The 226,722-nt window shown below is 70.4% G+C and carries 218 protein-coding genes, 4 tRNA genes and 1 pseudogene (2 of these 223 cut by a window edge); 142 read left to right on the top strand and 81 right to left on the bottom strand.

Features of this window, described 5'->3' with window-relative positions; all coding sequences use genetic code 11:
• Positions 1-1,129 carry the 3' portion of an AAA family ATPase gene (locus DEU36_RS05940; RefSeq protein ID WP_120263343.1) on the top strand. The gene continues 1,883 nt to the left of window position 1, outside the view, so 1,129 of the gene's 3,012 nt are visible here — the last part of the coding sequence; the start codon falls outside the window, past its left edge; the stop codon is at positions 1,127-1,129.
• A 9-nt stretch (positions 1,130-1,138) separates the two neighbouring features.
• Positions 1,139-1,321, top strand: coding sequence for a hypothetical protein (locus DEU36_RS05935; RefSeq protein ID WP_120263342.1), 183 nt, complete (start codon positions 1,139-1,141; stop codon positions 1,319-1,321).
• Here DEU36_RS05935 and DEU36_RS05930 read toward each other — a convergent pair.
• Complete coding sequence (locus DEU36_RS05930) at positions 1,309-1,869, bottom strand: nucleoside phosphorylase (protein ID WP_120263341.1); 561 nt, start codon at positions 1,867-1,869, stop codon at positions 1,309-1,311. The genes DEU36_RS05935 and DEU36_RS05930 overlap by 13 nt on opposite strands.
• Positions 1,870-1,871: 2 nt before the next feature.
• Entirely contained in the window at positions 1,872-2,003 is a 132-nt protein-coding gene (locus DEU36_RS16290) for a hypothetical protein (protein WP_258524632.1), read from the bottom strand.
• 142 nt (positions 2,004-2,145) lie between these two features.
• Here DEU36_RS16290 and DEU36_RS05925 point away from each other — a divergent pair, with 142 nt between their 5' ends.
• Positions 2,146-2,727 (top strand): hypothetical protein, encoded by a 582-nt coding sequence (locus DEU36_RS05925; protein WP_120263340.1) that lies wholly within the window; start codon positions 2,146-2,148, stop codon positions 2,725-2,727.
• A 5-nt stretch (positions 2,728-2,732) separates the two neighbouring features.
• Here DEU36_RS05925 and DEU36_RS05920 read toward each other — a convergent pair whose 3' ends face one another.
• Positions 2,733-4,802, bottom strand: coding sequence for an NAD(+) synthase (locus DEU36_RS05920; protein ID WP_120263339.1), 2,070 nt, complete (start codon positions 4,800-4,802; stop codon positions 2,733-2,735).
• A 70-nt stretch (positions 4,803-4,872) separates the two neighbouring features.
• Between DEU36_RS05920 and DEU36_RS05915 the strand changes: the two genes are divergently transcribed.
• Positions 4,873-8,376 (top strand): bifunctional RecB family nuclease/DEAD/DEAH box helicase, encoded by a 3,504-nt coding sequence (locus tag DEU36_RS05915; RefSeq protein ID WP_120263338.1) that lies wholly within the window; start codon positions 4,873-4,875, stop codon positions 8,374-8,376.
• A 117-nt stretch (positions 8,377-8,493) separates the two neighbouring features.
• On the opposite strand, the gene upp is transcribed toward DEU36_RS05915, so the two are convergent.
• The gene (gene upp / locus DEU36_RS05910; RefSeq protein ID WP_120263337.1) at positions 8,494-9,129 is read right to left on the bottom strand and encodes a uracil phosphoribosyltransferase; all 636 of its coding nucleotides are present in this window, start codon (positions 9,127-9,129) and stop codon (positions 8,494-8,496) included.
• Between the two features lie 87 nt (positions 9,130-9,216).
• On the opposite strand from upp, the gene DEU36_RS05905 reads away from it, so the two are divergent.
• Positions 9,217-9,648 carry a nucleoside deaminase gene (locus DEU36_RS05905; protein WP_120264385.1) on the top strand — a complete coding sequence of 144 codons (432 nt, stop codon included), beginning with the start codon at positions 9,217-9,219 and terminating at the stop codon, positions 9,646-9,648.
• A 13-nt stretch (positions 9,649-9,661) separates the two neighbouring features.
• Here DEU36_RS05905 and DEU36_RS05900 read toward each other — a convergent pair whose 3' ends face one another.
• Entirely contained in the window at positions 9,662-10,780 is a 1,119-nt protein-coding gene (locus DEU36_RS05900) for an alpha/beta fold hydrolase (RefSeq protein ID WP_120263336.1), read from the bottom strand.
• Between the two features lie 114 nt (positions 10,781-10,894).
• Between DEU36_RS05900 and proC the strand changes: the two genes are divergently transcribed.
• A complete protein-coding gene (gene proC, locus DEU36_RS05895) occupies positions 10,895-11,737 on the top strand; it encodes a pyrroline-5-carboxylate reductase (protein ID WP_120263335.1) in 843 nt (280 codons plus the stop codon).
• Between the two features lie 108 nt (positions 11,738-11,845).
• Here proC and DEU36_RS05890 read toward each other — a convergent pair whose 3' ends face one another.
• Positions 11,846-12,517: a TrkA family potassium uptake protein gene (locus DEU36_RS05890; RefSeq protein WP_023952231.1), complete on the bottom strand. Its 672-nt coding sequence runs from the start codon at positions 12,515-12,517 to the stop codon at positions 11,846-11,848.
• Entirely contained in the window at positions 12,510-13,952 is a 1,443-nt protein-coding gene (locus tag DEU36_RS05885; protein ID WP_120263334.1) for a TrkH family potassium uptake protein, read from the bottom strand. Before DEU36_RS05885 ends, DEU36_RS05890 begins: the two co-directional genes overlap by 8 nt.
• 100 nt (positions 13,953-14,052) lie before the next feature.
• Between DEU36_RS05885 and DEU36_RS05880 the strand changes: the two genes are divergently transcribed.
• The 6 genes from DEU36_RS05880 (at position 14,053) to DEU36_RS05855 (ending at position 15,936) form a co-directional block, all read left to right on the top strand.
• Positions 14,053-14,460: a helix-turn-helix transcriptional regulator gene (locus DEU36_RS05880; RefSeq protein ID WP_120263333.1), complete on the top strand. Its 408-nt coding sequence runs from the start codon at positions 14,053-14,055 to the stop codon at positions 14,458-14,460.
• Between the two features lie 101 nt (positions 14,461-14,561).
• The gene (locus DEU36_RS05875) at positions 14,562-14,753 is read left to right on the top strand and encodes a helix-turn-helix domain-containing protein (protein WP_094262527.1); all 192 of its coding nucleotides are present in this window, start codon (positions 14,562-14,564) and stop codon (positions 14,751-14,753) included.
• Positions 14,754-14,836: 83 nt separating this feature from the next.
• Entirely contained in the window at positions 14,837-14,935 is a 99-nt protein-coding gene (locus DEU36_RS05870; RefSeq protein WP_003792170.1) for a 30S ribosomal protein bS22, read from the top strand.
• 119 nt (positions 14,936-15,054) lie between these two features.
• Positions 15,055-15,348: a rhodanese-like domain-containing protein gene (locus DEU36_RS05865; RefSeq protein ID WP_120263332.1), complete on the top strand. Its 294-nt coding sequence runs from the start codon at positions 15,055-15,057 to the stop codon at positions 15,346-15,348.
• Positions 15,349-15,364: 16 nt separating this feature from the next.
• On the top strand, positions 15,365-15,637 hold the full coding sequence (locus DEU36_RS05860; protein WP_120263331.1) for a glutaredoxin family protein: 273 nt from the start codon (positions 15,365-15,367) through the stop codon (positions 15,635-15,637).
• Positions 15,634-15,936 carry a Dabb family protein gene (locus DEU36_RS05855; RefSeq protein ID WP_120263330.1) on the top strand — a complete coding sequence of 101 codons (303 nt, stop codon included), beginning with the start codon at positions 15,634-15,636 and terminating at the stop codon, positions 15,934-15,936. Before DEU36_RS05860 ends, DEU36_RS05855 begins: the two co-directional genes overlap by 4 nt.
• Before the next feature lie 39 nt (positions 15,937-15,975).
• Here the strand turns inward: DEU36_RS05855 and DEU36_RS05850 are convergent, their stop codons facing one another.
• Together DEU36_RS05850 and aspS are read right to left on the bottom strand one after the other, a co-directional pair.
• The gene (locus tag DEU36_RS05850; RefSeq protein ID WP_120263329.1) at positions 15,976-17,169 is read right to left on the bottom strand and encodes a mechanosensitive ion channel family protein; all 1,194 of its coding nucleotides are present in this window, start codon (positions 17,167-17,169) and stop codon (positions 15,976-15,978) included.
• Between the two features lie 89 nt (positions 17,170-17,258).
• On the bottom strand, positions 17,259-18,599 hold the full coding sequence (gene aspS, locus DEU36_RS05845) for an aspartate--tRNA(Asn) ligase (RefSeq protein ID WP_120263328.1): 1,341 nt from the start codon (positions 18,597-18,599) through the stop codon (positions 17,259-17,261).
• Positions 18,600-18,698: 99 nt separating this feature from the next.
• Here aspS and DEU36_RS05840 point away from each other — a divergent pair, with 99 nt between their 5' ends.
• From DEU36_RS05840 to ccsB, 6 genes are read left to right on the top strand one after another with little or no spacing between them, the layout of a single operon-like run.
• The gene (locus DEU36_RS05840) at positions 18,699-19,424 is read left to right on the top strand and encodes a DedA family protein (RefSeq protein ID WP_120263327.1); all 726 of its coding nucleotides are present in this window, start codon (positions 18,699-18,701) and stop codon (positions 19,422-19,424) included.
• A gap of 52 nt (positions 19,425-19,476) precedes the next feature.
• Positions 19,477-20,118: a histidine phosphatase family protein gene (locus DEU36_RS05835; protein WP_120263326.1), complete on the top strand. Its 642-nt coding sequence runs from the start codon at positions 19,477-19,479 to the stop codon at positions 20,116-20,118.
• Entirely contained in the window at positions 20,118-20,732 is a 615-nt protein-coding gene (locus DEU36_RS05830; protein ID WP_120263325.1) for a TlpA disulfide reductase family protein, read from the top strand. The genes DEU36_RS05835 and DEU36_RS05830 overlap by 1 nt, the downstream gene beginning before the upstream one ends.
• Positions 20,729-21,595: a cytochrome c biogenesis CcdA family protein gene (locus DEU36_RS05825; protein WP_120263324.1), complete on the top strand. Its 867-nt coding sequence runs from the start codon at positions 20,729-20,731 to the stop codon at positions 21,593-21,595. The genes DEU36_RS05830 and DEU36_RS05825 overlap by 4 nt, the downstream gene beginning before the upstream one ends.
• Positions 21,576-23,351 (top strand): cytochrome c biogenesis protein ResB, encoded by a 1,776-nt coding sequence (locus tag DEU36_RS05820; protein WP_120263323.1) that lies wholly within the window; start codon positions 21,576-21,578, stop codon positions 23,349-23,351. Before DEU36_RS05825 ends, DEU36_RS05820 begins: the two co-directional genes overlap by 20 nt.
• A gap of 5 nt (positions 23,352-23,356) precedes the next feature.
• Complete coding sequence (gene ccsB, locus DEU36_RS05815; protein ID WP_120263322.1) at positions 23,357-24,424, top strand: c-type cytochrome biogenesis protein CcsB; 1,068 nt, start codon at positions 23,357-23,359, stop codon at positions 24,422-24,424.
• A 283-nt stretch (positions 24,425-24,707) separates the two neighbouring features.
• Here the strand turns inward: ccsB and DEU36_RS05810 are convergent, their stop codons facing one another.
• Both DEU36_RS05810 and DEU36_RS05805 read right to left on the bottom strand, forming a co-directional pair.
• Positions 24,708-26,759, bottom strand: a complete 2,052-nt coding sequence (locus DEU36_RS05810) for a YhgE/Pip family protein (RefSeq protein ID WP_120263321.1) — start codon at positions 26,757-26,759, stop codon at positions 24,708-24,710.
• The gene (locus DEU36_RS05805; RefSeq protein ID WP_120263320.1) at positions 26,756-29,581 is read right to left on the bottom strand and encodes an MMPL family transporter; all 2,826 of its coding nucleotides are present in this window, start codon (positions 29,579-29,581) and stop codon (positions 26,756-26,758) included. The genes DEU36_RS05810 and DEU36_RS05805 overlap by 4 nt, the downstream gene beginning before the upstream one ends.
• 126 nt (positions 29,582-29,707) lie before the next feature.
• Here DEU36_RS05805 and DEU36_RS05800 point away from each other — a divergent pair, with 126 nt between their 5' ends.
• Positions 29,708-30,325: a TetR/AcrR family transcriptional regulator gene (locus DEU36_RS05800; RefSeq protein ID WP_120263319.1), complete on the top strand. Its 618-nt coding sequence runs from the start codon at positions 29,708-29,710 to the stop codon at positions 30,323-30,325.
• A 34-nt stretch (positions 30,326-30,359) separates the two neighbouring features.
• Here the strand turns inward: DEU36_RS05800 and DEU36_RS05795 are convergent, their stop codons facing one another.
• Positions 30,360-31,349, bottom strand: coding sequence for an o-succinylbenzoate synthase (locus tag DEU36_RS05795; RefSeq protein ID WP_120264384.1), 990 nt, complete (start codon positions 31,347-31,349; stop codon positions 30,360-30,362).
• A 47-nt stretch (positions 31,350-31,396) separates the two neighbouring features.
• Here DEU36_RS05795 and DEU36_RS05790 point away from each other — a divergent pair, with 47 nt between their 5' ends.
• Genes DEU36_RS05790 through DEU36_RS05780 form a run of 3 tightly spaced genes read left to right on the top strand, consistent with a single transcriptional unit; the run spans position 31,397 to position 34,454 of the window.
• The gene (locus DEU36_RS05790; RefSeq protein WP_120263318.1) at positions 31,397-32,296 is read left to right on the top strand and encodes a 1,4-dihydroxy-2-naphthoyl-CoA synthase; all 900 of its coding nucleotides are present in this window, start codon (positions 31,397-31,399) and stop codon (positions 32,294-32,296) included.
• Between the two features lie 17 nt (positions 32,297-32,313).
• Complete coding sequence (locus tag DEU36_RS05785) at positions 32,314-33,474, top strand: AMP-binding protein (protein WP_120263317.1); 1,161 nt, start codon at positions 32,314-32,316, stop codon at positions 33,472-33,474.
• Positions 33,475-33,485: 11 nt separating this feature from the next.
• The gene (locus DEU36_RS05780; RefSeq protein ID WP_120263316.1) at positions 33,486-34,454 is read left to right on the top strand and encodes a 1,4-dihydroxy-2-naphthoate polyprenyltransferase; all 969 of its coding nucleotides are present in this window, start codon (positions 33,486-33,488) and stop codon (positions 34,452-34,454) included.
• An 18-nt stretch (positions 34,455-34,472) separates the two neighbouring features.
• Here the strand turns inward: DEU36_RS05780 and DEU36_RS05775 are convergent, their stop codons facing one another.
• Positions 34,473-34,730, bottom strand: a complete 258-nt coding sequence (locus DEU36_RS05775) for a DUF4229 domain-containing protein (protein ID WP_120263315.1) — start codon at positions 34,728-34,730, stop codon at positions 34,473-34,475.
• Positions 34,731-34,783: 53 nt separating this feature from the next.
• On the opposite strand from DEU36_RS05775, the gene DEU36_RS05770 reads away from it, so the two are divergent.
• Positions 34,784-35,191, top strand: a complete 408-nt coding sequence (locus DEU36_RS05770) for a PLD nuclease N-terminal domain-containing protein (RefSeq protein ID WP_120263314.1) — start codon at positions 34,784-34,786, stop codon at positions 35,189-35,191.
• 1 nt (position 35,192) lies between these two features.
• Entirely contained in the window at positions 35,193-37,022 is a 1,830-nt protein-coding gene (menD, locus tag DEU36_RS05765; RefSeq protein WP_120263313.1) for a 2-succinyl-5-enolpyruvyl-6-hydroxy-3-cyclohexene-1-carboxylic-acid synthase, read from the top strand.
• A 21-nt stretch (positions 37,023-37,043) separates the two neighbouring features.
• Here menD and DEU36_RS05760 read toward each other — a convergent pair whose 3' ends face one another.
• Complete coding sequence (locus DEU36_RS05760) at positions 37,044-38,336, bottom strand: isochorismate synthase MenF (RefSeq protein ID WP_120263312.1); 1,293 nt, start codon at positions 38,334-38,336, stop codon at positions 37,044-37,046.
• 25 nt (positions 38,337-38,361) lie between these two features.
• On the opposite strand from DEU36_RS05760, the gene DEU36_RS05755 reads away from it, so the two are divergent.
• The 10 genes from DEU36_RS05755 (at position 38,362) to DEU36_RS05710 (ending at position 48,269) form a co-directional block, all read left to right on the top strand.
• The gene (locus DEU36_RS05755) at positions 38,362-38,895 is read left to right on the top strand and encodes a DUF402 domain-containing protein (protein ID WP_310790737.1); all 534 of its coding nucleotides are present in this window, start codon (positions 38,362-38,364) and stop codon (positions 38,893-38,895) included.
• Positions 38,896-39,056: 161 nt separating this feature from the next.
• The gene (gene ubiE / locus DEU36_RS05750) at positions 39,057-39,794 is read left to right on the top strand and encodes a bifunctional demethylmenaquinone methyltransferase/2-methoxy-6-polyprenyl-1,4-benzoquinol methylase UbiE (RefSeq protein ID WP_120263310.1); all 738 of its coding nucleotides are present in this window, start codon (positions 39,057-39,059) and stop codon (positions 39,792-39,794) included.
• A 93-nt stretch (positions 39,795-39,887) separates the two neighbouring features.
• Positions 39,888-40,898, top strand: coding sequence for a polyprenyl synthetase family protein (locus DEU36_RS05745; protein WP_120263309.1), 1,011 nt, complete (start codon positions 39,888-39,890; stop codon positions 40,896-40,898).
• Between the two features lie 53 nt (positions 40,899-40,951).
• On the top strand, positions 40,952-42,325 hold the full coding sequence (locus DEU36_RS05740) for an FAD-dependent oxidoreductase (RefSeq protein ID WP_120263308.1): 1,374 nt from the start codon (positions 40,952-40,954) through the stop codon (positions 42,323-42,325).
• 10 nt (positions 42,326-42,335) lie between these two features.
• Positions 42,336-42,701: a hypothetical protein gene (locus DEU36_RS05735; protein WP_120263307.1), complete on the top strand. Its 366-nt coding sequence runs from the start codon at positions 42,336-42,338 to the stop codon at positions 42,699-42,701.
• A gap of 141 nt (positions 42,702-42,842) precedes the next feature.
• On the top strand, positions 42,843-44,105 hold the full coding sequence (locus tag DEU36_RS05730) for an extracellular solute-binding protein (RefSeq protein ID WP_120263306.1): 1,263 nt from the start codon (positions 42,843-42,845) through the stop codon (positions 44,103-44,105).
• On the top strand, positions 44,102-45,037 hold the full coding sequence (locus DEU36_RS05725) for a carbohydrate ABC transporter permease (protein ID WP_120263305.1): 936 nt from the start codon (positions 44,102-44,104) through the stop codon (positions 45,035-45,037). Before DEU36_RS05730 ends, DEU36_RS05725 begins: the two co-directional genes overlap by 4 nt.
• Positions 45,037-45,885: a carbohydrate ABC transporter permease gene (locus DEU36_RS05720; RefSeq protein ID WP_094262209.1), complete on the top strand. Its 849-nt coding sequence runs from the start codon at positions 45,037-45,039 to the stop codon at positions 45,883-45,885. The genes DEU36_RS05725 and DEU36_RS05720 overlap by 1 nt, the downstream gene beginning before the upstream one ends.
• A gap of 46 nt (positions 45,886-45,931) precedes the next feature.
• Complete coding sequence (locus DEU36_RS05715) at positions 45,932-47,227, top strand: ABC transporter ATP-binding protein (RefSeq protein ID WP_120263304.1); 1,296 nt, start codon at positions 45,932-45,934, stop codon at positions 47,225-47,227.
• 64 nt (positions 47,228-47,291) lie between these two features.
• Complete coding sequence (locus DEU36_RS05710; protein WP_120263303.1) at positions 47,292-48,269, top strand: alpha/beta hydrolase; 978 nt, start codon at positions 47,292-47,294, stop codon at positions 48,267-48,269.
• A 4-nt stretch (positions 48,270-48,273) separates the two neighbouring features.
• On the opposite strand, the gene DEU36_RS05705 is transcribed toward DEU36_RS05710, so the two are convergent.
• Both DEU36_RS05705 and DEU36_RS05700 read right to left on the bottom strand, forming a co-directional pair.
• Positions 48,274-49,590, bottom strand: a complete 1,317-nt coding sequence (locus DEU36_RS05705) for an Nramp family divalent metal transporter (RefSeq protein WP_183045302.1) — start codon at positions 49,588-49,590, stop codon at positions 48,274-48,276.
• A gap of 131 nt (positions 49,591-49,721) precedes the next feature.
• The gene (locus tag DEU36_RS05700) at positions 49,722-50,657 is read right to left on the bottom strand and encodes a dihydrodipicolinate synthase family protein (protein WP_120263302.1); all 936 of its coding nucleotides are present in this window, start codon (positions 50,655-50,657) and stop codon (positions 49,722-49,724) included.
• Positions 50,658-50,851: 194 nt separating this feature from the next.
• On the opposite strand from DEU36_RS05700, the gene DEU36_RS05695 reads away from it, so the two are divergent.
• Positions 50,852-51,871 (top strand): LacI family DNA-binding transcriptional regulator, encoded by a 1,020-nt coding sequence (locus DEU36_RS05695; RefSeq protein WP_120263301.1) that lies wholly within the window; start codon positions 50,852-50,854, stop codon positions 51,869-51,871.
• An 18-nt stretch (positions 51,872-51,889) separates the two neighbouring features.
• On the opposite strand, the gene DEU36_RS05690 is transcribed toward DEU36_RS05695, so the two are convergent.
• Positions 51,890-52,378: a YajQ family cyclic di-GMP-binding protein gene (locus DEU36_RS05690; protein WP_120263300.1), complete on the bottom strand. Its 489-nt coding sequence runs from the start codon at positions 52,376-52,378 to the stop codon at positions 51,890-51,892.
• A 68-nt stretch (positions 52,379-52,446) separates the two neighbouring features.
• Here DEU36_RS05690 and DEU36_RS05685 point away from each other — a divergent pair, with 68 nt between their 5' ends.
• From DEU36_RS05685 to DEU36_RS05660, 6 genes are all read left to right on the top strand, one after another.
• Complete coding sequence (locus DEU36_RS05685) at positions 52,447-52,941, top strand: GNAT family N-acetyltransferase (RefSeq protein ID WP_183045301.1); 495 nt, start codon at positions 52,447-52,449, stop codon at positions 52,939-52,941.
• A gap of 60 nt (positions 52,942-53,001) precedes the next feature.
• Complete coding sequence (locus tag DEU36_RS05680; protein WP_120263298.1) at positions 53,002-53,325, top strand: hypothetical protein; 324 nt, start codon at positions 53,002-53,004, stop codon at positions 53,323-53,325.
• Positions 53,326-53,447: 122 nt separating this feature from the next.
• Positions 53,448-54,614, top strand: a complete 1,167-nt coding sequence (locus DEU36_RS05675; RefSeq protein WP_220700895.1) for a DUF2510 domain-containing protein — start codon at positions 53,448-53,450, stop codon at positions 54,612-54,614.
• Positions 54,611-55,993, top strand: coding sequence for a hypothetical protein (locus DEU36_RS05670; protein ID WP_120263297.1), 1,383 nt, complete (start codon positions 54,611-54,613; stop codon positions 55,991-55,993). Before DEU36_RS05675 ends, DEU36_RS05670 begins: the two co-directional genes overlap by 4 nt.
• A gap of 76 nt (positions 55,994-56,069) precedes the next feature.
• Positions 56,070-56,561 carry an FBP domain-containing protein gene (locus DEU36_RS05665; protein ID WP_120263296.1) on the top strand — a complete coding sequence of 164 codons (492 nt, stop codon included), beginning with the start codon at positions 56,070-56,072 and terminating at the stop codon, positions 56,559-56,561.
• Positions 56,562-56,653: 92 nt separating this feature from the next.
• Positions 56,654-56,735 (top strand) — tRNA-Tyr (locus DEU36_RS05660).
• A gap of 163 nt (positions 56,736-56,898) precedes the next feature.
• Here DEU36_RS05660 and DEU36_RS05655 read toward each other — a convergent pair.
• The 3 genes from DEU36_RS05655 to lanKC all read right to left on the bottom strand — a co-directional run bounded on the left by DEU36_RS05655 (position 56,899) and on the right by lanKC (position 60,884).
• Positions 56,899-57,954, bottom strand: coding sequence for an Abi family protein (locus DEU36_RS05655; RefSeq protein ID WP_183045300.1), 1,056 nt, complete (start codon positions 57,952-57,954; stop codon positions 56,899-56,901).
• Between the two features lie 187 nt (positions 57,955-58,141).
• Positions 58,142-58,258, bottom strand: coding sequence for a SapB/AmfS family lanthipeptide (locus DEU36_RS05650; RefSeq protein ID WP_114597945.1), 117 nt, complete (start codon positions 58,256-58,258; stop codon positions 58,142-58,144).
• Between the two features lie 4 nt (positions 58,259-58,262).
• Positions 58,263-60,884 carry a class III lanthionine synthetase LanKC gene (gene lanKC, locus DEU36_RS05645; RefSeq protein WP_120263294.1) on the bottom strand — a complete coding sequence of 874 codons (2,622 nt, stop codon included), beginning with the start codon at positions 60,882-60,884 and terminating at the stop codon, positions 58,263-58,265.
• A 319-nt stretch (positions 60,885-61,203) separates the two neighbouring features.
• Between lanKC and DEU36_RS05640 the strand changes: the two genes are divergently transcribed.
• Both DEU36_RS05640 and DEU36_RS05635 read left to right on the top strand, forming a co-directional pair.
• Positions 61,204-61,923 (top strand): response regulator transcription factor, encoded by a 720-nt coding sequence (locus DEU36_RS05640; RefSeq protein ID WP_120263293.1) that lies wholly within the window; start codon positions 61,204-61,206, stop codon positions 61,921-61,923.
• A gap of 126 nt (positions 61,924-62,049) precedes the next feature.
• Complete coding sequence (locus DEU36_RS05635; protein ID WP_120263292.1) at positions 62,050-64,464, top strand: thioester domain-containing protein; 2,415 nt, start codon at positions 62,050-62,052, stop codon at positions 64,462-64,464.
• 123 nt (positions 64,465-64,587) lie between these two features.
• On the opposite strand, the gene DEU36_RS05630 is transcribed toward DEU36_RS05635, so the two are convergent.
• Positions 64,588-65,256, bottom strand: coding sequence for a response regulator transcription factor (locus tag DEU36_RS05630; protein WP_120263291.1), 669 nt, complete (start codon positions 65,254-65,256; stop codon positions 64,588-64,590).
• A gap of 13 nt (positions 65,257-65,269) precedes the next feature.
• Positions 65,270-66,550: a histidine kinase gene (locus DEU36_RS05625; protein ID WP_120263290.1), complete on the bottom strand. Its 1,281-nt coding sequence runs from the start codon at positions 66,548-66,550 to the stop codon at positions 65,270-65,272.
• 78 nt (positions 66,551-66,628) lie between these two features.
• Here DEU36_RS05625 and DEU36_RS05620 point away from each other — a divergent pair, with 78 nt between their 5' ends.
• From DEU36_RS05620 to DEU36_RS05600, 5 genes are all read left to right on the top strand, one after another.
• The gene (locus DEU36_RS05620) at positions 66,629-67,489 is read left to right on the top strand and encodes a hypothetical protein (protein ID WP_120263289.1); all 861 of its coding nucleotides are present in this window, start codon (positions 66,629-66,631) and stop codon (positions 67,487-67,489) included.
• A gap of 44 nt (positions 67,490-67,533) precedes the next feature.
• A complete protein-coding gene (locus DEU36_RS05615; protein ID WP_120263288.1) occupies positions 67,534-68,331 on the top strand; it encodes an inositol monophosphatase family protein in 798 nt (265 codons plus the stop codon).
• 136 nt (positions 68,332-68,467) lie between these two features.
• Positions 68,468-69,868 carry a M23 family metallopeptidase gene (locus tag DEU36_RS05610; protein ID WP_259455229.1) on the top strand — a complete coding sequence of 467 codons (1,401 nt, stop codon included), beginning with the start codon at positions 68,468-68,470 and terminating at the stop codon, positions 69,866-69,868.
• A gap of 63 nt (positions 69,869-69,931) precedes the next feature.
• Positions 69,932-70,003: transfer RNA gene (locus DEU36_RS05605), tRNA-Thr, on the top strand.
• Between the two features lie 23 nt (positions 70,004-70,026).
• Positions 70,027-70,100: transfer RNA gene (locus tag DEU36_RS05600), tRNA-Met, on the top strand.
• Positions 70,101-70,853: 753 nt separating this feature from the next.
• Here DEU36_RS05600 and DEU36_RS05595 read toward each other — a convergent pair.
• Both DEU36_RS05595 and DEU36_RS05590 read right to left on the bottom strand, forming a co-directional pair.
• Positions 70,854-72,173: a cytochrome P450 gene (locus DEU36_RS05595; RefSeq protein ID WP_120263287.1), complete on the bottom strand. Its 1,320-nt coding sequence runs from the start codon at positions 72,171-72,173 to the stop codon at positions 70,854-70,856.
• 62 nt (positions 72,174-72,235) lie between these two features.
• Positions 72,236-73,156 carry a DUF368 domain-containing protein gene (locus DEU36_RS05590; protein WP_120263286.1) on the bottom strand — a complete coding sequence of 307 codons (921 nt, stop codon included), beginning with the start codon at positions 73,154-73,156 and terminating at the stop codon, positions 72,236-72,238.
• A gap of 142 nt (positions 73,157-73,298) precedes the next feature.
• Between DEU36_RS05590 and DEU36_RS05585 the strand changes: the two genes are divergently transcribed.
• The 6 genes from DEU36_RS05585 to DEU36_RS05560 all read left to right on the top strand — a co-directional run bounded on the left by DEU36_RS05585 (position 73,299) and on the right by DEU36_RS05560 (position 78,276).
• Positions 73,299-73,658: a sugar ABC transporter ATPase gene (locus DEU36_RS05585; RefSeq protein ID WP_120264380.1), complete on the top strand. Its 360-nt coding sequence runs from the start codon at positions 73,299-73,301 to the stop codon at positions 73,656-73,658.
• The gene (locus DEU36_RS05580; RefSeq protein WP_120263285.1) at positions 73,655-75,445 is read left to right on the top strand and encodes a glycoside hydrolase family 15 protein; all 1,791 of its coding nucleotides are present in this window, start codon (positions 73,655-73,657) and stop codon (positions 75,443-75,445) included. Before DEU36_RS05585 ends, DEU36_RS05580 begins: the two co-directional genes overlap by 4 nt.
• On the top strand, positions 75,435-76,319 hold the full coding sequence (locus DEU36_RS05575; protein ID WP_120263284.1) for an SMP-30/gluconolactonase/LRE family protein: 885 nt from the start codon (positions 75,435-75,437) through the stop codon (positions 76,317-76,319). The genes DEU36_RS05580 and DEU36_RS05575 overlap by 11 nt, the downstream gene beginning before the upstream one ends.
• Before the next feature lie 53 nt (positions 76,320-76,372).
• Entirely contained in the window at positions 76,373-77,269 is an 897-nt protein-coding gene (locus DEU36_RS05570) for an SDR family oxidoreductase (RefSeq protein WP_112616993.1), read from the top strand.
• 93 nt (positions 77,270-77,362) lie between these two features.
• A complete protein-coding gene (locus DEU36_RS05565) occupies positions 77,363-77,857 on the top strand; it encodes a MarR family winged helix-turn-helix transcriptional regulator (protein WP_259455228.1) in 495 nt (164 codons plus the stop codon).
• Positions 77,854-78,276: an organic hydroperoxide resistance protein gene (locus DEU36_RS05560; RefSeq protein WP_120263283.1), complete on the top strand. Its 423-nt coding sequence runs from the start codon at positions 77,854-77,856 to the stop codon at positions 78,274-78,276. The genes DEU36_RS05565 and DEU36_RS05560 overlap by 4 nt, the downstream gene beginning before the upstream one ends.
• Before the next feature lie 24 nt (positions 78,277-78,300).
• Here the strand turns inward: DEU36_RS05560 and DEU36_RS05555 are convergent, their stop codons facing one another.
• Positions 78,301-78,996 carry a GTP pyrophosphokinase family protein gene (locus DEU36_RS05555; protein WP_120263282.1) on the bottom strand — a complete coding sequence of 232 codons (696 nt, stop codon included), beginning with the start codon at positions 78,994-78,996 and terminating at the stop codon, positions 78,301-78,303.
• Between the two features lie 139 nt (positions 78,997-79,135).
• Here DEU36_RS05555 and DEU36_RS05550 point away from each other — a divergent pair, with 139 nt between their 5' ends.
• The 7 genes from DEU36_RS05550 to DEU36_RS05520 are packed head-to-tail and all read left to right on the top strand — an operon-like array spanning position 79,136 to position 86,665.
• Entirely contained in the window at positions 79,136-80,863 is a 1,728-nt protein-coding gene (locus tag DEU36_RS05550) for an ABC transporter ATP-binding protein (protein WP_120263281.1), read from the top strand.
• Positions 80,860-82,917, top strand: coding sequence for an ABC transporter ATP-binding protein (locus tag DEU36_RS05545; protein ID WP_120263280.1), 2,058 nt, complete (start codon positions 80,860-80,862; stop codon positions 82,915-82,917). Before DEU36_RS05550 ends, DEU36_RS05545 begins: the two co-directional genes overlap by 4 nt.
• A 43-nt stretch (positions 82,918-82,960) precedes the next feature.
• A complete protein-coding gene (locus tag DEU36_RS05540) occupies positions 82,961-83,827 on the top strand; it encodes a DUF2510 domain-containing protein (RefSeq protein ID WP_120263279.1) in 867 nt (288 codons plus the stop codon).
• Positions 83,827-84,663, top strand: coding sequence for a sulfite exporter TauE/SafE family protein (locus tag DEU36_RS05535; RefSeq protein WP_120263278.1), 837 nt, complete (start codon positions 83,827-83,829; stop codon positions 84,661-84,663). The genes DEU36_RS05540 and DEU36_RS05535 overlap by 1 nt, the downstream gene beginning before the upstream one ends.
• Before the next feature lie 9 nt (positions 84,664-84,672).
• Entirely contained in the window at positions 84,673-85,122 is a 450-nt protein-coding gene (locus tag DEU36_RS05530) for a MaoC family dehydratase N-terminal domain-containing protein (protein ID WP_120263277.1), read from the top strand.
• Positions 85,119-85,526 carry a MaoC/PaaZ C-terminal domain-containing protein gene (locus DEU36_RS05525; RefSeq protein ID WP_120263276.1) on the top strand — a complete coding sequence of 136 codons (408 nt, stop codon included), beginning with the start codon at positions 85,119-85,121 and terminating at the stop codon, positions 85,524-85,526. Before DEU36_RS05530 ends, DEU36_RS05525 begins: the two co-directional genes overlap by 4 nt.
• 2 nt (positions 85,527-85,528) lie before the next feature.
• Positions 85,529-86,665, top strand: a complete 1,137-nt coding sequence (locus tag DEU36_RS05520) for a UDP-N-acetylmuramate dehydrogenase (protein ID WP_120263275.1) — start codon at positions 85,529-85,531, stop codon at positions 86,663-86,665.
• Positions 86,666-86,771: 106 nt separating this feature from the next.
• Here DEU36_RS05520 and DEU36_RS05515 read toward each other — a convergent pair whose 3' ends face one another.
• A complete protein-coding gene (locus tag DEU36_RS05515; protein ID WP_120263274.1) occupies positions 86,772-87,971 on the bottom strand; it encodes a pyridoxal phosphate-dependent aminotransferase in 1,200 nt (399 codons plus the stop codon).
• Between the two features lie 94 nt (positions 87,972-88,065).
• Here DEU36_RS05515 and DEU36_RS05510 point away from each other — a divergent pair, with 94 nt between their 5' ends.
• The 5 genes from DEU36_RS05510 (at position 88,066) to DEU36_RS05490 (ending at position 92,790) form a co-directional block, all read left to right on the top strand.
• On the top strand, positions 88,066-88,962 hold the full coding sequence (locus DEU36_RS05510; protein ID WP_120263273.1) for an ABC transporter ATP-binding protein: 897 nt from the start codon (positions 88,066-88,068) through the stop codon (positions 88,960-88,962).
• The gene (locus DEU36_RS05505; protein ID WP_120263272.1) at positions 88,959-89,834 is read left to right on the top strand and encodes an ABC transporter permease; all 876 of its coding nucleotides are present in this window, start codon (positions 88,959-88,961) and stop codon (positions 89,832-89,834) included. Before DEU36_RS05510 ends, DEU36_RS05505 begins: the two co-directional genes overlap by 4 nt.
• 15 nt (positions 89,835-89,849) lie before the next feature.
• Positions 89,850-91,025 (top strand): sensor histidine kinase, encoded by a 1,176-nt coding sequence (locus tag DEU36_RS05500; protein WP_120263271.1) that lies wholly within the window; start codon positions 89,850-89,852, stop codon positions 91,023-91,025.
• On the top strand, positions 91,022-91,657 hold the full coding sequence (locus tag DEU36_RS05495) for a response regulator transcription factor (protein WP_120263270.1): 636 nt from the start codon (positions 91,022-91,024) through the stop codon (positions 91,655-91,657). The genes DEU36_RS05500 and DEU36_RS05495 overlap by 4 nt, the downstream gene beginning before the upstream one ends.
• 122 nt (positions 91,658-91,779) lie before the next feature.
• On the top strand, positions 91,780-92,790 hold the full coding sequence (locus tag DEU36_RS05490; protein ID WP_120263269.1) for a hypothetical protein: 1,011 nt from the start codon (positions 91,780-91,782) through the stop codon (positions 92,788-92,790).
• A 94-nt stretch (positions 92,791-92,884) separates the two neighbouring features.
• Here DEU36_RS05490 and aceB read toward each other — a convergent pair whose 3' ends face one another.
• Positions 92,885-94,570, bottom strand: a complete 1,686-nt coding sequence (aceB, locus tag DEU36_RS05485; RefSeq protein WP_120263268.1) for a malate synthase A — start codon at positions 94,568-94,570, stop codon at positions 92,885-92,887.
• A gap of 97 nt (positions 94,571-94,667) precedes the next feature.
• Positions 94,668-95,975, bottom strand: coding sequence for an isocitrate lyase (gene aceA / locus DEU36_RS05480; RefSeq protein WP_120263267.1), 1,308 nt, complete (start codon positions 95,973-95,975; stop codon positions 94,668-94,670).
• Positions 95,976-96,106: 131 nt separating this feature from the next.
• Between aceA and DEU36_RS05475 the strand changes: the two genes are divergently transcribed.
• Entirely contained in the window at positions 96,107-97,591 is a 1,485-nt protein-coding gene (locus DEU36_RS05475; protein ID WP_120263266.1) for a helix-turn-helix domain-containing protein, read from the top strand.
• A gap of 92 nt (positions 97,592-97,683) precedes the next feature.
• On the opposite strand, the gene DEU36_RS05470 is transcribed toward DEU36_RS05475, so the two are convergent.
• The gene (locus DEU36_RS05470) at positions 97,684-98,340 is read right to left on the bottom strand and encodes an amino acid deaminase (RefSeq protein WP_259455227.1); all 657 of its coding nucleotides are present in this window, start codon (positions 98,338-98,340) and stop codon (positions 97,684-97,686) included.
• Positions 98,341-98,420: 80 nt separating this feature from the next.
• Here DEU36_RS05470 and DEU36_RS05465 point away from each other — a divergent pair, with 80 nt between their 5' ends.
• From DEU36_RS05465 to DEU36_RS05440, 6 genes are read left to right on the top strand one after another with little or no spacing between them, the layout of a single operon-like run.
• Positions 98,421-99,086 carry an HAD family hydrolase gene (locus DEU36_RS05465; protein WP_120263264.1) on the top strand — a complete coding sequence of 222 codons (666 nt, stop codon included), beginning with the start codon at positions 98,421-98,423 and terminating at the stop codon, positions 99,084-99,086.
• 39 nt (positions 99,087-99,125) lie between these two features.
• Positions 99,126-100,100: a phosphate/phosphite/phosphonate ABC transporter substrate-binding protein gene (gene phnD, locus DEU36_RS05460; protein ID WP_120263263.1), complete on the top strand. Its 975-nt coding sequence runs from the start codon at positions 99,126-99,128 to the stop codon at positions 100,098-100,100.
• Entirely contained in the window at positions 100,097-100,915 is an 819-nt protein-coding gene (phnC, locus tag DEU36_RS05455) for a phosphonate ABC transporter ATP-binding protein (protein ID WP_120263262.1), read from the top strand. The genes phnD and phnC overlap by 4 nt, the downstream gene beginning before the upstream one ends.
• Positions 100,912-101,712, top strand: coding sequence for a phosphonate ABC transporter, permease protein PhnE (gene phnE, locus DEU36_RS05450; protein ID WP_120263261.1), 801 nt, complete (start codon positions 100,912-100,914; stop codon positions 101,710-101,712). The genes phnC and phnE (DEU36_RS05450) overlap by 4 nt, the downstream gene beginning before the upstream one ends.
• Positions 101,709-102,542, top strand: coding sequence for a phosphonate ABC transporter, permease protein PhnE (gene phnE / locus DEU36_RS05445; protein WP_120263260.1), 834 nt, complete (start codon positions 101,709-101,711; stop codon positions 102,540-102,542). The genes phnE (DEU36_RS05450) and phnE (DEU36_RS05445) overlap by 4 nt, the downstream gene beginning before the upstream one ends.
• Positions 102,532-103,380, top strand: coding sequence for a MurR/RpiR family transcriptional regulator (locus tag DEU36_RS05440; protein ID WP_120263259.1), 849 nt, complete (start codon positions 102,532-102,534; stop codon positions 103,378-103,380). Before phnE (DEU36_RS05445) ends, DEU36_RS05440 begins: the two co-directional genes overlap by 11 nt.
• Before the next feature lie 92 nt (positions 103,381-103,472).
• On the opposite strand, the gene DEU36_RS05435 is transcribed toward DEU36_RS05440, so the two are convergent.
• Entirely contained in the window at positions 103,473-104,993 is a 1,521-nt protein-coding gene (locus tag DEU36_RS05435) for a PucR family transcriptional regulator (protein ID WP_120263258.1), read from the bottom strand.
• 90 nt (positions 104,994-105,083) lie between these two features.
• Between DEU36_RS05435 and gabT the strand changes: the two genes are divergently transcribed.
• The 7 genes from gabT to DEU36_RS05400 are packed head-to-tail and all read left to right on the top strand — an operon-like array spanning position 105,084 to position 114,596.
• The gene (gene gabT / locus DEU36_RS05430) at positions 105,084-106,442 is read left to right on the top strand and encodes a 4-aminobutyrate--2-oxoglutarate transaminase (RefSeq protein ID WP_183045299.1); all 1,359 of its coding nucleotides are present in this window, start codon (positions 105,084-105,086) and stop codon (positions 106,440-106,442) included.
• A 2-nt stretch (positions 106,443-106,444) separates the two neighbouring features.
• Positions 106,445-107,941 (top strand): amino acid permease, encoded by a 1,497-nt coding sequence (locus DEU36_RS05425; RefSeq protein ID WP_120263256.1) that lies wholly within the window; start codon positions 106,445-106,447, stop codon positions 107,939-107,941.
• Positions 107,934-109,292 carry an NAD(P)/FAD-dependent oxidoreductase gene (locus DEU36_RS05420; RefSeq protein WP_120263255.1) on the top strand — a complete coding sequence of 453 codons (1,359 nt, stop codon included), beginning with the start codon at positions 107,934-107,936 and terminating at the stop codon, positions 109,290-109,292. Before DEU36_RS05425 ends, DEU36_RS05420 begins: the two co-directional genes overlap by 8 nt.
• Positions 109,289-110,191, top strand: coding sequence for a universal stress protein (locus DEU36_RS05415; protein WP_120263254.1), 903 nt, complete (start codon positions 109,289-109,291; stop codon positions 110,189-110,191). The genes DEU36_RS05420 and DEU36_RS05415 overlap by 4 nt, the downstream gene beginning before the upstream one ends.
• Positions 110,188-111,747 (top strand): APC family permease, encoded by a 1,560-nt coding sequence (locus DEU36_RS05410; RefSeq protein ID WP_120263253.1) that lies wholly within the window; start codon positions 110,188-110,190, stop codon positions 111,745-111,747. Before DEU36_RS05415 ends, DEU36_RS05410 begins: the two co-directional genes overlap by 4 nt.
• Positions 111,744-113,210, top strand: coding sequence for an NAD-dependent succinate-semialdehyde dehydrogenase (locus DEU36_RS05405; RefSeq protein WP_120263252.1), 1,467 nt, complete (start codon positions 111,744-111,746; stop codon positions 113,208-113,210). Before DEU36_RS05410 ends, DEU36_RS05405 begins: the two co-directional genes overlap by 4 nt.
• Positions 113,211-113,228: 18 nt before the next feature.
• Positions 113,229-114,596: an NAD-dependent succinate-semialdehyde dehydrogenase gene (locus tag DEU36_RS05400; RefSeq protein ID WP_120263251.1), complete on the top strand. Its 1,368-nt coding sequence runs from the start codon at positions 113,229-113,231 to the stop codon at positions 114,594-114,596.
• 79 nt (positions 114,597-114,675) lie between these two features.
• On the opposite strand, the gene DEU36_RS05395 is transcribed toward DEU36_RS05400, so the two are convergent.
• The 3 genes from DEU36_RS05395 to DEU36_RS05385 form a co-directional block, all read right to left on the bottom strand.
• Positions 114,676-117,462, bottom strand: coding sequence for a hypothetical protein (locus DEU36_RS05395; RefSeq protein ID WP_120263250.1), 2,787 nt, complete (start codon positions 117,460-117,462; stop codon positions 114,676-114,678).
• A 35-nt stretch (positions 117,463-117,497) separates the two neighbouring features.
• Positions 117,498-119,348, bottom strand: coding sequence for an HSP90 family protein (locus tag DEU36_RS05390; protein ID WP_120263249.1), 1,851 nt, complete (start codon positions 119,346-119,348; stop codon positions 117,498-117,500).
• A 158-nt stretch (positions 119,349-119,506) separates the two neighbouring features.
• Positions 119,507-120,955 carry an HNH endonuclease signature motif containing protein gene (locus DEU36_RS05385; RefSeq protein WP_120263248.1) on the bottom strand — a complete coding sequence of 483 codons (1,449 nt, stop codon included), beginning with the start codon at positions 120,953-120,955 and terminating at the stop codon, positions 119,507-119,509.
• Between the two features lie 245 nt (positions 120,956-121,200).
• Here DEU36_RS05385 and DEU36_RS05380 point away from each other — a divergent pair.
• The 6 genes from DEU36_RS05380 (at position 121,201) to DEU36_RS05355 (ending at position 125,194) form a co-directional block, all read left to right on the top strand.
• Positions 121,201-121,273 (top strand) — tRNA-Trp (locus DEU36_RS05380).
• 44 nt (positions 121,274-121,317) lie between these two features.
• The gene (secE, locus tag DEU36_RS05375) at positions 121,318-121,575 is read left to right on the top strand and encodes a preprotein translocase subunit SecE (protein WP_114588099.1); all 258 of its coding nucleotides are present in this window, start codon (positions 121,318-121,320) and stop codon (positions 121,573-121,575) included.
• A gap of 74 nt (positions 121,576-121,649) precedes the next feature.
• Positions 121,650-122,714 carry a transcription termination/antitermination protein NusG gene (nusG, locus tag DEU36_RS05370; protein WP_120264378.1) on the top strand — a complete coding sequence of 355 codons (1,065 nt, stop codon included), beginning with the start codon at positions 121,650-121,652 and terminating at the stop codon, positions 122,712-122,714.
• A 215-nt stretch (positions 122,715-122,929) separates the two neighbouring features.
• Positions 122,930-123,361, top strand: coding sequence for a 50S ribosomal protein L11 (rplK, locus tag DEU36_RS05365; protein WP_023952050.1), 432 nt, complete (start codon positions 122,930-122,932; stop codon positions 123,359-123,361).
• Positions 123,362-123,374: 13 nt separating this feature from the next.
• Positions 123,375-124,064, top strand: a complete 690-nt coding sequence (gene rplA / locus DEU36_RS05360; RefSeq protein WP_120263247.1) for a 50S ribosomal protein L1 — start codon at positions 123,375-123,377, stop codon at positions 124,062-124,064.
• 86 nt (positions 124,065-124,150) lie between these two features.
• Entirely contained in the window at positions 124,151-125,194 is a 1,044-nt protein-coding gene (locus DEU36_RS05355) for a nitronate monooxygenase family protein (protein ID WP_120263246.1), read from the top strand.
• A 36-nt stretch (positions 125,195-125,230) separates the two neighbouring features.
• Here DEU36_RS05355 and DEU36_RS05350 read toward each other — a convergent pair whose 3' ends face one another.
• Both DEU36_RS05350 and DEU36_RS05345 read right to left on the bottom strand, forming a co-directional pair.
• On the bottom strand, positions 125,231-125,506 hold the full coding sequence (locus DEU36_RS05350; protein WP_120263245.1) for an acylphosphatase: 276 nt from the start codon (positions 125,504-125,506) through the stop codon (positions 125,231-125,233).
• Between the two features lie 14 nt (positions 125,507-125,520).
• Positions 125,521-126,147, bottom strand: a complete 627-nt coding sequence (locus tag DEU36_RS05345; protein WP_120263244.1) for a LysE/ArgO family amino acid transporter — start codon at positions 126,145-126,147, stop codon at positions 125,521-125,523.
• 71 nt (positions 126,148-126,218) lie between these two features.
• Between DEU36_RS05345 and DEU36_RS05340 the strand changes: the two genes are divergently transcribed.
• Positions 126,219-127,112, top strand: a complete 894-nt coding sequence (locus DEU36_RS05340; RefSeq protein ID WP_120263243.1) for a LysR family transcriptional regulator ArgP — start codon at positions 126,219-126,221, stop codon at positions 127,110-127,112.
• 145 nt (positions 127,113-127,257) lie between these two features.
• Here the strand turns inward: DEU36_RS05340 and DEU36_RS05335 are convergent, their stop codons facing one another.
• The 3 genes from DEU36_RS05335 to DEU36_RS05325 all read right to left on the bottom strand — a co-directional run bounded on the left by DEU36_RS05335 (position 127,258) and on the right by DEU36_RS05325 (position 130,680).
• The gene (locus DEU36_RS05335) at positions 127,258-128,286 is read right to left on the bottom strand and encodes an NADP-dependent oxidoreductase (protein WP_120263242.1); all 1,029 of its coding nucleotides are present in this window, start codon (positions 128,284-128,286) and stop codon (positions 127,258-127,260) included.
• Between the two features lie 155 nt (positions 128,287-128,441).
• The gene (locus DEU36_RS05330; RefSeq protein WP_120264377.1) at positions 128,442-128,960 is read right to left on the bottom strand and encodes a MarR family winged helix-turn-helix transcriptional regulator; all 519 of its coding nucleotides are present in this window, start codon (positions 128,958-128,960) and stop codon (positions 128,442-128,444) included.
• Positions 128,961-128,970: 10 nt separating this feature from the next.
• On the bottom strand, positions 128,971-130,680 hold the full coding sequence (locus DEU36_RS05325) for an MDR family MFS transporter (RefSeq protein WP_259455226.1): 1,710 nt from the start codon (positions 130,678-130,680) through the stop codon (positions 128,971-128,973).
• 191 nt (positions 130,681-130,871) lie between these two features.
• Between DEU36_RS05325 and DEU36_RS05320 the strand changes: the two genes are divergently transcribed.
• Positions 130,872-131,384: a 2'-5' RNA ligase family protein gene (locus DEU36_RS05320; protein WP_120263240.1), complete on the top strand. Its 513-nt coding sequence runs from the start codon at positions 130,872-130,874 to the stop codon at positions 131,382-131,384.
• Between the two features lie 26 nt (positions 131,385-131,410).
• Here DEU36_RS05320 and DEU36_RS05315 read toward each other — a convergent pair whose 3' ends face one another.
• Positions 131,411-132,070, bottom strand: coding sequence for a YqaJ viral recombinase family protein (locus DEU36_RS05315; RefSeq protein WP_120263239.1), 660 nt, complete (start codon positions 132,068-132,070; stop codon positions 131,411-131,413).
• A 171-nt stretch (positions 132,071-132,241) separates the two neighbouring features.
• Complete coding sequence (locus tag DEU36_RS05310) at positions 132,242-133,216, bottom strand: hypothetical protein (protein WP_147374365.1); 975 nt, start codon at positions 133,214-133,216, stop codon at positions 132,242-132,244.
• A gap of 440 nt (positions 133,217-133,656) precedes the next feature.
• On the opposite strand from DEU36_RS05310, the gene rplJ reads away from it, so the two are divergent.
• The gene (rplJ, locus tag DEU36_RS05305) at positions 133,657-134,145 is read left to right on the top strand and encodes a 50S ribosomal protein L10 (RefSeq protein ID WP_120263237.1); all 489 of its coding nucleotides are present in this window, start codon (positions 133,657-133,659) and stop codon (positions 134,143-134,145) included.
• Positions 134,146-134,193: 48 nt separating this feature from the next.
• Positions 134,194-134,577, top strand: a complete 384-nt coding sequence (gene rplL, locus DEU36_RS05300; protein ID WP_023952029.1) for a 50S ribosomal protein L7/L12 — start codon at positions 134,194-134,196, stop codon at positions 134,575-134,577.
• 73 nt (positions 134,578-134,650) lie between these two features.
• Here rplL and DEU36_RS05295 read toward each other — a convergent pair whose 3' ends face one another.
• Positions 134,651-135,700, bottom strand: a complete 1,050-nt coding sequence (locus tag DEU36_RS05295) for a LacI family DNA-binding transcriptional regulator (RefSeq protein WP_120263236.1) — start codon at positions 135,698-135,700, stop codon at positions 134,651-134,653.
• A gap of 269 nt (positions 135,701-135,969) precedes the next feature.
• Between DEU36_RS05295 and DEU36_RS05290 the strand changes: the two genes are divergently transcribed.
• The 3 genes from DEU36_RS05290 (at position 135,970) to DEU36_RS05280 (ending at position 139,723) form a co-directional block, all read left to right on the top strand.
• Positions 135,970-137,304 (top strand): ABC transporter substrate-binding protein, encoded by a 1,335-nt coding sequence (locus DEU36_RS05290; protein WP_183045298.1) that lies wholly within the window; start codon positions 135,970-135,972, stop codon positions 137,302-137,304.
• Between the two features lie 110 nt (positions 137,305-137,414).
• On the top strand, positions 137,415-138,752 hold the full coding sequence (locus DEU36_RS05285) for a carbohydrate ABC transporter permease (protein WP_120263234.1): 1,338 nt from the start codon (positions 137,415-137,417) through the stop codon (positions 138,750-138,752).
• Positions 138,752-139,723 (top strand): carbohydrate ABC transporter permease, encoded by a 972-nt coding sequence (locus DEU36_RS05280; protein WP_120263233.1) that lies wholly within the window; start codon positions 138,752-138,754, stop codon positions 139,721-139,723. The genes DEU36_RS05285 and DEU36_RS05280 overlap by 1 nt, the downstream gene beginning before the upstream one ends.
• 36 nt (positions 139,724-139,759) lie before the next feature.
• Here DEU36_RS05280 and DEU36_RS05275 read toward each other — a convergent pair whose 3' ends face one another.
• Both DEU36_RS05275 and DEU36_RS05270 read right to left on the bottom strand, forming a co-directional pair.
• A complete protein-coding gene (locus DEU36_RS05275) occupies positions 139,760-140,455 on the bottom strand; it encodes a DUF305 domain-containing protein (protein ID WP_310790725.1) in 696 nt (231 codons plus the stop codon).
• Positions 140,452-141,156 carry a DUF3105 domain-containing protein gene (locus DEU36_RS05270; protein ID WP_120263232.1) on the bottom strand — a complete coding sequence of 235 codons (705 nt, stop codon included), beginning with the start codon at positions 141,154-141,156 and terminating at the stop codon, positions 140,452-140,454. The genes DEU36_RS05275 and DEU36_RS05270 overlap by 4 nt, the downstream gene beginning before the upstream one ends.
• Before the next feature lie 249 nt (positions 141,157-141,405).
• On the opposite strand from DEU36_RS05270, the gene DEU36_RS05265 reads away from it, so the two are divergent.
• Genes DEU36_RS05265 through DEU36_RS05255 form a run of 3 tightly spaced genes read left to right on the top strand, consistent with a single transcriptional unit; the run spans position 141,406 to position 145,256 of the window.
• Entirely contained in the window at positions 141,406-142,635 is a 1,230-nt protein-coding gene (locus tag DEU36_RS05265) for a multidrug effflux MFS transporter (RefSeq protein WP_120263231.1), read from the top strand.
• 58 nt (positions 142,636-142,693) lie between these two features.
• A complete protein-coding gene (locus tag DEU36_RS05260) occupies positions 142,694-143,353 on the top strand; it encodes a phosphatase PAP2 family protein (RefSeq protein ID WP_120263230.1) in 660 nt (219 codons plus the stop codon).
• Positions 143,354-143,363: 10 nt separating this feature from the next.
• Positions 143,364-145,256, top strand: a complete 1,893-nt coding sequence (locus DEU36_RS05255) for a helicase HerA-like domain-containing protein (RefSeq protein ID WP_120263229.1) — start codon at positions 143,364-143,366, stop codon at positions 145,254-145,256.
• A gap of 20 nt (positions 145,257-145,276) precedes the next feature.
• On the opposite strand, the gene DEU36_RS05250 is transcribed toward DEU36_RS05255, so the two are convergent.
• Positions 145,277-146,752: an MFS transporter gene (locus DEU36_RS05250; RefSeq protein WP_120263228.1), complete on the bottom strand. Its 1,476-nt coding sequence runs from the start codon at positions 146,750-146,752 to the stop codon at positions 145,277-145,279.
• A 233-nt stretch (positions 146,753-146,985) separates the two neighbouring features.
• On the opposite strand from DEU36_RS05250, the gene DEU36_RS05245 reads away from it, so the two are divergent.
• From DEU36_RS05245 to DEU36_RS05235, 3 genes are read left to right on the top strand one after another with little or no spacing between them, the layout of a single operon-like run.
• Entirely contained in the window at positions 146,986-148,599 is a 1,614-nt protein-coding gene (locus tag DEU36_RS05245; RefSeq protein ID WP_120264375.1) for an SDR family oxidoreductase, read from the top strand.
• The gene (locus tag DEU36_RS05240) at positions 148,596-149,072 is read left to right on the top strand and encodes a molybdenum cofactor biosynthesis protein B (RefSeq protein ID WP_120263227.1); all 477 of its coding nucleotides are present in this window, start codon (positions 148,596-148,598) and stop codon (positions 149,070-149,072) included. The genes DEU36_RS05245 and DEU36_RS05240 overlap by 4 nt, the downstream gene beginning before the upstream one ends.
• Positions 149,072-149,500: a molybdenum cofactor biosynthesis protein MoaE gene (locus DEU36_RS05235; protein ID WP_120263226.1), complete on the top strand. Its 429-nt coding sequence runs from the start codon at positions 149,072-149,074 to the stop codon at positions 149,498-149,500. Before DEU36_RS05240 ends, DEU36_RS05235 begins: the two co-directional genes overlap by 1 nt.
• Before the next feature lie 19 nt (positions 149,501-149,519).
• Here the strand turns inward: DEU36_RS05235 and DEU36_RS05230 are convergent, their stop codons facing one another.
• From DEU36_RS05230 to DEU36_RS05215, 4 genes are read right to left on the bottom strand one after another with little or no spacing between them, the layout of a single operon-like run.
• On the bottom strand, positions 149,520-149,753 hold the full coding sequence (locus DEU36_RS05230) for a MoaD/ThiS family protein (RefSeq protein ID WP_120263225.1): 234 nt from the start codon (positions 149,751-149,753) through the stop codon (positions 149,520-149,522).
• Entirely contained in the window at positions 149,753-150,232 is a 480-nt protein-coding gene (gene moaC / locus DEU36_RS05225; RefSeq protein WP_120263224.1) for a cyclic pyranopterin monophosphate synthase MoaC, read from the bottom strand. The genes DEU36_RS05230 and moaC overlap by 1 nt, the downstream gene beginning before the upstream one ends.
• A 4-nt stretch (positions 150,233-150,236) precedes the next feature.
• Positions 150,237-151,496, bottom strand: a complete 1,260-nt coding sequence (gene glp, locus DEU36_RS05220; RefSeq protein WP_310790724.1) for a gephyrin-like molybdotransferase Glp — start codon at positions 151,494-151,496, stop codon at positions 150,237-150,239.
• Complete coding sequence (locus tag DEU36_RS05215; protein WP_120263223.1) at positions 151,484-152,587, bottom strand: ThiF family adenylyltransferase; 1,104 nt, start codon at positions 152,585-152,587, stop codon at positions 151,484-151,486. The genes glp and DEU36_RS05215 overlap by 13 nt, the downstream gene beginning before the upstream one ends.
• A gap of 119 nt (positions 152,588-152,706) precedes the next feature.
• Between DEU36_RS05215 and DEU36_RS05210 the strand changes: the two genes are divergently transcribed.
• Genes DEU36_RS05210 through DEU36_RS05190 form a run of 5 tightly spaced genes read left to right on the top strand, consistent with a single transcriptional unit; the run spans position 152,707 to position 156,500 of the window.
• On the top strand, positions 152,707-153,099 hold the full coding sequence (locus DEU36_RS05210) for a molybdopterin-binding protein (protein ID WP_120264373.1): 393 nt from the start codon (positions 152,707-152,709) through the stop codon (positions 153,097-153,099).
• Positions 153,100-153,108: 9 nt separating this feature from the next.
• A complete protein-coding gene (gene modA / locus DEU36_RS05205) occupies positions 153,109-153,930 on the top strand; it encodes a molybdate ABC transporter substrate-binding protein (protein WP_120264372.1) in 822 nt (273 codons plus the stop codon).
• The gene (locus DEU36_RS05200) at positions 153,927-154,763 is read left to right on the top strand and encodes an ABC transporter permease (protein WP_120263222.1); all 837 of its coding nucleotides are present in this window, start codon (positions 153,927-153,929) and stop codon (positions 154,761-154,763) included. The genes modA and DEU36_RS05200 overlap by 4 nt, the downstream gene beginning before the upstream one ends.
• Complete coding sequence (locus tag DEU36_RS05195; RefSeq protein ID WP_259455225.1) at positions 154,760-155,860, top strand: ABC transporter ATP-binding protein; 1,101 nt, start codon at positions 154,760-154,762, stop codon at positions 155,858-155,860. The genes DEU36_RS05200 and DEU36_RS05195 overlap by 4 nt, the downstream gene beginning before the upstream one ends.
• A gap of 34 nt (positions 155,861-155,894) precedes the next feature.
• Positions 155,895-156,500, top strand: coding sequence for a GNAT family N-acetyltransferase (locus DEU36_RS05190; protein ID WP_120263221.1), 606 nt, complete (start codon positions 155,895-155,897; stop codon positions 156,498-156,500).
• A 92-nt stretch (positions 156,501-156,592) separates the two neighbouring features.
• Here the strand turns inward: DEU36_RS05190 and cydC are convergent, their stop codons facing one another.
• From cydC to DEU36_RS05170, 4 genes are all read right to left on the bottom strand, one after another.
• Positions 156,593-158,254: a thiol reductant ABC exporter subunit CydC gene (gene cydC, locus DEU36_RS05185; protein ID WP_120263220.1), complete on the bottom strand. Its 1,662-nt coding sequence runs from the start codon at positions 158,252-158,254 to the stop codon at positions 156,593-156,595.
• The gene (cydD, locus tag DEU36_RS05180; protein WP_120263219.1) at positions 158,251-159,954 is read right to left on the bottom strand and encodes a thiol reductant ABC exporter subunit CydD; all 1,704 of its coding nucleotides are present in this window, start codon (positions 159,952-159,954) and stop codon (positions 158,251-158,253) included. Before cydD ends, cydC begins: the two co-directional genes overlap by 4 nt.
• Before the next feature lie 87 nt (positions 159,955-160,041).
• Positions 160,042-161,073 (bottom strand): cytochrome d ubiquinol oxidase subunit II, encoded by a 1,032-nt coding sequence (gene cydB, locus DEU36_RS05175; RefSeq protein WP_120263218.1) that lies wholly within the window; start codon positions 161,071-161,073, stop codon positions 160,042-160,044.
• A gap of 10 nt (positions 161,074-161,083) precedes the next feature.
• Complete coding sequence (locus DEU36_RS05170) at positions 161,084-162,511, bottom strand: cytochrome ubiquinol oxidase subunit I (protein WP_120263217.1); 1,428 nt, start codon at positions 162,509-162,511, stop codon at positions 161,084-161,086.
• Positions 162,512-162,707: 196 nt separating this feature from the next.
• Here DEU36_RS05170 and moaA point away from each other — a divergent pair, with 196 nt between their 5' ends.
• A complete protein-coding gene (gene moaA, locus DEU36_RS05165; RefSeq protein WP_120263216.1) occupies positions 162,708-163,718 on the top strand; it encodes a GTP 3',8-cyclase MoaA in 1,011 nt (336 codons plus the stop codon).
• A 51-nt stretch (positions 163,719-163,769) separates the two neighbouring features.
• On the opposite strand, the gene DEU36_RS05160 is transcribed toward moaA, so the two are convergent.
• Complete coding sequence (locus tag DEU36_RS05160) at positions 163,770-164,945, bottom strand: MFS transporter (RefSeq protein ID WP_183045297.1); 1,176 nt, start codon at positions 164,943-164,945, stop codon at positions 163,770-163,772.
• 23 nt (positions 164,946-164,968) lie between these two features.
• Here DEU36_RS05160 and DEU36_RS05155 point away from each other — a divergent pair, with 23 nt between their 5' ends.
• On the top strand, positions 164,969-165,535 hold the full coding sequence (locus DEU36_RS05155; protein ID WP_120263214.1) for a TetR/AcrR family transcriptional regulator: 567 nt from the start codon (positions 164,969-164,971) through the stop codon (positions 165,533-165,535).
• Between the two features lie 29 nt (positions 165,536-165,564).
• On the opposite strand, the gene DEU36_RS05150 is transcribed toward DEU36_RS05155, so the two are convergent.
• From DEU36_RS05150 to DEU36_RS05115, 8 genes are all read right to left on the bottom strand, one after another.
• Positions 165,565-166,191 carry a metalloregulator ArsR/SmtB family transcription factor gene (locus tag DEU36_RS05150; protein WP_120263213.1) on the bottom strand — a complete coding sequence of 209 codons (627 nt, stop codon included), beginning with the start codon at positions 166,189-166,191 and terminating at the stop codon, positions 165,565-165,567.
• Between the two features lie 196 nt (positions 166,192-166,387).
• Positions 166,388-166,837, bottom strand: a complete 450-nt coding sequence (locus DEU36_RS05145) for a hypothetical protein (RefSeq protein WP_120263212.1) — start codon at positions 166,835-166,837, stop codon at positions 166,388-166,390.
• A gap of 48 nt (positions 166,838-166,885) precedes the next feature.
• The gene (locus DEU36_RS05140) at positions 166,886-167,836 is read right to left on the bottom strand and encodes an aldo/keto reductase (protein WP_120263211.1); all 951 of its coding nucleotides are present in this window, start codon (positions 167,834-167,836) and stop codon (positions 166,886-166,888) included.
• Positions 167,837-168,007: 171 nt separating this feature from the next.
• Positions 168,008-168,289: a GlsB/YeaQ/YmgE family stress response membrane protein gene (locus DEU36_RS05135; RefSeq protein ID WP_120263210.1), complete on the bottom strand. Its 282-nt coding sequence runs from the start codon at positions 168,287-168,289 to the stop codon at positions 168,008-168,010.
• Positions 168,290-168,524: 235 nt separating this feature from the next.
• Complete coding sequence (locus DEU36_RS05130) at positions 168,525-169,322, bottom strand: alpha/beta fold hydrolase (protein ID WP_120263209.1); 798 nt, start codon at positions 169,320-169,322, stop codon at positions 168,525-168,527.
• A gap of 114 nt (positions 169,323-169,436) precedes the next feature.
• Positions 169,437-170,027: a GNAT family N-acetyltransferase gene (locus tag DEU36_RS05125; protein ID WP_259455224.1), complete on the bottom strand. Its 591-nt coding sequence runs from the start codon at positions 170,025-170,027 to the stop codon at positions 169,437-169,439.
• A gap of 39 nt (positions 170,028-170,066) precedes the next feature.
• The gene (locus tag DEU36_RS05120) at positions 170,067-170,849 is read right to left on the bottom strand and encodes an alpha/beta fold hydrolase (RefSeq protein WP_120263208.1); all 783 of its coding nucleotides are present in this window, start codon (positions 170,847-170,849) and stop codon (positions 170,067-170,069) included.
• Positions 170,846-171,883 carry an LLM class flavin-dependent oxidoreductase gene (locus DEU36_RS05115; protein ID WP_120263207.1) on the bottom strand — a complete coding sequence of 346 codons (1,038 nt, stop codon included), beginning with the start codon at positions 171,881-171,883 and terminating at the stop codon, positions 170,846-170,848. The genes DEU36_RS05120 and DEU36_RS05115 overlap by 4 nt, the downstream gene beginning before the upstream one ends.
• A gap of 76 nt (positions 171,884-171,959) precedes the next feature.
• Between DEU36_RS05115 and DEU36_RS05110 the strand changes: the two genes are divergently transcribed.
• The 13 genes and pseudogenes from DEU36_RS05110 (at position 171,960) to DEU36_RS05050 (ending at position 182,607) form a co-directional block, all read left to right on the top strand.
• Positions 171,960-172,469, top strand: coding sequence for a bifunctional nuclease family protein (locus DEU36_RS05110; protein ID WP_120263206.1), 510 nt, complete (start codon positions 171,960-171,962; stop codon positions 172,467-172,469).
• Between the two features lie 67 nt (positions 172,470-172,536).
• The gene (locus tag DEU36_RS05105; protein ID WP_120263205.1) at positions 172,537-173,184 is read left to right on the top strand and encodes an SDR family oxidoreductase; all 648 of its coding nucleotides are present in this window, start codon (positions 172,537-172,539) and stop codon (positions 173,182-173,184) included.
• A 67-nt stretch (positions 173,185-173,251) separates the two neighbouring features.
• Positions 173,252-174,184 (top strand): iron-siderophore ABC transporter substrate-binding protein, encoded by a 933-nt coding sequence (locus DEU36_RS05100; protein WP_120263204.1) that lies wholly within the window; start codon positions 173,252-173,254, stop codon positions 174,182-174,184.
• The gene (locus DEU36_RS05095; protein WP_120263203.1) at positions 174,181-175,182 is read left to right on the top strand and encodes an iron ABC transporter permease; all 1,002 of its coding nucleotides are present in this window, start codon (positions 174,181-174,183) and stop codon (positions 175,180-175,182) included. The genes DEU36_RS05100 and DEU36_RS05095 overlap by 4 nt, the downstream gene beginning before the upstream one ends.
• Positions 175,179-176,219: an iron chelate uptake ABC transporter family permease subunit gene (locus tag DEU36_RS05090; RefSeq protein ID WP_259455223.1), complete on the top strand. Its 1,041-nt coding sequence runs from the start codon at positions 175,179-175,181 to the stop codon at positions 176,217-176,219. Before DEU36_RS05095 ends, DEU36_RS05090 begins: the two co-directional genes overlap by 4 nt.
• Positions 176,212-177,045 (top strand): ABC transporter ATP-binding protein, encoded by an 834-nt coding sequence (locus DEU36_RS05085; RefSeq protein WP_120263201.1) that lies wholly within the window; start codon positions 176,212-176,214, stop codon positions 177,043-177,045. The genes DEU36_RS05090 and DEU36_RS05085 overlap by 8 nt, the downstream gene beginning before the upstream one ends.
• Positions 177,042-177,899: a siderophore-interacting protein gene (locus DEU36_RS05080; RefSeq protein ID WP_120263200.1), complete on the top strand. Its 858-nt coding sequence runs from the start codon at positions 177,042-177,044 to the stop codon at positions 177,897-177,899. Before DEU36_RS05085 ends, DEU36_RS05080 begins: the two co-directional genes overlap by 4 nt.
• Positions 177,900-177,944: 45 nt before the next feature.
• Positions 177,945-178,443, top strand: a pseudogene (locus tag DEU36_RS05075) (GNAT family N-acetyltransferase).
• 74 nt (positions 178,444-178,517) lie between these two features.
• Positions 178,518-179,366 carry an aldo/keto reductase gene (locus DEU36_RS05070; protein WP_120263199.1) on the top strand — a complete coding sequence of 283 codons (849 nt, stop codon included), beginning with the start codon at positions 178,518-178,520 and terminating at the stop codon, positions 179,364-179,366.
• A gap of 125 nt (positions 179,367-179,491) precedes the next feature.
• Positions 179,492-180,223, top strand: coding sequence for a sulfurtransferase (locus DEU36_RS05065; RefSeq protein ID WP_120263198.1), 732 nt, complete (start codon positions 179,492-179,494; stop codon positions 180,221-180,223).
• 2 nt (positions 180,224-180,225) lie between these two features.
• The gene (locus DEU36_RS05060; protein ID WP_120263197.1) at positions 180,226-180,909 is read left to right on the top strand and encodes an NAD-dependent deacylase; all 684 of its coding nucleotides are present in this window, start codon (positions 180,226-180,228) and stop codon (positions 180,907-180,909) included.
• A gap of 43 nt (positions 180,910-180,952) precedes the next feature.
• Entirely contained in the window at positions 180,953-182,038 is a 1,086-nt protein-coding gene (locus DEU36_RS05055; protein WP_120263196.1) for a DNA glycosylase AlkZ-like family protein, read from the top strand.
• Between the two features lie 113 nt (positions 182,039-182,151).
• The gene (locus DEU36_RS05050) at positions 182,152-182,607 is read left to right on the top strand and encodes an SRPBCC family protein (protein ID WP_120263195.1); all 456 of its coding nucleotides are present in this window, start codon (positions 182,152-182,154) and stop codon (positions 182,605-182,607) included.
• A gap of 78 nt (positions 182,608-182,685) precedes the next feature.
• Here the strand turns inward: DEU36_RS05050 and DEU36_RS05045 are convergent, their stop codons facing one another.
• Positions 182,686-182,901: a DUF2945 domain-containing protein gene (locus DEU36_RS05045; RefSeq protein WP_120263194.1), complete on the bottom strand. Its 216-nt coding sequence runs from the start codon at positions 182,899-182,901 to the stop codon at positions 182,686-182,688.
• A 133-nt stretch (positions 182,902-183,034) separates the two neighbouring features.
• Between DEU36_RS05045 and DEU36_RS05035 the strand changes: the two genes are divergently transcribed.
• From DEU36_RS05035 to DEU36_RS05025, 3 genes are all read left to right on the top strand, one after another.
• A complete protein-coding gene (locus tag DEU36_RS05035) occupies positions 183,035-183,859 on the top strand; it encodes an SDR family NAD(P)-dependent oxidoreductase (RefSeq protein ID WP_120263193.1) in 825 nt (274 codons plus the stop codon).
• 157 nt (positions 183,860-184,016) lie between these two features.
• Positions 184,017-184,382, top strand: coding sequence for a hypothetical protein (locus tag DEU36_RS05030; RefSeq protein WP_120263192.1), 366 nt, complete (start codon positions 184,017-184,019; stop codon positions 184,380-184,382).
• A 183-nt stretch (positions 184,383-184,565) separates the two neighbouring features.
• The gene (locus DEU36_RS05025) at positions 184,566-185,798 is read left to right on the top strand and encodes an NAD(P)/FAD-dependent oxidoreductase (RefSeq protein ID WP_120263191.1); all 1,233 of its coding nucleotides are present in this window, start codon (positions 184,566-184,568) and stop codon (positions 185,796-185,798) included.
• Here the strand turns inward: DEU36_RS05025 and DEU36_RS05020 are convergent.
• The 3 genes from DEU36_RS05020 to DEU36_RS05010 are packed head-to-tail and all read right to left on the bottom strand — an operon-like array spanning position 185,782 to position 188,074.
• Positions 185,782-186,426, bottom strand: coding sequence for a hypothetical protein (locus tag DEU36_RS05020; RefSeq protein WP_259455222.1), 645 nt, complete (start codon positions 186,424-186,426; stop codon positions 185,782-185,784). The two genes, DEU36_RS05025 and DEU36_RS05020, sit on opposite strands and share 17 nt — an antisense overlap.
• The gene (locus tag DEU36_RS05015; RefSeq protein WP_120263189.1) at positions 186,423-187,280 is read right to left on the bottom strand and encodes an endonuclease/exonuclease/phosphatase family protein; all 858 of its coding nucleotides are present in this window, start codon (positions 187,278-187,280) and stop codon (positions 186,423-186,425) included. The genes DEU36_RS05020 and DEU36_RS05015 overlap by 4 nt, the downstream gene beginning before the upstream one ends.
• Positions 187,277-188,074 carry a glycosyltransferase family 2 protein gene (locus DEU36_RS05010; RefSeq protein ID WP_120263188.1) on the bottom strand — a complete coding sequence of 266 codons (798 nt, stop codon included), beginning with the start codon at positions 188,072-188,074 and terminating at the stop codon, positions 187,277-187,279. The genes DEU36_RS05015 and DEU36_RS05010 overlap by 4 nt, the downstream gene beginning before the upstream one ends.
• Before the next feature lie 83 nt (positions 188,075-188,157).
• Here DEU36_RS05010 and DEU36_RS05005 point away from each other — a divergent pair, with 83 nt between their 5' ends.
• Positions 188,158-189,840: an NYN domain-containing protein gene (locus DEU36_RS05005; RefSeq protein ID WP_120263187.1), complete on the top strand. Its 1,683-nt coding sequence runs from the start codon at positions 188,158-188,160 to the stop codon at positions 189,838-189,840.
• An 18-nt stretch (positions 189,841-189,858) separates the two neighbouring features.
• Here DEU36_RS05005 and DEU36_RS05000 read toward each other — a convergent pair whose 3' ends face one another.
• Together DEU36_RS05000 and DEU36_RS16285 are read right to left on the bottom strand one after the other, a co-directional pair.
• A complete protein-coding gene (locus tag DEU36_RS05000; RefSeq protein WP_120263186.1) occupies positions 189,859-191,361 on the bottom strand; it encodes an MATE family efflux transporter in 1,503 nt (500 codons plus the stop codon).
• A 120-nt stretch (positions 191,362-191,481) separates the two neighbouring features.
• The gene (locus DEU36_RS16285; protein ID WP_259455221.1) at positions 191,482-191,616 is read right to left on the bottom strand and encodes a hypothetical protein; all 135 of its coding nucleotides are present in this window, start codon (positions 191,614-191,616) and stop codon (positions 191,482-191,484) included.
• Positions 191,617-191,824: 208 nt separating this feature from the next.
• Between DEU36_RS16285 and DEU36_RS04995 the strand changes: the two genes are divergently transcribed.
• Positions 191,825-192,133 (top strand): TraR/DksA family transcriptional regulator, encoded by a 309-nt coding sequence (locus DEU36_RS04995; protein WP_120263185.1) that lies wholly within the window; start codon positions 191,825-191,827, stop codon positions 192,131-192,133.
• Between the two features lie 6 nt (positions 192,134-192,139).
• On the opposite strand, the gene DEU36_RS04990 is transcribed toward DEU36_RS04995, so the two are convergent.
• Positions 192,140-193,243: a HAMP domain-containing sensor histidine kinase gene (locus tag DEU36_RS04990; RefSeq protein ID WP_310790723.1), complete on the bottom strand. Its 1,104-nt coding sequence runs from the start codon at positions 193,241-193,243 to the stop codon at positions 192,140-192,142.
• Positions 193,240-193,908 (bottom strand): response regulator transcription factor, encoded by a 669-nt coding sequence (locus DEU36_RS04985; RefSeq protein WP_120263184.1) that lies wholly within the window; start codon positions 193,906-193,908, stop codon positions 193,240-193,242. Before DEU36_RS04985 ends, DEU36_RS04990 begins: the two co-directional genes overlap by 4 nt.
• Positions 193,909-193,994: 86 nt before the next feature.
• Here DEU36_RS04985 and DEU36_RS04980 point away from each other — a divergent pair, with 86 nt between their 5' ends.
• The 3 genes from DEU36_RS04980 (at position 193,995) to DEU36_RS04970 (ending at position 197,422) form a co-directional block, all read left to right on the top strand.
• Complete coding sequence (locus tag DEU36_RS04980) at positions 193,995-194,690, top strand: M15 family metallopeptidase (RefSeq protein WP_120263183.1); 696 nt, start codon at positions 193,995-193,997, stop codon at positions 194,688-194,690.
• A 34-nt stretch (positions 194,691-194,724) separates the two neighbouring features.
• Positions 194,725-196,044 (top strand): M18 family aminopeptidase, encoded by a 1,320-nt coding sequence (locus DEU36_RS04975; RefSeq protein ID WP_120263182.1) that lies wholly within the window; start codon positions 194,725-194,727, stop codon positions 196,042-196,044.
• Between the two features lie 100 nt (positions 196,045-196,144).
• Positions 196,145-197,422, top strand: coding sequence for an MFS transporter (locus DEU36_RS04970; protein WP_120263181.1), 1,278 nt, complete (start codon positions 196,145-196,147; stop codon positions 197,420-197,422).
• Here DEU36_RS04970 and chrA read toward each other — a convergent pair.
• The gene (chrA, locus tag DEU36_RS04965; RefSeq protein WP_259455220.1) at positions 197,412-198,617 is read right to left on the bottom strand and encodes a chromate efflux transporter; all 1,206 of its coding nucleotides are present in this window, start codon (positions 198,615-198,617) and stop codon (positions 197,412-197,414) included. The genes DEU36_RS04970 and chrA overlap by 11 nt on opposite strands.
• Before the next feature lie 175 nt (positions 198,618-198,792).
• On the opposite strand from chrA, the gene DEU36_RS04960 reads away from it, so the two are divergent.
• Positions 198,793-203,319, top strand: a complete 4,527-nt coding sequence (locus DEU36_RS04960; RefSeq protein ID WP_120263179.1) for a lamin tail domain-containing protein — start codon at positions 198,793-198,795, stop codon at positions 203,317-203,319.
• 15 nt (positions 203,320-203,334) lie between these two features.
• Here the strand turns inward: DEU36_RS04960 and DEU36_RS04955 are convergent, their stop codons facing one another.
• The gene (locus DEU36_RS04955; RefSeq protein ID WP_120263178.1) at positions 203,335-204,264 is read right to left on the bottom strand and encodes a GTP-binding protein; all 930 of its coding nucleotides are present in this window, start codon (positions 204,262-204,264) and stop codon (positions 203,335-203,337) included.
• Positions 204,265-204,346: 82 nt separating this feature from the next.
• Here DEU36_RS04955 and ykgO point away from each other — a divergent pair, with 82 nt between their 5' ends.
• Together ykgO and DEU36_RS04945 are read left to right on the top strand one after the other, a co-directional pair.
• On the top strand, positions 204,347-204,469 hold the full coding sequence (ykgO, locus tag DEU36_RS04950) for a type B 50S ribosomal protein L36 (protein WP_120263177.1): 123 nt from the start codon (positions 204,347-204,349) through the stop codon (positions 204,467-204,469).
• Between the two features lie 78 nt (positions 204,470-204,547).
• On the top strand, positions 204,548-205,327 hold the full coding sequence (locus tag DEU36_RS04945) for an isocitrate lyase/phosphoenolpyruvate mutase family protein (protein WP_120264368.1): 780 nt from the start codon (positions 204,548-204,550) through the stop codon (positions 205,325-205,327).
• 21 nt (positions 205,328-205,348) lie between these two features.
• Here the strand turns inward: DEU36_RS04945 and DEU36_RS04940 are convergent, their stop codons facing one another.
• Positions 205,349-206,575, bottom strand: a complete 1,227-nt coding sequence (locus DEU36_RS04940; RefSeq protein WP_120263176.1) for an amidohydrolase — start codon at positions 206,573-206,575, stop codon at positions 205,349-205,351.
• A gap of 38 nt (positions 206,576-206,613) precedes the next feature.
• Positions 206,614-208,161, bottom strand: a complete 1,548-nt coding sequence (locus DEU36_RS04935) for an AbgT family transporter (RefSeq protein WP_120263175.1) — start codon at positions 208,159-208,161, stop codon at positions 206,614-206,616.
• Between the two features lie 121 nt (positions 208,162-208,282).
• Between DEU36_RS04935 and DEU36_RS04930 the strand changes: the two genes are divergently transcribed.
• Positions 208,283-209,311 (top strand): Lrp/AsnC family transcriptional regulator, encoded by a 1,029-nt coding sequence (locus DEU36_RS04930; protein WP_183045296.1) that lies wholly within the window; start codon positions 208,283-208,285, stop codon positions 209,309-209,311.
• 54 nt (positions 209,312-209,365) lie between these two features.
• Here the strand turns inward: DEU36_RS04930 and DEU36_RS04925 are convergent, their stop codons facing one another.
• The gene (locus tag DEU36_RS04925; protein ID WP_120263173.1) at positions 209,366-210,223 is read right to left on the bottom strand and encodes an SDR family oxidoreductase; all 858 of its coding nucleotides are present in this window, start codon (positions 210,221-210,223) and stop codon (positions 209,366-209,368) included.
• Between the two features lie 96 nt (positions 210,224-210,319).
• Here DEU36_RS04925 and DEU36_RS04920 point away from each other — a divergent pair, with 96 nt between their 5' ends.
• The 4 genes from DEU36_RS04920 (at position 210,320) to DEU36_RS04905 (ending at position 213,842) form a co-directional block, all read left to right on the top strand.
• The gene (locus tag DEU36_RS04920; RefSeq protein WP_120263172.1) at positions 210,320-210,688 is read left to right on the top strand and encodes a helix-turn-helix domain-containing protein; all 369 of its coding nucleotides are present in this window, start codon (positions 210,320-210,322) and stop codon (positions 210,686-210,688) included.
• 90 nt (positions 210,689-210,778) lie between these two features.
• On the top strand, positions 210,779-211,363 hold the full coding sequence (locus tag DEU36_RS04915; RefSeq protein WP_120263171.1) for a PadR family transcriptional regulator: 585 nt from the start codon (positions 210,779-210,781) through the stop codon (positions 211,361-211,363).
• Between the two features lie 5 nt (positions 211,364-211,368).
• Positions 211,369-213,111 carry an AarF/ABC1/UbiB kinase family protein gene (locus DEU36_RS04910; RefSeq protein WP_120263170.1) on the top strand — a complete coding sequence of 581 codons (1,743 nt, stop codon included), beginning with the start codon at positions 211,369-211,371 and terminating at the stop codon, positions 213,109-213,111.
• Between the two features lie 20 nt (positions 213,112-213,131).
• Positions 213,132-213,842, top strand: a complete 711-nt coding sequence (locus DEU36_RS04905) for a CoA pyrophosphatase (RefSeq protein ID WP_120263169.1) — start codon at positions 213,132-213,134, stop codon at positions 213,840-213,842.
• 18 nt (positions 213,843-213,860) lie between these two features.
• On the opposite strand, the gene DEU36_RS04900 is transcribed toward DEU36_RS04905, so the two are convergent.
• A complete protein-coding gene (locus tag DEU36_RS04900) occupies positions 213,861-215,171 on the bottom strand; it encodes an SLC13 family permease (RefSeq protein ID WP_120263168.1) in 1,311 nt (436 codons plus the stop codon).
• A gap of 96 nt (positions 215,172-215,267) precedes the next feature.
• On the opposite strand from DEU36_RS04900, the gene DEU36_RS04895 reads away from it, so the two are divergent.
• Genes DEU36_RS04895 through DEU36_RS04885 form a run of 3 tightly spaced genes read left to right on the top strand, consistent with a single transcriptional unit; the run spans position 215,268 to position 218,455 of the window.
• Positions 215,268-216,665, top strand: coding sequence for a serine hydrolase (locus DEU36_RS04895; RefSeq protein ID WP_147374364.1), 1,398 nt, complete (start codon positions 215,268-215,270; stop codon positions 216,663-216,665).
• Positions 216,666-216,674: 9 nt separating this feature from the next.
• Positions 216,675-217,853 (top strand): sorbosone dehydrogenase family protein, encoded by a 1,179-nt coding sequence (locus DEU36_RS04890; RefSeq protein ID WP_259455219.1) that lies wholly within the window; start codon positions 216,675-216,677, stop codon positions 217,851-217,853.
• A gap of 47 nt (positions 217,854-217,900) precedes the next feature.
• Positions 217,901-218,455 (top strand): NYN domain-containing protein, encoded by a 555-nt coding sequence (locus DEU36_RS04885; RefSeq protein WP_120263166.1) that lies wholly within the window; start codon positions 217,901-217,903, stop codon positions 218,453-218,455.
• 36 nt (positions 218,456-218,491) lie between these two features.
• Here DEU36_RS04885 and DEU36_RS04880 read toward each other — a convergent pair whose 3' ends face one another.
• The 3 genes from DEU36_RS04880 to DEU36_RS04870 all read right to left on the bottom strand — a co-directional run bounded on the left by DEU36_RS04880 (position 218,492) and on the right by DEU36_RS04870 (position 222,794).
• Positions 218,492-220,255: a thiamine pyrophosphate-dependent enzyme gene (locus DEU36_RS04880; RefSeq protein ID WP_120263165.1), complete on the bottom strand. Its 1,764-nt coding sequence runs from the start codon at positions 220,253-220,255 to the stop codon at positions 218,492-218,494.
• Positions 220,256-220,363: 108 nt separating this feature from the next.
• Positions 220,364-222,079, bottom strand: a complete 1,716-nt coding sequence (locus DEU36_RS04875; protein WP_120263164.1) for an AMP-binding protein — start codon at positions 222,077-222,079, stop codon at positions 220,364-220,366.
• Positions 222,080-222,176: 97 nt separating this feature from the next.
• Positions 222,177-222,794 carry a Type 1 glutamine amidotransferase-like domain-containing protein gene (locus DEU36_RS04870; RefSeq protein WP_220700894.1) on the bottom strand — a complete coding sequence of 206 codons (618 nt, stop codon included), beginning with the start codon at positions 222,792-222,794 and terminating at the stop codon, positions 222,177-222,179.
• A gap of 55 nt (positions 222,795-222,849) precedes the next feature.
• Here DEU36_RS04870 and DEU36_RS04865 point away from each other — a divergent pair, with 55 nt between their 5' ends.
• Entirely contained in the window at positions 222,850-223,254 is a 405-nt protein-coding gene (locus tag DEU36_RS04865) for a DUF3054 domain-containing protein (protein WP_120263162.1), read from the top strand.
• 10 nt (positions 223,255-223,264) lie between these two features.
• Positions 223,265-223,762, top strand: a complete 498-nt coding sequence (locus DEU36_RS04860) for a DUF427 domain-containing protein (RefSeq protein WP_120264366.1) — start codon at positions 223,265-223,267, stop codon at positions 223,760-223,762.
• A gap of 40 nt (positions 223,763-223,802) precedes the next feature.
• On the opposite strand, the gene DEU36_RS04855 is transcribed toward DEU36_RS04860, so the two are convergent.
• The gene (locus DEU36_RS04855; protein WP_120263161.1) at positions 223,803-224,438 is read right to left on the bottom strand and encodes an NADPH-dependent F420 reductase; all 636 of its coding nucleotides are present in this window, start codon (positions 224,436-224,438) and stop codon (positions 223,803-223,805) included.
• Between the two features lie 98 nt (positions 224,439-224,536).
• Between DEU36_RS04855 and DEU36_RS16280 the strand changes: the two genes are divergently transcribed.
• Positions 224,537-225,022: a hypothetical protein gene (locus DEU36_RS16280; RefSeq protein WP_259455218.1), complete on the top strand. Its 486-nt coding sequence runs from the start codon at positions 224,537-224,539 to the stop codon at positions 225,020-225,022.
• Positions 225,023-225,024: 2 nt separating this feature from the next.
• The gene (locus tag DEU36_RS16275) at positions 225,025-225,222 is read left to right on the top strand and encodes a helix-turn-helix transcriptional regulator (RefSeq protein ID WP_120263160.1); all 198 of its coding nucleotides are present in this window, start codon (positions 225,025-225,027) and stop codon (positions 225,220-225,222) included.
• Positions 225,223-225,234: 12 nt separating this feature from the next.
• Here DEU36_RS16275 and DEU36_RS04840 read toward each other — a convergent pair whose 3' ends face one another.
• Positions 225,235-226,050 carry a siderophore-interacting protein gene (locus DEU36_RS04840; protein WP_120263159.1) on the bottom strand — a complete coding sequence of 272 codons (816 nt, stop codon included), beginning with the start codon at positions 226,048-226,050 and terminating at the stop codon, positions 225,235-225,237.
• An 18-nt stretch (positions 226,051-226,068) separates the two neighbouring features.
• A protein-coding gene (locus tag DEU36_RS04835) for a beta-propeller fold lactonase family protein (protein ID WP_120263158.1) crosses the window boundary here: on the bottom strand, positions 226,069-226,722 show its 3' portion. The gene runs 387 nt beyond the window's last position; 654 of the gene's 1,041 nt are visible here — the last part of the coding sequence; its start codon lies off the right edge, out of view; the stop codon is at positions 226,069-226,071.

Below are 226,722 nucleotides of genomic sequence, written 5' to 3'. Positions count from 1 at the left end.
CCTCACCGCCGCCCTGGCCGACGCGCGCGAGCGCCTCGCCGTGGCGGGAACGACCCTGACGCGCCTCGAGACCGAGGTCGCCGATGCTCGCGGTGCGTTCGCGACGGTCGCGGAGCGCATCGCGTCGACGGTCGAACGCCGCGATCTCGCCCGTGCCGTCCTCGAGAGCCGCACCGCGCTCGCCCACGGCGAAGCGACGGCGGCGGACGCGGCACGCGACCGAGCGAGGCGCATCGAGGCATCGATCTTCGCCGACGTCGACGACGTCCGCGAGGCGCTGCTTCCCGAATCCGAGCGCACCGCCATCACCCGGCGCGTCGCCGAGCACGCCGCGGATGTCGCGGCCACCCGCGCGCGTCTGCTCGAGCTCGAGCTCACCGCCGCGGGACTCCCCGACGAGCGGCCGGACCTCGACGCGTCCGCGCAGGCGGTCGCCGCCGGGGATCTCGCGCGCAGCGCCGCGATCGCCGCGCATCGCGACGCCGTCAACGCCGCCGAGAGGATGCGCGAGCTCCTCGTGCGCATCGATGACGCGTTCGTCGCCGTCGCCGGTCTCGCCGAGCGGACGGCGGCCGTGACCCGCCTGGCCGACACGGTCGCGGGCCGCGCGCCGAACACCCGGAAGATGGATCTCGAGACGTTCGTGCTCGCGGCAGAGCTCGAAGAGATCGTCGCGGCAGCCAACCTGCGCCTGCGCGACATGTCGTCGGGGCGGTACACCCTCCATCACAGTGACGCGCTCCAGGCGCGCGGCGCGGCTTCGGGCCTCGGGCTCGAGGTTCTCGACGCACACACGGGGCGCCTCAGATCGCCGCAGTCGTTGTCGGGAGGCGAGACCTTCCTCGCCTCTCTCGCCCTCGCGCTCGGCCTCGCCGAGGTCGTGACCGGGCGCGCCGGGGGCATCCGTCTCGACACGCTGTTCGTCGACGAGGGCTTCGGGTCACTCGACCCCGAAACCCTCGAGCTCGCGATGCGCACCCTCGACGAGTTGCGCGCGGGCGGACGCACCGTCGGCGTCATCAGCCATGTCGAAGGCATGAAAGAGCAGCTCGCCGCGCAGATCGTCGTCGAGTCCACTCGTGAGGGGCCGAGCGTCATCCGGCAGGAGGCGCTCAGTGAGCGCGACTAGGCTGAGCGGGTGAGGACTTTCTGGACCGTCGTCGGAGTGATCGCCGCGATCTTCGTCGCGTGGGTGATCGTCGACGTCGTGCTGCGCCTGGCCGTCTTCGCGGTCAAGCTCGGGCTCGTCGCTGTCGTCGCGCTCGTCGTCTTCCTGCTGCTGCGCCGGCTTTTCGCCCGCAGCGGCGATCAGACTCCGTAGTCGGCGCGGATGCGTTCGTAGAGGGCCCGGCTGCACGCGGCTACGGCCTCGTCCCAACCGGTGGTCGCGCCGTCCTGGGCATCGTCCGACACCGCCTTGAGCACCCGGATGGGGATGTCGAAGCGCTGGGCGACCCAGATGTAGACGTAGGTCTCCATGTCGACCAGCTGAGCGCCGAGCGACTGGATGAGCGCGACCGCCTCGGCGTCGTCGACGAAGACGTCTCCCGTCGCGATGCGCACGCCTTCGCCGCCCGCCTCGACGCGGTCGGGCATCGAGAGGTGACGGCCGCGTACCCCGGCGAGATCGAACACATCGTGCTGGACGGCGTCGCCGACCTCGTAGATGCCCGGTCCGACCGCGCCCGCCACGGCTCCCGCGGTTCCCACGACGACGATCTCGTCGTACGCGGTGCGATCGAGCGCACGGGTGAGCTCATGCGCGGCGAGCAGTTTGCCCGGGCCGGTGAGCAGGATGTCGAACCCCGGAATGTCGGCGGGGAAGCCCACCAGCTCGTCGCGGTGCGCGACCACCAGAAGCCGCCGCACGCTCAGGCACCGCCTCGAGCGATGATGCCGAGGATGCCGGAGATCAGCAGGTAGGCACCGATGCCGCCCACCACCACCCAGATCGCGATGCGGGCGGAGGACGGCCGTTTGTCGTCGCCGTTGTCGAGGCTCATCCCGCCAGCCTAGGCGAGGTCGCCTCAACGGGAGTCGCGGCGGTGCGGCACGGGGATTGACCCGGGGACGCACCCTGGTGCCGCCAGAGGCGATCGCTAGACTCGAGCTGAGGTCAGACCATCCACAGGCGGGAGCGACGGCATGCAGACGGTACTTCTCGACACCCCCACGGGGATCACGGCCCGGCTCGGCTGGGACCCGGCGATCACGGTGCACCACCGTCGGCGGATGATCGCGCGCGAACTCGTCGCGCAGGCCCTCGGCTGCGACGAGAAGGATGTCCGCATCGAGCGCGAGGCGCCGCGCGGCTTCGGCTACCACACGCGCCTCGTCGCCTCACGCGACGGCGTCGAGGTGCCGCTGGCGATCACGACGGCCAGCTATCGTGCGGCGACGGTCGTCGCGGTCAGCGACCCGGGGCTGCCGGTGGGCATCGACATCCGCGACGGACACCCGGAGCCCGCCGACCTCGCCCGCATGCGCAAGCATTCCCGGCTGTTCTCCGGGGCCGACACGCTCGACCTCGTCGACCATTGGGTGCACGTTCAAGCGGTGCTCGAGGCAGACGGTCGCGGTGTGCGGGTGGCGCCGGAGCAGGTGCGGCTCGATCCGGGACGCCACCGCGGCTGGATCCCCGACCGCAATATGAAGTACACCCTCGTCGACATCTCGCGCGACGGGTGGCTCATCACACTCGCCTACGGCACGCTGCCGACGGCCTGAGAGAGTCAGTCCACGAGATCGGGGAGCGCCCGGCGGAGCTCCGCGAGCCACGCTTCGGGATTGCCGTCCGACGGCGCGCGCCAATCGCCGCGCGGCGACAGTGAGCCGGCCGCGGCGACCTTGGGTCCGTTGGGGATCGCGCTGCGCTTGAACTGCGCGAAGCCGAAGAACCGCTTGATGAACACCTGCAGCCAGTGGGCGATCTCGGCCAGGTCGTACGCGTAGCGGCTGTCGCGGGGGAATCCCACCGGCCAGTCACCGGCGTCGGCATCCGACCAGGCGTGCTGAGCGAGGAAGGCGATCTTCGACGGGCGGAAGCCGTAGCGCAGGACGTGGTGCAGCGCGAAGTCGTGCAGGGCGTAGGGGCCGATCGTCGACTCCGTGGACTGCACCTTGCCGTCTTCGCCCGCGGGCACGAGCTCGGGGCTGATCTCGGTGTCGAGGACCGACTGCAGCACGGCGACCGCTTCATCGGTCAGATCGGTGCCCGTGCCCTCCCGGTGCGCGATGACCCATCGGATGAGGTGCTGCATGAGCGTCTTGGGCACGCCGACGTTGACCGCGTAGTGGCTCATGTGGTCGCCGACCCCGTAGGTGGCCCAGCCGAGGGCGAGCTCCGAGAGATCGGAGGTGCCGATGACGATGCCGTTCAGACGGTTCGCGAGTCGGAACAGGAAGTCGGTCCGCACCCCGGCCTGGACGTTCTCGAAGGTGACGTCGTACACGGGCTCGCCGGAGGCGTAGGGGTGCCCGATGCCGCGCAGGAGTTCGTTCGCGGCGGGGCGGATGTCGATGGTCTCGATCGTCGCGCCGATTGCTTCGGCGAGTGCCACGGCGTTCGACTTCGTGTGGTCGCTCGTGGCGAACCCGGGCATCGTGTACGCGAGGATGTCGCTGCGCGGGCGCCCCATACGGTCCATCGCGCGGGCGACGACGAGCAGTGCGTGGGTCGAGTCGAGCCCGCCCGACACCCCGATCACGGGACGAGGGCCGCCGATCGCCCGCATCCGCTGCTCGAGGCCGGACACCTGGATGTTGAACGCCTCGTAACAGTCCTGGTCGAGGCGTGCCGGGTCATCCGGGACGAAGGGGAACCGATCGAGCGTGCGCCGCAGCCCGATGTCTTCGGTGGGCGGGTGCAGGAACGTCTCGACGGTGAGGAAGTCGGTCGAGGTCGTGCGGCGGTTGTCGTCGAAGGTTCCCTGCCGGTAACGGTCCTGACGCACGCGGTCGAGATCGACGTCGGCGATGCTGCGCCGCGCCCCGTCGGGAAAGCGCTCCGTCTCGGCGAGGAGCGAGCCGCCCTCGTAGATCATGGTCTGACCGTCCCAGGAGACGTCGTTGGTCGACTCGCCGAGACCTGCCGCCGCGTAGGCGTAGACGGCGAGGCACCGCAGCGACTGCGACTGCACGAGCGTGCGGCGATCATCTGCTCGTCCGATCGTGATGGGCGAGCCCGACAGGTTCACGAGGACCGTGGCACCTGCCAGCGCGGCGCGCGACGACGGCGGAACCGGCACCCACATGTCCTCGCACACCTCGGCGTGCAGCACGAGCCCGGGCACATCGCGGACGTCGAACAGCAGGTTCGTCCCGAACACGGTCTCGTGCGAGCCGATGCGGATGCCCTCGCCGTCCCACTCCTCGCCCGCCGCGTACCAGCGGCGCTCGTAGAACTCGCGGTAGGTGGGCAGGTGGGCCTTGGGGGCGACGCCGAGGATCTCGCCTCGGTGGATGACAACGGCGCAGTTGTACAGGCGGCTGCGGTGACGGAGGGGGGCTCCGATCACGAGCACCGGCATGAGATCGACGGATGCGTCGACGATGCGCTCGATGGCCGCGTCGACGGCGTCCAGCACCGCGTCCTGCATCACGAGGTCGTCGATCGCGTAGCCGGTGATGCACAGCTCGGGGAACACTGCGACAGCGACGGCGTCGGCGTCGCAGGCGCGCGCCTCGGCGAGGACGGCCTCGGCGTTGGCCGCCGGGTCGGCGATGGCGACCGGGATGGTGCAGGCGGCGACCCGCGCGAACCCGTGGGCGTACACGCTGGCGAAGGGGAGCGACTCGTTCACCCTCCTCAGTCTGGCACCGGCGTCGGCGGTGTCGCACCCCGCGGTTAGGGTCATTGAACGGAAGGGGATCATGCGATACATCGAGGACGAAGGCCGGATCGTCTGGAGCGCGAGCGACCTCAAGGCGGCGGCCGAGTGCGAGTTCGCCTGGCTGCGAGCGATCGACGCCAAGCTCGGACGCGTCTCCGCCGTCGACGAGCCCGACGATCCGACGCTCGAGCGGGCGGGCCGTCTCGGCGATCGCCACGAGGAACGTCAGCTCGCCGCGTACCGTGCCGAGTTCGGAGATCGTGTCGCCGAGATCCCCGAGACGCGCTCGTCGGATGCCGCGGGCCTGGCGCGTGCCGTCGCGCTCACTCGTGACGCCCTCGCCTCGGACGCGCGGGTGATCTACCAGGCGGCGTTCTCCGACACCGACTTCGTCGGGTTCGCCGACTTCCTCTTACGCGACGACGACGGCCGGTGGGTCGTGCAAGACACGAAGCTCGCACGCCACGCGCGCGTCACCGCGCTGATGCAGCTCGAGGCCTATGCCGTCCAGCTCGACCGCGAGGGCGCGGCCGTCGCCGGTCACGTCGAGCTGCTGCTGGGCGACGGCACGACGTCGCGCCACGAGCGCGCCGACATCGCACCGGTGTTCGTCCTGCGGCGCGAGCGTCTGCGCTCGCTCATCGCCGACCGTGACGTGGCCGCGGGCGCCGCGGGCGAACCCATCGCGTGGGGCGACGATCGCGGTGATCTGCGGGTCGCGGCCTGCGGACGGTGTGCGACCTGCGACCTCGAGGTCGTCGCCGCGCGCGATCTCCTGCTCGTCGCGGGCATGCGACCGATCCAGCGCGAGCGCCTGCGGGCGGCCGGAGTCACGACGATCGACGAGCTCGCCGCGGCGCGCGAGGCGCCCGCCCGGATGTCGTGGGACACGTTCGCGGGCCTCCGCACCCAGGCTCGGCTGCAGCTCGAGAGCCCCGCGGGCGGCGTCGGCGCGGGCGAGCCGGCGGCAGACGGGGCCCCCGTCCCCACCTACGAGGTGGTCTTCCCGAAGGCGCTCGGCGCGCTTCCGCGGCCCGACCTCGGCGATCTCTTCTTCGACTTCGAGGGCGACCCGCTCTACACCGAGGGGGCGGCTCGTCAGTGGGGCATCGACTACCTGTTCGGCTGGGTCGATCTCCGCGAGCAGTACTCCGCACTCTGGGCTCACACCTTCGACGAGGAGCGGGCGGCGTTCCAGACCTTCCTCGAGTTCGTCGCCGTGCAGCGTGCCGCGCACCCGGCGATGCACATCTACCACTACGCACCGTACGAGCCGACGCATCTTCTCGCGATGGCTGCGCGGTACGGCGTGGGTGAGGCCGAGGTCGACCGGCTGCTGCGCGACGGGGTCTTCGTCGACCTGTATCCGATCGTCCGCCGCGCGCTGCGGGTGGGGTCGCGCTCGTACTCGATCAAGAAGCTCGAGCCGCTCTACATGGGGTCCGAAGTCCGCACGAGCGACGTCCAGAAGGGCGACGATTCGATCGTCCGGTACGTCGAGGCGCGGGCACTCGCCGAGGCGGGTGATGCCGACGCCGCCGCGGCGATCCTCGCGGATCTGGCTGATTACAACCGCTACGACTGCGTCTCGACACGGCGGCTGCGCGATTGGCTCGTCGACCGGGCGCGGGAGGCGCAGTTGCGGCCATCCGCGGATGTCGAGCCCGAAGAGCGCGCTTACGAGCCGTCGCCGCGCGCAACCGCGCTGTCGCGACTCGCGGATGCCGCGGCCGCGGACGACCCCGCGGGTGCCGACGCCCCGTCAGCCGTCGCGCTGCGGCTCGGGGCGGCTGCGATCGACTACTACCCCCGTGAGGCGAAGTCGTTCTGGGCCACCCACTTCCTCCGCCTGCGCGAACCGCTCTCGATGTGGGAGGACACCCGCGACGTCGTCGCCGTGGCGTCCGAGCGCAGCCGGGTGCTCGAAGACTGGCATCGGCCCGAGGGGGCTCGCACCGACCGGCGCGTCCTCGAACTGCGCGGCGAGGTCGCACCGGGCACACGATTGAGCGTCGATTCGTCGCCGTTCGCGATCTACGAGGCGCCCGCGCCGTTCCCGACGGAACCGCGGCCCCGCTTCATCCACGCCGACCGGCGGGTGCGGGTCATCGAGGTGCTCGATGACGGCGCGATCGTCGAGGAGCTCGCCGCGGGCGCGTACATGTGGTCCGAGCTGCCGATCGCGCTCACCCCGGCAGCCCCGCCGCCTGCGGGCAGCCAGCAGGCGGCGATCGACGCGTGGGCAGACGAGGTGATCGCCGCGACGCCCGACCTGCCGGCCGATCCCGCGACCGATCTTCTGCTGCGACGCCCGCCGCGGACGCTGTCCGGCTCGCTGCCGAGTGGGGGCGGGGATGCGGTCGCCGACATCTCGAGCGCGATCCTCGATCTCGACCGCAGCTACCTCGCGGTACAGGGCCCTCCCGGAACGGGTAAGACCTATGTGGGATCTCATGTCGTCACACGTCTCGTGGCCGAACGCGGATTCCGCGTCGGCGTCGTGGCGCAGTCGCACGCCGTCGTCGAGAACATGCTCGATCGCATCGCCGCCGCGGGGGTGCCGCGCGAGAAGATCGCGAAGGCGGTCAAGGGCGAACCCACCGGTGACGAGGCCTTCACGGTCATCCCGAAGAACGGCGTCGCCGACTTCACCGCGGGGCGTCCGGACGGATACGTCGTCGGCGGCACGGCCTGGGACCTCACGCACGCCGGCCGCATCCCGCGCGGCAGTCTCGATCTCCTCGTCATCGACGAGGCGGGCCAGTTCTCCCTCGCCTCGACGATCGCCGTCTCGGTCGCGGCCTCCCGGCTTCTGCTGCTGGGCGATCCGCAACAGCTGCCGCAGGTCAGCCAGGGCACGCATCCCGAGCCGGTCGACACCTCGGCCCTCGGCTGGATCATGGACGGCGCCCACGTCATCCCGAGCGATCGCGGCTATTTCCTGGCCGAGACCCGTCGCATGCGGCCCGAGGTCGCCGAACCGGTTTCCGTGCTCGCCTACGACGGTCGACTCGCCGCGCACGCATCCACGGCCGGCCGGGTGCTCGCGGGCGTCGCGCCGGGGGTCATGCCCGTGCCCGTCGCCCACCGGCGCAATGCCACGGCCTCGCCCGAAGAGGCCGAGGTCGTCGTGGGGCTGATCTCGGATCTCCTCGACCGTGCGTGGCTGCCCGACCCGGCGCTCGAGCCTCGTCCGCTCGCGCAGCGCGACATCATCGTGGTCACGCCGTACAACGCGCAGCAGGTGCTCGTAGAAGAAGCGCTCGCCGCGGCGGGCTTCGACGACGTGCCGGTGGGCACGGTCGATCGGTTCCAGGGCCAGGAGGCGGCGGTCGCGATCGTGTCGCTCGCGGCATCCTCAGGTCGAGACGCGCCTCGGGGGCTGGAGTTCCTGCTGCTGCAGAACCGCCTCAACGTGGCCGTTTCGCGCGCGCAGCACACCGCATACGTCGTCTACGGCACCGGCATCCTCGACGACCTGCCCCGCACCCCCGAGGGCGTTGCACGGATGAGCGCCTTCGCCCGTCTCGTCGGGGCGGTCTGAGGCGCGCGCTCCGCATATGGGGCGCAGTTGTCAGCGACGGGCGCGGTTCGAACTGCGCTCCATCGGCGCAGGTGCGCTCGATGCGCGGGTCGCGGGTCGCGGGTCGCGGGTCGCGGGTCAGTCGACGGTGCCGTAGAGACGGTCGCCGGCGTCGCCGAGGCCCGGCACGATGTAGCCGCGCTCGTCGAGACGCTCGTCGAGCGAGCCCAGGACGAGGGTCACATCGCGGTCGCCGACCTGCTTCTCGATCGCGGCGAGGCCCTCGGGCGCCCCCAGGATGCAGATGGCCGTGACGTCCTGCGCCCCGCGCTGGAAGATGAAGTCGATCGCCGCGCCCAGTGAGCCTCCGGTGGCGAGCATCGGGTCGAGCACGAAGCACTGACGGTCGCTGAGGTCGTCGGGAAGACGCTCGGCGTACGTGGTCGGCTCGAACGTCACCTCATTGCGGGCCATCCCCAGGAACCCCACCTCGGCGGTGGGGAGGAGCTTGGTCATGCCCTCGAGCATCCCGAGTCCCGCGCGCAGGATCGGCACGACGAGGGGGCGGGGCTTGGCGATCGCGAGGCCCGTCGTGCGGGTGACCGGGGTCTCGATCTCGACCTGCTCCGTGCGGACGTTGCGGGTGGCCTCGTACGCGAGCAGCGTCACGAGCTCTTCGGTGAGCTGACGGAACACCGGCGAGGTGGTGTTCTTGTCGCGCAGGACCGAGAGCTTGTGGGTGATGAGCGGGTGGTCGGCGACGTGAACACGCATGTGATGATCCTACGCGGACGGCTCGCGTCTTCTCGGCTCTACGCTGGTGCCGTGACCCTGACGGCATCCGCTGGCGACATCCGCAGCATGACGCGCGCCCTCGAGCTCGCGGAGGCCGCGGCGGCGGCGGGTGACATCCCCGTCGGAGCGGTCGTGACGGATGCCTCGGGTGCAGTGCTCGGCGAGGGCCGCAACCTCCGCGAGGCGACCGGTGACCCGACCGCTCATGCCGAGGTGGTCGCGCTTCGCGCCGCGTCCGCCGCGATCGGGTCGTGGAACTTGGCGGGATGCACCCTGACGGTCACGCTCGAGCCGTGCGCCATGTGCGCGGGCGCCATGCTGCAGGCCCACGTCTCGCGGCTCGTCTTCGGTGCATGGGACGACAAGGCGGGCGCTGCCGGATCGCAGTACGACCTCGTGCGCGACCGCCGACTTCCTGTGAGAGCCGAGGTCGTGGCGGGCGTGCGCTCCGCCGAGTCGTCCGCGCTGCTGCGCACGTTCTTCGCGCAGCAGCGGTGAGCCGCCCGGCCGGTCAGTCCCAGGAGCTGAGGATGATCGCCTCGGTCGGGGGAGCCGGTGAGATCGGGGTGCCGAGGTAGCCGATCGTCGAGAGGATCGCGGTGCGGACCTTGCCCGGGCGCTCGAGATGCACGGCGTGCCCGACGCCCTCGATGACCACCTCGGTCACCTGCCCGCCCGCCTCGCGGTACCGCTCGAGCACGTTGCGGGTCTGCGCGACCATCTGTTGCGCCGGTGCCGTCTCCACGCCCGGCCACCCCGGGATCGCGCCGATCTCGCCGAGATGACCGCTCTCGGCGAACGACCCGTCGGCGACGATGACATCGGCACCGCCACGCATCCACAGGATCGGGGGCGCATCGTATCCGGCGGCCAGGTCGACGATGGAAGAGACGTCGAAGTGTGCCGGGGCCAGGGCGTTCTGCACGCCGAGCCGGCCCGCCGCGAAGCCCGGCCAGTTGTCGCTCGGCACGCTGTCGCCGGGGTAGTTGCCTTCGGCGGTCGACGTCGTGAGCATCGCCTCGACCCACGTGTCCTCGTTGTCGGACTCGTAGTCGGGCGAGACGAACGACGTGCGGAAGAACGATCGGGCGGTGCCCTCGTCGTCGCCCGCGTCGCGTGCCGTGAGTCGGTCGACGAGCGTGGGGCTGACGGCTCCGCCGCCGCATCCCGCGTCATCGTCCGTCAGGCGCGTGCCGTCGAGTCGCGTACCGCCGAAGCCGTATGGCGACACGGGCGAGAGCAGACTGAGCGAGAGCACGGGGTGATCGAGCGCGTACTGCATGGCGACGGCGGCGCCCAGGCCCCAGCCGACGAAATGGACGGCATCGAGGCCCAGTGCGTCGAGAGTCGCCCGCACGTCATCGGAGAAGTCGCGCACACCGCGGGTCGCGTCGACGGGCAGTCGCTCGGTCTCGCCGAAGCCGCGGAGGTCGATCGCGATCGGGCGGACGTCGCTCGGCAGATCCTCGATGATCTCCTGCCAGAAGAGACTCGACCCGGGAGCGTCGTGCAACAGCACGAGCGTGCGGTCGGCCGGAGTCTCGGGGTCGTCTGCGCCGCGTTCGAGGATGCTCACCGCCAGGCGCGACGTCTCGATGATGCGTGGCGTGATGCCGTCGAAGAGGGGCATGGCGGGATCCTTCGCTCTGCTCTGCGCGGCGAGCGCCTCCGCGCCCGCGGACGTTCCGACTCTACCTCGCAGCCGTGCGCTCTGCTGGGAAACGACCGGACTTAAGATGACGGCATGTCCGACGTCGTCGCCCTGCCCCCGATCGCCATCCTCGGAGCCGGTTCGATGGGGGGTGCCGTGCTGTCGGGCCTGGTGGCCTCGGGTGCCGCGGCCGGGGGAGTGACCGTCACCAACCGCACCGCCGAGAAGGCCGCCGCCCTCGCCGACCTCGCGGGGGTCACGAGCATCGCGCTCGCCGACACTCCCACGGGGAACACGGATGCCGCGGCTGCGGCCGACGTCGTGCTGATCGGTGTGAAGCCCGCGATGGTGCCCGATCTGCTGCGCGAGATCGCCCCGGTGCTGCGCCCCGGCGCGGTCGTGGTGAGCCTCGCCGCCGGGGTCACGATCGAGACCTTCGCCGGCATCCTCGGGCCCGACGTCGCCGTCATCCGCTCGATGCCCAACACCCCCGCCGTCGTCGGCAAGGCCGTCACGGGGCTCGCGGCCGGGCCTTCGGCATCCGATGACCACCGGGCGACGGTGCGCGCCCTGTTCGAGACATGCGGAGTCGTCGTCGAGGTGCCCGAGGAGCAGATCGATGCGCTCTCGACGATCTCGGGTTCGGGGCCCGCCTACGTCTTCCTGCTGATCGAGGAGCTCACCCGGGCTGCCATCGGCAAGGGATTCGCCGAGGGCGAGGCTCGCGTCATGGCCGAGCAGACCTTCATCGGAGCGGCCGCTCTGCTCGACGCTTCGGGCGAGGACCCGGCCGAGCTGCGCCGCCGCGTCACGAGCCCCAAGGGCACGACCGAGCGGGCGATCGCCGTGCTGCAGGAGGCCCGGCTCGACGACGTCTTCGCGCGGGCGACCGACGCCGCGCTCGCCCGCGCGCGCGAGCTCGCCGCCGGCTCCTGACCCCGACGCAACGTCATCCGAGGTCCCACTTGGGCCGGGTATGCCGTCCGTTTACCCGGCCCAACTGGGACCTCGAGGCGGGGGCAGCGCGCAGCAGCGCGGGGCAGGTCAGCGGTCGAGTGAGGCGAAGCGCTCGATGTCGGAGTTCGTCCCCGAGACGATGATGAGGTCGTGGTTGGTGACGACGGTATTGGCCTCCGCGTAGCGGAAGGGCTTGCCGGGGCTCTTCACGCCGACGACGGTGACACGGTACTTCGTGCGCACTCCCGACTCGTTGAGACCGACGCCGCGGATGAACTTCGGGGGGTACATCTTCGCCAGGACGAAGTCGTCGTCGAAGCGGATGAAGTCGAGCATGCGCCCGCTGACGAGGTGGGCCACGCGCTCGCCGGCCTCGCGCTCGGGGTACACGACGTGGTTGGCGCCCACGCGGGCGAGGATCTTGCCGTGCGACTGCGAGACGGCCTTCGCCCAGATCTGGGGGACCTTCAGGTCGACGAGATTCGCGGTGATGAGCACGGACGCTTCGATCGACGAGCCGACGGCGACGACGGCGACCTGGAAGTCCTGTGCGCCGATCTGCTTGAGCGCGTCGAGGTTGCGGGCGTCGGTCTGCACGGCGTGCGTGACGCGCTCCGACCACTTCTGCACGAGCTCGAGGTTGTCGTCGATCGCGAGAACCTCGCGGTCGAGGCGGTCGAGCTCGCCCGCGCAGGCGGCGCCGAAACGCCCCAGCCCGATGACCAGCACGGGAGCGTCGCTTCGGATCTGCTCAACCAACGATCGGCCTTTCAACGGGCAGGGCGTACAACTGCGAACGGGATGCCGCGGCCACCGCTGCAGCGAGTGTCACTGTACCAACGCGTCCCATGAACATGACGAGGGCCATGACGTACACCGCGGGCTCGGGGAGTTCGGCCGTCAGGCCTGTCGACAGCCCCACGGTCGCGAACCCGGAGATGACGTCGAAGAGCACCTCGTCGACGGGAGCCTTCGTGATCTGCGCGATGGTCACGGTGCCGATCGCGACGATCGTGGCGCTCCACGCGACGACCGAGAGCGCCACGCGTTGGACGTCGCTGGGGATGCGGCGGCCGAACACCTGCACCGACGGACGTCCCTTCGCCTCCGACCACACGGCGAGGGCGAGCACCGCGAGGGTGGTGACCTTGATGCCGCCGGCGGTGGAGGCAGATCCGCCGCCGACGAACATGAGCATCGATCCGACGATGAGGGACGAGCCGTGCATCTCGCCGATGTCGATGATCGAGAAGCCGCCCGACCGGGTCATCGCTGAGATGAAGAAGGCCTGGAAGGTCGTGTCCCACGCCTCCATCGACCCGAAGGTCGCGGGATTGTCGTACTCGAGGAGCAGGAAGACTCCGGCGCCGGTGAAGAACAGGATGACCGTGGTGATGATCGTGAGCTTCGCGTGCAGCGACCACGCGCGCACATGCCACTGGTGCCGCCAGAGCGTGAAGATCACGGGGAAGCCGATCGACCCGAGGAACACGCCGACCATCAGCACGGTGAGCATCACGTAGTCCTGCGCGAACGGCTGCAGCCCCTCCGCGTTGGGTGAGAAGCCGGTGTTGGTGAAGGCCATGGCCGCGTAGTACGGGGCCTCCCACAGGGCGGTGAGGGGATCGACGCCGCCGAGCAGCAGCGACGGGTACAGCAGGACGGCGAGCCCCGCCTCGATGACGAGCGTCGACAGCGCGACCGTGCGCAGCAGCAAGCCGACCTCGCCGAGGCGGACGGCCTGACCTTCGTTGACCGGACCGCCGTGTGCGCGCATCGGATTGCTGTCGCCGGCGGCGATGAGCTTCGCACGCAGGCCGAGGCGCTTGGAGATGACGAGCCCCAGGATCGACGCGAGTGTCAGCACGCCGAGGGCACCGACGTTGACGCCGATGTAGATGAGGATGTGGCCGAACGGCGACCAGTGCGTGGCCATGTCGACGGTGGCCAAGCCCGCGACGCAGATCGTCGACACCGCGGTGAAGAGCGCATCGGCGAAGGGTGTAGCCCGGCCCGATGCGGATGCCGCGGGCAGGGAGAACAGCGTCGTGAAGACGAGGATCAGCGTCGAGAAGATCAGCACCGCGAAGCGTGAGGGCGAGGCGGTCGCCAGGTCGCGACCGGCGTCCCAGGCACTGCGTCCGAAGCCGCCGAGACGGGTGAGGACGATCGCGCCGACGGACCTGTCCGCCATGCGTGTTCCTCCCCACGATCGCAGCTGTTGCTCCCGGCTCCGCAGTAGGTCGGTGCCGATGTCATGGTACTCGGGCGCGCGCGCCGACTAACCTGAATGCATGGCGGACATCTTCGACGTGATCGCCGACGGCACCCGTCGGGACATCCTGCGGCTCTTGCTCGATCGGGACTCCGATCCGCGCTCCTCCGGGACGAGCGTCTCGCAGATCGTGAACGAGCTCGGCGTGAGCCAGCCGACGATCTCCAAGCACCTCAAGGTGCTGCGAGGGGCCGAGCTCGTGACCGTGCGCGAGGAAGGGCAGCACCGCTACTACAGCCTGTCGCCCGAGCCGCTCGACGTCGTCGACGACTGGCTCGTGCCGTTCCTCTCCTCGGAGGCTTACGACGCCGAGCCCGTCCCCGCGCTCCCCGAGCAGGCGGTCGCCGCGGCCGAGCTGGTCGGGCGGGCTGCGGCATCCGCGAAGCACGCCGTCACGAGCGTGTTCGGCAAGCGTTCCGCGCGCTGACCCCGGCACATCCCGCGCCCCGGAAGCAACAGGCGTCACTTCGGTTTACACGCGTCGCGCCTCGCCCCTAGAGTGTTCGCATCCGGGGGAAAGGGATGACGATGGCCGAGCTGCCCGATGTGCGCTTCCTCACTGTGGCGGAGGTGGCGGAGATCATGCGGGTGTCGAAGATGACGGTGTATCGCCTCGTTCACTCCGGCGAGCTGCCCGCTGTGCGCTTCGGCCGCAGCTACCGCGTACCCGAATCTGCGGTGCGCGACGCCGTGCAACGGCCGATCGCCGACGTCGGCTAGACTGATCCGAGGCATTTTTCGCGAGGTGCCTGTTCCCGGACGCATACGAGATGCGTCCAGACCCTGACATAGTGAGGTTTTCCGTGGGTTCTGTCATCAAGAAGCGCCGCAAGCGCATGGCGAAGAAGAAGCACCGCAAGCTGCTTCGCAAGACTCGCCACCAGCGCCGCAACAAGAAGTAAGTCGCGGCGACGTCACTGAGCGCCCCATTCGGCTCCGGCCGAGGGGCGCTTCGTGCTTTCCGGGTGCCGCCGCCACGGTGCTGTGCGGTGCGGCCTAGGCTGAACGTGGAGGAATGAGCATGAAATCCATCACCATCGACGAGCTCCGTGCGGGCCGCGACATCCCCCTCATCGACGTGCGCGAAGACCACGAGTACGCCGCGGGGCGCGTGCCCGGCGCGATCAGCATTCCGATGTCGCAGCTCGGTGAACGCATCGACGAGCTGCCCGACGGCGCCTTCGACGTGATCTGCCAGGCCGGCGGACGGTCGGCCCAGGTGGTCGCGGCTCTCGAGGCCCGCGGCTACGACGCCACGAACGTCACCGGCGGTACGGGCGAGTGGGCCGCACGCGGCTTCGAGCTCGAGCGCTGACACCGCTTCGCGTCTGATGCGCACCCTCACCCTCATCTCCAAGCCCGGCTGCCACCTCTGCGATGTCGCCCGCGAGATCGTCGACACCGTCGTGGCCGACCTGCCCGCCGGCACCGAGGTCGATGTCGTGGAGCGATCGATCTTCGATGACCCGTCGCTTTTCGAGCAATGGTGGGAGAAGATCCCCGTCGTGCTGATCGACGATCGCCTCCACGCGCACTGGCGCGTGTCCGCCGACCGGCTGCGCACCGCGCTGACCGAGAAGACCCCGACCGAGGAGCCCGCATGACCATCCGCCACGTCGTCGCCTGGAAGCTCGCCGCTGAGGACGCCGCGACCCGGGCCGAGCACGCCGCCGAGGTGTCGCGCCGCATCCAGGCCCTCGTGGGTGTCGTCCCCTCGATCCGCTCGCTGAGCATCGGACCGAACGCTGCCTACGCCGAGGTCAACGGCGACGTGGCACTGGTCGCCGACTTCGATGATGTCGCCGGACTCGAGGAGTATCAGGTGCACCCGGCTCACCAGGAGGTCGCCGCCTTCGTCCGCGGCGTCGTCGCGAGCCGCATCTCGGTCGACTTCGAGGTCTGAGCCGAGGCTCCACCGCACGCGGCGGCGCGGACGAGCGCGTCAGTCGCGCCGATCGCGCTCGGCGAGGTCGCCTGTCACGATCACCGGGATCGCGTTGGTGAACGTGCTCGCCCGTCGCTCCGCCTCGGCGCTCCCGGTGAACAGCCCGTCGTTGGTCGGCGTGGGGTCGTGCGTGATGGCATGGTCGTCGCCGTGGCCCGGGGTCGCGGCATCCGACATGACGATGCGCTGCACCGGGACGGCCTGCGGCATGGTGCGCTGCACCCACATCACCATCGCCTCGCGCACGAGACAGCGCAGGTCGAACAGCGTGGGGGCATCCTTCGCGGTGACCAGGATGCGCACGCGCACATAGCCGGCGACGGCATCCGTCACCTGCAGCACCGATGTCCGGCGGTCCCAGAGGTCGGTCTTCTCGAGCACATCGTGCAGATGGGCGCGCATCGCGGTGGGCGAGACGTTCCAATCGAGGTCCATCTCGACGGCGCCCAGCAGCTCCGAGCCGCGCCGAGTCCAGTTCTCGAACGGGGTCGTGGTGAAGTAGGTGCAGGGGAGGACCAGACGCCGGTCGTCCCAGAGGTCGAGCACGACGTAGCTGAGGGTGATCTCGCCGACGCGACCCCACTCGCCGTCGGCGACGACGACGTCATCGACACGCAGCGCGTCGCTGAAGACGATCTGCAATCCCGCGAAGACGTTCGCGAGCACCGACTGGGCGGCGAGTCCGGCGACCACCGAGGCGATACCCGCAGAGGCCAGGACGCTCGCTCCGACGGCGCGCACCGAGTCGAAGGTCAGCAGAACCGCACCGATGCCGATCACGATGATGATCGCGACCGCGAGGCGGCGGACGATCAGCATCTGCGTGCGGATGCGGCGGGCGACGCGGTTGTCGGGCACATCGATGCGGTACCGGCCGAGCGCGACATCGGTGACGACGAGTACGAGGGAAGCGAGCAGCCAGGCGCTCGCGGCGATGATCGCGATCGTCAGGACCTGGCCGAGGACCGACCGCCACAGCTCGTCCGGGAACGACGTCTGCACCGCCGCCCAGAGGGCGATGGCGACGAGCAGCGACCGGAACGGGGCACGGGAACGACGACTGAGCACCTCGGGCCAACGCTGCCGTCGCGCCGCGATGCGCAGCGCGACATGGGCGACCACCGCGATCACAGCGGCGACCGTGAGGCCCACCAGTACAGCGATGGCGAACTGCATCCACCCGTCCCACATACGTTCTGCTCCTTCCGTCGCCGAAGAAGCCACGATACGGGCGGTGCCGAACGCCGGCTGTGCGCTTGCCGGGTGCGTGGGGGGATGTGTTACGGGGCGAGGCGCGTCGGACCGCGGAAGAGGTAGGTGACCTCGCGGATCGACGACTCGCCGAGCAGCAGCATCAGCACGCGTGCGAGACCCATGCCGAACCCGCCGTGGGGCGGGGCGCCGTAACGGAAGAAGTCGAGGTAGAAGTCGAGGTGCTCGGGCTCGAGACCCTTCTCCTTGGCCTGCTCGATGAGAACGTCGACGCGGTGCTCGCGCTGCGCGCCCGTCGTGATCTCGACGCCGTTGAAGAGCAGGTCGTACGACTTCGTGAGCCCGGTCTCCTCGTCGCGCATGTGGTAGAACGCGCGGATCTCGGGGTGGTAGTCGGTGATGAAGACGAACTGGTGGCCGTACGTCTCGAGCACGTGCGCCGAGATCTGGCGCTCGCCCTCGGGGTCGAGGTCGCCGTCGGTGCGCGGGATGTCGTAGCCCCGGGCCGCGACGATCTCGCGCGCCTCGGCGAGCGGGATGCGGGGGAACGGGGTCTGCGGCACCTGCACCTCGACGCCGAACAGCTCGGCGATCTCGTCACCGTGCTTGTCCTTGACGGCCTGGAAGGCGAACTGCAGCAGCTCCTCCTGCATCGCGGCGACGTCCTCGTGCGAGTCGATCCAGCTGATCTCGGCGTCGATCGAGGTGAACTCGGTCGCGTGGCGCGAGGTGAAGGACGGGTCGGCGCGGAAGACGTCTCCGATCTCGAAGATCTTCCCGAAGCCCGCCGACTGCGCCATCTGCTTGAAGAACTGCGGGCTCTGAGCGAGGTACGCGGTCTTGTCCTCGAAGTAGGGCACCTCGAACAGCTCGGCTGCCGACTCGGATGCCGATGCCATGAGCTTGGGGGAGTGGATCTCGATGTAGTCGCGCTCGATCCAGTAGGTGCGCATCGCGTGCTCGAGCGTCGTCTGCACGCGGAAGATGAGGTTGTTGCGGCGCTGGCGCAGGTCGAGGAAGCGCCAGTCCATGCGCTTGTCGAGGCCGGAGTCGGCGGCGATCGGGGTCTCGGGCAGGGCCGCAGCCGCGATGTCGAGGGCGCCGATCTTGATCTCGACGCCGCCGAGCTTGACCCGCTCGTCGTGCTTGAGGTCTCCCGTGACGGTCAGGAAGGTGCCCGTCGACAGGTTCGAGATCAGCTCGGTGAGGGCGAGGGCCGCGGCATCCTGCTCGCTGCCGTCCTCGGCCGGGCGGGTCGCGGGGTTGACCAGCTGCACGGCGCCGGTCTCGTCGCGGAGGATGACGAACTGCACCTTCTTCTGATCGCGGACGGTCTCGACCCATCCGGACACCGAAACGGGGCCGTCGGGGCGGGCCTGCAGCTGCTGGACGAGAACGCGTTCACTCACGAGGGGAGAGTCTACGCGTCCAGCTATCTCCGACGTCGCGCCCCTAGGCTGTGCGCGGGGCCCGCCCGGGCATCCGATCACCGAGCGCGAAGGCACCCGATGACCGTCTTGACCCGCACCGCCTACGCTCACGCGTCGGCACCGGCCGCCGAGGAGGGAGGGTCGTGGCTGACGACCCTCGCCGACTGGACCGTCTCGCTCATGGACACGATCGGGCCCGCCGGCGCGGCGATCGCGGTCGGCATGGACAATCTCTTCCCGCCGATCCCGAGCGAGGTCGTGCTCCCGATGGCCGGGCTCGCCGCCTCGCGCGGCTCGTTCACCCTCGCGGAGGCGATCCTGTGGACGACCTTCGGGTCGGTCTTCGGCGCCTACATCCTCTACGTCCTCGGCCGGTGGCTCGGCGCCGACCGCCTGCGCCGCATCGCCGACCGGATGCCGCTCGTGACCGGCGACGACGTCGTGCGGTCGGTGCACTGGTTCGAGAAGCACGGGTCGATCGCCGTGTTCTTCGGGCGCATGGTGCCGCTCTTCCGCAGCCTCATCTCGATCCCCGCGGGGGTCGCCCGGATGCACTGGTGGAAGTTCGGGCTGCTCACGACGGCGGGCAGCCTCATCTGGAACTCGATCTTCGTGATGGCGGGCTTCCTGCTGGGTGAGAACTGGCACATCGTCGAGCAGTACGCCGAGATCTTCCAGACGATCGTGATCATCGTCGTCGCCGTGCTCGTCGTGTGGTTCGTCGTTTCGCGCGTGCGCGACCTGCGGCGCGGCCGGACCACCGGTTCGGGCACCGCCCCCGAGCCGAGCCCGGAGGGGCCCTGACCGGTCGTGCGCTCAGGGTCCGCATAGGAGCGGCCGCCGTAGACTGGAGACCGTGCCCGCAGCCCGTCTCCACCTCGTGCGCCACGGTGAGGTCCACAACCCCCGGCGCGTGCTCTACGGACGGCTGCCGCACTTCGGGTTGAGCGAGGACGGCCGTCGTATGGCCCGCTCCGCCGCCGAGTACGTCGCGTCGCTGGACCGCCCGGTCGCCGCGCTGATGTCATCTCCGCTGCAGCGCACCCGCGAATCGTCCGAACCCTTCACCGAACTCTTCGGCCTCGACCCCGTCATCGACGAGCGGGTCATCGAGCCGCACAACGTCTTCGAGGGCCGGCGCATGCGCCACGCGCTCGTCAATCCCTTGAACTGGCGGCACCTGCGCACGCCGGCGACCCCCAGCTGGGGTGAGCCGTACATCGAGATCGTGGCGCGCATGGACGCTGCGATGCGCGACGCATGGCATGCGAGCGATGCGGGCGACGTCGTGATCGTCTCGCACCAGCTGCCCATCTGGATCACCCACCTCGCGATCGCGGGTGAACCCCTGCGCCACGACCCGCGCCGACGTCGGTGCGCCCTCTCGAGCGTCACGAGCTTCGAGCTCGGCGACGGGGGAGAGCGCGCCGCGTGGCGCGAGGTCGCATATGCCGAGCCCGCATCGACCGCGGGCGCCGTCGATGTAGGAGCCGTCTGATGAAGCGTCGCCTCATGGCCGCCGCCCTCGCCCTCGGACTCGCGGCTGGGCTCGCCGCCTGCTCGAGCCCGAACGACGACCTCGCCGGGCAGTACCGCGACGGTGACAACAAGGGCTTCATCTCAGGTGACGGCACGACGACCGAGATCCCGGAGGCCGAACGGGGCGCCCCGATCGAGTTCACGGGAACGGCCGTCGACGGCTCGACGGTCTCGAGCGCCGACTACGCCGGAAAGCCTCTCGTCCTGAACTTCTGGTACGCCCAGTGCGGGCCGTGCCGCGCCGAGGCGCCGCTGCTCCAGGAGGTCTACACCGACACGCAGGCCGTCGGCGCCGACTTCCTCGGCATCAACATCTACGACGGGCCCGAGCAGGCTGCGGCCTTCGAGCAGAACTACGGCATCGGCTACCCCTCGCTGCTCATGCAGGGCGACGGCGAGCTCAAGCTGGCGCTCGCGGCATCCGCGTCGGTCCAGGCCGCCCCCACGACGCTCGTGCTCGACACCGAGGGCCGGGTCGCCGCGCGGATCGTCGGGCAGCTTCGGGATGCCGGCATCCTCCGCACTCTGGTCGAGGACGCCGCGAAGGCGGGCGCCGGCGCGGGATCGTCGTGAACCCGGGCGAGATCGTCTTCGGCGGAGCCCTGTGGCTCGCGGTGCCTATCGCCGTGCTCGCGGGCCTCGTCTCGTTCCTCTCGCCGTGCGTCCTGCCCCTCGTGCCCGGCTACCTCGGTTTCCTCGGCAGCGCGGTCACGCCGCGTGAGCCCGCCGCCGGTGCGGCCGGCCGCGACGGGAATCGGAGGATCTCGCGAACGTCGGAGGATGCGGGCGGATCGGTCCGCGTTTCGACGGATTCTCCGACGGTGGCGAAGGCGACCGTCCCCTCCGGCCCCGGCCCCGGCCGCGGACGACTCCTCCTCGGCGTCGGGCTCTTCATCGCGGGATTCACCGTCGTCTTCCTGGCGATGGGCGTCTTCGCGGGCACCATCGGCCGGGTCTTCTTCGAGTACCAGGACGTCATCACCCGCGTGCTCGGCGCCGTGGTGATCGTGCTCGGCCTCGTCTTCGTCGGGATGTTCGGCTTCGCGCAGCGCATCTACCGGCCGCAGCTGCGACAGAACCTCGGTCTCGCCGGAGCCCCGCTGCTCGGCATCGCGATGGGCATCGGCTGGGCGCCGTGCATCGGTCCGACCCTCGCCGCGATCCTCTCGATCGCGCTCAGCCAGGCCGACCCCGCCCGTGCGGGGGTTCTCGCGGTCGCGTACTCGCTCGGCCTCGGCATCCCCTTCGTGCTTCTCGCGCTCGGCGCGAGCTGGGCCACCCGCTCCGTGGCGTTCGTGCGCCGGCACATCCGCGTCGTGAACATCGCCGGCGGTGCGTTGCTGGTCGTTCTCGGCGTGCTGATGGTCACCGGCGTCTGGACCACGATCATGTCCGTCTTCCAAGGAGTGGTGGCCGGTGTCCCGACCTTCCTCTGACCAGGCCGATCCCTCGGCGCCGCTGCGACCGGGCGACCACTCCGACGCCCCTCTCGACAGCGGGGCCGACGGCGACCGCCCGATCACGCAGCCCCAGCTCGGCGTCGTCGGATGGCTGCGGTGGGGCTGGCGTCAGCTGACGAGCATGCGCACGGCGCTCGTGCTGCTGCTCCTGCTGGCGATCGCCGCCATCCCGGGGTCGATCGTGCCGCAGCGCGGCGCCGACCCCAACGGCGTCACCCAGTGGCGCACCGACAACCCCGACCTGTATCCGATCCTCGACGCGCTGCAGCTGTTCGACGTGTACACGTCCGTGTGGTTCTCGGCGATCTACATCCTGCTGTTCGTCTCGCTCGTCGGGTGCGTCATCCCGCGGACGAAGCACCACTGGCAGGCGATGAGGTCGCGTCCGCCGCGCACTCCCGCCCGCCTGTCGCGGCTGGCGGATCACCGCACGGTCGGCGTCTCCCTGCGCGACGACGAGGATGCCGCGGCCGTCGCCTCCGCCGCCATCGACGAAGCCCAGCGGCAGCTGCGCAAGTCGGGCTACCGCGTCGAGCGGTACGACTCGGGCCAGACCGCGTCGGTCTCGGCCGAGCGCGGCTATCTGCGTGAGACGGGCAACCTCGTCTTCCACGGTGCACTCGTGGGCGTGCTGATCTCGGTCGGCGTCGGCGGGGGCCTGACCTACACGGGCCAGACCGTCATCGTCGAGGGCGACACGTTCGTCAACTCGCTCGGTCTGGGCTACACCTCGTTCAACCCGGGTCGGTTCGTCGACACCGACCAGATGCCGCCGTACTCGCTGACCCTCGACGAGTTCGACGTCTCGTACGGTCCGTTCACGGGGGGACCGGGCCACGGTATGGCAGGCGACTTCCTCGCCCATCTCACGGTGGCCGAGCCCGGGCAGGAGCCGCGGGACGGCGAGGTGCGGGTGAATCATCCGTACGGGATCGAGGGCGACCGCATCTACCTGATGGGCAACGGGTACGCCCCCACGATCACCGTCCGCGACGCCGCGGGCGAGGTCGTCTTCAGCGAAGACGTGCCGTTCCTGCCGCAGGACAACAACATGACCTCGATCGGCGTCGTCAAGATCGCCGATGGGATGCCGCAGCAGCTCGGACTCGCCGGGTTCTTCTACCCGACGGCGGCGACACTCGAGTCGGGGGCCATCGCCTCCGCCTACGGCGACCTCACCAACCCGCTCGTGACCTTCCGCGTGTACGAGGGGGACCTCGGCATCGACGACGGAACGCCGCGCTCGGTCTACACGCTCGACCCGACCGGTATGGAGCAGATCGCCGGCGGCGACTCGGGGGTCGCGTCGCTCGAGCTCGAGCCCGGTCAGACGGTCGACCTGCCCGGCGGCCGCGGCACCGTGACGTTCGAGGACCAGCGGGCGTCGGGTGCCGACGAAGCGGTGAAGCGTTACGTCTCGCTGTCGATCCACCGCGACGTGGGGGCGCCGTTCGTGCTCGTGTTCGCGATCCTCGCCACCCTGGGCCTGCTCGCGGGGCTCTTCGTGCCGCGTCGGCGCCTGTGGGTCAAGGCGACTCCCGTCGACGGTGCGATCCGCCTGGAGTACGCCGGCCTCGCCCGCGGCGAGGATCCCGCGATCGCCCAGGCGGTCGCCGACATCTCGCGCAGCCACCTCGCCGCCCTCGGGCGTGACGAGGTCGAGCTGCCGCCGGAGGCCGAGCGTCCCCGTCGTCCCCGCCCCGCCCCCGCGCAAGCGCCCGACGTAAACTGAGGATCATGCCCGAAGATCTGTCGCTGGATGCCATTTCGGTCCTGCTCGTATGGACAGCGGTGGCTGTGTACGCGCTGGCCTTCATCGCCTACGCGGTCGATCTGGCGCGCCGGTCCGACCTCGCGCTGAAGACGAAGGACACGGTTCCGGCGGCGGCCGCTGCGCCCGCCCTCGTCGCCGCAGGCGGCGCTCAGACGATCGGCGAGATCCGCGCTGCGGAGGCGCAGGCGGAGCTCGCCCTCAACGCTCGGCCCGCAGACCGCCCGCGTCTGCTCTGGGCGCGCATGGGCACGACCCTGACCTGGATCGGATTCCTGTTCCACCTGGGGGCGACCGTGCTGCGCGGCATCGCCGCCGAGCGTGTGCCGTGGTCGAACATGTACGAGTTCGCCCTGACCGGTCTGCTCCTGGTCGTCATGGTCTATCTCGTGGTGCTCTTCCGATACGACCTCCGCTTCCTCGGTACCTTCATCACCGGGCTCGCGGTCGTCCTGCTCGGTGGTTCGGTCATCAACTTCCACGTCGCGGTGGTGCCTCTCGCCGACCCGCTGAAGTCGATCTGGCTCGTCATCCACGTCTTCGTGGCGTCGTTGGCGTCGGCGTTCTTCGCGCTGGCGTTCGCCCTGTCGATCGTGCAGCTCATGCAGGCGCGACGCGAGGGGCGTGCTCTCGCCCGGGTCAGCGGCGAAGACGGTGAGACGGCATCCGCGGCATCCGCGCCCCGGCGCGATGGCGCGCGGTTCCTTCGCACCCTGCCGAGTGCCGACGCCCTCGAGTCGCTTGCTTACCGCTTCGCGATCATCGGCTTCATCTTCTGGACCTTCACCCTCATCGCGGGCTCCATCTGGGCCAACGACGCGTGGGGCCGGTACTGGGGCTTCGACACGAAGGAAGTGTGGACCTTCGTCATCTGGGTGCTCTACGCCGGGTACATCCACGCTCGCGCGACCCGCGGCTGGCGCGGCACCCGCAGTGCCTGGCTCTCGATCGTCGGCTTCTCGGCGGTGCTGTTCAACTTCATCATCGTCAACCAGTTCTTCAAGGGCCTCCACGCGTACAGCGGCCTGAGCTGACCCCTCGCTGAGCTTGCGCCCGGTTGGATTGGCAGGAGGTGCCCGTTCCCGGCGTGCGAGCGGGCGTGATCTGCCAACCGAGGCACGTCGTGGTGCGGGGACATCGCTTCGGTTGGCAGGAGGTGCCCGGTCCCGGCGTGCGAGCGGACGTGATCTGCCCACCGAGGCCTGACGTCGTCGGGGCGTGACCTGTCGGCTGAAGACCCGGCGGGCTATTCGCCCGCGTCGCCCGTACAGCTCCGCCCCCGCCTCAACGTGGAGGCGGGGGCGGAGCTGTACGGAGTCAGGCGGTCGCGGGCTGGAGCACGGCGCGCACCGAGGTCGTGCGCGCACGCGCCGTGACGATCACCGTGACCACGAGTGAGATCGCCGTCCACACGAGCAGTCCCGCGATCGCGGCTCCGGCACCTCCGGCCGAGGTGAGCACCGCGAGCAGGCCCTGATAGGCGGATGCCGTCGGCAGCAATCCCGCGATCTGCGAGAGCACTCCCGGCACGGTCGAGACGACTCCCGTGGCCACCGCCAGCACAGCGACGCCCGCTGCGACCCACCGGCCGGCTCCGCCGAGCAGGGCGACGAGCGCCTGGTTCACCGCGGCGAAGGCGACGCCGGCGAGGGCGGAGAGCCCGGCGAATGCGGCCCAGGTCCATGGGTCGTACGACGCAGCGAGCTGCACGACGACGGCCACGAGCACACCCTGCACGAGCCCGACCACGGCGGCCGGAGCGAATGCTCGCAGGGTCAGCAGGAACGAGGGGCGGCGCGAGGTCAGCGCGCCGCGGGGGACCGCCTGCAGCGCGACGAACGAACCGATCGCGCCGAGCCAGAGGGCGAGGCCCGTGAGGAGCGGGATCGCCGAGGCGCCGAACAGCTCGGATCCCAGGCCTTCGGCGGCGACCGGTGCAGCGACCACGCTGGCGAGGTCGGTCGCCTGCTGGTCGGTGTACGAGGGCAGCGCCGCGGTCGCGGTGTCGAGGCCGTCGGCGAGGGTGCCGGTGCCATCGGCGAGCGTGCCGACGCCCGACGCGAGGTCGGTCGCGCCTCCGGACAGCTCGCCCGCCCCGGACGAGAGCTGCGCGGCGCCATCGGCGGCGGACACGGCACCGTCGGCCAGTGCCGAGGCGCCGGAAGCGAGCTGGCCGCCTCCGGTAGCGAGCGCGTCGGCGCCGTCGGCGAGCTCGGTCATGCCGTTCGCGAGCTGTGTCGCCGCGCCCGCGGCCTGCTGCAAGCCTGCGATCAGCTCGGGAGCGGATGCAGCGAGGCCCGAGACCTGTCCGGCGATCTGGCCCGACTGGCCGATCACTCCGGTGACCTCCGGCAGTGCGGTCTGCGTGCGGGCGGAGACGGAGCGGAGCGCGTCGCAGACCTGCGCCGACCCGCCATCGGCCTCGCAGCTCGCCGACACTGCGGCCAGCTCGTCGGCGGCCTGCGTCACACCGCTGGCGATACGGTCGGAGTTCTCGGCGAGGTATTGCGCGCCGGCGACCGCTTCGGCGGGGATCTCGGGAACGCTGAGTCCGTTCAGCGACTGCGAGAGCTGCGTGGCGAACTCATTGGTGCCGCCGGCGAGCGTACGTGCGCCCCGCGCCCACGTGGTGAGCCCGGTCTGAGTCGCCGCGGCGCCGTCGGAGAGTTGCGAGGCGCCGGTTGCGAGCTGACCGACTCCGTCCGAGAGGGTCCCAGCGCCGCTCGCCAGCTGACCGGCGCCATCGGCGAGCTGGGTCGCACCGTCGGCCGCCTGCCGACCGCCGTCGGCGAGCTGATGCGCTCCCGAGGCGGCATCCCCGAGCTGGTCTCCCAGGGTCGTGAAGCCGAGGAAGACGTTCTCGAGGTACACCGTCGAGAGCTGCGAGCCCATGAGCGATGTGGCGGCCTGTGTGATCTGTGCCGTGATCGCGTCGTCGACGACGAGACTGTCGGGGGCGGTGTCGACGCGGATCGTGGCCTTCTCCGGAGTTCCCCCGGGAGCGGTCGATGTGGCTGCTGCAGAGAACCCGCTCGGAATGGTCACGACGGCGTCGTACGTGCCGTCGGCGAGCCCGGTCCGCGCGTCCTCGTCGTTGGAGATGACCCAGTCGAGGTTGCTCGGAACCTCGTCGGAGCCGGCGACGAGGCCCGCAGTCAGCTGCCGGCCGAGCGGCGCGAGCTGGCCGTTGATCTCGACGGCCTGATCGTCGTTCACGATGGCCGCGCGCATGTTGTCGAGCCGTTCGACGGGGTTGTAGAGCGCGGCGACCAACACGCCGCCGATGAGGACGGGCAGCAGGATGACGCCGACGATCGTCAGCCAGGTGATGGGCTTGCGCGAGCGGGCGCGCTCGATGGGCAGGGTCATGACGAGATCACCTCGGTGTTCGGGTGTGACGGTTCGGACGCGGACGCCGCGGATGCACCGCCGTGCAGGGGGAGGGAGTGGGGTGTCGCGCGATGCGCTTCGGCGAGGATGTCGAGGACGCCGAGCTCGCGCCGGACGACAGCCACGACGGTGAGCGCGCCGGCCCCCGCGTGGCGGTCGTCGAGATCGGATGCCGCGTCGCGGAGCACCGCCGCGGCCTGGTCGCGGTCGGCGCCGGCGAGGGCGTCGAGACCGTCGACGACCACGATCGTCGCACCGCCGGCGGTGGCGCGACGGAGCTCGGCGACCGGGTCGGTCGCGTCGTCGAGCAGCGCGAGGCCGACGTGCGAGCGGACCCACGGCGCCCGCTCCGGCAGCAGGTGGCCGCCGACGCGGAGCAGTCCGCCGTCGACGCGGAGACGCCCGGAGACGGCGAGGGCGAAGGCGCGGCCGACCCGCGGATCGGGGTGCGAGACGACGAGCGATTCGCCCGGCTCGACGCGGAAGGTCGCGTCGGTGAAGACCGCGATCCGGCCATCGTCGTCGGCGTGGACGGCGACCCCTTCTCCGACCAGGGCCGCCGAGGTGTTGCGCTCGGGCCATTCGCGCAGCGACAGCTCGCGCTCGACGGCCTCGCCCTCGATGTCGAAGTGGGGCAGGATGCGGTCGAGCCAGCGCGGCATCCACCACGCTTTCTCGCCGAGGAGGGCCATGACGGCCGGCACGAGCGTCATACGGATGAGGAAGGCGTCGACGGCGATGCCGACTGCGAGCCCCAGAGCGATGGGCTTGATCGACGAGTCGCCTTCGGGGACGAACGCCGCGAACACGGCGAACATGATGACCGCCGCCGCCGTCACGACGCGTGCCGACGAGGTGAATCCGGAGCGAACGGCCCGGACGGCGGTGAGGCGGTCGGCGCGGCCACCGCGGTCACGGCGGGCGTGGACGTAGTCCTCGCGCATCCGCGAGACGAGGAACACCTCGTAGTCCATCGCGAGGCCGAACAGGACGCCCATCAGGATGATCGGCATGAAGCTGATGACAGGTCCCTCGCGGGTGACGTGCAACAGGTCGGCGAACCAGCCCCACTCGAAGACCGCGGCGACGACGCCGAACGCGGCGAGCACCGACAGCAGGTAGCCGAGGGCGGCCTTGATCGGAACCCAGATCGATCGGAACACGATCGTCAGGAGGATGAGGGAGAGCCCGACGACGAAGACGCCGAAGGGAAGCAGTGCTTCGCCGAGCCGGTCGGAGATGTCGATGCCGACAGCCGTGAACCCGGTGACCTTCAGGTCGACGCCGTACTCGTCGAGCAGACGGTCGTGCTGGGCGCGCAGCTCGCGCACCAGGTCGGCGGTCTCGGGCGAGTCGGGTGCGGTCTCGGGAACGATCTGGACGAGACCGGTGTCGGCGGTCTCGTTGGGTGTCGCGAGCGCCACCTCCTTCACGCCGGGGATCGTCGCGATGTCGTCGCCGATGTCCTGCATCAGGGTCAAGGGGTCGTTCGAGGTGACGATGGTGCCCGTCATGATGAGCGGGCCGTTCGCGCCGGGACCGAAGTGTTCGGCGGTGAGGTCGTATGCCTGCCGGGCCTCGCTCGAGGGCGGCTGGACGCCCGCGTTGGGGAGGGCGAGGGTGAGGCTGGCCGACGGGATCGCGACGATGCCGAGACCCACCACGACCGCGATCGTCGTGACGAGCGGATGCCGCGTGACGCCGCGCACCCAGCGCTCCGAGAACGATCGACGGGGCGTTGCAGGACGCTTGCGCGACCGCTTCGCCCGGCGGGGCCAGCCGGCGACCCGCGCTCCGGCGAATCCGAGGAGAGCGGGGGTGAGGGTGACGGCGACGACGACGGCGATCGCGACGGCGACCGCTGCCGCGATGCCCATCGTCGTGAGGAAGGGGATGCCGGCGAAGCTGAGACCGATCAACGCGATGAGCACCGTGATACCGGCGAAGGCGACCGACGATCCCGCGGTGCCGGTGGAGCGTGCGGCCGACTCCTCGGGATCCATGCCCGCGCGCACCTGGTCCTGGTGACGCGCGGCGATGAAGAGCGAGTAGTCGATTCCGACGGCGAGACCCAGCATGACCGACAGCAGAGGCGTCGTCGACGACACCGAGGCGAACTGCGTCGCGACGAAGATCATCGCCGTCGCCAGCGCGACACCGATGAGAGCGCTGACCAGCGGGAACCACGAGACGGCGAACGAGCGGAAGGTGACGATGAGGACGAACAGGGCCACGAGCACGCCGATCACCTCGACGATCGACAGTGCCGGGATCGATGTCGAGAACAGATCGCCGCCGAGCGCGATCTGCGTGCCCGCGGGCAGATCGGCGCGCATCCGGTCGGCCACCGCGGTGAGCGCGTCTTTCGTCTCGCCGCTGACCGAGGTCGCCTCGCCGTCGAACTGCACGCGGACGATAGCGGCCCGGTCGTCCTCCGAGACCAGCCCCGAGACCGTCTGGTCGAACGGGTCGGTCACGGCGAGGACATCGTCGCCGAGGTCGCCGAACGCGGTCACGGTGTCGGCGACCTCGGTGGCGAACGGGTCGTCACGAACGCTCTGGCCCTCGGGGGCGACGATGACGAGCTGAGCACTCGTGCCGCTCGCCTGGGGGAACGTGCGGTTCAGCAGCTCCAGCCCCTCCTGCGCCTCGGTTCCCGGGATCGAGAAGGAGTTGTCGGTGCCCTTGTTCAACAGGGCGGCGCCGCCGCCGGCGATCACGAGGATCAGCAGCCAGGAGACGAGCACCCGCCACGGGTGACGGAACGACCAGCGTCCGAGGGTGAACAGGAGTGTGGACACGGGCGCTCCAGGTCTGATCGATCGTCATGGTTGTTCGATACAGCGCTGTATCCGATACACCAATGTATCCTAGGGTCATCCCTCATCGGTCAGGCTGGACGATCGGTGTGAAACACGAGGAGCACCATGGATGCCGAGGCCCGCCCGGCCACCCGAAGCCGCGAGAACACGCGCGCCCGGTTGCTCGACGCCGCCGCCGAGGTCTTCGCCGAGGTCGGTCTAGACGCCGCCTCCGTCGAAGCGGTGTGCGACCGCGCCGGGTTCTCGCGTGGCGCGTTCTACTCGAACTTCGACTCGAAGGGCGAGCTCTTCCTCGCCCTGGTCGAGCGCTCATCCAGCGAGAAGCTCGACCTCGTCGCCGACCGGGTTCGTGCTCTCGACCGCACCGCAGCGCCCGACCCGTCCTCGCTCGTCCCGGAAGTCGTCGGCGTCTCGCTCGCGGGCATGGAGCCCCGGCTGGTGTCGGAGCTGCGGGCGCAGGCACTCCGCGACGAGCGGATGGCCGAGGCGTACCTGCGCCTCCAGGACGGCATCATCGAGCGCGTCCGGGTGATCGTCGACGACATCCGGAAGGTCTACGAGCTGCGGTTTCGCTTGCCGACGACGGAGGTCGCGCAGCTCATGGTCGATCTCGCCGACGCGACGTGCGAACGAGCGGCGATCGAGGGCCTGGGCGAAGCCGAGACGACGCGGTTGCTCCACGAGCGGATCGGGCAGCTCGCGACCGCCCTTCTCGACGCCTGAGGCCCGTGCGACCCGAGGCCGATGCGACCTGAGGTCAGCGCTGTCGCGCGAGCACGGCGTGGCACCGCTCGAGGCGCTCACGCCACCACTGCTGCCGGTCCGCTGACGGGGCGAGTGCGGTGACGGCATCCCGGTCGACCGCGACCCGCCCGGTCGCGAGCTCACCCGAGACCGGACGCAGGGCGGGGCTTGCGACGTCGGCGGCGAACAGCGAGGCCGTTCCCAGCCCGCAGTCGAAGTCGAGCTTGGGCAGAGCCGCCGCCAGGGCGACCCCCATCGACAGGCCGACGCTCGTGTCGAGGGCGCTCGAGACCACCGCGGGAAGTCCCGCCTCCGCGACGATCGCGAGCGCACGTCTCACGCCTCCGAGCGGCTGCGCCTTGATGACGAGCAGGTCGGCGGCGCCGGCCCGTGCCACCGCCAGCGGGTCGGCGGCTTTGCGCACGCTCTCGTCGGCGGCGACGGGAATCCCCATGTAGCCCACGCGGCGGCGCAGTTCCGCCAGCTCGTCGACCGTGGCGCAGGGCTGCTCGACGTACTCCAGATCGAACTCCGCCAGGGCGTGGAGCGCGTGCTCGGCCTCGTCGAGATTCCACGCGCCGTTCGCGTCGATCCGCACGCGCCCCTCGGGGCCGAGCGCCTCGCGCACTGCCCGCACGCGGGCCACGTCGTCGGCGAGCACCTGGCCGCGCTCCGCGACCTTGACCTTCACTGTGCGGCATCCGTCGTACCGCGAGAGCACCTCGGCGACGCGCTCGGCCGCGACGGCGGGAACGGTGGCGTTGACGGCGACACGCTCGCGGATCGGCGCGGGCATCGCGGTCCAGCCGAACTCGATGGCGGCAGCCAGCCAGGTCGCGGCCTCGTCGTCGTCGTACTCGGTGAACGGCGAGAACTCCGTCCAGCCCTCGGGCCCCTCGAGCAGCAAGGCCTCTCGCACGTCGACACCGCGGAAACGCGTCGTCAGCGGCAGCGCGACGACGTGCGCTCGCTCGAGCAGCTCGGTCAGAGAGGGGAGGGGCAGGGCGGGGTCCACGCGTTCATCCTCCCACCGCGGCATAGGCTGGCGGCATGGTCTCGGAACTGTTCGATCCCGCGGAATGGTCGCTCGCCCCGGGGGCCGACGCGTACACAGACATCACCGCTCACGTCTCGAACGACGGGCGTATCGCGCGCATCGCGTTCGATCGTCCCGAGGTGCGCAACGCCTTCCGCCCGCACACGGTCGACGAGCTGTACCGCGCGCTCGACACCGCGCGCCAGGACCCGCGCATCGGCGTCGTGCTGCTCACCGGCAACGGACCCAGCGCGAAGGACGGCGGCTGGGCGTTCTGCTCGGGCGGCGACCAGCGCATCCGCGGCCGCGACGGCTACAAGTACAGCGACGACGAGACCGCCGTCGCCGACCCGGCGCGCGCCGGACGCCTCCATATCCTCGAGGTGCAGCGCCTCATCCGGTTCATGCCGAAGGTCGTCATCGCGGTCATCCCGGGATGGGCGGCCGGCGGCGGGCATTCGCTGCACATCGTGTGCGACCTCTCCATCGCCTCGGCCGAGCACGGCCGGTTCAAGCAGACCGACGCGGATGTCGGGTCGTTCGACGCCGGTTACGGCTCGGCGTACATGGCGCGCCAGGTGGGGCAGAAGATCGCCCGCGAGGTGTTCTTCCTCGCGGAGGAGTACTCCGCCCAGCGCGCCTACGAGATGGGCGCGGTCAACCGTGTCGTCCCGCACGCCGAGCTCGAACGGGAGGCGATCGCGATGGCCCGCACGATCCTCGGCAAGTCGCCCACCGCGATCCGCATGCTGAAGTTCGCCTTCAACGCGATCGACGACGGGATGGTCGGCCAGCAGGTGTTCGCGGGCGAGGCGACCCGTCTCGCCTACGGCACCGACGAGGCCGTCGAGGGACGTGACGCCTTCCTGCAGAAGCGCGACCCCGACTGGTCGCCCTACCCGTACCACTTCTGAGACGACTCGCCTCTGATATGTCGGTCGATCTCGTCTCCGTCGCATCGGAGCCCCGCGAGGTGCTCCGGGCTCTCCGGCAGACCCTCGACGGTGCCGGGCCGGCCCTCGCCCTCGGTGTACCCGCCGGCCCGAGCGCCCCGGCGCAGGCTCCGCCCGGAACCGTCGCCGTCGTGACGACGTCGGGGTCGACGGGGGTGCCCAAGAGCGTCGTGCTCAGCCGTTCGGCCCTCATCGCCAGCGCCACCTCGACCGCGGCCCGCATCGGCGAGGGGCGCTGGCTCCTCGCCCTCTCGCCCGGGTACGTGGCGGGGCTGCAGGTGATGGTCCGCAGTCTGCTCGCGGGTCACGAGCCGGCCGTCCTCGCGGGGTCGTTCTCTCCCGCCGCGTTCGCCGCGGTCACCGCGTCGATGTACTCGAGCATCGGCGGGGAGCGTGCGGCGATGTTCACCTCGCTGGTCCCCACCCAGCTCGCCGACCTGCTCGATGCGGCCGAGACGGATGCCGCCGTCGCCGACGCTCTGCGGGCCTACGAGGCGATCCTCGTGGGCGGACAGGCGCTCCCGCTGCCGCAGCGCGAGCGGGCCGCGCGGCTGGGGGCGCGCATCGTGCGCACCTACGGCTCGACGGAGACGAGCGGCGGTTGCGTCTACGACGGCGTCCCGCTCGATGGAGTGGGGGTGCGGATCGTCACCGGCGAGGTGCAGCTCTCGGGCCCGATGCTCGCCGACGGCTACCTCGGCGAGCCGGGCCGCACGGCGGCATCCTTCATCGTCGACGACGGTGTGCGCTGGTACCGCACCGGCGACGCCGGCGAGTTCGACGGGCACGTGCTGCGGGTCACGGGTCGCATCGACAACGTCATCATCTCCGGAGGCGTCAACATCTCGCTCGACCGGGTCGAGGCCGTCGTCCGGGAGCACGCGGGGCTCGCGTCGGCGGTGGTCGTCGCGATCCCCGACGAGCGATGGGGGCAGTCGTCTGCCGTCGTCGCCGAGAACGCGGCGCTCGCCGAGATCGGCGTCGACGAGTCGGCGCTGCTCAGCGAGCTCCGGGTGGCGGTCGGCGACCGGCTCGGCAAGCCCGCACGCCCAGCGCGCGTCGTCGCTGTCGATCGCATGCCCGTACTCGCGAGCGGCAAACCCGACCGCGCGGCGGTGCGTCGCATGCTCGCGATCTAGGATGATCCCTCGTGGCTCGTTCGTCTCGCTCCCCGAAGTCGTCCCGTCCCGCGCAGCGCGGCGGCAACCCCGCCAAGCGCGGCCTCGTCTCGGCTCCGCCGCCGCGCAAGGCCACGGCTCGCGACTGGATCGGTGCGGCGCGCCTGCGCACGCTGCCGCTCGCGATCACCCCGGTCCTCATCGGCACCGGAGCGGCGATGCTCGTCGACCGGCAACTGCATGGGGTCATCGCGCTGTGCTGCCTCGTCGTCGCCGTCGCGCTGCAGATCGGCGTCAACTACGCCAATGACTACAGCGACGGCATCCGCGGCACGGACGACGTGCGTGTCGGCCCTGCCCGCCTGACCGGGGGCAGGCTCGCGCGCCCCCGTACCGTGCTGATCGTCGCCCTGGCGTTCTTCGGACTCGCGGCCGTCGCCGGCATCGCGATCGTCGTGCGGACGGGGCACTGGTGGATGCTGCTGATCGGGGCGGCCTGCGTCGTCGCCGCGTGGTTCTACACCGGTGGCAAGCGTCCGTACGGTTACGCGGGTCTGGGCGAAGTGTTCGTCTTCGTCTTCTTCGGACTGGTCGCCACCGTGGGCACCACCTTCGTCCAGGCGGGATCGGTGCCGCAGGAGAGCTGGCTCGGCGCGGTGGGTGCGGGTCTGCTCGCGTGCGCCGTGCTGCTGGCCAACAATCTCCGCGACATCGATCAGGACCGGATCGCGGGCAAGCGCACCCTCAGTGTGCTGATCGGGGCGACGGCGACACGCGTCGTGTTCACCCTGTTCGTGCTGGCGCCGTTCGCGATCGCCGTCCTGCTCGCGCTGGTCTACCCGATCGCCTGGCTCAGCCTGTTCGCGCTCCTGCCCGCCCTGTCGGCGATCCTCATCGTGTGGACGTACCGCCAGCCGCGCGAGCTGGTCGTCGCGCTCGCGCTGACGTCGTTGACCTCGGTCGCGTACGGCGCTTTCCTGCTCTGGGCCTTCGTCGGCTGACCTCGGCGCGAGCCCGCGTCAGGACGCGGCGTCTTCGGCGTCGGCGTCGGCCTGGGCGCCGGAGCGACGCGTGCGCCGTTCCGCGAGGCCCGAGGCGACGTCGTCGAGCGGTCGCCGCAGGAAGATCATCGACAGGCTCAAGCCGATGAGGGCGGCGAAGATCGCCGAGAGCCAGTAGTACTCGCGCATGATCGGGAACAGCATCATGATGCCGAACGGGATCAGGAAGGCGAGGAGCCGCAGCACCGAGTAGACGACGGCCGAGCGGGCATTCATCCGGCCATTCTACGTCCGGGCCGAGTGGCCTGTCGGACGCCTAGGATGGGAGGATGGCGCGGCTCCTGCTCATCGGTGTGCTGCTGGCACTCGCCTTCTGGGTGTACAGCATCGTCGATTGCGCCCTGCAAGACGCCACGCGTCACCGCGGCGTCAGCAAGCCGGTCTGGATCCTCATCGTGGTCCTGCTGCCCGTGCTGGGCGGCATCCTCTGGTTCGTCGTGGGACGAGCCCGCCGTCGTGCGAGCGCTCCTGCCCGCCGCGCGCCGGACGACGACCCCGACTTCCTCGGGAGCCTCGGATCGACGCGCGACCAGGACGAGCGCATCCGCCGTCTCGAGGAGGAGCTCGCGGCACTCGACGCCGAGGCCGACGACCCGCGTGACACCCCACCGACTCGGTCGTCGCAGAGCGACGACGATGCTGAGGGACCGGCCGGTTCACGCGGCCCGCGGGCCTGACATGGGCGGAGCCCGACACGCTCCCACGCCGCCGGACCGGGCGCCCGCGACCGACGCCGCAGCGGCGCTTCTGGGCGCACTCGTCGCCGGGGGAGTGCGCCACATCGTCCTGAGCCCGGGATCGCGGTCTCAGGCGCTCGCTCTCGTGGCGGCGGAACTGGAGCGGCGGGGTCTCGTGCGTCTGCACGTCCGCATCGACGAGCGCGTCGCCGGGTTCACCGCTCTCGGCATCGGACGAGAGACGCGGATGCCGGCAGCTGTCGTGTGCACGTCGGGAACGGCCGTGGCCAATCTGATGCCCGCGGTGCTCGAAGCACACCACTCCGGGGTTCCGCTGCTGCTGCTGACCGCCGACCGGCCGCCCGAACTGCGAGGTATCGGAGCCAATCAGGCCACGCGGCAGCCGGGGATGTTCTCGGGTTTCGTCCGGCTCGAGGTCGACGCCGTGACACCGGAGACCGTCGACGACGAACCCACCGCGGCGCAGTCGGCCGAGATCGCTGCGCTCGCCGTCGAGGCGCTCGCGGCGACGCGCGGCGATCGATCGCATCCTGCCGGCCCGGTGCACCTCAACCTGCCGTACCGCAACCCGCTGTCCGGTGCGCTCCCGCCGTGGCTGATCGACACCGACACCGACACCGACGCCGACACCGCGTCGGCGCTCGCCGCGGCTGCCGCGGGCACGGACGCCGACGAGGCGGCCGACGCCACCGTCTCGGGTGCCCACTATCAGGGTGGCGGCGGGATCGGACAGGCGGAGCCCGCGACGCCCCTTGAGCCGGTGGAACTCACCCGCGGTCCGAACACGCTCGTCGTCGCGGGCGCCGACGCCGGTCCGGCTGCGGAGGACCTGGCGCACGCGGGGGGCTGGCCGCTCATCGCCGAGGTCGTCAGCGGAGCGCGCTTCGGGCGCCATCTCGTGCACGGGTACCGAGCGGTCCTCGCCCGCGCCGAGCTCGCCTCGGAGGTCGAACGGGTCGTGGTGTTCGGGCATCCGACCCTCAGCCGTGAAGTGGCCGCGCTGCTCTCGCGAACGGATATCGAGGTCTGGGCCGTGCGCGGCCCGGGCGAGGATCTCAACCTCAACGGCACGACGACCGCGGTCTCCGCAGTGTCGGTCGCGACCGGCGAGACCGACCGGGACTGGCTGGGTGCCTGGATGCGGGCGTCACGCGAGGAGGCCGTCGACCTGAGCCCCGCGGCCCCCGATGCCGATGGGCTCGCGTCGGCGGTGCCGCAGGAGCGACTCGGCGCCATCTCGGCCGAGATGGCCGTCCTCAAGGCTCCGCTCGACCGCGAGTCGCTCGTCGACGCCGTCTGGCGTGCGAGCTGGCCGCACGATCGTCTGCTCTTCGCCTCGTCGAGGCTCGTCCGCGTGGCCGACACGGTGCTCGGCGGCAAGAAGGTGCCGGTGCACGCCAACCGTGGTCTCGCTGGCATCGACGGCATCATCGCGACCGGCATGGGCATCGCTGTGGCGAGCCAGGACGACGCCCGGGCGGGCGTCACCCGCGTGCTCACGGGCGACCTGTCGCTGCTGCACGACGTCGGCTCGCTGCTGCTCCCCGGCTCCGAGGATGAGCCTCGGATCCAGGTCATCGTCGGCAACGACGGCGGCGGGACGATCTTCGACGGGCTCGAGGTCGCCGGCACCGCACCGCCGGAAGCCGCGGACCGGGTGCTCTTCACACCGCACGAGGCGCGGCTCGAGCAGCTCGCGCTCGCGTACGGCTGGGAGTATCGACGCGTCACGACGCGCTCGGCGCTCGATCAGGTGCTCACCTCGCCCGTCGGCGGACGTCAGCTCATCGAGGTTCCGCTCGCCCGCTGAGCCGACGAGGCTGCACGTGGCTCAAGCGAGCGCGTCGATGATCGGGCGGAACTTCACCCGCGTCTCGAGCATCTCCGACTCCGGGTCGCTCGCACCCACGATGCCCGCACCGGCGTACGCGGTGAAGGGCATCGAGACGCCGTCGTCGGCGCGGTCGCCCGGACGGAACTGCGCGCACCGCAACGCGATGGCCCACTCGCCGTCACCGTGCGCGTCGATCCATCCGACGGGTCCGGCATATCGCCCCCGGCTGAACGGCTCGAGGCGGCGGATCTCGTCGAGCGCGGTCGGCGTCGGCGTTCCCGCGACGGCGGCGGTGGGGTGCAGCACTGCGACGAGGTCGAGGGCCGAGGCATCCCCGGCGAGCTCCCCCTCGACGTCGGTGGCGAGGTGCCAGACGTTCGGCAGCTTGAGCATGAACGGCTGTTCTCCGGCGACCAGCGACGAGGTCGACGGACGGAGCGCGTCGAGGACGCTGCGCACCGCATATCCGTGCTCGTCGAGGTCCTTCGTGCTGGTCGCCAGCGACAGGGATGCCGCCGTGTCGGCGTCGGCGTCGGCGCCACGGGCGATCGTTCCCGCGAGCACGCGCGCGGTGACGGTACCGCCCGAAACGGTGACGAGGGTCTCGGGGCTCGCCCCGATGAGACCGTCGACGGCGAACGCCCATGTGTCGGGATACGCCGACGACAGGGCGCGGACGAGACGCCGGAGGTCGGCGTGCGGGGGTACGGTCCCCGCGAGATCGCGGGCGAGGACGACCTTCTGCAGGTTTCCGCCGGTGATCGCGTCGACGCCGGCGCGCACGATCTCCTGATATCCGTCCGGAGTCAGCGCGCCGGGACCGGTCGTCGCCGACCAGTGCGGGCCGAAGCCGATCGTCGCGGGCAGGGCAGCGGTGGGATCCGAACCATCCGCGGTGATCGACGTCACCCACGCGCGCGACCCGCGACGACCCACGATGACCCGGGGCACGGCGAAGTGCAGACCCGGTGTCGACGCGTCGGCGCGGTCGTCGGGACGAGGATCGAACGGCAGGGCGCCGAACGCGACGAGGCCGGAACCGGGCAGCCCGACCGGATCATCGATCTCAGCGACGGCGACCGTTCGGCGCCACCAGTCGGCGGCCTCGCGGGGACCGGGGTTCGCCTCGGCTGAATCGAAGGCCGCGGCGGTGCCGCGCCCCACGAGGATGTCGCCCCGGCGCGACCACACCGTCGGGTCGTGCGGGTCGGCGAAGACCAGCAGCTCGTCGGGTGCCTCGATCTCGCGAGTGACCACGCGCAGCCGGGCGGCGGGCGCAGAATCGTTCACCCGACCAGCCTAGACTCGGCGCGTGATGCTCCGCCCCGAGCCGGGAACTCCGGTGACCTTCCGCTGGCGCAAGTGGAACGGCGGAACCCACTGGGTGCACGCCTGCACGTACCTCGGCAGCGACGAGCACGGCGACTGGTTCGGCCAGCGTCCGGGCGACCGCAGCAGCCGGCCCGGGCGCGACTTCGTCGCGACGCATCCCGGTGTCATGCTCCTTCCGCCCGTCGGTGAATGGGTCCTCACGATGAACGCCCCGCCGCATCCGACCCGCGTCTACATCGACATCGCCTGGGACGCCCGGTGGGACGAGGGCGGCGAGCCCACCGCGATCGACATGGACCTGGATGTCGTCGACTCCGCCACCCGCGGCATCTGGATCGACGACCGCGACGAGTGGGACGAGCACCGTGTCGCCTACGGCTACCCGCTCGAGATCGTCGCCGACCTCGAGGCCCTCGCGGTCGATCTCGAGGCCGCCGTCACCGCGCACCGTCCGCCCTTCGACGAAGCCACCGCCGCCCACTGGCTCGGCATCCTGGCCTCCCTCCCCGCCCCCTGACCCCCGTCTCACCCCCGTCTCACCCCCGTCTCACCCCCGTCTCACCCCCGTCTCACCCCCGCGAGGTCCCACTTCGGCCGGGAAACACCGGCTCATACCCGGCCGAAGTGGGACCTCGCGGAGCGGGGCTCGCGGGGCACCGCCGCACCTAGACTCGAACCGTGACCAGCGAGCCCAACCGCGCCGACCTCGGCAAGGATCCGTCGCGCGTGAGCGGCATGTTCGACCAGGTGGCCGGCGCCTACGACCGCACCAACGACGTCCTCAGCCTCGGCCAGGACCGCCTCTGGCGCATCGCGGCCACGCGCGCGATCGACCCGAAGCCGGGGGAGCGCATCCTCGACCTCGCCGCAGGAACGGGAGCGAGCTCGGTCTCGCTCGCCCGCAGCGGCGCCGAGGTCGTTGCTGCAGACTTCTCACCGGGCATGATCGCCGAGGGCGTCCGCCGGTACGGTGCGCAGGCGCCGGGCGGCGGCATCCCGAATCTGTCGTTCGTCGAAGCGGATGCCACGAACCTGCCCTTCGAGGATGCCGAGTTCGACGTCGTCACCATCTCGTTCGGCCTCCGCAACGTCAACGAGCCGAAGAAGGCGCTCGCCGAGATGCTGCGCGTCACCAAGCCCGGTGGCCGCCTGCTCATCAGCGAGTTCTCGCAGCCGCCGTCCCGCGCCTTCGCCGGGCTCTACCGGTTCTACAGCGACCGGGTCCTGCCTCGGGTGGCGCGCCTGGTGAGCTCCAACGCCGAGGCGTACGACTACCTCAACGAGTCGATCCGCGACTGGCCCGACCAGCGCACCCTCGCCGGATGGATCCGCGAGGCCGGCTGGGACGAGGTCGCGCACCGCGATCTGTCGTTCGGCATCGTCGCGCTGCACCGCGCTGTCAAGCCCGCCGTCTGAACCGGCCGGCGCGGATCGGCGTCGTCGCCCGGCCGGTAGGCTGGAGCCGTGACATCGAGCCCATCCGCGCCGCGGCTGGCGAAGCACCTCGGGATGACCGAGCGCATCTTCGCCGGACCCCGCACCCGCAAGCTGCTCGCGACCGTGGAAGCCGGGCTCGAGCGCGTCGAGACACGCCTCGGCGATGAGCTCACCGTCAGCGACGCGCTGGTCGACGCCAAGACGCGCTACCTGTACGAAGCCGGCGGCAAGCGGCTGCGGCCCATGCTGGCGCTGCTGACCGCTCAGCTCGGCAACGGTGCGACCGAGGACGTCATCGCCGGCGCCGCCGCGCTCGAGCTGACGCACCTCGGTTCGCTCTACCACGACGACGTCATGGACGGTGCCGACAAGCGGCGCGGCGTCCCCAGTGCGCACGAGGTGTGGGGGAACAACGTCGCGATCCTCACCGGTGACCTCCTCTTCTCGCGGGCGAGCCAGCTGATGGCGCGCATCGGCGAGCGAGCGATCCGCGTGCAGGCCGATACCTTCGAGCGTCTGGTGCTCGGACAGATGCACGAGACCATCGGCGCACAGCCCGACGACGACCCTGTCGAGTTCTACATCCAGGTGCTCGCCGACAAGACCGGCTCGCTCATCGCCGCTGCGGCCCAGGTGGGCGTGCTCTTCTCGGGCGGACCCGAAGAGCTCGCCGAGCCGCTGCTCGCGTTCGGCGAGAAGGCCGGCGTCGCCTTCCAATTGCTCGATGACGTCATCGACCTCTCGGCCGACCCCGAGGCGACCGGCAAGGTACCGGGAACCGACCTGCGCGCCGGGGTGCCGACGATGCCCTATCTGCTGCTGACCCGCGCCGGCGACGACGCCTCCCGCGAGCTCGCCGCCACGATCGACCGCGGTGTCACCGAGATCGCAGAGGGTGCGGATCCCGCGATCCTCGACGAGCCGCTCGCCCGTCTGCGCGACCACGATGTGACGGCGCAGACACGGCGGCTCGCCGAGAAATGGGCCGATGACGCCGTCGCGGCTCTCGCGCCGCTGCCCTCCGGCGCCGTGCGCGACGCACTGACCCGGTTCGCCGAGGTCGTCGTCGACCGCGCCAGCTGACACAGACCCCCGCTGCGCCCGCGCCCGGGTGCGACCAGGAACGAGGAACATCCATGACCAAGCTGAGGCTGGCCATCGTCGGAGCCGGGCCCGCCGGCATCTACGCCGCGGATCTGCTGCTGAAGGCCGAGCGCAAGTTCGACGTCTCGATCGACCTGTTCGACCACCTGCCTGCGCCCTACGGGCTCGTCCGTTACGGCGTGGCGCCCGACCACCCGCGCATCAAGGGCATCATCAACGCACTCCGCGACGTGATCGACAGCGGCGACATCCGTCTGTTCGGCAACGTGCGCTTCGGCGAGGACATCACGCTCGACGACCTCAAGCACCACTACAACGCGGTCATCTTCGCCACCGGGGCCGTCCGCGACGCCGCGCTCGACATCCCCGGCATCGACGCCGACGGCTCATACGGCGCCGCCGACTTCGTCAGCTGGTACGACGGCCACCCCGACTTCCCGCGCGAGTGGCCGTTGGATGCCGCCTCCGTCGGCGTCATCGGCAACGGCAACGTCGCGCTCGACGTCGCTCGCGTGCTCGCCAAGCACGCCGACGACCTCCTCGTCACCGAGATTCCCGCCAACGTCTATCAGGGGCTCCGTTCGTCGGCCGTGACCGACGTCCACATCTTCGGACGCCGCGGACCCGCCCAGGTGAAGTTCACCCCGCTCGAGCTGCGTGAGCTCGGCGACCTGCGCGACGTCGACCTCGTCGTCTACGACGAGGACTTCGACTACGACGAGGCGTCGAAGGCGGCGATCGCATCGAACAAGCAGGTGATGGTCATCGACCGGGTGCTGCAGTCGTGGCGGCAGCGCCCGAGCGTCAACGGCACCGGGGGAGAGGCCTCGCGCCGCCTGCACCTGCACTTCTACGCCAAGCCCGTCGAGGTCAAGAAGGATGCCGCCGGCCGCGTGGCCGCCCTCGTCTACGAGCGGACACGCCCCGACGGGCAGGGCGGGGTCGAAGGCACCGGTGAGCTGCGCGAGGTCGCGCTCCAGGGCCTCTACCGCGCGGTGGGCTACTTCGGTTCGCCGCTGCCGGGCGTACCCTTCGACGCCACGCACGGCGTCATCCCGAACCACGAGGGACAGGTGCTCCACGAGGACTCGAACGAGCGCGTGCCCGGCGTCTACGCCACGGGTTGGATCAAGCGCGGGCCCGTGGGACTCATCGGTCATACGAAGTCCGACGCCATGGAGACCGTCCGCCACGTCATCAACGACCAGGGCTCATGGTGGCAGCCGGCCGATCCGTCCGAACAGGGGGTGCTCGACCTGCTGACCGAGCGCGGTGTGGCGTGGACAGACCTCGACGGCTGGCACCGGCTCGACGAGCACGAGATCGCGCTCGGGGCGCCCGCCGAGCGCGCGCGGGTGAAGGTCGTCGATCGCGACGAGATGGTCTCCATCTCGCGTGGCGAGTGAGGACAGGGCGATGACTTTTCGGAGCAAGCAGACTCTCGACGCGTGGATCGAGGAGTTCCAGCGGTTCGGGTACTCGCTCGCTGTGAAGGTGATCCCGCAGGACGGCAGCCTCGGTCGTGACACCGGACTCGTCGCGATCAACATGATGAACGCGCAGACCGTCACCTACATCGAACCCGACGTTCCCGGCGGCAACACGTGGCGCATCACGTTCGAGGCGCGCGAGACCGAGCTGCGCCTCGGCGCGGGCGGCGCCCTCGCCCTGTCGACCGAGCTCGCGATGGTCTCGACGCTCTGCGCCTTCCTCGAGACGAAGTCGCGTGCCTTCGACGGCGACGATCCAGCCGAGATCGAGAGCCCGGTAGCCGAGGCCTGATCGCTTGGCCGGACCGCCCGATGTACTACAGCGCATCGGGTTGGGCAACCCGTGGTCGCAGCGTTCCTCCGACGCCATGATGGGGGAACGCCCGGTGCCGTGAGCGCGCCGGGACGCGACGATACGGAACGAGGAGGCCCGATGCGCACGACCCGGGTCCTGGCAGCCGCATCGGTGGTCGCACTCGCTGCGACGCTCGGCGCCTGCGCCCCCGATGATGGTGTGCCCACGCTCACCTGGTACATCAACCCCGACGACGGTGGGCAGGCGCGCATCGCCGCAGCCTGCACGGATGCCGCGGAAGGTGCCTATCGCATCGAGACGTCGCTGCTGCCGCGCGACGCCGCGTCGCAGCGTGAGCAGCTGGCTCGCCGCCTCGCTGCGGGCGACGCCTCGCTCGACATCATGAGCCTCGATCCGCCGTTCATCCCGGAGCTCGCCGAGCCTGGGTTCCTCGACGACGTTCCCGAGGAGCTCCAGAACACCGACGGCATCGTCCAGGGAGCCATCGACTCCGCGAGCTGGGGTGGCGAGCTGGTGACCGTTCCGTTCTGGGCCAACACGCAGCTGCTCTGGTATCGGCAGTCGGTGGTCGACGCGGCCGGTCTCGACATGTCGCAGCCGGTCACGTGGGACGACATCATCGCCGTCGCCGAGGAGCAGGATCTGCGGCTGGGTGTTCAGGGCGCGCTGGCCGAGTCGCTCACCGTGTGGATCAACGCTCTCGTCGCGTCGGCCGGCGGCGAGATCCTGAAGAACCCCGAGGCCCCGGCCGACGAGCTCGAGCTGGGGCTCGACAGCGACGCCGGCCGCGCCGCCGCGGACATCATCCACCGCATCGGAGCCGAGGGGCTCGGCGGCTCAGGGCTCCCGACCGCCGACGAGAACGCGAACATGAACCTGTTCCAGGGTGAGCAGGGGTCGTTCATGGTCAACTGGCCGTTCGTCTGGCCGGCGATGACCGGCGCCGACCCCGCCATCGCCGATGACCTGGGTTGGGCGGTGTACCCGCGCGTCGATGCCGACACGCCGGCTGCACCTCCCGTGGGCGGCATCAACCTCGGCGTCGGCGCCTTCAGCAAGAACCCCGACCTCGCCTGGCAGGCCGTCGAGTGCATCGTCCAGCCCGAGAACCAGTCGGAGTACTTCGTCACGGACGGCAACCCGCCGTCCAACGCCGCCGCCTACGACGATCCTCGCGTGCAGGAGGAGTTCCCGATGGCCGACACCATCCGCGAATCGCTCGACCTGGGCGTGCCGAGACCGCAGACGCCGTACTACAACGAGATCTCCATCGGGCTCCAGCGCACCTGGCATCCGCCGGCCGCCGTCGACCCCGAGACGACCCCGCGAACGTCGAGCGAGTTCATCCTCGCCGTTCTGCGAGGGGAGCGTCTGCTGTGAGCACGCGCGAGGCCCCGGTGCCGCGGCCCCGCCGCTCCGCGCGAGCGCGCGCCGAGGGACGACTGGGCTGGATGCTGGCTGGTCCGGCATTCGTCATCATGCTGCTGGTCACGATGTATCCGATCGGCCAAGCGCTCTTCGACTCGCTGTTCAGCCTGCGGCTCACGGCCCCCGACGAGCGGTCGTTCGTCCTGTTCGAGAACTACCGGGTCGTCCTCAGCGACCCCGCGTTCTGGCGGTCGATGGGGGTGACGCTCTTCATCACGGTCGTCACCGTGCTGCTCGAGCTCATCCTCGGCTTCCTCCTCGCGCTCGTGATGCACCGGGCGATCAAGAAGCTGCGCGGTCTCGCGCGCACCGCCATCCTCGTGCCCTACGGCATCATCACGGTCGTCGCGGCTTTCGCCTGGTTCTACGCGTTCGACATCAACTCGGGCGGCTACGTCAACAACTGGCTGAGCTGGATCCCGGGGTTCGATCCCGAACTCAACTGGTTCGCCGAGCAGGGCACGTCGCTCGTCGTGATCATCTTCTCGGAGGTGTGGAAGACGACGCCGTTCATCTCGCTGCTGCTGCTGTCGGGCCTCGCACAGGTCCCGGGCGAGCTCGAGGAGGCCGCGAAGGTCGACGGGGCCACGGGGTGGGAGGTCATGCGTCGCGTCATCCTGCCGAACATGAAGGCCGCCATCATGGTGGCGGTGCTCTTCCGCACGCTCGAAGCGTTCCGCATCTTCGACAACATCTACATCATGACCGGCGGCGCGAACGATACCGAGGCGCTGTCGCTGCTGGCGTACAACACCTCGATCGGGCGCCTCGAGATCGGTCTCGGGTCGGCGATCTCGGTGCTGCTGTTCCTCAGCGTCCTGATCATCGCGGCGATCTTCATCAAGGGATTCAAAGTCGACCTGGCGACGGGACGGGACTCCTGATGCGCACCCTCACCTGGCCGCAGCGGATCGGATGGGCAGCGATCATCATCGCCGTGCTCGTGTGGTCGCTGTTCCCCGTGTTCTCGATTCTCATGACGTCGTTCAAAACGCCGTCGGGTCTGTTCTCGGGGACCCTGCTTCCGCAGGAATGGACCCTCGAGAACTACACCGAGATCCTCGCCCCCGGCGGCGGTGCTCAAGACCTGTTCCTGCCGGCGCTGCGCAACTCGGTCGGCATCTCGCTCATCGCGACCTTCGTCGCCGTCGTGCTCGCGACGCTCTGCGCCTACGCGATCGCGCGGCTGGAGTTCCGCGGCAAACGCATCATCCTCGTGACCGCGCTCGCGGTGTCGGTCTTCCCGATCGTCTCGATCGTGACCCCGCTGTTCAATCTGTGGCGGGTGATCGGGCTCTACGACACGTGGCTCGGCCTCATCATCCCGTATCTGTCGCTGACGCTGCCGATCGCGATCTGGACGCTCGCGGCGTTCTTCCGCCAGATCCCGTGGGAACTCGAGCAGGCGGCGCAGGTCGACGGTGCGACGCCGTTCGAGGCGTTCCGCAAGACGGTCGTGCCGCTGGCGGCTCCCGGCGTGTTCACGACGGCGATCATCGCGTTCTTCATCGCCTGGAACGACTTCGTCTACGGCATCTCGCTCACCTCGACGAGTGCGGCGCGCCCCGTGCCCGCGGCTCTGTCGTTCTTCACGGGCGCGTCGCAGTTCGAACAGCCCACGGGCGCGATCTCGGCCGCCGCCATCATCGTGACGATCCCGATCGTCGTGGTCGTCGTCATCTTCCAGCGCCGGATCGTGTCCGGCCTCACGCAGGGCGCGGTGAAGGGATGACCTCCCGCATCCGCGCCGTTGCCACGCTCACTTCGAAGGGAACGTCATGGCCTCCATCACGCTGAAGAACATCGTGAAGACGTACGACGACGGCTTCACGGCGGTGAAGGGCGTCGACCTCGACATCGCCGACGGCGAGTTCGTTATCCTCGTCGGGCCGTCCGGATGCGGCAAGTCGACGCTGCTGCGGATGATCGTGGGCCTCGAGGACATCACGAGCGGCGAGATGCTCATCGACGGCGACGTCGTGAACGACAAGGCGCCGAAGGACCGCGATCTCGCGATGGTGTTCCAGAACTACGCGCTGTACCCGCACCTCACCGTCTACGAGAACATCGCCTTCCCGATGCGACTGAAGTCGAGCAATGTGCCCGAGAACGAGATCGACGAGCGCGTACGCCGGGCCTCGAGCCTGCTCGAGCTCGACGAGCACCTCGAGCGCAAGCCGGCGAACCTCTCGGGCGGCCAGCGGCAGCGTGTCGCGATGGGGCGCGCGATCGTGCGGAACGCTCGCGCGTTCCTCTTCGACGAGCCGCTGTCGAACCTCGACGCGAAACTGCGGGGCCAGATGCGCACCGAGATCGCCCGGCTGCAGCGGTCGCTCGGCACGACGACGGTCTACGTCACCCATGATCAGACCGAGGCCATGACCCTCGGCGATCGCGTCGCGGTGCTGCGCCGAGGCGAGCTGCAGCAGGTGGCCAGCCCGCGCGGCCTGTACGAGCAGCCGGTGAACCTCTTCGTCGCCGGCTTCATCGGGTCGCCGCCGATGAACTTCCTGCACGGCACGGTCGAGGGCGACACCCTCAAGCTGCCGATGTTCGACGTTCCTCTCGATGACCGCCTGCGCCGCGCGATCGGAGACCGCGAGCTCGTCATCGTGGGCGTGCGTCCCGACGCGTTCGAGGATGCCGAGACGTCCGACCGTCCGCTCGACGGGGGCGTCCGGGCCGAGGTCGACGTCGAGATGACCGAGTGGCTCGGCGAGGTGCTGTACGCCTACATCCCGTTCGAGGTCGAGGAGTCGGTGCACAAGAAGCTCACCGAGCTCGATCGTGATCTCGACGGCGAAGGGCTGCGGACCGAGCTCGTCGTGGCACTCGACTCGCTCAGCAACATCCGTGCCGGCGACCCGGCGACGCTATGGTTCTCGCCCGATTCGTTGCACGTGTTCGACCCCGAGACGGGCGACAACCTCACGCGCGACGAGGACCGGGCTGCGATGCTCGAAGAGGATGCCCGGGAGCAGCGCAAGCGCGCGCTGCAGCGTGCCCAGGAACGCGAGGCTCGTCGCAGCGGTTCCGGCGCCGGCGCGGGGACGCGGGAGAGTTCCGCCGCCTGAACCGGCTCGCCCAGCTGCCCGGCTGACCCAGCGCCCGCGGATCTCCACGACCTAGGGTGGGGACATGCGGGTGGACGAGGTGACATGGGGCCCCGATCTGCTGGGTCCCGGTTTCGAGCAGGCGACGCTTCCGCTCGGTTCGGACGACGAGGGCGAGGTCGTCGCGACGCTCGTGCGCGCGATGCCGCATCCGGGTCTCCGTCTGTTCGGGGCCTGGCGTGACATCGACGTGCTGTACGTCCACGGCTGGTCCGACTACTTCTTCCAGACCGATCTCGCCCGCGTGTTCACCGATCGTGGTGCGCGCTTCCATGCCCTCGACCTGCGCAAGTACGGCCGCAGCATCCGCCCCGGTCAGGCCCGCGGCTACGTCACGTCGCTCGACGTCTATGACGACGACATCGAGGCCGCGCTCGCCGCGATGGACACCGAACGTCAGGGCCGGCGGCTCGTGCTTCTCGGGCACAGCACCGGCGGACTCACGCTCACGCTGTGGGCGGCGCGCCACCCGGGGCGAGCTGCAGCCGTAGTCCTGAACAGCCCGTGGCTCGAGCTTCAGCTCGGGCCGCTCGGCAGGCAGGCGGTGGCGCCGCTCGTCGAGGTCCGGGCGCGGTTCGATCCGCGCGGAAGTCATCCCGTGGTCGATCTCGGGTTCTACACGCGGGCCCAGCGCCAGGTTGGGAGCCTGCCGGACGCGCCCGACGGCTGGCGACCCGAACAGGGCTTTCCTACGCATCCCGCCTGGCTCGCCGCCGTCATCGCGGGGCATGCGCGCGTCGCAGCCGGGGTCGATGTCGGCGCCCCCGCGCTCGTGCTGCTTTCGGCCCGCTCGACGTCGCCCCTGCGGTGGAACGACACGATGACCTCGACCGATTCGGTGCTCGTCGTCGACGACATCGCGCGCGCTGCGACCCGCATCGCCGCGACCGTCACGATCGCCCGTATCGACGGGGCGCTGCACGACGTCTTCCTCTCGGCCGCACGCGCGCGAGCCGAGGCCGCCGACCGACTGGTGTCGTTCGTCAGCGGCCTCGACCGGTGAGCGCTCAGCCCGCGATGAGGCTGATCAGCAATCGGATCGAGAGGGCGAGCACCGACAGGAAGCCGACGATGCCGAGCGCGTTCTGCCACCACCGGTTCCGGAGGGGGCCCATGAGTGCCCGGTTGTTCGCCATGACGATGATCAGGGCGGCCAGCAGGGGCGCGAACAGCACCGTGAGGGCCTGTGCGAGCACGATCAGCTCGACCGGCGACGAGCCCGCGAAAGCGACGGTGATGGTGATGCCGAAGGCCAGGATGAAAGCGCTCCCGAGCCGCGCTGTCAGCGTCTCGGCCGACGCGCCGCGCCCGATGGCATCCGAGAGCAACGTGCCTCCCGCGATGCAGTTGGGGATCATCGACGAGAAGGCCGAACCGAAGAATCCCAGCGCGAAGATCCAGGTGCCCACCGGTCCCGCGACCGGCTCGAAAATGCGGGCGAGGCCGACGAAGGCACCGGGCGCATCGGTTCCCGTGTCGAAGAGCACGGATGCCGACACGACGATCACGAGGGCGGTCATGATGCCCGGGGCGACGATGCCGGGGATGGTGTCGACGATTGTGATGTCGCGGTACTCCGACTCGGTGCGTGAACGCGCCTTGGTGCCGTAGGACGCGAAGAAGGCGGCGTTGATCGAGAAATTGGTTCCCACGAGACCGATGATGAGCAGCCAGGCTCCGTCGGGGACGACGGGGATCAGGCCGAGGCCGGCAGCGGCCCAGTCGGGGTTGGAGACGAACGCCGAGACGACGAAGCAGAACGCCATGATCGCCACGATGACGATCAGGATCTTCTCGACGATGCCGTAGATGCCCTTCATCAGCAGGATGGTGGCGACGGCGACCGTGCAGATGACGGTCCACATGACGGGTGAGCTCCCCGGGATGAGCATCGCCAGCCCGACGCCCGAGCCGACGGCGTTGCCCACCGAGAAGCAGAGGGTGATCAGGAAGACGCCGAAGCCGGCGGCGACTCCGGTCCATCGACCGAGGCTGTCTTTGATCGACGAGATGAGCGAGACCGGCGTGCGGATGCCCAGACGCACGCTCATGTCGGTGAGGAACACCATCAGGATGGTCGAGACGATGATGACCCAGATCAGGCCGTAGCCGTAGCCGGCTCCGGCGTTCATCGCGGTGGTGAGGTTTCCCGGTCCGAACTGCCATGCTCCCGCGACGAACGCGGGGCCGATCAGGGCCAGGCGACGCCAGAACGTTCGCCGGACGGGGTTCTTGCCGACGATGCTCCGCACCGTCTCGGTCGAGATCCGGCCGTGGCCGGTCGCGGGGGTGGCGGGTGGACGTGAAGTGGTGCGGTCGCTCATGGGGACTCCTTCGGAGGGCGGCGGGATGCCGCGCAGTCGTCATCGACTTCGAGCCGGCGCTGCAACGCGTCGGGGGAGCGGAACGGGGCGGAGGGGGCGGCCGGGTGCGGGCTCCGGCCGCCCGGGGTGTCTTACGCGGCAACGGTGACGCTGCCGAGCTCGGCCGAGGCGAAGGCCGCGGCGATCTCGGCGTCTGCGCCGGCGGGGAGGGGCAGCAGCGGCTCCCGGACCGTCGCGTGGTCCAGGATGCCACGGTTGACCAGACCCCACTTCAGGGCGACGGTGCCCTCCATGTGTGAGCCACGGTGATAGACCGCCTTCGTCACGGGCAGCAGGCGCTCGTGGATGGCGTGGGCGGCGGCGTAGTCGCGCGCTCTACCCGCGGTGATCAGGTCGACGAGCAGCTCCGGTGCGATGGTTCCGTAGCCGACGAGGAGCCCGTCGACGTCGAACATCGTCGGCAACAGGTATTCGTCGTGGCACGACAGGATCTGCAGGTCGGGGTAAGCCGCACGCAGCGCCGGGATCTCGGTGTACCAGCGACGCATGTTCCGGACGCCGTTCTTCGTGTGGTTCACACCTTCCTGTCCGGCGATCTCGAGTTGGGTGTCGAGGTCGTAGGAGGCCTTGGTGTTGTCGGGGTACTGGAAGAGGATCTCCTCGAGTCCCGACTCTTCCCAGATCGCGCGGTAGCGCGTCTGCGGGGCGCCCGGCTGAAAGCCGAAGCGCAGCCAGCCGTGGGAGGGGTAGACCAGGGCGCCGCGCGCTCCCGCGGTCGCGGCGTCCTTGGCCTCGAGGGCGGCGGTGGCGTTGCCTTCCTTCGTGATGCCGGCGATGATCGGCAGCCGGTCTTCGACGGAGTCGCGGAAAGCGCGGATGACGTCGAGCTGCTCCTTCTCGGTGAGGAAGGTCCCCTCGCCGGCGTGGCCGAGAACCACCAGGCTCTTCACCCCCTCGATGGAGCCGAGCCACGAGCCGAGCCGTGCGATGGCGTCGTAGTCGACGTCGCCGTCGACGGTGAACGGGGTGACAGGGGCGGGGTTCAGGCCGCGGAGGTCGAGGACCATGTCGTCTCCTTGAGTGAGGTCTCGTCGTCGAGATCGGGGAGGTGCCGGATGGCTGTTCCTGTGACCGATAACGTTTGCAGGAACGTTTGCAGTCTGCTCCCGACGATTGTCGATGTCAAGCGCCTCGGGAACGTTCGCGGGAAGGTTCTTGTCGGTCGGTACGTGCCAACTACACTCGCGAGGGGAGGCAAGATATGGCCGAAGGCGACCGGAACGTCAGGCACGTCGTGACCCTCAAGGACGTCGCGACCGCCTCGGGCGTCAGCATTTCGACCGTGAGTCGCATCCTCGACGACCGCACTCCGCCCTCCCGGTCGGCGACAGCGGAACGCGTTCGCGCTCTCGCAGAGGAGCTCGGCTATCGCCGCAACGTCTTCGCCTCGGGGCTTCGCCGGGGCGCCACGGGCACGATCGGCGTTCTCGTGCCCAGGCTCACCGACGCCGTCATGGCACTCATGTTCGAGGCGGTCGAACGCGCTGCGCGGCAGCGCGGCTACTTCGCCGTCGTCGCGACATGCGGCGACGACGGTGAGGAGGAGCGCCGCGCCACCGAGACCCTGCTCGACCGGAACGTCGACGGTCTCGTGCTCGCGACCGCGCGCATCGACGACTCGCTCCCGGCGTCGCTGCGAGACCGCGGCATCCCGCATGTGCTCGCGCTGCGGACCGACGGGGTCAGCCCGGCCTCACTCGGCGACGACGAGACCGGCGGCTATCTCGCGATGCGGCACCTGCTCGACCTCGGGCACCGCGACATCGCCGTCGTCACCGGCCCCTGGTTCACCTCGAGCGGGCGCGACCGGCGCAGTGGCGCGAACCGCGCTCTCGCTGAAGCCGGCGTCGACCTGCCCGAGGAGCGGGTGATGGCGGTCGGCTACGGCCTCGACCACGGGATGGAGGCCGCCGAGACGCTCCTGGCCGGCTCCTCTCGTCCCACCGCGATCTTCGCAGCCAACGACAACCTCGCGATCGGCGTGCTCAGCGTCGCGCGATCCATGGGGCTCGAGACGGGGAAGGACCTCTCGATCGTCGGGTACAACGACATCCCGCTCGTGTCACGTCTGCCCGTCCCGCTGAGTTCGGTGCGCACGCCGTTCGATCAGATCGCGACGTCAGCCCTCGACATCCTCCTGACGACCGACCCTGCGACGCCGCAGATCGTCCGCGCGATGCCGACACTCATTCCGCGCGCCTCGACGGCGCCCCGCCGCTGAGCCGGGGGTTCGGCTGGGTCACCGGTAGTTGACGAACTGCAGGTCGACGTCGAGGTCGGCGGCCTTCAGCATCCGCTGCACTTCCTGCAGGTCGTCGCGCGACTTCGACTGCACGCGCAGCTCGTCGCCCTGGATCTGCGACTTGATCGACTTCGGGCCCTCGTCGCGGATCATCTTGCTGATCTTCTTGGCATCCTCCGACGAGATGCCCTCCTTCAGCGTCGAGACGATGCGGTACTCACGGCCCGAGGCGGTGGGCTCGCCCGAATCGAGGCTCTTGAGCGAGATGCCCCGCTTGATGAGCTTCGTCTGGAAGACGTCGAGCACGGCCTTGGCGCGCTCTTCGGAGTTCGCCTTGATGAGGATCGACTCGCCCGACCATTCGATGGAAGCGTCGGTGCCCTTGAAGTCGTAGCGCTGCTCGACCTCCTTGCGGGCCTGGTTCAGCGCGTTGTCGGCCTCCTGGCGATCGATCTTGCTGACGATGTCGAACGAGGAATCTGCCATGCCGCTCAGCCTACCGAGCCGCCGTGCGCCCTGCCACGATCGTGCCCATCCCTGCCAGAGTGGGAGGCATGAGCTTCGTGATCCGAGAGCCCGCCGTCGGGGAAGCAGCGCCGCTCGCCGAACTCCACGTCGCCACTTGGCGAGAGGCGTACGCACACCTCATGCCGGGCGGGTTCTTCGACGAGGAACACGTCGCCTCGCGGCATCGGATGTGGAATCAGATCCTCAACGATCCTTCTCCCGCGGTCACGGTGCGCGTCGCCGAGCAGGACGGTCGCATCGTGGGTTTCGCTCTGGTGGGTCCGAGTTCTGCCGAAGGCAATGAGAAGCCCGTGCGCGACACCCATCTCTACGCGATCTACGTCTCCGCTGCTCATCACGGTACGGGCGTGGGCCAGGCGCTCCTGGACTCGGTGCTCGGGACGGCGCCTGCGACTCTGTGGGTCGCCAAGCAGAATCCGCGAGCGATCGCCTTCTACGTCAGAAACGGGTTCGATTTCGACGGGATGGAGAAGATCGACCCGGCTGCTCCCGCCATCACGGACGCCCATATGGTCCGCTGACCTCAGCCGCGTCCGTCGGCGACCGCCGGCACCCGCCGGCGGCGACGCTAGGCTCGCGCCATGATGAGTGAGCCTGCCGCCCCGCCCCGACGCCGCGCGCGCGGGTGGGGCATCGCCGCCACGATCGTCGCGGGCATCGGCATCCTCGCCGTGGGGCTCGTGTTCCTCCTCGCGGCCACGGTCGATCCCCTCTGGGGATGGATGCTGTTCGTCGCCCTGCCCATCTCGGTCGCCGCGGGCGCGGTCGGCGGCGTGCTCGGCATCATCGGGCTGATCACGGCGCGCGGCGAACGCGCGGGATACGGGTGGCCCGTGGCCGGTGTCGTCCTCGGCGGGGGCCAGGTGCTGCTGGGGAGCGGCCTGCTGGGCGGCTGGTTCGTCTGACCGGCGGTGGCGCCGGGCGTTAGCAGAGCCGGCGCGGGAAAGCAGGCGTATGAGCCACTTCGCGCGAGCCAATAGCATCGTCTCGAACCGGCGGTGCTCGCGGCCGGGGTGGAGGGGGATTTGTGAACGACGTGCCGGGATCTGTTCCGACGGCGCCGGCAGGCTGGCATCCCGATCCTTCGGGGCAGCCGCAGCTGAGGTACTGGGACGGCCAGCGATGGACCGACCACGTCTCGCCCTACCCCGCAGCACAGCAGTCCTCGGCGGATGCCGGCCAGGCGGCCGCACCCGAAGCGGCGGCGCCCCAGGAGCAACCCGCCCCCGCTCGCACTCCCCGGGCACCCGGGCAGAAGGCGATGACGCGCGCGACATGGATCGTGCTCGCGGCGACTCTCCTCATCGTCGGCGGTGCGGCCGGGTTCGTCGGGTGGACCGTCGTCTCGGCGAACGCGGCGGCCACGTCGGAGGCGCCGGATGTCGTCGACGGCTTCCTCGCCGCGGCGACGGCCGACGATCCCTCGTGGACGGAGTACGCCTCGCCCGGGTACATCGCGATCTCGGGTGCGGCGACACCGCTGTTCGGCGACGCTCGCGCTGCCGAGGTGCTCGACCTGTCGATCGATTACGACAAGCGCGGCATCCTGTACGGCGTCAACGGAACCGCGGGCTACGAGTCGCCGAGCGGCGCGGACACCGCCAAGGCGCTGGTGGACATGACCTACACCTTCACGGTCGACGGCACGCCGCAGACCGCGACCTCGACGCGCGAGATCTGGCTGACCCGTCCCTACTACTACGGCGATGACGTGCCCTCCGCTGCGCGCCAGGGCGAGACGCCGACGGCGATCGGCCCCTGGCGGGTGACGGGTGCCGCCTCGGCGGCGGCCTACGAGGGAGAGGTCGTCGCGACGACCAGCTTCGAGCCCGCGCGCGTCGATCAGGCCTGCTACACCTCCGACGTCGTGCTGTCGCAGCTGTCGGAGATCGCGCGCACCGAGGGCGTACTCGCCGCCATCTGCCTGAGCGGCGGCACCTCGACATCGTTCGACGACGGCATCGATATCGACGCCCTCGCGGCTGGGTTCCCGGTCGTGGGTCAGGCTGCGCCGCTCACCGACCTCATGGGGTGGCACAACGACCCGAGTACCCCCGCGCCCCTCGAGCAGTACCTCATCTCTGCGGGTGACGCCGACTACGTGTTCGTCTTCGCATCGACGGGCGTCGGCGGCGAGCTGACGAACGACTCCGAACGCCGCATCATCCTCATCTCGAAGGCGGAGACCCGATGACCGACACCACGCCAGCGCAGGCCGCCGAGTCGCCGGAGCGCCAGCCCCGCAATCGGGCGGCGCGGACGATGCAGATCGTCATCGCCTCTCTCGGTGTCGGCGCGCTGCTGCTGACCGTCGCCTCGGGTGTCGTCCTGTGGCCGCGGACGCCCGAGGCGGGGCCTGCGGCAGACGTCCCGGTCGGGTGGGCGCCCTGGGCCGACAACGACCTCGCGACCCCCGCCAGCGCGACGTTCACCGAGATGAACTCAGCGATGCGCGACAAGGACCGCGAGCGGTTCCTCGCCCACGCCACCGGCGACGCTGCGGCGCAGCTCGCGCTGTGGTGGGACAACTCGAGCAAGATCGGGTGGGACGTCGCGGCGATCGCCCCGTCGGACTTCGACGTCGACGAGGCCGGCACGATCGAGGTCATCCTCGGCGCGCAGTACGCCTTCGCGGCGCGCCCCGAGCGAGGTGCCGGCGACCGCGACGCAGGCCTCGACCTCATCCAGGGGTTCGCGTACACCGTGACCTTCGAGCCCGGCACAGACCCCACCCGCTCGTTCGACCGGTACGAGGACACGGAGCTGCCTGAGCCCGCGACGATCACGTCCATCGTCCCGTCGCGGGAGCCGAACCCGTGGGACGAGGGTGAGATCCACGTCGCCAAGCGCGATCACGTCGTCCTGTTCGGCATGCGCGACGAGGCCGATCTGGTGGAGCAGAATGCCGACGTGGCTGAGCAGTCGGCCGTCACCGCGCTCGACACGATTCGGGCGCTCGGCGGTGAGCCCATTCAGGACGGCTTCGTCTCGGCCATCACCGGCGACGACGGCCGCTTCGAACGCTGGCAGTACGGCAAGGGCACGCCGTGGGACATGGATGTCGCGGGCTACGCCCGGCCGACCCTGCGCCCGCAGATGGCACAGCGCTTCCTCGACCCCGCGATCGCGACGGGGGCCGACACCTCCGGCACCCTCGTCGTGATGGGGCCGGGCAGTGAATCGGCCCGCGACAAGGTGTTCGTCCACGAGTTCGCGCACGCGCTCCACAACACCGCGGCCCCCGGATCGTTCATCGCTCCGCCCGTCGCGGTCCATGAGGGGTTCGCCCGTTTCGTCGAATGGAAGTCGGGTCTCGCCGACCCCGGCTACCTGCGGCCCGAGGTGAAGGCAGCCATCGCTTCGCAGGGGATGGGCGCCTTCTCCGACGAGGCGCTGCGCAGCCAGGACGCCGGCCTCGCATACGACGCCGCGGGGTCGTTCTACGCGTACGCCGACGCCCATGGTGGTACGGCCTGGACGATGGCGGTGGACGCCGTCGTCGGCGGTGGGTTCTTCGTCGACAGCACGGACTTCACCGAGGCCGACTGGCAGGCATGGGTCGCGTCTCAGTGACGGCGGGCCCCGTGTCGTGCGCCCGGCTGCAGCGGGGGCGGCCCGCGAGCGGCGCGCGCTTCGTAGGCTGGAACGCGTGCAAGCTCTGACCGAAGAACAAGTCCGCGCCTCGTTCGTGAACGCGACCGCCGACGACCGTCGGATCATGGCGATGCCGATCGACTTCATGCTGCTCGATTGGGACCACCTCGACTTCCTCGCGTGGCGCGATCCGAACTCGCGCGAACGCGGCTATCTCATCGCCCAGCACGAGGGCACCCCGGTCGGAGTCGTGCTGCGCGCGGCGTCGGGAAGCTCGCGGGCACGCTCCGCGCTCTGCAACCTCTGCCACACGATGCAGCCCGGCGATCAGGTGACGCTCTTCAGCGCCCGTAAGGCGGGCCCCGGCGGCGATGCCGGCGACACGATCGGCACCTACATCTGCGCAGACCTCGGTTGCCACGACAACGTGCGCATCGCCGGACCACTCGCGCCCAGCGAGATCCGAGCCAGCGTCGATCGCCGGATCGACGGCACGCGCCACCGCACCGAGGCCTTCGTCGGACGGGTCATCGGCACCGACGACTGAGAGCTCCGCCATGGTTCGGAGCACGCGGTCACAGGGGGTAATATGGGTTCTCGCGCCTCCGGTCGACTGCACAAGCCGGGCGGGTGCGCACTGGCGAGTTACCCAAGCGGCCAAAGGGATCTGACTGTAAATCAGACTGCATTGCATTCGGGGGTTCGAATCCCTCACTCGCCACATCGAGAAGGGCCCCCGCTGAGCGGGGGCCCTTTCGTTTGCGCTCCGCCGGGCGCGGATGCTGCGTTTCAGCAGACGGTCGACACTGTGCTTCGGCACAGGCTGATGCTCAGCGTGCTGGCCAGGACCGTGCGGTGGGAAGCCCCGTCGATGGCCATAGGTCCTACGAAACAGGCGACAGGTCGATCGGGGTGGGAAGCGGGGCGTCCGGCTGCGGTGTTCGAGTCCACAGTGTCTCGTTTGACCAGTTAGGAGTGGATCCCATGTCGCGCGCCTGCTCGAGGAATGCGCTCTGAGGGAAGGTCGCGAGGCACTTCGCCAGAGAATGATGCCAGCGGGACGCAGGATCGTACGAGGTCAGGCAGTACGCCAGGACCGCAAGCCAGGGGTATACCTTCGTTCGGCTACGCGCGTCAGCCAGGTGCTCGAGGCGCTCAGGGTACGTCAAGGACCCGGGCGCAATCCGCTTGAGAGTGCTCGACAGCTTTCGGTTCCAGAGTCGGCCGTGATGTGCGCAGTGGTTGCGCACGAGGTTGACGCCGACGAGCCACTTCGAGAACAGCTTGCCGTTGGTGACGCCGAAGCGGCGAGCGATAGCGCTCTGGTCGCCGTCCTTGAGTAGCTTGTACAGACGGGTCAGAGCCCCGAAGTCGAGAATCTCGACGGCGACCCAGAGTGGAAGGTCGCGGGAGTCGTACTTCTCGAAGATGTGTGTAACAAAGTCCTCGCTCTGCGCCCGTCGAGCCTGTTCGCGATACGCCGCCAGCCAGAGGCTATGTGCGTCTGAGAAATGGCTGGCTCCGTCTCCGGGAGGGGGTGCGGTCGCGACGCGTTGGTCGAGATGCGCAATGTCGAGATGGGCGAAAGCGCCACGTCGACCGAGTGTGTGCGCGAGCTGGAACCGCAACGCCAGCTCGAACCTTCCGACGCCGGCGAACACCGTCTCGCGCAGACGAGAGTCGAAGCGCGCAGCGCTCACTCCGTCGGCGAGTGTGCTTCCCGGAAGATACTCGGAGCTTCGATACTGCGCAGAGCTTTCTCGGGCGGCACCTTCCGGGAGCAGGCGTCGGAATGGGTAGGTGTACGCCGTCAGCCGGTAGTAGCCGAACTCATGGAGCGCTCTCAGGGCGTCGTCTTGGCTGCCGCAATCGAGGCCCTGATCGCGAAGGTGCTGGACTTGTTTCTCGAGGCTCAGGAACCGCTTGACATACTCGACCACCTGGTGAGCATCGCACAAAAGAAAACTGGCCCGTACCGAGGAACGCGAGTGCGGCCTTGGAAGAGGAGCCAGTGTTGTGGGTCAATCCTAGCACCCGCAGCAGAGTTGCTCACTCGCCACATCGAGAAGGGCCCCCGCTGAGCGGGGGCCCTTTCGTTTGCGCTCCATGGGGCGCGGATGCCGCGTTTCAGCAGGCGGTCGACACTGTGCTTCGGCACAGGCCGATGCTCAGCGTGCTGGCCAGGACCGTGCGGTGCTCGTCCTCGCTCTTCTCGAGCGTCTGCAGCGACAGGATGAAGCCCATTTCCTCACCTCCTCGGTTCGATCGCCGCCGGGGGACCGACGGGTGCGAGCACCGGGGGGAGCAGGGGGAGAAGCGGCTGGTCGGTCGTCTGGGCGTGTGGGGATGCCGCGACGAGAGCGAGCAGCACACCAGCGGCTCCGGTCGCGAGGTCGCATGATGCGCGGAGCATCCCGTCTCCGACGACGCGTACGCCGGCCGGGGCTTCGAGGGCGTGCAGCCTCATCTGCGAGAGATGGTGGTCGCGAGCGCGCACCGTCTCCGCGCTCGCGTGGCCGGTCGCCTCCAGTGACTGGAGGAAGATCGCGAGCCCGGCCCGGCCCGCGAAGAGGCCCGGCTGCACGACGAAGGGTGCCGACGCCGCGCGGATGATCCCGCGCAGCGCGTCATGCAGCTCGTCGTCCGGCTCGTGCGACAGATACTGCGCGAGCACGAGGCCGATGCCGGCCGACCCGTGGGCGAGGTAGGGGAGCAGGCGCCACCCTTGATCCACCTGCAACGACCCGTCCGAATCGCGGCGCAGCGAGCGGAGGTCGACGGCGAGGGCGCGTCGGGCGGTCTCGAGGAACCGCCGGTCTCGGGTGCGCTCGAACAGCCGCAGCGCCAGGAGTGCGGTTCCGCTCGCGCCGCCCATGAGGCCGCCCCGACGCGGCGACACCACCGGTGCTGGCGGCGCGTCTGCGCCGATGGGACCCCAGTGCTCGCTGAGGCGGTCGACGATGGCGATCGCCGGCTCCAGAGCGCCGGGATCGCCCGGTTCGGCGAGGAGGGCGAGGCCGATGCCGGGAAGGCCCGAGGCGAGGTCGGATCCGACGGTCGCATCGGCGAGGTCGACGCCGTGCAGCCGCTCGCGGAGAGTCGAAGCTTCTGCGATGAACCCGAGGCGGCGACAGGCCCAGATCGCGCCGGCGGCGCCATCCATCAACCCGAGGCGAGGGTGGTCGTCCCACGCCTCCGAGATCGACTGCTCCACCCATGCGCGCAGCTCGGCGGGGAGCGCGATCCCGGCGGCGTCGAGCGCGAGGGCGACCCCGAGGGCGCCGTGGGCGAGCGAGAACCTGGGTTCGCGGAACTGGCGCGGGTCGCCCGGCCACAGCCGATCGAGCCGGTGAGGGGTCGCATCGGCGAGCAGCTGCTCCGCGACCTGCTTGATGGTCGGGGTCGACGTCGGATGCGAGAGCCTGTGCCCGCCTCCGCGGCTGTCGTCGCCGCGCTCGTGACTGAGCCTCGCCGCCACGCGTTCCGACCAGTCGCGAGGCAGGTCGAAGGTCGCGGCCGCCTCCGCGACCAGCGATCGGGCTTTCGCCGGCTGGAGCGCCAGCACACTCGTGAGCGGCAGGAAGACGTATAGCTCGATGCACGCGAGCGCGTGCTCGTCGCGTCGCACGGGATCGGTCTCGTCGGGCAGCGCGAATCCGGCTGCGCCGAGGACGGCGGCGGCGCGGGAGGCGGCGGGCACCGACATCTCGAGATCGATGAGACCGACCGATCCGTCCGCGCCGACGAGGACATTGGCCGGATGCAGGTCCCCGTGGGCGCGGCCCGAGGCGTGCAGGCGGGAGATCTCGCCTCGCAGGGCATCGAGGACGAGCAGCATCCGGTCGCGGTACGCGTGGCGCTCCTGGGCGGTGGACACCGCGGCGGTGAGCGGGCTGGTCGTCGAAACGACCCGGTCGAGCGGCTGGCCCGGCAGCTGCTCGAGGACGATGAAGCGATGGCCGTGCGCGTCGAACGAAGCTCGCACCTCCGGCACGCGCACGACGCCGCCGAGGGCACGCAGGGTGCGCTCCTCGTCGCGCAGCCGCGCAACGGCATCCCTCCCGTCCGGCGTCCAACCGGCGAACGGCCGCGCCTCTTTCACGATGACGGGCGTCCCGTCGAGCATTCCGGTGTAGACGCCGCCGGCGTTCGAGTAGTGCAGGGCCCCGGTGATCTCCGGAAAACCCGCCGGCGGCTCGTTGCCGAGCGCCTCGAGCTGGCGTTGCAAGAAGCCCGGCAGCTCGACCCAGGGCGGCACATGGAAGCCCGCCTCGCGCCGATCGGGCACCCAGGCGCCGCTTCGCAAGTCGCGCACCGCTGCCAGGGCCTCGCCGTCGACGATCACCTCGTGGTCGGTGAAGGCGCCGTATCTGACGAACAGCGGACCGGCGTTCCAGCGCAGATCCGACAGGATGTAGGGGCCGGGTCGCCCGCCGAGCGCCTCGTCGAGCGTGACCAGGCAGTGCTCGAGGCGTTCGACTGAGGGTGGGTAGAGCGTGATGAACTTGCCCGCTCCCGACCGGTCGGCATCCTTCGCCAGCACGGCGTCGAGCGCTCGCTCGTCGACCAGATGCTTGAACGCGACACCATGCCGGTGGCAGTAGGCCGAGACGATCTCGAGTACGGTGGCGGCCGCGTCGGGCAGAGCCGTGACGTGCACCTTCCACCCCTGGTCGGGCAGGTGCGGCTCGGGCGGCATCCAGACGGTCCACGGATGCCGCCGGCTCCGCCGCCAGTCGGCCCATGAGACGGCCGTCGCCGGCGCATAGCGGTGAGTGTCGTCCGGTGTGTCGGTGCCGGCGCCGTCCGCGCTCGGGGAGTCGTAGAACATCCGATCCCGTGTCGCGAAACGCCCGAAGATCGGATCCATCTGTTTCCCCCACGGCCCGGTACGGCGGGCCCAGGGTCATCATCGGTCGGCGCGCACGGGCTCGCCCGCGTCCCGGGCGGTGAAAAGACGCGCGTGCGGCCCGGCGTTGCCCCGTCGCGACCCGGACGGGGCTTCTGTTCTCGGTCGACAATTGGAGCGTGAAAATTCATCCGAATGGATGAAGCTCGCCGGGAGCTGGCGGCTGCAGCCTCGGCTGCATCAAGGACTAAAGACCCGAAAACCGTCGAAAACACGACCCCCCTGGTCGCGTCGGTATTGAGGTGTTTGACTTAGTTCACCCGGGGGAGGGATAAACGCTATGAAGGACGAAACGGCACTGCCGTTCGACCCGGCTGACGATGTCGCGGCCGTCGAAGAAGAGGTGAGGGTTCTCCTCGTCAATCGCCGAGATGTCGTGCGACGAGGACTGCGTGCCGTCATCGAAGATGCGGGCGATCTCGTCGTGGTCGGAGAGATGGCGCGGCTCGACGAAGCGTGGCCGATGATCGATCGGGCCGACCCGGACGTCGCCATCCTCGACGCGACGGAGCCTCCGGAGCAGATCGTGAGCGCGGTGGACAAGATCCGACGCGTGCAGATCGATGTGCCGCTGCTCGTCCACGGACGCACCGACGCCGAAGAGGCGAAGCGAGTCGCGTGGGCTGTGGGCGCCGACGGCTACCTCCTCGATGACGCCGACGCGCAGGACGTCTTGCAGCTCGTGCGCCGGATCGCACGCGGCGGAGACGTGCACAGCCTGCAGGCGGTGCACGGTGCGGGCCTGCCAGCGAACCAACCCTCGACCGTTGACCTCACGCTGCGCGAGCGTCAGGTACTCCGTTTCATCGCCGCCGGGATGACGAATCGTCAAATCGGAAATCGGCTCGGACTGGCAGAGAAGACCATCAAGAACTACGTCTCCGGGCTGCTCGCCAAGCTGCATTTGGAGAGTCGCACACAAGCCGCCGTTTATCGGATGACGCACGATGACGTCACGCGCGGCGGGACCAATGGCACTGCCGATCGCCATCGCACCTGAGTGATGGTGACCAATACGCGTCCCCTGGAGGGGGCGTCCGCATCCCCCCGCGTGAAAGGAAGAGATCATGATTCGCGCAACCCATAACGGTTCACATCACGAAATGACCGATGGGAAGGACTCGGCGTGACGACGCGATCGACCGCCCGGGTGCGGCATCCCCGAGCCGGTAGGCGTGTCCGCAGCGTCATCGCCTCGCTGAGCGCCCTGGTCGTGGCGGCACTCATCGTCATGCCCCTCGGCCAGACGGCCCACGCGCGCATCGATGATGCGACGCCGATCGCGGATGCCGAGATCGGCCCGAACACGGAAATCCAGGTCACGGCCCTCGGGCCCGGCGCAAATGTCCAGGGATTCCAACCGCCGTCGCCCATCACACAAGATCCGCTGGCTGCCTACCCCACCAGCAATCCGGCCGGATACTCGTCGGTGAGGCCCTTCAGCGGAACGATCATCGCGTCGAGCATCTCCGACCCGTCGCTGACCGCCGAGATGTACTGCATCAATCTCCGGGTGGCCACGAACGTCGGCATCGGGTACGAGTCGGGCACGTGGGAGGAATCGAACGTCCCGAACATCGGATACGTCACCTACATCCTCAACAACTACTACCCGACGACCTCCGAACCCTCCGGTCTCTCGGCGAATCAGCAGGCAGCGGCCGTCCAGTCCGCGATCTGGTACTTCACGGATGGATATGTCGTGAGCACGGCGGCCAGCTCGACGATTCGCGAGGCGACGGCGGCGATCGTCGCCGCAGCTCAGGCGGCAGGACCGGTCGTCGAACCGCCTGCGCCGGAAGCGAGCATCACACCCGCTTCCGATTCCGCCGCGTCGATCTCCAGCGCGGGGCCCTTCACGGTCGTCGCCGAGGGCGCGACCGAGGTCACCGTCTCCGTTCCCAGCGGCTATGCGATGTTCACGGACGCGGAAGGGGCGGAGCCCCTCGCGAACCCGGCCTCCGTGCCCACGGGTACCGACATATGGGTGCGGAGTTCGAGCGGTTCGCCCGGCGAGACCGTGCTGAACGCGCGCGCAGCGGTGACGGTCCAGCGGGGGCAGGTGTATCTGTACGACGGCAACACACCTTCTTTGGACGATGCGCAGCGACTGATCCTGGCCGACACGACGGAACTGGACGCGGTCGCCTCGGCCACCGCGGAGTTCTTCGCGGTCGGCTCGTTGACGGTGAGCAAGGCGTTCGCCGGCGAGGCGCTCGGTCTTCAGGGCGACATCCAGCTGGCCATCGACTGCGGTGAGGGGTACACCTACACCGCCGACATCCCCGCCGGCACGGCGACGACGCAGACCTTCACGTACTCGGGCATACCGGCCGGGACGAGCTGCACGGTGACGGAACCCGTCACCGGCGCCAACACGGTGGTCGACGTCGAAACCGATGCGGGCCAGACCGCGGAGATCACGGAGGGCGGTGCCGCGATCACGATCACGAACACCGTCACCTACCTTCCGGGCGCTCTGCGGGTGGTGAAGGGCATCGCCGGTGACGCCGCAGGCGCGCAGGGTGCGATTCGCCTGACCGTGGTCTGCGGTGACGTTCTTAACGAGACGTTCGAGATCCCGGCCGGAAGCGCCGCCGGCGATTACGAGCAGGTGTACTCCGACCTGCCCGCCGGCACCGCGTGCACCGTCACGGAGACGGAGACGGGCAGCACCGCGCAGGTGGAGGTCGCGACGGGCGACCCCGTCACCGTCGAGATCCAGCCGGGTGCGACGGTCGATGCGGCAGTCGCGAACACCGTGACCTACCGTCCTGGATCACTTCGCGTGGTCAAGTCGATCGCGGGAGTCGCGGCCGGACAGCAGGCCGCGATCGAACTCGGCATCGTCTGCGGCGAAGTGCTCGACGAGACCTTCGAGATTCCCGCCGGCACCGCCGCGGGGGAGTACGAGCAGCTCTTCACCGACATCCCGGCTGGTACCGAGTGCACCGTCACGGAGCTCGAGTCGGGCGCGACGGCACAGGTCGACGTCACGTCAGACGGCCCCGTCACCGTGGCCATCGAGCCGGGCGCGACGGTCGACGCCGCGCTGTCGAACGATGTGTCGTATCTGCCGGGGTCGCTGCGGGTCGTGAAGACCGTGACCGGCGGAGGCGCGGGTCTGCAGGATGCCATCGAGCTCAGCGTCCGTTGCGATGACGGCGACGTGCTCGACGAGACGTTCGTGATCCCGGCTCGCAGTCGCGCGGGCGACTACGAGCAGGTGTACGCGGATCTGCCCGCAGGAACGAACTGCGTCGTGACCGAGACCGAGTCGGGCAGCACTGCGCTCGTGCAGGTGGCCACGGCCGACCCCGTCACGGTGGAGATCGAACCCGGCGGAACCGTGGATGCTGCCCTCGTCAACGACGTTCGCGGAGGGGAGCCGATCGTCCCCGGACACAGCGCGCTCCCCGCGACCGGCGGCGAGGCGCCACACCTGGCCCTCATCCTCGGACTCGGCAGCATGATGGTCGGTCTGCTCGTGATCATGGGCGGTTACCGGGTGCACCGTCAGCGGTCGACGCTGACACGGTGAGGCCCGCTGCGCCCCCTCGCTCGACGGCGAGGGGGCGCAGTCACGCCCTCGTGCCCGCCGGAGGAGCGGGCGATCGACGACGGAAAACCGGCACCGATATTTCATCCGGACGGATGAGACAACTCAGAGCCGGTTGCGTGTTCCCCACAGTGCGAGCTGCGTCCGGTCGGCGAGATCGAGCTTCTTGAGCGCGGAATGCAGTTGCGATCGCACGGTGTGCACCGAGACCTGGAGCCTCTCGGCGATGCCCTCGTTGCTCGTCACGCCGCCGGCGAGCACCGAGATCACGCGACGCTCGGCCGAGGTCAGCAGAGCGCTCGCCTCCGGGTCTTCGGGCCCTCCGCCGCGGCGGACGAACTCACGGATCAGGGGCGCCGTCACTCGCGACGACACGAGGGCCTCGCCCCGGGCCGCCGCATAGATCGCACCGACGAGCTGGTCGGAGTCGTGACTCTTGAGCAGGTAGCCGACGGCACCGGAATCCAGTGCTTCACTGACGTATCCGTCGATGGCGAAGCTCGTCATGACGATGACGGCGATGGGCGCGCGGCCGTCTTCGGGGCGCGCGAGCAGGCGTGTCGCGGACAGTCCCGACATCTGCGGCATCTGGATGTCCATGAGCACGACGTCGGCACGCTCGGTTCGGGCGACGTGCACGGCGTCGATGCCGTTCGAGACCTCGCCGACGACCTGGATGCCGGGGGCGCCTTCCAGCTGAAGCCGCAGCCCTCGGCGCACAGCACGATTGTCGTCGGCGATCAGCACGCGGATGCGCTCGGCTCCACGAGTCATACCGTTCTCCCTGTCAGGCGATCGGGTCGATCGGGATCGTGATCCGCACGTCCCATCCGCCGGTCGGCGTCGGCCCTGCGAACAGTGTGCCCCTCAGTAGCTCGACGCGCTCGCGCATTCCCCGCAGGCCCCAGCCGAGATCGAGGCCCGGGACCGGCATCGATTCGCTGTTCGGTGCCCCATTGACGACGCGGACGATGAGTTCGTCCTCAGCCTCGGCCACCGTCACGGTCACACTGACCGGCGCCCCGGGAGCGTGCTTGGCGGCGTTCGTCAGGGCCTCCTGGAGAACGCGGTACGCGGTGGTCGAGACGACGGCCGGAAGGTCGGACACCGCACCGGACAGCTCGAACGAGACCGGCATGCCGCGCTGCGACCAGAACTCCACCAGCTCGCCCGCACGACGCAGGTCGCGTGTCGTCTCCGCGGGTGCCGCTGCTTCGGCGTGCAGGTCGCTCAGCGCGCCCGCGAGGCTCGCCGCCGCGAACCGGCCCTCGTTCCGTACCTCGCCGACCAGACGGATCGCCTCGTCGGGACGGGCGGGCGCAAGCGAGATGGCGGCGTCGGCGAGCGTCACGAGCCCGGCCAGGTGCTGACCGGCGACATCGTGCAGCTCCTGCGCGATGCGGGCGCGCTCCCGCTCGCGAGCGTCGTTGACGCGCGCATCGTGCTCTTGGCGCGCCAGTTCGGCCTGCTCGCGGGCGAGCGTGACCTTCCGCACCTGCGCGCCCCACCAGATCCCCAAAGCCGTCGCCCCGAGAGCCGGGGCGGTGAAACGGAAGAACTCGTTCGCCATGAACGTCACGGCGGCCCCGGCGTCGCCCGCGTAGACGACGGCCCAGACGAAGAGGCCTCCCATGCCGAGCATGACCACGCCGAGGAAGCAGACGATCGCCGACGTCGCCGGCACCCGGCTCGCCAGGAGGAACTGCGCGAGCGCCACGACCAGGTACATGCCGATGAGCCAGTTGGGCACGTCGAAGGTGGCGAGGAGGATGAGGTACACCGCGACGGTCGCGACGACCGCCGTGCGCGGCCACCGATCGCTCAGCAGAAGCGCGGACGCCTGGGCCACGCAGGCCACGGTGAGGATGACGCACAGCACGGGTATCGAGACCGAGAACGGCCAGTCGATGGGGCCGGCCAACATCGCGGTGATCGGCGTCGCGAGCACCTGGAGGGTCGTCATCACCGACACGATGGCGACCAGGATCGCCGACGCGCGACGCGTGCGGAAGAAGGTGCGCGTCGCGGACGCGTCGAATCCGACGCCGGGCTCTCGGGGTGGGTTCACCACAGAATCCTCTCAGCCCCGCATGGAAGGCCCGTGCATGCCAGGATGTGAGGAGTCAGCGCGGAAGGAAACCTGTCGATGAGCAAGCCCATCACATCTCCCGAATCGAACAAGCTGCTGCGCGCCGCGATCTGGGTCGCCATCGGCGCGCTCATCGCCGCCGCGATCGTCTGCGTCGTCTGGGTGCTGGTCGGGTCGGGTACCGGAATCGTCGCCCGCGCCTTCATGACGGTGCTGCTGCTCGCGGGTTTCGCGGGCATCTCGATCCTCGAATCGCACCTCGCCGGTCGTCGCCCCGCCTGGTTCGCTCTGACCAGCATGGGCAGCTGGGTGGTCGCGCTGCTGATCGGCGCCGTCATGATCTGGCTGCCGTCGCCGACCGAGAGCTTCGGATGGGGCTACGAGCGGTTCATGCGCTTCCTGCTGGTGCTGCTGATCCTGCAGCTGGCGCTGCTGCACCTGCGCCTCTTCACGAAGGCCTACTCGCGCAACCCCACGACGTTCCTCTCGATCGTCACCTACACGACCATCGCCTTCCTCGGGATCGTCGCCGTCATGCTGATCGTGCCGCTCGTCGGCGGCGAGTGGTTCGACTTCCTGCCGATCTACTGGCGCGTCGTGGTCGCGCTGACGATCCTCGCCGCGGTCGGCACCGCGCTGGTTCCACTGGTGAACGCCCTGCTGATGCCGCGCGCCCCTCAGCCGGCCGCATCGGCGCCGTGGCCGACCTACGCCGACGGGCGCACGCCGCTGCCCGTCCTGGGCGACGGATCGCCCGACTGGCAGGCCTACTACACCGGGCGTCCCACCTACCCGCAGGCCTACGCACCCGCACAGCCCGCACAGGCAGCGCCGCCCGCGGCGGCTCCCGCCCAGCCGGGCTACCAGGACTACCCGCCGCCCCCGCCGCTGCCGGACCAGCCGATCGCTCCCCGTTGACGGCCCGGGCTCGGTGAGCCCGGGAACCCCGTAGCGTGGGTGGCATGGTGCAAGCGCGAGAGCTCACAGACCTGGCCATCGAGATCGCCCGCGAGGCGGGAGCGCTCGCACGCCGTCGCCGCAGCGAGGGAGTCGCCATCGCCGCGACGAAGTCAGCGCTCGCCGACATCGTCACCGAGGCCGACCGTGAGGTCGAGCTCCTCATCCGCGATCGCATCGCCCAGGCGCGACCCGAGGACGGCTTCCTCGGTGAGGAATCCGGAGCCGAGCGCGGCGCGAGCGGCCTCACCTGGGTCGTCGATCCCATTGACGGCACGGTGAACTACGCCTACGGCATCCCGCACTACGCCGTCAGCATCGCGGTGGTCGATGGCGAACCCGACCCGCAGGAGTGGGAGGCGGTCGCCGCGGCCGTCTTCTCGCCGGTCGTCGACGAGCTGTTCCGCGCGACCGTGGGCGAAGGTGCGTGGCTGGGCGATATGCGTCTGGCGGTGTCCGAGCCGACGGATGCCGGCGCACTGCTGGCCACGGGGTTCGGCTACGACCCCGCCACCCACGCGGGAGACCTCGCTCGGCTCGGACGCATCATGCCCATCGCGCGCGACATCCGCCGCGCCGGGGCCGCATCGCTCGATCTGGCCTACGTCGCGGCCGGGCGGCTCGACGGCTACGTCGAGCGCGGCCTGCAGCCCTGGGATCACGCGGCGGGCGCGCTCCTGGTCGCCGAGGCCGGGGGAGTGGTGACCGGGATGCCCGGAGAGCGCCCTGGGCGCACCATGACGATCGCGGCGTCGCCGGCTCTCCACAGCCAGCTGACCGAACGGGTTTTCCACGAAAGCTGACGCGTAGATCGCATTCCCAGCCGCAAGTCGTTAGTGTTTACCCGTTCGTTATCTTCGGAACCCGATCCGGAGGCCGGACACCACCCGGAAAGTTTCCGCCGCGTACGAGCGCGCGCTGTTTTCGAGAGCCTGCGATTTGACTTCTGAGACCACCCCCACCGAGGCCGCGTCCTCGCGACCCTCGGCAGGGGAACCGTCGCCCACCCCGGCGACCGGTCTCACGCAGAGCACGGGTCTCACGCGCGCGCAGTGGCGGCGGCTGATGGCCGAGGCCGAGCTCGCCGCGAAGGCGGCCGACATCCCGACCGACGACGTCGCGAAGATCGATCAGGCGCCCGAGGCGCCGAGCGCCGAGATCCCCGTCGCCGCGACGAGCGCAACGGTCGACGCAGCCGGTACCGAGCGCGATGACGAGGCTGATGCTGAGACCGACGAGCTGGTTCTCACCGTCGTCGACGGCGACGCCTACGCGGGCTCCGATCTCATCACGCCCTCGCGGCGTCGTCGCGCAGGTTCGACGATCGAGCGCCCCGCAGCTCAGGGCGAGTCGTTCGGCCCTGCTGCCGTCGACTCCTCGAACGCCGAGAGGGCGGATGCCGGTGACGCGGACTCGGCAGGCGCTTCGGGCGCGGCGGACGAGAGCACTCAGTCTTCCGACACGCACGACGTCGACGAGTTCGAGTTCGCCGCACGGTTGTTCTCGTTCACCGCTCAGACCCCGGTGCAGGTCGCCGAGGCGTCCATCGCCGAGCACCAGCAGCGCACGCGCGAGGTCACGGTCGCACGCCCCGGACGTCTGCGCCGTGTGGGCAAGCGCGTCGCAGCGGCATCCGTCTCGATGAGTGCCGTCGCCGCCGTCGGCCTTCTCGCCGTCGGCCTGACGAGCCCTGCCGCCGCTGTCTTCGCCTCTGGTGACACCGGTCGCGACATCACCGCCGAAGCGCCCCGCACGGCGGCGTCGGTCGAGCCCGAAGAGATCCAGGCGTATGTCTCCTCACCCACGACGGGTGTGACCTTCGATCGCAGCGACACCTTCGATGTGACTTCCGTCTCGGAGATCGCCGCCGACTCGGGTGTCACGAACTTCGCCGGCACGTGGGTCAACGACCCCAACGCCGCGATCCAGTGGCCGTTCCCGGTCGGAGTTCCGATCTCGGCGCAGTTCGGCTCGGTCTCCTACCTGTCGGAGTTCTCCCGTCCGCACCGCGGCGTCGACCTGACCCCCGGAGCGGGCGCCGAGATCCACGCCGTCGCGGGGGGAACAGTGCGCATCGCGACCGAGGCGGGCGGCGACTACGGCGTGACCGTCGTCATCGACCACAACATCGACGGCGAACTGGTCTCGACCCGGTACGGACACATGCAGTACGGCTCGCTCAAGGTGAAGGTCGGCGACACGATCGAGCCCGGCGAGATCATCGGCAAGGTCGGCAGCACCGGCAAGTCGACCGGTGCTCACCTGCACCTCGAGGTGCTGCTCGGTGGCACCACCCAGACCGATCCGATCGCGTGGCTCGAGGAGCACACGAAGCGCTGACCTGATTCGGTCTGAGGGCGCCGAGATGGTATCCTCTTCTAGTTGCCCGCTTGCGGGTGGCACGCCCCGATAGCTCAGTGGCAGAGCACTTCCATGGTAAGGAAGGGGTCGTCAGTTCAATCCTGACTCGGGGCTCGCAGCATCCTCGGATGCGTTGCGGCAGGGTAGCTCAGTTGGTGAGAGCGCACGACTCATAATCGTGAGGTCGCGGGTTCAAGCCCCGCTCCTGCTACAGATGACAACCCCCGGAATCCCCGGGGGTTTTGTCGTATCCGGGCACGTTCGAGCATCGAACCGAATCGGGCTCGGCGCGTCCTTCTGCTTAGGCCAGACGCAGCATGGGCGCCGCGTCGACGCAATCAGCCGAACCTTGTGGTATCCCGACCCATCATCACTTCTCGATCCTTCGAGGTCCCACTTGGGCCGGGAAAGTGGACGGCAAACCCGGCCCAAGTGGGACCTCCTGGGGGCAGCGGGGCAGCGGGGCAGCGGGGCAGCGGGGCAGGTCAGCGGCGACGTGCCCGGGAACGAGAAGGCGCCCGGGGCCCCTCCAGAGCCCCGGGCGCAGGTCGGGCGCGAGACGAGGACCTAACTCGCGGCCGTGGTGTCGAGCAGGCCCGCCCTGCTCCCCATCAGCGCTAGATCGCACCCGACGTCACGATCATGCCTCGCATGGCAGAAAGCCGGCGCAGGCGGGCTGCGTCTCGCCGTCGGCCAGAAAAAGCTGGTCAAGCGCCTTAAATATGCCGCGTTAGGTTGGTCTGAGACGGTCATCGACGTCGATGTTCGGCGCGAGATTTCATCCGATCGGATGACGCCGGGCTCCTCTCGCGTCCCGGAAACCAGAACGCCCCGACATCCGAAGATGCGGGGCGTTCTACGATCCGGGGGGAAGATCGTCGACGTGATCGACGCTAGGGCTTCCCGGCCGGTCCGTCGAGTCGGCCGTTCGGGGGACACGGTCCTCGCACCTCGGTAGCGCGGGTCAGCGCCGATGGAACGGGCAGCCGCCACCGGCGCCCGTGGCGCGAACACGGCCCCCTGACGCGGGCTTGGTCGGCAGCCGGCGCGTGTTCACCTCGAGGCCGTCGCCGAGGATCGTGACGCCAGGATGGCTCAGCGCGGCGATCGCTGTCGCGAGCCCCGCGATCGCGAGCTTCTCGCCGGGGCAGCGGTGGCCCGTGGCGACATCCGCGCCGCCGTGGGGGATGAAGGCGGGGAGTGCCTCGTAGTCGTCGACACCGATGAAGCGCTCGGGCGTGAACTCGCTGGCGCGCTCCCACGAGCGATCATCGAGGTTGGTCCCAAGGATGTCGAGCACGATGCGGTCGCCCGCCGCGACGCGCTGGCCGTCGAGCTCGATGTCGGTGACCGCGCGCGCGGGAAGCATCGGCACGAACGGGGCTGTTCGGCGGACTTCCTGGGCGAACGCGACGGCGAGCGGGCCGCCGTCGAGCGTCTCGCGCTCGGCCGTTTCCGCGGCGATGCGCTCGCGCCATTCGGGACGATCGTGCAGTTCCTTCGCGGCGAAAGCCACGAACCGTGCAACCGCGATCATCGGGCGCATGCTGTTCTGCAGCTCGATGCCGGCCAGCCGGGCCGGGAGAAGCACGCCGGCACGGTCGCGGTGCCAGGACCACGCGTCCAGGGCGGTGCCGGGCTCGGAATCGAGATCGCCGTCGCGCACTGCCTCGATGAGGTGCTGGGCGTGACGGTCCGACCAGCGGCGATTCACCCAGGCGAGGAGGTACTCGGGGGAGTGCGGAACGCCGAAACCGTCGACGATCTGCGCGAGCCGGGCCGCCCATCGTGTCTTCGCCGCGGGGGTTCCCGGAAGCCCCGCCCACTGCATGACGGCTCGCCCGAAGGCGCCCACCGCCGCGTCGTAGGCAGAGCGATCACCGCCGGCGACCCACTCGTCGATTTCGCTCCGCCACTGCGCGACCAGGTGAGGTCGGAGCCGCTCCACCTGCTCGTCCTCGTAAGCGACGTCGAGGAACGTCGCCTTGCGGTGGCGGTGGTCCTGCCCGTCGAGGCTGTGCACAGACCCGTGTCCGAACAGTGTCTCCTGAACGATGCCCGGCATCGCACCGTGACGGTGAACGCGGTCTTCGTCGTAGAACACCTCGACACCCTCCGCACCCCGGACGAAGATGGCGGGATCGCCGAGCAGACCCATGGGGGCCGAGCGTGCGCCGGCTCGTACCCGCTTCCAGATGCGTTCGCCGAACCCGTACCCGCGCAGCAGCAGCTGCGGAGAGTCGTCGGTCAGCGTGCGTGCAGCGGCGGTGATCGAAGACGTCATGACTCCACGCTCACACCTCGGCGCCGACGAGCCGAGGGGGAGGCGGATCATGCCGACGTGTGCTACCCCGCCGCGCCGGACTCGAGCCGTCGAGCGGCGCGGCGCAGCACCGCCGATTCGATGAGCAGCACACCGCCCACAGCGGCCGCGCCCAGCACGACGAGGAGCAGCACCGGCACGGCATCCGGTCCGGGATGCTGAACCGCGCCATCCTCCTGCCACGGCCACAGGGCGCGGAGCGAGCCGACCATCAGGCCGGTCATCATCGCCAGCATGACGCGCCGTCGGTGGACCAGCAGCCACTGCAGCACCGAGACGAAGAGGCCGAGTCCGACCATCGCGCCGAGGATGAAGACGCCCAGATAGACCAGATCACGCTCGTTCACCGCGGCCAGGGTGGGCGCGTACATGCCGACGGCCAGCAGGATGAACGAGCCCGAGACGCCGGGCACGACCAATGCGCACACGGCGAACGCCGCCGCGAGCGCGACAACGGGAAGGGGCGGCTCGAGCGGATCGATCTGGGGGAGGCTCGTGAGGGCGAACCCCGCGATCGCTCCGACGACGGCGACCGCGTACTCGCGCATCCGCCAGCGCCCGCCGACCATACGGATCGGAACGACGAGCGACGCCAGGATGAGGCCGGCGAAGAGCGCCCGCGATGCGACGGGCTCGGCTTCGATGAGAGGAGCGAGGATCGCGGACGCCGCGAGGACCGCTGCGATCATGCCGAACCCGACGGGGAGGACGACCGACCAGCGCACGGCGGCGAACTCCGCCCGGGCGCGGGCGAGGCCCCGGCCGCGCGCACCGTCGGCGACGAAGCGAGCCACACCTCGGGCGAGGTGGCCGGCCGAATCGATGAGCGTCTCGTAGACCCCGACGATGAGTGCGACGGTGCCGCCGCTGACACCGGGGATGATCTCGACCGTGCCGATCAGAGCGCCGCGACCGGCATCCAAGAGCATTCGGGCGACGGGCATGGGCGACCTCCGAGAGAACGACGACGGAGCGTTCCAGGCTACCCGTGACCGCCTGAGCGACCTGTGGCAGGCCCCGTTACCGCGCGTCCGGGCCCGGTGCAAGTGGCTCGACGGATTCATCGGCCCCGCGCATCGTGGAGTCATGTCCAACGCATTCAACGACGACCTCGCCCGCCCCGCCGCAGCCGAGGACGCCGGCATCCAGCCGCTGCGCGACGGCGATGCGACCAGCGTGGCCGACCCCGATCTCGACCCCGCCCAGCGCGAGTGGGACCGTACGGAGGCGATCGACGAGGCGCTCGACGCCGGTGTCGACCCCGCCGAGCTCGACACGGCCACCGCGACGAGCGACGACCCCGCGCACATCCCGTCGGAAGACGACGAGATCCCGGCCGAAGACCTGCCGTCCGCGTACGAGCAGCCGGAGACCCAGGGAGAGGACCCGGTCATCGCCGAACTCGGCGAGGACGGCGAGGGCGACATCGACGACGAGGGCATGTGACCGCCGGTATCGAGTCGTACGCGCCGATCGGCGACGGCCGCACCGTGGCACTGATCGGCCTGGACGGCAGCGTCGACTGGCTGCCGCTTCCCGACCTCACCTCGACGCCCGTCTTCGCGCGCCTGCTCGACAGTGAGACGGGCGGATGCCTCGAACTCACCCCTACGGAGGACTACGAGACCACGCGTCGATACGTCCCCGACACGAACGTCCTGGAGACGACCTTCACCACCGCTCGCGGGTCCGTCACGGTCACCGACGCGATGGTGTCGGGCGTCGCGGGACGCATGCCGTGGGCGGAGCTCGCTCGCCGCATCGACGGCCTCGACGGCACGGTGCCCATGGCCTGGCGCATCCATCCCGGAACATCGCTTCGCACGGCATCACCCTGGATCGAGCGCACCCAGCACGGCGACGTGATCCGCAGCGGCAAGACCGCCCTCGTCGTGGTGGGCTTCGAGCACGGTCCGGATGCCCCCGATCCCGACGGTACGAGCGGCCCCCGCCTGACCGGGTCGTTCACCGCCTCGGCCGGTTCGCGCCACCTCATCGCGCTCGCCGCGACGCACGACGAGCCCCTGCACCTCCCCGACCCGCGCAACGTCGATGTCGGCATCGACCGCACGATCGAGAACTGGCGTCACTGGTCCGAGGTCTTCTCCTACGAAGGGCCGTGGCAGGAACGCATCCAGCGCAGCGCGCTCGCCCTCAAGCTCCTCATCTTCAGCCCCACGGGAGCGATCGCCGCCGCTGCGACCACCTCTCTGCCCGAGAACCCCGCGGGCGGCAAGAACTGGGATTACCGCTACGCCTGGGTGCGCGACCTCGCCTACACCGCGCACGCGCTCGTGCGCTTCGGGCTCCGCGAAGAGACGCACGCTGCGCTGTCATGGATGCTGCGCACGATCCGCGATCACGGCCCCGAGCTGCACGTCATGTACACGCTGAACGGCGAGCTCGTGCCCGACGCTCGCGAGTACCCCGTGCCCGGCTGGCAGGGCAACCAGCCCGTCGTGACCGGCAACCCGGCGCGCGAGCAGCTCCAGCTCGGCGTCTACGGCGACCTCATGGCCATCTGCCGCACGTATGTCGACGCGGGCAACGTGCTCGACATCGGAACGGCACGGATGCTGGCGGGCGTCGCCGATCGCACCTGCGATCTGTGGCGCAACCCCGACTCGGGCATGTGGGAGCTGCCGGAAGAGCGGCACTACACCTCGTCGAAGATGGGCTGCTGGAAGGCCCTCGACGACGCCGTCGCGCTCGCCGAGAGCGGCGCGATTCCCGGGAGCGCCGAGCGGTGGAAGGCGGAGCGCGAGCGCATCCGGCTCTGGATCGACGAGAACTGCTGGTCCGAGGCTAAGTCGGCGTACGTCTTCTACGCCGGGTCCGACGAGCTCGACGCCTCCGTGCTGCTGCACGCGCCCACCGGCTTCGACCGGGGCGAACGGATGTCGACGACGATCGACGCCCTCACCGACGAACTGGGAGCCGGGCCGCTGCTGTACCGCTACAGCGGGGTCTCCGAAGAGGAGAAGACGTTCGTCGCCTGCGCGTTCTGGCGCGCCGAGGCACTCGCGTGCGTCGGCAGGCACGACGAGGCGCTCGATCTCGTCGACCGGCTCGTCGCCCTGGCGAACGACGTGGGAATCTATGCCGAGATGATCGACGCCGACGACGGCACAGCGTGGGGGAACACCCCGCAGGCCCTCAGTCACCTCGCGTTCATCGCGACCGTGCTCACCATTCGCGACGTCGTCCCCGAGGAGGCCCTCCGTGGCCGATGAGATCGAGGTCTTCCGCAACACGCGTGCCGTGCTCGTCGAGAGCATCTGGTGGGATGACCGCACCGACGAAGTCGTGTGGGTCGACATCACGGCCGGCCTTCTGCATCGCGGCCCCCTCGACGGCGCCGTCGACGGCAGCGACGACCGGGTCGTCGAGCTGCCGCCGCCGTTGTCCGCCGTGCAGCCGGCTGCCGGAGGCGGGTACGTCGCCGCGCTGAAGGACCGCGTCGTCCTGCTCGACGCGGACGGCCGCATCGAGCGCGATCTCGCGGCGCTGCGCCACCGTCACGACGGGATGCGTCTGAACGAGGGCAAGGTCGACCCCTTCGGCCGCTTCGTCGTCGGTGCCATGGAGCTCACGAGCGACGATCCCGATGCGACGCTCTGGTCGGTCGAACCCGACGGCGGCGTCCGCGTGCTCGGCGGCGGGTACGGCGTCGCCAACGGCTTCGAGTGGTCCGACGACGGCCGCACGATGTACGTCACCGACACCGCGACCTCGACGGTCTACCGCGCGGCATACGGATCGGAGGGCGAGCTCGGCGAACTCGAGCCCTTCCTCGTCGGGCGGGCGAGCGACGGACTGACTCTGGCGACCGACGGCTCGTTCTTCAACGGCCTGTACGGCGAGGGGACAGTGGCCCGCTGGAGCGCCGACGGCGACGTCGTCGCGGAGATCGCGATGCCCTCACCGAACATCACCTCGGTGGCGTTCGCCGGGCCCGACCTCGACGTGCTCCTCGTCGGGTCGGCGCGAGAGAACCTCACCGAGGAGCAGTTGCAGCGGCATCCCCTCTCGGGCGGGATCTTCCGGCTCGCACCGGGAGCGACCGGCCGCCGCATCCACACGTTCGGGTCCTCGTCGATCGACTGATCGACGGTTTCGCCAGACGACCACCCCTAGGAAGACCGATGGAAGGAGACACCATGTCCCGTGACCAGTACACCTTCGTCAACCCCGCCGAGCTGTACGCGGACATCGAGCCCGAGAAGCAGCACATGGATGAGCCGGGCCTCGACGCCGACCTCACGCCGAAGGCCGACCTCGGCGAGGAGAGCTACCGCGGCAGTGGCCGCCTCACCGGGCGCAAGGCGCTCATCACGGGCGGCGACTCGGGGATCGGCGCGGCGACCGCCATCGCCTTCGCCCGCGAGGGAGCCGACGTGGCCATCTCGTACCTCCCCGAGGAGGAAGAGGACGCCCAGCGCATCGCCGGGATCCTGAAGGATGCCGGTGTGACCGTCGCGCAGCTCCCGGGCGACCTGCGCGATCCGGAGTACTGCCGCTCGCTCGTCGCCGACACCGTCTCGGCACTCGGCGGAATCGACATCCTCGTCAACAACGGCGGCAAGCAGATCTTCCAGTACGAGCTGGCCGATCTGACCGACGAGCAGTTCGACGACACCTTCAAGACCAACGTCTACGCGATGTTCTGGATCACGAAGGCCGCGCTCCCGCACCTGCCGGCCGGCGCCTCGATCATCAACACCACGTCGATCCAGGCCTACTCGCCGTCGGAGACGCTCGTGGACTACGCCTCGACGAAGGCGACGATCAACACGTTCACCAAGGCCCTCGCCCAGCAGCTCGCACCGAAGGGCATCCGCGTGAACGCGGTCGCACCCGGCCCGATCTGGACGCCGCTGCAGCCGAGCGACGGCCAGCCGCAGGAGAAGATCGACAGCTTCGGCGAGGAGACGCCGCTCGGGCGCATGGGCCAGCCTGCCGAGCTCGCTCCCGCTTACGTGTTCCTCGCGTCCGCGGAGTCGAGCTATGTGGCGGGGGAGACCCTCAATGTCAACGGCGGCATGCCCACGCCCTGACGTCGTCGCGAGGAAGTGCGCCGGTGGCCGCGGCTGCCGGCGCACTTCTTCCCGGTATTGATTGTGCACAACCCAGTTGTGTACAGTGCAGATATGGAACCGACGCAGCACATGGTCTGCTTCTCGCTCTACGCCGCGTCGCGCGCGACGACGAAGGCGTACGCGGCCCTCCTCGAGCCGCACGGCCTGACCTACCCGCAGTACCTCGTGCTCGTGCTGCTGTGGAACCGCGACGGGCGCAGCGTGCGCGACCTGGGCGAGGCGCTCGACCTCGATTCCGGCACGCTGTCGCCGCTCCTGCGCCGGATGACGCGCGACGGTCTCGTCGAGCGCGAGCGCGGTGGTGCCGACGAGCGTGTCGTGACCGTCTCGCTCACGCCCCGCGGCCGCGAGCTGCGCACCGAGCTCTCCCATGTCCCCGCCTGCATCGCGGAGGGGATGGGTGTGACCGTCGACGGCGCCCGGCACCTGATCGCCGCCCTCACCGACCTGGCCGACGGCATGCGCGACGCCGCGGACGACCTGCGCGCGGCTCCCCGCGCCGCGAAGACCACCCCCCACAAGGAAATGAAGGAGGAGCACGCATGAGCGCTCTCTACACCGCCGAAGCACTCTCGACGGGCGCCGGCCGCAACGGACATGTCCGCAGCACGGACGGTCGCGTCGATCTCGAGATGGCCATCCCGAAGGAGATGGGCGGATCGGGCAACGGCTCGAACCCCGAGCAGCTGTTCGCCGCCGGTTACGCCGCCTGCTTCCACTCCGCCCTGCAGATGGTGGCGCGGTCCAAGAAGATCGACGTGACCGACTCCGCCGTCGGCGGTCAGGTGCAGATCCACCCGACGGATGCCGGCGGGTTCTCGCTCTCCGTCGTGCTCGAGGTCGTGCTGCCCGGTGTCGACCACGAGGTCGCTCAGGGGCTCGCCGACGCCGCGCACCAGGTCTGCCCGTACTCGAACGCGACGCGCGGCAACATCCCCGTCGAGATCACGGTCTCGGAGGACTGACCCCGGCGTCCCCGCGTCGAGTGCTCAGATGCGCACGACGCGGGGACGGTGCCGCACCTCGCGGTGCAGCCGCTCCATCTTCGCGTCGAGCTCGGCCGCCGTCTCGGCGGCGTCCTTGAGCTCCGCGATCAGCTCCGCCGGCACGTTCGCGGCGAACTTGTAATAGATCTTGTGCTCGAGGCTGGCCCAGAAGTCCATTGCGATGGTGCGGAACTGCACCTCGACGGGCACAGTGATGCGACCGGTCGAGAGGAAGACGGGCACCTCCACGATCGCGTGCAGACTCTTGTAGCCGTTGGGCTTGGGCTCGGCGATGTAGTCCTTGACGGTCCGGACCTCGATGTCGTCCTGGGCGGTCAGCAGGTCGAACAGGCGATAGGCGTCCTGCGTGAAGCTGCACGTGACGCGCACGCCGGCGATGTCGGTGATGTGCTCGCGGATCGACGCGAACTCGGGCTCGACGCCCTTTCGGACGACCTTCTCGACGATGCCGTCGGGTGACTTCAGCCGGCTCGAGAGATGCTCGATCGGGTTGTAGTCGTGCAGCTGCTGGAACTCGTCGCGCAGGATCTGCAGCTTCGTCTCGATCTCCTGCATGCCGAAGCGGTACTCCAGGAGGAACTGCTGGAACTCGTCACGCAGGCTGCGCAGCTCCTGGGGTGAGAAGTTCTGCAGGCCGTCGGTGATCGAGAGCGGGGGCACGGAGCTGCCGGACGTCATGGGACCGACGGTACAGAGGCGGCATCGGCGGCGGCTGTGAGGATCGTCGGTCGTTCGCCGGAGGCGCAACCCCCGACCCGGCGGGTGTCGGAGCCCGGCGCTACCATGAACCGTCCGGCCGACTCGCTCAAGGAGACCCATGCTCGGCAAGCTCCTGTTCCGCTACCTGCGCACCTATCGGTGGCTTCTCCTGGGCGTGCTGGTGTTCCAGTTCGGCTCGGCGATGGCTTCGCTCTACCTCCCTCGCCTGAACGCCGACATCATCGACAACGGCGTCGCTCGCGGCGACACGGCATACATCTGGTCCCGCGGCGCCATCATGCTCGTCATCGCCCTCGGGCAGATCGTCGCGTCGGTCATCGCCACCCTGTGCGCGGCCCGTGCCGCGATGGCCGCGGGGCGCGACATCCGCCGTGACGTGTTCGAGAAGGTCAGCGGGTTCTCCGAGCGCGAGGTCTCTCGCTTCGGCCCGGGCACCCTCATCACCCGCAACACGAATGACGTGCAGCAGGTGCAGATGCTCGCGATGATGGGTGCCACGATGCTGGTCACCGCGCCCATGCTCGCGATCGGCGGCGTCATCATGGCGCTGCAGCAGGATGTCGGGCTGAGCTGGCTCATCGGGGTCGCGGTGCCGCTCCTGCTCGTCGTCGCCGGGCTCATCATCGGCCGGATGGTGCCGCTGTTCCGGCAGTTCCAGACCCGCCTCGACAACGTCAACCGGATCATGCGCGAGCAGCTGACGGGGGTCCGCGTCGTGCGCGCGTTCGTCCGTGAGCGCATCGAGGAGCAGCGGTTCCGCGGGGCCAACACCGACATCATGATCGTCGGGCGCAAAGTCGGATCGCTGTTCGTGCTGATGTTCCCGCTGGCGATGCTCGTGCTCAACGTCACGGTCGTGGGTGTGATCTGGTTCGGTGGCATCCAGGTCGACCAGGGCAACGTGCAGATCGGCACGCTCTTCGCCTTCATGCAGTACGTGGGTCAGATCCTCATGGGGGTGCTCATGGCGACCTTCATGACGATCATGATCCCGCGTGCCGCCGTATCGGCCGACCGCATCGGCGAGGTGCTCTCGTCGCACGATGCCCTCGAGCGGCCCGCGGCACCGGTGCGCGAGTTCCCCGAGCCGGGCGCCATCGTGTTCGACGACGTCTCGTTCACCTACCCGGGTGCGGACGCGCCGGTCCTCGAGGGCATCTCGTTCCGCGCGGCACCGGGAGAGACCGTCGCCGTGGTGGGATCGACGGGGTCGGGTAAGACGACGCTGGTCTCGCTCATACCCCGACTGTTCGATGTGACGGGCGGCGCGGTCACGGTCGCCGGCGTCGACGTGCGGCAGGCCGACCTCGACCTTCTCTGGGGCGGTATCGGCTATGTGCCGCAGCGCGCCTTCCTGTTCACCGGCACGGTCGCCTCGAATCTGCGGTTCGGCCGCGAGGAGGCGACCGACGACGAGCTGTGGAAGGCGCTCGAGATCGCTCAGGGACGTGACTTCGTCGCCGAGATGGAGGGCGGTCTCGACGCGCGTATCGCGCAGGGAGGCACGAACGTCTCCGGTGGACAGCGTCAGCGGCTCGCCATCGCCCGGGCCATCGTGCGCCGCCCCGACGTCCTGGTCTTCGACGACTCGTTCTCGGCGCTCGATCTGACCACCGACGCGCGCCTGCGCGAGGCGCTGTGGCGAGAGCTGCCGGAGGTCACGAAAATCGTCGTCGCACAGCGCATCTCCACGGTGACCGGCGCCGACCGCATCCTCGTCCTCGACGACGGGCGGATGGCGGGGCTCGGCACGCACGACGAGCTCCTCGAGTCCAACGAGACGTATCGCGAGATCGTCGAATCGCAGCTGGGAGTGGACGCATGAGCGCCGACAACCTCACCGACGACGAGCGCTCCGAGCTCGAGCTGGCCGAACAGGCCCGTCAGAACTCGGGCAGCTGGGACAGCGTGGCTCCCGGCAAGGCGGCGAAGTTCGGACCGAGCTTCCTGCGCATGATCGGGCTCCTGCGCCCGTACGCCCTCGTGTTCGGCCTCATGACGGTTCTCGGCGCCGTCGGGGTGGTCCTCGCCGTCCTGGCGCCCCGCGTCCTCGGCGACGCGACCAACCTGATCTTCGAGGGAGTCGTCTCCGCGAACCTCGGCTCGCAGTTCCCCGCGGGAACGAGCCAGGAGGATGTCGTCGCAGCCCTCAACGCAGCGGGTCAGACCGACGTCGCGAACCTCGTCAGCGCGATGCAGAACTTCCAGGTGGGCGCCGGCGTCGACTTCGACCGGCTGAAGTGGGTCGTCGTCACGGTGCTCGCGATCTACGTCGGGTCGGCCGTGCTGACGTGGCTGCAGGGCTTCGTCATCAACATCATCATGGTGCGCACGATGTGGCGCCTGCGCGAGTCGGTCGAGGCGAAGATCAACCGGCTGCCGCTGGCGTACTTCGACCGTGTGCAGCGCGGCGAGCTGATCTCGCGCGTCACGAACGACATCGACAACATCACGCAGACGATGCAGCAGTCGCTCTCGACGGCGCTCACCAGCGTGCTGACCGTCGTCGGCGTGCTCTTCATGATGTTCTCGATCTCGTGGCAGCTCGCGCTCGTCGCGCTCGTCTCGCTGCCGCTCATGGCCGTGATCTTCGGCGTCATCGGACCGCGGTCGCAGAAGGCCTTCGCGGTGCAGTGGCGTAAGGTCGGGCGCCTCAACGCGCGCGTCGAGGAGTCGTTCTCCGGTCACGCTCTCGTGCGGGTGTACGGCCGTGAGCGCGACGCGCGCGAGAAGTTCGCGGCAGAGAACGACGAGCTGTTCGAAGCAGCCTTCAAGGCGCAGTTCCTCTCGGGCCTGATCATGCCGGGCATGACCTTCATCGGAAACCTCACGTACGTCGGAATCGCCGTGCTCGGCGGACTGATGGTCGCCTCGGGGCAGCTGCGACTCGGTGATGTGCAGGCCTTCATCCAGTACTCGCAGCAGTTCACGCAGCCGCTCTCCGAGCTCGGGGGCATGGCTGCGGTCGTGCAGTCGGGCACTGCGTCGGCAGAGCGTGTATTCGAGCTGCTCGACGAGGACGAGCAGGAGCCCGATGCCCCGGAGGCCGAACCGGTGCGCGGCGGCCGTGGCGTGATCGAGTTCGAGCACGTCCGGTTCGCCTATTCGCCCGACAAGCCCCTCATCACCGACCTGACGTTCCGGGTCGAGCCGGGGCAGACCGTCGCGATCGTCGGTCCGACCGGTGCGGGGAAGACCACGCTCGTGAACCTGCTCATGCGCTTCTACGAGCTCGACGGCGGCCGCATCCTGCTCGACGGTCAGGACATCTCCGAGCTCTCCCGCGACGACGTGCGCTCGCGCACGGGCATGGTGCTGCAAGACCCCTGGCTCTTCGCCGGGACCATCCGCGACAACATCCGTTACGGCCGCGAGAGCGCGACCGACGACGAGATCGTCGAGGCGGCGATCGCGACGCGCGTCGACCGGTTCGTCCACTCGCTGCCCGACGGGTACGACACGGTGCTCGACGAGGATGCCGCGAACGTCTCGGCCGGCGAGAAGCAGCTCATCACGATCGCGCGCGCCTTCGTGGCGCAGCCGGCGGTGCTCATCCTCGATGAGGCGACGAGCTCGGTCGACACGCGTACCGAGCTGCTGCTCCAGCAGGCGATGTCGGCGCTGCGCGAAGGACGCACCTCGTTCGTCATCGCGCACCGGCTCTCGACCATCCGCGACGCCGATCTGATCCTCGTGATGGAACACGGCGACATCGTCGAGAAGGGTTCGCACGACGAACTGATCGCCGCTCAGGGCGCCTACTGGCGCCTCTACCGATCGCAGTTCGAGCAGGCGGCGACGGAGCAGGTGGAAGCGGTCGCCGAGCTCGGTTCGGTAGACGACGAAGCGGACAGCCGGCCGGTCTCCGCCGATCGGTAGTCTGAACGAGGCGGATCGGCGCCCGACGCGAGAGAAGGCAGAGTTGAGCGGTTCTACGCCTGCGGGCTGGTACGACGACGGTCACGGCGCGTTGCGGTGGTGGGACGGTGCGGGCTGGACCGAGCACACCCACACCCCTGTCGAGCCCTCGCCCGAGCCGCAGCCCGAGCCTTCGGTCGAAGAGGCGCCGATCGAAGAGCCACCGGCGGTGACGGAGGCATCGATCGCCGAGAGCCAGCAGAGTCTCGCGGCATCCGACACCGCCTCGCCGACCGACACGCTGCCGCCCATCCCGCCCGCGCCGGGCGGCTATGCCCCGGTCTATCCCGGCGCACACCCCACGACGGCGACGGCGGCGATGACCGGAGCCCGCGGCGAGGACATCCCTCCTCCGGCACGTCGCTCGAAGCTCTGGATCCTCTTCGTCGCGCTCGGCGCCGTACTCATCGGTCTCATCGTTCTCGCGGCCGTGCTCATTCCGCGTTTCGTGGCCGACATCCTCTCCCCGAGCGCCGACCGCCCGGGTTCGAGCTCGGTGCAGGGGGCCGATCTGCGTGCGGCCGAAGACGTCGTCGATGCTTACGACGACGCGTGGGACGACATGGACTGCGCGGCCTATCAGGCGATCGTCACCCCCGAGTTCCTCTCGAGCGGCGGGCTGTCCGACTGCGCCGACTTCGCGCAGGCCGCGCTCGAGTTCAACAACTCCGTCGAGGACTACGACATCAGCTTCATCTCGACGACCCGCGAGGGAGACACGATCTACGTCCAGACCGTCGAGACCTTCACCCAGACGGCCGATTCCGCCGGCGCTCCGCTCGAGAACCCCGTTCCGAGCAGCTTCTCGGCGCTGTACACGCTCGTTCCGGGCGGCTCCGGCTGGCTCATCGACGATTACGTCGAGCAGTGATGGGGGAGCGGGGTGCGCGCCGGAGCGCGCGGTTCTACCTGGCGTGCGCCGGGGTCGGGCTCGCGGCTGGCCTGCTGTCGGGACTGTTCGGCGTCGGCGGCGGAACGGTCATCGTGCCGCTCCTGGTCCTGCTGCTCGGGTTCGATCAGCGGCTCGCCGCCGGGACCTCGCTCGCCGCAATCGTCCCCACCGCCTCGGTCGGTGTCATCTCCTACGCGGTCACCGGTTCGGTGGCCTGGATCCCGGCGATCATCCTCGCCGCGGGTGCCGTGATCGGTGCGCAGATCGGCAGCTGGCTGCTGGCCAAGATCCCTCAGAACGCGCTGCGATGGGGCTTCGTCGGCTTCCTCGTCGTCGTCATCGTGATGCTCTTCATCGTGGTGCCCTCGCGTGATGCCGTTCTCGAGCTGAGCTGGCCCGTCGGCATCGGGCTCGCCGGGCTCGGACTCTTCACCGGCATCATGGCCGGTCTGCTCGGTGTGGGCGGCGGAGTCATCGTCGTGCCGGCGCTGATGTTCCTCTTCGGCACGAGCGACCTCATCGCCAAGGGCACGTCTCTGCTGATGATGATCCCGACCGCGATCTCGGGCACGGTCGGCAATGCCCGCCGACGCAACGTCGACCTCGTGGCGGCCCTGGTCGTCGGCCTCGCCGCCTGCACCACGACCGCGGTCGGCGCCTGGATAGCGATCCTCCTGAACCCGCTCACCGCCAACATCCTGTTCGCCGCGTTCCTCACCTTCATCGCCTCGCAGATGGCGGTGCGCGCCGTCAAGACGCACCGCGCGGCGCGGGCCGGGAAGCGGGCTGCGCTGTCGTCGGAGGGCCACCGGTAGAATCGGACGGTGTCCGTGAACCCCGATCTGGTCGAACGCGCCTTCGCGCCGACCGCCCCGTACCTCGTGGGTCGCGAGAAGGTGCGCGAGTTCGCCCGCGCCGTCTTCGCGACCGACCCGCAGCACACCGACCCTGAAGCGGCGCGCGCCTTGGGTTACCCCGACGTGGTCGCGCCCCCGACCTTCGCGATGGTGATCCAGGACCTCACGCTGCAGCAGCTGCTGGGCGAGCCCGACTCGGGCATCGCCCTCGAGCGCACGGTGCACGCCGAGCAGCGCTTCCGCTACACCCGGCCGATCGTGGCGGGCGACGAGCTCACCGCGCAGCTCTCGGTGACCGGCATCCGTGCTTTCGGCAAAGGTGCCATGGTGACCAGCGAGGCCGAGATCCGTGACGTCGCCGGCGACCACGTCGTGACCGCCGTCTCGGTGCTGCTGATCGGAGGGGAAGACGCATGAGCGAACTCACCGTCGGAACCGTCGTCGCCGAGCGCACCGTCGAGCTCACCCGTGAGTCGCTCGTGCGTTACGCGGGAGCGTCGGGGGACTTCAACCCCATCCACTACCGCGACGACGTCGCCACCCGCGTCGGCCTGCCCGGTGTGCTCGCCCACGGCATGCTGACCATGGGTCTGGCCGTCGAGACCATCGTCGAGTGGCTCGGCGACAGCGGTCGCATCGTGGAGTACGGCGTGCGGTTCACCCGTCCTGTCGTCGTCGATCCCGAGACGGGCGCGACCCTCACCGTCGTCGCGAAGGTCGGGGCGGTCGACGAGGGCGTCGCCCGCATCGACCTGACCGTCAGCCACGCCGACACCGTCGTGCTCGGCAAGGCCCAGGTGCGCGTCCGCACCGCGGAGTGACCGTGGCTGACATCGAACCGCGGCCCCTCGCGGAGCTGACCACGCTGCGCGCGGGCGCGGCGCCCGAGCGCATGGTCGAGGTGCACACGACAGACGAGCTCGTCGCCACGATGAGGGAGCTGTGGGGGGCGCACGAGCCGTGGCTCGTCGTCGGGGGCGGGTCGAACCTCCTCGCGGGCGACGAGCCCTTCGAGGGCACTGTCGTGGCGATACGCACGACGGGCATCGAAGAGCTGCCGTCGCCGCATCCGGGCCGCATCCGCCTGAAGGCGCGGGCCGGGCACTCGTGGGACGACCTCGTCGAGTACGCCGTCGCGGCGGGCCTCAGCGGGATCGCCGCGATGTCGGGCATCCCGGGCACGGCCGGAGCGGCACCCGTCCAGAACATCGGTGCATACGGTCAGGAGGTCGTGCAGACGCTCGTCGAGGTCGAGCTGCTCGACGAGTCGACGGGAGACGTCAGCGTCGTGCCGGCGTCCGAGCTCGGGCTCGGCTTCCGCACGTCCGTGCTCAAGCATCACCACGGGTCGGTCGCGGCGCGGTCCGCGGTCATCCTCTCGATCACGTTGGAACTCGATCAGGTCGGACACGGCGAGTTCGCGATCCGTGGCCCGCAGCTGCGCGGCGCTCTCGGGCTCGATCCCGAGGCCACCGTGTCGCTGCGATGGGTGCGCGAGACCGTGCTCTCGGTGCGCGCCAGCAAGGGGATGGTGCTCGACGACGCCGACCCCGACACCTGGAGCGCCGGGTCGTTCTTCCAGAACGCCGTCGTCACCGCAGCATTCGCACGGACGCTGCCCGACGCGTGCCCGCGCTGGCCGGTGGCTCCCGATCCGGTGGCCGACCGGGTGATCCCGCTCGCGGAGTACTACGGCGTCTCGCCGACGGGCGCGGTGGCCGAACCGGACGTCAAGGTGAGCGCTGCCTGGCTCATCGAGCACGCGGGAATCGGCAAGGGCTTCTCGCTGCCCGGCTCGCGGGCGGGGCTGTCGACCAAGCACGCCCTCGCCCTCACCAACCGCGGGGGAGCGACGGCGGACGAGCTCGCCGCGCTCGCCCGGTTCGTGCAGCAGCGCGTCCAGGCCGAGTTCGGTCTGATCCTCCAGCCCGAGCCCGTGCTGGTCGGCGTCGAGCTCTGACCCGGTTCCCTCAGCCGTCGACTCGCCATGAACGGCGGGTACGAGTGCCCCGGGACCCGCCATTTCTGGCGAGTCGACGGGTCAGGGAGAGGGGAACCAGGGAACCTCAGGAGAAGAGGCGCTGGAGGCGCTGGATGCCTTCGAGCAGCTGGTCGTCGCCGAGCGCGTACGACAGGCGCAGGTAGCCCGAGGGGCCGAAGGCCTCGCCGGGCACGACGGCGACCTCGGCCTGCTCGAGGATCAGGTCTGCGAGCTCGAGGCTCGTGTTCACCTCGGTGCCGCCCCACGAGCGTCCGAGCAGACCGGTGACGTCGGGGTAGACGTAGAACGCCCCGAGGGGAGTGGGAACGTCGACTCCGGGAATCTTCGCGAGCTCGTCGACGATCAGGCGGCGGCGACGGTCGAAGGCGAGCCGCATCTGCTCGGCCTCGTCCTGCGGTCCCGTGAGTGCTGCGAGGGCGGCGCGCTGCGCGACGTTGTTGACGTTCGACGTCAGGTGCGACTGCAGGTTTCCGGCGAGCTTCATGGCGTCGGCGGGGCCGACCATCCAGCCCACCCGCCACCCGGTCATCGCGTAGGTCTTGGCGACACCGTTGACGAGGATCGTCTGGCGGGCGAGCTCGGGAACGGCCTCGACGATCGAGACTGCGCGGGTGCCTTCGTAGACGAGGTTCTGGTAGATCTCGTCGCTGATGACCCAGATGCCGTGCTCCAGCGCCCACTGGCCGATGGCCGTCGTCTCTTCGGGGGTGTACACCGAGCCCGTCGGGTTCGAGGGCGAGACGAAGACGAGCGCGGTGGTCCGCTCGGTGCGCGCAGCCTCGAGCTGCTCGACGGTGACCTTGTACTCCTGGTCGGCGCCGGCGAAGACCTCGACCGGGATGCCGTCGGCGAGGGCGATCGCTTCGGGGTAGGTGGTCCAGTAGGGAGCCGGCAGCAGCACTTCGTCACCCGGGTTCACGACCGTCTGGAAGGCCTGGTAAACCGACTGCTTGCCACCGTTGGTCACGATGACCTGCGAGGGCTGCACCTCGAGGCCCGAGTCGCGCAGCGTCTTGGCGGCGATCGCCTCACGCAGCACGGGGAGGCCGGCGGCCGGGGTGTACCGGTAGTTGGCAGGGTCGGCGAGAGCGTGCTGGGCGGCCTCGACGATGAACTGCGGCGTCGAGAAATCGGGCTCCCCGGCCGCGTACGAGATGACCGGCCGGCCGGCGGCCTGCAGGGCCTTGGCCTTCGCGTCGACCTTGAGGGTCGCCGACTCGGCGATGGCGGAGAGCTTGCGGGACAGCGGTGCGCGTTCGGTCACCCTTCGAGAGTAGCGGCGTGGTCCACCGAATGGTGGACGGGGATCGACCGGATGACCCCTGCCGCACCGGCGCCGCACGCGGCACGCTGGAGACATGACCACGAGAGCGAGCGCACCGACCGTCGTGCGCGGCCTGACCAAGAGATACGGCGACGTGACGGCCGTCGACGACGTGAGCTTCGACGTGCCCGCCGGCGGCGTGTTCGCGTTCCTCGGGACGAACGGAGCCGGCAAGTCCACGACGATCGGAGCCCTCACGACGGTGATCGAGCCGGATGCCGGTCAGCTCGAGGTCGCCGGTCACGACGTCCTGGCCGATGGCGACGCGGTGCGCCGGGCGATCGGCGTCGTCTTCCAGGATTCCCTGCTCGACTCGGCCCTCACCGTTCGCGAGAACCTGACGGTGCGTGCGCGCCCCTACCTCGGTTCGACCGCCGCGATCCGCGATCGCATTCAACGGCTCGCCGACATCATCGACCTCGGCGAGTTCGTCGACCGCCGCTACGGGCGGCTCTCGGGAGGTCAGCGTCGACGGGCCGACATCGCCCGGGCGCTCCTGCACGACCCGGAGATCGTCTTCCTCGACGAGCCGACGACCGGGCTCGACCCCGCGAGCAGGCAGATGGTGTGGCGGACGATCCACGAGCTGCGCGAGCGCGTGGGGCTGACGGTCTTTCTCACGACCCATTACCTCGAAGAGACCGAGGAGGCCGACCAGGTGTGCATCATCGACCGCGGGCGTATCGTCGCCGACGGCACTCCAGCGCAGCTGCGCGCGCGGTACAGCTCCAGCATCCTGTCGCTCGTCACCGCCGCCGGCCCCGAGAGCATCGCGGTGGCGGATGCCGCCGAGGCGCGGCGGATCCTCGCCGAACGGGGCGACGCCGTCCTCGACTTCGAGTTCCGGCACGGGCGCATGGACGACGTCTTCCTCGCGCTGACCGGCCAGGCGGCGACCGGGCAGGCGGCGACGGGGGAGGCGACGCGATGAAGACCGTGCAGGCCTACGTCGGGCGCAATCTCCGGCTGTTCTACCGAGACCCGCTCGGGGTGTTCTTCTCTCTTACCGGGGCCCTCGTGGTGTTCCTGCTGTACGCCCTGTTCCTCGGGCAGATGCAGGTCGATTCGCTCGCGGCGACGCCGGGGTTCGACGCCGATGCGGCCCGCGACTTCGTCGACTCGTGGATGTTCGCCGGGGTCGTCGCCGTCGCCGCCGTCACGACCCCGCTCGGTGCGCTGTCGACCTTCGTCGAAGACGCCGCGACCGGACGGTTCCGCGACTTCCTCGTCTCACCCGTGCGTCGCGCGCAGCTCGTGCTCGGGTATCTCGGGTCGGCGTTCATCATCGGCCTGATCACCACGCTCATCGTGCTCGTCGTGGCCCTCGCCTACCTCGGGCTGACCGGCCGCACCCTGCCCGACGCCGGACAGATCACCCGCATCGTGCTGTGGACCGTGCTCTCGGTGGCGGCGTACACGGCGCTCTGGGCGTTCGTGGTGTCGTTCCTGCGCACGAGCGGCTCGTACTCGGGGCTGTCGACGCTCGTCGGAACCCTGACCGGCTTCGTCGCGGGGGCGTACATCCCCGTCGGCTCGTTCCCCGACGCGGTGCGGGATGCCGTCGGCGTCCTCCCGTTCGCCCAATCGGCGATGCTCGTCCGACGCGAGTTCGCCGTCGATCCGCTCGATCGCCTCGCGAGCGGCGCTCCCGGCGCAGTCGAGGAGCTGAGCCGGATCTACGGACTCGACCTTCAGGTGGGGACGGCGACCGTACCGGTCTGGGTCGCGGCGGTCGTCCTGGCTGTGGTTGCCGTCGCGTTCACGGTGCTCGCCGCCGCCCGCATCCGCGCCCGCATCCGCTGAGGGCAGGATGGTGTCGTGATCAGTCGCAGCTGGGTGGATGTTGCCGTCGGTGTCGTGCTCGCCCTCGGCGTCGGCATCCTCGCGGCCGCGGGAGAGACGGCCCGGCTGCCGTGGGCGGTCGCGGGCCTGGTGCTCCTGCTCGCGGCGTATCTCTTCGCACGGCCCTCCGCCGGAGCGGAGGATCCCCGGCGGTTCGCGGTGTTCCTCGCCGTCGCGACGGTCTCGATCGCGGCGATGACCTTCGGCGAGGTCTCCCTCGCGACGATGCAGGTCATCGTGTATCCGCTGGTCTGGATCTTCGCCCCGCTGCGGCGTGACGGTGTCGTGGGATCGCTTCTGGTCGGCGCGGGGATGCTCGTCGGGTACGCCGGCGGCTTCGGTTTCGCTCCCGACGCCCTGCTGGAGGCCACCGTGGTGGCGGTGCTCTCGGCGGCGTTCTCGATCGCGATGGGGTGGTGGATCTCGGCGATCGCCGCGTACGGCACGGAGCGTGCGCGTCTGCTCGACGAGCTCTCGCGGGCGCAGCAGCAGGTCGAGGCACTCAGCCGTGACAAGGGCGCCGCCGACGAGCGCGAGCATCTGGCCCGTGAGATCCACGACACCCTCGCGCAGACCCTCGCCGGGATCGTCATGCTCGCCGAACAGGCCGGACGGCGCTCGCGAACGGGCGACGTCGAGGGTGCCACCGCGGCGGTCGAGCGCCTCGAGGTGGCCGCCCGTGACGCGCTCACCGAGGCGCGCGCCATCGTCGCGCGGACCGCCGCCGTCCCCGCCGACCCCGTGCTCGGTGCCGCGGTCGAACGACTCGCGGAACGCTTCCGCGCCGACACGGGGCTGGAGATCTCCGTCGTCGACACGGCATCCGGAACCGATCGCGAGACCCAGGTCGTCGCGTTGCGCTGCCTGCAGGAAGCGCTCGCCAATGTGCGCAAGCACGCGGGAGCCGCACGGGTCACGGTGTCGCTCTCCGGTGAGGAGGACGGCGCCCTTCGGCTGGTCGTCGAGGACGACGGGCGCGGGTTCGACGTCTCGTCCCCGCGCACCGGCTACGGCCTCGACGGCATGAGCGATCGGGTGGCGCTCGCGGGCGGCACCGTCGAGGTCGCCGCTGCGGCGGGTGCGGGGACGACCCTGTCGATCCGGTTGCCCGCGCCGACCGCGCCGCGGGCTCCCATGGGGGTGCGGGCATGATCCGCCTGCTGATCGCCGACGACCACCCGATCGTCCGGTCGGGTCTGGCCGGTCTGCTCGCGGACGAGCCCGGGTTCGATGTGATCGCGGAGGCCGCCGACGGGGGCGAGGCCGTCCGCCTCGCCGGCGAGACGCGTCCCGACGTCGTCCTCATGGACCTGCGGATGCCGGTGCTCGACGGCGTCGCGGCCACGGCACGCATCGTGGCGGCGCGCGACGGCGGCGCGGGCCAGCGGGTGTTGATCCTCACCACCTACGAGAGCGACGACCAGATCCTCGCCGCGATCGAGGCCGGAGCCAGCGGGTATCTGCTGAAGGCCGCGCCGCGCGAGGAGATCGTGGCCGGCATCCGGTCGGTCGCCGCCGGGCAGACCGCTCTCTCGCCGGCCGTCGCGGTGCGGTTGGTGGAACGGATGCGGCAACCCGAGGCCGCGGCATCCGCTCTCACTCCGCGCGAGACGGACGTGCTGCGCCTCGTCGCGGCGGGGCACGGCAACAAGCAGATCGCGGTGCAGCTGGGGATCGGCGAGTCGACGGTCAAGACGCATCTGCTGCGCGTGTACGACAAACTCGGCGTCGACGGTCGCACCCGAGCCGTGACCCTCGCGCTGGAGCGCGGCCTGCTTCCCTGACCCTGCACCCGAGACGATCGTTACGCGGTCGTCACGTGGGGGATCGGGGGCTGTTCTAGCGTGGGTGCGAGGGACGACGGGGGAGAAGCCGGATGCGGGTGCGGGTCGGGATGCGGAGGTGGATGCCGGCTGCTACTGCGGCGGCTGCGGGCGGTGCGCTGGTGCTGTCGCTGGCGGGGTGCGCGGCGATCCCTTTCGGGCCGCCGCCCATCCGTGACGTCGCGACCGTTTCCGACACGATCTCGTGCCCGGAGTTCACGGCCGATCCGCCTGCCGGTGCCGGTCTTCTCCCGGGAGCGTTCGAGGCCGTGGCGGTGTTGGAGTGCGCAAACGGGGTGACGCGCGAGGATGCCGACGGCGTCATCGCCGGAACCGAGATCGTTCGTTACGAGGGCGACCTGTCGGAGTTCCTCGACGCGATGGCGGCGCCCAGCGACCCCGGTCCGGCAGAGGTCTGCCCGGCCGTCGGGTACGGATTCCGCGCTCTTTGGGCGACGGATGCGGCGGGCCGCTTCGCGCCGCTGTCGTTCCCGCTGACCGCGTGCGGCGGCCCGAAGGAGGACGAGCCGCTCGCCGCCCTGGCTCGGCTCGAGGTCGTCGACCGTACATTCTCGGACGCCGTGCGCGTCGAGCTCCGTGAGGCGACGGCGGCGGGCTGCTCGACGCGCGCCGGCGTGGCCCCGCTCGAGATCCTCGGGTGGACGCCTCTCGAGGCGCAGGCGCAGGCGCAGGCGCAGGCGCAGGCGCAGGCGCCGGTCGACGTCGTCGAAGCGATGGTGTGTGCCTACGAGGCGGACGCACCCGAAGCCCTGGACGCCCCAGCCGGGACGCCGAGCGTGATCGGCGATGGGGGCCTGTTCGCCGGGGTGTTCTCGCTCGACGCCGAATCGGCGCGTGCGGTGTTCACCGCCGCGGCCGCCGCCCCCGCCAGCCCTACCGCGGCCCGGGACTGTGGTGAGGCGGCATCCCGTTTCGTCGTGGTGCACCCGCGCGCGACGAGCGCCGGCGACGCTCCGGTGCCGGTGACGGTCGAACTCGACGGCTGCCAGCGCGTCGTCGGCACCGACTTGCAGGCCCGGCCCGCTCCGCCCGAGCTGATCGCCCTCCTCCTCTCCGCCCTCCCCACCCCCTGACCCCCCATCCCTCTCTCCGTCGACTCGCCAGCAACTGCGGATGCGTGGGGTGCGGGATCCGCGTTTCGTGGCGAGTCGACGGGGTGACCGGGGGTCAGAGGTACTTCGCGTAGGCGGGGAGGGTCAGGAAGGCGGGGAAGTCCGAGCCCAGCGCGACCTCGCGGAACAGGGCGGCGGCGTCGTCGAAGCGGTCGTCGTCGCGGCGCTCGACCTCGGCGAGGACATCGTCGACGAGCCCATCGACCCACTCTCGGGTGATCGGCCTACCGTCATCCGTCGTCCGGTCCTGGTGGATCCACTGCCAGATCTGCGAGCGGCTGATCTCGGCCGTGGCGGCATCCTCCATCAGGTCGTCGATCGCGACGGCGCCGATGCCCCGCAGCCACGCCTCGAGATAGCGCACGGCGACCGACACGTTGGCGCGAACCCCGGCCGTGGTGATCGGCAGTCCGATGTGACAGTCGATCAGTTCGGATGCCGCGACCTCGACGTCGTCGCGCTGGCGGTCGAGCTGGTTCGGGCGCTCGCCGAGCACGGCGTCGAACTCCGCGCGAGCGACGGGGATGAGGTCGGGGTGCGCGACCCACGTGCCGTCGAACCCGTCGCCCGCCTCGCGCCGCTTGTCGGCGGCGACCTTCTCGAACGCAGCCCGGGTGACCTCGGGGTTCCGTCGGTTGGGGATGAACGCGCTCATTCCGCCGATGGCATGCGCCCCGCGGCGGTGGCACGTCTTCACGAGCAGCTCTGTGTAGGCACGCATGAACGGCACCGTCATCGTGACCGCGCTGCGGTCGGGCAGCACGAACCGGGCCCCGCGACCGCGGTAGTTCTTGATCATCGAGAAGATGTAATCCCAGCGGCCGGCGTTGAGGCCCGCGCAGTGGTCGCGGAGGGCGAAGAGGATCTCGTCCATCTCGAAGGCCGCGGGAAGCGTCTCGATCAGAACGGTTGCGCGGATCGTGCCGTGAGGCAGCCCGAGGCGTCGCTCCGTGAACGAGAAGACGTCGTCCCACAGCTGCGCTTCCGCGCTCGACTCGAGCTTGGCGAGGTAGAAGTACGGCCCGCGGCCGTTCTCGACGAGCCGCACAGCATTGTGGAACGCGTACAGGCCGAAGTCGACGAGTGACCCCGACGCGTCGAGGGTGCGACCCGTGCGATCGGTGTAGGCGAGGTGCCTCTCGGTGAGGTGCCAGCCGCGCGGGCGCATGACGATCGTCGGCGTGCGCTCCGCGGTGACGGCGTACCGCCGCCCGTCGGGGCCCGTGTGCTCGAGCTCGCCGCGGATCGCATCGCGCAGCGACAGCTGCCCGCCGATGACGTTTCGCCAGGTGGGCGAGGTCGCGTCCTCCTGGTCGGCGAGCCACACCCCCGCCCCGGAGTTCAGGGCGTTGATCGTCATCTTCGGGTCTGTCGGGCCCGTGATCTCGACCCGGCGGTCCTCGAGGCCCGGGCCGGCGCCCGCGACCCGCCACGAATCGTCCTCGCGGATGTGCGCCGTGTCGCTGCGGAACGAGGGATCGACGCCGTTGCCGATCTCGAAGCGGCGCCGCATCCGGTCGGCGAGTCGGTCGTGGCGTCGCCCCGCGAAGCGGTCGTGCAGCGCCGTGACGAAGTCGAGGGCATCGGGGGTCAGGATCTCGTCGAAGCGCGGGTGCATCTCGCCGCGCACCTCGATCGCGGGTTCGTGGGTCTGCACCGCGACGGGCCTCGTCCAGGCGCGCCGCCGTGTCTCTGCGGGTGTCTCGGTGTGTGTCTCGGTGTGTGTCTCTGTAATGGTCATGGTCTCGTCTCCTGTGGAGGTTCGCGGTCGAGTCGCCAGGATGCGCGGATGTCGGGGGTGCCGAACCGGCAATTCCTGGCGACTCGACGGGGCGGGGTCAGAACTGGGATGCCTCGGTCGATCCGGCCAGGGCGAGGGTGGCGCTGTCGGGGTTGAGCGCCGTCGAGAGGGTGTCGAAGTAGCCGGTGCCTGCTTCGCGCTGGTGACGTGTGGCGGTGTAGCCGTGGGCCTCGGCGTCGAACTCCGCCTGCTGCAGCTCGACATAGGCGCTCATGGCGCGATCGGCGTAGCCGCGGGCGAGCTCGAACATCGAGTGGTTGACGGCGTGGAATCCCGCGAGGGTGATGAACTGGAACCGGTACCCGAGGTCGGCGAGTTCTGCCTGGAACGTGGCGATCTGCGCGTCGCTGAGGTGCCGTTTCCAGTTGAAGCTCGGCGAGCAGTTGTAGGCGAGCAGCTTTCCGGGGTGCTCGGCGTGCACGGCTGCGGCGAACTCGCGGGCCAACTCGATGTCGGGCTCGCCGGTCTCGACCCACAGCAGGTCGGCGTAGGGCGCGAAGGCCAGACCGCGCGCGATGACGGGGTCGATTCCGGGGCGCGTGCGGTAGAAGCCCTCGCTCGTGCGCTCGCCGGTGAGGAAGGGACGGTCGTGCTCGTCGACGTCGCTCGTGATGAGGTCGGCGCCCAGCGCATCGGTGCGAGCGATGACGATCGCGGGGACGCCCGCGACATCCCCGGCCAGCCGCGCCGCGTTGAGCGTGCGGATGTGCTGGGCGGTGGGCACGAGCACCTTTCCGCCGAGGTGGCCGCACTTCTTCTCGCTCGCGAGCTGGTCCTCCCAGTGGGTGCCGGCCGCGCCCGCGGCGATGAGGGATGCCGCGAGCTCGTAGGCGTTGAGCGGACCGCCGAAGCCCGCCTCGCCGTCGGCGACGATCGGAGCGAGCCAGTCGCGGGTGCGGTCGCCCTCGGCGTGCTCGATCTGGTCCTGACGCAGCAGCGCGTTCGTGATGCGCCGGACGACGGCGGGCACGGAGTTGGCGGGGTACAGGCTCTGGTCGGGGTAGGTCTGACCGGCGAGGTTGGCGTCAGCGGCGACCTGCCATCCGGAGAGGTAGATCGCCTTCAGGCCGGCGCGCACCTGCTGGACGGCCTGGCCGCCCGTGTAGGCGCCGAGCGCGCGGACGTAGTCCTCGGTGTGGAGGAGGTTCCACAGCGACTCCGCGCCCCGGCGGGCGAGGGTCGCGTCCTCGCGTACCGAGCCGCGCAGCCGGATGACGTCGTGGGCGCCGTAGGTGCGCTCGATGCCGTCCCAGCGCGGGTCGTTCTGCCACAGCTCCTCGAGCTCGACAGCGGTCTGGGTCTGGTCGCCGGGCCGCAGCGGACCCGGAGCGGGAATCGTGGTCATCTCGGTCTCCTTCGTCGGAACGGGCTGCTCTGCCCGTCGTGGAGACCACTGTGTGCGAAGGAGCGGTCTTGTCCCGGGCGGATCCGCGGAGAAGATCGGCCGATCTTCTGCTTTCGTGACAGAATCCCGCCATGACGCGCGAGGATGCCGTCGCCGCCGCAGGGTCGGCGCTCGACGATGAGGACATGGACGCCTTCACGATCGGCCGGCGCATCCGGCAGATCCGGACCGGACGCGGAATGACCCTGGATGACCTCGCCGCTGCCGTCGGACGGGCGCCGAGCCAGCTCTCGATGATCGAGAACGGCCGCCGCGAGCCGAAGCTCTCGTTGCTGCGGACGATCGCGCGCGCACTCGGGACCTCGCTCGACGCGCTGCTCGAATCAGAAGAGCTCGATCCTCGCGCCGCGCTCGAGATCGATGTGGCCCGGGCGATGGGGGGTCCGACCTTCCGCAGTGCTGGGATCGCGCCGTTCCGCATCCCGCGGGCGGTGCCCGACGAGGTCCTGCGCGCCCTCCTCGCGCTGCAGGGCGAGATCGAGCGGCTGCACGACGAGCGTGCGGCGACCCCCGAAGAGGCCCGACGCGCCAACGTCGCCCTGCGCCGCCTCATGCGGACGCAGAACAACTACTTCCCCGAGTTGGAGCAGCAGGCGCGGGAGCTGCTCGCGGCGGTCGGGCACCCGGGCGGACCTGTGACGCAGCGCACCGCCAGCGACATCGCGGGTCATCTGGGCTTCAGCATCCACTACGTCGCCGATCTGCCGCAGACGACCCGCAGCGTCGCGGACCTCGCCAACGGGCGGCTCTACCTGTCGAGTCGTCTCTCCGCGTCGACCCCCGCCGATCCCCGCACCGCGGTGCTGCAGGCGCTGTCGAGCCGCATCCTCGGGCACACCGAGCCGACGAGCTACGACGAGTTCCTCCGGCAGCGCGTGGAGACCAACTACCTCACCGGCGCGCTCCTGATCCCCGAAGCGGATGCCGCACCGGCGCTGCGTGAGGCGAAGGAGCGCCGCGCGATCTCGATCGAGGATCTGCGCGACGCGTACTCGGTGTCGTACGAGACCGCCGCGCATCGGTTCACGAATCTCGCGACCGAGCACCTGGGCATCGCGGTGCACTTCCTCAAGGTGCACGAGTCGGGCACGATCACCAAGGCGTACGAGAACGACGACGTCGACTTCCCGACCGACCGCCTGGGGGCCATCGAAGGACAGCTGTGCTGCCGGGAGTGGACGAGTCGCACCGTCTTCGACGTCGATGACCGGTTCAACCCGTACTACCAGTACACCGACACCGGTAACGGCACCTACTGGTGCACGGCCCGCGTCGAGCATTCGAGCGAGGGTGCGCACTCCGTCAGCGTCGGGGTGCGGTTCGACGATACGAAGTGGTTCCTCGGGCGCGACACGCCCCATCGCGGAGTGTCGCGGCACTCGGTCGACGTGTGCTGTCGGCGCGCGCCGGCCGATCTCGAGGAGCGGTGGCGCTCCGCCGCCTGGCCGAATGTGAAGACCCCGCGCACGCTGCTGGCGACCCTTCCGACGGGAGCCTTCCCGGGCGTCGACACGACCGACCTCTACGCATTCCTGGAGGCGCACGCCCCGTCCTGACCGGCGCCGCATCCCGTCGACTCGCCAGAAACGGCGGATGCGGCGGGGCCCGGACCCGCGTTTCGTGGCGACTCGACGGGAGGAGTCGGGACTCAGGGCGCGGCGTTCCAGCGGAGGCGGTAGGGGGCGCCGGGGGCGGGCGGAGTCGCTTCGATCGTGGTCAGGACGGCGGCGGCGTCCGCGACGGGAAAGGTCGTCACCAGGCGGATGCCGTCGTCGGCGACACGCGCGTATACGAGCGCCGCGGGACCCGCGGATGCCGACAGCACGGTGACGTACTCGCCGTCGGCCTCGGATCGCGCCGCCGCGGGGGAGCGGAGCAGGCTCGTCGCCGCATCCGTGACCCGTTCGAGCAGCGTCGGCCCGTCCGCCCAGGGCGCGAACGCGTCATCGGCGAGCCCGAACGCGCGGGCGAGCTCGGGGCCGAGCCAGCGTTCGCGCTTCAGGCCGTACGGCGTGGGTGTGAGCGAGAGCAGGTAGCCGTACACGTGGAGGAGGCCGGCGTTCCCGACCGGCCAGGCACTCGGCTCGCCGGCGAGATCGTGCAACCGGTCGAACACCGCACGGTCGAGCACCGGCGAACCGGTGTTCTCGTCGACGATGGTCGACCGCGACCAGCGCGCGAAGCGACCGGATGCCGCATCCTCGGCGATCGACCGCGAGAGCCAGGGCACCACGTCGAACGCCCGCCCGGCGTCGCCGCGCGCGGTAGTCGCGGCCGCCGCATCGAGCCGTTGGATCTCGTTCATCCGCAGTTCATCGACTGTGGGATTTGTGTCCACGTGTGCACCTAACGATGGACGAAGCGTCCACTCAGAAAGTCCGATCCGTGCCGAACCCTGCTCTCATCATCTTCGATTTCGACGGAACCGTCGCCCTCGGCGACGGGCCGGTGCTCGCCTACGCGCGTGCTGCCGCCGCTGCCTCCGGCGAGCCCGACCGGTTCCTCGCCCGGGTCGACGACGGGATGCGCGGCCGACCCGTCGGGGCCGGGGCGCCCCTCGACGCGTACGACGTGATCCGCCTCGTCGCCGAGGATGCGGGGGTCGGCGCCGAGGCGCTGTCGCGCGCCTACCTCGACAGCCGCGCGCTGCTGGGGACTGATCTCGCTCCCGTCGAGGCGCCGGTCGGGCTCGCCGCGGTCGCCGAACGCCTTCCGGCCGAGTGCGTCCTCGTCACCAACGCCCCGGCGATCCGCGTCGCGGAGACCCTCGACGCGCTCGGGCTCGGTGACGCTTTCGCGCGCATCGTCACCGACGCGGGCAAGCCCGCCGGACTCGAACGGCTGCTCGACGCGCCCGAGGTCCGCGACCGCCGGGTGCTCGCGGTCGGCGACATCTGGCGCAACGACCTCGAGCCCGCGCACCGGCGCGGATACGACACCGCGCTCGTCGGGCCGTGGACGGATGCTGCGGCATCCCCGACCTTCCACGCCGACACGCTCACCGAACTGCTGCCGCGCATCGAGGCGTGGGCCGCGGCATCCGCCCCCTGATCCCGTACACCTCTCACAACACCCGAAGGACATCCACTCATGCGCACCACCCGACTTGTCGCCGCGGCTGCCGTCAGCGCCATCGCCGCGATCACCCTGGCCGGCTGCGCGGGCTCGCCCGCCGCCGGCAACACCCCCCAGGCCGCCGCCGACCCGACCTCGCTCGTGCTCGCGCTCGTCCCCTCGCAGGACCAGAACGGGCTCGTCGAGACCGCGGCTCCGCTCACCGACTACTTGAGCGACGAGCTCGGCATCGAGGTCACCGGTGTGGTCTCGAAGGACTACCAGGCCGCGGTCGAGGCGATGGGCGCCGGCCAGGCGCAGATCGGTTTCCTTCCGTCGCTGCAGCTGTGGCAGGCCAACGACATGTACGGCGCTGACGTCGTGCTGCAGACCGAGCGCAACGGGAACATCAGCTATCCCGCGCAGTTCATGACGAACGACCCCGACAAGTACTGCGATGACGCTCCCGTCGAGCGCGACGGGATGCTCTTCTGCAACGGCGCCGACGCGATGACGGGCCCCGCGGGCCTCGACTCGATCACCAAGGTCAAGGGTGCGAAAGTCGCCGTGCTCGGCCCCGGGTCGCCCGCCGGCTACATCTACCCGATCCTCGCGCTGCAGGAGGCCGGGCTCGACACCGACAGCGACATCGATCAGCTGCCCGTGACCGCGAACGACGCGTCCGTGCTCGCGGTCTACAACGGCGACGCCGAGGTCGGGTTCAGCTTCTGGGACGCGCGCACGATCGTGAAGAAGGACACCCCGGATGTCGGGCAGAAGGTCGTCGTGTTCGCGATGACCGAAGAGATCCCCAACGACGGTGTCGCGCTGAGCTCGGACCTCTCGCCGGAGCTGCGCGAGCGCATCGCGACCGCGCTCGAGGACTTCTCGAACACCCCGGAAGGCTCGGAAGTGCTGCAGAGCATCTACTCGATCACCAAGCTCGCCCCCGCCGACGCCTCGTCGCTCGACGTCGTCGCACGCGCCGCGCAGGCGCTCGGACTGCAGTGACCGACACCACTGCACGCGATGCCGGGGCCTCGGCCCCGGCATCGCCGTCGGACATCCGGCTGCACGACGTCACGGTTCGCTACCCGAACGGCACCCTCGGCCTGCGCGGGGTCTCACTCGAGATCGGTGCGGGCGAGATGGTCGCCGTCGTGGGTCTCTCGGGATCGGGAAAGTCGACCCTCATCCGCACGATCAACGGCCTCGTCCCCGTGACCTCGGGCGTCCTCGAGGTCGGCGGCGTGCGCGTCGACACGGCGCGCGGGCGCGAGCTGCGTCGCCTGCGCGGCGACATCGGCATGGTGTTCCAGGGCTTCAACCTCGCCGGTCGCACGAGCGTGCTCAACAACGTCCTCGTCGGTCGCCTCGCCCATACCCCGGTGTGGCGCACCCTGCTGGGCGCCTACCGGTCGGACGATCGCCGCCTCGCCTTCGAGGCGCTCGAACGTGTGGGGATGCTGCCGCGGGTCTGGGATCGCGCCGCCGCTCTCTCGGGAGGTCAGCAGCAGCGTGTCGCGATCGCGCGCGCCCTCGCGCAGCAGCCGCGCATCGTCCTGGCCGACGAGCCGGTCGCGAGCCTCGACCCGCCCACCGCGCACGGAGTCATGAAAGACCTTCAGCGCATCAACACCGAGCTCGGCATCACGGTGCTGGTGAACCTTCACCTGCTCGACCTGGCGCGCACCTACGGCGTGCGGCTGATCGGGATGCGGGCGGGCGAGGTCGTCTACGACGGCACGGCAGCGGACGCCTCCGACGCGGACTTCGCCGGCATCTACGGGCGATCGCTGACGGCCGAGGACCGGCTCGACGCATGAGCGCGCCCGCACTCGTCATCCCGCCGCGGCCCCGCGGACGTGCGGTGCCGTGGCTGGTCGCGGGGATCGTCACCGCGATCACCGTGGTCACCTGCCTCCCGGGAATCGGCGTCGGACTCGACCTGTCGGGCATCGCGCGCAACTGGCAGCACGGAGCCGACAAGGTGCTCGGATTGCTGCAGCCGGACTGGACCTTCTTCCCGCGGACCGTCGCCCCGCTGCTGGAGACGCTCCAGATGGCGGTGATCGGCACCGCGGTGGGGGCCGCGCTCTCGCTGCCGCTGAGTCTGTGGGCGGCTCGGCCGACCAACCCGCGTCCGGTACTGCGGGGCGCGGTCCGCGCGATGCTCAACATCGTCCGGAGCGTTCCCGACCTGCTGTCGGCGGCGATCCTGGTGGCGATGGTCGGGGTGGGCGCGCTGCCCGGCATCCTCGCCCTCGTGATCTTCAACGTCGGCATCATCGTGAAGCTCGTCTCCGAACAGATCGACGCGATGGACACGGGCCCCCTCGAAGCGGGCCGCGCCGCGGGCGGGACGCAGCTGCAGATCAATCGGGCCCTCGCCCTGCCCGACACCTGGCCCGCTTTTGCGGCGCAGACGCTGTACGTCCTCGAGCTCAACGTCCGCGCGTCGACTGTCCTCGGACTCGTCGGCGCCGGTGGCATGGGCCTCATCATCGACGCCGTGCGCACCTTCTACCGGTACGACCAGCTGTCGCTCATCATCCTGGAGATCCTCGTCGTCGTGCTCGTCATCGACGCCGCCAGCTCCGCCCTGCGACGGAGGCTCGCATGACCGCTCCCGTTCTCGCCGATACGCGACACACGTCAGCGCAAGCCGTGCCCTCCCGCCCGCGTCGACGGGTGCGCACCGTGGTCGCCGCCGCCGTGACGGTTGTCGTCATCCTGGCCTTCTGGTCGGTGGACATCACCTGGTCGCGGCTGGCCGACCTGCCCGCCGAGCTCGTGCGCTACGGCTGGCTCATGTTCTCGTCGCCGACGTGGGGGAAGCTGCCGGACGCTCTGTGGCAGACCTGGCAGAGCGTTCAGATGGCGTGGGTAGGGACCGTGCTCGGGGTCATCGTGGCCACGCCGCTCAGCCTGGTGGCGGCCCGGGGTTTCGGTCCGGCATGGCTGCGCGCGATCCTGCGGTTCGTGTTCTCGACGATCCGCGCGGTGCCCGAGATCATCTTCGCGATCATCATCCTCTCGATGACCGGTCTCACTCCCCTCACGGGGGCTCTCGCCCTCGCGATCAATGGCATCGGCACCCTCGGTAAGTGGGGCTACGAAGCCGTCGAGGCCGTTCCCGTCGGTGCCGTCGAGGCGGCGCGTGCCGCCGGCGGCAGCTCGGCACAGGTGCTGCGATGGGGCGTCTGGCCGCAGGCGACCCCGGTGTTCCTGTCGTTCTGGCTCTACCGCTTCGAGATCAACGTGCGCTCGTCGGCCGTCCTCGGGCTCATCGGAGTCGGCGGGATCGGCGACATGCTGACGACCTACACCCAGTACCGTGAATGGTCGACGGTGGGGATGCTGCTGATCGTCGTGATCGTCGTCACGATGACGATCGACGGCATCTCGGGCCGCATCCGCCGACGGATCATGGAGGGCGCACGTGTCCGGTAACGCTCCGCCGACCGTGCGCATCCAGGCGCTCCGCAACGGGCTGCAGCCGACCGAGCGTCGAGTCGCGGACGTGATCCTCGACGCGCCCGAGGTCGTGGTCGAACTCACCGCGCAGCAGCTGGCCGATCGCGCGGGGGTCGCCCGTTCGTCGGTCGTCCGCGCCTGTCAGACGTTCGGGTTCCGCGGCTATCCGCAGCTGCGGGTCGCGCTCGCCGCAGAGCTCGGAGCGGCCGCGCCGGCGGCATCCGACCACGGCGACGGGGCACTCGGGCGCTTGCGCAGTTCGATCGATCGAGCCGCGGCGTCGCTGCCGGCGTCGACGAGTCTGCTCGAGGCTGACGAGGTCGAGCGAGCGGTGACGGCTGTCGTGGGCGCCGGGCGGCTTCTGGTCGTGGCGAACGGGCTCTCGTCGCCGGTCGCGAGCGATCTCGCGATGCGCCTGACCGCCGTGGGCCGACCGGCCGAGGTGATCGCCGACGTCATCGCGCAGCAGATCTCCGCTCGGCAGCTCGGCAGTCGTGACGTCTGCATCGTCGTGAGCGGCTCGGGCGCGAACGAGGCGAGTCTGCGGGCCGCGGCGGCGGCTGCCACCGGGGGAGCCGTCGTCATCGCGATCACCTCGTTCGCGGCATCCCCGCTCGTCGAACGAGCCACGCACGCGCTCGTCATCGCGCCGGCGGGGACGAGCTTCCGCGATGAGCTCGAACACACGTCGCGCGCCGCGCATGCGCTGTTCGTCGAGGCTCTCGCCGACGAGGTGGCCGCCCGCCTGCCCGGCGGCGCGAACGCCGTGCGCGCGCAGGTGCTCGAGGTCCTCTCCGACAATCTCGGCGCCTGACTCTCTTCCTTCCTCGTCGAGTCGCCAGAAACGGCGGATGCGGCGGGGCCCGGATCCGCGTTTCGTGGCGAGTCGACGGAACCAGGGGCGGGTCAGGGGGAGAGGCGCAGTGCCGTCCAGACGGCGGCGCGATCGGCGAAGGTCGTCAGGTCGCGGCCGAGCAGGCGCTGCGCGAGAGCGATGCGCGTGCGGACGGTGTGCCGGTGCACGCCGAGCGCGCGGGCCGTGGCCTCGTGGGCGCCGTCATGGTCGAGCCACGCGACGAGCGTCGCCTCGAGCGCCGTGCCGTGCCGCGCGTCGTGGGTGCGCAGCGGGGCGAGCTCGGCGCCGGCGCGGGCGCGCGAGGGGGCCGTAGCGAGATCGTCGAGCAGGTCGCCCGGAGCGTCGACGACATCGGTGGCCGCCCCCGGCCGTCCGCGGTCGCGTGCGAGCCGTGCCCGATCGCGCGCCGAGGTCACGTCATCATCGGTCGCCGCCGCGGCGGTTCCGATCCGCCACGACAAGCGCGCGGCGATGCCGTCGAGGACCCCGCGCTCGGACGCCCCCACGATGAGGAGGACCCCGTCCTCGTCGCGGCCGTAGAACAGCCGGCCGGCGGTCGCGTGGTTGTCGAGCACTTCCCGGGCGCCCGTGGGCGCGTGCGCATCGGCGACGGCGACGACGTAGGGCGCGGCGGGGAAGCCGCCCCACGCGTCGGTCGCGACTCTACGGGCGAGGGCGAGGTGCCCATCCGCGAGGAGGTCGACGAGGGCAGCCCGCAGCCCGCTCCACGCCCCGGCGGTCATCCGGCGCTGCTCGAGGGCGAGGCCGGTCGTCGCGACGACGGCGGTGACGACGGCCCGGGCGTCCTGATCGAGTTCCACTCCGGCGGTGACCAGGACGCCCCGGCGACCCCCCGATCCGAGCGTCTGCAGCGTGACCGGGTGCCCCGCCAGCCGCATCGCGGCACCGGTTCCGCCGCCCCGGCGCAGCAGGGCCGCTGCCTCCGCGTCCACGGCTCGGCGCAGCTCGTCGTCGACCGACGAACCGGCGGAGGAGTGCTCGTGCGTCAGCGTCCCCGAGGCGTCGTAGAGGCCCACCCAGGCGCCGAGCTGACGCGCGAGCTCGGCGAGCGTCGCGTCGAAGCCGTCGGGGCGCAGGGCGGCGATCGCGAGGGCGCGCTGCGCGTCGAGCGCCCAGCTGCGCCGAGCGTACGCTTGCGCCGCGATGGCCTCGGCGGCCGCCCGCGCCACGGCGATGAACGGCGTGCGGTAGGGCACTTCGAACAGCGGCATCCCCGCGGCCGCGCATGCATTCCGCAGAGGTCCGGGGATGCCGTCGCGCACGACCTCGGTACCGAACCCGAGGCCGCGGATGCCGCGCGCCCGAAGCCTGCTCACGTAGGCGTCCGCCTCCGCGTCCGCATCGAGGTCGGCCGTGAACTGCGTGCCCGTCGTCAGCAGCACCACGTCCTCCGAGAGGAAGGGCGTCGGGTCGGCGAGATCGGAGCTGTGGACCCAGCGCACGGGTGCGTCGAGATGGGGGTCGTCGGCGGGTGTCGAGAGGCGCAGATCCAGTTCGCGCCGGGCCAGCAGCGCGCGGATCGTCGGCGACGGGGGAGTGGCGGTGGGCATCGGCATCCTGTACAGACGGGCGATAAGAGGTGCGGCAACTGTACATCCCGGCGAATGCGGGTTGCGCGATGCGCGTCCTACTGTCGCGGAATGAGCACCTCGACCTCGACGCCGACCATCCCCCTCGGCGGCCCGACCCTCCCGCAGGAGCGCCGCGTCGTCACCGCGATCCCCGGACCCCGATCCGAAGAACTGCTGGCCCGCAAGGCCGCCGCCGTGCCGGCAGGTGTCGGTCACACGGTGCCGATCCAGGCCGTCGCCGCGGGCGGCGGAGTCGTCGTCGACGCCGACGGGAACTCGCTCATCGACCTCGGGTCCGGGATCGCCGTCACCTCGGTCGGCAACGCTCATCCCGCCGTCGTCGCCGCGGTGCAGGCCCAGGTGGCGCAGTTCACCCACACGTGCTTCATGATCTCGCCCTACGAGTCGTACGTCGCGGTGGCCGAGGCCCTCAACCGGCTCACCCCCGGTGACCACGAGAAGAAGACCGCGCTGTTCAACTCGGGCGCCGAAGCGGTCGAGAACGCCGTGAAGATCGCACGCAAGGCGACCGGCCGTCAGGCGGTCGTCGCCTTCGACCACGGCTACCACGGCCGGACGAACCTCACGATGGCGCTCACCGCGAAGTCGATGCCCTACAAGAGCGGGTTCGGGCCCTTCGCCCCCGAGGTCTACCGTGCGCCGCTGTCGTACCCGTTCCGCGACGGCCTCTCGGGTCCGGATGCCGCGGCCCGCGCGATCTCGCAGATCGAGAAGCAGATCGGAGCCGACAACCTCGCCGCCGTCGTCATCGAGCCCATTCAGGGCGAGGGCGGCTTCATCGTGCCTGCTGACGGGTTCCTGCCGGCGGTCGCCGACTGGTGCCGCGAGAACGGCGTCGTGTTCATCGCCGACGAGGTGCAGACCGGTTTCGCTCGCACCGGTGCCATGTTCGCCAGCGAGCACTTCGGGATCGTCCCCGACCTCATCACGACGGCGAAGGGGATCGCCGCAGGCCTCCCGCTCGCGGCCGTCACCGGTCGTGCCGACCTCATGGACGCGTCGCATCCCGGCGGCCTCGGCGGCACGTACGGCGGCAACCCCGTCGCCTGCGCGGCGGCGCTCGCGGCGATCGACGCGTTCGAGAACGACGGGCTCGTCGAGCGTGCCCAGCAGATCGGCGCACGCCTCACGGACCGGCTGAACACCCTGCGCGAGACCGACCCCCGCATCGGCGACGTCCGCGGTCTCGGCGCGATGATCGCCGCCGAGTTCGTCGACCCGGCCACCGGCGCCCCGGATGCTGCCCTGACCTCCGCGATCGCGAAGGCCTGCATCGCCGAGGGGGTCATCGTCCTCACGTGCGGCACCTACGGCAACGTCATCCGCTTCCTGCCGCCGCTCTCGATCGGCGACGAGCTGCTCGACGACGGGCTCGACGTCATCGCCGCGGCGCTCGGGCGGGTCTGAGCGTGGCGGCCCCGAGCTCCAGCGGCTGGGAGAACCCGGTCTCGCCCGAGACGTCCGCGGGGCTCGGGGCGGTGACGAAGGCGCGCTCGAACAAGCTGAGGTCGCGCCACGTCACGATGATCACGCTCGGCGGCATCATCGGCGCCAGTCTGTTCGTCGGATCCGGCAACGTGATCCGCACGGTCGGCCCCGCCGCGGTCCTGTCGTACCTGCTGGGCGGCCTGCTGGTCTTCCTCGCGATGCGCATGCTCGGCGAGATGGCCGCCTCGCGGCCGGCGATCGGCTCGTTCATGGAGTACGCCCGCGTCGGGCTGGGCGACTGGGCCGCCTATCTCGTCGGGTGGCTGTACTGGTACTTCTGGGTCGGCGTGCTCGCCTACGAGGCCGTGCTGGGCGGCGAGACGATGCACACCTGGTTCCCCGGCGTCCCCTCCTGGGGATGGTCGCTGATCCTGCTGGCGGTCTTCGTCGGCACGAACGTCATCTCGGTGCGGACCTTCGGCGAGGTCGAGTTCTGGCTCGCCAGCATCAAGGTGCTCGCGATCGTGGTGTTCCTCGGCGCCGGCATCCTCTTCGCGCTCGGACTGTGGCCGCAGGCGACCTTCTCCGTCCCCAACCTGTGGGAGCACGGCGGCTTCGCGCCCCACGGCATCGGCGTCGCCTTCACCGGCGTCGCGCTCGTGATCTTCTCGTACTTCGGCACCGAGATCGCCGTCATGGCGTCGGCCGAGTCCGTCGATCCCGCCAAGGGCATCCGGCAGGCGACGAGCACGATCATCTGGCGCATCCTGCTGTTCTTCGTCGGCTCGGTCCTCGTCATCGTCACCGTCGTCCCGTGGGACGAGCTGCCGGCGCCGACGGATGTCGCGAACGCGCCGTTCACGATCGCGCTGTCGCGGTTCGGCATCCCCGGGGCCGACGTCATCATGCAGCTCGTGATCTTCACGGCCGTCATCTCGGTCCTCAACTCGGGGCTGTACTCGGCGTCGCGGATGTTCTCGGCCCTGGCCGACAAGGGCTTCGCCCCGAGGATCGTCGCGAAGCGTTCGCGCAACGGCGTCCCGGTCATGGCACTGCTGGCGTCGACGATCGGCGGGCTCATCGCGACCCTCGTCAACTTCCTCACTCCGGGCTCGGGCATCTTCGACTTCATCATGAACTCGGCCGGGCTCGTCGCACTCTTCGTCTACGTCTTCATCGCCCTCACCCAGCTGCGTCTGCGTCAGCGGATGACGCCCGAGGAGGTGGCCGCGCTCAAGCTGAAGATGTGGCTGCACCCGTGGCTCAACATCTTCCTCATCGTCGCGATCGCCGCCGTCGTGGTGGTCATGCTCACGACCGAGTCGGGGCGCTCGCAGGTGTGGACGAGTCTCATCGCCACCGGTGTACTACTGGTGTTCTGGCCGCTCGTGCGCCGCAACCTGCGCGCCCGTCGGCTCGACCGGGAGAGTGTCGCCCCGGTCTCGGGTTCTGCCAACGAAGGAGTCGGAAATGACTGAGATCACCCGCGACGTCGCGATCGTCGGAGCCGGCGCAGCCGGACTGACCGCCGCGAACGACCTGAGGAAGGCCGGGCTGTCGGTCGTCGTGCTCGAAGCGCGCGACCGGGTCGGCGGGCGGCTGTGGACGGACGAGATCGACGGCGCCATGCTCGAGCTCGGCGGCCAGTGGGTCTCGCCCGACCAGCACGCCCTGATCGACACGCTCGCCGACCTCGGGCTCGACACGTACACGCGGTACCGCGACGGCGACAGCGTGTACGTCGGCCCGGACGGACAGGCACGGCGCTTCCGCGGCGAGATGTTCCCCGTGGCGCCGGAGACCGAGCGCATCATCGACGAGATCACCGCGCGCCTGGACGCGATGGTCGCCGAGATCGATCCCGATCGCCCGTGGGCGCACGAGAAGGCGGCCGAGTGGGACCGCGTCTCATGGGACGCGTGGTTGCGACAGCAGACCGACGACGACGAGGCGGTGCGCAACCTCGCGTTCGCCACGGGCTCGGCGATGCTCACCAAGCCCACCCACACCTTCTCGCTTCTCCAGTCGCTGCTCATGGCGGCGTCGGCAGGGTCGTACTCGCACCTCGTCGACGCGGACTTCATCCTCGACAAGCGCGTCGTGGGAGGTCTGCAGCAGGTGCCGCTGCGCCTGGCCGAGCGACTCGGCGAGGATGTGCTGCTGGGTCAGCCGGTGCGTTCGATCGAGTACTCCGACTCGGGTGCCGTCGTCCGTGCCGACGAGGTCACCGTGCGTGCGCGTCACGTCGTGCTCGCCCTGGCCCCCGTGCTCTACAACCGCATCTCGTTCTCGCCGCCGCTGCCGCGCCTGAAGCACCAGATGCACCAGCACTTCTCGATGGGCTTCGTCATCAAGGTGCACGCCGTCTACGACCGGCCGTTCTGGCGCGAGCAGGGGTTGTCGGGCACGGCGTTCAGCCCTTACGAGCTGTCGCACGAGGCGTACGACAACACCAACCACGGCGATGAGCGCGGTACTCTCGTCGGCTTCGTCTCCGACCAGAACGCCGACGACCTCTTCCGCCTCTCGGCCGACGAGCGGCGTGAGCGCATCCTCGAGTCGCTGTCGCACTACTACGGACCCGAGGCGAAGAACCCGATCGTCTACTACGAGAGCGACTGGGGCAGCGAGGAGTGGACGCGCGGTGCGTACGCCGCGAGCTTCGACCTCGGCGGCCTGACCCGTTACGGCGCCGAGCAGCTCGAGCTCGTCGCGCCGTTGCACGTCGCGTGCAGCGACCTCGCCGGGCTCGGCTACCAGCACGTCGACGGGGCGATCCGCATGGGCCACCGTGTCGCGGACGAGATCCTCGAAGCAGACCGCGCATGAGCCGCCCGGAGTCCGGCGGCCGCATCGTCGTCGGCTACACCGCGACCAAGGCGGGGCGGGATGCCGTCGCCTTCGCGAGTCGCCTCGCCACGGCATCCGGAGCCGCGCTCCATCTCGTGCTGGTGCTGCCCGCCCAGAAGCCGGGGATCGTGCCGCCCGACGCCGGGTACGAACGGCTGCTGCGCGAGCAGGCCGCCGGCTGGTTGCGCGAGGGCGCTGCCGAGGTGCCCGAGGGGATATCGCACCGTGCCCACGTCCGTTACGGGGAGTCGGTCGCGGCGGGGCTCATCGACACCGCCGACGAGCTCGGCGCCTCGCTCATCGTCGTCGGCGCCGCCGACGGCGGTCATCGCGGGCGGCATCGACTGGGCACGACGACGACCGAGCTCGTGCACTCGTCCGACGTGCCGGTCGCCCTGGTGCCGCGCGGTGCCCGCCGGGTGCCGGCGGAGACCGGCATCACGCGCCTGACGGCGGCGGTGGGGGAGCGCGAGGGCACGGAGCTTCTCGTCGAGGCGACCATCCAGCTCGCCGCGGCCACGTCGGCGCCGGTGCGGCTCCTCTCGCTCGTCGCCCTCGACCTCCCGGCAGGCCTCGACACCGGTGCCATCCGCACCGTCGGAGACAACCACGCGCAGGAGGTCCTCGACGAGGTCCGCTCGGCGCTCCCGCCCGAGGCCGAGGTGACCGCGGTGGTCGCGGCGGGCGACGGCATCGAAGACGCGGTGTCGCACCTCGAATGGGAGGCGGGTGAGGTCGTGATCGTCGGCTCCAGCCGGCTCGCGCAGCCGCGTCGGCTGTTCCTGGGCTCCACGGCCGCACGGATGCTGCGCGTCGTCACCGCCCCCATGATCGTGGTGCCCCGCACCCGCAGCGACCGCGAAGGAGCGAGCGCATGACCCGAGCAGAACAGGCGGGGGTGCCCGCGGGCGACCCCGTCACCGGGGGGATCTCCCGGAAAGGCCTGAGCGCCGGGACGGTCGGCCTGATCGGCGCGGTCGTCATCGGCATCTCCTGCATCGCCCCCGCCTACACGTTCACGGCGGCGGTCGGGCCGACGGCATCCGTCGTCGGCACCCAGGTCCCGGCGATCGTCTTGGTCGGCTTCATTCCGATGCTCCTCGTCGCATTCGGATACCGCGAGCTGAACAACCGCATGCCCGACTCGGGCACGAGCTTCACCTGGGCGACGCGCGCGTTCGGCCCGTGGATCGGGTGGATGGCCGGGTGGGGGCTCGTCGCCGCGACCATCCTCGTGCTCTCGAACCTCGCCGGCGTCGCCGTCGACTTCCTCTTCCTGTTGATCGCGCAGCTCACGGGACAGGAGTCGATCGCCGACCTCGCCTCGGTCGTCTGGATCAACGTGCTCGTGTGCGTCGTGTTCGTCGCAGCGGCCACGTTCATCTCGTACCGCGACATGCAGACCACTCAGAAGCTGCAGTACGGGCTGGTCGCCTTCCAAGTGGTCGTGCTGGTGCTGTTCGCCATCGCGGCGATCGTCGAAGCCGTCTCGGGCAACGCGTTCGACGCCACGGCGTTCGACTGGTCGTGGTTCAACCCGTTCGCGGTGCCGACGTTCAGCGCTTTCGCCGCCGGGCTGTCGCTGTCGATCTTCATCTTCTGGGGATGGGACGTCACCCTGACGATGAACGAGGAGACCAAGGATCCCGAGCGCACGCCGGGCCGAGCGGCCACCATCACGGTCGTCATGATCGTCGCGCTCTACCTGCTGCTCGCGATCGCCATGATCATGTTCGCCGGTGTCGGCACGGGCGAGCTCGGACTCGGCAACGAGGACATCCAGGAGAACGTCTTCTTCCACCTCTCGGGTCCGATCCTCGGTCCGCTCGCGTTCCTGGTCTCGCTCGCCGTGCTCACCAGCTCGGCGTCGTCGCTGCAGTCGACCTTCGTCGGGCCGGCGCGGACGCTGCTCGCGATGGGGCACTACGGCGCCCTCCCCGAGAGCTTCGCGAGAGTGAGCCCCCGGTTCTTCACTCCCGGATACGCCACGATCGTGTCGGCGGTCGTCGCGTCGGGTTTCTACGTCGTGATGCGCATCGTCAGCGAGAACGTGCTGTGGGACACCATCCTCGCCCTCGGCATGATGATCTGCTTCTACTACGGCCTCACGGCGTTCGCCTGCGTCTGGTACTTCCGGCGTCAGTGGTTCGACTCGGTGCGGAACGTCTTCTTCACGTTCCTCTTCCCGCTGATCGGCGGGGCGATCCTCGCGGTGCTGTTCGTGACGACGCTCATCGACACGATGGATCCTGCCTACGGCAGCGGGTCGCAGATCGGCGGCGTGGGCCTCGTGTTCATCCTCGGCGTGGGAGTCATCCTCGTCGGCGTCGTCGTGATGGTGTGGCAGGCCGTGAAGCGCCCCGCGTTCTTCCGGGGCGAGACTTTGACCAAGGATGCGCCGGTCAGCCGGCGCGCGAGAGGAGTGGCGCGATGACGCACGAGAACGAGACACGACTGCTGGCGGGAATCGAGCGCGGCCTCTTCATCGGCGGCGAGTGGGTGGACGCCGAAGGCGGCGCGACGTTCGCCGTCACCGATCCCTCGACCGGTCGCACGCTCATCGAGATCGCCGACGCCTCGCCGGCCGACGGCATCCGAGCCCTCGACGCCGCCGTCGCGGCGCAGGAGGAGTGGGCTGCCACCGCGCCGCGCGTGCGCAGCGACATCCTGCGCCGGGCCTTCGATCTCGTGCAGGAGCGCAAGGAGGACCTCGCGCTGCTGATGACCCTCGAGATGGGCAAGCCGCTCGCCGAGGCGCGCGGCGAGGTCGTCTACGGCGGCGAGTTCCTGCGGTGGTTCAGCGAGGAAGCGGTGCGCATCTCGGGGCGGTACGGCCTGAATCCCGAGGGCACCGGGCGCATGGTCGTCTCGCAGCGCCCCGTCGGCCCGTCGTTCTTCATCACGCCGTGGAATTTCCCCCTCGCGATGGCGACGCGCAAGATCGCTCCGGCGCTCGCGGCCGGCTGCACGGTCGTCGTCAAGCCCGCGGCGCTCACGCCGCTCACGACGACGCTGTTCGTTCAGATCCTGCAGGAGGCAGGCCTCCCGGCGGGTGTCGTGAACGTCGTGAACGCGACGCGTTCGAGCGAGGTCGCAGCGCCCATCATCGCCGACCCGCGGTTGCGCAAGCTGTCGTTCACCGGCTCGACCCCGGTCGGCCGCAAGCTCATCGAACAGGCCGCAGAGGGGGTGCTGCGCGTGTCGATGGAGCTCGGCGGCAACGCGCCCTTCGTCGTGTTCGACGACGCCGACCTGGACAAGGCGGTGGAGGGCGCGATGCTCGCGAAGTTCCGCAACATCGGGCAGGCCTGCACGGCAGCCAACCGCTTCATCGTGCACGAGTCCATCGCCGACGAGTTCGCCGACCGGCTCACCGAACGCGTGTCGGCGATGAAGATCGGTCGCGGAACCGAGGACGGTGTGCAGATCGGGCCGCTCATCGACGAGAGGGCGGTCGCGAAGACCGGTGCGCTCGTCGAGGATGCCGTGGCCCGGGGCGCCACGGTGCGCACCGGCGGATCGGCGATCGACGGCGAGGGGACCTTCTTCGAGCCCACCGTGGTGACCGAGGTCGCCGCGGGCAGCGACATCCTCCGCGAGGAGATCTTCGGACCGGTCCTCGCGATCGCGACCTTCGCGGACGAGGACGAGGCTGTGCGCCTGGCGAATGACACCGAGTACGGGCTCGTCTCGTACGTCTTCACGCGAGACCTCGCGCGCGGGCATCGGATGATCGATCGCCTCGAGACCGGCATGATGGGGCTGAACGTGGGGGTCGTCTCGAACGCGGCGGCCCCGTTCGGCGGTGTGAAGCAGTCGGGCATCGGGCGCGAGGGCGGACTCGAGGGCATCCACGAGTACCTCTCGACGAAGTACACCCTGATCCCCGCCGACTGACGAGACGAAGGAGAACCGATGAGCACGTATGCCGTGACCAACCCCGCCACCGGCGAGACGCTGGCGACGTACGATCCCGCGACCGACGATGACGTCGAGCGCGCCCTGGCCGGCGCGGACGAGGCGTACCGCGCCTGGTCGCGCGTCGTCGCGCCGGCCGAGCGGGCCGACCGGCTGCGCCGAGTCGCGGAGCTGCACCGTGAGCGCCGCGACGAGCTCGCCGCGATCATCGTGCGCGAGATGGGCAAGCCGCTCGCCGCTGCGGAGGGCGAGGTCGATTTCGCCGCCGACATCACCGCGTACTACGCCGACCACATCGACGAGATCACCGGTGACACCCCGATCCCGATCGAGGGGGAGGGCACCGCGGTCATCCGGCGCAGCCCTCTCGGCGTGCTGCTCGGCATCATGCCGTGGAACTTCCCGTACTACCAGGTCGCCCGTTTCGCGGCGCCGAACATCGCGGTCGGGAACACCATCCTGCTCAAGCACGCTCCGCAGTGCCCGGAGTCGGCCGCGGCGATCGACGCGATCTACCGTGACGCGGGTTTTCCCGCCGGTGTGTACACGAACGTGTATCTGAGCAACGAACAGGCCGCGGATGTGATCGCCGACCGTCGCGTGCAGGGGGTATCGGTGACCGGGTCGGAGCGCGCAGGGTCGGCGGTCGCGGAGATCGCCGGACGCAACCTCAAGAAGGTCGCGCTCGAGCTCGGCGGGTCGGACCCGTTCATCCTGCTCTCGACCGACGACCTGGATGCCGCGGTGGCGGCGGCCGCCGAGGCGCGCCTCGACAACGTGGGCCAGTCGTGCAACGGGGCGAAGCGGTTCATCGTGGTCGATGGGCTCTACGACGCGTTCGTCGAGAAGTTCGCCGCTGCACTCGCCGACGCGAAGGTCGGTGACCCGTTCGCCGACGACACGGTCCTCGGGCCGCTGTCGTCGCTCACTGCGGCCGAGCGGCTCGCCGAGCAGGTCGATCGTGCCGTGGCTCAGGGGGCGACGCTCGTGACCGGTGGGCGCCGCGACGGCGCCTTCTACCCGGGCACGGTGCTCACGGGCGTCACACCGGAGATGGATGCCTACCGCGAGGAGTTCTTCGGACCCGTCGGCGTCGTCTACCGCGTGGCCGACGAGACCGAGGCGATCGAGCTCGCCAACGACACACCGTTCGGGCTCGGGTCGTACGTGTTCACGACGGAGCCGGAGCAGGCCGCGCGTGTGGCTGATGCGATCGAGGCGGGCATGGTCTACATCAATCTCGTGCTCGCGGACGAAGCCGGACTGCCGTTCGGCGGAGTCAAGCGCAGCGGCACCTCGCGGGAGCTCGGGCTTCTCGCCGCAGACGAGTTCGTGAACAAGAAGCTCATTCGCACGGGCGCCTGATCCGTCGAGGGGAGCCCGCGGACGAATATGAAGGGCGCGCCGAGCGAATCGGCGCGCCCTTCGTCGTGGATGATCGGGCTCAGGCGTCGAGGAGCGAGCGCACCTCGGCTGCCTCGGCCGGACGGTCGAGGGCTTCGTAGACGTCACCGAGCTCGCCCGCCGCGACCTGGAGCAGTGGCGGGATCTCCGCGGCGCGCTCCATGACCGACCGGTAGAGCGGGACGGCGTCGCCTGCACGCTCGTTCTGGGTGAGGAGCCGAGCGGCGAACAGCTCGGACGCCCCGGCCGAGCCCGCATCGCCGACCTCGGCGAAGGCGTCGGCGGCGTGCAGCGCGGTGGCGACCGCCTCCTCCGCCCGGCCGAGCATCGCGAGCGCCCGCGCCCGCGAGTCGGTGATGTCGGCGACCAGCCACGGGGCGCCGATACCGCTCGCGACCTCCCGCGCCTCGTCGAGGGCCGGAAGCGCCTCCTGCTCGCCGCGAGCGGCCCGGACCTGGCCCTCCGAGTGTCGCGCTTCGGCGAGCAGCCCGGCCTGGTCCGGTTCGCTGCGCGCGATCTCGACCGCCGTCGTGAGGGAGGCGAGGGCGTCGTCGAACTCGCCGAACCGGTGCAGCAGGCGTCCGTGCGACAGCAGCGCGTTCGCCCGCCCTGCCGGAGCCTCGCCTTCGTCGAACAGTTCGGCGGCGAACTCCCACGCACCGACGGCGCGGCCGGGTTCGCCGGCGTCTTCGAAGGCGCGGGCCAGCAGCATGAGCGTCTGGGCACGAGAAGCTGCCGGCTCCTCGCGGTCGGTCTCGTCGGAGTAGACGTTCACGAGCAGCTCAGCGGCCTCGTCGGCGGAGCCGGAAGCGAGCAGCGCCCGCGCGAGGCGGTACTGCACCGCGGTCACGGCGTCGCCGTTCTCGGTCGCGGCGCGCTCGGCGAATCGGTAGCGCGCGACCGCCTCTCCGGGAGCGCCGGCGTCTTCGTTGAGAGCCGCCGCGAGCACATACGCCCCGGCGAGAACGCTGCGCGCGTCGAGCTCGACCAGGATGCGGCAGAGCTCGTCGGCGTCGGCTACGCCGTCGAGGAACCGTTCCTGGCCGCCGCGCATACGGGCGCGCAGCCCGAGCAGCCGAGCACGAGCGCCGGCGCCGAGTGCAGGGTTCTCGAGGGCCGCGGCGATCGTCGCGTCGCAGTCGTCGAAGGCGCCTACGGCTCCCTGGAACGACGCTCGCGCGAGCGCGACGATGCGACGCAGGTCATCGTCGCCGAGCGCGGCCTCGCGGTCGCGGGCGTCGTCGAGGAGCTCGCGCGCCGTCTCCGGGTCGCTCTCGGCGACGGCCATGCCCAGGACGACCTCGACGACCGCGTAGAGGCGGGGCGGCAGGCTGTCGCCGTCGGCGAGGATCGCGCGAAGCGTCTCGACGTCATCGGGAGCGCCGCGCCCGAAGAGCGCGAGGCCGGCGCGTTCCTCGACGTGCGCCTCTGCGTCACGTCCCGCGGCCCGCAGGGCGTCCAGGCGGTCCCGCAGGGCACCCTCGGCCCCGTCGAGGTCGTCACGGGCGACGAGAGCCGCGATGCGGGCCGAGTGGAGCTTGGCACGCTGGTCGAGGGCCGCGCCTGGGAGCGCGGCATTCGCCGCATCGAGGGCCTCCGAGGCCCCGTAGTCGCCGAGGTCGATTGCGCGCTGGACGAGTTCCTCGGCAGAGCGCGCGGGCACGGGGGCGACACGGGGGAGCAGCGGCTCGGTGCTCAGCGGGAGCGTATGACGCTCCTGTCCGACGGCCCAGGCTCGATCGAGACGGCGCCGGTGGCCGTCGGTGCCGTCGCGGTGGTCGAATTCGCCGGCGATCCGCTCGGCCTGGGAACGCATGACGTCCGCGAGTTCGGCAGCGCGCCATGGTCCGTCGTGGTCGCCGAAGAAGGCGCGGAGCCGGTCGGAGTCGGCGCCGCGCACGATGGTATCGGCGTGGCCGGCCGCGCTGACGGCCTCGAGCGCGATCGCGAAAGCGGTGAGCGCGGAGAGGTGACCGTCGACGCCCAGGGCGTCGTGGGCGAGCCAGTCGAGGTGACGCTCGACGAGCGAGAGTGCGCGTGCCTCGTTGCCGGTGATCGCGCAGAAGACGATGTTGTCGGCGACGATGGCGAGGTTGTCGGCGTTGTCCTTGGCGAGTCGGTAGCTGCGCAGGTGTGCGAGACGCGCCTTGTCGTACTCGCCCGCGTGCAGGTAGGGGACGAGCGACCGCGCGAGGGCGTGCTCGGGCTCTTCACCGCACGAGAAGTCACCCTCGACGAGTTCTTCGACGAGACGGATGGCCTCGTCTTCACGATCCGTGTCGATCAGGTAGCCGGCGATGACGCTGCGAACGCAGGCCTCGCAATGGCTGTGGCTGTCTCGGGGCGTGGTCTCGAGCCGGGTGCGCAGCTGTTCGGCTTCGTCGAGGCGGCCGGCCATCCACGCGGTCTCGAAGCGCGCCATGAGCACGCCGCTCTGACCGAGTCCGGCCGCGCGGTAGTGGCTCTCCATGTCGTCGAGCACGGCGGAGATCTGCTCGCGGTCGAAGGCGGGGGATGCGGCCAGACTGTCGGCCATCCACTTGAACTGCCACATCAGGTCGGCTGTCTCGTCGCCGAGGTCGGCCGGGAAGCGTTCGGGGTCGCCGTCGTGCTTGCCGAGGCACCAGGCGAACGACGTCAGCATGGCCTCGGTGTCGCCGCTCATGCAGGCGGACGAGGTCAGCCGCATCCGGGCGCGGTACTCCATCGGCTCGTCGCCCGCGTCTACGGCGAGGGCGATCGCCTCGTTGATGAGGGCTCGTTCTTCGACGCCGACCGGGGTGCGGTCGATCTGCTCGAACAGTTCGAGGATACGGTCGCTGCTCATGCTGTCCTTTCGGGGGGTCCAGGAGAGGTGCGCGGTCAGGTCGCGGGGCGCGCGGAGAGGTCGACGAGCGCGTGCAGCGCGCCCATCATGAGCGCGCGGTCCTCGCCGCTGAGGGGACGCTGGGCGGCGAGGAGTGCCTGCACGTAGAGGAGGTGGACTGTGCGCGCGAACGCGAGGTCGTCAGGGATGTCGAGGAGTGATCGCACGACGGAGTTCTGCCAGTTCAGGCACAGACGAACGCCTCCGGACGTGCTCTCGGGCGACGCCGGGCGGAGCTTCTCGGCCGTCGCGTCGATGCGGTCCATGACGCTTCCCCACAGGGGGCTGCCGACCGATCGGGCGCGTCCGCGGTCGATCGCGCGCAGCGCTTCGGCGCCCGCGAGGTAGACCGCCGGGATCTCGGCCGCGTCGAGCGAACGCACCGCAACGGTGCATCCTACGGCGGATAGGGCAGAGCTCGCGCGCTCCTCGAGCGCGAGGACGCGCGCGCGGTCGTCGAGCGGAGGCGGATCGAGTCGGTCGAGTTCTTCGGCCAGGTCGACGTGCTCGACCGTGACGCCGTCGAACACGAGCGGGAGCAGGCGCACCAGCTCGGCGTCGAAGAGGTACCCGCCGTTGACCAGCGGCTGGCGGGGATCGGCGATGCCGGCGATCTGGCGGTACTCGTCGACGGTCTCGACGTAGCGGAGGTGAGAGAAGCGGCCGATGAGGTCGCCGACCCGCATCCGGCCGTGCGTGGTTTCGACGCTCAGCCACCGGACGATGAACGTGGCGAGCTCGTCGTCGTGACGCACGAGCGACTTCAGCGCCACCTCGTGCACGCTGACGAACTGAGCGAGGCGGTGCGGTTCGGTCAAGCCGAGGTCGAGCACCCAGCGCCGGATCGCGGCGCCGAGTTCCTGACGGGTGTGCTCGAGGGCGTCGTCCTCGACCAGCGCCTCGCGGCTCGCGGTGGGGCTGAGCGCGGTGGAGTCGATCACGGCCCGGACGAAGAAGGCCCAGTCGGGAAGGATGTCGTCGGCGTTCTCGCTCAGCAGCATCCGGCCGAGGTAGACGCGGGTGGCCTGGCGGGCGCCGGGCGGGGGAGCGTAGGGGAGGACGTACGCGGTCCCGACGGTGTCGGTACCGGGGACGTGCAGGGGGATCGCATCGAAGGGCTCTTGGCCGAGCAGATCGCGCCCGTACGCCCAGCGTGCCGCTTCGTCGATGCCGGTCGTGGCGGCGCGGAACGGCGGGGTGCGGGTCGTCACCTGCTCGCCGCCGCCGGGGAGGTCGACGCGCACGGGGAGGGGGAGGAACTCGCCGAACGTCTCGGCCAACTCGACCGTCGCCGGTGTGCTGAGCAGATCGCGCTGGCCCGGACGGGGCCGCAGGTGCACGCTCGTGCCGATCGGGAGGTCGTCGGCGATCGTGCGCACCGTGAATGTGCCGTCGGCGTTGCCCTGCCATTCGACGGCGTCGCCGCCGCGCGCGCTGCGGGAGCGGATGACGATCGTCTCGGCGACCATGAAGCATGAGAGCAGTCCGATTCCGAACTGACCGAGGAAGTCGCTCCGGGGCAGGTCGAAGATGTCGCGCTTCGAACTGCGGCCGACGGTCGCGAGGAGGTCGGTGACCTCGGACTCGGTGAGGCCGATGCCGTCGTCGCGGACGATGAACTCGTCACTGCGCTCGCTGAGAGGCGTGATGCGGATGCCGTTCGACTCCCACGCGGTGGCGACGGGGGATGCCGCGGTGTGGAGTTCGGCGCGCGCGGTGATGGCGTCGCAGGCGTTCTGCATGAGCTCTCGCAGGAAGACGCGAGGACCCGAATAGATGTGCCGACTCAGGAGGTCGACGATGCCGCGAAGGTCGACCTGGAACTGCTGGGATCGTCCGGTATTCATCCGCCTGATTTCGTGTTCGGGTATGCGCCACCGATGGCGTCCTCGGCGCGACAGCCGAGCGTAACAGTTCCCGGTAAGGCGTCATTTATGACCTGATTTATGACTCGCGTCCAGAATCGCCGCGCCCGTCCCCGTACGGGCCCGGCCGGCCCCCTCGATCAGAAGGGTGGTGGCCCGGGTGGCGTTGTTCCGCCGGTTCGGTCGTCCGGTGGTGGGTCGGTCGTGTCGGTCGTGTCGGTGGTGAAGCAGACCGCTGGTGTGGGTACGTCTTCTCGGTAGACCCTGCCGAGGGGTGAGGTCCATTCCAGGACTCCGCCGCCGACCTGCCGCACTTCCCACCGGGTGAATTGCTTCATGGAGTGGTGTCTCTGGCAGAGGTGGGCGAGGTTGTGGATGTGGGTGTGGCCGCCGAGGGCGTAGTCGATGGTGTGGTCGAGTTCGCACCTGATCGCCGCCCGCCGGCATCCGGGGAACCGGCAGTGCTGATCCCGTGCGGTGAGGAGCTTCTTCATCGCCATGGTGGGTCGGTAGGTGTCGATCTCGACCGGGGTGCGGGTGACCGGGTCGATGAACAGCCGGTCCCACTCGGTGACCTGTCCCGCGAGCAGCCGCGCGGTCTCGGCATCGATCAGCGCACCGCCGACCGCCTCGGCGGGGTGCTCGTCACGGCCCACCAGGGTCTCCGCGGTGAGGGTGACCTGCACGCGCGCCCGGATCGCCCCGAGCCCGCCGGCCCGGTCGGCCCCGTAGGTCGGGTCGACCACCGGTGCTCCGCCGAGGACGAGGTCGCCGAGGATGTCGGCCCGCAGCTGATCCATCGTCCGCGTATCAGTGGGCTCCTCCGCCCCGGCGGCATCCATCTCGGTCGCGCCAGTCGCCCCGGTGGCATTCATGCCCGCCGAACTCCCCGCGGCATCCACCCCGTCTTCCGGACCAGTCGCGACCCGGGCGTCCTTCACCGACTGTCCCATCTGGGTGAGCCGGTCGAGCATCCCCACAGCGATGACGGTGGGGAGGTTGGCGACGAGGTTCGACATCCCGTCGGCCCCGTGGAAGACCCGCACGCACCGCTCCGCCGCCGCAGCCGTATGCCGCTCCGTGAACGATCGCGGGTGCACCCGCGCCGCCAAAACCTCGAGCGCACCCCGCACCCGGGACGGCACATCCCGCTCGCACACGCCGATCGCGGCATCCGCGAACGACCCTCGCACCTCATCGGGTACTCCCGTCCCAACCCGCACGATCACATCCACGTGTCCGCGTTCGATCCGCCGTTCCACCCACGCCTCGAACACGGCCGGGTAGTCGTCGATGACGGTCATCGCGTGGTCGATCTCGCCCTGCAACCGCCGATCCGTCAACCGCGCCATCCCCGCCGCCTCGGCCGCAACCGATCGCAACTCCATGTCGGAGGCCATGCCCCGCACCCCATCGCGCCGGGCCTCACGCAACGCCGACCGTCCCAGATCGGCCAACGCACGCATCCGCGCGACCTCGCCAGCATGAAAGAGATCGAGCGCGTCGGCGAACACCGAGAAGGCCTCGGCGTGCGGCGACGCGCTCGGAGCATTCGCGCCCCCAAGCCTGCGGTCGCCGTTCGTTTTCATGTTCCCATCTTCGCAGGCACCACCGACATCCGAATCGAACAGAACTTTCCCTGTGCGCAACCCGAGGCTCCCCTCGCGAGGGGAGGAGTCGGCGCGAAAACTGTGCCGACGTTCGCGACCCTGGCGGTCATGACGTACACTGAGAGGAGCAGTCGAAATCTGCATTCTTTCGCCATGCCCAAGCGTCAAGGACTCGACGGCAGCGGAGGAATGCGGGCGTAGACCCCGGGGTCCGCAGGATCTCTAGGGCGGTAGCTCAATTGGCAGAGCAGCGGTCTCCAAAACCGCAGGTTGCAGGTTCGATTCCTGTCCGCCCTGCGCGTCGGCGTCAGCCGGCACACGGAAGGTATCAGGTGGGTTCGATGGTCCAAGAGGGTGGCGAAGTCGTCGCCGCAGGTGGCGCGCCCCGCGAGAAGAAGCCGAACATCTTCGCGCGGATCATCATCTTCATCCGCCAGGTGTTCGCCGAACTCCGCAAGGTCGTCACCCCGACCCGCCAGGAGCTCGTGAAGTTCACGGCAGTGGTCCTCGGATTCGTCGTCGTCATGATGGCGCTCGTCTACGGCCTCGACGTCCTGTTCGTCTGGATCACGACCGTCGTCTTCGGCGTCCCGGGCTGATCGACGGGCCCCGCCCGCACGACCCGCGAATGCCTGCCGCGCAGGCATCCCGACAACCGATGGAAGAGAACGCAGTGTCAGAACGCATCCCCGACGACGTCGATTGGGCCACGGCCGCCGAGCAGTCCAGCGAGGACGACGAAGCCCAGGAGGGCAACGTGCTGGCCGACCAGGAGCGCGCCTCCGACGCCGCCGAGCACGCCGCTGTCCACGTGGTGGACGACGAGGCCGAGCAGGACGACACCGACCTCGACGGCGTCGAGATCGATGACCCCGAGGCCGACGCCGTCGTGAACGACGCGCTCGAGATCGACGAGGCCGCCGAGGCCGAGGCCGCTGCGGAGGTGCTGACCGACTCCCTCGAAGAGGAGATCGCCGAGCAGGCCGCCGAAGCCGCCGACGAGGTCGAGCCCTACGACGGCCCCGAGCCCGACGTCGACGTCTCCGAGGAGACCGTCGACTACCTCTCGGAGTTCGAGGCTGCCGCCGGCATCGAGATCTCCGTCGGCAACGACGACGAAGACCCGTACGAGGCGTTCCGCACCGAGCTGCGCATGCTGCCGGGCAAGTGGTACGTCATCCACTCCTACGCCGGGTTCGAGCGCAAGGTGAAGGCCAACATCGAGCAGCGCAAGTCGACGCTCGAGGTCGAAGAGGACATCTACCAGGTCGAGGTCCCGATGGAGGACGTCGTCGAGATCAAGAACGGCCAGCGCAAGATGGTCACGCGCGTCCGGATTCCCGGCTACGTGCTCGTCCGCATGGAGCTCACCGAAGACACCTGGTCGGTCGTTCGTCACACCCCCGGCGTCACGGGCTTCGTGGGCAACGCTCACAACCCCACGCCGCTGCGATTCGACGAGGCCTTCAACATGCTGAAGTCGCTCGTCGAGGTCAAGGAAGCCGCTCCCGCCAAGGCCGGTGCCGTCAAGGGGGCCGCGGCTCCCACGCGCAGCATCGTCACCGAGGTCGACTTCGAGATCGGCGAGACCATCACGATCAAGGAGGGCTCGTTCGCCGGCCTTCCCGGCTCGATCAGCGAGATCAAGCCCGAGAGCGGCAAGCTCACGGTGCTCGTGTCGCTCTTCGAGCGCGAGACGCCCGTCGAGCTCTCGTTCGACCAGGTCACCAAGCAGTAACGCGAACCCGCGTCGACGAAGCGCCCCTCCGCTACGGCGGCCGGGGCGCTTCGCCGCGTCGGGGGCGCTGTCCGCTGACACCTTCACGGTCGGGATGCGGTAGGCTTGGGGAGTTTGCGGGCGCTCACGCGCCTGCATGACACGACCGCCGCTCGGAAATGCCGGGCGTGCGGGAGAGGGATGCCGCCGGCATCCGCTCGATGAAAGGAAAACGAATGGCACCGAAGAAGAAGGTGACCGGCCTGATCAAGCTTCAGATCAACGCCGGAGCCGCCAACCCGGCGCCGCCGATCGGCCCCGCGCTCGGTCAGCATGGCGTCAACATCATGGAGTTCTGCAAGGCGTACAACGCCGCGACCGAGTCGCAGCGCGGCAACGTCATCCCCGTTGAGATCACCGTCTACGAGGACCGCAGCTTCACGTTCATCCTGAAGACCCCGCCCGCCGCGGAGCTCATCAAGAAGGCTGCCGGCGTCGCCAAGGGCTCCGCCACGCCTCACACGACCAAGGTCGCGAAGCTCACGAAGGACCAGGTCCGCGAGATCGCCGAGGCCAAGATGCCCGACCTGAACGCCAATGACATCGAGGCCGCCTCGCTGATCATCGCCGGCACCGCCCGCTCCATGGGCATCACGGTCGAGAGCTGAGGGGGAGAACACAATGGCTAAGTCCAAGGTTTACGAAGCAGCCGCGGCGAAGATCGACCGCGACAAGTTCTACAGCTCCACCGAGGCCGTCGCTCTGGCGAAGGACACCGGTTCGAAGAAGTTCGACTCGACCGTCGAGGTCGCGCTGAAGCTCGCTGTCGACCCGCGCAAGGCGGACCAGATGGTCCGCGGCACGGTCATCCTGCCCCACGGCACGGGTAAGACCGCCCGCGTCATCGTGTTCGCGACGGGCCCGGCCGCTGAGGCCGCCATCGCCGCAGGTGCAGACGAGGTCGGCGGCGCCGAGCTCATCGAGAAGGTCGCCGGCGGCTGGACCGCATTCGACTCGGCTGTCTCGACGCCCGAGCTCATGGGCCAGGTCGGCCGCCTGGGTAAGGTCCTCGGTCCCCGTGGCCTCATGCCCAACCCGAAGACCGGCACCGTGACCCCCAACCCGGCCAAGGCCGTCGAGGAGATCAAGGGCGGAAAGATCGAGTTCCGCGTCGACAAGCACGCCAACGTGCACTTCGTCGTCGGCAAGGCGTCGTTCACGGCCGAGCAGCTCGAAGAGAACTTCAACGCGGCGGTCGAGGAGATCGTCCGCCTGAAGCCCTCGAGCGCCAAGGGCCGTTACATCCAGAAGGGCGCCGTGTCGACCACGTTCGGCCCCGGCATCCCGCTGGACGTCAACGCGCTCGTCTGATCGCGATTCGCATGGACGGGGTCTCACCTTCGGGTGGGGCCCCGTTCGTCGTTCCGGACGTGCGCGGTTCGCGCTAGCGTCGGCTCATGCCGCATCCCCTCACCGATCTCCTCGGAATCGACCTGCCCATCGTACTGGGGCCGTTCGGGGGCCTGTCATCGGCGACGCTGACCGCTGCGGTGAGCGAGGGAGGCGGGCTCGGGTCGTATGGGCTGTACGGCTACGACGCCACCCGCATCCGTGAGACGGCCGCCTCGATCCGCGAGCGCACGTCCGGCCCCTTCGCCCTGAACCTCTGGTTGCCGCTCGGAGACGAGGTGACGCCGCACGACGTGGATGCCGCGCCGTCGCGCGACGCCCTCCGTCCCCTTTACGCTGCCGCGGGCGCGGCCGTGCCTTCTCTGCCCGAGCTTTTTCTCCCTCCGCTCGAGGAACAACTCGCGGCGGTATGGGAGGCGCGGCCGGCCGTGCTCAGCGTGGTCTTCGGCGTGCCCGGGCCGTCGGTCGTCACCGAGGCGCACCGGCTCGGCATCCGGGTGATGGGAACCGCCACGACGGTCGCCGAGGCACGGGCCCTCGAGGCCGGGGGAGTCGACGTCGTCGTCGCGAGCGGCGCGGAGGCCGCGGGACACCGGGTCTCGTTCCTCGCGGCACCGGAACACTCTCTCGTCGGCACCTTCGCTCTCGTGCCGCAGGTCGTCGATGCCGTGTCCGTGCCCGTGATCGCCGCGGGCGGTGTCAGCGACCGGCGCGGTGTGGCAGCCGCATTCGCCCTGGGCGCCTCGGGGGTGCAGGTGGGGACGGCGTTCCTGCGAACGCGGCAGTCCGCCGCTTCCACAGGGCACCGCGCCGCCATCGCGGGTGCGCACGACACCTCGACCGTGCTCACACGTGCGATGAGCGGGCGCCTCGCCCGCGGCATTCCGAATCGCGCGGTCCGTCACATCGAGTCCACCGGTGTGATCGCGCCCTTCCCGGCGCAGAACTGGCTCACGGGAGTGTTCCGTGCTGCCGCCGGCGGTGATCCCGAACTGTCGTCGCTGTGGGCGGGGCAGGCCGCCGGTCTCGCTCGGCGGGACGACGCGGCAGACGTGCTGCGCGAGCTCGCCGCGGGGCTGCCGGAGGCGTGAGGCTCGGATGCGGCGGTTCGGATTCGTCCGCATCGTTCAGTGGGTGTCGCGCACCTCGAACCCCGTCGAGCCGACGCGCTGGGCCTCGGTGACCTTCGCGGCGTCGACCCGGGCTCCGGGTGGTCCTTCCGCCATCCAGGCGAGGACCGCGTCGACCGCGTCATCCGTGCCCTCGAGAACGGCCTCGACGGACCCGTCGACGCGATTGCGCACCCAGCCCGCGACGCCGCGTCGGTCGGCTTCCAGCCGCAGGCTGTAGCGGTACCCGACGCCTTGGACGCGGCCTTCGACGATCACGTGGACGCTTCGCATCCCCTCATCCTGCCTCACGGCCAGACGAGGCTGACGGCGAGGAGGATCATGACGAGGGCGACGAACCCGTCGAGCACCCGCCATGCGCGCGGGGTGGCGAGCACTCGCCCGAGCAGCCGGGCCCCGAAAGCCAGGGCGAAGAACCAGGCCGCGCTCGCGGCGACCGCCCCGACGGCGAACCAGGAGCGGTTGTCGCCGTGCGTCGCGGCGATGCTGCCGAGGAGGAACACGGTGTCGAGGTAGACGTGCGGGTTGAGCCACGTCAGCGCGAGACACGTGAGCACGACCGTCGCGCGCCGAGCCGGGGGAGCGGCTGCCCCGCGATCGCCGGCGGCCTGAGCGTCGAGAGCCTGCCCGCTCGGGCGCCAGGCCCGGCGCGCGGCCATGAGGCCGTACGCGAGGAGGAAGGCCGCCCCGGCCCAGCGCACGACGGGAACCAGCCACGGCACGCTCTGTACGACCAGGCCGAGGCCGGTCACCCCTGCGATGATGAGCACGGCATCGGAGAGGGCGCAGATCGTCGCCACCAGCAGGGCGTGCTCGCGACGGATGCCCTGCCGAAGCACGAACAGGTTCTGCGCGCCGATGGCGACGATGAGCGACAGGCCGAGGCCGAAGCCGGAAAGGGAGGCGGAGAGCACGAGTCGAAGCTATGGTTCTGACCCAGTACAGTCCAGTTCATGGAACTTCAGTCAGTGAAGCATCGCTGAAGATGCGTGTGCCCGTCGACCTGGTCGAGACGCTCGCTGTGATCCTCGATGAAGGAAGCCTGGATGCCGCGGCGCGCCGCCTTCACATCACCCCGTCGGCGGTGAGTCAGCGGGTCCGAGCTCTCGAGCGAATCGCCGGACAGGTGCTGCTCGTGCGGTCGAAGCCGGCACGCGCGACCGAGGCGGCCCACCGCTTCGTGCGCTACGCGCGCCAGCTCGCTCTGCTCGAACGCGACGCCTTCGACGGCACCGACGAGGGCGTCATGACCGTCCCGCTCGCGGTGAACGCCGACTCACTGGCGACCTGGTTCCTGCCGCCGCTCGCGCGGGTCGCGTCCGCACGCGATGTCGTGTTCGACCTGCATCGCGACGACCAGGACTTCACGGCCGGTCTGCTCGAGAGCGGAACGGTGATGGGGGCCGTCACGTCACGTCGCGTGCCCGTAGCGGGATGCCGCGTGTCGGCCCTCGGCGTGCTGCGCTACGAGGCGGTCGCGACCCCCGCTTTCGCGAAGCGATGGTTCACGGCGGAGGCGGAAGGAGGACCTGACCGCGACGGGCTCGCGTCGGCGCCGGTCGTGGACTTCGACCGACGCGACGAGCTGCAGTCCCGGTGGCTCCGAAGCGCCGGTGTCGATGCCGACGCACCGCCTCGGCATCGCGTCCCGGCGTCGCAGGACTTCGCGACCGCCGTGCTGCTCGGACTGGGATGGGCGCTGCTGCCGACGCTGCAGTCGCACACGCACGTGGAAAGGGGCGAGCTGCTCAGGCTCGGCGGTGACGACATCGTCGTGCCGCTGTACTGGCAGCAGTGGAACCTCGCCTCACCGCTGCTCGACACGGTGGCCGACGAGGTCGTCGCCGAAGCCCGTCGCGTGCTCGAGCCCGCCGCCTGAGCCCGCCTCGCCGAGGGTCGGTTCGCCGAGGGTCGGTTCGCCGAGAGTGCACCCTCGTCGCGAGAGTGTCGCAATGTCGGTGCGTGGTCGGCGCAACGGTACGTTCTCGGCGGATGGCGAGGGGGCGGATGGCGAGGGGGCGGACTCAGCTCTCCGCGACGGTGAGAACGACCTTGCCGCGGGAGTGGCCGCGCTCGACTTCGACGTGGGCTGCGGCGACCTCGGCCAGATCGTGCACGCTGTCGACGAAGACCTGGACGGCGCCCGAGTCGAGCAGCCGGCCGAGGGTCGCCAGGACGCTGCCGTCGGGGATCACCTTGTATCCCGTCGCCCGGACGCCCGCCGCCGCAGCGGCCTCGGCGTACCCCGGCCATCCGCCGGTGGGGACCATCACGTACAGGCCCCCTGGGCGCAGAACCCCGAGCGAGCGGGAGCCGGTGTCGTCGTGCACGTTGCCCACGAGGTCGATGACGACGTCCATCTCGCCGACGACGTCTTCGAAACGCGTCGTGGCGTAGTCGATCGCGACCGAGGCGCCGAGCTCGCGCAGCCAGGGCAGGTTTCGCTCGGAGCCGGTGGCGGTCACCTGCGCGCCGAAGTAGGCGGCCAGCTGCACCGCGAAGTGGCCGACCCCACCCGACCCGGCGTGGATCAGCATCCGCTGCCCCTCGTGCGCATGCGCCGTCTCGACCACCAGGCCCCAGGCGGTGAGCGCGGCGAGGGGCACCCCCGCTGCCTCGACGTGCGAGAGGCTCGCGGGCTTGCGGGCAACCGAAAGCGAGGGGACGACGACGTACTCGGCGTAGCTGCCGCCGGATCGGGGGAACGGCAGCATGCCGAAGACCTCGGTGCCCGGCTGCAGCTCGTGGGTCTCATACGGACTCGTGACGACGACTCCGCTGAAGTCGAAGCCGAGGGTGCTCGGCCAGCGGTCGATGAGCCCCGCCACGCCGCGCCCCGCCCGCGTCTTGGTGTCGATCGGATTCACCCCGGCGGCGACGACCCGCACGAGCACTTCGCTGAGGGCGGGCGAGGGAACCGGAACCTCCCCGATGCGGAGGACCTCTGGCGCACCCGGTTCGTCGAACACGACCGCGCGCATCGTCTCGGGCGGCGTCTCGGCCGGCGTGGTCGGCTGGGAGGCGGTTGCTGTGCGCAGCGGCCGGAATCTCATCCGTCGCTCCTTCCTCACGCCGCCGACGTCGGCGGCGATGATGCTCGGTCGACTTCAGTCAATCGTGACATTGTCTCGACCGTGTTACGGAGCGGTCACCGAGGGGAGAAGCTCGCGTGTGCGCGCGAACGGGCGCGCGCACACATCGGCGCGGATCAGCCGGGAGCTTCGGATGCCGAGAGGGCGTGGAGCAGGCGGGTGAGCTCGCGGATGTCATCGACGTGCCACGACTCGAGCGCGGTCAGCAGCGAATTTTCGCGCGGTGCCCGGACGGCGTCGAGTCGGCGGATGCCGTCGGGGGTCGCAGAGAGCAGGCTCGACCGCCCGTCGGCGGGGTCGGGCGTGCGCTGAACGAGCTGGAGCTCTTCGAGTTCGCGGACCGTACGGCTGATCTGACCCTTGTCGGCGTGCAACGTGTCGGCGAGCGCGGAGAGGGTGATCTCACCCCGGCGGGTGATCGTCGTGAACACTTTGTAGGCGCCGGGCAGCATGCCGGGGCTCAACCGATCGGCGTTCTCGGCGAACAGACGCCGGACGTGCGTGAAGAGTTCGCCGAACTCGAGCTCGAGTGCTCGGACGGCGGCGGTGCGCTCGTCGTCGAAAACCGCCGCCCACGGACCGGGAGTCCCGGGGGCGGTGCACCCCCGGGACTCGTCGGACTCTCGTGCGGTCATCCCGATCACCCTATCGAGCCGAGCGGCGCGTCCCCGCGTCGGCCGGGGCGTCGGAGTCTGCGGCATCCGTGCGGACGGCGCCGGTCGCGGTGAGCGCGCTCATGCCCTCAGGGACCGACACCGTGGCGAAGTCGGCCTCGCCCGCCTGCAGGCGCTCGGTGGTGGTCATCGTGGTCAGCGGCTTGTTCGGCAGGAACACGATCGCGATGAGGCTCAGAACCGCGAAGGGCACGGCGATGAGGAACGAGTGCGAGATGCCGGTGGCGTAGATGTCTTCGAAGACGATCCGCAGCGCCTCGGGCATCGCCGAGACCTGGGGGAGCGTCCCCGACTGGAGCTGCGCGGCCCAGGTCGGAGCCTGGTCGCCGAGCGACATCAGCGCGGCCTGGATGTCGTCCCTCCGATCGCCGACGAGCGAGGTGACCTGCGAGGCCAGCGCCGCTCCCATGACGGAGACGCCGATCGTGCCGCCGAGGCTGCGGAAGAACGTCACCCCCGAGCTCGCGACGCCGATCTCGGTCGGACGCGAGGTGTTCTGCACGACGAGGACGAGGTTCTGCATCGTCATGCCGATGCCGGCTCCGAGCATCGCCATGTAGATCGAGACGAGCGTGAAGTCGGTGTCGTAGTGGATCGTGGAGAGCAGGCTGGCCCCGCCGATCAGCAGCACGGCGCCGACGATCAGGAACGGCTTCCAGCGCCCGGTGCGCGTGATCAGGGCGCCGACGCCGATCGACGCGACGAGGAGTCCGCCGATCATCGGGATCGTCATGAGGCCGGCCTCGGTGGGGGTCGCACCGCGAGCGAGCTGCATGTACTGGCTGAGGAACACCGAGGCGCCGAACATCGCGATGCCCGTCGCGATCGACGCGATCACCGAGAGGGTGAAGGTCAGGTTGCGGAAGAGCGTGAGCGGGACGAGGGGCTCGCGCACCTTGAGCTCGGTGATGACGAAGAGCACCGCGCCGATCACGGCGCCGCCGACCATCAGGAGGGTCTCGATGCTCATCCACTCGAACGAGTCGCCCGCGAGGGTCACCCAGATCAGCAGGAGCGAGACCGATGCCGACAGCAGCACGATGCCGAGGTAGTCGATGCGCGTCTCCTTACGCGCGTGCACCGGGATGTGGAGCGTGCGCTGCACGATCAGCAGGGCGGCGACGGCCACGGGCAGAGCGACGAAGAAGTTCCAGCGCCAGCCCCAGGCGTCGGTGATGACGCCGCCGAGCAGCGGGCCGCCGATGGTGGCGACGGCCATCACGGCGCCGAAGAGGCCCATGTAGCGACCACGTTCGCGGGGGCTGATGATGTCGGCCATCAGCACCTGGCTGAGGGCGGCGAGACCACCGGCGCCGATGCCCTGCACGGCCCGGAAGGCGATCAGCATCTCGGGGGTCTGCGAGAAGCCGGCCGCTGCGGTGGCCAGGACGAAGATGACGATCGCGAGCTGGTACAGCACCTTGCGGTTGGTGAGGTCGGCGAGCTTGCCCCAGATCGGGGTCGAGATCGCGGTCGTCAGAAGGGTCGCGGTGACGACCCAGGTGAACGCGGTCTGCGTGCCCTCGAGGTCGTGGATGATGACCGGCAGTGACGTGGAGACGACGGTCGAGGCCAGCATCGAGACGAACATGCCGAGCAAGAGCCCGGAGAGGGCTTCGAGCACGGCGCGGCGCGACATGCTCTTCCCCTCGGGTTGGTGGGTGGCTGCGGAAGCGGACATGGGTCCTCCTGGAAAGTCGGACGGACGCGGCTGCGCTGGCGCGGATCGTCGGCGGGACGGGTACTTCGGTAGCCGCGAAGCGGCATAACTGGTTGACCAAAGTCAACCGTTGAGATCGGTCAACTATATGTTCAATCGTTGAGTTACGTCAACTATTCCCGGAGGTGCTCCGCCGCGACGAGGATGGGGGGATGTTCAGTGTGGAGGCGCTTCCCGATGCGGGGATCGACGGGAGCGTGCGGGCCGATTGGCAGCGGCTCATCGACGCCGCGCTGCCCAGCGCCGGGCGGCATCCCTCGGAATCGAACCGCCCCCATGTGACCCTCGCGGTGCGGGACGGCCTGTCGACGGATGCCGCGAGCGAGCTCGCACGCCTCGGCAGCGTGCTGCCGCTGGAGTGCCGGCTCGGCGGCGCGGTGGTCTTCGCGGCGGGGGAGAGGTTCGTCCTGGCCCGGCCCCTCATCATGACCGCCGCGCTGCTGAGGTTCCACACCCGCATCGTCGATCTCATCGGACCGCCGCCGGCGCGCTACGCCGTCACGGCGACCGACCGATGGACACCGCACATCACCCTGGCGCGCCGGATGACGGGGGAGCAGGTCGGACGGGCGCTCGCCGTCGTCGGCGCGGCCGCTGTCGACGGTGAACTGACGGGTCTCCGCCTGTGGGATGCCGAGGCCAAGGTCGTCACACCACTGGGGTGATCGCCCCGCTCATGGCGAGTGAGCGGTCAGTCGCTGAGGGCGAGGGCCCGGAAGGGTTCACGCGGACGCGTCGCGACGATCCGGGGCGCTTCCGCTGCGCGCCGCTGCATCGTGCGGCGGTAGAGCTCGTCGATGAGGTCGGTCGCCAGGTTCACGAGCGATCGGATCTCGCGCTCGTCGCGGTCGACCCAGGCGCATCGCGGCTCGTCGTCGATAGGAACGAAGTCGTCGTGCTGCTCCCACACCACGAGGGTGCGCTCGGCGCCGAGGACGTGCTGCTGCCACCACACCTGACGCAGGTAGGTGCGGGGGATCGAGCGCCAGCTCTTATTCGTGGTCTTGATCTCGGCGAGGGTCACGCGACCGTCGGCGTCGACCATCACGCCGTCCGGAGTGGCGAGGTGACGCTTCTCGACCACGGCGTGGAAGAGTGCGGACGAGGGCTGGATGCCGTGCGTCGCGGCGACCCAGGCGGCGATCTCCGGCTCGCGGCGACGGCCATGGTCGGTGTACGCGTTGCCCGAGAACCCCGAGCCCATGAGCTTGGCATCGGCGGCGCGCGCGATCGCCTTCGGGCTCGTCAACGCCGCGACATCCGTGGCCGTGATGCCTCGCGAGCGAGCCCGGATCCACGCCACACGGTCGCGCGAGTCCGCGACGATGCGAGCGGCGAGTTCGGGTGACACGCCCTCGACCTTAACCCGGGTCGCCCTCACTCCCGGCCTTGCTCCCGGCGTGCCCCGCGCCGCGGCGCGCCGCGCGCGGAGCTCGAGTGCACGGCATCTCGCCCGGTGCACGGTCTCGGTGCAAGGCTGCCTCGTTCGCTCGGCGGCAAGCCGTGCACTCGGCGGCACTCCTCACGCTCGGGCGTGGATGCCGAAAGCCCGGAGGCGGGCGGCGAGAGCGGCAGGGGACGTGACGTGGCGGGCTTCCCAGCGAACCAGGCGGCGTCCGGTCGTGCCCCGGATCCAGTCTTCGCGGCGCTTCTCGTCGAGGGCGATCTGTTCAGCGGGGCGGCCAGCGCGAAGATCCGTGTCGAGATACTTGCCGGCTCCGTCGCACTCGCCCCACGCTTCGGCGTCGTCGAGGCCGAAGTCGACGCGGTACCAGCCCGAGCCGCGCGGACCGGCGATGGGCACCTGGATACGGATCGAGCGGAAGCCGAGCTGGTGCAACCGGAACCGGCTGACGCTCTCGAGTGTCGACTCCGCCCGGCCATCGGCGAAGCCGGTCACCCACCGGGCTCGCCGGATGCCTCGTGCCGCCCCCGCTCGGGCGATCCGAGCGGCCATCGCGTTCCGCCAGTCGTCGGGGTCACCTCCCGTGCGATCGAACCAGATGCGATCCGCTCGGTCGGCCATCACGAGCGCCGCTTCGGGAGTCATCGTGCGCGCGACGTCGAAGATCGTGCGGGCGAGGGAGGTGCAGCGGATGCCGTTCACCTCGACGATGTCATGCGCATCGAGAGGCGTGCAGTGGCGGAATGCATCGGGGCCGCTGGAGACCCGGGCGCCCGGGGCCGTCGTGAGGTGGACGCGGGCCGGTCGGACGCGATAGAGGTCGAGGCCGTGCAGGACCCCGGCGGACTCGTGTGACACGACGGCTTCGCCGCGCACGTCATGGGCCACCGAGATCACGTGGAGCAGATGCGCGTCTTCGGCGTAGAGCTCGTCGAACGCGGGGCGGTCGACGTACCAGCCGCGTCGCACGTGAACCCGGATGCCGTCGCGGACGGAACGGTCGATCGAGCGTTCGCTCTCGCCTGCCTCGAGCAGGTCGCGACGGCGGTGGAGCAATGCCCGCACCTCATCCGGTCCTCGTCGTCTGCGCATCCCGCCCATGCTCACCCCCCACCCCCCATCACCCCCATTCCCCCCACCCATGTGTGGACACCCCCACCCCACCCCCACATGTGCAGAACTCGCCGCCGGCGCCGAGCGAACGAGCTCGCGTCGAGTGCACGGGCACCCTGCGTAGCGGTGCCGTGCAGTGGGCGGGATGCCGTGCACTCGGCGCTGGGGGTGGGGGATTTGGGGGATGGGGGGATGGGGGGGTACGCTGGGCTCAAGCCAAAGACCGCTGGTCATCGCTGAGCGCGCAAGCGCACACGTGATCGAAGCTCTGCACTGCAGGGGCCCGCGCAGGTGACACTGAACTTCTCCTTCGGGAACCGAGCTCCGTGCCTCTGCGCCGGAGCTTTTGTCATGTCCGGGGCTGGTCGAGGCCGGCGCTCCGCCACCGCGGGGCGTCAGGCACACATCAAGGAGTGACCATGGTGCAGAAGGACGCATCGGTCGCCGAGCTCACGAAGTCATTCGAGGACTCGACTGCCGTTCTGCTGACCGAGTACCGCGGTCTGACGGTGGCCCAGCTCAAGCAGCTGCGCAACAGCATCCGTCAGGACGCGAACTACGCCGTGGTGAAGAACACGCTGACCAAGATCGCCGCGAACAACGCGGGGATCACGTCGCTCGACGAGGACCTCAAGGGTCCCTCGGCCGTGGCGTTCGTGCACGGCGACTTCGTCGCCACCGCCAAGGCTCTGCGTGACTTCGCCAAGGCCAACCCGCTCCTCGTCATCAAGGGCGGCATCTTCGAGGGCAACGCCCTCTCCGCCGACGAGGTCAACAAGTACGCCTCGCTCGAGAGCCGCGAGGTTCTGCTGGCCAAGGCCGCGGGCATGATGAAGGCGACGATGGGCAAGGCTGCTGCCACCATCGACGCGCTTCGCGAAAAGCTGGAGACCGCCGACGCCGCGTGAGCGACAGGCGAGCTCTTACACCAACCCCATCTATCTAGGAGATACATCATGGCGAAGCTTTCCACCGAGGAGCTGCTCGAGCAGTTCGCCGGCCTGACCCTCGTCGAGCTCAGCGAGTTCGTGAAGGCGTTCGAGGAGAAGTTCGACGTCACCGCTGCTGCCCCCGTCGCCGTCGCCGGCGCGGCTGGTGGCGCTGGTGCCGCTGAGGCCGAGGAGGAGAAGGACTCGTTCGACGTCATCCTCGAGGCTGCCGGCGACAAGAAGATCCAGGTCATCAAGACGGTCCGCGAGCTCACCTCGCTGGGCCTGGGCGAGGCCAAGGCTGTCGTCGACGGTGCTCCCAAGGCCGTCCTCGAGGGCGCGAACAAGGAGACCGCCGAGAAGGCGAAGGCCGCTCTCGAAGAGGCCGGCGCGACGGTCACCCTCAAGTAATTCCCCGCTCTCACTCGAGAGCAGCACGACGGCCCCGGATGCTGCATCCGGGGCCGTCGTCGTGCGTTCGGGTTCAGTCGCGGCGGGAGAGGGTCGAGTCGCGGACGGCGACCGAGCTGTGGCCGGGTGCGCCGGCCGTCGTCCCCCGCACCACCATGCGGGGTTTGATCCGCATGGTCACGGTGTCGGCCTCGGGGTCTTCGATGTGGCGCAGAAGCAGCTCGACGGCCGCCCGGCCCTGTTCGTGGGGGATCTGTCGCAGCGTCGTCAGCGCGAACATCTCGGCGTTGACGTGGTCGTCGATGCCGACGACGCTCAGCGCGGAGGGCACCAGGATGCCGAGCCGGCGGGCCGCGATGATCGCTCCGATCGCGACGTCGTCGCAGGCGGCGACGATGCCCGTCGGCCGGGATGCCGCGTCGCTCAGCAGGTCGACGGCGGCGGCGTATCCCGCCGGCATCGAGAGCTCCGCGGGCGCGCGGCAGATCTCCGCCGAGAGTCCGGCTCGGTGCATCTCGGACTCGTAGCCGGCGTAACGCTCGGACTCGACATGCGGCCAATGCGTGGCGTCGGTGCCGCCCAGGAACGCGATGCGGCGATGCCCGAGCTCGACGAGGTGCGCGGTCGCGAGGGCGGTGGCGTGGGCGTCGTCAAGGGTGACGAGGCTCGTATCGCCTTCAGTGCCGATGATGCTCACCACCGGTTTGCCGAGCGCCAGCAGTGCGTCGAGCTCGCTCTCGGCAGGTTCCAGGCCCACGGCGATGACTCCGTCGAAGCGCCGACGGGCCAGGAAGTCCTCGAACACCCGCCGCCGGGTCTCGGTTCCCGGCCGTGCGTCGTAGAGGGTGAGGTCGAGGCCGTGTTCGAGCAGCGCTGCCTGAATTCCTTCCAGGACCTCGCCGAAGAACCATCGGCTCACGTGGGGCATCACGACACCCACCGTCTGGGTGCGGCCCGTAGCGAGGCTCATGGCCGAGGAATGGGCGACGTACGACAGCTCCTGCGCTGCGGCGGTCACCCGCCGTCGGGTCTCGTCCGACACGTAACCGCGACCGGAGAGGGCCCGGCTCGCCGTCGCCTTGGACACCCCTGCTCGGGTCGCGACGTCGGCGATGGTGCTCATGGGACCTCCTCGTCCGTTCGGGGAGACCTGCCGGGGGACTCCCACCAGAGCGTAGCGGTTTCGGGCGCGAGCGGGAACCGGTTCCATGCCCAAGCTGTGTGAGCGCTCCCATGGCAAAGACCACTATCACAGACGATGGTTGCCATTCCGTGATATTCCGCTGGTTGTGTCGGACTCTGCGGAACAGTAGGTTGTCCTGGAATCGGTTCCCCAATGGATGCGGACAAGGCTCCTCTGGGCGGACGATGATCCCGATAGAGGAGAAGTACATGGCATTGTCACAGCGATACCGTCTTCTTGCCCCCGTCGCCCTGATGGGTGCGGCAGCACTGGTGCTGGCTGGGTGCGCTGAAGGCGGCACCGACGGCGGCGGCGAGAGCAGCGGCGACGCGAAGACGACCGTCCGGATCTCGGGCGGCATCACCGGTGGTGAGGCTGACGCGCTCAACGAATCGTTCGCGCAGTTCACCGAGGACACCGGCATCAAGGTGGAGTACACCGGCGACAAGTCGTTCGAGGGCAACATCGTCACCAAGGTGACCGGTGGCGACGCCCCCGACATCGCGATCGTCCCGCAGCCCGGCCTGCTGAAGACGCTCGTCGAGACCGGCAAGGTGCTGCCCGCAACCGAGGCCGTCGAGAGTGCGGTCGACGAGAACTGGTCGCCTGACTGGAAGCAGTACGGCACCTTCGACGACACGTTCTACGCCGCGCCGATGCTCGCGAACCTGAAGGGCTACGTCTGGTACTCGCCCAAGCAGTTCGCGGAGTGGGGTGTCGAGGTGCCCAAGACGTGGGACGAGATGATCGCCCTGACCGACAAGATCGTCCAGACGACCGGTGGTCCCGCATGGTGCGCCGGCTTCGCCTCCGACGCCGCCTCCGGCTGGCCGGGCACCGACTGGATCGAGGACCTGGTCCTCCGCCAGTCCGGCCCCGACGTCTACGACCAGTGGGTCGCCGGTGACGTGAAGTTCACCGACCCGCAGATCAAGTCGGCGTTCGACGCGGTGGGAGAGATCCTGCTCAACCCCGAGTACGTCAACGCGGGCTACGGCGACGTCAAGAGCATCAACTCGACCGCGTTCGGCGACGTCGCCGCGGCTGTCGCGAGCGGCGACTGCGCCCTCACGCACCAGGCCTCGTTCCTGTCGGCGAACTTCCTCGACGTGCAGACCGCCGACGGCGCAACCCCCGAGGTCGCCCCCGACGGTGACGTCTACGCGTTCCTGACCCCGGGTTACACCGAGGGCGAGCTCCAGGTCGAGGGCGGCGGCGAGTTCGTCGCGGCCTTCTCCGACGACGAGTCGACGCAGAAGGTGCTCGAGTTCATGGCATCGCCCGAGTTCGCCGACGCCCGCGTCAAGCTCGGCGGCGTGATCTCGGCGAACAAGAACGCCGACCCCTCCCTCGCCTCGAGCGAGTTCCTCCAGGAAGCGATGACGACCCTGCAGGACGAGACCACGGTCTTCCGCTTCGACGCATCCGACCTGATGCCGTCGACGGTGGGCTCGGGCTCGTTCTGGAAGGGCATGGTCGACTGGATCGACGGCAAGGACACCGAGACCGTCCTGTCCGACATCCAGGCCGGTTACGAGAACTGATCGTCGCCTGACGACCGATTGAGCCGAGCGGGGTCGGGCTGCACAAGCCCGGCCCCGCTCCTCCCGTCCGTACCGCCCGGGTACGCCGCTGTACTCAGAAGGGGATCCACATGTCGCAGACGACCGTCGACAGACCCGTCGACACCGAACCTCCCGTCACCACCCACGCCACAGATCCGAAGGGGAGGTCGATCACCCGGATCGTCGTCGCCGTCGGCTTCGCCCTGATCGTCGCCATCCTGCTGCTCCTGATCTTCACCGGATCGAGCGAGGAATCATCCCGCATCACGATCGGGTTCTCACTCAACAGCTTCTTCCTCTGGCTGGGCGCGATGAACCCGCTCATCCAGATCCCCGTCATCCTGGCCGTGTTCGGGCTGGTCGTGGGCATCATCCTGGTGCTCATCGAGTACGCACCGAGGCCGGGCCGCGGCTACTTCATCATGCGACTCGTCGCGTGCCTGGTCATCCCGGTGCTCGCGTTCCTGCTGCTGCGCCCGTACGCCAACGCGGTCCTGTACGTCGTCGCGATCGCGCTGCTCGTGGGTGCCCTGCTCTTCTTCGCCGACTTCCGTTCGCGTCAGGGCGCGGGCTACCTGTTCCAGCTCATCCTCTTCATGGCCCCCGCCAGCATCATGCTGGCTCTCGGGCTGATCTACCCGGCCATCGCCACGATCTTCAAGTCGTTCTATGACAAGTCGGGTGAGCAGTTCGTGGGACTGGAGAACTACTTCTGGGTGTTCACCAACCCGACGGGCACGGCCTCAGTCGTCAACACGATCCTCTGGGCGCTCCTCGCTCCCACGATCTCGGTCGCCATCGGCCTGGCGTACGCGGTGTTCATCGATCGCGCCCGCGGTGAGAAGGTCCTGAAGGTCCTGGTGTTCATGCCGGTCGCGATCTCGTTCGTCGGCGCCGGCATCATCTGGAAGTTCATGTACGACGCCCGTCAGGGGGAGCAGGTCGGTCTGCTCAACGCGATCGTCACGGCGTTCGGCGGCGATCCGATCCAGTGGCTCGCCATCAAGCCGGTGATCAACACGCTCATGCTGCTGGTGGTCTTCATCTGGACGCAGACCGGCTTCGCCATGGTGATCCTCTCGGCCGCGATCAAGGCCGTCCCGACCGAGCAGCTCGAAGCGGCGCAGCTGGACGGCACGAACGCCTGGCAGCGTTTCCGCAACGTCACCGTCCCCGGCATCCGGTCGTCGCTGATCGTCGTACTCACGACCATCACGATCGCGTCGTTGAAGGTGTACGACATCGTGGCCGTCATGACCGGCGGTCGCGACGAGACGACCGTGCTCGGCTTCGAGATGGTCAACCAGCAGCAGCGGTTCCAGAGCTACGGGCACTCGTCCGCGCTCGCCGTCGTGCTGTTCCTGTTCGTCCTGCCGCTGATCATCTACAACGCCCGATCGATGGCCAAGCAGAGGGAGATCCGCTGATGACCGTTGCAGCCCCGGCCGCGCCCGTCGACACCCGCACCAAGCGCCAGGTGGCGCGCGACACCCGTCGCAACGAGGCGATCGCCCACAAGAAGCTGACGTCGAAGGGCGCGACCATCGCGGCCGTCATCATCGCCATCTTCTGGACGATCCCGACCTTCGGCCTGTTCGTGACGTCGTTCCGACCCGGCGCGGACACGCAGTCCACCGGATGGTGGACGGTCTTCGCCAACCCGGAGTTCACCCTCGACAACTACGCCGAGGCACTGACCGCCGGAGGGACGTCGACGACGCTCGCCTCGGCGTTCATCAACTCGCTCGCGATCACCATCCCCGCGACGGTGTTCCCGATCGTGATGGCCTCCCTCGCCGCCTACGCGTTCGCGTGGATCGACTTCAAGGGCCGTAGCGCGCTCTTCGTCTTCGTGTTCGCGCTGCAGATCGTGCCCCTGCAGATGGCTCTCGTGCCGCTGCTCAGCCTCTTCTCGGAGGGGCTCACGATCAACGACGTGCCCATCTTCCCCGGCTTCGGCCTCAACGAGGTGCAGTACAGCTTCGCCCGCGTCTGGATCGCCCACGCCATCTTCGCGCTGCCGTTGGCGACGTTCATGCTGCACAACTTCATCGCCGAGATCCCGGGCGAGATCATCGAGGCCGCGCGGGTCGACGGTGCCGGCCACGGACAGGTCTTCTTCCGCATCATCGTTCCGCTGGCCGCTCCCGCGATCGCCTCGTTCGCGATCTTCCAGTTCCTGTGGGTGTGGAACGACCTGCTCGTCGCGACGATCTTCGCGTCGCCGGGTGCCCTGCCCATCACGCAGGCGCTGAACTCGCTGTCGGGCACGTGGGGCAACCGGTGGTTCCTGCAGTCGGCGGGAACCTTCATCTCGATCATCGTGCCGCTGATCGTGTTCTTCGCCCTGCAGCGCTTCTTCGTGCGCGGCCTGCTGGCCGGAGCCACGAAGGGCTGACTGAGAAGATCGGATGCCGCTGGGGTGCGGGGGCTGTCAGCCTCCGCACCCCAGTCGTTGCTGGATCGATCGCATCAGGTCGATCTCGGCACTCTGCGTCTCGATGACGCCACCGGCGACCTGGACGGCCCGAGGATCGCTGCCGAGATCGACGAGGGCCTGCGCCATGGGAATGGCGCCCTGGTGGTGACGGATCATGAGGTCGAGGAACGTGCAGTCAGCGGCGACGCCGGTCTCGGCGTCGAGCTGAGCGAGCTGCGCGGGCGTGGCCATGCCCATCTCGGCGCGGAGCTCTTCGTCGCTCGGCTGGGCGGACGCGGTGCCGTGGTCGTGGGCGGGGTGCCCGACCATCCACTGCATGAGAGGAGCGGTCGAGCCCTGCGGCAGGCCCCATTGGACGAGCCAGTCGTAGAACTCGCCGCGCTGACCGGCCTGCGCGGTGGCGATGTCGAACGCGAGCGTGCGGATGCCCTCGTCCTCGGTCTTGCGGTAGATCGTCATCGCCATCTCGATCGCCTGCGTGTGATGCACCTGCATGTCGCGGGCGAATCCGGCCTCGGGGGAGGAATCGCCGGGGACCGCGGGCGAGGTGCCGAAGGCCGAGAACCGCCCCACCGCGAAGGCCGCGCCCGCGACGGCGAGGACGATCAGGAGCACTGCCCACCAGCGCATGCCGGGTGGCGGCGGGACGGATGCCTGCGGCCCCGTGCCCACCGCGACGTCGTCGGTCACGCCTTGCCGGGCCCGTCGATCGCACCCGAGCAGATCGCGTTCGGCTCGGGGACGTTCTGGCTGCGCCAGTACTCGGTGAAGAAGTCGCGGATGCGCTCGTCGTCGGCCGAGTCGACCTTCAGCTGGGCGTTCCATGCGCTCACGGCGATGGGGGTGTCCATGTCGGGGTACGGCGTCAGCAGCGCATAGGTGCTCGGCATGTAGCCCTCGAGGGTCTCGATGTCGGCATCGGACACCTGCGCCGGGTCGTAGGTGATCCAGACCGCACCGTGCTCGAGGGAGTGGACGGCGTTCTCGTTCGCCTGCGGCTCGGTGTAGACGCCGCAGTTGAGCCAGTACGGGTTGTGCTCGCCTCCCGTGGGCGGGGTCTGAGGGTACTCGACGGTGCCTTCGACGTGCGTCGTGATGTTCTGGAACGTCTCGACGCCGGGGATCTCGCGACCGGTGCTGTTGCCGGCCTCGTACGTGACGGGCCGGGGCGCGAGGACGACGGAGGCTGCGATGAGTCCCACCACGGCGACTGCGGCGGTCGAGCCGACGACCCACCAGGTCAGCTTGCTGCGGCGTCGCTTCGCCAGCTGCTTCTGATACTCGGCGAGCTTGGCCTGCTTCTGCTGCTCGCGCTGCTGCTTGACGGTGAGGTTGATCTGGGCCTGGGCGGCAGGATTGCCGCTCGTTCGCTTGTCGGCGGACGGAGTCATTGCTGTGACCTCGGTTCGGGGGCAAGAGGATGGGCGCGCGTGCGGCGCGTGGCCAGCCTATGCGCGTGAATGGTGAATCGGCTGAGAGGCGCGAACATCGTGAAGTCGCGCCGGGTTACGATAGAAGGTCGCTCGAAAACGCTGCTGCCACGAAACGAAGAAGACGTGCCCGAAACTCCTCCCCATCATTCATCCTCCACCACCGGGGCGATCCGCACGCTGGGCTCGAACCCCGCGACGGCGCCCATCATGCTCCACCCGGGTGATGCGATCCCGACCTCGCGCCGCGTCGTCTACATCATCCTGCTCGGCGCCCTCACCGCACTCGGCCCCTTCACGATCGATCTGTACCTGCCGGCCTTCCCCGCATTGGAGGCCGACTTCCAGACGACGGCCGCGGCGATCCAGCTGACCCTCACCGGGACCATGGTCGGCTTCGCGCTCGGACAGCTCATCGTCGGGCCGCTCAGCGACAAGCTCGGGCGCAGGATTCCGTTGCTGTGCGTGACCGCGTTGCATGTGCTGTCGAGCACGGCCGCTGCCATCGCCCCGACCCTCGAGCTGCTGAGCGCCGCCCGGGTCTTCATGGGCATCGGCGCAGCCGCGGGCGGCGTCGTCGCCATGGCGATCGTGCGCGACCTCTTCGGCGGACGCCGGCTCGTGGTGATGCTCAGCCGCCTGGCGCTCGTCTCCGGTGTCGCCCCGGTGGCCGCCCCGCTCGTCGGCTCGGGCCTGCTCACGGTCATGCCCTGGCGGGGCATCTTCGTCGTCCTCGCCGCCTACGGCGCAGTGATGCTGATCGCCTCTCTCTTCCTCGTGCCCGAGACCCTGCCCAAGGCGCGGCGCCGCGACAACGGTTCGGCGACCGTGTGGCAGCGCTATCGCAGCGTCCTGAGCGACCGCATCTTCATCGGCGTGCTCATCATCGGCGGCATGACGTTCAGCGGACTGTTCTCCTACCTGTCGTCGTCGTCGTTCCTCTTCCAGCAGACGTACGGCTTCGACCCGCAGCAGTACGGCATCCTCTTCGCCGTCAACTCGCTCGGCGTCGTCCTGGGCGTGCAGACGGCGTCGCGCCTCGCGGCCCGATTCGGTCCGCAGTGGGTCATGGCGGTCTCGACCGCCGTGCTCGTCGTCGCCGGGGCCGCGATCATCGTCACCGACCAGCTGGGTCTGGGGCTGTGGGGCACGATCGTGCCGCTGTTCTTCTTCATCACGGCATGCGGCTTCACCTTCCCCTGCGTGCAGGTGCTCGCCCTCGATCGTCACGGACGCGCGGCCGGCACCGCGGCCTCCCTCATCGGTGCCGTCAACTTCGGCGTCGCGGGCTTCATCTCGCCGCTCGCCGCGTGGATCTCGGGCGGCTCGGGCATCACGGCCACGACGATGGCCTCGGTGATGGCCGGGTGCGCCGTGGTGGCGGTGCTCTCGCTGTGGCTCGTCGTGCGTCCGCGCAGCGTCCCTCAGCTCTCTCCCTGATCGCCGCGTCCAGCGCAAGGGGCGACGTCCAGTCGGCCATCGTCGACACAATGGACCGATGAACGCCGCCCCTGCCACCGATCCCCGCCGGCTCTGGCCGCGTCGAGCCATCCTGGGAGCCGTCCTCATTGTGGTCGGCGCGCTGCTGGGGTGGTGGCTGTTCACGCAGCTCGGCCAGCCTTTCGCCATCGACCGGTGGTGGAACGAGACGCTCCCCGCCGACCCGGGCGCCGTCGGCCTCGTGTTCGGGCTCGTGATGAACCGGATCGGCGGCACGTGGGTCGGGGTCTTCGCGATCCCGATCGCGGTGGCCGTGGTGCTGATCGTGCTGCGTCGGCCCTGGGCCGCTGGCTACTTCATCGTGGCGTCGGCGGTGAGCGCGCTCATCGTGCAGCTGATCAAAAACCTCGTCGACCGGGCCCGGCCCGAAGACATCCTGGTGACGACCGACGCGGGGTCATATCCGTCGGGGCATACGGCCAACGCGGCCACGATCGCGGTGGTGGCCGTCATCCTCTTCCCTCGCATTTGGGTCGCGCTCATCGGAATCGCCTGGACTCTGCTCATGGCACTCAGCCGCACGGTCGTGCACGCGCACTGGCTCTCCGACACGGTCGGGGGGATGCTGCTGGGGGCCGGGGTCGCGCTCGTGATCGCCGCGATGTTCACCGAACAGCTGGAACGGGAACGCCGTGCCGTGGGGGAGCGTCGGGGCTAGGCTCGCCCGCATGAGCGTCTCGCCCGATGGCCCGGCCGTTCCCTCCGACGACGCGGTGGCCGCTGCAGACCTTGCCCGGCTGCGTGCGGAGGCGGATGCCGCCGAGGCGGCTCTCGTCGCCGCCCGCGCGCGGGCCGCTCTGGCGGCCGCCGAAGCGGAGGCGGCCAGGGCAGCGGCATCGCTCCCGCCCGGCGCGGCGGCCGCCGCGCCCTCGGCCGCCGGCGCCGAGCCTGCGGTGATCGGGGGAGCGGTGGGCCCGCTCGAGGCGCCGGAGGTCGACGCGATTCGACAGGGCTACGCGTTCGAGGGGCCGGCGCTCGAGCTCGGAGCGCTTCTGAACGGCGAGCCGCAACGCGATGCGCCCGTTCGCATCCCCCTCGCGATGACGAACCGTCACGGCCTCGTCGCCGGCGCGACCGGTACGGGCAAGACCCGCACCCTCCAGGTTCTCGTGGAGCAGCTGGCGGCCAACGGCGTGCCCGTGTTCGCCGCCGACATCAAGGGCGATCTCTCGGGGCTGGCCTCACCGGGCGAGGCCGACGAGAAGCTCGTCTCGCGGACCCGCGCGATCGGCCAGGACTGGTCGCCACGCTCGTTCGCGGCGGAGTTCCTCGCTCTCGGCGACCGAGGAACGGGGACACCCGTTCGCGCCACGGTGTCGGGCTTCGGTCCCCTGCTGCTGAGCCGCGTGCTCGGATTGAACGCCACGCAGGAGTCGAGTCTCGGCCTCGTCTTCCACTACGCCGACGCGAACGGCCTCGCCCTCGTCGATCTCTCCGACCTCCGAGCGGTGCTGACCTACCTCACCAGCGACGACGGCAAGCCCGAGCTCGCCGAACTCGGCGGGCTCTCGAAGGCCACGGCCGGCGTCATCCTGCGCGAGCTCATCACCTTCGCCGACGCCGGGGCGGACGTCTTCTTCGGCGAACCGGAGTTCGATGTCCGCGACCTCATGCGCACGACCGACACCGGCGAGGGCGTCGTCACCCTGCTCGAGGTGCCCGGGGTCGCCGACCAGCCGGTGCTCTATTCGACGTTCCTCATGTACCTGTTGGCGGAGCTGTTCGAGGTGCTGCCCGAGGTGGGTGACCGCGACAAGCCCGAGCTCGTGTTCTTCTTCGACGAGGCGCATCTGCTGTTCCGCGACGCCTCGAAGGACTTCCTGTCCGCCGTGGTCCAGACGGTCCGGCTGATCCGATCGAAGGGTGTCGGCGTCTTCTTCGTCACGCAGACGCCCAAGGATGTTCCATCGGATGTGCTGGCACAGCTCGGCTCGCGCGTGCAGCACGCGCTGCGCGCCTTCACCCCCGACGACGCCAAAGCGCTGCGGGCGAGCGTCGGCACCTACCCGCGATCGGGCTACGACCTCGAGCGGGTGCTGCAGGAGCTCGGAACCGGCGAGGCCGTCGTGACCGTGATGAACGAGAGGGGCGCGCCGACTCCCGTCGCGTGGACCCGGCTGCGCGCGCCCCAGGCCCTGATGTCGCCCGCCGCCCCTGCGGACATCGAGGCCCGGGTGGCGGCGTCCGAGATCCGGCCGCGCTACGCCGAGGCGATCGATCGCGAATCGGCACGCGAGATCCTGACCGCTCGCATGAACGCCGCGCAGGCGGCCCTCGATGCGGCCGAGGCGGAGGCCGCGCGCCGCAAGGCCGAGCAGGACGCCGCGAAGCTGCGGGCGAAGGCGGATGCCGCCTACGCCAAGCAGCTCGCCGCCATCCGCAAGCAGGCGGCGGCCGATGAGGCGAAGGAGCGACGCGACCACGACCGGATGCTGCGGAGCATGACCTCCAACACGCGCTCGCGCACGAAGACGCCGGCAGAGCAGATCCTCGGCTCTCGTGCCGCGCGGGAAGTGCTCACCGGCGTCATCCGGGGCATCTTCGGCACCGGACGGCGCTGAAGCGCGAGAGGGACAGCGCCTCAGGACCGGAGGATGTCGAGCGGCATCGTCGAGGTGTCGATACGCGGGTCGTCGTCTTGCCCCGCGACGAGAGCCTCGGCCTCGGCGACGGTCTCGACCGTCGGCACCGAGCCGAGCAGGGGACGCTGCGCGGTCTCGCGCATCGCGAACAGCGCGACGGCCGCCAGCGCCGAGAAGAACATGATGTAGAACGCGGGCATGTAGGTGTTGCCGGTCCACTCGATGAGCGCCTGGCTGAACAGCGGCGTCGTGCCGCCGAAGAGCGACACCGCGAGGTTGTACGCGATGCCCATGGCGCCGAAGCGGGTCGCGGTCGGGAACAGCGCCGGCAGGGCACTCGCCGAGATCGCGACGAACAGCGCGACCGGCACGGCGATGATGCCCAGGGCCACGAAGACGGCCCACAGCTCGCCGATCTGCATGATCGCGAACGCTGGGATGGTCAGCACGAGTGATGCGCCGATCGCGAAGGCGTAGACGCGCCGGCGGCCGAACCGGTCGCTGAGCCGACCGACGAACGGCAGGGTCGCCGACATCACGACCAGCACCGGAACGGTCGCCACCGCGGCCGAGAGGTTCGAGAGACCGACCTCCTTCTCGAGGTAGGTCGGCATGTAGCTGGTCAATGCGTACCCTGCGGTGTTGGTCGCGGCGACGATGGCCACGGCGACGAGGATCGTCCGCCAGTGGTGGCGCAGGATGCCGCCGATGCCGTGGCGGGCCATCGGGTCGTCCTTGCGGGGCGGCGCGGCCGATTCCGACTCCTGCTCGAACGCGGGGGTCTCGGGGATGCGCAGCCGGAACCAGATGGCGACGATGCCCAGGGGGATGGCGACGAGGAACGGGATGCGCCAGCCGCCGTCGACCATCGCGTCCGGCCCCCAGAGGCCCTGGGTGATGAGGGTGGTCACCGCGACGACCGTGGCACCGGCTGCGAAGCCGACGTACGAGCCGACGTCGAGCCACGACGCCCAGAAGCCGCGCGAGCGGTCGGGGGAGAACTCGGTGACGTACGTCGAGGCCCCCGCGTACTCGCCACCGGTCGAGAAGCCCTGCACCATCTTCAGCACATACAGGGGCACGACCGCCCAGATGCCGATCTGCGCGGATGTGGGGAGCAGACCGATGAGTGCCGTCGCGGTCGCCATCATCGCCATCGTGAGGAACAGGACCTTCTGACGCCCGATCCGGTCGCCGAGAGGTCCGAGCACGATGCCGCCGAGGGGCCGCACGAGGAACGAGACGGCGAATCCGAGCAGCGTCACGAGAAGCCCCCAGGGGTCGGGGATGTCCTCGGCGAACACGACGGTCAGGGTCACGGCGAGGTAGCCGTAGATGCCGAAGTCGAACCACTCCATGAAGTTCCCGACCACGGTCCCCGAGATCGCGGTGCGGACCTTCTTGCGTTCGACGACGATGACGTCATCGACCTCGAGACGTCGGCGGGCAGGCCGCTTCGTGCGCGTGCGTGACATATTCGGTTCTCCTCCGGCAGCGCCGCCGGGCTCGGGTCGCCAGACGACTGTCCTTCGCTCACGGGAGCGTAGCCCCGCGGCAGGGGGCCCACGCAAGCTCGCGGTCCGACGTTGCGATCGGGCGGGCGCTCGCCTATCGTGCGCGCGGGGCGCCGCTGGTGTCATCACCGACCGATCGACCGAGGCGTGTCAAGTCATGTCGGTCGATGCTCGGCGGCGCCTACCGTCTGATCATGACCGAGCTGACCGCACCCACCGGACACGAGCCCGAGCTGCGAGCGCAGCCTCGATCGGACGGATCCGCCCCCCGAGCCCTCGTCCTCGGCGCCACCGGCTACATCGGCGGGCGCTTGGTGCCGCGCCTCGTCGCGGCCGGATACCGTGTGCGCGTGCTGGCACGCACCCCCGAACGCGTCGCGAGCTTTCCGTGGGGAGACGCCGTCGAGATCGTCGGAGGCTCGGCCGACGACGCGGAGGCCGTCGCCGAAGCCGTCGACGACGTGGATGTCGTGTACTACCTCATCCACTCGATGGGAGCGGGTGCCGGATTCGAGGAAGCCGACGAGCGGGCGGCCCGCACCGTCGCCGAGGCCGCCGCGGCGGCATCCGTGAAGCGCATCGTCTACCTGGGCGGACTGCACCCCTCCGACGCCGAGCTGTCGCCGCACCTGCGGTCGCGCGTGGAGGTCGGCGAGATCCTGCTGGCGTCGGGGGTGCCCACCCTCGTGCTGCAGGCAGGTGTCGTCATCGGCTCGGGGTCGGCATCGTTCGAGATGGTGCGTCACCTCACCGACGTCCTGCCGTACATGCCGGCGCCGAAGTGGGTGCGAAACCGCATCCAGCCGATCGCGGTCCGCGACGTCCTGCACTACCTCCTCGGCGCGGCTCGCGTCGATCCCGACCTGAACCGTGCCGTCGACATCGGCGGGCCCGATGTCCTGCGCTACGGGCAGATGATGAACGGGTACGCCCTCGAGGCGGGCTTGCGCCAGAGGGCGATCGCGGCCCTGCCGGTGCTGACGCCGGGGCTGGCCTCGCACTGGGTCAACCTGGTGACGCCGGTGCCGCGCGCCATCGCGCGTCCGCTGATCGCGTCGCTCCAGAACGAGTGCGTCATGGACGATCACGACATCGACGCGATCATCCCGCAGCCCGAGGACGGCCTTACGTCGTATCGGACGAGTGTGCGACTGGCGCTCCACCGCATGGACGCCGACGAGGTCGAGACGAGCTGGCAGGACGCCGATGTGCTCGGTGCGCCGAGCGACCCCCTGCCGAGCGACCCCGAGTGGGCGGGCCGGACGGTATTCACGGACGAGCGGTCCGCCGAGACCAGCGCATCGCCCGAGCGGCTGTGGGAGGTCATCGCCGGAATCGGTGGGACGAATGGCTGGTACTCCGCTCGCGCGCTGTGGGAGATCCGCGGCTGGATGGACCGCCTGGTCGGCGGCATCGGTCTCGCACGTGGCCGCCGAAGCCGGGGCAAGGTGCGGGTGGGGGATGCGATCGACTTCTGGCGGGTGGAGGCTGTCGAGGACGGGCGCCTGCTGCGTCTGCGTGCGGAGATGCGCGTGCCCGGCGAGGCCTGGCTCGAGCTCAAGGTCGCCCCGCGCGAGGGGGGTGCCCGGTACGAGCAGCGCGCGATCTTCTTCCCCCGCGGGCTGGCGGGGCGACTGTACTGGCTCGGCGTGCTGCCGTTCCACGGACTGATCTTCACGGCGATGGCCACGCGCATCACCGAGATGGCCGAGGGGAAGGTGGAGGAGGGGCGGATCGCGGTCGAGAGCGCGCACGCCGACGACGACTCCGCCTCATCAGATGCGGGCACTCCTAGGGTGGGGTCATGAGCCGCTTCGCCACCGTCATCACCGTGTCCGACCGATCAGCGCACGGTGAACGCCCGGACACGGCGGGTCCCGTCGCCGTCGAGGCCCTGCGCGGCGCGGGGTGGGAGTGCGGCGACCCGACGGTCGTCGCCGATGGCGTCGCCTCGGTCGCGGAGGCTCTGCGCGCCGCGATCGCCGCGGGTGCGCGCCTCATCGTCACGACGGGCGGCACAGGTGTGGCGCCGCGCGACGAGACGCCCGAAGCCACCGGCGAGGTCATCGAACGCGAGCTGCCGGGCGTGGCCGAAGAGCTGCGCCGACGCGGGGTCGTCGAGACCCCCACGGCCGTCCTGTCGCGCGGGCGCGCGGGGGTGGCCGGTGGGACGCTGATCGTGAACCTGCCGGGGTCGCCCCGGGCCGTGGCATCCGGTATGGATGTGGTGACGGGCATCGCCGGGCATGTCGTCGCCCAGCTCGACGGGCACGATCACTGATGGGTGAGATCCGCATCGCCCGCATCACCGCCGAGCCTCTCGACGTGTCGCAGCACCTCGAGGCCGTCGAGTCCGCCGCGGTCGGGGCCGTGACGAGCTTCGTCGGAACCGTGCGCGATCACGACCCGGATGCCGCGGGCACGGTCGCCGCGCTGCACTACGAGGCTCATCCCGACGCCGAGGCGACGCTGCGTGCGATCGCGGAGACCGCGCTCGCCGGACGTGACGGTGCGGTCGCGGTCAGCCACCGCGTCGGCGACCTCGGGGTGGGGGATGCGGCGGTCGTCATCGCGGTGGGCACGGCGCACCGGGATGACGCCTTCGACGTGTGCCGTGAGCTGATCGAGGCGATCAAACGCGAGCTGCCGATCTGGAAGCAGCAGATCGAGACCGACGGCACGACCGCGTGGAAGGGGATCGGCGGCTGATCGCTGAGCGCCGGCGGTCTCAGCCGCCGGCGAACGGCGGCAGGATGTCGACGGTGACGTCGGGACCGATCTCGGTGGCGTCGGCGACGCGCGCACCGTCGACCAGCACGGCGCACTTGGGCAGGATCGCTCCCAGCCCCGGACGTTCGCGAGACAGCGCGTCGCGCAGGGCGCCGAGGGTGATCTCGGAGCGGTCCTCGTCGTTCCGTCCGGCGCGCTCGGCCGCGGCGGCGAAGTAGCGCACGCGAGCCATCAGGCGTCCCCACCGGGGCGCCGCCAGTCGCCGCTGCGGCCACCGGACTTCGCCGTGATGCGGACGTTCTCGATCGAGGTCGTCTTGTCGAGGCCTTTCACCATGTCGACCACGGCGAGGGCGGCGACCGCCACCGAGGTGAGCGCCTCCATCTCGACGCCGGTCCGGTCGGCGGTGCGCGCCGTCGCCTCGATCTCGATGCCCTCGTCGGTGATGTCGAGGTCGACGACGACCCCGTGCACGCCGATCACGTGGGCGAGAGGCAGCAGTTCGGGGGTGCGCTTGGCAGCCTGGATGCCGGCGATGCGAGCCACGGCGAGGACATCGCCCTTCGGCACGGTGCCGTCACGCAGCGCGGCGACGACCTCGGGCGAACAGCGGACGAAGCCGCGAGCGGTCGCCGCGCGGACGGTCGGCTGCTTCGCGGTGACGTCGACCATGCGGGCGTGACCGGCGTCGTCGAGGTGGGTGAAGCTCATGCCCTCATCCTTCCAGCAGCACGACGTCGATGAGGTCGCCGGGCTCTACGGCGACGGTCTCCGCCGGCACGACCGCATACGCCTCGGCGAGGGCGAGGGCGCCCGCGAGGTGCGACCCCGAGCCGCCGGGTGTCGCCGGATGCACGGACCAGCGCACGGGGTCGGAGCGGTCGATGACCGCGGGGAGGTACTGCCGACGGCCCGGCGGCGTACGCCAGGACTCGCCCGCGGGAAGTCGGAGAGCCGGTCGGTACAGGTCGGAGCGGCCCTGCAGGGCGAGGAGGGCGGGGCGTACGAACACCTCGAACGACACCGCCGCGCTCACCGGGTTTCCGGGAAGGCCGAACACGAGCGTCCCCGAGGGCAGGACACCGAACGCCTGCGGCTTGCCCGGCTGCATCGCCACCCGCGAGAAGCGCAGCGCATCGCCGAGCTCGGTCTTGACGACCTCGTAGGCGCCCGCACTCACCCCGCCCGAGGTGATGACGACGTCCGCCCGGGACTCGCCGGTGGTTGCCGCCGTGATCTCGGCCCGGAAGGCGGCGCCACCGTCGTCGACGTGCACGCGGCGGACGACGGCACCGCCCGCCTGACGGGAGAGCGCGTCGAGCAACAGGCCGTTCGACTCGGGGATCTGGCCTCGCGTGCGGGGGAGGCCGGGTTCGACGAGCTCGCTGCCGGTCGAGATCACGACGACGCGCGGCGCGTGCGAGACGGTGACCCGGGCGATGTCGGCAGCCGCGAGGGCGGCGAGCTGCCGGGGGCCGAGCAGCACTCCCGCGCCCAGCACGGTGTCGCCGGGGCGGATGTCGTCGTGCGCACGCCGGACGAACACTCCCCGCCGTGCGGGAGCGGTGAGGACGCGCGCGGTCGTCAGCGAATCGTCGAGGCCGCCGGCGGTGTCTTCGAACGGCACGATGGTGTCGGCCCCGGATGGCACCGGGGCGCCCGTCATGATGCGCGCGGTCTCGCCGGCGCGCAGACGCGGGTCGTCGGCGGTGCCGGCCGGCAGGTCGGCGACGACCGCCAGATCGACGGGATGCTCGGCCGACGCGGTCGCGACGTCGTCGAAGCGGACCGCGAAGCCGTCCATGGCGGAGTTGTCGAAATCGGGGATGCCTCCCCGTGCGACGGCCGCTTCGCGCAGGACCGATCCGGCGGCGTCCGCGAGCCCGGCCGTGCGGGTCGGCAGCGGTCGCACGGCCGCGAGGACGTCGGCGAGCTGCTCCTCGACCGAGCGCAGCCCGCCGCTCACGATCGCCACCCGGCGAGGCCTCCCGCGAGGACGGAGGCCGTCACGCCCCGGCCGCGGAGGACGTCGGCGGCGCGGCGTGCCCGGATGCCGTGCGCGCACACGACCACGACCCGGTCGGCGTCGACGCGGCTCGGGTCGGCGAGGAGATCGCCGAGGGGGAGCAGCACCGAGCCGGGGAGCACCCCCGTCGCCGTCTCGTGGGGCTCTCGGACATCGAGGACCACCGCCCCGGCGCGCTGCTGGGCGCGGAGCTGATCGAGATCGATCTCGGGCGTCGTCGGCCGCGTCTGCGGGGTGCGGGGCTCAGGCGCCGGGGGCGCCGGCGGTGCGCTCGAGGCGGCACGCAGCGGCACCTCACGCGTGGTCCCGGACAGCGCGTCGACCACCACGAGCCGGCCCAGGAGCGGCTCGCCGACACCGGTGATGAGCTTGATGGCCTCCGTCGCGAGCATTCCCCCCACCGTCAGGCAGAGCGACCCGAGCACACCGACCTCGGCGCAGGTCGGCAGATCGTCGGCGCTGCCGGCGGGGTAGAGGTCGTCGAGCCCGATCGCCGGTATCCCCTCCGGTGGGTCCGTCCAGAACACGGTGACCTGCGCGTGGAACTCCTGGATGACGCCCCAGACGAGGGGCAGTCCGAGCGCCGCGCACGCCGCGGCGACGACGGTGCGGGTCTCGAACGTGTCGGTGCCGTCGATGACGAGGTCGCTTCCGGCGAGCAGACGCGACGCGTTGTCGGCATCCAGTCGCTCGCGGCGCGGCTCGATCCGCGTCTCGGGCGACAGCGCGGCAGCCGCGCGGAGGGCCGAGGCGACCTTCGGGCTGCCGACGTCGTCGGCGCGGTGGATGACCTGCCGCTGGAGGTTGGCGTACTCAATCACGTCATCGTCGATGACGGTGATCGTCCCGACCCCCGCGGCGGTGAGGGCGAGGATGACGGGAGAGCCGAGGCCGCCCGCACCGACGACAGCGACGTGAGCCGCCGTCAACCGCCGCTGACCCTCGTCGCCCACGCCCGCGAGGACGGCGTGCCTCGCGGTGCGTTCGCGCTCGCGATCCGACAGGGTGTCGACGGGAGCGACGAGGGGCGCGAGGATCATGGGATCAGGCTAGACGCGCGCGGGGGTACCGGGGGCGGGCGGTGGCGAGAACGCCCCGCGCATCCGCGGATGCGGTGGATTCCGCCCTCGACCTCCGCAGACGCGGGTATGTTCGGCGCATGACGACGTATCGCATCTCGGAGGCGGCCCGCCTTCTCGGCGTCAGCGATGACACCGTCCGTCGCTGGACCGACCAGGGCGTCCTCCCGGTCTCGGGCGAAAGCCCGGCGCGGATTCCCGGCGACGCTCTCGCGGCTCACGCGGTCGAGCTCGCTTCTGCCGCCGACGACCCGTGGGATCGGCTCTCGAGCGCCCGCAACCGCTTCGTCGGCCTCGTCACACGGGTGCAGATCGACGGGGTGATGGCCCAGGTCGACGTGCAGTCCGGACCGCACCGCGTCGTGTCGCTGATGTCGGCCGAGGCGGCGCGCGAGCTCGAACTCGAACCCGGTTCGCTCGCCGTCGCGGTCGTCAAGGCCACCACGGTCGTCGTCGAGACTCCGAAGGACTGAACCGTGCGCGTGCGAACACGACGAACGACGAGCATCGCGGCCCTCGCCGCGGCCGCGTTGCTGCTGGCCGGATGCGCGGCGGGCGGTGGCCCCGACACCGGCACGGACGGCACGCCGGGCGTGGCCGAGTCGGGGCCCGGCACAGCGGAAGCCGGCGTCTCGGGCGAGGTCACCGTCTTCGCCGCGGCGTCGCTGAAGACGGGATTCGACGAGCTGGCCACGCAGTTCGAGCAGCGGCATCCCTCGGTCACGATCTCGCCGATCAGCTATGACGGATCGTCGACCCTCGCGACTCAGGTGATCGAGGGGGCGCCGGCCGACGTCTTCGCCTCCGCCGACGAGGCGAACATGCAGAGAGTCGTCGCGGCCGGAGTCGCCGGCTCGCCCGAGGTCTTCGCGATGAACCGGCTCACCCTCGTGGTGCCGTCCGGCAACCCCGGCTCGGTCACGGGTCTGGCAGACCTCGCCGACCCCGATCGCACGGTGGTGCTCTGTGCGGCCGCCGTCCCGTGCGGCGCGGCATCGGCGACGCTTCTCAGCGATGCGGGTGTCGCGGCGAGCGTCGACAGCTACGAGCAGAACGTGACGGCGGTGCTGACGAAGGTCGCCAGCGGGGAAGCCGACGCGGGGCTCGTCTACGTCACGGATGCCGCTCTCACCGGCGACGTCGAGACGGTCGAGGTTCCCGGCGCCGAGCGAGTCGTCAATCGCTACCCGATCGCGGTGCTCGCCGACGCGCAGTCGCCCGACGCAGCCGCGGAGTTCGTCGCCTACGTGCTGTCCGACGAGGGCCAGGCGGTGCTGCGCCGTCTCGGTTTCGGCGCCCCGTGAGCGGCGCCGAAGCCGGCCGTCAGCGGGCGACGGGTCGCCGGACGCCGGGGAATCTGCCGCGCATCCTGCTCGTCCCCGCGGTCGTCGGCCTCGCGCTCCTCGTGGTTCCCCTCGTCGCGCTCGTGGGCCGCGTCGACCCCGCGACGGTGTGGGCCGACGTCACCTCACCCGAGGCCGGCGCGGCTCTCGCGCTGTCGCTGCAGACGGCGCTGACGGCCACGGCGGCGTGCATCGTGCTCGGGGTTCCGCTCGCCCTCACCATCGCCCGGGCGAGCGATCGAAGCGCGGCGGTGCTTCGCGCCGTGGTGACGGTTCCGCTCGTGCTGCCGCCGATGGTGGGCGGCGTCGCCCTGCTGTTCCTCTTCGGGCGCACCGGCTGGCTGGGCGCCGTGCTCGGCGAAGCCGGCATCCGTATCCCGTTCACGACCGCCGCCGTCGTGATCGCACAGACCTTCGTCGCCCTTCCCTTCCTCGTCCTGGCGCTTGAGGGGGCGCTGCGGGCGACGGGCGTCGGATACGAGCAGACAGCCGCGGCGCTCGGCGCGGGACGGTGGCGGATACTGTGGCGGGTCACACTGCCGCTCGCCGCCCCCGGGCTGATCGCGGGAACCGTGCTGTGCTTCGCCCGCGCACTCGGCGAGTTCGGCGCCACCGCGCTGTTCGCCGGCAACGCGCCCGGAGTCACGCAGACGATGCCGCTGGCGATCTACACCGCGTTCAACGGCGCCGGGGTGTCGCAGGGCACGGCGGTGGCGCTGTCGCTGCTCCTGCTCATCACGGCGATCGCGGCGCTTCTGCTCGTGCGCGCCTGGCGACCGGGCGGTGCTCGGTGAGCGGGCGGCTCACGGCCCGCGTCCGGGTGCAGCGCCCCGGTCTCACCGTGGCCGCCGAGCTGGTCGCGGAGCCAGGCGAGATCGTCGCCGTCATGGGGCCGAGCGGGGCGGGCAAGTCGACCGTCCTCGAGGCGATCGCGGGTCTCGTGCGGCTCGATGCGGGGTCGATCCGCGTCGACGGCGACGAGGTGGCCAGTCCGCGTCACCGTGTCGCGCCGCAGCGCCATGGCATCGTGCTGCTGCGTCAGGACCCCGGCCTCTTCCCGCACCTCTCGACACGCGAGAACGTCGCCTTCGGGCTGCGCTCTCGCGGGGCGCCCGCTCGTGGGTCGCGTCTCGTCGCCGACGAATGGCTCGAACGGGTCGGGCTCGCCGGGGTGGGAGGACAGCATCCCCGCGAGCTCTCCGGTGGACAGCAGCAGCGGGTCGCCCTCGCCCGCGCGCTCGCGGCGCGACCCCGCGTCATCCTGCTCGATGAACCGTTCACGGCGCTCGACCCGGCGACGGCCGCCTCGCTCCGCACGATGCTCGGCGAACAGCTGCGGGCCGCGCGGACGACAGCCGTGCTCGTCAGCCACGATGCGCTCGACGCCGCGGTCGTGGCCGATCGGCTGGTCGTGCTCGAGGCGGGTGCCGTGACGCAGAGTGGCTCCGTGCGCGACGTGCTGCGAACTCCCGCGACGGCGTTCGGCGCGGCGATCGCGGGAGTCAACCGCGTCGTCGGAAGCGTGATCGGTCGCGGCGACGGCGCGGTGTGGCGGGCAGGTGCTCTCGCCGTGGCGCGGCCTGGTGCGGAACCCGCCTCCGTCGCGGCGCTGTTCCGCCCGGGCGACGTCCGGCTCGAGGGGGTCGTCGCTGCGGGGCACGCCACGCTCGGAGCGGCGCCGGAGGGCTCGCGTGTCATCTGGCATGCGCGGGTGGCGCGGCTCGAACCTACCGTCGGAGGTGTGCGTATGCTCGTCGCCGATCCGTCGCTCGCCGTCGACATCCCTGTCGACCTGGCCGCAGATCTTCGTGCCGGCGCTCACGTCCGGCTCACGCTGCCGAACGCCGCGATTACGTGGGGGAGCCCGGAACCGGAGACGGCGGCAGGGTAACGGGTCGGGCGATGCGGGGTGGCACGATGGGGATATGCCTCACATGCGTGCCGTCCGGCCCGGCGACGACGCCGCGCTGAGCGAGATCTGTCTGCGAACAGCCGATCACGGTTCCGATGCCACCGGACTCTTCGACGACGACGACATCTGGGGAGCGGTCTTCGCGCGGCCCTATGCCGAGCGGCATCCCGACTTCGCCTTCGTCGTGGCCGACGAGGACGATCGGGCGATCGGCTACGTCGTCGCGACGCCCGACACCGAGGCCTTCGAGGAGTGGTTCCATCGCGAGTGGTGGCCCCGTTTCGCCGCGCGCTGGCCCGAGCCCTCGCCCGACGACACCTCGCGCCAGGCGGCCACGCTGCGGTACGCCTACGGCCGGCGCGCGGGCGCGGAGCCGTTCGCCGAGGCCTACCCGGCGCACCTCCACATCGACCTGCTGCCCGCTGCCCAGGGACAGGGGTGGGGGCGTCGTCTGATCGACCGCGTGTCGGAACAGCTCCGCGCGGCGGGGGTCACCCGGCTGCACCTGGTCGCGTCCGCGGCCAACACCGGTGCGCTGGCCTTCTACGACCGCCTGGGCTTCGAGCGTCTGCCCTCGTCGCCCGGCGCGCAGGCTTTCGGCATCGATCTCGCGCGCTGAGCCCGGGTCGTGCGACCCGAGGTCCCATTTGGGCCGGGTTTGGCGGCAGGTTTCCCGGCCCAACTGGGACCTCGCGGGGTGTGGCTCGCGTCTCAGGCGGCGTGCAGGCTTCCGTCGGAGATGCGGACCGTGCGGTCGACGAGTGAGTTCGGCACCCGCACATGCGAGATGAGGACGACGGCGCGGTCCGCGTCGACGGCGGAGAGCAGATCTCGCATCAGCGCGTCGGATGCTGCGGGGTCGACCCCGGCCGTCGGCTCGTCGAGCACCAGCACGGGGAAGCCGTGCAGCAGCGCACGTGCGAGCGCGATGCGCTGCGCCTGGCCGCCCGAGACGAGAGCGCCGTGCTCGCCGACGCGCGCATCGAGACCCCCGCGCTCACGGAGCCAGCCGCCGAGACCGACGCGCTCGAGCACCGCCTCCAGCTCGGCGTCGGTCGCGGTGTCGCGGGCGAACAGCAGGTTCTGGCGGATGTCCTCGTCGAAGAGCATCGGCTGCTGTTCGCACAGTCCCACGGTCAGGCGTACGTCGTCAGGGGAGAGGTCGCGGACGTCGGTGCCCCCGACACGGTAGCTGCCGTCGATGTCGAGGAAGCGGACCAGGGCGTGCGCGAGCGTCGACTTGCCCGCCCCGCTCGACCCGACGACGAGCAGGCGCTCGCCGGGACGGACGTCCAGATCGATCCCGGCGAGCGTCGGCCGATCGTCTCCGGGCCACGTCACCGACACGTCGCGCAGGCGGAGTCCGTCGCCGAGGGCGGGCGCGACACCCGCGGGGGCGACGCTGCTCTCGACGAGACCGGCGGGGATGCCGCTCGGCACGGTCTCGGCGATGCGCTCCGCAGACGCGTGGACCTGACGCCACGAGGCCGCCGCGAGCGGAACCGTCTGGAAGACCTCGAACACGGCCATCGGCACGAGTACCGCGACCGCCAGCCACGGACCGCCGAGGGCGGCGACATCCGGTGCGGTGACGATGACGGCGAGGATCGAGGCGGCGCCGGCGGCGAGCGAGACGATCGCCGCACTGCCGGCCTGCGCGCCGGCCCGGCGGACGACGGCGCGGCGGAGATCGGCGTCCGCGGCTTCGACACGCCGACGGCTCTGCTCCTCGGCTCCGTATGCCAGCAGCACGTCGAGGCTTCCGAGGTGGTCGGCGACGGCGTCGGCGAGCCGGGCACGGAGCGGCGCGATCGTCCGTTCCGCGCGGGCTCCCGCGACCCAGCCCCAGCCGGTGGCCGCAGCTGCCGCGATGACGAGGCAGCCCAGCAGAGTCAGGCCCGCCGGCCACGACACCGTTGCGACGAAGACCACGGCGGCGAGGGCGACGGTGGCCGACGCCACGAGCGGCTCCACGACCCGCAACGGAAGGTTCTGCAGGTCGTCGACATCATCGACGAGAGCAGACAGCGCGGATCCGCGGCGGATGCGGCCGAGCCCGTCGGGGGCGAGCGGGATGAGGCGACGGACGAGGTCGGTGCGCGTCGCGGCGAGCTGACGCAGCGCCGCGTCGTGCGACGTGAGGCGCTCGAGGTAGCGGAAGACGGCCCGCGAGATCGCGAACGCACGCACTCCGACGACGGCCGCCATCACGTACATCACCGCGGGCTGCTCGCTCGCGCGCACGATGAGCCACGCGCTGCACGCGAGGAGAGCGACGGCGGAGGCCTCCGTGGCGAACCCCGTCGCGAGGGCGCGCCAGAACCGTCGCGGTGAGGGCATCGCGCCGCGGAGCACGTCGGACGTCGTGGTCATGCCGTCACCTCGGATCGGGGTCGCACATCGACCAGCACATCGGCGATCGTCCGGGCCGACTCCCGGTGCGAGATGAGCAGCACCGTCGCGCCGTCGTCGGCGACGCGACGCAGGCTCTGCCACAGTGCGGCCTCGGTCTCGGCGTCGAGGGCGGCGCTCGGCTCGTCGAGGGCGACGACCGGCGCGCCGCCGCTCGCGTGACGGAAGAGAGCGCGGGCGACGGCGACGCGCTGCGCCTGACCCCCGGACAGGCCTGCGCCACGAACGCCGAGCTCGAGGGCCGGGTCGATGCCGTCGGCGCCGGCAGCCGCGAGAGCACGGGCGACGGCCCGCTCGCCCTCCGGACCCGGCGCGCGCTCCGAGGAGGCGCCGAGCGTGACGTTCTCGGCGACCGTGCCGGCGATGAGCCCCGGATCCTGCCCGGCCCAGGCGAGCCACGAGGCGGGCGGCGGGAGCTGCGCACCGTCGAGGGTCAGCTCGCCCTCGAACGGGGCGACACCGCGCAGCGCGGCGAACACGCTCGACTTGCCCGCGCCGCTCGGACCCGACAGGAGCGTGATCGTGCCGGGCGTCGCCGCGAACGACACCGGCGGGAGCAGAGCGTCGCCGCGGCGCACCCGGAGACCACGAGCGCGCAGAACGCCGTGCTCTGCCGTCGCGCTCGTCGCGGCATCCGTCGAAGCGGCGCCCGCAGCACCCTGCAGCGGAAGGGCGCGTGCCGCGTCGAGCACCTCGAAGACGTCGTCGGTGGCGGCAACCCCCTCGGCGGCGGCGTGGAACTGGACGCCGACCTGACGAAGCGGAAGGTAGGCCTCGGGGGCCAGCAGCAGCACGAAGAGTCCGACCGACAGTGCGAGCGAGCCGTCGATGAGCCGGAATCCGATCGAGACCGCCACGATCGCCACGGAGATCGAGGCGAGGAACTCCAGGGCGAAGCCCGACAGGAACGACACCCGCAGCACGCGCATCGTCTCGATGCGGTAGTTCTCGGTCACCCGCTCGATCGAGGCCGCCGCCCGGTGCTGCCGGCCGAACACCGTGAGCGTCGAGAGGCCGCGGACGGTGTCGGCGAAGCGGGCGGCGAGCTGACGGAGCGTCTGCCACTGCGCGCGCTGCACCGCCCGGGTGGCCAGACCGATCAGCACCATGAACAGGGGGATCAGCGGCATCGTCAGCAGCACGGTGAGTCCCGAGATCCAGTCGCTCCACCAGATGACGGCGATGAGCACCGGCGTGGCGATGACCGTCAGGACGAGCTGCGGCAGGTAGCGGCCGAAGTACGCGTCGAGGGCGTCGAGACCGCGGCCGGCGGTGATGGCGAGCTGAGCGGAGTTGCGGCTCGCGAGCCAGCCGGGCCCGAGGCGCCCGACGGCGGAGGTGAGGCCGCCGCGCAACTCGCTGCGGACGCGGGCCGCGGCGCGCGCTGAGACGGCTTCGCGCAGCCACAGCAGCCCGGCGCGCGCGGCCACGACAGCGGCGAGGGCGGCGAGGGTCCGCATGAGGTCGCCCATCGGCATCCCGCCGATGGCCCCGACGATCGCCTGGGTGGTCAGCCAGGCGAACCCGACGACGACGGCGGTCTGGGCGAGGCCGATCGCCCCGATCGCGACGAAGAAGACGCGCGAGGTGCGGGCGTAGCGCAGCAGCCGCGGATCGACGGGCCGCCCGCTCGAGCGCGCGGGCGCCTCGGAGTCGTCCATGCTCACCCTTCGATCCTGCCTTACCCCGGGACCGGGATGCCTCGGGCCCGGTGCGATCGCGCGGATCCGAGGCATCCCGTCGCTCGGTCAGTGGGTGACGAGCTCGGCCTCTTCGATCCGTGCGCGCGTGACGCGCTTGCGGAAGACCCAGTAGGTCCAGCCCTGGTACAGGAGCACGAGGGGCAGGAAGATCACGGCCGCCCACGTCATGATCGTGAGCGTGTAGTCGGTCGACGAGGCATTCTCGATCGTCAGGTTCCACGCCGGGTCGGTCGAGGACGGCATCACGTTCGGGAAGAGCGACAGCCACAGGGTCAGCACGGCGAACATCACGGTGCCGGCGCCTCCCGCGAAGGCCCACCCCTCGCGGCCCCGGGCATTGGCGAGGATGGCGCCGATCAGCATGACGGCGGCCACGGCGGCGGTGACGAACACGAGCGGCAGGAGCGGCGCCTGCGCCTGCATCGCCGACAGGACGGTCCAGGCGAGGAAGACGGCGGCGGCGACGAGCGTCAGCAGTCCCGACTTCGTTGCGAGCCGTCGGGCCTGCGCGCGGACATCGCCGTCGGTCTTGAGCGCGACGAAGTACACGCCGTGGGTGAAGAACAGCAACAGCGTCACGACGCCGCCGAGCAAGCCGTAGGGGTTCAACAGCGTGAACAGGGTGCCCGTGAACTCCTTATCGGCGTCGATCGGCACACCCTGCACGATGTTGGCGACCGCGACACCCCAGAGGAAGGCGGGGAGCGCCGAGCCGACCACGATCATGAGGTCGAAGCGCTTGCGCCAGGTGGCGTCGTCGCGCTGGTGGCGGTACTCGAACGAGACGCCGCGCAGGATCAGGGCGATGAGGATCAGCAGCAGCGGCAGGTAGAACCCGCTGAAGAGGGTCGCGTACCACTCCGGGAACGCCGCGAACAGGCAGGCGCCTGCCACGATCACCCAGGTCTCGTTGAGGTCCCAGACCGGGCCGATGGTGTTGATGATCTGGCGACGCGAGACGTTGTCCTTGCCGAGGAAGGGCAACGACATCCCGACGCCGAAGTCGAAACCGTCGAGGACGAAGTATCCGACGAAGAGCACTCCGACGATGAAGAACCAGACGTATGCGAGATCCATGTGGTGCTCCTCAGTAGACGGTGGTCTGGGTGTGGGAGGCCGCAGGGTCTTCGGCCTCGGGCGAGCCCGGCTCGGGCAGCGGGTCGGGCCCCTTCTGCGCGGCCTTGCGGATGAGCCCGAACTCGACGACCGCGAGCGAGGCGTAGACCGCGGTGAAGGCGATCAGCGAGATGAGCACGGTCCATCCGGGGACGTTGGGTGAGACGCCGTCCTCGGTGAGCATGAGGCTGAAAACGATCCAGGGCTGGCGGCCCATCTCGGTGAACACCCAGCCGACGAGGCTGCCGAGGAGGGGGAGCGGAGCCGACCAGATCGCGACCTTCCACATCCAGCGGGCGACGGGGCGCTGGGCCTTCTTGCGGGTCAGCCAGAGGCCCGCGACCGAGATGAGGGTGGCGACGCCGCCGAGGCCGATCATCCAGCGGAACGACCAATAGGTGACCCACACGATGGGGCGGTAGTCGACGCCGGCCCCGAAGGTCTCGGTGTACTGCGCCTGCAGATCGTTGAGGCCTTCGACGCAGCCGTCGAAGCTGTGCGTCGAGAGGAAGGACAGCAGGTACGGCACGCGCAGCGACCAGATCTCTTCGGTGCCGTCGGGGGTTCCGATGGAGAAGATCGAGAAGGATGCGTCTGCTCCGCACGCGCTGTTGAACATCGCTTCGGCGGCGGCCATCTTCATCGGCTGGGTCGCGACCATCACGAGGCTCAGCTGATCGCCCGAGAGCGCGACGCCGATGAACGACACGATCATGCCCCACATGCCGAACCGCAGCGCGGGGCGCATCGTCTCGATGTGCTGTGCGCGGGAGAGGTGCCAGGCCGCGACCGCGATGACGACGGCGGCGGCGAACATCCAGGCGGCGAAGATCGTGTGCGGGAAAGCGGCCAGCACGATCGGGTTGGTGAGGACGGCGCCGAAATCGATGAGTTCCGCCCGTCCGCCGTCGGCGGCCATCTGGTAGCCCACGGGGTTCTGCATGAAGGCGTTGGCCGCGAGGATGAAGTAGGCCGAGAGGGTCGAGCCGAGCACGACCATCCAGATCGAGAACAGGTGGAGCGCCTTCGGCAGCTTGTCCCACCCGAAGATCCACAGGCCGATGAAGGTCGCCTCGAAGAAGAAGGCGAGGAGGCCCTCGAAAGCCAGCGGAGCACCGAAGATGTCACCGACGAAGCGGGAGTATGCCGACCAGTTCATGCCGAACTGGAACTCCTGCACGATTCCGGTCACGACGCCCATGGCGAAGTTGATCAGGAAGATCTTGCCGAAGAGGCGGGTCAGGTGCAGCCACTTCACGTTACCCGTGCGGTGCCACACCGACTGGAAGATCGCCACGACGAGAGCCATCCCGAGGGTCAGCGGCACGAAGAGGTAGTGGTACAGCGTCGTCAGACCGAACTGCCAGCGGGCCAGCAGGAGCGGATCGAGGAAGTCCATCGGCGGGTGCCTTTCGGGAGGCGAAGGTTTCGACAGGCTGAAGGTATCGAGTGTGGTTTTCCCCGGTCTCAGGGGCGGCCGGGAATAATGCTACGCGTGGTCTGACCACTTATCAAGGCGCTGTCAGACCACACCGGGCGGTGGCGATTCGCGACAAGCGACCCTCGGGTGCGCTTCGGCCGCTTACGCTCGACCCATGGGGGAGCCGCTCGTCGACAGATTCGCCCGGGTCCACCGCGACCTGCGCATCTCGCTGACCGACCGCTGCTCGTTGCGGTGCACCTACTGCATGCCCGAGCAGGGCAACGAATGGCTCGCCCGCCAGAGCATCCTGACCCTCGACGAGATCGTCGAGATCGCCACGGTCGCCGCCGCGGCGGGTATCACGACCTTCCGCCTCACCGGCGGTGAGCCGCTGCTGCGCACCGACCTCGTCGAGATCGTGCGGCGACTCGCGGCGATCGAGTCGCCCGACGGCCCGATCGAGATCGCGATGACCACGAACGGCATCCGGCTGCCCGAGGTGCTTCCCGACCTCGTCGCGGCGGGCCTCGCGCGCCTGAACATCTCGCTCGACACCCTCGACCGCGAACGCTTCCGTGCGCTCACCCGTCGCGACCGACTCGACGATGTGCTCGACGGTGTGCGGGCCGCCCAGGCGTCGGGGCTGCGACCGCTGAAGATCAACGCCGTCGCGATGCGCGGCGTCAACGACGACGAGCTGGCCGACCTCGTGGCCTTCGCCGTCGCGCACGACGCCCAGATGAGGTTCATCGAGCAGATGCCCTTGGATGCCGGCCACACCTGGGACCGGTCGAGCATGGTCACTCGTGAAGAGATCCTCGAGGCGCTGTCGGCGCGCTGGAGCCTCGACCCCGTCCCGGGACGGGGCGGTGCGCCTGCCGAACGGTGGCGGCTCGACGGCGGCCCGCACACCGTCGGGGTCATCGCGTCGGTGACGGCGCCGTTCTGCGGTGCGTGCGATCGGATGCGGCTGACGGCCGACGGCCAGCTGCGCAATTGCCTGTTCTCGATCGACGAGTACGACCTGCTCCCGGTCCTGCGCTCCGAGATGTCGCCGGGGGCGCGGGCCGAGCGGATCGATCGGGTGCTGCGCAACTGCATCGCGGGCAAGAAGGCCGGTCACGCGATCGACGATCCCGGGTTCCTCCAGCCCGCTCGGGGGATGAACGCCATCGGCGGCTGACCGGCAACCACCGGGGGAAAGGCGACCCCTGGGTCGTCGCGATCGTCACGGTCAGGCGTCGACGACCTCGCGGCGGCTCCCGGGTGCGGTCAGGCTGGCGCCTCCAGCCACGGCGATCGCGGCGGCTGCGGCGAAGACGATCGCCGGCCCAGCGACGGGGAGCAGGGCGCCGAGGGCTGCGGCGCCGATCGCCTGCCCGACCATGAACGTCACGAAGAGCAGGGCCGTGCCGGCCGCCGCGTGCCCGGCGTCGATCTGGGTCGTCCACCCGATGAGGGCTCCCGAGGCCGTGACGTAGGCCCACCCGAACACGGCGCACGCGCCGAGTGCGAGGACCGTGCGGGTCGGAGCTGCGCCGAGGGCGAGGGTCGCGCCGGCGATGAGGACGGCGCCGACCAACCAGAGCGCCCGGGGCTGCAGGCCCGCGACAGGTCGCGACGTGACGATGACGGCGGCGCCGCCGCATCCGAGCACGATCCAGGCGAGCACCGATTGCGTCGGCGCTCCGCCGGCATCGACCAGGATGGTGCGGCCGTAGTTCCAGATCGCCGCCGCGCCGATTCCGAGGAGGACGGATGCCGCGATCGCGGGGCGATGCGCCGCCCACCATGCTCGCGGCGGAACGAGCGCGGCCCGGCCCGTCCGCTCGTCCTCCGATGGGCCCCTCGGCGGGCGATCGGCAGCGAGGACGGCGATCCCGGCGACGGCTGTGGCTCCCGCCGCGATCAGCCAGCACAGCCGCCAGTCGGGGGTGAGTGCCAGGGCGATGGCGCCGGCGATGACCAGGCCGGGGCCGGTTCCCGCGTTCACGACGGCTTGGGGCGTGCTCGACGCGCGATCGGCGAACGAACGTGCGACCAGTCGCACGAGCGCGGGCGAGGCGAGCCCTGCGCCGGCAGAGGCGATCGCCGCCGCGGGGGCGAAGACTGCGGCATCCGTTGCTGCCGCGATCCCGACGGCCCCGCCGCTCGCCGTGAGGGTCGCCGCGACGACGAGCACGCGGGGGTGGCGCTCGGCGGTGAGGAAGCCGACGCATGCGGCGAGGGCGTAGACGATCGACCCTGCAGCCGAGACGAGACCGGCCGCGGCGGTGTCGACACCGAGGTCGGCGCTCATGTCGGGCAGATGAAGTCCGAAGGCGAGGCGGACGAGGCCGTAGGTCGCCGCGATGAGCGCGACTCCCGAGGCGACGAGCCCCCATCGCCAAAACGAAAACGATCGTTTCACTCTCCCGAGCATAGAGTGCTGGCATGGGAATGCGGCCGCGCACGGAGGAACGCATCCTCGACGCCGCCGAGGACCTCTTCTTCACGCGAGGCATCGCCGCGACCCCGATCGACGCCGTGATCGCCCGTGCCGGGGTCTCGGCGGCGACGCTCTACCGCGGATTCGCCACCAAGGAAGCGGTGCTCGCCGCAGCCCTCGAACGCCGGCAGCGGGCCTGGCTCGAGACATGGGACGCCGCGATCGCGCGCAGCGACGACGACGAGGGGCGACTGCTGGCGGTGTTCGACGCGCTGACGGCGTTTCGCGACGAGCCGCGCGGATCGCGCTGGTGCGCGTTCCTCGGCGCGGCCGCGGAGTACGCCGATCCGCCGCCGGAGGTGGCATCCGCCGTCCGCGCCGACACCGTCGGCATGCGCACCCGACTGACCGAGCTCGCCCGGCCGATCGCGGGCGCCGACGCGGGCGAGCTCGCGGAGCGACTGCTTCTCGTCGTCAGCGGCGACCTGGCGATGCGGTTGCGTGAGCGAGGCCACGACACCGATCTGGCGCGCTCGACGGCGGCGATGCTGATCGCGGCCTCTCGGCGCTGACGGCGGGCCCGCGCCCGGCCTGCTCGGGATCAGTCGTGCGTGGTGGCGGCGTGAAGCAGCTGGATGATGCACACCGACGGGTCGCACGAGGAGCGCATGCCGTCGACGGCGAGGGGGCCGCCCGCCTCGGTGAGCACGCCCTGCAGCAGGCTGAGGTGGACGCTGCACAGCACTTCGCGGTGGTCGGCCTGCGCCGTCGCGTGCGCGCACGGGGTGAGGTCGACCGTCAGCGCGGTGTCGTCGATGATCGGGTCGAAGCCCTCGTCCTCGAGCTCTTCGACGAGGGCGTCGATCTGGTGCAGGGCGCGGGTCTCGAGCACGTCGGGGACGTCGAGGGTGAGGACGCGGCGCATGAGGTCGCCGCGCTGCGCGGCATCCCGCACCTTGCGGCGCTGGATCGCGCTGCGGGTGGCGTCGCCGTCGGCGGCGCTGTAGAGCACGCGGGGGCGGCCGCGGGTGGTGCGGTGTTCCTTCTCCGCCACGATGAAGCCATCGGAGATCAGGCGTGCGAGGTGCTCGCGGATGGTGTTCGGGTGCAGGTCGGTCGCCTCCTGCAGCTCGAGGATCGTCCGGCGGGGCTGCTCCTGGATGAGGTGCAGGATCTCGACGCGGGAGTAGCTCGAGATGGCGCTGTATCCGACTGTCGCGGTGCTCATAGGACTCATTAAACACGGAAAACACGCTGTGGTCTTACCACACCGTGAAATTTGTCGGTTTGCTCGCGCGGTCGAGCGCTTCGGTGGGCGAACCTCGGAGGAAACGGCGAACCTCGGAGCCTGCGGCCTCAGGGCTCCGAGGTTCGCGTGATTCTCCGAGCCGGGCGTCGCGTGTCGTGTCCGGCCATGGTCAGCGTCACGCGACGAGCGAACGACGAGCGGCCAGCGCGACAGGGATGTGGCCGGCAGCCAAGACGAGTGCCGAGCCGGCCATCCACGGGTTGTCGAGCCAGACGGCACCGGCCAGGAACGCCACGACGGGAGTCACCGCCATCGGCACCGGTATCCGGAGCAGGGACGCGTAGAGCATCGCCTGACATCGCCCGGCCCGGAGGAAACGGATCCACAGCCCGTAGTACGTCGCGAGTGCCACGGCCGTCGGAAGCGCCCACCACGGTCGGATGCCGCCCGGTTCGGTCATGGCGGGGACGACGAGGCAGAGAGCCTGTCCGGCGCGTTCCAGCCAGGCCAGCGGCACCGGCACCCGAGCATCGGGCGCCGGGCCTCGTGGCGGCCAGGCGATCAGCAGCGCATTCGGCGCGAGCACGGCGATGCTCGTCATCAGACCGAGCACCGACCACCCCACGATCCGAACCCTAGCCTGCGGGAACAGGCCCGCCGAGGATGCCCCCGATCAGGCCTCCGGCGTCCAGGTCGACACGCGCGTGAGCTCGGCGACCTCGTCGGCGGTGAGCTCGACGCGTCCGCCGTCGAGGAGGCCCTGCACCTGCTCCAGGCGCGAAGCGCTCGCGATCGGTGCGACCACCGTCGGCTGCGAGCGCAGCCAGGCGAGTGCCGTCGATGCGATAGAGACATCGTGCGCGGAACCGATGCGCTCGAGCGTGTCGATGATCTGCAGGCCCTGCGGCGTCGCGTAGACGGCTGCCCCCTCGGCGCGCGGGGAGTCGTGCCCGGAGGCATCCGTCGACCGGTACTTGCCGGTCAGGAAGCCCTTGGCGAGGGCGAAGTAGGGAACGAGGCTGAGATTCTCGCGCTCGGCGATCGGCACGATCGTCTCTTCGACGTCGTTGCGGTGCACGAGGTTGTAGTGCGGCTGGATGGCGACGGGCCGGGCGACGCCGGTCTCGTCGGCGATGCGCAGCCACTCCTCGATGCGCTCGGCGGTGTAGTTCGACACGGCGATGTGGCGGACGAGGCCGTCGGCGACGAGCTGCCCGAACGCGCCGACGGTCTCGTCGAGCGGGGTCTCCGCGTCGTCGAAGTGGGCGTAGTAGAGGTCGATCGCGTCGACGCCCAGGCGCTTCAGTGAGGCTTCGGCCGCGGCACGGACGTTCGATGCCGACAGGCCGCGGAAGTCGGGATGCTGGCTGACCTTGGTCGCCACGACGACCTCGGGGCGGCTGCGTGCAGCGAGCCACTCGCCGATGATGGTCTCGCTCTCACCGCCGGTGTGGCCGGGGACCCAGGCGCTGTACGAGTCGGCGGTGTCGACGAAGTTGCCGCCGCCCTCGACGAAGGCGTCGAGAATCGCGAACGACGCGTCGCGGTCGGCGGTCCAGCCGAAGACGTTGCCGCCGAGGGCGAGGGGGAAGACGGAGAGGTCGCTGTTGCCGATCGTGCTCATGATGAGTTCAAGGCCCGGGCCGGTGTCGGTATTCCGGCTCGTGCGGTCCAGACGGCCGGACGACGACGCGCCAACTCCTCAGATTCCGACCCGCGGTGCTGTGCCGAGTCCCCGCGAGAGGCGGGACCGGCCGGATCTGAGGAGTTGGCGCGATGCGCGTGCGCAGGTGTGTCAGCGCGTGCGGGTCGAGCCGCGGCGCGAGAACGCGACGTAGATGCCGAGCACGATGATGGCGCCGATGATCGAGCCGATGATGCCCGACGGCTGCAGGAAGCCACCCTCGGGGCTGTGGTTGAAGATGAGGAATCCGAGGAATCCGCCGACGAACGAGCCGACGATGCCGAGCACGATCGTCATCAGGATGCCGATGTTCTGCTTGCCGGGGATGACGGCGCGCGCGATGAAGCCGGCGATCAGTCCGACGAGGATGAGGCCGAGGATCGTCCAGAGCATGGTGCTTCTTCTTTCTTTGCGGGAACAGGTGCCGGTCGGGCACCCGGGGCGGACGACAGGCTATGGCCGTTCCGGCGGAAGCCCGTCGACCTTCCGCCCACGCCCGGCGTGGTTGTACCCTTCCGGGTCCGTATGTGCCGCGAGCGCGCACCGTCGTGGCGAGAACGCACCCTGTATGGTGCCCGTTCGCGGTGAGGGTGCGTGCTCGGGAGGGGTGCCTCAGGCGAGGGGTGCCTCAGGCGAGGGACTCGCGCAGCGCGCGGACCCAGGCTGCGAACGCGTCGAGGTGGGCGTCGTGACTGCCGTCGGGGAGGGGCAGGATGCGGGTGCCCGGGCGCCGAGCGGCGAGCTCGGCCTGCTGATCGGGGGAGAACATGCCGCGGTGGGCGAAGACGGCGGTGGTCAGCGCCGCGAGGTTCTCCCACTCCGCCCATCGTGGCTCGTGGACCGCGGTGATCACGGCCTGCATGACGTCGGCGTCGAAGCGGGGTCGCAACCCCGACGCTGTCTGCTCGAGGTCGGCGACCCAGGCCTCGGTGAGCGGCGAGTCGCCGAGGAACGACCGGGCGGCGGCAGCGTCGGCGAACGGGATCGGCCACGAGGCGAAGAAGGCGCCGAGGTCGGCGGCATCCTGTGGATCGGCGCTCCCCGCCGGGTGCGCCTCCAGCATCACGAGCCGGCTGACCAGGTCGGGGCGGTGGCTTGCGGCGAGGAACGCGGTGTGCGCGCCCATCGACTGACCGACCAGGGCCACTCGCTCGCCGGGCGCGAGCCGCTCGATCACGGCGACGGCATCCGCTACGAACGCATCGCGCGAGAGATCGTCGGGCCGTCGCGTGCTGAAGCCGTGGCCGCGCTGGTCGAGCAGCAGCACCCGGTGGCGGTCGGCGAGTGCCTCGGCGGTCGGCATGAGCTCGCGCGAGCTGCCCGCCAGCCCGTGCAGCAGCAGGACAGCAGGCCCCGACCCGCCCGCCTCGGTCACCGCGAGCGAGACACCGTCACGCTCGATCATCGTGCGCCGGCGTTGCATCATCCGTCCATTCTCGGATGCCGCGCCCGGCCGGTCGACCCGCGAGCACGCACCATCCCCGCGAGAACGCACCCCGGACGGTGCGTTCTCGGCGCGAGGGTGCGTTCTCGGCGCGAGCTACGACCAGCGCAGCGGCGTGACCTCGCCGGTCTCCCAGTCGCGACGGAGGATGCTGTACGCCACCGACCCCAGCGGCTCCGCCCCCTCGACGGGCCATCCCTCCCGGTAGTACGCCTCTTGCACCCAGCCGCAGGCCTCGAAGACGCGTCGCATCGCGCGGTTGTCTTCGCGGGTCTGCCCCTCGAAGCGGTCGACCTCGGGCATCGTCGTGAACACGTGGTCGGCCGCCGTCTTCACGACCTCCTTGGCGAGGCCGCGTCCGCGCCAGGGCGAGGCGAGGCGCAGGTCGAACAGCGGTGCGCCGTCGCTGATCTCCTCGAGACGGAAGAAGCCGATGCGACCGTGCTCGACGTGGTCGATCCAGAACGAGTCGTTGTCGTCGTCGCGGTACCGACCGTCGGCGATGCCGTCCTCGACCTGCTCGCGCGTCGGCCGGGTGCCGACGTGGAACGGGAACACCTCGCCGGTCATGAACGCGATCAGTTCCTCGCGGTCGGCTCCCGCCGGGTCGATGCGGACCAGCGTGATGGTGCCGCGCGAACGGGCGGCGTCGGATGCCGGGTGGTCGGGGGTGTCTTCATCGTGCACGCGATCCACGCTAATCGACCGAGGCTGGGCCGACCGAGGTCAGAGGGCGTGCTGTTCCGCTCGCAGGAGCCAGTCGCGGACGAGCGAGGCCACGGCATCGGGGCGCTCCAGATGCACGTTGTGGCCGGCGCCATCGAGGACGACGAAGGTCCCCCGGACGTAGTGGTCGGCGACGCCGAGTCCATCCTCGAAACCGACGACGTGGTCCTGACGCCCGAAGACGTGCAGGCTCGGCGCTGTGAACGGGACGTCGGTGCGTTCGGGGGCGTATCCAGCCGAGTACGACGAGGCGATCCGGTCGAGGACATCCGCGTCGGACCCCTGGATGCCGGGCAGCGCGAACCTCTCGAACGCGGCCAGCGCTTCGGGGGTCTGCAGCACCGCCATCTCCGCGAAGTCGTCCCGGAACGAACCCGCTCGGGAGAGCACGGACTCGTTCGCCACAACGATCTCGCGCGGGGGCAGTCGCCGCTTGTCGTGGTCGAGCTCGAACACGCCGGCGAGAGTCGCCAGCCCGCGGCACTGAGACCGGAGCTCATGCGCCACGTGACGTGCGACCATCGCGCCGAACGAGTTGCCGACGATGGCGAACGGGCCGCCTGCGGCGATCGCTTCGACCTCGTCGCGGACAGCGTCGGCGACCTCTCGAGGCGTACTGAGACCCTGATCGGTCGTGCCCTCCGCCCACGGGAGATCGAGGTAGACGCGTCGCCACGGGCGGTCGGCCGCCCATTCCTCCAGGGGAAGGAGGATGCGGTGATCGACGCCGAACCCGTGCACCGCGATGAGCGGGATTCCCGAGCCACGCTCCGCCGCGATCATCGCGGCTGCAGCGCCTCGCTCTTCCAGCCGAGCGCCGGCGCGACATACTTCGCGAACGACTCGACGATGCGCAGGTTGAACTCGACGCCGAGCTGCGAGGGGATCGTCAGCATCAGGGTGTCGGCGCTCATGACCGCGGCATCCTGCAGCAGCTGCTCGACGAGCACGTCGGGCGTCGCGGCGTACGTCTTGCCGAACGTCGAGCGCATGCCGTCGATGTAGCCGATGCCGTCCTGCTCGTTGCTGCCGCCGAAGTACAGCTCGTCCTCGGCGGTCGTGATGGGGAAGACCGACCGGCTGACCGACGTGCGGGGCTCACCCGGATGCCCGGCTTCGCGCCACGCGGCGCGGAAGGCATCGAGCTGCTGGGCCTGGAGGATGTCGAACGGCGTGCCGTCGGCCTGGGTGAGGAGCGTCGACGACATCAGGTTCACCCCCATGCGACCCGCCCACTCGGCGGAGTCGGTGTTGCCGGCACCCCACCAGATCCGCGAGCGGAGTCCGGGGGAGTGGGGCTCGACCCGCTGCTTCCCGCTGCCGCCGCCGAAGGGGCTGTTCGGGTCGCGCTCGGCGAGCCCCTCGCCCTCGATTGCGCGGAGGAAGGTGTCGAAGTGCTCGCGTGCGATGTCGGCGCCGCGGGGATCCGCCGAGCCGGTGTACCCGAACGCCTCGTAACCGCGGACGACGGTCTCGGGTGACCCACGGCTCACGCCGAGCGCGAGTCGTCCGTCGGAGATGAGGTCGACGGCCGCCGCCTCCTCGGCGAGGTAGAGCGGGTTCTCGTAGCGCATGTCGATGACGCCGGTGCCGATCTCGATGTTCTTCGTCGTCGCGGCGATCGCGGCGAGCAGCGGCATCGGAGACGCCTGCTGTCGCGCGAAGTGGTGCACCCGGAAGTATGCGCCGACGGCGCCGAGATCGTCCATGCCCTGCGCGAGGTCGATCGCCTGTCGCAGCGAATCGCCGGCGGTGAGCTCGCGACCGCCGCCCAGCGGACCGTAGTGACCGAACGAGAGAGTGCCGAAACGCTGCATGTCAAGCCGCAACGTCGGCGGCCCCGTTCGCATTCCCTCGTGCATAGGCTGGGCGAAACCGACCCCGGGAGGTGTCATGGTCCAGGTCCGCGTTCTCGGGGTCGCACTCGATCCCGCCCAGCAGCACGTGATCCTGCTGAAGCCCGTCGATGCGCTGTCGGACCGGATCCTGCCGGTGTGGATCGGCTCGCAGGAGGCGACGTCCATCCTCGTCGCGGTCGAGGGGGTGTCGCCGCCGCGTCCCCTCGCGCACGACCTCATGATCCGGCTGCTCGACGCGACAGACGCCACGGTCGATCGCGTGGAGGTCACCCGCATCGACGACGGCACGTTCTACGCCGAGGTCACGGTGACCGCACTCACCGGTTCGCGGGTCGTCGACGCCCGGCCCTCCGACGCGATCGCCCTCGCCTCGCGTGCCGGGGCGCCGATCTTCGTCGCCGACGACGTGCTGGCCGAGGCGGGGATCCCCGACACGGTCAGCGAGGCTCCCGAAGGAGCCGAGACGCCCGAGGCCGCGGAGCAGCGCGTGGCGGAGTTCCGCGAGTTCCTCGACGACATCGATCCCGACGACTTCCGCGGCTGACCGACCGGTCCGACCGAGCCGGCGCAGCCGCATCCTCGATCCATCACCCCCGACGAAAGGAACACCCATGTCCCGCATCCTGATCATCGGAGGCCACGGCAAGGTCGCGCTGCGACTGGAGCCGATCCTCGCCGAGCGCGGCGAGACGGTCACCGCCGTCATCCGCAACCGCGACCACGAGGGGGATGTCGCCGAGACCGGCGTCACGCCGCTCGTCGCCGACGTCGAGTCGTTCGACGTGGACCAGATGACCAACCTGTTCAGCGGCAACGATGCGATCGTCTGGTCTGCAGGAGCCGGGGGAGGGGATGCCGCCCGCACCTGGGCGGTCGACCGTGACGCCGCCATCCGTTCGATCGATGCGGCGGCCGCCGCCGGCGTTCGTCGCTACGTGATGGTGTCCTACTTCGGTGCCGGGCTCGATCACGGCGTGCCCGAGGACGACTCGTTCTACGCCTACGCGCAGGCCAAGGCCGAGGCCGATGCGCACCTGCGCGAGAGCGGACTGGACTGGACGATCGTCGCGCCCAGCGGCCTGACGCTCGACGAGCCGACCGGCAAGATCACGGTGGGTGGCTCGGGCGAGGAGTCCGTGCCGCGCGGCGATGTCGCGGCGGTCATCGCCGCGGTCCTCGCCGAGCCCGCGACCGTCGGCCGGATGATCGAGTTCACCGGTGGAGACACCCCGATCGAAGCGGCGCTCGCAGCCGACTGACGGTTTTTGTTAGGGTTGCCTTGCCTCATCGCGCCCGCCGCGAGATCGACCCGAGGGAAGGCCCCACATGCTGTCTCGTCCTGTCCGGCGCGCCCTGAGCGCCGCCGCCATCTCGGCCGCCGCGGCCCTCGTCGTCGCCGGCTGCGCCGCGCAGCCATCCGCTGCCGACGCCGCCCCCGAGGCCAGTGCCGCCCCGCGTACCGTCGAGCACGCTCGCGGCGTCACGGAGGTGCCCGAGCAGCCCCAGCGCGTGGTGACCCTCGAGCCGCTCGAGCTCGACACCGCGGTCTCCGTCGGCATCACGCCGGTGGGGGCCGCGGTCGCCAGCAACGTCGCCGGGATCCCGGCTTACCTGGGCGTTGACGGCGTCGAACCCGTCGGAACGGTGCCCGAGCCCGACCTCGAGGCGATCGCCGCGCTGAAGCCTGACCTCATCCTCGGAACCGAGGCGCGCCATTCGAAGCTCTACGACCAGCTCTCCGCGATCGCACCCACCGTCTTCATCGCGACGCAGGCCGACCCATGGCGCGACAACGCCGAGCTGATCGGTGAGGCGCTCGGACGCGAGGACGAGGTCGCCGCGCAGATCACCGCCGTCGACGACCGCTGCGCTGAGATCGGTTCTGCCCACGACCTCGACGGCAAGACGGCGCAGGTCATCCGCCCCCGCGACGAGACGACGCTCAGCCTCTACGGACCCGTCTCGTTCGCGGGCAGCCTCCTCGAATGCGTCGGATACACCACGCCCGAGCACGACTGGGCCGACGGGCTGCAGGCCGACATCTCTCCCGAGAACATCCTCGACGCGCGTGCCGACGCGGTCTTCGTCACGGCCTCCGACACGACCGACGCGTCGGCGGTGCCCGCGGCGATCACCCAGAACGCGGATGCCTTCCCGTCGGTGACCCTCGTCGACACGAGCACCTGGGTGGCCGGCGTCGGTCCGCGCGGAGCGCAGAGCGTGCTCGGCGACATCGAGCGCTTCCTCGACGGGCGGTGAGCTCGAGAGCCGGACGCGCCGCGGCGGGTGCCGCGATCGCCCTGGCCCTGGTGCTCGTCGTCGCGGCGTCCCTCGCCGTCGGGGCGAATCCGCTGTCGCCGGGCACCGTCATCGGGGTGCTGCGCGGCGATGGGTCGCCCGAGGCGACGTTCGTCGTGACCGAGCTCCGTGTTCCGCGGACGGTCGTGGGACTCCTCGCAGGCTCCGCCCTGGGCGTCGCCGGGGCGTTGATGCAGGCCTTCACCCGCAACCCGCTCGCCGATCCCGGCATCCTCGGCGTCAACGCCGGGGCCGCACTGGCGGTCGCGCTCGGGATGTCGGTGCTCGGTGTCCGGGCGACGTCGGGTGCGGTGTGGTTCGCGTTCGTCGGCGCGCTCGCCGTCACCCTCGCGGTGTACGTGATCGGCTCGGGCGGGCGCGGGGCGGCCGGCCCGATCCGGCTCACGCTCGCGGGCGTCGCCCTCGGCGCTGTGCTGTCGGGCATCACGACGGGCATCGTGCTCAGTGATCCCGAAGCGTTCGACGCGATGCGCAGCTGGAACGCGGGGTCGCTGCTGGGTCGCGGGTGGGACACGATCGTGCCGGTCGCGCCCTTCATCGCCGTCGGAGTCGTTCTGGCGCTCGTGCTCGGCGCCGGTCTCAACGCCGTCGCGCTCGGCGACGACGTCGCTCGTGCGCAGGGCGCGAACCTCGCCGGCATCCGGATCGGCGTCATCGTCACCGTCACCCTCCTCGCGGGTGCCGCGACGGCACTCGCGGGACCGATCTCGTTCGTCGGGCTCATGGTGCCGCACATCGCGCGCTGGCTGTTCGGCGCCGATCACCGGATGATCCTCGTCGTCAGCGCGCTGCTCGCACCCATCGTCGTGCTCGCCGCGGATGTCGTCGGGCGGGTGCTCATCGCCCCCGCTGAACTGCCGGTCGGCATCGTCACGGCGTTCGTCGGGGCTCCCATCCTCATCGCGCTCGCGCGTCGACGTCGGGCGAGCGCCCTGTGAGCGGCGGGCCGCGGATGCTGCGGCTGCAGGCCGGTGCCGTGCATGTGCCCGTGCGTCTGCGCAGCGTCGTCGTCGGAGCGGGTGCCCTCGTCGTCGCTGCGGTGCTGCTGGTCGTCGCACTCGGCGCCGGCACCTTCCCGGTTGCTCCCGGCGATGTGGTCGCGGCGCTGGTGGGGGCCGGCGACGACGCGCTCGTCGAGACCGTCGTCCGCGAGTGGCGGCTGCCTCGTGCGCTCGGAGCGCTCGGTGTGGGTGCGATCCTCGGGATCGCGGGCGCGCTGTTCCAGACCGTCACCCGCAACCCGCTCGCGAGCCCCGACATCCTGGGGCTGTCGAGCGGAGCCTTCACCGGGATGCTCGCCGCCCTCGTCCTGGTGTCGTCGAGCTGGCCGGTGCTCGTGGGCGGCTCGCTGATCGGTGCCCTCGCCACCGCCGTCGTCATCTGGGCGCTGGCCTGGCGCGGCGGGCTGCAGGGGTTCCGCCTGATCGTCGTCGGCATCGGGGTCTCGGCGATGCTCGCATCGCTCAACACCTGGATGCTGCTGCAGATCGAGCTCGAGACCGCGATGTTCGCGTCGGCCTGGGGTGCGGGAAGTCTCAACGGGGTGACGGCACCGGCGGTGGCCGGCGCGCTCGCGTGCGCGGCCCCCTTGGTCGTCGCGTCGTTCGCGCTCGTGCCGCGGCTGCGGCAGCTCGAGCTCGGTGACGACCTCGCCGCGGCGACGGGCGCACGACCGCACCTCGTGCGCACTCTCGCGCTGCTGGTCGGGGTCGTGCTGGTCGCGGCCGCGACGACCGTTGGCGGCCCGATCGCCTTCGTCGCGCTGGCGGCTCCGCAGGTGGGCCGCCTGATCGCACGCACGCCGCACCTGTCGCTCGGGCTCTCCGCGCTCGTCGGCGCCGTGCTGCTGATCGCCTCCGACCTCATCGCGCAGCACGTGCTGCCCGCGCCGCTTCCCGTCGGCGTCGTCACCGTCTCGCTCGGCGGCGCCTACCTCGTCCTCATGATCGTGCTGGAGGTCCGCCGCCGTGCCTGACCCGTTCCCATCGGCGACATCGCTCGCCGCCGAGTCCGTGACCCTCGCCTACGACGGCGCCGAGATCGTCCGCGATCTGTCGGTGCGGATCGAGCCTGGGTCGTTCACGGTCATCATCGGTCCCAACGCCTGCGGCAAGTCGACGCTCCTGCGCGGCCTGTCACGTCTGCTCGCACCGAGCGCCGGGACCGTCGTGCTCGACGGCCGGGCGATCTCCGAGCTGCCCGCCAAGGAGGTCGCCCGACGGCTCGGGCTGCTGCCGCAGTCGGCGGTCGCCCCGGAAGGCATCACCGTGCGCGAACTGGTCGGACGCGGGCGCTATCCGCACCAGAACCTCTTCCGGCAGTGGTCGGCCGACGACGACTCGGCCGTCGACGAGGCGCTTGTCGCGACGGGGACGATGCCGCTCGCATCACGACCCGTCGAGGCGCTCTCGGGAGGCCAGCGGCAGCGGGTCTGGGTCGCGATGGTGCTCGCCCAGCAGACGGGCCTGCTGCTGCTCGACGAGCCGACGACCTTCCTCGACGTGGCCCACCAGGTCGAGCTGATGGAGCTCTTCGCCGAGCTCAACGAGCGGGGCCGTACGATCGTCGCCGTGCTGCACGACCTGAACCACGCCGCTCGGTACGCGAGTCGCATCGTGGCGATGCGCGACGGGCGCATCCTCGCCGAGGGTCCGCCGACCGAGGTGATCACGAGTGAGCGGGTGCAGGAGGTCTTCGGGCTCGCCAACGTGGTCGTCGACGATCCCGTCACCGGCGGACCGCTCGTCGTCCCGCTCCGCGCGCGTCGGTCCGGGGCGGGCGCGGGGGAGGAGTCAGCGTGAGCGCCGAGCGGCCCTGGGCGTACAGCGCCTTCGTCGTCGAGGTCGCCGGCGTGGCCCGCCTCAGCCCCGGCTTCGTCCGCATCACCCTTCGCGGCGAGGCTCTGGCGAACTTCGCGCCGTGGGGGCTCGACCAGCGGATCAAGATCGTGCTGCCCTTGCCGGGCCGTCCGCACCCCGGGCTCGCGGAGTTCGGCCTGCTCGATGAGCCCACCCCGCATCCCTCCGACTGGTACGCCCGGTGGAAGGCGCTCGACGAGAACGACCGCAACGTGCTGCGCACCTATACGCCGTCGGCGATCCGCGTCGCCGAACGAGAGATCGACGTCGACTTCTTCCTGCACGAGCCCGTGGGCCCCGCCTCCGCGTGGGCTCTGGCCGCACGGCCCGGCGACCCGCTCGTCATCACGGGGCCCGACGTGCGAATGGAATGGACGGGATACGGCATCCATTGGACGCCGGGCGAGGCGACCCGGTTCCTCCTCGTCGGCGATGAGACGGCGTTCCCCGCCCTGCGGAACATCGTCTCCGCGCTGCCGCAGGCGACGCGGCCGCACGTGATCGTCGGTGCGGCCGACCCCGCCGATGACCTCGTTTCCGACGTGCTCGCCGATCGCGCGCTCGTGACCCGCGTCGAGCATCGCGCCGGTGACGACGCCCTCGCCACGGCCGTGCGGTCGTGGGCCGCGGAGCACGGCGCCGCGGCGGCCGCCGACCCGGGGTTCGGGGTGTGGCTCGCGGGCGAGTCGGGCGTTGTCACCGGCATCCGCCGGTTCCTCACGAACGACGTCGGCATCGCGAAGGATCGCATCTCGTTCCTCGGATACTGGCGGTACGGCGGCCCCCTCGTCGGCTGACGGCGTGCGGCGCGGAGCGCACCGCACGCTCGATACGCTGACGGGATGACCCCCCGCGACCTCCCCGGCGGCGCTGTGCTGCGCGCCGCCCGGCCCGGTGACGAGACCGGCATCCTCGCCTGCATCCACGCCCTCGCCGTCTACGAACGCGAGCCGGATGCCGTCGACAACACGGCCGAGATGCTGCGCGAGACGCTGTTCGGAGCGGAGCCCCGCGCGTTCTGTCACGTGGTCGAGCGCGAGGGGGGCGATCGTGGGCATCGCGATCTGGTTCCTGACCTACTCGACCTGGACGGGCCGCCACGGCATCTGGCTCGAAGACCTCTTCGTCGACGAGTCGCAACGGGGCACCGGATACGGCAAGGCGCTGATCGCGTCGCTCGCCGAGGTCTGCGTCGAACGCGGCTATTCGCGGCTCGAGTGGACCGTTCTCGATTGGAACGCCCCCTCGATCGCGTTCTACCGCTCGATCGGCGCCGAGCCGATGGCGGAGTGGACGACGCAGCGCCTCACGGGCGACGCCCTGCACGCGCTCGGCGGCTGACCACCGCCTTGCCTCTCGGGACGCCCCGCGTCAATCCCGACGACGCGGCCGGTGCGCGCTCGTAGGGTGGAGCCATGGCAGATCAGATCCACGTTCCGAACGTGTCCCTCAACTCCGGCTTCGAGATCCCGCAGCTCGGCTACGGCGTCTTCAAGGTCGACCCGGCGGAGACCGAGCGGCTCGTCTCCGAGGCCTTCGATGCGGGCTACCGCCACATCGACACCGCCGCGATCTACGGCAACGAAGAGGGTGTCGGCCGCGCGATCGCCGCCAGCGGCATCCCGCGTGACGAGCTGTTCATCACGACCAAGCTGTGGAACGACCGTCAGGGCGGCGACGAGCCCCGCAAGGCCCTGTCGGAGAGCCTCGAGAAGCTCGGCCTCGACTACGTCGACCTGTACCTCGTGCACTGGCCGGCCCCGGCCAACGGCAACTACGTCAACGCGTGGCAGAAGCTCGTCGAGCTGCGCGACGCGGGTCACGCCCGCTCGATCGGCGTCTCGAACCACCTCGTCGAGCACCTCGAGAAGATCTACGCCGAGACCGGCGTGCTCCCCGCGGTGAACCAGATCGAGCTGCACCCGGCGTATCAGCAGAAGGATGTCGTCGACTGGGCGACCGACAAGGGTGTCCGCATCGAGTCGTGGGGGCCCCTGGGTCAGGGCAAGTACGACCTGTTCGGCGCCGAGCCCGTCGCCGAGGCGGCCGCCGCTCACGGGAAGAGCCCGGCTCAGGTCGTGCTGCGCTGGCACCTGCAGCGCGGATTCATCGTGTTCCCCAAGACCGTCAGCCGTGAGCGCATGGTCGAGAACGCCTCGCTGTTCGACTTCGAGCTCACGACGGCGCAGGTCGACGCGATCTCGGCGCTCGACCCGGGCGACGGCTCGGGCCGCGTGAGCGCGCACCCCTCCGAGGTGAACTGACCGACGACCCCGATCGGGGTTCGGCTTCGGGCGCAGTTCGCGGATACGCGCGCAGATGATTCTGCGGCGGATGCCGGGAACTGCGCCCGATCCGCGTGCGGCCGCGGGTTTCGTAGGCTGGAGGCGTGGCATCCGTTCTCAACGTCTCGGCGTACCTCTTCACGCACATCGCCGATCCCGCCGCGCTTCGCGACGTGTTGCGCGAGCGCGCCGAGGGCGCGGGGCTGAAGGGCACGATCCTGCTGGCCGAGGAGGGCGTCAACCTGTTCCTCGCCGGGGCCGAGAGCACGGTGCGCGAGTTCCTCGACGACCTCCGCGCCGATGCGCGCTTCGCGGCGCTGACCGCCAAGGAGAGCTGGTCCGACGGGCAGCCGTTCGGCCGGATGCTCGTGAAGGTCAAGCGCGAGATCATCCGCATGGACCGCCCCACGATCCGTCCGGCGGACGAACGTGCGCCGAGCGTGACCCCCGGCGACCTGCGGCGCTGGCTCGACCAGGGCCACGACGACTCCGGACGCGAGGTCGTGCTGCTCGACACCCGCAATGCGTTCGAGGTCGACTACGGCACGTTCGCGGGAGCCGTCGACTGGCGGATCGAGCGATTCACGCAGTTCCCGGATGCCGCCGCCGCGCACCACGACCAGCTCGCCGGCAAGACGGTCGTCAGCTTCTGCACGGGCGGCATCCGTTGCGAGAAGGCCGCGATCGTCCTGCGCGAGGAGGGGGTCGACGCCTACCAGCTCGAGGGCGGGATCCTCGGCTACTTCGAGCGCGAGGGCGGCGCGCACTGGAACGGCGAGTGCTTCGTGTTCGACGAGCGCGAGTCTCTCGCCCCCGACCTGTCTGCGCGGCGCTGACCGTGACGCGGATCGTCGTCCTGACCGGCGCCGGGATCTCGGCCGAGTCCGGTATCCGCACTTTCCGCGCCGCCGACGGGCTCTGGGAGGACCACCGCATCGAGGACGTCGCGACTCCCGCGGGCTATCGGGCAGACCCCGCCCTCGTCCACGCGTTCTACGACGAGCGGCGCCGTGCGGCGGCCGTCGCCGCGCCGAACGCCGCGCATCTCGCCCTCGCCGACCTCGAAGCGCGGCGCCCGGGCGACGTGCTCGTCGTCACGCAGAACATCGACGACCTGCACGAGCGCGCGGGGTCGCGGCGCGTCAGCCACATCCACGGCGAGCTGGGGTCGGCGCTGTGCGAGACATGCGGAGAGCGGATGCCGTGGCGCGGCGACCTCGCCGGGCGGCCGCCCTGTCCGGCGTGCGGGGCTCGCGCGCTCCGCCCCGACGTGGTGTGGTTCGGAGAAGCGGTCTACGGGCTCGACGACATCTTCGATGCGGTGGCCCTGTGCGAGCACTTCTGGGTGATCGGGACATCGGGCGCGGTCACGCCCGCGGCATCCCTCGTCGCGGTGGCGGCTGAAGCGGGTGCACGCACCGCACTGCTGAACCTCGAGGCCCACGAAGACGTGCGCCTCTTCGACGACGTCGTGATCGGCCCGGCCACAGTGACCGTTCCCGAGTGGGTCGCCCGCTTCTGAGGCGTGCCTCGGCCGCGTCGGGGGTGGGCGGTAGCGTCGTGGCATGGAACCGCACCGGCTCACGCGTGAGCAGGCCCGCCGCATCATCGTTCGGGCGCAGCTGCTCGAAGCAGACCGTCCCGGCGACGTCGTCGAGGTGGCCGAGCAGATCGGCGCGATCAAGATCGACCCGACGGCCGTCATCGCGCCCAGCGAGCAGGCGATCCCGTGGGCGAGGATCGGCTGGGGGTACGAGCCGGGGCAGCTGACGAAGGCCGTCGAAGACGACCGGCAGCTCTTCGAGTACGCCGGCTCGTTCCACCCCGCGAGCATGCTTCCGGCGATGCGCGTGCGGATGCGGCTGCGTCCCGTCCGCGAGAGCACCGCTGCGTGGCTCGAGGCCAACAGCGCTTTCCGCGCCGACGTCCTGGCGCGGCTGCGCGCCGACGGACCGCTGCTGGCGGCCGATATCCCCGACACCGCCGCCGTGCCCGCCGGAAACGACAGCGGCTGGTACAGCGACAACCAGGTGCCGCGCATGCTCGACCTGCTCGAGCGGCTCGGTGAGGTCGCGGTCGTCGGGCGTGCCGGTCGGCTGCGCCGGTGGGATGTCGCCGAGCGGGCGCGCGGTGCCGAGCCCGACGACCTCACCTACGACGAGGCCGGGGCCTTCCTCGACGAGCGCCGGCTGCAGGGCGCGGGGCTCGCGCGGCAGAATTCGTCGTGGTCGGGGGTGGGGATGGCCGGTGAGCCGGCCGTCGTCGAGGGGAGCACCTGGAAGTGGCGGGTCGACCCGCGGGCGTTCGAGGCCGTCGATGACGACCCGGGAGGGCGGGTCGCGATCCTCAACCCCTACGACGGCATGCTGTTCGACCGCCCCCGCCTGATCGAAGCGTTCGACTTCACCTACAAACTCGAGCAGTTCGTACCGAGAGCGCAGCGTGTGTACGGCTACTTCGCGCATCCGATCCTCTGCGGCGACCGGTTCATCGGCCTTCTCGACGCCGCCCTCGACAAGCCGAAGGAGCATCTCGTCGTCGCCGCGCTGCACGAGCTCGTGCCGTGGGAGAGCGAGGAGCGCGAGATGGTCGAGGCGGAGATCCGCGACCTGGCCGAATGGCTCGGCGTGCCCGTGCGCGGGCTCGACTGAAACATCGATCGCGGGCCTACCAGCCGTCCGTCGACGTCGCAAGGCGGTCGCCACGGCGGCGCCGACGGCGAAGCATGGTGACAGCCCCGCAATCGAAACGAAAGGAGCCGCCCATGGCTCGCATCATCGAGACCATCGACGTCGACGTGCCCGTCTCCGTCGCATACAACCAGTGGACGCAGTTCGAGTCGTTCCCGCACTTCCTGAGCTTCGTCGAGTCGGTCACCCAGCTCGACGACGGCACGACCCACTGGAAGGTGAAGATCGGCGGGGCCGAGCGCGAGTTCACCGCGAAGATCACCGAGCAGCACCCCGACGAGCGGGTCGCCTGGAACAGTGTCGAGGGCAAGGACGAGCATGCCGGCGTCGTGACCTTCCACAAGCTCAGCGACGACGAGACGCGCGTGACGGTGCAGCTCGACTGGACGCCCGAGGGCTTCGTCGAGTCGGTCGGCGCCGCCATCGGCATCGACGACCACGCCGTGAAGAAGGACCTGACCCGCTTCAAGGAGTTCATCGAATCGCGCGGCACCGAGACCGGTGCCTGGCGCGGCGACATCGAGAACTGACCTCGATCGCTCCGGTACGACGAGAGGCCCCTCCGATCAGCGGAGGGGCCTCTCGTCGCATCGAGCGGATGCTGCGGCTCAGCTGCGGAGCTTGCGCAGCGCCGACCGCTTGTGGGCCGCCTGGTCGCCGCTCTTCTCCGATTCGACGATGAAGGCCGGCTCCTCGGCGGATGCCGTGAACTTCTGACCGGCGAACTGGAAGTCCTTCTCCTTCTTCTCGACGATCTTCCCGTGCGTCCGCCCCTGGGAGGTATCCCAGCTGACGCGGTCGCCCTTCGACAGTTCCTGAGCCATCGCGGCTCCTTCCGTTGTGCATCGGTTGCGGCGATCCTGTCGCCCGGCGGGACCGGGGGAGAAGCCGTTGACACACCGGGGCCGGATGCGCCAGTGCTCTCGCCGACCGGCCGCGGCCTGCGAGACTGCCCACATGCGCACGATCGTCATCACGGGAGCAAGCGATGGAATCGGCGCGGCCGCGGCGCGGCGCCTCGTCCGAGAGGGGAATCGCGTCGTCCTGGTCGGACGCTCGCCCGAGAAGACACGTGCTCTCGCGAGCACGCTCGACGCGCCCTACCACCTCGCCGATTACGCCGAGCTCGCACAGGTGCGGCGCCTCGCCGACGAACTGCTCGAGGCGTACCCGCGCATCGACGTGCTCGCCAACAACGCCGGCGGCATCTTCGGCCCGCGTGCGCTCACCGTCGACGGCTACGAGCAGACGTTCCAGGTCAATCACCTCGCCGGGTTCCTGCTGACGAACCTGTTGCTGGACCGGCTCATCGAGAGTGAGGCATCCGTCATTCAGACCGCGAGCGTGGCCGCGCGCCTGTTCTCGCGGTTCGACGTGACCGATCTGAACGCGGCGAAGCGATACTCGGGGCGCATCGCATACGGCAATGCCAAGCTCGCCGACATCCTCTTCACCCGCGAGCTGCAGACCCGCTTCGGCGATCGGGGCATCGCAGCGGCTGCGTTCCACCCCGGAGTCGTCGCGACCCAGTTCGCCGCGAACGTGCCCGGCCCCCTCCGCTGGGTCTACCACAACCCCATCGCCCGGCGCCTGCTCACGACGACCGACGAGGGCGGTGCACGACTGGTCTTCCTCGCCGACGGCACGCCGAACCGCGACTGGGTTCCCGGCGCCTATTACGAGAACGATCGCCCGGCCCGCTCTCACCGCGACGCGACCGACGCCGGCCTCGCCCGGGAGCTCTGGGACCGCAGCGCCGAGATGGTCGGCCTCGCCCGCTGACGCGACGGTGTCAGCGCCGAGAACGCACCGCCGCGCCGAGAACGCACCGTGCGGCGTGCGCTTTCGCGGGCATGGTGCGCGCTCGGCGCGGGATGCGCAAGGGGGTCGGCGGGGCGCGGGGCCGCACATAGCGTGAGGGGGCGAACGGGAGGACGACATGGTCGACGAGCGCAACGAGCCCCACGGACCCGAGCAGATGCCGGACCGCCACCCGAGGCCCGATCCCACGGATCTGACCAACCAGGCGAGCTTCCGGCAGGGGGCGGCGTCGCGCTGGCTCGTGCCCGCGGGCGTCCTGGCTGCGGTGGCGATCGTGCTCTTCGTGCTGGCCTTCCAGCTCCAGACGGCATTGCCCGCGGTCGGCGTCGTCTACGCGGTCGTCGGCTGGGCGATGATGGTGGTCGCCGCGCGCTCATCGGACGAGGCGCCCGTGCGCAACCGCCGCCTCGCATTCGCGATGGGCATCCTCGCCGTCGGCGTGCTCGCCATCTTCATCCTTATCTACATCACCGAGACGCTCTAGCCCCGCTCTGCCCCGCCCCGGCCCGGCCCCCGAGAACGTACCTCAGCGCCGAGAACGCACCGTCCAACGTGCGTGCTCGCGGCGACGGTGCGTTCTCGGCGGGATGCGCGCGACGCTCTAGACCCCGCGCTCGCCCGACGCAACCACCCTCGTCGTTCCGAGGGTTACGCCTAGCGTGATCACATGGCGACGGCAGCATCCGATCCTCGAGCGACTCGGTCGCACACCGCGCATCACCGGGTCGTCGTGGTCGGCGGCGGCAACGGCGGAGTATCAGCGGCAGCCCGCTTGCAGCGGCAGGGCGTCGACGACATCGCGCTGATCGAGCCGAAGGACACCCACGAGTACCAGCCGCTGTTCTCGCACGTCGCGGGCGGTACGGCGCGTATCAGCGAGACGGTCCGGCCGCAGCGCAGCGTCATCCCCGACGGCGTCCGGTGGATCCAGGATGCCGTGATCTCCGTCGACCCGCACCGCTCGACCGTCCGCCTCGCATCGGGCGACGAGGTCGGTTACGACCACCTCGTCCTGAGCCCCGGGATGCAGAAGGACTGGGCGAGCGTGCCGGGGCTGGCCGAATCGATCGGGACAGGCGACGTGACCACCCATTACGAGGGCGACCTCGCGGCGCGCACGTCGCTGCGCCTGCGCGATCTGCGGCGGGGCACCGTCGTCTTCACGCAGCCCGCCGGTCCCGCCTCGTGCGCGGGCGCATCGCAGAAGCCCATGTACCAGGCGTGCGACTACTGGCAGCGCATCGGGGTGCTGGACGACATCCGGGTCATCCTTGTGGTTCCGGAGAAGACCGTGTTCGGCATCCCGGCCTTCGACCGGGAGATCCAGCGGGCGATCGACCGTTACGGCATCGAGCTGCGGACCGAGAGCGCGCTGATCGAGGTGGATGCCGCGGCCTCCGAGGTCGTGATCGCGTCGCCGACCGGCATCGAACGCATCCGGTTCGACCTCGTCAACGTCGTGCCGCCGCAGTCGGCGCCCGACTGGATCCGGGAATCCGGGCTCGCCGCCGAGGGCGACGCGGACGGGTTCGTCGACGTCGATCCCGCGACCCTTCGCCACACCCGCTTCGCCGGCATCTGGGCGATCGGCGATGCCGCTGCCACGACGAACTCGAAGAGCGGGGGAGCTCTGCGCAAGCAGACCATGGTCCTCGCGAAGAACCTCTCCGCGGCCCTGGCGGGAGACGAGCCCCGCGCACGTTACGACGGGTACGGCGTGTGCCCCATGACGGTGTCGCGCTCGAGCGTCGTGTGGGCCGAGTTCGGGCCCTCGGGCGAGCTCATGCCGACGATCCCCTTCTTCCGGCGCATGTACCGCGAGAGCGCGTTGTCCTGGTTCTTCGACCGCCGCGTGCTGCCCTGGGTGTATTGGAACCTCATCCTCACCGGGAGGGCGTGACGCCCGCGGCATCCTGATCGGCGTCGTGCCCCCGTTCGGCCGTGCCCTCCGCCGTCAGGCGAACGCGTGCCACGAAGATGCCCGCGATCAGCGCACCGAGGCCGCCGACGGCCATGTCGCCGATCGTGTCGTCGTAGGTCACGAGGATCGAGTCGACGAAGAGCTTGCCCACCCACTCCACGATCTCCCAGAGCGCGGCGAAAGCCAGCCCGAAGGCCGTCGTGACGACGAGGCCGGTGCGCCGGCGGAACCCCTCGCCGCCGGGCAGCGGCACGATCGAGATGCGGGCCGCCGCGATGTACGCGAGCGCCGCGAGCACGCCCGTGCACACGAGGTGCACCGGGATGTCCCACGACGGAACGCTGCGATACAGGTCGACCACGTTGCTCCAGGCCGCGACCAGCACCGTGACGCCGCACACGATGTCGAATGCGGGACGGACGCCGACGAAGCGCGGCGCGACGAGAGCCGGGAGGGCGAAGGCCAGGATGCCGGCATCCGTGAGTTCGAACCACAGCGCCGCGACCACGATGCTGAGCACACCGCACAGCCGGACCGCGTCTGCGACGACGGCACTCGTCGTGCGCGGCGGGCGGAGGAAGTTCTCGATCATGGTGGGCCGGCTCACGACGCGCCCCCGTCCAGGCGGAGGAGCACGTGGACGCCCAGGTGGTCCGACGGTGCCGCGCCGTCGATCGTGCGCGTGTCGACGGCGGCCCGTGTGACGCGGAGGGAGCGATCGACCGCGATCCAGTCGATCGGCCCTTTCCGCACGCGCGGCGGGTGGTAGCCGCCATAGGTGTCCCAGAGCGGCGTCGCTCTGACCTCCGCCGCCTGCCACGCGTCGACGAGACGGCTGCTGAACAGCGCTGACAGCGGAGCGGAGCCCGGGCCGGCGTTCATGTCGCCCATGACGATCACCGCCCCCGTCGTCTCGGCGGCGAGGTCGTGCAGCAGCCAGGCCGAGCGCAGCCGTGATCGGGCGGAGAAGACGTCGAGGTGCGTGTTCAGCACGGTCAATGAGCAGCCGGTGACCCGATCACGGAAGGCAGCGCGGACCACCACCCGCGGTACCGGGTTTCCCCACGACGTCGAGCCCGCGACCTCGGGTGTGTCGGAGAGGGCCGACTGCTCATGGCCCGTCAGCTCGAGACGGTCGGAGTCGAAGAAGATCGGGCATCCCTCGCCACGGCCGTCGGCGTTGCGGCCGTGACCGACGAAGCGGTACGACGTGCCGAGGGAGGCCCGGACGAGATCGGCCTGGTCGGGCATCGCTTCCTGCGTGCCGAGGATAGCGGGCGGGTCCGCGTGGAGCACCGTGGCCAACCGCCGACCGCGCACCGTCCAGCGGTCGTTCGGCGGCCAGGTCGGTCCGTCGATGCGCCGGCGGATGTTCCAAGTCGCGACGTGGAGGTCGTGCGGATGCAGCTCGCTCGGGCCGAACAGATGGGCGACGGCGCTCTCGCTCGCTGCGCGCGTCATCGCCGCCCCTCCGCTGCGCGGGTGACGTCGTGGCGACCCGTGCGGCGTAGCCGGCGAGCTACGCGGCGGTGCGGCAGCTCGTCGGGCCAATGCGAGACGACGGTGTGGAAGCCCCGGGCGATGCGCGTGCCGAAGGCGCGCCGATCGTCGAAGGGGCGCATGGAGATCCCCATGTCTGCGCGGCGCGAGTATGCGATCCGGTGACGCCCGCCCAGGTGGAAGGCGAGGTCGAAGTCGTCGTGCACCTCGGCGTCTGCGCGGTGCACCTCGGTGCTGACGCTCCGCCACGCGGTGCGCCGGAAGGCGAGGTTCGAGCCGAACAGCGGCAGATGGCCCAGCGCGGCGAACCCCAGGAGCGCGTACAGCCCGAGGTACGTCGCGGCGAGGGGGCGTCGCAGCGCCCGCGGCCCGTCGACGAAGCGGGCGCCTCCGGTCAGCACGGCGATGTCGGGCCTGCGTGCGAAGTCGCGGCAGAGGTCGGCGATCCAGGTCGGGGCGGGGAGCGAGTCGGCATCCAGCCGCAGGACGAGATCGCCGGTCGCGTGGTCGTACCCCGTCGCCGCCGCCGCGGGGATGCCGGTGGCCGCGCACTCGACGACGCGCGCGCCGGCGGCATGGGCGACGTCGGCGGAGTCGTCGCGCGAGCCGTTGTCGACCACGACGATCTCGTCGGGCGGCTCGGTCTGTTCGGCGAGGGCGCGCAGACACCGTCGCAGCATCACGGCGTCGTCCTTCACCGGGATCACGACCGACACGGTCGGGCGGTGGGGCAGGGGCCGGGATTCGAGTGTCATCGGACCTCACGCTACGACCGGCGGCGCACGGGCGGGAGCGCCTTGACAGTGCTGTCGAGCCTCGTCAATGACATGCTGGAGGTATGCCTCAGCAGAGCGATCTCCTCGCCGTCCTCGTCGATGCCGACAACGTCTCGCCCTCGCGCATCGGCGGGGTGCTGGCCGAGATCGCGACCTACGGCACGGCCTCGGTGAAGCGCGTCTACGGCGACTGGACCAAATCTCAGCTCCGTGGATGGAAGGACGCCGCGAGCGAGCACGTCATCCAGCCCATGCAGCAGTTCGACAACACCACCGGCAAGAACGCGACCGACAGTGCTCTGATCATCGATGCGATGGATCTGCTGTACACGCGACGGTTCCAGGGGTTCTGCATCGTCTCGAGCGACAGCGACTTCACGCGTCTGGCATCCCGAATCCGCGAAGAGGGTGTCACCGTGTACGGCTTCGGTGAGCGCAAGACGCCCGAGGCCTTCCGCAACGCGTGCGATCAGTTCACCTACCTCGAGGTGCTCGGCGTCGTCGACGAGCGGGACGCCGCGCGATCGACCACCTCGGAGCGCTGGACGGCGGCGGCGCTGCGTGCCGACGCGCGCCTCGTCGCTCTCCTGCGCAGCGCCGCCGAGACCGCCTCGGCCGACGACGGCTGGTCCGACCTCGGCACCGTCGGTCAGCTCATGCGCAAGCAGCAGCCCGACTTCGACCCCCGGAACTGGGGCTATGCGAAGCTGTCGGACCTCGTCCGCGCCGTGGGCCTGTTCACGATCGAGTCGAAGCCGGGCGGCATGTCCCTGCGCCCGAAGAGCACGTCGGGGTCGAAGGCCTCGGACGACTCGGCGGATGCGCCTGCAAAGGGTCGCGGCGACGTCGAGACCGGGTCCGCGGGTGGGCGCTCGCGGCGCAAGCCGTCGTCGCGTGCCAAGAGCGCGGTAGCCGACGCCGAGGCTGCCGCCTCGGCCGTGCCGGAGGGCGGCGCGGATTCTCATGACGACAGCTCCCGGGAATCGGCCCCGGCCGAAGGGACGAGCGGGTCGTCGGCGCGCGGAGGCCGTCCGATGATCGAGCAGCTCACTCTGGGCGCAGCTCTGGATGCCGCGCTCGACGCGGTCTCGTCCGCCTCGCGCGCCAACGCCACGGCATCGGCGGCACTGTCCGCGGATGCGGATGCCGACGCGGATGCGGATGCGCCGGAGGGCGAGAGCCGTGACGAGGCGACCGGCTCTGCGGATGCTTCGCCGGCCGAAGGCGAGACGGTGGCGGTCAGCGCGGGTACGAAGAAGACGCCCGCGCGGAAGACATCCACCAAGACGGCGCCGAAGAGCGGCGTTGCGAAGACGCGGACCCCTCGGGCGACGACCGCCCGCACCGGTGCCGCGTCCGCGGCGGACGACGACGGACCGTCGGCGACGGCTGCTCCGGCCGCCGCCGAGCCCAGCGCCGACGCGGCATCCGTGTCGCTTCCGGAGACCGGCACCGCTCAGCCGGTCGAGACCGAGACCGAGGCCCCCGCGCGGCCCAAGCGCGCGTCGCGCAGCCGGACCAGCGCCCCGGAGGCTCCGTCGGGCGAGTCGGACTCCGAGGCGCCCGCCCGGCCGAAGCGCGCGTCGCGCAGCCGCAAGGCTCCGGCTGCCGAGGCGCCGGTCGAGCCGGCTGCCGAGCCTGCGGCCGAGGCGCCCGCCGACGCCGCATCGGCTCCGGCGGCAGCATCCGCCCCCGTCAAGCGGGCACCGCGCCGCGCATCCCGGCCGGGTTCGTCGGCGAGCTGACCGCGGGGCGGGTTCCGGTCAGCCGCGGCCGCGGCGCAGTGCGGCGGCGAGCGGGCGACGTCGTCGCCGCGCGTCGGGGATGACAGGCACGGGCTGGGTGACCACGGCATCGACGACCATCGAGCCGCTCGCCGGTCCGACCACGGGCACGGGGGTCGTCGCCGTGCTGATGTGATCGGCGCGGGCGATGGGCATGTCGGCGAGCTCGCGCCGGGCTCGGAGGTAGGCCGGAACGAGGATGACGGTCGCCCCCAGCCACGCGAGGGGGTTGCTCCATGCGACTCCCGCGAACCCCAGGAACGCACCGAGCACCACGGCCGCCCCGGCGCGCATGACGAGCTCGACGATGCCGGTGACGGTCGGCACGAGGGTGTGGCCGAGTCCCTGCAGGGCCCCGCGAAAGACGAACAGAACGCCCAGCGCGGTGTACGTCGCCCCGTTGATGATCAGCATGAGGGCGGCGAGGGAGACGACGCCGTCCGAACCGTCGCCGACGAAGAGCCGGACCAGCGGCGCCCCGAAGGTGATGAGCACCACGCCGAGCCCGACGGCGCCGATCACGGCCATCCAGGTCGCCTGCGCGACGCCCTGACGAATGCGGTCGGGGCGCCCACCGCCGTAGTTCTGAGCGACGAACATCGATACGGCGAGGCCGAGCGACTGCAGCAGGGCCACCGCCAGGCCGTCGACACGTGAGGCGGTCGTGTAGGCGGCGACGGCGTCGGCGCCGAGCTCGTTGAGACGGACCTGCACCGCGAGGGTGCCGATGGCGATGATCGACGCCTGGAAGCCCATGGGCAGGCCGAGCCGCAGGTGCAGCGCGAGGTCGGTTCGGGTGATGCGCCAGTCGGCGCGCCGCATGCGCAGAACCGGGATACGGCGCCGGATGTAGTCGAGGCACAGTCCCACCGACAGTGCCTGCGACACGACCGTTGCGAGGGCGGCGCCGCCGACGCCCCACCCGAGCGGGCCGACCATCACCACCACGAGCACGACGTTGAAGACGCAGGCCACCGTCAGGAAGATCAGCGGCGTGCGGGAGTCGCCGATCGCACGGATGATCGCCGCGAGGTAGTTGAAGAACATCGTCGCCCCCGCGCCGAGGAAGCTGACGACGGCGAACGCCGTCGCGTCGTCGAGGAGTTCCGGGGGCGTCTGCAGGAGTTGCAGCAGTGGTCGCGAGAGGAACGGCGCCACGACGGTGAGCACGACGCTCGTGATGGCTGTCAGCGTGGCCCCCGCTGCGACCGAGCGGCGCACGGCGGCGTGGTCGCCGGCCCCGAAAGCCTGCGCCGTGGGGATCGCGAATCCCGAGGTGAGCCCCCACGCGAAACCGATGAGCAGGAACAGCATCGAACCCGTCGCGCCGACGGCCGCGAGCGCGTCGACCCCGAGCCAGCGGCCCACCACCACCGCATCGACGATGTGGTACATCTGCTGCACCACGTTGCCGATCAGAAGGGGCACCGAGAACGCGAGGATGACGCGCCAGGGGCTGCCGGTGGTGAGGGTGCGGGACATCGCGGTGGCTTTCGAGAAGATGCGGGCACGACAACGGCGGCGCCGGAGCGCCGCCGTCGGTCAGTGTATCGAATCGATTCGAGATGCGCCACGGGGGATCCCGCACGCGCGCTCGCGGTGTCAGCGAGCGGATCCCTTGCGCGGCTTCAGGAACGCGCCGTCATCCTGCTTCTCGCGCTTGGCTGCGCGCTTTTCCTTCAACGTCAATTGCGGCGCCTTTTTGTCGCCTCGTGTGCGTGGTGTTTTCGTCGACATGAGAACTCGCTTCCCCTCGTGGCTGGCGTGTGACTCCCGACCATAGCCCGGAAAAAAGGGAAGTCAAATCGGTTTTCGGTCGCCGATTCCCGTGACTTGCTTTTTTGTGCGGTGTGGCTATGGTTGGTGGTCACCGCCCCGTCGTCTCGCCTTTGCGGGCTCGAGACCGGGGCTTTTGGTGCACCCTGAAAAGCAGAACGGAAGAAAAATGGAAAAGACCGCTGAAGCGACCTCGAGCGACGTGCGAATGCGCCTCGAGGCGCTGCTCGCCGAGCGCCGTGAGCTGCTGCAGGACATCGAGCCCCGCGCTGTTCCCTCCGTCGACCCGGTGGCCTACCAGACCGCCGCATCGCACCGCGCGACGATCACTCTGATCACCGAGGCGCTCGACCGCGTTCGCTCGGGCTCGTACGGCCGGTGCGTCGGATGCGGGCGGGCGATCGCACCGGCGCGACTGGAAGCGGTGCCGTACGCGCCGGCATGCATCGAGTGCCAGAGCCGGGCCGAGACCGCCTGAGGCCGATCAGGCGCTCGGCAGCGCCACGCGCACGAACAGGCCTCCGCCGTCGCGCGGGGTGATGAGCAGATCGCCGCGGTGGCTGCGGACGATGGCCGAGACGATGGTCAGCCCGAGACCGACGCCGCGGTCGGATGCCGCGCGGGTGCGGTCGCCCGCCCGGACGAACGGCTCGGTCAGTGTCGCGACGCGAGCCGGATCGAGGTCGGGTCCGGTGTTCACGATCTCGAGCAGCGCCGAACCGTCCGGCGCCGTCCGTGTGCGCACCGCGACCTCGCCGCCGTCGGGGAGGTTGTGGAGGAGCGCATTCGTGACGAGATTCGACACGAGCTGCCCGAGAAGGGCGGCGTTGCCGCGCGCGATCGCCGGGCCCGACTCCAGCCGGATGCTCGGTGATGTGCGGCGCGGTGCCGTGAGCTCGATCTCGCGCGCGTCGGCGACGACCCGCTGGGCGACCTCCGCGAGGTCGACGGGCTCGAAAGTCAGACCGGCTCGGCCGGCACGCGCGAGCTCGAGCAACGCCTCGGTCGTCACGATCGCCCATTCGTTGGTCTGGGCGATCCTGCTCAGAACGAGGTCGACGTCGCGCCCGTCCGGATCGGCGCGGGCGACCTCGACGATCGTCCGGATGACGGCATGCGGAGTGCGCAGCTCATGCGACGCGTTCGCCGCGAAGCGCGATTCCTCGGCGACCGCCCGCTCGATCCGGTCGAGCATGTCGTCGAAGGCGTCGGCGAGGTCGGTGAGCTCGTTCCGGCGTCCGCGGAGGGCGATCCGGCGGTGGAGCGTGGCCGCATCGGCTCGTCCGACGACGTCGGTGATGCGCCCGAGCGGGGCGAGCATCCATCCCGAGAGGAACCACCCGCCGACCAGGCCGACGACCACCAGTGCGGCCAGAGCCCACCATGCGTACTTCACGAAGACGTCGGTGAGGTCGCCGCGTCCGGGCGCCCAGCCGCCGGTGGACTGGCTCAACAGGTCGCCGCTCGGCACGAACCGCAGGGCCAGGAGCCCGACGCCGAAGAGCACCGCGCCCGCGACGACCAGGAAACCGGCGTAGCTGAGGGTGAGCGAGACCCGCAGGGAGAGCCCGCGGCGGCGGGCGATCACGGTGCGGGGTCCGACATCCGGTACCCGACGCCCGCCACCGTCTCGATGACCCAGGGCTCGCCGAGTCGTTTGCGCAGCGTGGAGATCGTGATGCGCACCGCGTTCGTGAACGGGTCGGCATTCTCGTCCCAGGCGCGTTCGAGCAGCGTCTCGGCGCTGATGACCCCGCCTCCGGCGCTGAGGAGCACCTCGAGCACGGCGAACTGCTTCCGCGTCAGGGCGACGTAGCGTCCGTCTCGGTAGACCTCGCGTCGGAACGGGTCGAGTCGGACGTCGCCGAACTCGCGGATCGGGGGAGCGGCGTTCGCCGACCGCCTGGCCAGAGCGCGCAGCCGCAGCACGAGCTCGCGCATCGCGAACGGCTTGGTGAGGTAGTCGTCCGCGCCGGACTCGAAGCCCGAGGCCTTGTCGTCGAGCCGGTCCGCCGCCGTGAGCATGAGGATGCGTGGAGCCTCGGGGCGCTGCGAGAGGAGCCGGGCGATCTCGTCGCCGTTCGGGCCCGGGATGTCGCGGTCGAGCACGACGACGTCGTATGCGGTGATCGCCAGCTGTTCCAGCGCGGTCTCCCCGTCGGCGGCGAGGTCGGCGGAGATCGCCTCGAGGCGCAGTCCGTCGCGGATCGCCTCGGCGAGGAACAGCTCGTCCTCGACGATCAGCACACGCATGGCCTCAGGATAGGCGGGCGCGTATATCGCCGGCGTATGCGGAATCGGCGACGTCGTGGCAACATCCGCTCGTGTGCTCTGGAGGCATGAGCACTCCTTCCCCCTCGATTCCGCCCCGCCCGCTCGCGCTGCCGACGATCGAGTCCGCACGGCGAGCGACCTTCGTGCCGCCGCGTCCGCGAGCGCGGGCATCCCGCCGTGTTCGTCGTCGTCGCCTCGCTCTCGCCGCGGTCGCCGTCGCGGGCGCGGCGGCTCTCGGGGCGACCGTCACCGGTGCGCTCGCGGGTGCGACGGGCCTGCAGCTGCCGCCGATGCCGCCGGTGCTCCCGGGCCTGGCGTTCTCGCCGACGGCCGATGACGGGTTCATCGAGGACGGCGTGCAGATCAGCCTGTGGGACGACGATCTACCCGCCATCTCGCGACTCGACCCCGAACTGCTGGGGGCGATGCGCGCCGCGGAAGCGCGCGCCGCCGACGACGGCATCCACCTCGGGGTGACGAGCGGATGGCGCAGCGCGGCGTACCAGCAGTGGCTTCTCGATGCCCGCATCGCGTCGGTGGGGGAGGAGACCGCCCGCGCCTACGTCGCCACCCCCGAGCAGTCGCGCCACGTCAGCGGCGACGCCATCGACATCGGACCCGTCGACGCGCAGTACTGGCTGATCTCGTACGGGTCGGAGTTCGGCATCTGCCAGACCTACGGCAACGAGCCGTGGCACTTCGAGCTGGCCACTGCGCCCGGCACGGAGTGCCCGCCCATGCGCACCGATGCCAACGGCTGAGCCCGGGATGCGGCGGCGGGTGCGCCTACGATCGATGCAGGCCCCCAACGATCCAGGAGTCACCGTGTCTGCCGTCACCGCCGCCGCCCGCTCCCACGTCGACGACCTCGCCGACTTCGTCGCAGCGTCGCCGTCGAGCTTCCACGCCGCCGCCGATGTCGCTCGTCGCCTCGTCGCCGCCGGGTTCACCCCGCTGTCGGAGGACGAGCGCTGGCCGGAACAGCCCGGCGGGCGGTACGTGGTGGTGCGCGACGGTGCCGTGCTCGCGTGGATCGTGCCGGCATCCGCGACCGCCGTGACACCCGTGCGGGTGTTCGGCGCGCACAGCGACTCGCCCGCTTTCAAGCTCAAGCCCCGACCCACCACCGGCCGCCTCGGCTGGCTGCAGGCCGGTGTCGAGGTCTACGGCGGGCCGCTGCTGAACTCCTGGCTCGACCGCGAACTGCGACTGGCCGGTCGCCTCGTGCTGGATGACGGCACCTCGGTGCTCACCGCGACGGGACCGCTGCTCCGTCTTCCCCAGCTCGCCATCCATCTCGATCGCGAGGCCAACGACCATCTCGCCCTCGACAAGCAGACGCAGACGCAACCCGTGTGGGGGCTGGGCTCGGCCGAGTCAGCCGACCTGCTGGGCGAGCTCGCCCGCGAGGCCGGAGTGGATGCCGGCCGCATCCGCGGATACGACGTCGTGACGGCGGACGCCGCGCGCGGCGCCGTCTTCGGCGCGGGAGACGTCTTCTTCGCATCCGGGCGCCTCGACGACCTCGCCTCCGTTCATGCCGGCGTCGTCGCCCTCGAGCGCGCCGCCGCGGGCTTCGATGCCGGTCATATCGCGATGCTGGCCGTCTTCGACCACGAGGAGGTCGGTTCGGCGACCCGGTCGGGGGCGGCCGGCCCGTTCCTCGCCGATGTCGTGGAACGCATCCAGTTCGGTCTCGGTGCCGATCGCGAGGAACGCATGCGCGGACTCGCGGCGTCGTGGTGCGTCTCGAGCGACGTCGGGCACTCTGTGCACCCGAACTATGCGCACAAGCACGACCCCGTCGTGCTGCCGGTGCTCGGATCGGGACCGATCCTGAAGATCAACGCGAACCAGCGGTACGCGACGGACGGCGTCGGAGCGGCCGCCTGGAACGGATGGTGCGACGCGGCGGGCGTGCGCAGCCAGGAGTTCGTCTCGAACAACGCCGTGCCGTGCGGTTCGACCATCGGCCCGATCACCGCCACCCGCCTGGGCATCCGCACGGTCGACGTCGGGATCCCGATCCTCTCGATGCACTCGGCGCGCGAGCTCGCGGGGGTCTCCGACCTCCACGACCTCTCTCTCGTCGCCGAAGAGCTGTTCCGCCGGTAGACTCGAGCGGTCCGCGGCGCCGGCCCGGGCGAAGCGATGCAACTACCTGCTGACGGAGCAAGGCGGCACGTGAGAACGAGCTGACTGCTCGGAGGCATGCATGACGTCGAATGATCGTTCCCTGATCCACCACACCGGTCGGGTGTTCTTCCCGATCGCGTTCATCGCCCGGCTTCCCTTCGCCATGATGGTCGTGGGTGTCCTCACCCTCGTCGTCTCGGCGACGGGATCGGTCGGGCTCGGCGGGCTCACGTCCGCCGCCGTCGGCGTCGGCGTGGTGATCGCCGGTCCCGTCATCGGAGACGCCGTCGATCGATTCGGGCAGCGCCGGGTGCTGGTTCCCCTCGGCATCCTCAACGGCCTCCTGCTCGGGGTGTTCCCCATCGTCGTCACTGCCGGGGCTCCCGACCCGCTGATCCTGACCGCAGCCGCGGCGATCGGTCTGAGCGCGCCGCAGGCGGCGGCGATGTCACGCAGTCGACTGATGGGCATCATCCGCGTCCGTCTCAGCCCCGAGCACCGCCCGCGCACGCTCTCACGCGTCATGTCGTACGAATCCGCCGCGGACGAGACGGCGTTCGTCATCGGCCCGTTCCTGGTCGGCATCCTCGCCGCCGCGATCGCACCCTGGGCTCCGATCGCGATCGCCGCGGCCCTGAGCCTCGTCTTCGTGACCGCCTTCGCCCTGCACCCGAGCGGTCTCATCGCTGCTGCCGCCCTGGCGCCCGGCGAGAGCGAGGAGCGCGCGCCCATCGCACAGGTGCTGCGTCCTCGCATCCTCGTCCTCGTGGCGGGCACCTTCGGGGTGGGGCTCTTCTTCGGCGCGACGCTGACGTCGCTCACGGCCTTCGCGCAGACCGCGGGCGAGGGTGTCGAGGCGGGGCTGCTCTACGGCCTCATGGGCATCGGGTCAGCCGCTCTTGCGCTCGCCGTCGTGCTGCTGCCCTCGCGTTTCGCGCTGCGGCACCGCTGGCTCGTCTTCGCGGCCGTCCTCGCGATCTCGGCCGGCGGCTACGCCGCCTCGGACTCGCTCGGCGCGGTCATCGTCATGCTCCTGCTGATGGGGCTCGGCGTCGGCCCGACGCTCGTGACGCTGTTCAGCATCGCCGGTCACCGCAGCCCGGTCGGCCGGTCGGCGACCACGATGACACTGCTCGGGTCGGCGCTGACGCTGGCTCAAGCGCTCGCATCGGCCGTCACCGGCGCGATCGCGGAGGCGGGAGACGTCCGGCTCGCGATGCTCCTGCCGACGATCGCCGCGGTGCTCGTCCTGGTGCTCGGCGGCGTCAACCTCGCCATCGAGCGTCGTGAGCGTGCAGCCGAACGAGCCCGGATGCCGCGCGGCGCCCGCTCCACCCGCTCCCTCGTCAGCCGCTGAGCAGCGCTCCGGTCGCCGCGCCCGCACCGGCCCCCAGCACCACGACCATCCAGGCCGGACAGCGCCAGAGCGTCAGTAGACCGAAGCAGACGAGGGCGAGCGCGAACTGGTCGACGCGGGTCACCGACGTCGTGAAGACCGGGTCGTAGAGGGCGGCGCCGAGGATGCCGACGACCGCCGCGCTCGCCCCGCTCACCAGGCCTCGTGCGCGGGGGCGGCGCCGGAGGACTGCCCACACGGGCAAGGCCCCGAGGAGCAGGAGGAAGCCGGGCAGGAAGATCGCGACGAGCGCGATCGCGGCTCCCGCTGCGCCCCCGGGGCCGACGCTCGAGAGCGCGCCCAGGTAGGCGGCGAACGAGAAGAGCGGTCCGGGGAGGGCCTGCGCCGCGCCGTATCCGGCGAGGAACGTCTCGGCATCGACCCAGCCGGGGCCGACGACCGCACTCTCGAGAAGCGGGAGAACGACGTGGCCGCCCCCGAAGACGAGCGCGCCCGAGCGGAAGAACGCGTCGAACAGGGCGATGACGCCGTCTCCCGTGACCCGTGCGGCGATCGGGCTCGCGACGAGGAGGGCGGCCAGGACCACGAGCGCGGCGATGCCGATGCGGGTGCCCGCGCTCGGAAGGGCGTCGTCCGCGGCGTCGTCGGAGTCGAGTGTCGCGGCATCCTCGCGGAGCCACAGGGCCCCCGCGAGAGCGCCGAACGCGATCGCGCCGAACTGGGCGAACGGCCCGCCCACGAGGGCGGTACCGACCGCCGCCGCGATCGCGATGGTCCCGCGGGGGCGGTCGGGAGCGAGAGTCCGAGCCATGCCCCAGACCGCGTGCGCGACGACGGCGACCGCGACCACCTTCAGGCCGTCGATCACCCCGGTCGCGACCGGGCCGGTCACGGCCCCGATACCGCTCGCCGCCCACACCATGAGCGCCGCCGAGGGCAGGGTGAACGCGGCGAAGGCCGCGAGCGCGCCCGCGAGCCCGGCACGGCGCAGGCCGATCGCGAACCCCACCTGGCTCGACGCGGGCCCCGGCAGGAACTGGCACAGGGCCACGAGCTCGCCGTAGACGCGGTCGCCGATCCACCGGCGCCGCGCGACGAACTCGTCGCGGAAGTAGCCGAGGTGCGCGACAGGGCCCCCGAAGGAGGTCAGCCCGAGGCGCAGGAAGACGACGAACACGGCGGCGAGGTTCGACACGCGTCCAGCGCACCATCGATCCGTGAACACGCGGTGAACGCCACGCCTGACTAGCACACCGAGATGTCGCGGCGCGTCACCGGGCGGACACCTGGCGGGGCAGCGCCGTTCACCTCGCGCTCGCGTGCGGTCCCTACCGTCGGCGGCATCCCTCTTGCACCGAAGGTGGCTTGTCATGCCCGTTGAGCGCCCACGCGCCCGTTTCCTGACCATCGCGATGACGGCGTCGCTCGCCGCGGGAGCGGTCTCGCTCTCGCTGGCGGCTCCCGCGCTTGCAGCGCCCACGGCTGCCGACGCGGCATCCGACCCGCTGATCGTCACCGAGATCGCCCCCGACAACGTCGGCGTCGACGACTACGAGTTCTTCGAGGTGCACAACCGCGGTGCCGCAGACGTCGACCTGGCGGCCGCGGGAGTCTCGTTCGCGTACACCTACACCGACGGCGCCGATCGCTCTCGCGACGTGCCGCTCACGTTGCCCGACCCGGTCGTGATCCCTGCCGGCGGCACCGTGGTGTTCTGGCTGAGCTACACGGCGGGCAGCGTCGATTCCTTCGCCCGCTCGATCGACGACTTCCGGGCGCATTGGGGCGCCGGCGCCGACACGACCGTCGTGCGCGTGACGGGGCAGGCCGGGATGGCCAACAGCGCGCCGCGCGGTATCCGCATCCTTCAGAACGACCAGACGGTCGGGTGGTCGACCTACGGGCGCACCGCGGCAGCGGCCGGAGAATCCGCGCACTTCCGCCTGCCCGCCGAGCGGGTCGACGGCGGTGCCGACATCCTCGCGGAACCGGCCGTGGCCACCCCCGGTGTCGTGGCTCCCGAAGCCGTCACCCCGCCCGTCGGCGAGGAGCCCGGGGGCCAGCCGGGCTTCGACCCGAAGCCCGATCCGACCGTCGTCACCGCGCCGCTGCAGATCACCGAGCTGCTGCCCGACTCGGCGAACGTCGCGGGCTCGGACGCCTTCGAGTTCATCGAGGTGTACAACGCCTCGAGCGACCCGATCGATTTCTCCGACTACACGATCGACTACCTGTACCCGGTCGAGGGCTCGTCGAGCGTCTGGCCGGCCGTGCCCGGCGACGTCGTGATCCCGGGCGGGGAGACGCTGGTGCTGTGGATCAAGAACGGCGCCAACGACGCGCTCACCGCCGCCGACTTCAACGCCCACTTCGATTCGAGCCTCGTTCCGGGTGAGGGCCTCGTCGAGATCTCCTCCGCGGGTATGGCGAACGGCTCCGCTCGCGGCATCGCCATCGAGACCAACAGCGGCCGCCACGTCAGCACGGCGTTGTACAACCTCGACGGCGCCGATGACACCGTGGCCGACCAGGGGATCCGCTACACCGTCGGAGCGGATGTCGCCACGCAGCGGATCGTCGATCTCGCCCCGGCGTCACCGGGTGCCGTGCAGGCAGACCAGGTTCCCGCGGGGCTCATGATCGTCGCGCCGGACACGCAAGCGCCGATGATCGTCGACGGCACCGCCGCCGAGATCCAGCCGGGCACCGACTTCGCCATCACCGCGACCGTGACCGACGATGTGCTGGCGCGGACCGTGACGCTCGAACTCGCCAACGACGTCGATCGCGCCCCGGCGCGCATCAACCTCCTCGACGCGGGCGACGGATCGGTGACGTTCGTGGTCAACGCCGCCGACCTCATCGGCAAGAGCTGGTACGAGTACACGATCACGGCGAGCGACGGCACGAACTCCACGTCCACCGAGGCCCATCGTGTCCCGGTAGCGGGGGTCGACGCCAATCCGGTCCGGCTCAATCTCGAGGACGGCCGGTTCGTCTCGGGCGCGACCGAGGTCGTGGCAGCCGGCGACACCTACCCCAGTCCGATCGAGCTGACGATCGACGGGGCGGCCGTGCCGACCGAGCCCACTCTGGAGGACGAACCCCGATTCGTCTTCGACACGACGAACGTCAACTACTACTTCAAGAACGGCGTGCGCATCGGCGACGACGTCCTCAACATCTTCGAGATCGGCACGGAGGGATGGGAGACGGTCGTCACCCCCGTTCCGCTCGAGTACGTCGTCCGCGGCGATGAGCTCGTCGTCAGCGTCTGGGCGGGAACGAAGAAGGCGCCCGAGATCGACCTCGCCGAGAACAACGACGATTTCGAGATCCGAGGCCTGCGCCTGGTCCTGCCCGACGGGCGGACGCTCACACCCGTCGGCTACGACGACCCCGCCGCCGTCCTCCGTATGGGCGACAGCGTGACCGAGACGGGAGCCCCGACGGGCAAGCTCGACTTCTACGAGGCGCGCTTCGCCCTGCCCGACGACGCGTTCGCCGCGCTCTCGGCCTCGTGGGACACGACCGAGCGCGCGGACGGCGCCGCGGTCGTCGCCGCCACCGACGGACAGACGGCGCTCTCGCGAACGGTGACGGTCGACAACACCGCCCCCGTCGTGGTGTCTCAGATCGTGGACGGCACGTCGTACCAGGGCCCGATCCTCATCGACGCCGCGATCACCGACGCGGGCTCGGGTGTCGCGAGCACCGTCGCCCGACTCGACGGCGAAGAGATCGCCCTGCCCCATGAGACCTCCTCGGTGGCCCTTGCCGCGGGGGACCACCGCGTGGAGATCACCGCGACCGACCACGTCGGCAACACCGGCACGTGGACCGCGACCTTCACGACCTACCAGGAGCAGCCGAGCGCGGGCGCGCTCGCGCCGGCCGAAGGGGCGGAGGTCGCCGCCGGTGAGGTGACCCTGCAGGCGAAGGTCGAGGACCCGACGGGCGACGTGCTCGACGTGAGCTTCCTCGAGGGCCGCCGGCTCGATCTGTCGGACGGTGACGTCAGCGTGCAGTCCGGCACCGTGCAGGACGCTCGCGCCGTCGATCGCGCCGAGGCGGAGCCGCTGACCGCGGACGACCTGAGCACGCTCGCGGCCATCGACGGGGTCGCGGAGGAGAACTCGAGTGACCGCGCCTTCCCATACCAGTCGTTCGACGTCGCAGTCAGCGATGCCGACGCCGGATCGGATGTCCGCTCGACGTGGTCGGGTCGTGCCGACGCGGGAGCCACCGTGATCCTCTACGTGCAGCGCGCGGACGGATCGGGATGGGACGAGGTCGACCGCCACGTGAGCGCGTCCGACGACGAGTCGTTCTCGCTCGACGCCGTCGTCGCGGTCGACGACTACGCATTCGCCGCCTCGGACGGCGCGGGACGGGTGGTGCGGATGCTCGTGCAGCACTCCGAGGGCTTCGCGGGCGCGGACCGCTCGGACCGGACGACTCCGGTCGCACCGCACAACGCCGCCGATGTTCCGCGCAGCGAGTACGACTTCACCCTGGCGTGGGAGTCGGACACGCAGTACTACAACGAGAACACCCTGCCCGGGGAGCCGTATCGTCACCAGCAGGCCATCCACTCGTACCTGCTCGACCGGCGCGACGACCTCAACCTGCAGTACCTCTTCCACACCGGCGACATCATCGACGACTACGACGTCATGGAGCAGTGGGAGCGAGCCGACCCCGAGTACCGCCGCCTCGACGAGGCCGGTCTGCCCTACGGCGTGCTCGCCGGCAACCACGATGTGGGCCACCACCTCGAGGACTACTCGAACTACGGTGCGTACTTCGGCGAGGACCGCTACGCCGGCAATCCCTGGTACGGCGGCAGCTTCGAGGACAACCGCGGTCACTACGACCTCATCTCGGCGGGCGGCATCGACTTCCTCATGCTGTACACCGGATGGCTCCCCGGCGATCAATCGATCGCGTGGATGAACGAGGTGCTCGCGCAGCACCCCGATCGCGTCGCGATCATCGCGCAGCACGAGTTCATCCTCACCACCGGCGGGCTCGGCGCGATCCCGCAGCGGGTCATGGACGAGGTCGTCGCGACCAACCCGAACGTCCGCATGGTCTTCTCCGGGCACTACCACGACGCATTCCTGCGCGAGGACGCGTTCGACGACGACGGCGACGGCGTCTCGGATCGCACCGTGTACTCGATGTTGTTCGACTACCAGGGCCTCCCGGAGGGCGGCCTCGGCTTCCTCCGCCTCCTGCACTTCGACAACGAGGGGCGGCAGATGCTCGTGCGCACCTACTCGCCGTCACTCGACGTCTACAACTCCGACGAGCCGAGCCTCCTGGGCCCGGCGGGAGCAGGGGACTACTCGCAGCAGGAGTTCGCGCTCACGTACGAGCAGCTGCGCATCGACCCGGGCACGCGCACCCTCGGCACCGACGCCTTCTCGGCGGAGGTCCTCGGCGGCACGGAGATCGCGACCTTCTCGGATGTCGCGAGCGGCTCGATCCTCTCGGCCGCATGGCCGCTCGCCGAGGAGGGCGAGCGCGGGTGGTACGTCCGCACGAGTGATCCGTTCGGTGCTGTCGACAACTCGCGGGTGTCGCTGTTCACGGTCGTGGCGGCGGCCGAGCCCGGGAACCCCGGCAGCGGCTCGGGCGGGGGCTCGGACGGCGGCGTCGGAGGCGGCGGTGGTGCCGGCGGCACGGGTGGGGCTCCGGCCGACGGTGCGGGCGCGAGTGACACCGCGGGCTCGGTCGTCGGTGCGGGAACCGGATCTCGTCGCGACCTCGCCGCAACCGGCGGTGACGGCGCGACCGCCGTCACCGCGACCGGGATCGCCCTCGCTCTCCTGGCGGGTGGGGCCCTCCTCACCCTCCTGCGCCGGCGTGCGCATCGCCGCGAACGGGTCTGAGCCGTACCTGCCGGCTCAGTCGGCGGTCGGGTCTTCGGACCCGACCGCCACGTTCCATTCGGGCAGGGGGTCGGACAGCCGTCGCCAGGCCGTCGGACCCGCCGACAGCTCCGCGTCGTCGAGCACGGCAGCATCCAGGACGTGCCGAACAGCTGCGGTGTTCAGGTCGACGCCCGTCAGCGCGATGTCCTGGCCGACGTCGTCGAGTCCGTGGCCGGCCTCGATCGGGTCGATCCACATGGCCGAACCAGCCTGCTCCCACCGCGCGGGAACATTCGGCCGCGTCGCGAGACGGCAGACCCCGACCGATCGCAGGACCAGTCCGCACGAGTCGGAATCGAGCAGATCGAGAGCCAGCACGAGCCGGCCGGGGTGGAACGGGCGCAACTGCTCGTAGCGCATCGTCGCAACGCGTCGATCGGTCAGGAACGGATCGTGCTCGCCGTTGAGAGCACGCGTCCATCCGGCGCGGTCGCCCGCGTCGCGCAGCGGAAGGGTGGTGCCGAAGCCCAGTGCGGAGAGGTCGTCGACGACGCCGCGGCTGAGTCGGATGCGGGCGGTCGGTGCCAGGTGCGACGCGAGTGCCATGAGGATCGACAGGTCGGCCGTCGGCATCCGCTCCCAGTTGACGATCACGACGGCGCTCGCCGCCTCGATCAGCTGCGCCGCCAGCCGCGCCCGTGCTCCGACGTCTCCTCGCCCGTCTCCGTGCGGGACGGTCCGACGCAGCGGTGCCTCGTCGCGCAGGTCGTCCATCGCATGGCGGGCATCCAGCACGCAGAGCGAGGGCATTCCGTGGACGGTGGCGTGGATGTGGGCCGGGTCGGCGTCGCTGGCGAGGTCGATGACGCGGAGGGCGCGATGGCGCCCGGCGATGACGCACAGACGGGCGTAACGACGGCGTTCGGCGCTGCAGACGCCGGTGACGGCGAGATGAGTGGTCACGGTGTTCTCTCCGGCTCGAGTTGTGGCGATCGGTCCTCCACCGTACCTTGTTGTTGATAAGAGTTCTCAATAGGAGGTTGTCGTGAAGGTTCGCGCATCCATCAAGTCGCTGAAGAATCAGCCCGGCGCGCAGGTCGTGCGTCGCCGTGGCCGCATATACGTCATCAACAAGCTCAACCCGCGGTTCAAAGGGCGCCAGGGCTGAGGCGCGGCCCGATGACACGTGTTGTCGAATCGCGCAACATGTGCCCCGTGCCCGCCGCGCGCGGTTAGCGTGATCGGCATGAGCACCCCCGCTGAGCGAGCCCAGACCCTGTCCGCACTCCATGCCGCGCCCGAGATCCTCCGGGTGGTGAACGTGTGGGACGTGGTGTCGGCCGAGGCCATCCTGGCTCTGCCCGAGACGCGCGCGATCGCCACCGCCGGTCACTCGATCGCCGCGTCGTTCGGGTACGAGGACGGCACCGACATCCCGCTCGAGATCGTGCTCGACATGGTGGGCCGCATCGTCTCGGTGGCCGGCGACGTCCCGGTGTCGGCCGACCTCGACGCCGGCTTCGGCGACCCCGGTGAGACGACGCGCCGGGCCATCGGCGTGGGCATCGTCGGAGCCAACGTCGAAGACCGCCTGCAGCCTCTCGCGGACTCGGTCCGCGCGGTCGAGGCCATCGTCCGGGCGGGGGAGTCCGAGGGTGTCCCGTTCGCCCTCAACGCCCGCACCGACGCCTTCGTGCGCGCGGGCGACCGTTCGACCGAGGAGTCGATCGCCGACGCGATCGAGCGGGGCCGCGCCTACCTCGACGCCGGTGCCGATCTGGTGTTCGTCCCGGGCATCCTCGATGCCGACATCACCCGGCGCCTCGTCGACGGCCTCGGGGAGCGCAAGCTCAGCGTGATCGGGCTGCCCGGCGCGCTCACCGCGACGGAGTACGAGGATCTCGGCGTGGCCCGCATCTCGTACGGTCCGACGACGCAGCGGGTCGCTCTCACGGCGCTGCAGGACGTGGCCCAGCAGCTCTACGCCAACGGAGTCATCCCGCCCTCGACGCGCCCCTTGAACTGAGCCGGCCAGCGCGCCCCGCGATCACGACGCGAACGTCTCCTGAGCGTCGGCGATGATCGCGGGGTCGCGCACGGCCGCGAGCGCCGTGGCGGCGAGCATGAGCGCGCCGTCGGCGATCGTCGTGCGGGCGAGTTCGGGGTCGCCCGCCGAGGCGGCGAACTCGCGCGTATGGGGCACCGCGTCGGCGACGAGCCGGATCATCGGATGGATCGCCGGCACGACGTGCGAAACATTGCCCATGTCGGTCGATCCGCCGAGCGTCGGGTCCGGCTCGAGCTCGCGGCCCAGTGCGCCATAGGCGGCCTCGGCCAGGTCGACGAGGGTGGGGTTCGCGCGGAGCGAGAAGTAGGGCGGGGTGTTCTCGGCGATCTCGACGGTGGTGCCGGTCGCGATCGCCGCCCCCTCGAAGCACGCGCGGACGCGGGGAACGACATCGCTCAGCAGGTGCTCTCGATCGCCGGCCCGCACGAAGATCCGCAGCGCTGCGTGCTCGGGAATGATGTTGGGCGCCTCGCCGCCGTTCGTGATGATGGCGTGCACCCGCACGTCGTCGGTCAGATGCTGGCGCAGCATCCCGATCGCCGTCAGCGACAGCGTCGCACCGTCGAGCGCGTTGCGGCCCCGTTCGGGCGCGGCGGCCGCGTGAGCCGCCCGGCCGTGGAAGTCGACGTCGAGGGCGACCCGCGAGAGCGATGACCCGCGAACCGCATCGGTGCCGGCGGGGTGCACCATGATCGCGATGTCGACACCGTCGAGCACGCCCGCTTCGATCATCGGAACCTTGCCCGCGGCGCCTTCCTCGCCGGGGCTGCCGATGACGACGAGGTTCGCGTTCGTGGGCTCCGCCGTCAGGGCATCCTTGACCAGCAGGGCCGCTCCGATGCCGCATGCGGCGATGAGGTTGTGCCCGCAGGCGTGGCCGATCTCCTCGAGAGCGTCGAACTCGCAGAAGATCGCGACGGTTGGCGCGTCCGCATCTGCCCCGTCAGGCGACCAGCGACCGACGAACGCCGTGTCGAGACCCGCGAAGCCGCGCTGCACGGCGAAGCCCGCTCGATCGAGCTCGGCCGTCAGGCGAGCGGCCGCGTGGTGCTCGGTGAAGCGGATCTCGGGGTGGGCGTGCAAGTCCGCCGCGATGTCGACGAGGGTGTCGATGTGGCCGGCGAGCGACGGACGCAGGGCGTCGAGGGCGGCCGGCATCGCCGCGGCGGCGGAGGCTGTCGCGGGCCGTGCGGTGAGGGTGGTCATGGGGTCTCCTTCTGTGGGGCGGGAGGGGTGCGCGGACGTCAGGCCAGCTCGAGCCCGTGTCCGGGGCCGACGGGGAGGCCGAGCAGTCCCCACACGAGGAACTGCAGCAGCCAGACACCCCAGATCACGACCGTGAACGGGATCACGAGCCCGAACAGCGTGCCCAGGCCCGCCTTGGGCTCCCAGCGCTGGAGCAGGCCGAGCACGACCGGCAGCATCGGGTTCATCGGGACGAGGGGATTGGTCGCAGAATCGGTGATGCGGAACGCCGCCTGTACGTATGCGGGGTCGATCCCGGTCAGCATGAACATCGGCACGAAGATCGGGGCCAGTAGCGTCCAGAGTGCCGACCCGCTCGCGAGCAGCAGCGCCGGGATCGTGCAGAACAGGCTGAACAGCAGAAGGCCGCCGATGCCGCCGAGCCCGGAGGACTCCATCGCCTCGGCTCCGGAGGTAGCCAGCAGCAGCCCGAGCTGCGACCAGTTGAACCAGGCGATGGCCTGCGCCGCGGTGAAGATCACGACGATGAAGGGCACGAGGTCGCGCACCGCCGCCGTCATGTGCTCGGGTACGTCGGCGGCTCGCGTGAGGGTTCTCGCTGCGACACCGTACGCGATGCCTGCGATCAGGAACAGGAACAGGATGAAGATCGGCAGCGCCGTCATGAACGGAGAGCGCAGGATCTGTCCGCCCTCGCCCTGCAGCGGCGACCCGGGCAGCATCACGGCCGTCGCAACGACCGCGAGGTACACGGCGACGGCGAGGGCGGCCACCCGCAGACCGCGTCGCTCCCGGTCGTCGAGCGGCCGGGCGGCGTCGTCGTCCGCGAGACCGCCCTGGTAGGGGGTGAGACGCGGCTCGACGTACCGCTGGCACATGACGGTGATGACGACGGCGAGGATGAGAGTCGAGGTGGCCATGAAGAAGTAGTTGGCCAGGGGAGACACGGATGCTTCGGGGTCGACGATCTGCGCCGCCGAGGTCGTGATGCCCGACAGCAGCACATCCGTGCCCGCCGGCACGACGTTGGCGCTGAACCCGGCGACGACCGCCGCGTACGACGCCGCGAACCCGGCGAGAGGATGCCGTCCGGCCGCCAGGAAGGCGGCGGCCGCGAGGGGCGGCAGGATGACCATCGCCGAGTCCGAGGCGAGGTTGCCCATGAGGCTCACGAGCACGACGACGAACGTCACGGCCCATCGCGGCGCAGCCAGCACGGCGCCGCGCATCGCGCTTTTGAGGAGACCGAGACGCTCGGCGAGCCCGATGCCGAGCATGACCGTGATGATCAGCCCGAGCGGCGGGAACGAGACGAAGTTCTCGATCGCCGAGGTGAGCGCGTACACGGCGCCCTCGGGCGACAGGATGCTGCGCACGGGAACCGCCTCGCCCGTCTGCGGATCGAGGGTGCGGGCGCCCAGGGCGCTGGCGATGCCGGAGGCCACCGCCACCAGCCCCGCGATGATGAGGAACAGATAGAACGGGTGAGGCAGCCGGTTGCCGACTCGTTCGATGGTGCGGAGGATGCGTCCGCCCACCCCGGGGGCGTGGGCGAGCGTCAGAGCGGTGGTGCTGTCAGCGGCCATGGGCACTCTTTCCGATCGTCGTCGCGCGGAGGGATACGCGATGCAGCGATGGTGCCGATTCCGTGTCTCGATCAGGTTACGGTGATCGATTCAGACATGAAGCACCATGAAAAGATCGATCATGCGCTCCGCGACTCCCATTCACCCGCACGATCTGTCGGATTCGGACCTCTCGCTCATCACGGCCCTCCAGCAGGCGCCTCGAGCTTCGTGGGCGCGCATCGGCCGCGCTATCGGCGTGAGCGCCCCCACGGCCCGACGGCGATGGGAGACGCTCGCGGCGGCGGGCGCCGCGTGGTCGTCGGCGTATGCGGTCACTGCTCCGGGACTCGTCACCGGGCTCGTCGAGATCCGCTGTCGCCCCGGCACCGTCGACGAGGTCGCGGCGCAGCTGCGCACCGAGCCGAAGTTCCTGTCGCTCACGGGTATGACGGGGGAGCGCGACCTCGTCGTCACGATCGTGGCGGACGACATGGAACAGTTCCGACGGCTCATCCAATCGCGCGTGGCCACGCACGAGGCCGTGACCGGCGTCCGCTCGACGATCGTCACGCGCATGTTCTCGGAGGGCTCGCGCTGGCGGGCCGTCGGCTCGCCGGAGACCGCGGGGGTGGGCGACGACTCCGACGCCGCGCGCCCGGACGATGACGCGCACTCCCTGGCCGCGCAGTGGCGCCCGGTGCTCCGGGCTCTCGAAGCGGACGGCCGGGTCGCGCCCGCCGACATCGCTCGAGAGCTCGGGGTGTCGGAGGCGCATGCGCGTCGCGTCGTGCGACGCGTGCTCGAGCGGGGATGGATCAAACAGCGCATCGACGTCTCGCTCGAGCAGACGATGTGGCCTCACGCGCTCGCCCTGTGGCTGGTCGTGCCGGCGGGGCGCCTCGAGGCCACGGCATCCGAGATCGCCGTCATGCCCATGACGCGGATGTGCGCCGCTCTCGCGGGCGGAGCCTCGAACCTTTACGTGATCGTCTGGCTCCGCGACCTCGCCGAGGCGACGGCGGTCGAAGCCGAGCTCGCGCGGAGCCTCGAGCTGCGCGTGCTGGACCGTGCGATCCTGCTGCACTACTACAAACGGGTCGGACACCTCTTCGACGAGCGCAACCGGTACGAGGGGCGGGTGTCGTGGGTCGGCGACGGGACCGGATGACCGGGCTCGACGGATGGCAGCATCGTGCCGCTCGTCGAGCCCGGTCGCGCTGGGTCAAGCGAGGGCAGCGCGAAGTCCCTCGGCGAACGGCGTCGTGGGCCGTCCGATGAGGCGCGAGAGGGTGTTGTCGTCGACGTCGAGGACACCCTCGCGGATTCCGGTGTCGATCCCCGCGACGAATCGGGCGGTGTCGGCATCCAGCCCGGCGCCTTCCAGCGCGGCGATGTGGTCGTCCGTCGAGACGCGGACATACGCGACGTCGCGACCGAGCACCTCGGCCGCTCCGGCGGCGACGGCGTCGTAATCGATGCGGGTGTCACCGGCGAACTCGTAGACCTCACCGATGTGACCGTCCTCGAGGAGGACGACAGCGGCCCCCTCGGCGAAGTCGGCGCGCGAAGCGGCGGCGATGAGGCCCTCGCCGACAGATGCCGCGATGACGCCGCTCTCGGCGGCCCGCTGGACGTCGGGCAGATAGTTCTCGATGTACCAGTTGTTGCGCACGATCACGGCGGGGACGCCGCTCGCGGCGATCGCCTCCTCGGTCGCCTTGTGCTCGGCGCCCAGCGCCCACTCGAAGGTCGTCGCCTTCGGGGCGCTGGTGTAGACGAGCTTCGACACGTTCGCCGCCGCAGCCGCGTCGATGACGTTCTTGTGGCCCGCGAACCGCTTGCCCGGTTCCGATGCCGAGATGAGCAGCACGCTCTCGACATCTGCCAACGCGGCGTTCAGCGAGGCGGGATCGTCGTAGTCGACACGGGCGGTGCGCACTCCGCGGTCCGCGAGGCCGGCGAGCTTCGTGAGGTCGCGCGCGCCGGCCACGATGGTGTCGGGGGAGACGCCGCGGGCGAGCAGGGCCTCGACGACGAGGTGGCCGAGCTGTCCGCTCGCTCCGGTGATGAGGATGGTCATCGGTGATCCTTTCGATCGGGTGTTGCCGGGCACAACCTCCGATCGCTGGTCACGCATTCCAACCGTGGGGTACCCACTTTTCGGTAAGCTACGCACATGACAGTGAGTTTCGCGCAGATCCGGGCGACGTCCGATCAGATCTTCACCGAGAACTGTCCGACGCGCGTCGTGCTCGACCACGTCATGAGCAAATGGGGCGTGCTCGTGCTGCTCGCGCTCACCGACGGAACCGCGCGATGGGGTGAGCTCCGCCGCTCCGTCGCGGGCATCAGCGAGAAGATGCTCGCCTCGACGTTGCGCACGCTGGAGGCCGACGGCATCGTGAGCCGCACCGCCTACCCCGAGGTTCCGCCTCGCGTGGAGTATGCGCTGACCGAACGCGGCGATGAGCTGATGGAGCGCATGATGCCGCTCATGGAGTGGATCGCGGCCCACGCGGACGAGATCGTCGAACGTCGGGGTTGAAGGCTGGGTATCCGATGCGAACCCTGTCACCGGGAGCGATAACGATATATCGTCAGGTATCGCTAACGTATCGACGACCGGGAGGTCAGCATGAGCGGAACATTCCCCACCGGCGGTTTCGGCAGCCGTGACAACATCTTCGGCGGTCGGGGCGGCTTCAACGTCTCCGACCTCGGAAACAACGTGTTCGAAGCCTTCGACCAGTTGAAGTCGACCTTCGAGCAGAAGGTGAACACCCGGGTGGGACGCGGCGACGTCCGTGCCGCCGTGCTCGCCCTCCTCGCCGAGCAGCCCATGCACGGCTACCAGATCATCCACGAGATCGAAGAGCGCAGCGGCGGTTCGTGGAAGCCGAGTGCCGGATCGGTCTATCCGACGCTCCAGCTGCTCGCTGACGAGGGACTCGTGAGCGCGGAGGAGTCCAACGGTCGCAAGACCTACTCGCTCACCGAGGCCGGCCGCGCGGCGGCGGGCGAGGCGGGCGAGAAGTCCGCCCCGTGGGAAGGCACGAGCCGCGACCACAGCCGGGTGACAGCGCTGCCCAAGGCAGGAGTCGAGCTGGCGCAGGCCGCCGCTCAGGTCGGCCGCAGCGGATCGCCCGAGCAGGTTCAGCAGGCCGTCGAGATCCTCGACGACGCGCGTCGCAAGCTGTACGCCCTGCTCGCGCAGGCCTGACGCGGGTGGCCTCGGCCGACCCGCATCGCGTCGCGTCACCCGGCACCCTCGCGGCGCCGGGTGACGCTCGCGCGCGTGCGCGCTATCGCCGCATCCTGCGATTCGCCGCTCGCGCACTGGTGCAGACGTGGTGGTTCGAGATCGTCCTGCCGCGCTTCGGTCTCGAGCGGATCGCCGAACGCGGGCGTACGGCGCGGCTGCGCCGGCTGGCGCGCCGATTCCACATGCTCGCGGTCGAGCTCGGCGGGCTCATGATCAAGGTCGGGCAGTTCATGTCGTCCCGGCTCGACGTCCTGCCCCCGGAGATCACCACCGAGCTGGCCGGACTGCAGGACGAGGTGCCGCCGGTGCCCTTCGACCAGATCCGGACGGCCGCCGAGTCGGAGCTCGGGATGCCGCTGCGCGACGCCTACGCGTCATTCGACGAAGAACCGGTGGCCGCGGCATCCCTCGGGCAGGCCCATCGTGCCCGACTCACGCCCGAGCAGGCCGTCGATGCCGGGTTCACCGACGTGATCGTGAAGGTGCAGCGCCCCGGCATCCAAACGATCGTCGACGTCGATCTCGCCGCGCTCCGGCGCATCGCCCGTTGGCTCCGGCGCATCCGCCTGGTCTCTCGCCGCGCGGACATGCCCGCACTCGTCGAGGAGTTCGCCGTCACGAGCCTCGAAGAGGTCGATTATCGTCACGAGGCGGCCAACGCCGAGCGTTTCCGCGAGAAGTTCGCCGACAACCCCCGGGTCGCCGTTCCCGAGATCGCGTGGGAGCGCTCGACGTCGCGCGTACTGACCCTCGCCGACGTCACCGCGATCAAGGTCACGGACGTCCAGGGGCTACGGGCCGCGGGCATCGATCCCCACGACGTGGCCGGCGTGTTCGCCTCGGTGATGTTCGACCAGTTCTTCGGCTTCGGCTTCTTCCATGCCGATCCGCATCCCGGCAACGTCTTCGTGACGCCTGTGCCCCCCGATCAGCGGCGCGAGGGCCGGCCCGACTGGCTGCTCACGTTCATCGACTTCGGGATGATGGGCGAGATCTCTCCCTCGACGAGAGAAGCTCTGCGAACCGTCCTCGTCGCCGCGGCGGCGCGCGACGGCCGCGGGCTCGTCGCCGGGATCTCGCAGGTCGGCGCACTGTTGCCCTCCGCCGACGTCCGCGAGCTCGAGCGAGCGATGACCCAGCTCTTCGCCCGCTTCGGCGGCATGGGGTTCGCTGAACTGAAACAAGTCGATCCCCGTGAGTTCCGCGATTTCGCAGGGGAGTTCGGTGAGCTCGCACGCGCGCTGCCGTTCCAGCTGCCCGAGAACTTCCTGCTCGTCGTGCGAGCGGCATCGCTCACCTCGGGCGTCTGCACGTCGATCGATCCCGCATTCAACCTCTGGGATGCCGTGGAGCCGTACGCCGCTCGGCTTCTCCGCGAGGAACGCGGCGATCTCATGCGCGATGTGGCGCGGCGTGCGATGGGGCTCGCCGACGTCACGATGCGCCTGCCGCAGCGGCTCGACGGCCTCATCACGCATCTCGAGGACGGCAACCTCGACTTCGACAGCGGCCGGCTCGAACGGCGGATGTCGCGTCTGGAACGACTGGGACGCCGAGCGGTCTCGGGAATCCTCTTCGCCGGCCTGCTCGTGGCAGGAGTGCTCATGCGCCCCGACGACGAGACGTTCGGGACAGTGCTGATGGCGCTGTCGGCGTTGCCGTTGCTGCACGTCGTCTTCGCCGGGTTCTTCGGCCCGCGCGACTGACGGCTGGGTAGCCTGGAACAATGCCCCTCGACCCCTCGGGAACGGGCGCGCGCGACCAGCTCGCCGCGCTCGCCGCGCGTCTCGGACGCCCGGCGTCCGGCGCGGGCCCGGCCGGTGACGTGGCGGCGGCTCCCGGCACGCGGGCCGCCGCGGTGCTCGTGCTGTTCGGCGTCCTCGACGACCGCCCGAGCGCTCACGCGCCCGAGGGCGCGCTCTCGCGTGAGCTCGACGTCCTGCTGCTCTCGCGCGCGACGACGCTCCGGTCGCACCCGGGTCAGGTGGCGCTGCCGGGCGGGCGGGTCGATCCCGGTGACGTCGACGTCGTCGCCGCGGCACTGCGCGAAGCGCGCGAGGAGACCGGCCTCGACACCGAAGGCGTGGAGGTTCTCGGAGCCCTTCCGCCGGTGCCCTTGGAGTACTCCCGTCACCTCGTCACCCCCGTCCTGGCATGGTGGCGTCGCCCGTCGCCGGTGCGCGTGGTCGACGTGGCCGAGTCCGCCGCGGTCTTCCGCGCTCCCGTCGCCGACCTGCTCGCGCCGGCGAATCGAGGCGTCACGGTGCTGCGACGCGACGGCTCCGAATGGCGGGGACCGGGCTTCGTCGTGCGTCAGGATGCCGCCGAGTTCCTCGTCTGGGGCTTCACCGCCATGCTCCTCGACGGCCTGTTCACCGAGCTCGGCTGGACCCAGGCCTGGGACACCGAGCGGGAGCTGCCCCTCCCGCCCCCGTGAACGTCGTGCTCCCGGGCATCAGAATCGCCAGATGAGCGGTACGTAGAACACGGCCGCGAGCAGGAACAGGACGCTCAGGGGGAGACCCAGCCGCCAATAGTCGCCGAACCGATAACCGCCGGGGGTCATCACCATGAGATTGACCGGGGTGGCCACAGGGGTCAGGAACGATGACGCTCCGGCGACGGTGAGGGCCATGAGGAACGGCAGCGCGCTGACCTCGAGGGTGATGGCTATCGACGTCGCGACCGGGGCGACGATGAGCACGGTGGCGACGTTCGAGATGAACTGTCCGAGCACGATCACCACGACGCAGACGACGATGAGCGCCAGGTGCGGGTCGGCCTGCCCGACGACGGCGAGCATGCCGTCGGCCACGACGTCGGCGGCGCCCGTCTCGAGAAAAGCCACCGACAGCGGGATCATGCCGGCGATGAGCACGAGAGTGGTCCACGACACCCCGTGGTAGAGGTCGGGAAGCTTCACGACTCGGAAGAGGATCAGCGCTCCGGCGGCGAGGAGACCGGCGACGGCGGGCGGAACGGCGCCGGTGGCCAGCAGCACGACCATCACGGCGGTGACGGCGAGCGTGCGCCGCGAGCCACGGTGCAGCCGGGTGGGTCGCTGGGTGCGGATGGCTCCGGTGCGCACGGCCTCGGGAACCAGCGAGAGGGTCTCGGCCTCGCGCTCCGTGTGATGGTGGGGGGCGGGCTCCGGCCCGTGATGCGGCAGCAGCCGTGGGCCGAGCAGCACGACGATCGCGATCGTGGCCGCGACGAGCGGGAGCCCGACGAGTGCGAACTCGAAGAAGCCGAAGGGGCGGCCGGCCTCGGAATCCGCGAGCTCGGACACCACCACGTTCACGGGCGTTCCCGTCAGCGTGAGCAGAGAGGCCGATGAGGCGATGTATGCCAGCGGGATCATGAGCTGCGAAGGGGGCAGTCCCGATCGGCGTGCGACCACGGCTGCGACGGGGATGAGCGCGGCGACGGCGCCATTGATGCTGATCAGCGCGGTGAGGATCGCGACGATCCCGCCGACCCAGATCAGGATGCGGCCACGCCGCGTACCGGCGCGCGCGAGGATCACGGCACCGACGATCCGGGTGACGCCGCTCGTCTCGAGGGCCGTCGCGACGATGAACAGGCTCGCGATGAACAGCACCGTGGGATCGCCGAAGCCGGCGAACGCCTGGGGGAGGGTGAGCACCCCCGTGGCCCACAGCGCGAGCGCGACACCCACGGCCACGACCTCGAGCGGCACCCGCGCCGAGAGGAACGCGATGATCGCTGCGGCGAGGATCAGGAAAGTCGCGACGATCGGGTCCACTCGGCCCACGCTACCCGGCGGGGCCGACCGAGACGACGTGGCGATCTCCACCTGTGGGGGGAGGCGGCGACCGCGTCGCGACGAGAAGCTGGAGAGGTGAGTTCCCCCATCGATACGCCTCCGCCCCGACCGTCCGCCGCCTCGCGCCGCCGTAGCGCAGCAGCCGTCGCCGTCGCCGCTGCGACTGCCGCGGTGCTCAGCGCCTGCTCGGCGGACCCCGCCCCCGCAGCGACGTCCGCCCCGTCCGCGACCCCGGTCGAGATTCCCGTCACGCCGGTCGGCGACCAGGTCCGCTGGGTGATGGACGAGATCAACGCCGACGCGGCCACCGATATCGAAGACATCGAGACGCACTTCGACGCCGCCGCTCTGGAGCAGCTCCCGCCCGCGCAGCTGCAGGAGGTGTTCGCGCAGATGCAGGCCGCGGCCCCGTGGACGGCGGTCGGGTACGACGGCGTCGAGACCGAGGCCCGCGTGACCATCGAGTCCGCTCAGGTGACCTACGACATGTCGATCTCGGTCACCCCCGACGCTCGCATCCAGATGCTCCTGTTCAGCCCGCCGCAGCCTGAGCGCACGCCCGCGGCGTCCTGGGACGAGCTCACTCAGCAGATCGACGACGCCGCCTTCACCGCCGGCGTGCACGTCCGGGAGGTCGGGGGCGAGGTGCTCTACGAGGGCGGTGACCAGGCCGCCGGACCCATCGGCTCCATCTTCAAGCTGTGGGTGCTCGGCGCCGTCGTCGACGCCGTCGCGGCCGGACGGCTCGCCTGGGACGACGAGCTGGTCGTCGACGACGCGGTGCGGAGCCTCCCCAGCGGCGAGCTGCAGGACCGTCCCGACGGCACGAAGGTGACCGTGCGGGAGGCCGCCGACAAGATGATCGCCATCAGTGACAACACCGCGACCGACATGCTCATCCGGGCCGTCGGACGCGAGGCGGTCGAAACCGCGATGGTCTCGATGGGGCACTCCGACCCCGACGCGAACACCCCGCTGTTGACGACACGCGAGCTGTTCTGGCTCCTCTTCGGCGAGGCCGACCTGCGTGCGCTCTGGAGCGGGGCCGCCGACGACGCCGAGGCGCGACGGTCGGTGCTGGAGCGGCTGCCGGCGGGTGTCCCCGACCTCGCGGCGGCGGCCGCGGCGACGCCGGGCTGGCAAGACGGCATCGACTGGTTCGCAAATCCAGACGACCTGGCCGCAGCCCACGCGTCGCTGCAGGAACGGGCCCGCACCGACGCGGGTGCGCCCGTGCGCGACATCCTGTCCGCCAACCCCGGGCTCGATTTCGGCGAGAAGTGGACGTACGTCGGTTTCAAGGGCGGCAGCTCCATCGGCGTGCTCGCCGGGTCGTGGTACCTCGAGCGGGAGGAGGGCGCGCCGGTCGTGATCACGGTGCTCGCACGCGCCGACGACGCCACGACGCTCGCCGCCCCCGCCGTGGCGCTCGGGTGGGCGCAGGACGCAGCCGCGATCCTCGCCGGCCCGTAGCCTGGAACGATGAAGCGCTCGACGGGCACCGGCATCCTTCCGCGTCCGATGGGGTCGCGGGCGGCCGTGGCCGTACTGCTCGCGTCGACGCTGCTGCTGTCGGCGTGCACCGGGGCCGCCGACCCGCGACCCACCGACCAGGAGGCGACGCCCGTCCCCTCCGAGACGTCGACCGATCCCGCGGATGCCGCGCCGGCTCCGTGGCGTCCGACCGGCGACCCAGCCGACGTCGTCACGCAGTTCGAGGTGCCGTGGTCGGTCGTCGTGCTCGCCGATGGGACGCAGCTGGTCAGCCAGCGCGACGACGGGACGATCCTCGAGGTGGACACAGAGGGGGTGTCGCGCGTCGCCGGCGAGATCGACCTCACCGCCGCGGTCGGTGAGGGCGGGCTCCTGGGCATCGCCGTTCACGAGGCGGACGGCGAGACGCTCCTCTACGCGTACGTGACCACGGCCGACGACAACCGCGTCGTGCGGATGCCGCTCGAGGGCGACGCCGGTGATCGCCGGCTCGGCGACGCGGAGGTCGTGATCGACGGCATCCCGCGCGACCGCGTCCACAACGGCGGCCGCATCGCGTTCGGACCGGACGGTCTGCTCTACGTGGCGACGGGAGATGCCGGCACGCCCGAGGCGGCGCAGGACCCCGCTTCGCTCGCGGGCAAGATCCTGCGCCTGACGCCCGACGGTGAGCCGGTCGCCGACAATCCTCTCGGGTCGGAGGTGTATTCCCTCGGCCATCGCAACGTGCAGGGCCTCGCGTGGACGCAGGACGGCACGATGTGGGCGAGCGAGTTCGGACAGGACCGCTTCGACGAGCTCAACCGCATCGAGGCGGGCGGCAACTACGGCTGGCCCGATGTCGAGGGCGAGTCGGACGATGACCGCTTCATCGCACCGGTGGTCACCTGGACACCCGACGAGGCGAGCCCGAGCGGCATCGCGGCGCGCGGGAACACGATCTTCGTGGCGGCGTTGCGCGGCGAACGCGTGTGGCAGATCGATGTCGACGGCGGTGCTCTCGCCGGCGCGCCGATCGCCCTCTGGGAAGGCGAGCTGGGGCGGATCCGCGATGCGGTCGTCGCTGGCGATGACCTCTGGATGCTCACGAACAACACCGACGGGCGCGGCAACGCCGCGTCCGGCGACGACCGACTCATGCGGGTGTCACTGACGGCCGGCGGCTGAACCGGCTTGATAGCGTTCACGGAGGACATTCGCAGACAGGGGACCTCATGACCGAACGCGTGACGTGGTTGCTCGTCGACGGCGAGAACATCGACGCGACGCTCGGCCAATCGATCCTCGGACGGCGTCCGTTGCCGGATGAACGGCCCCGGTGGGACCGTCTGCTGCAGTTCGTCGGCGATCAGTGGAAGCAGCCCGCGCGCGGTCTGTTCTTCCTCAACGCCAGCAACCACCTGCCGATGTCGTTCGTCCAGGCGCTGCTGGCGCTCGACTACAAGCCGGTCCCGCTGTCGGGCGACGTCGACGAGAAGGTCGTGGACATCGCCATCCAGCGCACGCTCGCCGCGCTGAAGGAGCGCGACGACGACGTCGTCCTGGTCAGCCACGACCGCGACTTCGTCGGTGAGGTCGCGGCGCTGACCGGACCCGACCGCCGGGTCGGCGTGCTGGCCTTCTCGGAATTCCGCAGCAGTGAGCTCACCGCCATACCCGGAGTCGAGTTCTTCGACCTCGAATACGACGTCCACGCCTTCGATGCCCCGCTGCCGCGCGTCCGCGTCATCCCGATCGAGTCGTTCGACCCGTGGGAGTTCCTGGCCTGAGCGCCGCGCGCGTCCGGGCACTCGACGCAAGGCGCGTCAGAGACTGCGGATGTGCTTGATGTTCGACTTCGCGGTCTCGAGCACCGCGCCGATGCCGCCCGCGTCCTTCGCGCCGAGCACCATCTTCGCCATCGACATGCCGAAGCCCGCGACCTGATCCGCCGTGATCGCCGCCGGCATCGAGAGCGCATCGGGGTCGGTCACGATGTCGACGATCGAGGGCCCGCGGTGGGCGAGGGCGGCGGATGCGGCGACCTCGAGGTCGGCGGGGTCGGTGACCCGCTGCGCGTGGAACCCGAGCGCCCGCCCGACGGCGGCGAAGTCGACCATCGGCACGTCGACGCCGAAGTCGGGGAAGCCCGCGACCAGCATCTCGGCCTTCACCATCCCGAGGGTCGAGTTGTTGAACACGAATATGTTCAGCGGCAGGTCGTAGGCGGCCACGGTGATCAGCTCGCCCAGGAGCATCGAGAGCCCGCCGTCGCCCGCGATGGCGATGACCTGCCGATCGGGATATGCCATCTGTGCGCCGAAGGCGTGGGGGAGGGCATTGGCCATCGAACCGTGGCGCCAGGATGCCAGCAGGCGCCGCTCGGGCCCGGGAGTGACGTACCGGGCCTGCCAGACGTTTCCCATACCGGTGTCGGCGGTGAAGACGGCGTCGGATGCCGCAACCCGGTCGATGACCGACATCGCGCGCTCGGGGTGGATCGGCTGCGCGTCGGAGTCGGTGTAGGTCGCGACGGAGTCCTTCATGGCCTTCCGATAGCGCTTCAGTGTGCGCTCGAGGAACGCGTCGTCGGTCTTGGCGGCGGTTCGTGACCGCAGCGCCGCGAGGGTGAGACCCACGTCGCCGTGGACGGGATGCGTCACGCCCGCGCGACGCCCGAGCCGCTGGGCGTCGACGTCGATCTGCGCGATCACCGTCTTGGCACCGTCGGGCAGGAACTGCTCGTAGGGGAAGTCGGTGCCGACCATGAGGAGGAGGTCGACCTCGTGCATGGCGTGGTCGATGGCACCGTAGCCGAGCAGGCCCGACATGCCGACGTCGAAGCGGTTGTCGTACTGGATCCACTGCTTGCCGCGCAGCGAGTGCCCCATCGGCGCCTGCAGGTGCTCGGCGAACGCGATCACCTCGTCACGCGCGTCACGCACTCCCTCGCCGGCGAAGATCGCGATCTTCTCGGCCTGGTCGATGGCCGCGGCGAGCTCGGCGACGCTGCGCTCATCGGGAGCGACCCGGCCCGGCCGGGCAGCGACGAAGGGCGGGAACTCACCCGTCGAGTGAAGCTCGGCGAGGTCGCCGGGCAGCACGATCACCGAGACGGACGACCCCGCGGTCGCGTGACGGATCGCGGAGTTCACCACGCGCGGCGACTGCTGGGGCGTCATGACCATCTCGCAGTAGTCGCTGCACTCCGTGAACAGCCGTTCGGGGTGCGTCTCCTGGAAGTAACCCGACCCGATCTGCAGGCTCGGGATGTGGCTGGCGATCGCGAGCACCGGCACACCGGATCGCTGCGCATCGAAGAGGCCGTTGATCAGGTGCAGGTTGCCGGGACCGCAGCTTCCTGCGCACACGGCCAGCTCGCCGGTGAGCTCGGCGTCCGCTGCCGCAGCGAAGGCGGCGGCCTCCTCGTGGCGGACGTGGATCCAGTCGATCCCGCCCGACGCTGCGCCCCCGGTTCGTCGCACCGCGTCGACGATCGGATTGAGTGAGTCGCCGACGATGCCGTAGATACGCTTCACCCCCGCATCGATCAGCTGGGCGACGATCTGTTCGGCGACGTTCTGCGGCACGGGGGCTCCTTCTGCTGAGGCTGTCCGGACAGTCTCAGTCTTCTCCCGCCGCCTGTGGGTGTGCCAGGGGTTGCGAATGGCCCGCCTGAGCGACAGGAGGCCCGCGCGTCAGCCCTTCAGGTCGGGGAAGTCCGACTCGCGCCACTCGGTCGTCAGACGCTCGCCGGCATCTGCTGCGGCGACTTCACGCTCGCGCAGCTCCACCCGGCGGATCTTGCCCGAGATCGTCTTCGGCAGCTCGAAGAACTCGACACGGCGCACCCGCATGTACGGCGGCATGTGCTCACGCGCGTGAGCGAGGATCGCCCGCGCGGTCTCGGCGGACGCTCCCCACGACGCCGCGAGCGCCACGTAGGCCTTCACGATGTTGAGCCGCACGGCATCCGGCGCCCCGACGACCCCCGCCTCGGCGACGGCGGGATGGGTCAAGAGGATCGACTCGACCTCGAACGGCGACACCTTGAAATCGCTGGCTTTGAACACGTCGTCGGTGCGTCCGACGAAGGTGAGCTGTCCGTCGGCGTCGCGGACGGCGACGTCGCTCGTGTGGTAATACCCGTCGTGATCGACCTTGGCGGTGCGCTCGGGCTCGCCGAGGTAACCGGGCATGAGGTTGAGCGGACGCGTCGGAGCGGTGGGGAGACAGATCTCGCCCTCGTCTCCGATCCGGCCCGTGAGGGGGTCGATGAGCACGATGTCGTTGCCCGGAAGCGGGCGACCCATCGCACCCGGCTTCACCGCGATACCCGGGGTGTTGCCGATGACCGCCGTCAGCTCGGTCTGGCCGTAGCCGTCGCGGATCTGCAGACCCCACCAGCGCTCGATCGTGTCGATCACTTCGGGGTTCAGGGGCTCGCCGGCCGACAGAAGCTCGCGCAGCGCGTGCGGACGCTTCTCGAGATCGGCCTGGATCAGCATGCGCCAGACCGTGGGCGGTGCGCAGAAGGTGTTGACGCCGTTGCGATCGAGCTGCTCCACGAGGCGTGCGGCGTCGAAGCGTGCGTAGTTGTACACGAAGATCGTCGCCTCGGCGATCCACGGGGCGAAGAACAGGCTCCACGCGTGCTTGCCCCACCCCGGGGCGCTGATCGTCATGTGGACGTCGCCGGGGCGCACGCCGATCCAGTAGGTCGTCGAGAGATGCCCCACCGGGTAGCTCACGTGCGTATGGACGACCATCTTGGGTCGCGACGTCGTTCCCGAGGTGAAGTAGACGATCGCCGGGTCGTCCGAGGCGACGACGACGCCGGGCGCGGTGTCAGCGGCGGTCGCTGTGTCGGCGAACGACTGCCAGCCCGGGCGCTCGCCGCCCACGACGATGCGCTCGAACCGACCCGCGATCCCGTCGAACTTGGCGGCGTCGACCGGGTCGGCGAGCACGGCGCGGATGTCGGCGCGCTCGACTCGTTCGAGGAGGTCGTCGGTGCCCAGCACGACGGATGTCGGCAGGATGATGGCGCCGATCTTGAGGATCGCGAGCATCGCCTCCCACAGCTCGACGCGGTTGCCGAGCATCAGCATGACGGCATCCCCGTGCCCGATGCCCTGCTCGGTCAGCCAGTTGGCGACGCGGTTCGAGCGCCGACGCATCTCGTCGTACGTGACCTGAACCTCGGTGCCGTCCTCGTCGACGACGTGCAGCGCGACGCGGTCGTTGCCGGTCGCGATCGCGTCGAACCAGTCGACGGCCCAATTGAAGTGGTCGCCGACGTCAGGCCAGACGAACCCCGCGTGGGCCGCCTCGGGCGAATGCGCGTTGTCGAGAAGGAAGTCGCGGGCGGCGCGGAACGCGGCTGTCGCCGCCGTCGCATCGGGAGAAGACATGGGCCTCGGATCTGTTCTCTCGTCCGCAGCAGGCGCACCGGACGCCTTCCGAGTCTAAGAAGGACCGGATGCTGGGCGAAGCATGGGACACGCGGATTCAGCGCGAGGCGATCACCGTGGAGACCCCGTCGTCGACCAGCAGCGCCTGATCGTCTCGCAGCAGCAGGAGGGCGAAGTCCGACCCGTAGGTGTCGACGGTGCGGCGGATCAGCTCAGGCGGGTAAGGCGGCAGGGCGCCGTCGGCATGCGGGATGACGGTGACGTCGATCAACCCGAGACCCGCGTGGGTCGCGAGGGCGGGGCCATCGGCCGGATCGTCCATGAGCGAGGCGGGTGTCACGTCGGGCGCCGCGACGATGGATCCCGCGCTCAGCCCGACATAGGGGAGGCCGCGGCGCACATGGTCGACGAGGACGTCGTCGTTGCCGGAGAGACGGAGGGCCTCGAGCAGAGCGAACGTGCTGCCGCCCGCGACGTAGACGGCTCCGGCGTCGGACAGCAGGCGGGCCGCATCCGCCGGGGCGGTGTCGCGCAGTGTGGCGTCGACGACCTCGCGGCCGCAGGCCAGCACCGCGTCGCGCTCGGCGGCGATGAACGGAGCATCGCGGAACGCAGCCTGAGCATCGTCGACGTAGACGATCGGTCCCGGTCGGGCGCCGTCATCGAGGAACGGGCGCATCGCGCCGGCCTGCAGGGAGAGAAGAAGCAGTCGCACGCCTTCCACGCTATCGACGGCGGCGGACACCGACCTCGCGGGGGAGGATGGTGACATGACCCGCGCGTCCGTTCTCGCCTTTCTGCTCGATGTCGTCCTCGTGGTGGCGTTCGCGGCGACCGGCCGGGCGAGCCATGATTCCGATGTGCTCGCGGGGCTGTGGACGACCTCGTGGCCGTTCCTCGCCGCACTGGTGGTGGCGTGGACGGTGGCACGGGCCTGGCGCTCGCCGACGGGGATCGTCCCCACGGGCGTCGTCGTGTGGGTGGTGACGGTCATCGGGGGCATGCTGCTTCGCGCGGTGTCGGGTCAGGGGACGGCGCTGCCGTTCGTGATCGTCGCGACGCTGACGCTGCTCGTCCTGCTGGTCGGATGGCGTCTCATCGCCCGCGGCATCCGGGCGCTGCGGTCGCGCCGTGGTGGGCATTCTCGCAGCCGGGATGTCGCTCCCCGCGCGTAACCTGTCGGGCATGCGCCGCCCCACCCCCGACCCCGTCGGTCCCGGACAGGAGTCCATCTGGGACTACCCTCGTCCGCCGCGTCTCGAACGCGTTCACGCGCGCGTGACGATCGACTTCGCCGCCATCACGATCGTCGACACCGACGACGTGGTGCGGGTGCTCGAGACGAGTCATCCGCCCGTGTACTACCTGCCGGCCGCGGCGTTCGTGCCCGGCTCGCTGGTTCCTGCGGTCGGCAGCTCGTACTGCGAGTTCAAAGGCGCGGCCGAGTACTTCGACGTCGTACGCGGCACGGCGGTGCGCGAGCGCGCAGCGTGGGGCTACCCCGACCCGTCGCCGGGATACGAAGAGCTCGTCGGCCGCGTCGCCGTCTATGCGGGCGGCATGGACCGGTGCACCGTCGACGGCGAGGTCGTCGTGCCTCAGCCCGGCGGCTTCTACGGCGGCTGGGTGACGTCGAACCTCGCGGGCCCGTTCAAGGGCGTCCCCGGTTCGATGGGATGGTGATCCGCTCGAACAGGCCCGCGTGGGCGTTTCGATGCTCCGCTCAGCGCTGGGCGCGGGCGAGGTTGGCGCGTAGCTCGTCGGCGTTCTGCCGCACGACGTAGGCGGGCTGGTCGCGTTCGACGCGCCAGCTGTCGGCCAGCGAACCGATGTCGACGGTGTCGAAGCCGAAGTCGTCGTAGAGCGCGGTGACGTGCGCGACGGCCTCGGGGTGGTCGCTCGCAGCCGCGAGCGCGCGACGGTCGGGCGTTCCGGCAGGGGAGCCGCCGGTGTTGATGTCGGCGGCGGGGATGTGGTTGAACGCCTTCACGACCTTCGACTCGGCGAAGTGGCGCTGAGCCATCTCGGATGTCGTGGTGCGCTTCTCCTCCAGCTCGGCGATCCGGCCGTCGCGCTCCCAGTAGTAGTTGTTCGTGTCGAGGACGATCTTGCCGGCGAGCGGTTCGGCGGGGATGTCCTCGAGCGCCTTGAGCGGCACAGTGACGACGGCCCAGTCCGCTGCCTCCGCTGCCTCCTGGGCGGTCGCGGCGCGCGCGTGCTCGCCGAGCTTCGCGACGAGGTCGGTGAGCGTCTCGGGCCCGCGCGAGTTGGCGATCACGACGTCGTAGCCGCGTGCGACGAGCCCCTCGGCGAGAGCGCTTCCGATGTGTCCTGCTCCGATGATTCCCACAGTGGTCATGGGGATGTGAACCGTCGGGGCAGGCCAGGGCATTCCCGCCGGCTGGGAAAAAGTGTGTAAAGTACGGTTTACAGTAAAGCTCGCTTGACACTGAGGGAATGATGAACGAGAACCGCGACACGTCGTCCACCGCCGACACGCGCTCCCACTGGGGACGCATGAGGTTCGGCGGCCGCCGGCACTCCGCGCTCTGGGTCGCCATCCCCGTCGGCGCGCTCGTGTCGTCGGCGCTCGCGGCGGTCGTGGTCGCGACGGGAGGCGCGGGATCGCAGCCGGTCATCGGAGCGGTCGTGATCGTGGCCCTCACCCTCGCCCCGTGCGTCGGCTTCGCCTGGGTGGCGTTCGTCGACCGATCGACTCTGCGGGGAATCACCGAGCAGCCCGAGCAGTCGGTCGAGGCGCGATGGTTCGAGCGGGCCTCGAGCGGTGCCCTCATCGACACGCTTCTGATCGTGGGCCTCGGCACGGCGATCCTGGCGTTCACCCGGGTCGAGATCCCGACCCTGATCGCACTGTCAGCCGTGCTGCTCATCGCCATGGCGTCGGTCGCGGTGCGCTATCTCGCGCAGCAGCGGCGCGGCTGACCGTGGAGAACTCGGTGGCCGAGCGCCGACACGACCGCGGGTGGTCGCAGCAGCGCCTCGCCGATGAGCTCGGGGTGTCGCGTCAGACCGTCATCTCGATCGAACGGGGGCGCTTCGATCCGTCGCTGCCGCTGGCGTTCCGGCTCGCGCGGGCGTTCGGATGCACGATCGAGGAGATCTTCTCCGACGAGGTCGAATGAGCGAAGCGGAGCTCAGAGGATCTGCCCGATGGGCTCGCGCTTCTCAGCCTGGAAGCGGTCCTCGGTGCGACCGCGGGCCCAGTAGCCCGACAGCGAGACCCGGCCGCGCTCGAGTCCGCGCTCGTCGAACAGCACGCGACGCAGGGCCTTCATCGACTCGCGCTCGCCGTGCGCGAAGACCTGCACGTCACCTGTCGGCCAGTCGTACTGCCGCACGACGGCGGAGAGAGCATCGGCGTCGTGGGCAGGGTCGACGATCCACTCGATCTCGACGCCGGCCGGAGCCTCGATCGGCAGGATCGCGTCGTCGGACTCCACCTCGACGAACGCGTGTCCGACCGCGTCCGACGGAAGCGCTTCGAGGGCCGCGGCGATCGCCGGAACCGCCGAGAGATCGCCCGCGAACAGATGCCAGTCGGCCGCGGCATCCGGTGCGTAACCGCCGCCCGGCCCCATCAGCTCGATCCGGTCGCCCACCTGTGCCCGCGCCGCCCACGGCCCGGCGAGGCCCTCGTCGCCATGGACCACGAAGTCGATCGACAGCGTGCCGGCGACGGCATCCACCCGACGGACCGTGTAGGTGCGGGTCACGGGCGCCGACTCGGGAGCGGGGGTGGCGAACTTCAGCTTGACGTACTTGTCGGTCTCGGGCCGGTTCTGGAACGCGGCGAAGCCGTCGCCGCCGAGAACGACGCGCACCAGGTGCGCCGAGAGCCGTTCGGTTCCGACGACCTCGAGCTCGATGCTCGGACGGGGCGTGCGGGGTGCGGTGCGAGAGGAGAGGGCCACCTCACCCACGGTACCGGGGCTCACCGGTTGTGGGCTCATCAGCCCCGACGCAGCGGGTCAGGCGAAGCGGACCCAGTTGGCGCCCGCGCCGGTCTCGGCCTGCTCGAGCAGCGTCAGCTCGGCGCCGTCGACGGCGTAGAGCGACACCGTGCGTGACTTCTCGCCCGCAGCGATCAGACGGTCTCCGGACGGCGAGAGAACGAACCCACGCGGCTGCGGCTCCGTGGGGATGAAAGTCGAGACGTCGTGCACGGTGCCGTCTTCGGCGACGGGAGCTGCGCCCAGCGTGCTGGTCGAGCGCTCCGAGATCCACAGGAACCGCTCGTCCGCACCGAAATGGATGTCAGCGCCCCAGACAGCGTGGTTGGCGACGGGGTCGCCGCCGATCTCGCCGCGCGCGAGCCCGGCCGCGGGATCGACGGCGTTGGCCTGCGAACGAAGCTCGAGAGCGCCCGTCTCACGGTCGCGTGCGTAGTGCAGCACCTCTCCGGAGTACTCGGTCATGACGTACACGGCGTCTTCGGCGCTGTTGAGCACGAGGTGGCGGGGGCCGCTGCCGGCTGGTGCCGCGGCCGTGCCTGATCCGACTGGAGTCAGCGACAGGTCGTCGCCGAGGGCGAACTGCCCCACGAGGTCGTCTCCGAGCGAGACGAAATACGCGAACCGGCCGTCGGACGAAGGCAGCACGGAGTGGAGCTTGGCGAACTGCAC

The sequence above is a fragment of the Microbacterium sp. AG238 genome (assembly GCF_003610405.1).
Lineage (GTDB): Bacteria > Actinomycetota > Actinomycetes > Actinomycetales > Microbacteriaceae > Microbacterium.
Note: the sequence above shows the minus strand (reverse complement) of the source record. Positions and strands in the feature narration are given on the sequence as shown.

Coding starts and splice junctions, on each gene's coding strand:
- DEU36_RS16290 (WP_258524632.1), bottom strand. CDS start 2,003: ATGAGCCTCGACAACGGCGACGACAAACGGCCGTCCTCCGCCCGCATC.
- DEU36_RS05925 (WP_120263340.1), top strand. CDS start 2,146: ATGCAGACGGTACTTCTCGACACCCCCACGGGGATCACGGCCCGGCTC.
- DEU36_RS05915 (WP_120263338.1), top strand. CDS start 4,873: ATGCGATACATCGAGGACGAAGGCCGGATCGTCTGGAGCGCGAGCGAC.
- upp (WP_120263337.1), bottom strand. CDS start 9,129: ATGCGTGTTCACGTCGCCGACCACCCGCTCATCACCCACAAGCTCTCG.
- DEU36_RS05905 (WP_120264385.1), top strand. CDS start 9,217: ATGACGCGCGCCCTCGAGCTCGCGGAGGCCGCGGCGGCGGCGGGTGAC.
- DEU36_RS05900 (WP_120263336.1), bottom strand. CDS start 10,780: ATGCCCCTCTTCGACGGCATCACGCCACGCATCATCGAGACGTCGCGC.
- proC (WP_120263335.1), top strand. CDS start 10,895: ATGTCCGACGTCGTCGCCCTGCCCCCGATCGCCATCCTCGGAGCCGGT.
- DEU36_RS05885 (WP_120263334.1), bottom strand. CDS start 13,952: ATGGCGGACAGGTCCGTCGGCGCGATCGTCCTCACCCGTCTCGGCGGC.
- DEU36_RS05880 (WP_120263333.1), top strand. CDS start 14,053: ATGGCGGACATCTTCGACGTGATCGCCGACGGCACCCGTCGGGACATC.
- DEU36_RS05875 (WP_094262527.1), top strand. CDS start 14,562: ATGGCCGAGCTGCCCGATGTGCGCTTCCTCACTGTGGCGGAGGTGGCG.
- DEU36_RS05865 (WP_120263332.1), top strand. CDS start 15,055: ATGAAATCCATCACCATCGACGAGCTCCGTGCGGGCCGCGACATCCCC.
- DEU36_RS05860 (WP_120263331.1), top strand. CDS start 15,365: ATGCGCACCCTCACCCTCATCTCCAAGCCCGGCTGCCACCTCTGCGAT.
- DEU36_RS05855 (WP_120263330.1), top strand. CDS start 15,634: ATGACCATCCGCCACGTCGTCGCCTGGAAGCTCGCCGCTGAGGACGCC.
- DEU36_RS05850 (WP_120263329.1), bottom strand. CDS start 17,169: ATGTGGGACGGGTGGATGCAGTTCGCCATCGCTGTACTGGTGGGCCTC.
- DEU36_RS05840 (WP_120263327.1), top strand. CDS start 18,699: ATGACCGTCTTGACCCGCACCGCCTACGCTCACGCGTCGGCACCGGCC.
- DEU36_RS05830 (WP_120263325.1), top strand. CDS start 20,118: ATGAAGCGTCGCCTCATGGCCGCCGCCCTCGCCCTCGGACTCGCGGCT.
- ccsB (WP_120263322.1), top strand. CDS start 23,357: ATGCCCGAAGATCTGTCGCTGGATGCCATTTCGGTCCTGCTCGTATGG.
- DEU36_RS05810 (WP_120263321.1), bottom strand. CDS start 26,759: ATGACCCTGCCCATCGAGCGCGCCCGCTCGCGCAAGCCCATCACCTGG.
- DEU36_RS05800 (WP_120263319.1), top strand. CDS start 29,708: ATGGATGCCGAGGCCCGCCCGGCCACCCGAAGCCGCGAGAACACGCGC.
- DEU36_RS05790 (WP_120263318.1), top strand. CDS start 31,397: ATGGTCTCGGAACTGTTCGATCCCGCGGAATGGTCGCTCGCCCCGGGG.
- DEU36_RS05785 (WP_120263317.1), top strand. CDS start 32,314: ATGTCGGTCGATCTCGTCTCCGTCGCATCGGAGCCCCGCGAGGTGCTC.
- DEU36_RS05775 (WP_120263315.1), bottom strand. CDS start 34,730: ATGAATGCCCGCTCGGCCGTCGTCTACTCGGTGCTGCGGCTCCTCGCC.
- DEU36_RS05770 (WP_120263314.1), top strand. CDS start 34,784: ATGGCGCGGCTCCTGCTCATCGGTGTGCTGCTGGCACTCGCCTTCTGG.
- menD (WP_120263313.1), top strand. CDS start 35,193: ATGGGCGGAGCCCGACACGCTCCCACGCCGCCGGACCGGGCGCCCGCG.
- DEU36_RS05755 (WP_310790737.1), top strand. CDS start 38,362: ATGCTCCGCCCCGAGCCGGGAACTCCGGTGACCTTCCGCTGGCGCAAG.
- DEU36_RS05745 (WP_120263309.1), top strand. CDS start 39,888: ATGACCGAGCGCATCTTCGCCGGACCCCGCACCCGCAAGCTGCTCGCG.
- DEU36_RS05740 (WP_120263308.1), top strand. CDS start 40,952: ATGACCAAGCTGAGGCTGGCCATCGTCGGAGCCGGGCCCGCCGGCATC.
- DEU36_RS05735 (WP_120263307.1), top strand. CDS start 42,336: ATGACTTTTCGGAGCAAGCAGACTCTCGACGCGTGGATCGAGGAGTTC.
- DEU36_RS05730 (WP_120263306.1), top strand. CDS start 42,843: ATGCGCACGACCCGGGTCCTGGCAGCCGCATCGGTGGTCGCACTCGCT.
- DEU36_RS05720 (WP_094262209.1), top strand. CDS start 45,037: ATGCGCACCCTCACCTGGCCGCAGCGGATCGGATGGGCAGCGATCATC.
- DEU36_RS05715 (WP_120263304.1), top strand. CDS start 45,932: ATGGCCTCCATCACGCTGAAGAACATCGTGAAGACGTACGACGACGGC.
- DEU36_RS05710 (WP_120263303.1), top strand. CDS start 47,292: ATGCGGGTGGACGAGGTGACATGGGGCCCCGATCTGCTGGGTCCCGGT.
- DEU36_RS05705 (WP_183045302.1), bottom strand. CDS start 49,590: ATGAGCGACCGCACCACTTCACGTCCACCCGCCACCCCCGCGACCGGC.
- DEU36_RS05700 (WP_120263302.1), bottom strand. CDS start 50,657: ATGGTCCTCGACCTCCGCGGCCTGAACCCCGCCCCTGTCACCCCGTTC.
- DEU36_RS05695 (WP_120263301.1), top strand. CDS start 50,852: ATGGCCGAAGGCGACCGGAACGTCAGGCACGTCGTGACCCTCAAGGAC.
- DEU36_RS05690 (WP_120263300.1), bottom strand. CDS start 52,378: ATGGCAGATTCCTCGTTCGACATCGTCAGCAAGATCGATCGCCAGGAG.
- DEU36_RS05685 (WP_183045301.1), top strand. CDS start 52,447: ATGAGCTTCGTGATCCGAGAGCCCGCCGTCGGGGAAGCAGCGCCGCTC.
- DEU36_RS05680 (WP_120263298.1), top strand. CDS start 53,002: ATGATGAGTGAGCCTGCCGCCCCGCCCCGACGCCGCGCGCGCGGGTGG.
- DEU36_RS05670 (WP_120263297.1), top strand. CDS start 54,611: ATGACCGACACCACGCCAGCGCAGGCCGCCGAGTCGCCGGAGCGCCAG.
- DEU36_RS05650 (WP_114597945.1), bottom strand. CDS start 58,258: ATGGGCTTCATCCTGTCGCTGCAGACGCTCGAGAAGAGCGAGGACGAG.
- lanKC (WP_120263294.1), bottom strand. CDS start 60,884: ATGGATCCGATCTTCGGGCGTTTCGCGACACGGGATCGGATGTTCTAC.
- DEU36_RS05640 (WP_120263293.1), top strand. CDS start 61,204: ATGAAGGACGAAACGGCACTGCCGTTCGACCCGGCTGACGATGTCGCG.
- DEU36_RS05630 (WP_120263291.1), bottom strand. CDS start 65,256: ATGACTCGTGGAGCCGAGCGCATCCGCGTGCTGATCGCCGACGACAAT.
- DEU36_RS05620 (WP_120263289.1), top strand. CDS start 66,629: ATGAGCAAGCCCATCACATCTCCCGAATCGAACAAGCTGCTGCGCGCC.
- DEU36_RS05615 (WP_120263288.1), top strand. CDS start 67,534: ATGGTGCAAGCGCGAGAGCTCACAGACCTGGCCATCGAGATCGCCCGC.
- DEU36_RS05595 (WP_120263287.1), bottom strand. CDS start 72,173: ATGACGTCTTCGATCACCGCCGCTGCACGCACGCTGACCGACGACTCT.
- DEU36_RS05590 (WP_120263286.1), bottom strand. CDS start 73,156: ATGCCCGTCGCCCGAATGCTCTTGGATGCCGGTCGCGGCGCTCTGATC.
- DEU36_RS05585 (WP_120264380.1), top strand. CDS start 73,299: ATGTCCAACGCATTCAACGACGACCTCGCCCGCCCCGCCGCAGCCGAG.
- DEU36_RS05570 (WP_112616993.1), top strand. CDS start 76,373: ATGTCCCGTGACCAGTACACCTTCGTCAACCCCGCCGAGCTGTACGCG.
- DEU36_RS05565 (WP_259455228.1), top strand. CDS start 77,363: ATGGAACCGACGCAGCACATGGTCTGCTTCTCGCTCTACGCCGCGTCG.
- DEU36_RS05560 (WP_120263283.1), top strand. CDS start 77,854: ATGAGCGCTCTCTACACCGCCGAAGCACTCTCGACGGGCGCCGGCCGC.
- DEU36_RS05555 (WP_120263282.1), bottom strand. CDS start 78,996: ATGACGTCCGGCAGCTCCGTGCCCCCGCTCTCGATCACCGACGGCCTG.
- DEU36_RS05550 (WP_120263281.1), top strand. CDS start 79,136: ATGCTCGGCAAGCTCCTGTTCCGCTACCTGCGCACCTATCGGTGGCTT.
- DEU36_RS05545 (WP_120263280.1), top strand. CDS start 80,860: ATGAGCGCCGACAACCTCACCGACGACGAGCGCTCCGAGCTCGAGCTG.
- DEU36_RS05535 (WP_120263278.1), top strand. CDS start 83,827: ATGGGGGAGCGGGGTGCGCGCCGGAGCGCGCGGTTCTACCTGGCGTGC.
- DEU36_RS05525 (WP_120263276.1), top strand. CDS start 85,119: ATGAGCGAACTCACCGTCGGAACCGTCGTCGCCGAGCGCACCGTCGAG.
- DEU36_RS05510 (WP_120263273.1), top strand. CDS start 88,066: ATGACCACGAGAGCGAGCGCACCGACCGTCGTGCGCGGCCTGACCAAG.
- DEU36_RS05505 (WP_120263272.1), top strand. CDS start 88,959: ATGAAGACCGTGCAGGCCTACGTCGGGCGCAATCTCCGGCTGTTCTAC.
- DEU36_RS05495 (WP_120263270.1), top strand. CDS start 91,022: ATGATCCGCCTGCTGATCGCCGACGACCACCCGATCGTCCGGTCGGGT.
- DEU36_RS05490 (WP_120263269.1), top strand. CDS start 91,780: ATGCCGGCTGCTACTGCGGCGGCTGCGGGCGGTGCGCTGGTGCTGTCG.
- aceB (WP_120263268.1), bottom strand. CDS start 94,570: ATGACCATTACAGAGACACACACCGAGACACACACCGAGACACCCGCA.
- aceA (WP_120263267.1), bottom strand. CDS start 95,975: ATGACCACGATTCCCGCTCCGGGTCCGCTGCGGCCCGGCGACCAGACC.
- DEU36_RS05475 (WP_120263266.1), top strand. CDS start 96,107: ATGACGCGCGAGGATGCCGTCGCCGCCGCAGGGTCGGCGCTCGACGAT.
- DEU36_RS05470 (WP_259455227.1), bottom strand. CDS start 98,340: ATGAACGAGATCCAACGGCTCGATGCGGCGGCCGCGACTACCGCGCGC.
- phnD (WP_120263263.1), top strand. CDS start 99,126: ATGCGCACCACCCGACTTGTCGCCGCGGCTGCCGTCAGCGCCATCGCC.
- phnE (WP_120263261.1), top strand. CDS start 100,912: ATGAGCGCGCCCGCACTCGTCATCCCGCCGCGGCCCCGCGGACGTGCG.
- phnE (WP_120263260.1), top strand. CDS start 101,709: ATGACCGCTCCCGTTCTCGCCGATACGCGACACACGTCAGCGCAAGCC.
- DEU36_RS05435 (WP_120263258.1), bottom strand. CDS start 104,993: ATGCCCACCGCCACTCCCCCGTCGCCGACGATCCGCGCGCTGCTGGCC.
- gabT (WP_183045299.1), top strand. CDS start 105,084: ATGAGCACCTCGACCTCGACGCCGACCATCCCCCTCGGCGGCCCGACC.
- DEU36_RS05420 (WP_120263255.1), top strand. CDS start 107,934: ATGACTGAGATCACCCGCGACGTCGCGATCGTCGGAGCCGGCGCAGCC.
- DEU36_RS05415 (WP_120263254.1), top strand. CDS start 109,289: ATGAGCCGCCCGGAGTCCGGCGGCCGCATCGTCGTCGGCTACACCGCG.
- DEU36_RS05410 (WP_120263253.1), top strand. CDS start 110,188: ATGACCCGAGCAGAACAGGCGGGGGTGCCCGCGGGCGACCCCGTCACC.
- DEU36_RS05405 (WP_120263252.1), top strand. CDS start 111,744: ATGACGCACGAGAACGAGACACGACTGCTGGCGGGAATCGAGCGCGGC.
- DEU36_RS05400 (WP_120263251.1), top strand. CDS start 113,229: ATGAGCACGTATGCCGTGACCAACCCCGCCACCGGCGAGACGCTGGCG.
- DEU36_RS05395 (WP_120263250.1), bottom strand. CDS start 117,462: ATGAGCAGCGACCGTATCCTCGAACTGTTCGAGCAGATCGACCGCACC.
- DEU36_RS05390 (WP_120263249.1), bottom strand. CDS start 119,348: ATGAATACCGGACGATCCCAGCAGTTCCAGGTCGACCTTCGCGGCATC.
- DEU36_RS05385 (WP_120263248.1), bottom strand. CDS start 120,955: ATGAAAACGAACGGCGACCGCAGGCTTGGGGGCGCGAATGCTCCGAGC.
- secE (WP_114588099.1), top strand. CDS start 121,318: ATGGTCCAAGAGGGTGGCGAAGTCGTCGCCGCAGGTGGCGCGCCCCGC.
- rplK (WP_023952050.1), top strand. CDS start 122,930: ATGGCACCGAAGAAGAAGGTGACCGGCCTGATCAAGCTTCAGATCAAC.
- rplA (WP_120263247.1), top strand. CDS start 123,375: ATGGCTAAGTCCAAGGTTTACGAAGCAGCCGCGGCGAAGATCGACCGC.
- DEU36_RS05355 (WP_120263246.1), top strand. CDS start 124,151: ATGCCGCATCCCCTCACCGATCTCCTCGGAATCGACCTGCCCATCGTA.
- DEU36_RS05350 (WP_120263245.1), bottom strand. CDS start 125,506: ATGCGAAGCGTCCACGTGATCGTCGAAGGCCGCGTCCAAGGCGTCGGG.
- DEU36_RS05340 (WP_120263243.1), top strand. CDS start 126,219: ATGCGTGTGCCCGTCGACCTGGTCGAGACGCTCGCTGTGATCCTCGAT.
- DEU36_RS05335 (WP_120263242.1), bottom strand. CDS start 128,286: ATGAGATTCCGGCCGCTGCGCACAGCAACCGCCTCCCAGCCGACCACG.
- DEU36_RS05330 (WP_120264377.1), bottom strand. CDS start 128,960: ATGACCGCACGAGAGTCCGACGAGTCCCGGGGGTGCACCGCCCCCGGG.
- DEU36_RS05325 (WP_259455226.1), bottom strand. CDS start 130,680: ATGTCCGCTTCCGCAGCCACCCACCAACCCGAGGGGAAGAGCATGTCG.
- DEU36_RS05320 (WP_120263240.1), top strand. CDS start 130,872: ATGTTCAGTGTGGAGGCGCTTCCCGATGCGGGGATCGACGGGAGCGTG.
- DEU36_RS05310 (WP_147374365.1), bottom strand. CDS start 133,216: ATGCGCAGACGACGAGGACCGGATGAGGTGCGGGCATTGCTCCACCGC.
- rplJ (WP_120263237.1), top strand. CDS start 133,657: ATGGTGCAGAAGGACGCATCGGTCGCCGAGCTCACGAAGTCATTCGAG.
- rplL (WP_023952029.1), top strand. CDS start 134,194: ATGGCGAAGCTTTCCACCGAGGAGCTGCTCGAGCAGTTCGCCGGCCTG.
- DEU36_RS05295 (WP_120263236.1), bottom strand. CDS start 135,700: ATGAGCACCATCGCCGACGTCGCGACCCGAGCAGGGGTGTCCAAGGCG.
- DEU36_RS05290 (WP_183045298.1), top strand. CDS start 135,970: ATGGCATTGTCACAGCGATACCGTCTTCTTGCCCCCGTCGCCCTGATG.
- DEU36_RS05285 (WP_120263234.1), top strand. CDS start 137,415: ATGTCGCAGACGACCGTCGACAGACCCGTCGACACCGAACCTCCCGTC.
- DEU36_RS05280 (WP_120263233.1), top strand. CDS start 138,752: ATGACCGTTGCAGCCCCGGCCGCGCCCGTCGACACCCGCACCAAGCGC.
- DEU36_RS05270 (WP_120263232.1), bottom strand. CDS start 141,156: ATGACTCCGTCCGCCGACAAGCGAACGAGCGGCAATCCTGCCGCCCAG.
- DEU36_RS05265 (WP_120263231.1), top strand. CDS start 141,406: ATGCTCCACCCGGGTGATGCGATCCCGACCTCGCGCCGCGTCGTCTAC.
- DEU36_RS05260 (WP_120263230.1), top strand. CDS start 142,694: ATGAACGCCGCCCCTGCCACCGATCCCCGCCGGCTCTGGCCGCGTCGA.
- DEU36_RS05255 (WP_120263229.1), top strand. CDS start 143,364: ATGAGCGTCTCGCCCGATGGCCCGGCCGTTCCCTCCGACGACGCGGTG.
- DEU36_RS05250 (WP_120263228.1), bottom strand. CDS start 146,752: ATGTCACGCACGCGCACGAAGCGGCCTGCCCGCCGACGTCTCGAGGTC.
- DEU36_RS05245 (WP_120264375.1), top strand. CDS start 146,986: ATGACCGAGCTGACCGCACCCACCGGACACGAGCCCGAGCTGCGAGCG.
- DEU36_RS05240 (WP_120263227.1), top strand. CDS start 148,596: ATGAGCCGCTTCGCCACCGTCATCACCGTGTCCGACCGATCAGCGCAC.
- DEU36_RS05235 (WP_120263226.1), top strand. CDS start 149,072: ATGGGTGAGATCCGCATCGCCCGCATCACCGCCGAGCCTCTCGACGTG.
- DEU36_RS05230 (WP_120263225.1), bottom strand. CDS start 149,753: ATGGCTCGCGTGCGCTACTTCGCCGCCGCGGCCGAGCGCGCCGGACGG.
- moaC (WP_120263224.1), bottom strand. CDS start 150,232: ATGAGCTTCACCCACCTCGACGACGCCGGTCACGCCCGCATGGTCGAC.
- DEU36_RS05215 (WP_120263223.1), bottom strand. CDS start 152,587: ATGATCCTCGCGCCCCTCGTCGCTCCCGTCGACACCCTGTCGGATCGC.
- DEU36_RS05210 (WP_120264373.1), top strand. CDS start 152,707: ATGACGACGTATCGCATCTCGGAGGCGGCCCGCCTTCTCGGCGTCAGC.
- DEU36_RS05190 (WP_120263221.1), top strand. CDS start 155,895: ATGCCTCACATGCGTGCCGTCCGGCCCGGCGACGACGCCGCGCTGAGC.
- cydC (WP_120263220.1), bottom strand. CDS start 158,254: ATGACCACGACGTCCGACGTGCTCCGCGGCGCGATGCCCTCACCGCGA.
- cydD (WP_120263219.1), bottom strand. CDS start 159,954: ATGGACGACTCCGAGGCGCCCGCGCGCTCGAGCGGGCGGCCCGTCGAT.
- cydB (WP_120263218.1), bottom strand. CDS start 161,073: ATGGATCTCGCATACGTCTGGTTCTTCATCGTCGGAGTGCTCTTCGTC.
- DEU36_RS05170 (WP_120263217.1), bottom strand. CDS start 162,511: ATGGACTTCCTCGATCCGCTCCTGCTGGCCCGCTGGCAGTTCGGTCTG.
- moaA (WP_120263216.1), top strand. CDS start 162,708: ATGGGGGAGCCGCTCGTCGACAGATTCGCCCGGGTCCACCGCGACCTG.
- DEU36_RS05155 (WP_120263214.1), top strand. CDS start 164,969: ATGGGAATGCGGCCGCGCACGGAGGAACGCATCCTCGACGCCGCCGAG.
- DEU36_RS05150 (WP_120263213.1), bottom strand. CDS start 166,191: ATGAGCACCGCGACAGTCGGATACAGCGCCATCTCGAGCTACTCCCGC.
- DEU36_RS05140 (WP_120263211.1), bottom strand. CDS start 167,836: ATGAGCACGATCGGCAACAGCGACCTCTCCGTCTTCCCCCTCGCCCTC.
- DEU36_RS05135 (WP_120263210.1), bottom strand. CDS start 168,289: ATGCTCTGGACGATCCTCGGCCTCATCCTCGTCGGACTGATCGCCGGC.
- DEU36_RS05130 (WP_120263209.1), bottom strand. CDS start 169,322: ATGATGCAACGCCGGCGCACGATGATCGAGCGTGACGGTGTCTCGCTC.
- DEU36_RS05120 (WP_120263208.1), bottom strand. CDS start 170,849: ATGATCGCGGCGGAGCGTGGCTCGGGAATCCCGCTCATCGCGGTGCAC.
- DEU36_RS05115 (WP_120263207.1), bottom strand. CDS start 171,883: ATGCAGCGTTTCGGCACTCTCTCGTTCGGTCACTACGGTCCGCTGGGC.
- DEU36_RS05110 (WP_120263206.1), top strand. CDS start 171,960: ATGGTCCAGGTCCGCGTTCTCGGGGTCGCACTCGATCCCGCCCAGCAG.
- DEU36_RS05105 (WP_120263205.1), top strand. CDS start 172,537: ATGTCCCGCATCCTGATCATCGGAGGCCACGGCAAGGTCGCGCTGCGA.
- DEU36_RS05100 (WP_120263204.1), top strand. CDS start 173,252: ATGCTGTCTCGTCCTGTCCGGCGCGCCCTGAGCGCCGCCGCCATCTCG.
- DEU36_RS05070 (WP_120263199.1), top strand. CDS start 178,518: ATGGCAGATCAGATCCACGTTCCGAACGTGTCCCTCAACTCCGGCTTC.
- DEU36_RS05055 (WP_120263196.1), top strand. CDS start 180,953: ATGGAACCGCACCGGCTCACGCGTGAGCAGGCCCGCCGCATCATCGTT.
- DEU36_RS05050 (WP_120263195.1), top strand. CDS start 182,152: ATGGCTCGCATCATCGAGACCATCGACGTCGACGTGCCCGTCTCCGTC.
- DEU36_RS05045 (WP_120263194.1), bottom strand. CDS start 182,901: ATGGCTCAGGAACTGTCGAAGGGCGACCGCGTCAGCTGGGATACCTCC.
- DEU36_RS05035 (WP_120263193.1), top strand. CDS start 183,035: ATGCGCACGATCGTCATCACGGGAGCAAGCGATGGAATCGGCGCGGCC.
- DEU36_RS05030 (WP_120263192.1), top strand. CDS start 184,017: ATGGTCGACGAGCGCAACGAGCCCCACGGACCCGAGCAGATGCCGGAC.
- DEU36_RS05025 (WP_120263191.1), top strand. CDS start 184,566: ATGGCGACGGCAGCATCCGATCCTCGAGCGACTCGGTCGCACACCGCG.
- DEU36_RS05015 (WP_120263189.1), bottom strand. CDS start 187,280: ATGACGCGCGCAGCGAGCGAGAGCGCCGTCGCCCATCTGTTCGGCCCG.
- DEU36_RS05010 (WP_120263188.1), bottom strand. CDS start 188,074: ATGACACTCGAATCCCGGCCCCTGCCCCACCGCCCGACCGTGTCGGTC.
- DEU36_RS05005 (WP_120263187.1), top strand. CDS start 188,158: ATGCCTCAGCAGAGCGATCTCCTCGCCGTCCTCGTCGATGCCGACAAC.
- DEU36_RS05000 (WP_120263186.1), bottom strand. CDS start 191,361: ATGTCCCGCACCCTCACCACCGGCAGCCCCTGGCGCGTCATCCTCGCG.
- DEU36_RS16285 (WP_259455221.1), bottom strand. CDS start 191,616: ATGTCGACGAAAACACCACGCACACGAGGCGACAAAAAGGCGCCGCAA.
- DEU36_RS04995 (WP_120263185.1), top strand. CDS start 191,825: ATGGAAAAGACCGCTGAAGCGACCTCGAGCGACGTGCGAATGCGCCTC.
- DEU36_RS04985 (WP_120263184.1), bottom strand. CDS start 193,908: ATGCGTGTGCTGATCGTCGAGGACGAGCTGTTCCTCGCCGAGGCGATC.
- DEU36_RS04980 (WP_120263183.1), top strand. CDS start 193,995: ATGAGCACTCCTTCCCCCTCGATTCCGCCCCGCCCGCTCGCGCTGCCG.
- DEU36_RS04975 (WP_120263182.1), top strand. CDS start 194,725: ATGCAGGCCCCCAACGATCCAGGAGTCACCGTGTCTGCCGTCACCGCC.
- DEU36_RS04970 (WP_120263181.1), top strand. CDS start 196,145: ATGACGTCGAATGATCGTTCCCTGATCCACCACACCGGTCGGGTGTTC.
- DEU36_RS04960 (WP_120263179.1), top strand. CDS start 198,793: ATGCCCGTTGAGCGCCCACGCGCCCGTTTCCTGACCATCGCGATGACG.
- DEU36_RS04945 (WP_120264368.1), top strand. CDS start 204,548: ATGAGCACCCCCGCTGAGCGAGCCCAGACCCTGTCCGCACTCCATGCC.
- DEU36_RS04940 (WP_120263176.1), bottom strand. CDS start 206,575: ATGACCACCCTCACCGCACGGCCCGCGACAGCCTCCGCCGCCGCGGCG.
- DEU36_RS04935 (WP_120263175.1), bottom strand. CDS start 208,161: ATGGCCGCTGACAGCACCACCGCTCTGACGCTCGCCCACGCCCCCGGG.
- DEU36_RS04930 (WP_183045296.1), top strand. CDS start 208,283: ATGCGCTCCGCGACTCCCATTCACCCGCACGATCTGTCGGATTCGGAC.
- DEU36_RS04925 (WP_120263173.1), bottom strand. CDS start 210,223: ATGACCATCCTCATCACCGGAGCGAGCGGACAGCTCGGCCACCTCGTC.
- DEU36_RS04920 (WP_120263172.1), top strand. CDS start 210,320: ATGACAGTGAGTTTCGCGCAGATCCGGGCGACGTCCGATCAGATCTTC.
- DEU36_RS04915 (WP_120263171.1), top strand. CDS start 210,779: ATGAGCGGAACATTCCCCACCGGCGGTTTCGGCAGCCGTGACAACATC.
- DEU36_RS04905 (WP_120263169.1), top strand. CDS start 213,132: ATGCCCCTCGACCCCTCGGGAACGGGCGCGCGCGACCAGCTCGCCGCG.
- DEU36_RS04890 (WP_259455219.1), top strand. CDS start 216,675: ATGAAGCGCTCGACGGGCACCGGCATCCTTCCGCGTCCGATGGGGTCG.
- DEU36_RS04885 (WP_120263166.1), top strand. CDS start 217,901: ATGACCGAACGCGTGACGTGGTTGCTCGTCGACGGCGAGAACATCGAC.
- DEU36_RS04875 (WP_120263164.1), bottom strand. CDS start 222,079: ATGTCTTCTCCCGATGCGACGGCGGCGACAGCCGCGTTCCGCGCCGCC.
- DEU36_RS04865 (WP_120263162.1), top strand. CDS start 222,850: ATGACCCGCGCGTCCGTTCTCGCCTTTCTGCTCGATGTCGTCCTCGTG.
- DEU36_RS04860 (WP_120264366.1), top strand. CDS start 223,265: ATGCGCCGCCCCACCCCCGACCCCGTCGGTCCCGGACAGGAGTCCATC.
- DEU36_RS04855 (WP_120263161.1), bottom strand. CDS start 224,438: ATGACCACTGTGGGAATCATCGGAGCAGGACACATCGGAAGCGCTCTC.
- DEU36_RS16280 (WP_259455218.1), top strand. CDS start 224,537: ATGATGAACGAGAACCGCGACACGTCGTCCACCGCCGACACGCGCTCC.
- DEU36_RS04840 (WP_120263159.1), bottom strand. CDS start 226,050: ATGAGCCCACAACCGGTGAGCCCCGGTACCGTGGGTGAGGTGGCCCTC.